General features: G+C 61.4%; 202 protein-coding genes and 2 pseudogenes (2 of these 204 cut by a window edge). 109 read left to right on the forward strand and 95 right to left on the reverse strand.

Annotation, left to right across the window (positions count from 1 at the left end; all coding sequences use genetic code 11):
* Together ACUN0E_RS05435 and ACUN0E_RS05440 are read right to left on the reverse strand one after the other, a co-directional pair.
* Positions 1-585 carry the 5' end (the start) of an MGH1-like glycoside hydrolase domain-containing protein gene (locus tag ACUN0E_RS05435; protein WP_445565880.1) on the reverse strand. 2,211 nt of this gene lie to the left of the window's left edge, so the window shows 585 of its 2,796 coding nt (coding positions 1-585); it begins with the start codon at positions 583-585; its stop codon lies off the left edge, out of view.
* A gap of 51 nt (positions 586-636) precedes the next feature.
* Positions 637-2,736: an amylo-alpha-1,6-glucosidase gene (locus ACUN0E_RS05440; protein ID WP_445565881.1), complete on the reverse strand. Its 2,100-nt coding sequence runs from the start codon at positions 2,734-2,736 to the stop codon at positions 637-639.
* A gap of 211 nt (positions 2,737-2,947) precedes the next feature.
* Between ACUN0E_RS05440 and ACUN0E_RS05445 the strand changes: the two genes are divergently transcribed.
* The 4 genes from ACUN0E_RS05445 (at position 2,948) to ACUN0E_RS05460 (ending at position 6,708) form a co-directional block, all read left to right on the forward strand.
* Positions 2,948-3,256: a hypothetical protein gene (locus ACUN0E_RS05445; RefSeq protein WP_445565882.1), complete on the forward strand. Its 309-nt coding sequence runs from the start codon at positions 2,948-2,950 to the stop codon at positions 3,254-3,256.
* Between the two features lie 63 nt (positions 3,257-3,319).
* On the forward strand, positions 3,320-5,473 hold the full coding sequence (locus ACUN0E_RS05450; RefSeq protein ID WP_445565883.1) for a phosphocholine-specific phospholipase C: 2,154 nt from the start codon (positions 3,320-3,322) through the stop codon (positions 5,471-5,473).
* A 507-nt stretch (positions 5,474-5,980) separates the two neighbouring features.
* Positions 5,981-6,376, forward strand: coding sequence for a hypothetical protein (locus tag ACUN0E_RS05455; RefSeq protein WP_445565884.1), 396 nt, complete (start codon positions 5,981-5,983; stop codon positions 6,374-6,376).
* Positions 6,377-6,417: 41 nt separating this feature from the next.
* The gene (locus tag ACUN0E_RS05460; RefSeq protein ID WP_445565885.1) at positions 6,418-6,708 is read left to right on the forward strand and encodes a cupin domain-containing protein; all 291 of its coding nucleotides are present in this window, start codon (positions 6,418-6,420) and stop codon (positions 6,706-6,708) included.
* Between the two features lie 25 nt (positions 6,709-6,733).
* Here the strand turns inward: ACUN0E_RS05460 and ACUN0E_RS05465 are convergent, their stop codons facing one another.
* Positions 6,734-7,213 carry an immunity 8 family protein gene (locus ACUN0E_RS05465; RefSeq protein WP_445565886.1) on the reverse strand — a complete coding sequence of 160 codons (480 nt, stop codon included), beginning with the start codon at positions 7,211-7,213 and terminating at the stop codon, positions 6,734-6,736.
* A gap of 274 nt (positions 7,214-7,487) precedes the next feature.
* Here ACUN0E_RS05465 and ACUN0E_RS05470 point away from each other — a divergent pair, with 274 nt between their 5' ends.
* Genes ACUN0E_RS05470 through ACUN0E_RS05480 form a run of 3 tightly spaced genes read left to right on the forward strand, consistent with a single transcriptional unit; the run spans position 7,488 to position 11,019 of the window.
* Entirely contained in the window at positions 7,488-7,913 is a 426-nt protein-coding gene (locus ACUN0E_RS05470; RefSeq protein ID WP_408388418.1) for a hypothetical protein, read from the forward strand.
* A 5-nt stretch (positions 7,914-7,918) separates the two neighbouring features.
* Complete coding sequence (locus tag ACUN0E_RS05475) at positions 7,919-10,300, forward strand: hypothetical protein (protein ID WP_445565887.1); 2,382 nt, start codon at positions 7,919-7,921, stop codon at positions 10,298-10,300.
* The gene (locus ACUN0E_RS05480; RefSeq protein ID WP_445565888.1) at positions 10,297-11,019 is read left to right on the forward strand and encodes a hypothetical protein; all 723 of its coding nucleotides are present in this window, start codon (positions 10,297-10,299) and stop codon (positions 11,017-11,019) included. Before ACUN0E_RS05475 ends, ACUN0E_RS05480 begins: the two co-directional genes overlap by 4 nt.
* 830 nt (positions 11,020-11,849) lie before the next feature.
* Here the strand turns inward: ACUN0E_RS05480 and ACUN0E_RS05485 are convergent.
* Positions 11,850-12,965 carry a succinylglutamate desuccinylase/aspartoacylase family protein gene (locus ACUN0E_RS05485; protein WP_445565889.1) on the reverse strand — a complete coding sequence of 372 codons (1,116 nt, stop codon included), beginning with the start codon at positions 12,963-12,965 and terminating at the stop codon, positions 11,850-11,852.
* A gap of 39 nt (positions 12,966-13,004) precedes the next feature.
* A complete protein-coding gene (locus ACUN0E_RS05490) occupies positions 13,005-13,772 on the reverse strand; it encodes a transporter substrate-binding domain-containing protein (protein WP_445565890.1) in 768 nt (255 codons plus the stop codon).
* Positions 13,773-13,888: 116 nt separating this feature from the next.
* Between ACUN0E_RS05490 and ACUN0E_RS05495 the strand changes: the two genes are divergently transcribed.
* Positions 13,889-14,809, forward strand: a complete 921-nt coding sequence (locus ACUN0E_RS05495; RefSeq protein ID WP_445565891.1) for a LysR family transcriptional regulator — start codon at positions 13,889-13,891, stop codon at positions 14,807-14,809.
* Positions 14,810-15,022: 213 nt separating this feature from the next.
* Here ACUN0E_RS05495 and lysA read toward each other — a convergent pair whose 3' ends face one another.
* Entirely contained in the window at positions 15,023-16,264 is a 1,242-nt protein-coding gene (gene lysA / locus ACUN0E_RS05500; RefSeq protein ID WP_445565892.1) for a diaminopimelate decarboxylase, read from the reverse strand.
* A 112-nt stretch (positions 16,265-16,376) separates the two neighbouring features.
* Between lysA and ACUN0E_RS05505 the strand changes: the two genes are divergently transcribed.
* A complete protein-coding gene (locus tag ACUN0E_RS05505) occupies positions 16,377-17,306 on the forward strand; it encodes a LysR family transcriptional regulator (RefSeq protein WP_445565893.1) in 930 nt (309 codons plus the stop codon).
* A gap of 57 nt (positions 17,307-17,363) precedes the next feature.
* The gene (locus ACUN0E_RS05510; protein WP_408233863.1) at positions 17,364-18,209 is read left to right on the forward strand and encodes an oxidoreductase; all 846 of its coding nucleotides are present in this window, start codon (positions 17,364-17,366) and stop codon (positions 18,207-18,209) included.
* Here the strand turns inward: ACUN0E_RS05510 and ACUN0E_RS05515 are convergent.
* The 8 genes from ACUN0E_RS05515 to ACUN0E_RS05550 form a co-directional block, all read right to left on the reverse strand.
* On the reverse strand, positions 18,206-18,622 hold the full coding sequence (locus ACUN0E_RS05515) for a rubredoxin (RefSeq protein ID WP_408388434.1): 417 nt from the start codon (positions 18,620-18,622) through the stop codon (positions 18,206-18,208). The two genes, ACUN0E_RS05510 and ACUN0E_RS05515, sit on opposite strands and share 4 nt — an antisense overlap.
* A gap of 363 nt (positions 18,623-18,985) precedes the next feature.
* The gene (locus ACUN0E_RS05520) at positions 18,986-19,975 is read right to left on the reverse strand and encodes an alpha/beta hydrolase (protein ID WP_445565894.1); all 990 of its coding nucleotides are present in this window, start codon (positions 19,973-19,975) and stop codon (positions 18,986-18,988) included.
* Positions 19,976-20,133: 158 nt separating this feature from the next.
* Entirely contained in the window at positions 20,134-21,372 is a 1,239-nt protein-coding gene (locus tag ACUN0E_RS05525) for a Rieske 2Fe-2S domain-containing protein (protein ID WP_445565895.1), read from the reverse strand.
* A gap of 188 nt (positions 21,373-21,560) precedes the next feature.
* Positions 21,561-23,012: a glycosyltransferase family 2 protein gene (locus tag ACUN0E_RS05530; RefSeq protein WP_445565896.1), complete on the reverse strand. Its 1,452-nt coding sequence runs from the start codon at positions 23,010-23,012 to the stop codon at positions 21,561-21,563.
* A 58-nt stretch (positions 23,013-23,070) separates the two neighbouring features.
* Positions 23,071-23,670 carry a cytochrome b gene (locus ACUN0E_RS05535; RefSeq protein WP_445565897.1) on the reverse strand — a complete coding sequence of 200 codons (600 nt, stop codon included), beginning with the start codon at positions 23,668-23,670 and terminating at the stop codon, positions 23,071-23,073.
* A gap of 176 nt (positions 23,671-23,846) precedes the next feature.
* Positions 23,847-24,446, reverse strand: a complete 600-nt coding sequence (locus ACUN0E_RS05540; protein WP_408233845.1) for a uracil-DNA glycosylase family protein — start codon at positions 24,444-24,446, stop codon at positions 23,847-23,849.
* A gap of 25 nt (positions 24,447-24,471) precedes the next feature.
* Positions 24,472-25,575 carry an SAM-dependent methyltransferase gene (locus tag ACUN0E_RS05545; RefSeq protein ID WP_445565898.1) on the reverse strand — a complete coding sequence of 368 codons (1,104 nt, stop codon included), beginning with the start codon at positions 25,573-25,575 and terminating at the stop codon, positions 24,472-24,474.
* A 65-nt stretch (positions 25,576-25,640) separates the two neighbouring features.
* On the reverse strand, positions 25,641-26,417 hold the full coding sequence (locus ACUN0E_RS05550; RefSeq protein WP_445565899.1) for a DUF1295 domain-containing protein: 777 nt from the start codon (positions 26,415-26,417) through the stop codon (positions 25,641-25,643).
* 163 nt (positions 26,418-26,580) lie between these two features.
* On the opposite strand from ACUN0E_RS05550, the pseudogene ACUN0E_RS05555 reads away from it, so the two are divergent.
* The 3 genes and pseudogenes from ACUN0E_RS05555 to ACUN0E_RS05565 all read left to right on the forward strand — a co-directional run.
* Positions 26,581-26,754, forward strand: a pseudogene (locus tag ACUN0E_RS05555) (EamA family transporter); the annotation flags it as partial.
* A 307-nt stretch (positions 26,755-27,061) separates the two neighbouring features.
* On the forward strand, positions 27,062-27,265 hold the full coding sequence (locus ACUN0E_RS05560) for a DUF3562 domain-containing protein (protein WP_325047140.1): 204 nt from the start codon (positions 27,062-27,064) through the stop codon (positions 27,263-27,265).
* Positions 27,266-27,412: 147 nt separating this feature from the next.
* Positions 27,413-28,516 (forward strand): NAD(P)/FAD-dependent oxidoreductase, encoded by a 1,104-nt coding sequence (locus ACUN0E_RS05565; protein WP_445565900.1) that lies wholly within the window; start codon positions 27,413-27,415, stop codon positions 28,514-28,516.
* On the opposite strand, the gene pdxR is transcribed toward ACUN0E_RS05565, so the two are convergent.
* Positions 28,513-30,018, reverse strand: a complete 1,506-nt coding sequence (gene pdxR / locus ACUN0E_RS05570) for a MocR-like pyridoxine biosynthesis transcription factor PdxR (protein WP_445565901.1) — start codon at positions 30,016-30,018, stop codon at positions 28,513-28,515. The genes ACUN0E_RS05565 and pdxR overlap by 4 nt on opposite strands.
* Positions 30,019-30,131: 113 nt before the next feature.
* On the opposite strand from pdxR, the gene ACUN0E_RS05575 reads away from it, so the two are divergent.
* From ACUN0E_RS05575 to ACUN0E_RS05590, 4 genes are all read left to right on the forward strand, one after another.
* The gene (locus ACUN0E_RS05575; RefSeq protein ID WP_445565902.1) at positions 30,132-30,398 is read left to right on the forward strand and encodes a hypothetical protein; all 267 of its coding nucleotides are present in this window, start codon (positions 30,132-30,134) and stop codon (positions 30,396-30,398) included.
* Between the two features lie 50 nt (positions 30,399-30,448).
* A complete protein-coding gene (locus tag ACUN0E_RS05580) occupies positions 30,449-30,910 on the forward strand; it encodes a GNAT family N-acetyltransferase (RefSeq protein ID WP_445565903.1) in 462 nt (153 codons plus the stop codon).
* 270 nt (positions 30,911-31,180) lie between these two features.
* Complete coding sequence (locus ACUN0E_RS05585; protein WP_445565904.1) at positions 31,181-32,890, forward strand: Hsp70 family protein; 1,710 nt, start codon at positions 31,181-31,183, stop codon at positions 32,888-32,890.
* Between the two features lie 6 nt (positions 32,891-32,896).
* Positions 32,897-34,606: a J domain-containing protein gene (locus ACUN0E_RS05590; RefSeq protein ID WP_445565905.1), complete on the forward strand. Its 1,710-nt coding sequence runs from the start codon at positions 32,897-32,899 to the stop codon at positions 34,604-34,606.
* Between the two features lie 138 nt (positions 34,607-34,744).
* Here ACUN0E_RS05590 and ACUN0E_RS05595 read toward each other — a convergent pair whose 3' ends face one another.
* The 14 genes from ACUN0E_RS05595 to ACUN0E_RS05660 are packed head-to-tail and all read right to left on the reverse strand — an operon-like array spanning position 34,745 to position 48,146.
* Positions 34,745-36,148 (reverse strand): MFS transporter, encoded by a 1,404-nt coding sequence (locus ACUN0E_RS05595; RefSeq protein ID WP_445565906.1) that lies wholly within the window; start codon positions 36,146-36,148, stop codon positions 34,745-34,747.
* Positions 36,149-36,173: 25 nt separating this feature from the next.
* Positions 36,174-37,439 (reverse strand): NAD(P)/FAD-dependent oxidoreductase, encoded by a 1,266-nt coding sequence (locus ACUN0E_RS05600; protein ID WP_445565907.1) that lies wholly within the window; start codon positions 37,437-37,439, stop codon positions 36,174-36,176.
* A complete protein-coding gene (locus ACUN0E_RS05605) occupies positions 37,432-38,397 on the reverse strand; it encodes a VOC family protein (protein WP_445565908.1) in 966 nt (321 codons plus the stop codon). The genes ACUN0E_RS05600 and ACUN0E_RS05605 overlap by 8 nt, the downstream gene beginning before the upstream one ends.
* A gap of 26 nt (positions 38,398-38,423) precedes the next feature.
* Entirely contained in the window at positions 38,424-39,914 is a 1,491-nt protein-coding gene (locus tag ACUN0E_RS05610; protein ID WP_445565909.1) for an aldehyde dehydrogenase, read from the reverse strand.
* 32 nt (positions 39,915-39,946) lie between these two features.
* Positions 39,947-40,777 carry an aspartate dehydrogenase gene (locus ACUN0E_RS05615; protein WP_445565910.1) on the reverse strand — a complete coding sequence of 277 codons (831 nt, stop codon included), beginning with the start codon at positions 40,775-40,777 and terminating at the stop codon, positions 39,947-39,949.
* The gene (locus ACUN0E_RS05620; RefSeq protein ID WP_445565911.1) at positions 40,770-42,428 is read right to left on the reverse strand and encodes a thiamine pyrophosphate-binding protein; all 1,659 of its coding nucleotides are present in this window, start codon (positions 42,426-42,428) and stop codon (positions 40,770-40,772) included. Before ACUN0E_RS05620 ends, ACUN0E_RS05615 begins: the two co-directional genes overlap by 8 nt.
* Positions 42,421-43,218 carry an SDR family oxidoreductase gene (locus ACUN0E_RS05625; protein ID WP_445565912.1) on the reverse strand — a complete coding sequence of 266 codons (798 nt, stop codon included), beginning with the start codon at positions 43,216-43,218 and terminating at the stop codon, positions 42,421-42,423. Before ACUN0E_RS05625 ends, ACUN0E_RS05620 begins: the two co-directional genes overlap by 8 nt.
* Positions 43,218-44,099 (reverse strand): IclR family transcriptional regulator, encoded by an 882-nt coding sequence (locus tag ACUN0E_RS05630; protein ID WP_445570387.1) that lies wholly within the window; start codon positions 44,097-44,099, stop codon positions 43,218-43,220. The genes ACUN0E_RS05625 and ACUN0E_RS05630 overlap by 1 nt, the downstream gene beginning before the upstream one ends.
* Positions 44,100-44,111: 12 nt before the next feature.
* Positions 44,112-45,002 (reverse strand): alpha/beta fold hydrolase, encoded by an 891-nt coding sequence (locus tag ACUN0E_RS05635; RefSeq protein WP_445565913.1) that lies wholly within the window; start codon positions 45,000-45,002, stop codon positions 44,112-44,114.
* A gap of 46 nt (positions 45,003-45,048) precedes the next feature.
* Positions 45,049-45,576 carry a cupin domain-containing protein gene (locus ACUN0E_RS05640; RefSeq protein ID WP_408233794.1) on the reverse strand — a complete coding sequence of 176 codons (528 nt, stop codon included), beginning with the start codon at positions 45,574-45,576 and terminating at the stop codon, positions 45,049-45,051.
* Between the two features lie 26 nt (positions 45,577-45,602).
* Positions 45,603-46,379, reverse strand: coding sequence for an SDR family oxidoreductase (locus ACUN0E_RS05645; protein ID WP_445565914.1), 777 nt, complete (start codon positions 46,377-46,379; stop codon positions 45,603-45,605).
* Complete coding sequence (locus ACUN0E_RS05650; protein ID WP_445565915.1) at positions 46,372-47,469, reverse strand: aromatic ring-hydroxylating dioxygenase subunit alpha; 1,098 nt, start codon at positions 47,467-47,469, stop codon at positions 46,372-46,374. Before ACUN0E_RS05650 ends, ACUN0E_RS05645 begins: the two co-directional genes overlap by 8 nt.
* 49 nt (positions 47,470-47,518) lie before the next feature.
* Positions 47,519-47,830 (reverse strand): recombinase-like helix-turn-helix domain-containing protein, encoded by a 312-nt coding sequence (locus ACUN0E_RS05655; protein WP_169486338.1) that lies wholly within the window; start codon positions 47,828-47,830, stop codon positions 47,519-47,521.
* A gap of 1 nt (position 47,831) precedes the next feature.
* Entirely contained in the window at positions 47,832-48,146 is a 315-nt protein-coding gene (locus ACUN0E_RS05660; protein WP_408233783.1) for a non-heme iron oxygenase ferredoxin subunit, read from the reverse strand.
* Between the two features lie 439 nt (positions 48,147-48,585).
* On the opposite strand from ACUN0E_RS05660, the gene ACUN0E_RS05665 reads away from it, so the two are divergent.
* Positions 48,586-49,662, forward strand: a complete 1,077-nt coding sequence (locus tag ACUN0E_RS05665; protein WP_445565916.1) for a porin — start codon at positions 48,586-48,588, stop codon at positions 49,660-49,662.
* Between the two features lie 97 nt (positions 49,663-49,759).
* Here ACUN0E_RS05665 and ACUN0E_RS05670 read toward each other — a convergent pair whose 3' ends face one another.
* Positions 49,760-50,731 (reverse strand): IclR family transcriptional regulator, encoded by a 972-nt coding sequence (locus ACUN0E_RS05670; protein WP_408233778.1) that lies wholly within the window; start codon positions 50,729-50,731, stop codon positions 49,760-49,762.
* 297 nt (positions 50,732-51,028) lie between these two features.
* Here ACUN0E_RS05670 and ACUN0E_RS05675 point away from each other — a divergent pair, with 297 nt between their 5' ends.
* Positions 51,029-52,714 carry an acid phosphatase gene (locus tag ACUN0E_RS05675; RefSeq protein ID WP_445565917.1) on the forward strand — a complete coding sequence of 562 codons (1,686 nt, stop codon included), beginning with the start codon at positions 51,029-51,031 and terminating at the stop codon, positions 52,712-52,714.
* A 46-nt stretch (positions 52,715-52,760) separates the two neighbouring features.
* Here ACUN0E_RS05675 and ACUN0E_RS05680 read toward each other — a convergent pair whose 3' ends face one another.
* Complete coding sequence (locus tag ACUN0E_RS05680; RefSeq protein WP_445565918.1) at positions 52,761-53,435, reverse strand: DUF4410 domain-containing protein; 675 nt, start codon at positions 53,433-53,435, stop codon at positions 52,761-52,763.
* 160 nt (positions 53,436-53,595) lie between these two features.
* On the opposite strand from ACUN0E_RS05680, the gene ACUN0E_RS05685 reads away from it, so the two are divergent.
* The 3 genes from ACUN0E_RS05685 to ACUN0E_RS05695 all read left to right on the forward strand — a co-directional run bounded on the left by ACUN0E_RS05685 (position 53,596) and on the right by ACUN0E_RS05695 (position 55,328).
* Complete coding sequence (locus ACUN0E_RS05685; protein ID WP_325044280.1) at positions 53,596-53,955, forward strand: DUF3564 domain-containing protein; 360 nt, start codon at positions 53,596-53,598, stop codon at positions 53,953-53,955.
* Between the two features lie 370 nt (positions 53,956-54,325).
* Positions 54,326-55,075, forward strand: a complete 750-nt coding sequence (locus ACUN0E_RS05690) for a DNA/RNA non-specific endonuclease (RefSeq protein WP_445565919.1) — start codon at positions 54,326-54,328, stop codon at positions 55,073-55,075.
* A complete protein-coding gene (locus ACUN0E_RS05695; RefSeq protein WP_408233763.1) occupies positions 55,068-55,328 on the forward strand; it encodes a hypothetical protein in 261 nt (86 codons plus the stop codon). Before ACUN0E_RS05690 ends, ACUN0E_RS05695 begins: the two co-directional genes overlap by 8 nt.
* Before the next feature lie 185 nt (positions 55,329-55,513).
* Here ACUN0E_RS05695 and argE read toward each other — a convergent pair whose 3' ends face one another.
* From argE to ACUN0E_RS05715, 4 genes are read right to left on the reverse strand one after another with little or no spacing between them, the layout of a single operon-like run.
* The gene (argE, locus tag ACUN0E_RS05700) at positions 55,514-56,674 is read right to left on the reverse strand and encodes an acetylornithine deacetylase (RefSeq protein WP_445565920.1); all 1,161 of its coding nucleotides are present in this window, start codon (positions 56,672-56,674) and stop codon (positions 55,514-55,516) included.
* Positions 56,667-57,344: a DUF1028 domain-containing protein gene (locus ACUN0E_RS05705; RefSeq protein ID WP_445565921.1), complete on the reverse strand. Its 678-nt coding sequence runs from the start codon at positions 57,342-57,344 to the stop codon at positions 56,667-56,669. The genes argE and ACUN0E_RS05705 overlap by 8 nt, the downstream gene beginning before the upstream one ends.
* A gap of 17 nt (positions 57,345-57,361) precedes the next feature.
* Positions 57,362-57,799 carry a RidA family protein gene (locus tag ACUN0E_RS05710; protein WP_408388474.1) on the reverse strand — a complete coding sequence of 146 codons (438 nt, stop codon included), beginning with the start codon at positions 57,797-57,799 and terminating at the stop codon, positions 57,362-57,364.
* Entirely contained in the window at positions 57,796-59,124 is a 1,329-nt protein-coding gene (locus tag ACUN0E_RS05715) for a flavin-containing monooxygenase (protein ID WP_445565922.1), read from the reverse strand. Before ACUN0E_RS05715 ends, ACUN0E_RS05710 begins: the two co-directional genes overlap by 4 nt.
* 179 nt (positions 59,125-59,303) lie before the next feature.
* Here ACUN0E_RS05715 and ACUN0E_RS05720 point away from each other — a divergent pair, with 179 nt between their 5' ends.
* Positions 59,304-60,230, forward strand: a complete 927-nt coding sequence (locus ACUN0E_RS05720; RefSeq protein ID WP_408484719.1) for a LysR family transcriptional regulator — start codon at positions 59,304-59,306, stop codon at positions 60,228-60,230.
* Positions 60,231-60,289: 59 nt separating this feature from the next.
* Here the strand turns inward: ACUN0E_RS05720 and ACUN0E_RS05725 are convergent, their stop codons facing one another.
* The 6 genes from ACUN0E_RS05725 to ACUN0E_RS05750 all read right to left on the reverse strand — a co-directional run bounded on the left by ACUN0E_RS05725 (position 60,290) and on the right by ACUN0E_RS05750 (position 67,796).
* The gene (locus ACUN0E_RS05725) at positions 60,290-61,876 is read right to left on the reverse strand and encodes a DUF3138 family protein (protein ID WP_445565923.1); all 1,587 of its coding nucleotides are present in this window, start codon (positions 61,874-61,876) and stop codon (positions 60,290-60,292) included.
* 38 nt (positions 61,877-61,914) lie between these two features.
* Positions 61,915-62,826: an ABC transporter permease subunit gene (locus ACUN0E_RS05730; protein WP_408242354.1), complete on the reverse strand. Its 912-nt coding sequence runs from the start codon at positions 62,824-62,826 to the stop codon at positions 61,915-61,917.
* Positions 62,823-63,785, reverse strand: coding sequence for an ABC transporter permease subunit (locus ACUN0E_RS05735; protein WP_445565924.1), 963 nt, complete (start codon positions 63,783-63,785; stop codon positions 62,823-62,825). The genes ACUN0E_RS05730 and ACUN0E_RS05735 overlap by 4 nt, the downstream gene beginning before the upstream one ends.
* Positions 63,782-64,948, reverse strand: a complete 1,167-nt coding sequence (locus ACUN0E_RS05740) for an ABC transporter ATP-binding protein (protein WP_445565925.1) — start codon at positions 64,946-64,948, stop codon at positions 63,782-63,784. The genes ACUN0E_RS05735 and ACUN0E_RS05740 overlap by 4 nt, the downstream gene beginning before the upstream one ends.
* 211 nt (positions 64,949-65,159) lie before the next feature.
* The gene (locus ACUN0E_RS05745) at positions 65,160-66,293 is read right to left on the reverse strand and encodes a polyamine ABC transporter substrate-binding protein (RefSeq protein ID WP_445565926.1); all 1,134 of its coding nucleotides are present in this window, start codon (positions 66,291-66,293) and stop codon (positions 65,160-65,162) included.
* Positions 66,294-66,461: 168 nt separating this feature from the next.
* On the reverse strand, positions 66,462-67,796 hold the full coding sequence (locus tag ACUN0E_RS05750; protein WP_445565927.1) for a glutamine synthetase family protein: 1,335 nt from the start codon (positions 67,794-67,796) through the stop codon (positions 66,462-66,464).
* 486 nt (positions 67,797-68,282) lie between these two features.
* Between ACUN0E_RS05750 and ACUN0E_RS05755 the strand changes: the two genes are divergently transcribed.
* The 5 genes from ACUN0E_RS05755 (at position 68,283) to ACUN0E_RS05775 (ending at position 73,409) form a co-directional block, all read left to right on the forward strand.
* The gene (locus ACUN0E_RS05755) at positions 68,283-69,755 is read left to right on the forward strand and encodes an aldehyde dehydrogenase (RefSeq protein WP_445570388.1); all 1,473 of its coding nucleotides are present in this window, start codon (positions 68,283-68,285) and stop codon (positions 69,753-69,755) included.
* Positions 69,756-69,880: 125 nt separating this feature from the next.
* Entirely contained in the window at positions 69,881-71,272 is a 1,392-nt protein-coding gene (locus tag ACUN0E_RS05760; protein ID WP_408241019.1) for an aspartate aminotransferase family protein, read from the forward strand.
* Positions 71,273-71,530: 258 nt separating this feature from the next.
* A complete protein-coding gene (locus ACUN0E_RS05765; protein WP_408336900.1) occupies positions 71,531-71,905 on the forward strand; it encodes a hypothetical protein in 375 nt (124 codons plus the stop codon).
* Between the two features lie 275 nt (positions 71,906-72,180).
* The gene (locus tag ACUN0E_RS05770; protein WP_408241023.1) at positions 72,181-72,522 is read left to right on the forward strand and encodes a hypothetical protein; all 342 of its coding nucleotides are present in this window, start codon (positions 72,181-72,183) and stop codon (positions 72,520-72,522) included.
* 2 nt (positions 72,523-72,524) lie between these two features.
* Positions 72,525-73,409 (forward strand): 4-hydroxy-tetrahydrodipicolinate synthase family protein, encoded by an 885-nt coding sequence (locus ACUN0E_RS05775; protein ID WP_445565928.1) that lies wholly within the window; start codon positions 72,525-72,527, stop codon positions 73,407-73,409.
* Positions 73,410-73,468: 59 nt separating this feature from the next.
* Here the strand turns inward: ACUN0E_RS05775 and ACUN0E_RS05780 are convergent, their stop codons facing one another.
* Positions 73,469-74,083 (reverse strand): transglycosylase SLT domain-containing protein, encoded by a 615-nt coding sequence (locus ACUN0E_RS05780; RefSeq protein WP_445565929.1) that lies wholly within the window; start codon positions 74,081-74,083, stop codon positions 73,469-73,471.
* A gap of 133 nt (positions 74,084-74,216) precedes the next feature.
* A complete protein-coding gene (locus ACUN0E_RS05785; protein ID WP_445565930.1) occupies positions 74,217-74,930 on the reverse strand; it encodes a Crp/Fnr family transcriptional regulator in 714 nt (237 codons plus the stop codon).
* Between the two features lie 91 nt (positions 74,931-75,021).
* Between ACUN0E_RS05785 and ACUN0E_RS05790 the strand changes: the two genes are divergently transcribed.
* Positions 75,022-75,573, forward strand: coding sequence for an Mpo1 family 2-hydroxy fatty acid dioxygenase (locus tag ACUN0E_RS05790; protein WP_445565931.1), 552 nt, complete (start codon positions 75,022-75,024; stop codon positions 75,571-75,573).
* Positions 75,574-75,671: 98 nt separating this feature from the next.
* Here ACUN0E_RS05790 and rarD read toward each other — a convergent pair whose 3' ends face one another.
* Positions 75,672-76,568, reverse strand: coding sequence for an EamA family transporter RarD (gene rarD, locus ACUN0E_RS05795; RefSeq protein ID WP_445565932.1), 897 nt, complete (start codon positions 76,566-76,568; stop codon positions 75,672-75,674).
* Between the two features lie 597 nt (positions 76,569-77,165).
* Between rarD and egtD the strand changes: the two genes are divergently transcribed.
* Positions 77,166-78,149: an L-histidine N(alpha)-methyltransferase gene (gene egtD, locus ACUN0E_RS05800; protein WP_408241039.1), complete on the forward strand. Its 984-nt coding sequence runs from the start codon at positions 77,166-77,168 to the stop codon at positions 78,147-78,149.
* A 119-nt stretch (positions 78,150-78,268) separates the two neighbouring features.
* Here the strand turns inward: egtD and ACUN0E_RS05805 are convergent, their stop codons facing one another.
* A complete protein-coding gene (locus ACUN0E_RS05805) occupies positions 78,269-78,562 on the reverse strand; it encodes an acylphosphatase (protein WP_408241042.1) in 294 nt (97 codons plus the stop codon).
* A 272-nt stretch (positions 78,563-78,834) separates the two neighbouring features.
* Between ACUN0E_RS05805 and hpnA the strand changes: the two genes are divergently transcribed.
* Entirely contained in the window at positions 78,835-79,845 is a 1,011-nt protein-coding gene (gene hpnA, locus ACUN0E_RS05810) for a hopanoid-associated sugar epimerase (RefSeq protein ID WP_445565933.1), read from the forward strand.
* 151 nt (positions 79,846-79,996) lie between these two features.
* Positions 79,997-80,566 carry a hypothetical protein gene (locus ACUN0E_RS05815; protein ID WP_445565934.1) on the forward strand — a complete coding sequence of 190 codons (570 nt, stop codon included), beginning with the start codon at positions 79,997-79,999 and terminating at the stop codon, positions 80,564-80,566.
* A gap of 89 nt (positions 80,567-80,655) precedes the next feature.
* On the opposite strand, the gene ACUN0E_RS05820 is transcribed toward ACUN0E_RS05815, so the two are convergent.
* Both ACUN0E_RS05820 and hpnC read right to left on the reverse strand, forming a co-directional pair.
* The gene (locus tag ACUN0E_RS05820) at positions 80,656-81,828 is read right to left on the reverse strand and encodes a glycosyltransferase (protein WP_408241051.1); all 1,173 of its coding nucleotides are present in this window, start codon (positions 81,826-81,828) and stop codon (positions 80,656-80,658) included.
* Positions 81,828-82,694, reverse strand: coding sequence for a squalene synthase HpnC (gene hpnC, locus ACUN0E_RS05825; RefSeq protein ID WP_445565935.1), 867 nt, complete (start codon positions 82,692-82,694; stop codon positions 81,828-81,830). The genes ACUN0E_RS05820 and hpnC overlap by 1 nt, the downstream gene beginning before the upstream one ends.
* Before the next feature lie 360 nt (positions 82,695-83,054).
* Between hpnC and ispH the strand changes: the two genes are divergently transcribed.
* Positions 83,055-83,999, forward strand: coding sequence for a 4-hydroxy-3-methylbut-2-enyl diphosphate reductase (gene ispH, locus ACUN0E_RS05830; protein WP_445565936.1), 945 nt, complete (start codon positions 83,055-83,057; stop codon positions 83,997-83,999).
* 10 nt (positions 84,000-84,009) lie between these two features.
* The gene (gene hpnH / locus ACUN0E_RS05835) at positions 84,010-85,170 is read left to right on the forward strand and encodes an adenosyl-hopene transferase HpnH (RefSeq protein ID WP_445565937.1); all 1,161 of its coding nucleotides are present in this window, start codon (positions 84,010-84,012) and stop codon (positions 85,168-85,170) included.
* A gap of 122 nt (positions 85,171-85,292) precedes the next feature.
* Here hpnH and ACUN0E_RS05840 read toward each other — a convergent pair whose 3' ends face one another.
* On the reverse strand, positions 85,293-85,898 hold the full coding sequence (locus tag ACUN0E_RS05840) for an MlaC/ttg2D family ABC transporter substrate-binding protein (protein ID WP_408241063.1): 606 nt from the start codon (positions 85,896-85,898) through the stop codon (positions 85,293-85,295).
* Between the two features lie 213 nt (positions 85,899-86,111).
* Here ACUN0E_RS05840 and ACUN0E_RS05845 point away from each other — a divergent pair, with 213 nt between their 5' ends.
* Together ACUN0E_RS05845 and ACUN0E_RS05850 are read left to right on the forward strand one after the other, a co-directional pair.
* On the forward strand, positions 86,112-88,727 hold the full coding sequence (locus ACUN0E_RS05845; RefSeq protein WP_445565938.1) for an MMPL family transporter: 2,616 nt from the start codon (positions 86,112-86,114) through the stop codon (positions 88,725-88,727).
* A 2-nt stretch (positions 88,728-88,729) separates the two neighbouring features.
* Complete coding sequence (locus ACUN0E_RS05850) at positions 88,730-89,725, forward strand: MlaA family lipoprotein (protein WP_445565939.1); 996 nt, start codon at positions 88,730-88,732, stop codon at positions 89,723-89,725.
* Between the two features lie 418 nt (positions 89,726-90,143).
* Here the strand turns inward: ACUN0E_RS05850 and ACUN0E_RS05855 are convergent, their stop codons facing one another.
* The 7 genes from ACUN0E_RS05855 to ACUN0E_RS05885 all read right to left on the reverse strand — a co-directional run bounded on the left by ACUN0E_RS05855 (position 90,144) and on the right by ACUN0E_RS05885 (position 97,242).
* On the reverse strand, positions 90,144-90,875 hold the full coding sequence (locus ACUN0E_RS05855; RefSeq protein ID WP_445565940.1) for a phosphorylase: 732 nt from the start codon (positions 90,873-90,875) through the stop codon (positions 90,144-90,146).
* Positions 90,876-90,878: 3 nt separating this feature from the next.
* The gene (gene shc, locus ACUN0E_RS05860; RefSeq protein ID WP_445565941.1) at positions 90,879-92,939 is read right to left on the reverse strand and encodes a squalene--hopene cyclase; all 2,061 of its coding nucleotides are present in this window, start codon (positions 92,937-92,939) and stop codon (positions 90,879-90,881) included.
* The gene (gene hpnE / locus ACUN0E_RS05865; protein WP_445565942.1) at positions 92,936-94,201 is read right to left on the reverse strand and encodes a hydroxysqualene dehydroxylase HpnE; all 1,266 of its coding nucleotides are present in this window, start codon (positions 94,199-94,201) and stop codon (positions 92,936-92,938) included. The genes shc and hpnE overlap by 4 nt, the downstream gene beginning before the upstream one ends.
* A 4-nt stretch (positions 94,202-94,205) precedes the next feature.
* Positions 94,206-95,054 carry a presqualene diphosphate synthase HpnD gene (hpnD, locus tag ACUN0E_RS05870; RefSeq protein WP_445565943.1) on the reverse strand — a complete coding sequence of 283 codons (849 nt, stop codon included), beginning with the start codon at positions 95,052-95,054 and terminating at the stop codon, positions 94,206-94,208.
* 268 nt (positions 95,055-95,322) lie between these two features.
* The gene (locus ACUN0E_RS05875; protein ID WP_445565944.1) at positions 95,323-96,261 is read right to left on the reverse strand and encodes a sensor domain-containing diguanylate cyclase; all 939 of its coding nucleotides are present in this window, start codon (positions 96,259-96,261) and stop codon (positions 95,323-95,325) included.
* Positions 96,258-96,881, reverse strand: a complete 624-nt coding sequence (locus ACUN0E_RS05880) for a chemotaxis protein CheC (protein WP_445565945.1) — start codon at positions 96,879-96,881, stop codon at positions 96,258-96,260. Before ACUN0E_RS05880 ends, ACUN0E_RS05875 begins: the two co-directional genes overlap by 4 nt.
* Complete coding sequence (locus tag ACUN0E_RS05885; protein WP_028195969.1) at positions 96,874-97,242, reverse strand: response regulator; 369 nt, start codon at positions 97,240-97,242, stop codon at positions 96,874-96,876. The genes ACUN0E_RS05880 and ACUN0E_RS05885 overlap by 8 nt, the downstream gene beginning before the upstream one ends.
* Before the next feature lie 238 nt (positions 97,243-97,480).
* On the opposite strand from ACUN0E_RS05885, the gene ACUN0E_RS05890 reads away from it, so the two are divergent.
* From ACUN0E_RS05890 to ACUN0E_RS05900, 3 genes are all read left to right on the forward strand, one after another.
* Entirely contained in the window at positions 97,481-97,792 is a 312-nt protein-coding gene (locus ACUN0E_RS05890; protein WP_445565946.1) for a hypothetical protein, read from the forward strand.
* A 120-nt stretch (positions 97,793-97,912) separates the two neighbouring features.
* A complete protein-coding gene (locus ACUN0E_RS05895; protein WP_445565947.1) occupies positions 97,913-100,201 on the forward strand; it encodes an ATP-binding protein in 2,289 nt (762 codons plus the stop codon).
* 216 nt (positions 100,202-100,417) lie between these two features.
* Positions 100,418-101,425: a hypothetical protein gene (locus tag ACUN0E_RS05900; RefSeq protein WP_445565948.1), complete on the forward strand. Its 1,008-nt coding sequence runs from the start codon at positions 100,418-100,420 to the stop codon at positions 101,423-101,425.
* Positions 101,426-101,509: 84 nt separating this feature from the next.
* Here ACUN0E_RS05900 and ACUN0E_RS05905 read toward each other — a convergent pair whose 3' ends face one another.
* The 4 genes from ACUN0E_RS05905 to ACUN0E_RS05920 form a co-directional block, all read right to left on the reverse strand.
* Positions 101,510-102,064, reverse strand: a complete 555-nt coding sequence (locus tag ACUN0E_RS05905) for an NADPH-dependent FMN reductase (protein WP_408241098.1) — start codon at positions 102,062-102,064, stop codon at positions 101,510-101,512.
* Positions 102,065-102,384: 320 nt separating this feature from the next.
* Complete coding sequence (locus tag ACUN0E_RS05910) at positions 102,385-102,666, reverse strand: DUF6723 family protein (RefSeq protein ID WP_408241101.1); 282 nt, start codon at positions 102,664-102,666, stop codon at positions 102,385-102,387.
* A complete protein-coding gene (locus ACUN0E_RS05915) occupies positions 102,666-102,950 on the reverse strand; it encodes a hypothetical protein (RefSeq protein ID WP_408241104.1) in 285 nt (94 codons plus the stop codon). The genes ACUN0E_RS05910 and ACUN0E_RS05915 overlap by 1 nt, the downstream gene beginning before the upstream one ends.
* Before the next feature lie 551 nt (positions 102,951-103,501).
* Entirely contained in the window at positions 103,502-103,633 is a 132-nt protein-coding gene (locus tag ACUN0E_RS05920) for a hypothetical protein (protein WP_256737959.1), read from the reverse strand.
* Between the two features lie 448 nt (positions 103,634-104,081).
* Here ACUN0E_RS05920 and ACUN0E_RS05925 point away from each other — a divergent pair, with 448 nt between their 5' ends.
* The gene (locus ACUN0E_RS05925; protein ID WP_445565949.1) at positions 104,082-104,690 is read left to right on the forward strand and encodes an RNA polymerase factor sigma-70; all 609 of its coding nucleotides are present in this window, start codon (positions 104,082-104,084) and stop codon (positions 104,688-104,690) included.
* Complete coding sequence (locus ACUN0E_RS05930; protein WP_054034200.1) at positions 104,677-104,880, forward strand: zf-HC2 domain-containing protein; 204 nt, start codon at positions 104,677-104,679, stop codon at positions 104,878-104,880. The genes ACUN0E_RS05925 and ACUN0E_RS05930 overlap by 14 nt, the downstream gene beginning before the upstream one ends.
* Positions 104,881-104,977: 97 nt before the next feature.
* Here the strand turns inward: ACUN0E_RS05930 and ACUN0E_RS05935 are convergent, their stop codons facing one another.
* Both ACUN0E_RS05935 and ACUN0E_RS05940 read right to left on the reverse strand, forming a co-directional pair.
* Positions 104,978-105,268, reverse strand: coding sequence for a DUF1272 domain-containing protein (locus ACUN0E_RS05935; protein ID WP_408389757.1), 291 nt, complete (start codon positions 105,266-105,268; stop codon positions 104,978-104,980).
* 141 nt (positions 105,269-105,409) lie between these two features.
* Positions 105,410-106,786 (reverse strand): GntT/GntP/DsdX family permease, encoded by a 1,377-nt coding sequence (locus ACUN0E_RS05940; RefSeq protein WP_408241115.1) that lies wholly within the window; start codon positions 106,784-106,786, stop codon positions 105,410-105,412.
* Positions 106,787-107,013: 227 nt separating this feature from the next.
* Between ACUN0E_RS05940 and ACUN0E_RS05945 the strand changes: the two genes are divergently transcribed.
* Positions 107,014-107,997: a sulfonate ABC transporter substrate-binding protein gene (locus ACUN0E_RS05945; RefSeq protein ID WP_445565950.1), complete on the forward strand. Its 984-nt coding sequence runs from the start codon at positions 107,014-107,016 to the stop codon at positions 107,995-107,997.
* 6 nt (positions 107,998-108,003) lie between these two features.
* Here the strand turns inward: ACUN0E_RS05945 and arsC are convergent, their stop codons facing one another.
* Positions 108,004-108,384: an arsenate reductase (glutaredoxin) gene (gene arsC / locus ACUN0E_RS05950; protein ID WP_445565951.1), complete on the reverse strand. Its 381-nt coding sequence runs from the start codon at positions 108,382-108,384 to the stop codon at positions 108,004-108,006.
* Positions 108,385-109,315: 931 nt separating this feature from the next.
* Here arsC and parA point away from each other — a divergent pair.
* Positions 109,316-109,978: a ParA family partition ATPase gene (gene parA / locus ACUN0E_RS05955; protein ID WP_063498136.1), complete on the forward strand. Its 663-nt coding sequence runs from the start codon at positions 109,316-109,318 to the stop codon at positions 109,976-109,978.
* A gap of 24 nt (positions 109,979-110,002) precedes the next feature.
* Positions 110,003-111,058 (forward strand): ParB/RepB/Spo0J family partition protein, encoded by a 1,056-nt coding sequence (locus ACUN0E_RS05960; protein WP_445565952.1) that lies wholly within the window; start codon positions 110,003-110,005, stop codon positions 111,056-111,058.
* A 78-nt stretch (positions 111,059-111,136) separates the two neighbouring features.
* Here the strand turns inward: ACUN0E_RS05960 and ACUN0E_RS05965 are convergent, their stop codons facing one another.
* Complete coding sequence (locus ACUN0E_RS05965; RefSeq protein ID WP_408240781.1) at positions 111,137-112,486, reverse strand: replication initiation protein; 1,350 nt, start codon at positions 112,484-112,486, stop codon at positions 111,137-111,139.
* Positions 112,487-114,334: 1,848 nt separating this feature from the next.
* Between ACUN0E_RS05965 and ACUN0E_RS05970 the strand changes: the two genes are divergently transcribed.
* Entirely contained in the window at positions 114,335-115,540 is a 1,206-nt protein-coding gene (locus ACUN0E_RS05970; protein ID WP_445565953.1) for a DNA-binding protein, read from the forward strand.
* Between the two features lie 88 nt (positions 115,541-115,628).
* Here the strand turns inward: ACUN0E_RS05970 and ACUN0E_RS05975 are convergent, their stop codons facing one another.
* From ACUN0E_RS05975 to ACUN0E_RS05985, 3 genes are all read right to left on the reverse strand, one after another.
* Positions 115,629-116,696 carry a tyrosine-type recombinase/integrase gene (locus ACUN0E_RS05975; RefSeq protein WP_445565954.1) on the reverse strand — a complete coding sequence of 356 codons (1,068 nt, stop codon included), beginning with the start codon at positions 116,694-116,696 and terminating at the stop codon, positions 115,629-115,631.
* Between the two features lie 63 nt (positions 116,697-116,759).
* The gene (locus ACUN0E_RS05980) at positions 116,760-117,158 is read right to left on the reverse strand and encodes a DUF2471 family protein (RefSeq protein WP_408240772.1); all 399 of its coding nucleotides are present in this window, start codon (positions 117,156-117,158) and stop codon (positions 116,760-116,762) included.
* Between the two features lie 125 nt (positions 117,159-117,283).
* Positions 117,284-117,910, reverse strand: a complete 627-nt coding sequence (locus tag ACUN0E_RS05985) for a helix-turn-helix domain-containing protein (RefSeq protein WP_325043743.1) — start codon at positions 117,908-117,910, stop codon at positions 117,284-117,286.
* A gap of 169 nt (positions 117,911-118,079) precedes the next feature.
* Here ACUN0E_RS05985 and ACUN0E_RS05990 point away from each other — a divergent pair, with 169 nt between their 5' ends.
* Together ACUN0E_RS05990 and tdh are read left to right on the forward strand one after the other, a co-directional pair.
* Complete coding sequence (locus tag ACUN0E_RS05990) at positions 118,080-119,279, forward strand: glycine C-acetyltransferase (RefSeq protein WP_445565955.1); 1,200 nt, start codon at positions 118,080-118,082, stop codon at positions 119,277-119,279.
* Between the two features lie 13 nt (positions 119,280-119,292).
* The gene (gene tdh, locus ACUN0E_RS05995; protein WP_445565956.1) at positions 119,293-120,324 is read left to right on the forward strand and encodes an L-threonine 3-dehydrogenase; all 1,032 of its coding nucleotides are present in this window, start codon (positions 119,293-119,295) and stop codon (positions 120,322-120,324) included.
* A gap of 55 nt (positions 120,325-120,379) precedes the next feature.
* Here the strand turns inward: tdh and ACUN0E_RS06000 are convergent, their stop codons facing one another.
* Complete coding sequence (locus tag ACUN0E_RS06000) at positions 120,380-121,030, reverse strand: YceI family protein (protein WP_445565957.1); 651 nt, start codon at positions 121,028-121,030, stop codon at positions 120,380-120,382.
* A 109-nt stretch (positions 121,031-121,139) separates the two neighbouring features.
* On the opposite strand from ACUN0E_RS06000, the gene ACUN0E_RS06005 reads away from it, so the two are divergent.
* The 4 genes from ACUN0E_RS06005 to ACUN0E_RS06020 all read left to right on the forward strand — a co-directional run bounded on the left by ACUN0E_RS06005 (position 121,140) and on the right by ACUN0E_RS06020 (position 124,059).
* Complete coding sequence (locus ACUN0E_RS06005; RefSeq protein WP_445565958.1) at positions 121,140-121,829, forward strand: TetR/AcrR family transcriptional regulator; 690 nt, start codon at positions 121,140-121,142, stop codon at positions 121,827-121,829.
* 13 nt (positions 121,830-121,842) lie between these two features.
* Positions 121,843-122,322, forward strand: coding sequence for a nuclear transport factor 2 family protein (locus ACUN0E_RS06010; protein WP_445565959.1), 480 nt, complete (start codon positions 121,843-121,845; stop codon positions 122,320-122,322).
* Positions 122,323-122,544: 222 nt separating this feature from the next.
* The gene (locus ACUN0E_RS06015) at positions 122,545-123,063 is read left to right on the forward strand and encodes a hypothetical protein (protein ID WP_408336864.1); all 519 of its coding nucleotides are present in this window, start codon (positions 122,545-122,547) and stop codon (positions 123,061-123,063) included.
* Between the two features lie 819 nt (positions 123,064-123,882).
* Complete coding sequence (locus ACUN0E_RS06020; RefSeq protein ID WP_408240750.1) at positions 123,883-124,059, forward strand: hypothetical protein; 177 nt, start codon at positions 123,883-123,885, stop codon at positions 124,057-124,059.
* A 32-nt stretch (positions 124,060-124,091) separates the two neighbouring features.
* Here ACUN0E_RS06020 and ACUN0E_RS06025 read toward each other — a convergent pair whose 3' ends face one another.
* Positions 124,092-125,339 carry an ATP-binding protein gene (locus ACUN0E_RS06025; protein ID WP_445565960.1) on the reverse strand — a complete coding sequence of 416 codons (1,248 nt, stop codon included), beginning with the start codon at positions 125,337-125,339 and terminating at the stop codon, positions 124,092-124,094.
* Positions 125,323-126,063: a response regulator gene (locus tag ACUN0E_RS06030; protein ID WP_445565961.1), complete on the reverse strand. Its 741-nt coding sequence runs from the start codon at positions 126,061-126,063 to the stop codon at positions 125,323-125,325. The genes ACUN0E_RS06025 and ACUN0E_RS06030 overlap by 17 nt, the downstream gene beginning before the upstream one ends.
* Before the next feature lie 365 nt (positions 126,064-126,428).
* Here ACUN0E_RS06030 and ACUN0E_RS06035 point away from each other — a divergent pair, with 365 nt between their 5' ends.
* The 10 genes from ACUN0E_RS06035 (at position 126,429) to ACUN0E_RS06080 (ending at position 140,122) form a co-directional block, all read left to right on the forward strand.
* A complete protein-coding gene (locus ACUN0E_RS06035) occupies positions 126,429-127,649 on the forward strand; it encodes an efflux RND transporter periplasmic adaptor subunit (protein ID WP_445565962.1) in 1,221 nt (406 codons plus the stop codon).
* 12 nt (positions 127,650-127,661) lie between these two features.
* Positions 127,662-130,862 carry an efflux RND transporter permease subunit gene (locus ACUN0E_RS06040; protein ID WP_445565963.1) on the forward strand — a complete coding sequence of 1,067 codons (3,201 nt, stop codon included), beginning with the start codon at positions 127,662-127,664 and terminating at the stop codon, positions 130,860-130,862.
* Positions 130,859-132,325 carry an efflux transporter outer membrane subunit gene (locus ACUN0E_RS06045; protein WP_445565964.1) on the forward strand — a complete coding sequence of 489 codons (1,467 nt, stop codon included), beginning with the start codon at positions 130,859-130,861 and terminating at the stop codon, positions 132,323-132,325. Before ACUN0E_RS06040 ends, ACUN0E_RS06045 begins: the two co-directional genes overlap by 4 nt.
* A 248-nt stretch (positions 132,326-132,573) precedes the next feature.
* On the forward strand, positions 132,574-133,269 hold the full coding sequence (locus tag ACUN0E_RS06050; protein ID WP_445565965.1) for a DNA alkylation repair protein: 696 nt from the start codon (positions 132,574-132,576) through the stop codon (positions 133,267-133,269).
* Between the two features lie 326 nt (positions 133,270-133,595).
* Positions 133,596-135,986, forward strand: coding sequence for a HAMP domain-containing protein (locus ACUN0E_RS06055; RefSeq protein WP_445565966.1), 2,391 nt, complete (start codon positions 133,596-133,598; stop codon positions 135,984-135,986).
* Positions 135,987-136,019: 33 nt separating this feature from the next.
* Positions 136,020-136,754, forward strand: a complete 735-nt coding sequence (locus tag ACUN0E_RS06060; protein WP_445565967.1) for a methyl-accepting chemotaxis protein — start codon at positions 136,020-136,022, stop codon at positions 136,752-136,754.
* On the forward strand, positions 136,751-137,290 hold the full coding sequence (locus ACUN0E_RS06065) for a hypothetical protein (RefSeq protein ID WP_408240723.1): 540 nt from the start codon (positions 136,751-136,753) through the stop codon (positions 137,288-137,290). Before ACUN0E_RS06060 ends, ACUN0E_RS06065 begins: the two co-directional genes overlap by 4 nt.
* Positions 137,291-137,310: 20 nt before the next feature.
* Positions 137,311-137,676: a response regulator gene (locus ACUN0E_RS06070; protein ID WP_408240720.1), complete on the forward strand. Its 366-nt coding sequence runs from the start codon at positions 137,311-137,313 to the stop codon at positions 137,674-137,676.
* A gap of 241 nt (positions 137,677-137,917) precedes the next feature.
* Positions 137,918-138,772, forward strand: a complete 855-nt coding sequence (locus ACUN0E_RS06075; protein ID WP_408389731.1) for a class II glutamine amidotransferase — start codon at positions 137,918-137,920, stop codon at positions 138,770-138,772.
* A gap of 183 nt (positions 138,773-138,955) precedes the next feature.
* Positions 138,956-140,122, forward strand: coding sequence for a porin (locus ACUN0E_RS06080; RefSeq protein ID WP_445565968.1), 1,167 nt, complete (start codon positions 138,956-138,958; stop codon positions 140,120-140,122).
* Between the two features lie 122 nt (positions 140,123-140,244).
* Here the strand turns inward: ACUN0E_RS06080 and ACUN0E_RS06085 are convergent, their stop codons facing one another.
* Positions 140,245-141,210, reverse strand: coding sequence for a LysR family transcriptional regulator (locus ACUN0E_RS06085; RefSeq protein WP_408240711.1), 966 nt, complete (start codon positions 141,208-141,210; stop codon positions 140,245-140,247).
* Between the two features lie 237 nt (positions 141,211-141,447).
* Between ACUN0E_RS06085 and ACUN0E_RS06090 the strand changes: the two genes are divergently transcribed.
* From ACUN0E_RS06090 to ACUN0E_RS06115, 6 genes are all read left to right on the forward strand, one after another.
* Complete coding sequence (locus ACUN0E_RS06090; protein ID WP_445565969.1) at positions 141,448-142,785, forward strand: MFS transporter; 1,338 nt, start codon at positions 141,448-141,450, stop codon at positions 142,783-142,785.
* A 10-nt stretch (positions 142,786-142,795) separates the two neighbouring features.
* The gene (locus ACUN0E_RS06095; protein WP_408240705.1) at positions 142,796-143,575 is read left to right on the forward strand and encodes an SDR family NAD(P)-dependent oxidoreductase; all 780 of its coding nucleotides are present in this window, start codon (positions 142,796-142,798) and stop codon (positions 143,573-143,575) included.
* A 35-nt stretch (positions 143,576-143,610) separates the two neighbouring features.
* The gene (gene ilvD, locus ACUN0E_RS06100; RefSeq protein ID WP_445565970.1) at positions 143,611-145,338 is read left to right on the forward strand and encodes a dihydroxy-acid dehydratase; all 1,728 of its coding nucleotides are present in this window, start codon (positions 143,611-143,613) and stop codon (positions 145,336-145,338) included.
* Positions 145,335-146,264: an NAD(P)-dependent oxidoreductase gene (locus ACUN0E_RS06105; RefSeq protein ID WP_445565971.1), complete on the forward strand. Its 930-nt coding sequence runs from the start codon at positions 145,335-145,337 to the stop codon at positions 146,262-146,264. Before ilvD ends, ACUN0E_RS06105 begins: the two co-directional genes overlap by 4 nt.
* Before the next feature lie 156 nt (positions 146,265-146,420).
* Complete coding sequence (locus tag ACUN0E_RS06110; RefSeq protein ID WP_408240696.1) at positions 146,421-147,734, forward strand: MFS transporter; 1,314 nt, start codon at positions 146,421-146,423, stop codon at positions 147,732-147,734.
* Between the two features lie 534 nt (positions 147,735-148,268).
* Positions 148,269-149,015, forward strand: a complete 747-nt coding sequence (locus ACUN0E_RS06115) for a winged helix-turn-helix domain-containing protein (RefSeq protein WP_408240693.1) — start codon at positions 148,269-148,271, stop codon at positions 149,013-149,015.
* 54 nt (positions 149,016-149,069) lie between these two features.
* Here the strand turns inward: ACUN0E_RS06115 and ACUN0E_RS06120 are convergent, their stop codons facing one another.
* Entirely contained in the window at positions 149,070-149,828 is a 759-nt protein-coding gene (locus ACUN0E_RS06120) for an SDR family oxidoreductase (RefSeq protein ID WP_445565972.1), read from the reverse strand.
* A 166-nt stretch (positions 149,829-149,994) separates the two neighbouring features.
* Positions 149,995-150,957: a GlxA family transcriptional regulator gene (locus ACUN0E_RS06125; RefSeq protein ID WP_445565973.1), complete on the reverse strand. Its 963-nt coding sequence runs from the start codon at positions 150,955-150,957 to the stop codon at positions 149,995-149,997.
* Positions 150,958-151,209: 252 nt separating this feature from the next.
* Here ACUN0E_RS06125 and ACUN0E_RS06130 point away from each other — a divergent pair, with 252 nt between their 5' ends.
* Together ACUN0E_RS06130 and ACUN0E_RS06135 are read left to right on the forward strand one after the other, a co-directional pair.
* A complete protein-coding gene (locus ACUN0E_RS06130; RefSeq protein WP_445565974.1) occupies positions 151,210-151,848 on the forward strand; it encodes an HD domain-containing protein in 639 nt (212 codons plus the stop codon).
* 266 nt (positions 151,849-152,114) lie between these two features.
* Entirely contained in the window at positions 152,115-152,408 is a 294-nt protein-coding gene (locus tag ACUN0E_RS06135; protein ID WP_097394929.1) for a hypothetical protein, read from the forward strand.
* Between the two features lie 54 nt (positions 152,409-152,462).
* Here the strand turns inward: ACUN0E_RS06135 and ACUN0E_RS06140 are convergent, their stop codons facing one another.
* The 3 genes from ACUN0E_RS06140 to ACUN0E_RS06150 all read right to left on the reverse strand — a co-directional run bounded on the left by ACUN0E_RS06140 (position 152,463) and on the right by ACUN0E_RS06150 (position 157,305).
* Positions 152,463-154,049, reverse strand: a complete 1,587-nt coding sequence (locus tag ACUN0E_RS06140) for a Na+/H+ antiporter (protein WP_445565975.1) — start codon at positions 154,047-154,049, stop codon at positions 152,463-152,465.
* Positions 154,050-154,575: 526 nt separating this feature from the next.
* Positions 154,576-156,125 (reverse strand): IS3 family transposase gene (locus ACUN0E_RS06145; protein WP_445565976.1). Its coding sequence is split into 2 segments (ribosomal slippage): positions 154,576-155,651 and positions 155,651-156,125, totalling 1,551 coding nucleotides; the frame shifts between segments, so codons are not numbered across the junction.
* Between the two features lie 454 nt (positions 156,126-156,579).
* Entirely contained in the window at positions 156,580-157,305 is a 726-nt protein-coding gene (locus tag ACUN0E_RS06150; RefSeq protein WP_445565977.1) for a GntR family transcriptional regulator, read from the reverse strand.
* 161 nt (positions 157,306-157,466) lie between these two features.
* Here ACUN0E_RS06150 and ACUN0E_RS06155 point away from each other — a divergent pair, with 161 nt between their 5' ends.
* From ACUN0E_RS06155 to ACUN0E_RS06170, 4 genes are all read left to right on the forward strand, one after another.
* Positions 157,467-158,687 carry a pyridoxal-phosphate-dependent aminotransferase family protein gene (locus tag ACUN0E_RS06155; protein WP_408240164.1) on the forward strand — a complete coding sequence of 407 codons (1,221 nt, stop codon included), beginning with the start codon at positions 157,467-157,469 and terminating at the stop codon, positions 158,685-158,687.
* 214 nt (positions 158,688-158,901) lie between these two features.
* Positions 158,902-160,182, forward strand: coding sequence for an MFS transporter (locus ACUN0E_RS06160; protein ID WP_408389719.1), 1,281 nt, complete (start codon positions 158,902-158,904; stop codon positions 160,180-160,182).
* A 37-nt stretch (positions 160,183-160,219) separates the two neighbouring features.
* The gene (locus ACUN0E_RS06165) at positions 160,220-160,969 is read left to right on the forward strand and encodes a 2-keto-4-pentenoate hydratase (protein WP_445565978.1); all 750 of its coding nucleotides are present in this window, start codon (positions 160,220-160,222) and stop codon (positions 160,967-160,969) included.
* 24 nt (positions 160,970-160,993) lie between these two features.
* The gene (locus tag ACUN0E_RS06170; RefSeq protein ID WP_445565979.1) at positions 160,994-164,014 is read left to right on the forward strand and encodes an FAD-binding and (Fe-S)-binding domain-containing protein; all 3,021 of its coding nucleotides are present in this window, start codon (positions 160,994-160,996) and stop codon (positions 164,012-164,014) included.
* 17 nt (positions 164,015-164,031) lie between these two features.
* On the opposite strand, the gene ACUN0E_RS06175 is transcribed toward ACUN0E_RS06170, so the two are convergent.
* Complete coding sequence (locus ACUN0E_RS06175; protein WP_445565980.1) at positions 164,032-164,970, reverse strand: helix-turn-helix domain-containing protein; 939 nt, start codon at positions 164,968-164,970, stop codon at positions 164,032-164,034.
* A gap of 142 nt (positions 164,971-165,112) precedes the next feature.
* Here ACUN0E_RS06175 and ACUN0E_RS06180 point away from each other — a divergent pair, with 142 nt between their 5' ends.
* The gene (locus tag ACUN0E_RS06180) at positions 165,113-166,012 is read left to right on the forward strand and encodes a DMT family transporter (RefSeq protein WP_445565981.1); all 900 of its coding nucleotides are present in this window, start codon (positions 165,113-165,115) and stop codon (positions 166,010-166,012) included.
* Positions 166,013-166,087: 75 nt separating this feature from the next.
* Here ACUN0E_RS06180 and ACUN0E_RS06185 read toward each other — a convergent pair whose 3' ends face one another.
* Entirely contained in the window at positions 166,088-167,005 is a 918-nt protein-coding gene (locus tag ACUN0E_RS06185; protein ID WP_445565982.1) for a LysR substrate-binding domain-containing protein, read from the reverse strand.
* 280 nt (positions 167,006-167,285) lie between these two features.
* Between ACUN0E_RS06185 and ACUN0E_RS06190 the strand changes: the two genes are divergently transcribed.
* The 7 genes from ACUN0E_RS06190 to ACUN0E_RS06220 all read left to right on the forward strand — a co-directional run bounded on the left by ACUN0E_RS06190 (position 167,286) and on the right by ACUN0E_RS06220 (position 175,508).
* The gene (locus ACUN0E_RS06190) at positions 167,286-168,614 is read left to right on the forward strand and encodes an MFS transporter (RefSeq protein WP_445565983.1); all 1,329 of its coding nucleotides are present in this window, start codon (positions 167,286-167,288) and stop codon (positions 168,612-168,614) included.
* A 163-nt stretch (positions 168,615-168,777) separates the two neighbouring features.
* On the forward strand, positions 168,778-170,037 hold the full coding sequence (locus ACUN0E_RS06195) for a CaiB/BaiF CoA transferase family protein (RefSeq protein WP_445565984.1): 1,260 nt from the start codon (positions 168,778-168,780) through the stop codon (positions 170,035-170,037).
* 174 nt (positions 170,038-170,211) lie between these two features.
* Positions 170,212-171,012, forward strand: a complete 801-nt coding sequence (scpB, locus tag ACUN0E_RS06200) for a methylmalonyl-CoA decarboxylase (protein WP_445565985.1) — start codon at positions 170,212-170,214, stop codon at positions 171,010-171,012.
* Positions 171,013-172,031: 1,019 nt separating this feature from the next.
* Positions 172,032-172,748, forward strand: coding sequence for an ABC transporter permease (locus ACUN0E_RS06205; protein WP_408240135.1), 717 nt, complete (start codon positions 172,032-172,034; stop codon positions 172,746-172,748).
* Complete coding sequence (locus tag ACUN0E_RS06210) at positions 172,745-173,641, forward strand: glycine betaine ABC transporter substrate-binding protein (protein ID WP_445565986.1); 897 nt, start codon at positions 172,745-172,747, stop codon at positions 173,639-173,641. Before ACUN0E_RS06205 ends, ACUN0E_RS06210 begins: the two co-directional genes overlap by 4 nt.
* A 14-nt stretch (positions 173,642-173,655) precedes the next feature.
* Positions 173,656-174,309 (forward strand): ABC transporter permease, encoded by a 654-nt coding sequence (locus ACUN0E_RS06215; protein WP_408240129.1) that lies wholly within the window; start codon positions 173,656-173,658, stop codon positions 174,307-174,309.
* Positions 174,306-175,508: an osmoprotectant ABC transporter ATP-binding protein OsmV gene (locus tag ACUN0E_RS06220; RefSeq protein WP_408240126.1), complete on the forward strand. Its 1,203-nt coding sequence runs from the start codon at positions 174,306-174,308 to the stop codon at positions 175,506-175,508. Before ACUN0E_RS06215 ends, ACUN0E_RS06220 begins: the two co-directional genes overlap by 4 nt.
* 87 nt (positions 175,509-175,595) lie before the next feature.
* Here the strand turns inward: ACUN0E_RS06220 and ACUN0E_RS06225 are convergent, their stop codons facing one another.
* Positions 175,596-177,026, reverse strand: a complete 1,431-nt coding sequence (locus ACUN0E_RS06225) for an MFS transporter (protein WP_445565987.1) — start codon at positions 177,024-177,026, stop codon at positions 175,596-175,598.
* A 127-nt stretch (positions 177,027-177,153) separates the two neighbouring features.
* Between ACUN0E_RS06225 and ACUN0E_RS06230 the strand changes: the two genes are divergently transcribed.
* Positions 177,154-178,023: a LysR family transcriptional regulator gene (locus ACUN0E_RS06230; RefSeq protein ID WP_445570389.1), complete on the forward strand. Its 870-nt coding sequence runs from the start codon at positions 177,154-177,156 to the stop codon at positions 178,021-178,023.
* A 43-nt stretch (positions 178,024-178,066) separates the two neighbouring features.
* Here the strand turns inward: ACUN0E_RS06230 and ACUN0E_RS06235 are convergent, their stop codons facing one another.
* Positions 178,067-179,059 (reverse strand): LysR family transcriptional regulator, encoded by a 993-nt coding sequence (locus ACUN0E_RS06235; RefSeq protein WP_445565988.1) that lies wholly within the window; start codon positions 179,057-179,059, stop codon positions 178,067-178,069.
* Positions 179,056-180,483: an MFS transporter gene (locus ACUN0E_RS06240; protein ID WP_445565989.1), complete on the reverse strand. Its 1,428-nt coding sequence runs from the start codon at positions 180,481-180,483 to the stop codon at positions 179,056-179,058. Before ACUN0E_RS06240 ends, ACUN0E_RS06235 begins: the two co-directional genes overlap by 4 nt.
* 65 nt (positions 180,484-180,548) lie before the next feature.
* Between ACUN0E_RS06240 and ACUN0E_RS06245 the strand changes: the two genes are divergently transcribed.
* The 3 genes and pseudogenes from ACUN0E_RS06245 to ACUN0E_RS06255 all read left to right on the forward strand — a co-directional run bounded on the left by ACUN0E_RS06245 (position 180,549) and on the right by ACUN0E_RS06255 (position 182,277).
* Complete coding sequence (locus ACUN0E_RS06245) at positions 180,549-181,235, forward strand: helix-turn-helix transcriptional regulator (RefSeq protein ID WP_445565990.1); 687 nt, start codon at positions 180,549-180,551, stop codon at positions 181,233-181,235.
* 238 nt (positions 181,236-181,473) lie between these two features.
* The gene (locus tag ACUN0E_RS06250; RefSeq protein ID WP_445565991.1) at positions 181,474-181,731 is read left to right on the forward strand and encodes a hypothetical protein; all 258 of its coding nucleotides are present in this window, start codon (positions 181,474-181,476) and stop codon (positions 181,729-181,731) included.
* Between the two features lie 116 nt (positions 181,732-181,847).
* Positions 181,848-182,277: pseudogene (locus ACUN0E_RS06255) on the forward strand (LysE family transporter).
* A 22-nt stretch (positions 182,278-182,299) separates the two neighbouring features.
* Here ACUN0E_RS06255 and ACUN0E_RS06260 read toward each other — a convergent pair.
* The 6 genes from ACUN0E_RS06260 to ACUN0E_RS06285 all read right to left on the reverse strand — a co-directional run bounded on the left by ACUN0E_RS06260 (position 182,300) and on the right by ACUN0E_RS06285 (position 189,821).
* Entirely contained in the window at positions 182,300-183,523 is a 1,224-nt protein-coding gene (locus ACUN0E_RS06260) for a winged helix-turn-helix domain-containing protein (protein ID WP_408240170.1), read from the reverse strand.
* A 204-nt stretch (positions 183,524-183,727) separates the two neighbouring features.
* Positions 183,728-184,003, reverse strand: a complete 276-nt coding sequence (locus ACUN0E_RS06265; protein WP_408240108.1) for a hypothetical protein — start codon at positions 184,001-184,003, stop codon at positions 183,728-183,730.
* A 269-nt stretch (positions 184,004-184,272) separates the two neighbouring features.
* Entirely contained in the window at positions 184,273-185,982 is a 1,710-nt protein-coding gene (locus ACUN0E_RS06270) for an FAD-dependent oxidoreductase (protein ID WP_445565992.1), read from the reverse strand.
* A gap of 93 nt (positions 185,983-186,075) precedes the next feature.
* Positions 186,076-187,068: a DedA family protein/thiosulfate sulfurtransferase GlpE gene (locus ACUN0E_RS06275; RefSeq protein WP_445565993.1), complete on the reverse strand. Its 993-nt coding sequence runs from the start codon at positions 187,066-187,068 to the stop codon at positions 186,076-186,078.
* Positions 187,069-187,405: 337 nt separating this feature from the next.
* Positions 187,406-187,657: a hypothetical protein gene (locus ACUN0E_RS06280; protein ID WP_408240099.1), complete on the reverse strand. Its 252-nt coding sequence runs from the start codon at positions 187,655-187,657 to the stop codon at positions 187,406-187,408.
* A 475-nt stretch (positions 187,658-188,132) separates the two neighbouring features.
* On the reverse strand, positions 188,133-189,821 hold the full coding sequence (locus tag ACUN0E_RS06285) for a methyl-accepting chemotaxis protein (RefSeq protein ID WP_445565994.1): 1,689 nt from the start codon (positions 189,819-189,821) through the stop codon (positions 188,133-188,135).
* A gap of 298 nt (positions 189,822-190,119) precedes the next feature.
* Here ACUN0E_RS06285 and ACUN0E_RS06290 point away from each other — a divergent pair, with 298 nt between their 5' ends.
* Positions 190,120-193,620, forward strand: a complete 3,501-nt coding sequence (locus tag ACUN0E_RS06290) for an ATP-binding protein (RefSeq protein ID WP_445565995.1) — start codon at positions 190,120-190,122, stop codon at positions 193,618-193,620.
* Between the two features lie 129 nt (positions 193,621-193,749).
* Here ACUN0E_RS06290 and ACUN0E_RS06295 read toward each other — a convergent pair whose 3' ends face one another.
* Positions 193,750-195,150: a GntP family permease gene (locus ACUN0E_RS06295; protein WP_408240090.1), complete on the reverse strand. Its 1,401-nt coding sequence runs from the start codon at positions 195,148-195,150 to the stop codon at positions 193,750-193,752.
* A 313-nt stretch (positions 195,151-195,463) separates the two neighbouring features.
* Here ACUN0E_RS06295 and ACUN0E_RS06300 point away from each other — a divergent pair, with 313 nt between their 5' ends.
* The 14 genes from ACUN0E_RS06300 to ACUN0E_RS06365 all read left to right on the forward strand — a co-directional run bounded on the left by ACUN0E_RS06300 (position 195,464) and on the right by ACUN0E_RS06365 (position 212,660).
* Positions 195,464-196,936, forward strand: coding sequence for a sigma-54 interaction domain-containing protein (locus ACUN0E_RS06300; RefSeq protein WP_445565996.1), 1,473 nt, complete (start codon positions 195,464-195,466; stop codon positions 196,934-196,936).
* Positions 196,937-197,023: 87 nt separating this feature from the next.
* Positions 197,024-197,284, forward strand: coding sequence for a hypothetical protein (locus ACUN0E_RS06305; RefSeq protein ID WP_445565997.1), 261 nt, complete (start codon positions 197,024-197,026; stop codon positions 197,282-197,284).
* Between the two features lie 494 nt (positions 197,285-197,778).
* Positions 197,779-197,982 carry a hypothetical protein gene (locus ACUN0E_RS06310; protein ID WP_408238944.1) on the forward strand — a complete coding sequence of 68 codons (204 nt, stop codon included), beginning with the start codon at positions 197,779-197,781 and terminating at the stop codon, positions 197,980-197,982.
* A 95-nt stretch (positions 197,983-198,077) separates the two neighbouring features.
* A complete protein-coding gene (locus ACUN0E_RS06315) occupies positions 198,078-199,277 on the forward strand; it encodes a serine hydrolase domain-containing protein (RefSeq protein ID WP_445565998.1) in 1,200 nt (399 codons plus the stop codon).
* Positions 199,278-199,490: 213 nt separating this feature from the next.
* Positions 199,491-199,781: an H-NS histone family protein gene (locus ACUN0E_RS06320; protein WP_408336802.1), complete on the forward strand. Its 291-nt coding sequence runs from the start codon at positions 199,491-199,493 to the stop codon at positions 199,779-199,781.
* A 636-nt stretch (positions 199,782-200,417) separates the two neighbouring features.
* The gene (fae, locus tag ACUN0E_RS06325; protein ID WP_445565999.1) at positions 200,418-200,942 is read left to right on the forward strand and encodes a formaldehyde-activating enzyme; all 525 of its coding nucleotides are present in this window, start codon (positions 200,418-200,420) and stop codon (positions 200,940-200,942) included.
* Positions 200,943-201,023: 81 nt separating this feature from the next.
* A complete protein-coding gene (locus ACUN0E_RS06330) occupies positions 201,024-202,061 on the forward strand; it encodes an aldo/keto reductase (protein ID WP_445566000.1) in 1,038 nt (345 codons plus the stop codon).
* Positions 202,058-203,497 carry an NAD-dependent succinate-semialdehyde dehydrogenase gene (locus tag ACUN0E_RS06335; protein WP_445566001.1) on the forward strand — a complete coding sequence of 480 codons (1,440 nt, stop codon included), beginning with the start codon at positions 202,058-202,060 and terminating at the stop codon, positions 203,495-203,497. Before ACUN0E_RS06330 ends, ACUN0E_RS06335 begins: the two co-directional genes overlap by 4 nt.
* A gap of 118 nt (positions 203,498-203,615) precedes the next feature.
* Positions 203,616-205,001 (forward strand): MFS transporter, encoded by a 1,386-nt coding sequence (locus ACUN0E_RS06340; RefSeq protein WP_445566002.1) that lies wholly within the window; start codon positions 203,616-203,618, stop codon positions 204,999-205,001.
* 380 nt (positions 205,002-205,381) lie between these two features.
* Positions 205,382-205,948, forward strand: coding sequence for a fimbrial protein (locus ACUN0E_RS06345; RefSeq protein ID WP_445566003.1), 567 nt, complete (start codon positions 205,382-205,384; stop codon positions 205,946-205,948).
* A gap of 100 nt (positions 205,949-206,048) precedes the next feature.
* Positions 206,049-206,768: a fimbria/pilus periplasmic chaperone gene (locus tag ACUN0E_RS06350; protein WP_445566004.1), complete on the forward strand. Its 720-nt coding sequence runs from the start codon at positions 206,049-206,051 to the stop codon at positions 206,766-206,768.
* 133 nt (positions 206,769-206,901) lie between these two features.
* Positions 206,902-209,661, forward strand: a complete 2,760-nt coding sequence (locus ACUN0E_RS06355; RefSeq protein ID WP_445566005.1) for a fimbria/pilus outer membrane usher protein — start codon at positions 206,902-206,904, stop codon at positions 209,659-209,661.
* A gap of 10 nt (positions 209,662-209,671) precedes the next feature.
* Entirely contained in the window at positions 209,672-210,736 is a 1,065-nt protein-coding gene (locus ACUN0E_RS06360; protein ID WP_445566006.1) for a fimbrial protein, read from the forward strand.
* Between the two features lie 322 nt (positions 210,737-211,058).
* Complete coding sequence (locus tag ACUN0E_RS06365; RefSeq protein WP_445566007.1) at positions 211,059-212,660, forward strand: peptide chain release factor 3; 1,602 nt, start codon at positions 211,059-211,061, stop codon at positions 212,658-212,660.
* Positions 212,661-212,861: 201 nt separating this feature from the next.
* Here ACUN0E_RS06365 and ACUN0E_RS06370 read toward each other — a convergent pair whose 3' ends face one another.
* The 6 genes from ACUN0E_RS06370 to ACUN0E_RS06395 all read right to left on the reverse strand — a co-directional run bounded on the left by ACUN0E_RS06370 (position 212,862) and on the right by ACUN0E_RS06395 (position 218,140).
* Positions 212,862-213,317: a hypothetical protein gene (locus ACUN0E_RS06370; RefSeq protein WP_445566008.1), complete on the reverse strand. Its 456-nt coding sequence runs from the start codon at positions 213,315-213,317 to the stop codon at positions 212,862-212,864.
* A gap of 418 nt (positions 213,318-213,735) precedes the next feature.
* Positions 213,736-214,797 carry a fimbrial protein gene (locus tag ACUN0E_RS06375; protein WP_445566009.1) on the reverse strand — a complete coding sequence of 354 codons (1,062 nt, stop codon included), beginning with the start codon at positions 214,795-214,797 and terminating at the stop codon, positions 213,736-213,738.
* 346 nt (positions 214,798-215,143) lie between these two features.
* The gene (locus ACUN0E_RS06380) at positions 215,144-215,332 is read right to left on the reverse strand and encodes a hypothetical protein (RefSeq protein ID WP_445566010.1); all 189 of its coding nucleotides are present in this window, start codon (positions 215,330-215,332) and stop codon (positions 215,144-215,146) included.
* A gap of 36 nt (positions 215,333-215,368) precedes the next feature.
* Positions 215,369-216,703 (reverse strand): type II toxin-antitoxin system HipA family toxin, encoded by a 1,335-nt coding sequence (locus ACUN0E_RS06385; RefSeq protein ID WP_445566011.1) that lies wholly within the window; start codon positions 216,701-216,703, stop codon positions 215,369-215,371.
* Positions 216,704-216,714: 11 nt separating this feature from the next.
* Entirely contained in the window at positions 216,715-217,083 is a 369-nt protein-coding gene (locus ACUN0E_RS06390) for a helix-turn-helix domain-containing protein (protein WP_445566012.1), read from the reverse strand.
* A 187-nt stretch (positions 217,084-217,270) separates the two neighbouring features.
* Complete coding sequence (locus ACUN0E_RS06395) at positions 217,271-218,140, reverse strand: LysR family transcriptional regulator (protein ID WP_445566013.1); 870 nt, start codon at positions 218,138-218,140, stop codon at positions 217,271-217,273.
* A 365-nt stretch (positions 218,141-218,505) separates the two neighbouring features.
* Here ACUN0E_RS06395 and ACUN0E_RS06400 point away from each other — a divergent pair, with 365 nt between their 5' ends.
* Positions 218,506-220,890 (forward strand): bifunctional acetate--CoA ligase family protein/GNAT family N-acetyltransferase, encoded by a 2,385-nt coding sequence (locus ACUN0E_RS06400; protein WP_445566014.1) that lies wholly within the window; start codon positions 218,506-218,508, stop codon positions 220,888-220,890.
* Between the two features lie 178 nt (positions 220,891-221,068).
* On the opposite strand, the gene ACUN0E_RS06405 is transcribed toward ACUN0E_RS06400, so the two are convergent.
* Entirely contained in the window at positions 221,069-221,614 is a 546-nt protein-coding gene (locus ACUN0E_RS06405; protein WP_408238998.1) for a hypothetical protein, read from the reverse strand.
* A 77-nt stretch (positions 221,615-221,691) separates the two neighbouring features.
* Positions 221,692-222,480 (reverse strand): IclR family transcriptional regulator, encoded by a 789-nt coding sequence (locus ACUN0E_RS06410; RefSeq protein WP_408239001.1) that lies wholly within the window; start codon positions 222,478-222,480, stop codon positions 221,692-221,694.
* Positions 222,481-222,881: 401 nt separating this feature from the next.
* Here ACUN0E_RS06410 and ACUN0E_RS06415 point away from each other — a divergent pair, with 401 nt between their 5' ends.
* The 8 genes from ACUN0E_RS06415 to ACUN0E_RS06450 all read left to right on the forward strand — a co-directional run.
* Entirely contained in the window at positions 222,882-223,895 is a 1,014-nt protein-coding gene (locus ACUN0E_RS06415) for a sugar ABC transporter substrate-binding protein (protein ID WP_408239110.1), read from the forward strand.
* The gene (locus ACUN0E_RS06420) at positions 223,892-225,412 is read left to right on the forward strand and encodes a sugar ABC transporter ATP-binding protein (protein WP_408239004.1); all 1,521 of its coding nucleotides are present in this window, start codon (positions 223,892-223,894) and stop codon (positions 225,410-225,412) included. Before ACUN0E_RS06415 ends, ACUN0E_RS06420 begins: the two co-directional genes overlap by 4 nt.
* Positions 225,402-226,454: an ABC transporter permease gene (locus ACUN0E_RS06425; RefSeq protein ID WP_408336777.1), complete on the forward strand. Its 1,053-nt coding sequence runs from the start codon at positions 225,402-225,404 to the stop codon at positions 226,452-226,454. Before ACUN0E_RS06420 ends, ACUN0E_RS06425 begins: the two co-directional genes overlap by 11 nt.
* Positions 226,455-226,494: 40 nt before the next feature.
* Complete coding sequence (locus ACUN0E_RS06430) at positions 226,495-226,815, forward strand: UxaA family hydrolase (protein ID WP_445566015.1); 321 nt, start codon at positions 226,495-226,497, stop codon at positions 226,813-226,815.
* A gap of 42 nt (positions 226,816-226,857) precedes the next feature.
* Entirely contained in the window at positions 226,858-228,171 is a 1,314-nt protein-coding gene (locus ACUN0E_RS06435) for a UxaA family hydrolase (protein ID WP_445566016.1), read from the forward strand.
* Between the two features lie 184 nt (positions 228,172-228,355).
* A complete protein-coding gene (locus tag ACUN0E_RS06440; protein WP_408389669.1) occupies positions 228,356-229,396 on the forward strand; it encodes an aldo/keto reductase in 1,041 nt (346 codons plus the stop codon).
* 7 nt (positions 229,397-229,403) lie between these two features.
* Positions 229,404-230,234, forward strand: a complete 831-nt coding sequence (locus ACUN0E_RS06445; RefSeq protein WP_445566017.1) for an amidohydrolase family protein — start codon at positions 229,404-229,406, stop codon at positions 230,232-230,234.
* Positions 230,235-230,288: 54 nt separating this feature from the next.
* Positions 230,289-230,686 carry the 5' portion of an SDR family oxidoreductase gene (locus tag ACUN0E_RS06450; RefSeq protein WP_408389665.1) on the forward strand. 346 nt of this gene lie beyond the right edge of the window, so 398 of the gene's 744 nt are visible here — the first part of the coding sequence; the start codon lies at positions 230,289-230,291; its stop codon lies off the right edge, out of view.

The following is a 230,686-nucleotide window of genomic DNA, read 5'->3' on the forward strand; positions in this document are numbered from 1 at the left end:
CTCGATAGTCACGCGCATCAGGATGTCATCGGGCGCATGTTTCGCGTATTCGACCTGCACGTCGAAGTAACGCAAATCGTCGAATACGCCGGTGTCGAGGATCTCGTACTCGGGCATGTCGCCGCCACGGCGCGCGTTTTCCTGCACCAGGTCGTCGTAGGGAAAGGCAGCATGCGGGTACTTGTAGAGCATCCGCATGTACGAATGGGTAGGTGTACCGTCGACGTAGAAGTACAACTCCTTCACGTCCTCGCCATGATTGCCCTGCGCGTTGGTGAGGCCGAACAGGCGCTCCTTCAGGATCGCGTCTTTGCGGTTCCACAGCGCGAGCGACACGCACCAGTTGAGTTTGTCGTCGCCGAAACCGGCAATGCCGTCTTCGCCCCAGCGGTAGGCGCGGCTGCGCGCATGGTCGTGCGGAAAGTTGTCCCAGGCCGTGCCGTCCGGGCTGTAATCCTCGCGCACCGTACCCCACTGACGCTCGCTGAGATACGGCCCCCAGCGCTGCCAATGGGCACAATCGGCGGAGTGCAGGCGTGAACCTTCAATCGTGGCGAGCAGATTGGCAGCGCGCAGCGGTGGCATGACTACGTCCTTGCGTCGGGCCTGACGGCGGGACTCACATCGTAGCGCGGTTTAAGCGGCGACGGACTCCAACCGGGCAAGCAGGTGTTCAATGCGTAGCAACTCCCCCAGCGACCACGCCTGAAACGGCGTGCCGGCGGGCGTGTGCGGCGCGTCGCCATCGGCGATCTCGGAAAGATGGTCGAGGCCAGCGTGATCGAGATGCGCGTACAGAGGGTCGAGGAAGCGCGTTTTGGCTTGTGCACGGGCATCCGCTTCGGCGCCGTGAACCCGTAGCCATGCTTCGACAAACGGTCCTAGCAGCCACGGCCAGACCGTCCCTTGATGATAGGCGCCATCGCGCTCCAGCGGCGGACCGCCGTAGTGCCCGCGGTAAGCCGGATCAGACGGGGCGAGCGTTCGGAGGCCGAGTGGCGTGAGCAACTGCGCTTCGACCTGATCGACCACCGCGCGCGCCGCCGCGCCTTCGAGTAGCGAAAACGGCAGTCCGCCTACGGCGAAGATCTGATTCGGGCGGATCGAGCGGTCCACTTTACCTTTGACGAAATCCACGTCGACGTTGTCGGCAAGCGCTTGCGTCGATGGATCGGTAAAGCGGTCATGAAACGCTTGCAACGCGCGTTCCGCAGGCGGTTGCCACTGCGGATTCCACGTTGCTGCAATGCGCAAAGCGTTGATCCAGAGCGCCTGCACTTCCACAGGCTTGCCGATGCGCGGCGTGACCACCCAGTCGCCGACCTTTGCATCCATCCACGTAAGTTGCACGCCGGGGGTACCGGCGCTCAGGAGGCCATCGTCGGTGGATGCCTTGATGTTGAAGCGCGTGCCGTTCGTGTAGCCCGTGAGGATGGTTTCGACTGCCTGCTGCAAGCGTGTTCGGGTGTCGGCCTTCGCGTGGTTCGTCGCCAGATAGTCGTGGACGGCGATGACGAACCATAACGATGCATCGACGGAGTTGTATTCCGGCGTGTCGCCATAGTCGGGGAAACGATTCGGCAGCATGCCTTCGGATAACGTACCCGACCATTCAAGCAGAATCGCTTCGGCTTCGGCGAGGCGGCCCGTTGCGATCAGCAAGCCGCGCATGGCGATGAACGTATCGCGGCCCCAGTCGGTGAACCATGGAAAGCCGGCGAGAATCGTGCGGCCTTCGTTACGTACTGCGACGTAGGCATCGGCGGAACGTTGCAGGCGCGAGCCGAGTGCGCTGCGACGTTGTTGTTCGATGCGCGCGAGTTCGGTTGCGTGGGCGACGATGGGGTTTGCGCTTGCCGAGTCCATTGCCCGAGCCGCTGCGACGTTCACACCTGCCGGTTTCGTTGCAAGGGCGGCGGTGCCAACTGAGTCCGCTGCATAGGAGGCTGTCTTCGTTCCGGCCGGGTCCCTCGCCGACGCCGACGCTGAGGATCCGATCGACGCACTGAGGATCATCACCGCTTCGCCATCGGCGAGATTGAAGCTGAACACACCGGGCGTGGCGAGGTCTTCGCTGAAATCGAGGCCACGCTCGCGCTCGCGAACGTAGCAGAAGTTCCGATACCAATCAGGTGCGTGCGTGTAGACGCCATTGGTCGCCGCATTGATGATCGGCAAGTCGCCATAGGGCTGCCAGCTCACACAGGCCTGGTCGCCGCTTGTCTGCGCGTTGAAGTTGAACGCGGGGTTTTCGTGGTGCAGCGCGTGATAGTCGCGACCGGAAAGCAAGGGCCTCACCTTCAGGATGAACGCGCCCGCGCCAGATGCCGCTTCTGAATCTTCCAGCCGCCAACGAAGAACCGTTTCGCGCGTCGCCTTGCTCACGAACACATCGGCCGTCAGTACCTTCTGCGCATCGAGCTGGAGGCGCCACGTCGGCCACGGCTCCGTGGTGAACTCGAGAAGACTCGCTGTCAGATCCGGATAGATCACGTCCGGCATGTACTGCTGCATGCTCAATGGATAACGCTTGCCGTCCGCCTCGAGCCAGGCTTCGATGCCGTTGACGAGCACTACACGCCCGCCAGGCGCGCGCGTGGCGGTGAGCAGCAACGCGTGATAGCGACGCGTGCGCAGCGTGCCGACGGTTCCCGATGCGAAACCGCCAAATCCGTCTGCTTCGAGCCATTCGTCTTCGAGACGCGTGATGTCGAAAGGTCTTTCGATGCGTGTCATGAACTTACCGCAGTATGCAAAGCCGCAAATCTTTCGGTGTGCCTGGGCTTCAACCGTATGGCACTGACATGACCATTCTCCTGCTTATTGCTTTCCATTTCCTTTCGAATAACTGACATTGCGACGCAAGTTTAAACACTCGCAAACGTTTCACAATTATTTCTTGAAAGGACTGGAGACTGCATCCGCCATCACGAAACTGGATGCGGACATGAGAAGAGATACACGCCTGGCTACCCTCGTTTTTGTTGCACTCGCAACTTTCACGCTAAGCGGCTGTGGCGCGGACGACTCCGCGTCAATATCCCCATCGCCGAGCGCGGCCAATAACGATACCTCGCAAAACCCGGCCATCAAACCCGCGCCCGACATGCTTAACGCATCAACGTCACTCGCAGCCGGCCCTGCCGCAGCGTCCGACGCGATCGCACAAAACATGCAAACCAGCCTCGCCGCCGACAACCAGCAAGTCGCGCCCGTGATGCATTACGCACCGGGCGACAACGCCAATAGCAACTAACTTGATTCCACCGGCGCGCGCGAGGCGCGCTATTCTTTCCCCACCCGCAGAAGGTGATATTCGATGACATCAAATAGCCGTCGCCGTTTCCTGCAGACAGTGGCTTCATCCGCCGGCGCTGCTGCCGCGCTGACCGCACTGCCCGAGTCCATTCGCAATGCGCTTGCCGTGCCCGCGTTTTCGCGCACCGGCACGATCAACGATGTCGAGCACATCGTCGTGTTCATGCAGGAGAACCGTTCGTTCGACCACTACTTCGGCCATCTGCGCGGCGTGCGTGGCTATAACGACCGCTTCCCGATTCCGCTGCCGGGCGGCAAGCCGGTGTGGTATCAACCGTCGAAGGAGGACCCGACCCAGCCGGTGCTGCCGTTCCATCTGAACACGGCGACGACCAGCGCGCAATGCGTCGGCGATCTTGACCATACCTGGTACAAGACTCATGCCGCGATCGACGGCGGCCGCTACGACCAGTGGCCCGCGAACAAGACCGACATGACGATGGGCTATCACCTGCGCAGCGACATCCCGTTCCACTACGCGCTGGCCGATGCATTCACCATCTGCGACGCCTACTTCTGCTCGCTGCCGGGACCGACGCACCCGAACCGTTCGTATCTGATGACCGGCATGGTCGATCCGAGCGGCACGCTGGGCGGCCCGCTGCTCGACAACAACGATTTCGTCGACAGCGACGGTCCGCCGAATTATCAGTTGCTCTCGTGGACCACGTACCCGGAGCGTCTGCAAGCTGCGGGCATTTCGTGGCAGGTGTATCAGCAAGGCTTGACCGGCGCCGATCCGTTGAACGGCAACTACGGCACCAATGTCCTGCAGAACTTCACGAACTTCATCAACGCGCAACCGGGTTCGCCGTTGTACGAGCGCGCGCAAACCGTGCGCACTATCGACGACCTGAAGGCCGACGTGCTGGCCAACAAGTTGCCGCAAGTGTCGTGGTTGTGCCCGCCGGCTGCGTACTCCGAGCACCCGAGCTATACGCCCGCATACGGCGCGGAATACACGTCGCAGATTCTCGATGCGTTGACGTCGAATCCTGAAGTGTGGAGCAAGACCGTACTGTTCATCATGTACGACGAGAACGACGGCTTCTTCGATCACCTCGTGCCGCCGCAACCAGCGACAACGCCGGCGCAAGGCCAGTCGACGGTCAGCACCGACGGCGAAATCCACAACGTGGTCAATCCGGCGCGCGGCGGCAGCTACACCGCTGACGGCTTGCCGTATGGCCTCGGCCCGCGCGTGCCGATGACCGTCGTGTCGCCGTGGACCAAGGGCGGTTTCGTGTGCTCACAAGTGTTCGATCACACGTCGGTGATTCGCTTTATCGAAACGCGCTTTGGCGTGGTTGAGCCGAACATTACGCAATGGAGACGCGCGGTGTGCGGCGACCTGACCGCGGCGTTCGATTTTCGCACACCGGATTCGAAGGTGCCACCGCTGCCGGACACGAGCAACTACAAGAGCATCGCCGACAACCAGTGCGCGACGCAGCCGAAACCGACTGTGCCCGCAATACCGGGCGCGATCGATCCGCAGGAAAGCGGTATTCGTTTTGCGCGCGCGTTGCCGTATGAGCTTCATGTGAACGGTCACGCGGATGTGAAGAAGAACACATTCGAGATCGTGCTTGCCAACAGCGGCGATCAGGGTGCGCATTTCTACGTGTACTCGACGAATCGCACGGATGGTCCGTGGCGTTATACCGTCGAGGCGGGTAAGTCACTTCGTGAGACGTTCGATCTGACGTCGACGAACGGCGTGTATGCGTTCGAAGTGTTTGGGCCGAATGGTTTCGTGCGTAAGTTTGCGGGGAATACGCAACCGGCGAGTGCGCAGACGACGCAGGCTGCGGGTTGGCATGGTCACGATACGCCCGCGCTGCCGGAGATCAAGGTGCAATACGATGTTGCTAACGGGAATGTGTTTTTGAAGTTCAGCAACAAGGGCGGTGGTGTGGCGCGGTTGACGGTGACGGATAACGCGTATGGTACGCGGACGCGTCCGGTGCTGGTGCCGGCGGAGTCGCATATCGAAGAGGCCTGGGTGCTGGCGTCGAGCCATCACTGGTATGACTTGACGGTGACGAGTAATGATGACGCCAGCTTCTCGCGTCGTTTGGCTGGACACGTTGAGAATGGACGGCCGAGTATTAGTGATCCGGCGGCTGTGGCGCCGGTTTTGGTGGTGAATTAAAGACGGGTGATTGGGAATCGGCTTCGGTTGGGCGGCCGCTTTTTTGGGTGCTTGACCGAAGCTCAGTTGCGAGGCTGTTGCGCAGCATAAGTGAATCCTGACGGGGGCTGGGCTTCGATTGGGGAACACGCTAACGAAGCGCTTGATTGAAGCTCAGTCGCGTGTCGCTATCGCGGCGAAGAGAAATTAGAACAGTCTTAGGCCGAATGGCCAAAGCTTGATAGTTAGCTTAGCAAAGTTAATTTTAAGAGAATGGCGCACTTATAATCTAACGGTCGTCAAAACAAAGACGATCGGGTTTGAGAGCCCGCCTGTCCCAATCGCACTACCTGCTGCACGGGTGCGTGCGATTGCCTTACCGCGTCATTATTCAATGGGCGGGGGTGGCGAGGGAGTCGCAAGACTCGCCGGTCTGCTGGGACACCGGTCTCTCAACCTCGCTACGTGCCCGCCCACCCGTTTGCAGCGAGTGCCGGGCGATTTCGAGAATCAACCGGAAATCGCGCCATGAGCAAACCCGCTGAAACTTCATTAATGAACCCGCGCCTGTCGGTAAAGCCCGCTGAATACAAGCGCCTGGCAGGAGAGGTGCTGGAAGCAACCCGTACGTATGTGGAACGGCTTTCATCGCTGGCCGCGCTAGCGAGGACGCTGCGCAAAGGTATTGCGATGAACCATTGCGATCGCCGCGATCAGATGTTGCTTGCGGAGTTGTTGGAACGGACGGCGCATCAGTACGAAACCGAGGCGAACATCGAGCGAGGAAAGATGTCGGTCGTGATGGCCGATGCGGAAGAAGCGGAATCGAATGCTATGCGCCGCAGGAAAGGGATGGGTGAATCAGTGGCGCCAGCCACGAGAACGCGCAGGAAGGTCGACGCTGGCGTAACAGCACCGGCATGACACGCAGCTGCGCTCTGCACGAACTGACGAATAGCGTTACAGTGAATCTCCGCAACCGCTTACCGATGGAGACGCCATGGAGCGCGAAGCATTCACTGAAAGACGGATTCCCTGAGGCCGTCGTTGTGACGCGGGAAGCGAACATCGAGATGAATGTGCATGAACATTCATTCGAAGCGAAAGCGTTGATTCTGGAAGGCGAGTTGCACATACGCGTAGGCGAATCCGAGCAAGCGTATAAAGTCGGCGACGTCTTCCACTTGCCTGCAAACAAACCGCATTCAGAGCGCTGCGGGCCGAACGGTGTGACGTATTTGGTGGGAAGGAAGTAGGCCTTCCGAGGCTAACGCCTTGTCGTCAATCATGCTTTCGGCCGCTCCGCTTTTGCGTTAACCAGCCGCCCTTTAAAACTATTTTCTTGAGTCGGCAGCACAGCGACGGGGGACTTACAGCCTCAGCATGCGTGATAGCTCGTTCCTGATAGTCTTCAAATTCCCAGGCGGCGAAGCGGCTGAACTTCAACGCAATAGTCTGCCAATCAGCGCCGCAGCATCGACTGAGGAGTCGCTCGATGCTCGCTCCTATTCGGTCTGCGTTGAATTCGGACACAATAAGCATGTGACGACCCCACGCCGCGAAGTCTTTCTCGTGTTCGACATACGCGGATAGCCACGTCGGCGTACATACGAGTAGCTGGTAGTTATCTGCCGCTTCCGTGCCGGCTGGCCCTATTGAAATACAAAACCACAGACCAAAGTTATCCAACTCTTCGGGCCGACACTCGGCGATATCTGCGTCAAAATCTGAAGAATAGATATTCTTGATTTCCAATTTCATAAAAAATTATTCATGCGTTGAGTAGGGGCAGTTGGCTTTCCTGTATCAACATCGCGCAGATACTTCTCCACAATGCGCGTCATCAATCACGATAAGACGCAATTGATATCACGAGATCTGTGGATTTGCGTGTAGGAAAAATATGGTTTTTGTCAAAATTCGACAAAAGCATTGAAGGTAGTTCACAGGACTGCGAAAAATGTTTACCTTTCTGACCCCAAACACACGCACTGAATCGATATAGGCGAACCGCACGTTCGTCCGGTCGGTTGCGATGAAAACCGAAAATGAGACGATGGCGGAGCTGCCGAGGCAAGTCGGAATGTACGCAAATCAGAGTAAGGCGATGACCAGACGGCAGTCGTACTTCGTCGACGTGGCGGGCACGGCGAACTCAAAGGACCTGTCGGTTGTGTCATTAGAGGCAACCGAGCGCATGGGCGAGCCGCACCGGATCACGATCATCCTTGCGCACTCGGACAGGTTGTCAAGATCAGACGACCTCAGCAAGGACGCGGTGTTTTCGATCGTCCACGAGGACGCTGCGCCGAGAAAGTACTCCGGCTGCATTATCCGCTTCTCGAAGACCAAGAGGAGGCGTCATTCAGATTCCGAGGGTCTCCAAAGTCTTAATGCTCCAATGCCGGTTCTGCCGCAGAGCGACTTCAAGGCAACGGATTTTTACAGCTTCACACGCTAATAACGATGATTATCAGCCCTCCTTTCCTGCCCGAAGCTGGCATCAGCTCCAACGATCCGGACGCGATCGATCCGATGATGGATGCGGTCGACAAATTTGAATTGGCCCACGGTATTTATCCCATAGCGTTCGATCGCCGCTGGCATCCCGGCATGCATCTGGCGCCGAGATTGCAGAACGAGAAAGTTCGCGCGATTGCAGACGGCGAAGTCGTAGCCTATCGGGTGTGCCAGCATGCCTTCGACGGTGGCGGCGGAGTGCCGGACAGCAATGCCGGCTTTGTGCTGCTCAAACACACCACTGATACAGGCGAAGGGCGCAAGCTGACGTTCTATTCGCTCTACATGCATTTGCTGGAACTCGACGGTTACAACGACCATGGTTTTCACACGGACGTGTTGCCGTCGTTCCTGCGAACGGCGTCACCTGGACCCAATATGCATCCGCCGGCTGTCGCTTCAGCTCAGGCCGGCGGCGGCCGAAAGATCTATCGGAAGGATATCCTCGGCCTGACCGGACGATGCCACGGCCAGTTGCACCTGCACTTCGAAATCTTCATGACGAAGCCGGATTTCGACGCGTATTTTGGTGCTACCCAACTGGGCCACGAACAGGTCGTCACACCTACCACGACGGACTACTGGGGTAGCAGTTACTACGTCATTCCGCCACAGCAGCAGTTTCTGCCGCTGCCGCCGGGCACGGACGCGAATAAGAAGCTTCACGGCATCCCCTTCGAGCAACTGGACGCGGGACAGAATTCCGACACGCTGTATGTCGAGGTCTGGTTTCACAAAGGGGAAAAGTTCACAAAGGTCTGGCGAGATGCGGGCGGTAGCCGGCTCGAATTGCTAACTGAGCAGCCGCTCCGCGAACCGAACTACGAATACGACCTCTACAAACGGGCAACTGCGTTGTATGCGGCCTGTCCGAGCGACGGGTATGAACTGCTGCGCTTCGGGCGCATTCTTGGTACTCCGACCACGCTGCCGGAAGCGGCACGTGCTACCTGGGCGCAGGTTGCCTTTGCTACGGGCAGGAAGGGTTACATCGACGTTAACAATCGCGCCGTGCTGAAGTTGTCTGATGCGGATTTTCCGTTCTTCAAGGGCTGGAAGAAAATCAGCGAAGGTAGCGGACCATTCGATGCGGACGGGCTGTGCGATATCGACACCTTGAAGAAAATCCTGAAGGACGCGAAGGAACATGAGACGCCGCACGAAGCAGCGCTGGCCGAGGAGTATCAGAAAGAAGATGCACTGGTCCGCTATGTGAAGGCAACGGACGGCGTGCGTGAACAGTTACGTGGATTCGTATGTGAAGCGCCGAGCGAATGGGACAGCACGCACAACGAGGATCGTTACCGGAAGTTGAAAGACGCAGGCGAGTTCTACGACGGCAACGCCGCGGGATACACGAAATTTCTCAACCTGCTGAAGTCATTTCAGTTCTGGGACCACACCGGGTTGCCTGCTGGCGGGAAGCTTTGGTTCTTTCATCCGACCGCCTTCATTCGGCATTTCAGGAAATGTGGGTGGCGCAGCCTTCGGGAGTTGGCGCAGACGCTGCCACGGCGGTCATCTAGTGGCGCTGGAGGGGATATTCTCTGGAATGTAGCCAAGAATCGCTGGAAGCAAGGATATGGCATACCGGGCGGCGCGATGCCTCCAGACATCTACATTGTTATGAATCGCATGTGGATGAAGTACGGATTCTCCGCTGCGCAACGGCAGGCCCATTTTCTCGCGCAAATCTTCAAGGAAACAGGCGCTCTTCGTGCGACGGTTGAGGACGGGGATACACGTTATCTTCGGACAATGTATGAGGTGCTGACGCCACATGAAGCCGGTGACGATTTCGATCACCAGCACGCGTGGCTGCAAGGCATGGGGTTTCTGAAAGGCCGAGACCGTCCGACTTATATCGCTCAACGTCCTGCGGAGATTGCTCACAAGGCACAGGTACTCGGAAATACACAGCCGGGCGATGGTCCAAGATTTCGTGGACGTGGGTTGATCCACCTTACCGGCCGAGGCACCTACAAGGCATACAGCAATTATCGTCATTTCGATTTCACTGTAGATCCTTCGCCTCAACTACTCTCCACAAATCCCGTTTCGATTACGGATTCGGCTGGGTATTTTTGGGTCAGCAAGGTGATGCAATCGTCCAACACGGGCGCACTGCGTAACGGCATGAATATCAATCGCCGCGCCGATGTGGGCGCTGCGGATCTGAATGTCGCTGCAGTATCTACCCCTGTGAACGGCGGTAGTACCGGTCTTGCGGAGCGAAAGGAGTTTTTTCGCTATGCGCACTTTATCCTCGATGATGTTCCAAACATACCTGATGGACCGGTGAGACAGACTGTGGATGACCTAACGTGAAATCAAATCGCAGATTAATTAACTGGTGCCTTGCAGGAGCGTTGCTAGCTGGTCTAATTCGTCCGGCGCTGCCGCGTGACGTGCCCCCCGCATCGCAGACGCCTATTTCGATGGATGTCTCCGGGGTAATGAAGCCTCTACAAGAAGATGACATTCAGCGCTGCGGACTGCATTTGCGCTATCCGGCGCTGAAGAATTTCTTCGACCAGGAGATACGCCCTGGTTGTCCAGCGTCATACAAGGCAAATAGTACAACACTAGGCATGAGCTACGAGTACGGTGCTTATCCTGACGAACCGATGAAATCTATCGACATCAGTATTTATCCAATCGGACTTGATACGTTTCTAGATCAGACGAGTCCTCACCATTCGTCCACGCTTGCACCCACTGAAAACGGTTGGCGCCTACAGCAGAACGCTGGCTTTGGGAATAAATGCAACAACCTTCTGCGAACGGAGATCACCCCAATTTCGGGTGCCAATTGGCATGGCTGGCTCGCAGAAGAAGTGTATGGGAAAAGTCGTAGCGTGAAGGCTCAGTGCAAATTCTTATCGCCCGAGTATCGATGCGTTTCGCTGGTCATTGGAAACAGGAAGATGTCCGCCGAATCGGGTAGTAGATGTTTGCTGAAAAAAATAACGACGAATCTTGAAGAAGGTCTGAGCTTTGACTTCTTCATGCAAATGATTAGGTCCATTCGCTTCAACGAGGAATGAATGCGAAGCCCATCCGCGTCGGACATACACCAAAATTCGCCAGCCGTTTCACAAGCTGCTCGCGCGATGTGGATTTTTCCATTGTTTCGAGACTCGCAAGGAGAAATTGAGTTGAGAATAAATAACTTCTCGGCGCGGATAATAATCTTTCTCACATCGTGGTGGTGCAGCGAATCAATCGCTCAGAATGTTGCGCCGGTTGTCGCAATACCCACCAGCGCAGTCACTACCGCGCCTGTTACGAAAGAACACGCCGTCGGCCCATGCCGGTTCAAAATCGCTGACATGTTCGGCGGACATCTAGACGTAGCGTACCCAGCCGCCCCACCACCTCAAGTGGGGGATATTATCTCCCGCTAACAGGTCCAATGGCGGCGCTCAATGGCGGCTTTAGTCTTCTCTGTACAGATGCTACCGAAGAGCGATTAACTATCGCGCTGAATGCAAAGTATGTCGACGGTCGCTGGCTAACTTACGGACCAGTGAATGGCCCCGAATTCATTCATTTTGATAAACGAGCCCACTTCCAGACGATCCATCTAAACGGCAAAATTGGATTGGAAAGGCGTACACCACAGATGACACAACTGGCGACGAGAAGCGCCGGGCACGCTTTTTTACTTTTGCCTGATACACAACGCGCACGCATTGTGTGGGTACACGCCTGTTGTATGGCTTGCCAAGCCTAGACGCAATCAGTTGTGGAAGATCAAGGCGATCCTTGAATCGGTCGAGTTTGTCGATACACCACTGCCGGCAAGTGCCAGTGCTGCAGCCAGCGCAGCGCCTCCGAACCGATGATCGGAGGCGAAGTGTGCCAAGGCAAAAAACTACGCCCCCAACAAAACCCCAGTCCTAAACGCCCGCATCCCAGTCACCCGCCCCAACGGCGCCCCAGCCGTCACAAACCGAATCGCGCGCCGCATATAAAGCACACCTTCGGTATTGCTAACGAGCGTAGTCGTCTCATCGGTCAACGGATCGACGATGTCGAACAACGGCTGCCCGACACGAATCGTGTCCCCGATCTTCGCGCGATGAACAAGAATTCCGCTGACGGGTGCATAGAACTGCTCACTGCCAGCGAGAGGCGTAGCGGGCGCGAGCAACTCGGGCAAGGGCTTCGCATCAAGCTTGATAACCTTGCGCCAGACCAAGTAGTCAATCAATGCGTCAGCATCCTCCTGCGCGACTTCATAAGAAACATCCCGCTGCCCACGACACTCCACCGTCACAGCAATCGTCCCATTGGGCACCGGCTTATCTGCAGGCATTTCCTGCTGCAACTTCCACCACAACAGGCTATGCGTCTCATCAAACGACTCGCCGCCCGAGTTAGTAGCCAGCAACGAAGCCTGCGCCCCCAGATACCGTGACAAAGGCTCAAACTCAGGCCACGCAGCCTCACTGGTGTAGAGATGCATTGCCGCTTCCAAAGAACAATGCAGATCGATCACGACATCTGCATCGAATGAGAGCTTGAGCAGCGCTAACTGCAAAGACTCGAACTCAGTCAACGGCCTCTGTTCCGCCAGTTCCGCAGCGATCAACTCACGAACAATCCGCCGATTCTCGTTAGCATCCGAACCCAAAACCTCCTTAGCCCGTGCCACCAACTTCGAAAACTGCATGAAATGTCGATTGAAGTTCTTGCCACTTCCCAGATCAAAGCGCCCGAGAAACTGCCCAAGCACGTACTGCCCGAGTCCAACAGGATTCGCCACCGGCACCAGCACAATCTCAGCATTCAGCGCGCCTTGCTTCTCCAGCTCGAGCAATCGACGCTTAAGCAACACCGTCGTCAACATCGCCGGCGTTTCATCAGCATGCAGCGACGACTGGATGTAGATCTTTTGACCACTATCCACAGGGCCAAAATGAAACGACACCAGTTCGCGGTGCGTGCCGATAGCTGGCGATAAAAGCGGAATCGATTGCTTGTTCATGAGAGCGAGAGGTCTGTAAAAGAGAAGTAAAACGGAAAATCAATTGCCGTACGGATCGAAGTCAAAATACTTCTTCGCGATCTGCGCGTAGGTACCGTCCTTGAGCATCGAAGCAATCGCCCCATTAATGGACGCCTGTACCGCAGTCTCATCCTTGCGCAAACCGATACCTACGCCACGGTCACCCATCGAAAGTGGCTCGCCGACAAACGCAAATCCCTTCCCCGCTGGCGTGCGCAAAAATCCGTAGTCGGCTTCAACGGAACCGAGCAATGCCCCATCAAGACGGCCATTCTGCAAGTCAGCGAAGACCTCATCCTGACTCTTGTACGCAACCACATGCACGCCAATCGGCGCCCAATTCTTCAACGCGTACCCCTCGAACTGCGTCCCCGACTGCACGCCGATCTGCTTGCCAGCCAACGCATTCATACCGCCCGCGAGGGCCGAACCTTGACGCGCGATCAGCCGCGATTTGAACTGGAACAGTTTCGACGAGAACAGGATCTGTTGCTCACGCTTCTCCGTGATCGCCATCGACGAAAGAATCGCGTCGATCTTGCGCGCCTGCAGCGCGGGAATCATTCCCGAAAACTCGAGTTCGACCCACTGGCAACGGGCATGGATGCGCCGGCAGATTTCGTTGCCGAGATCGACATCGAAACCTTTGAAGCTGCCGTCGGGCGCCTTGGCGTCCATAGGCGGATAGCTCGGATCGATACCGAGGCGCAACGTGGCGGGATCGGCGGCAAATGCACCACTGCTGAAAGCCAGCGTGGCGCTCAAGATCATCAGCGGGATTTTCATGGGAGGCGGGTGTGAGTTGGGCGGATTACTGCAGAACGATCCTATGCCGCCTCCGCGCCTCAAAGAAGTCCCGAAAGTAATATCATGATCACTTTTACCGATCACAGAGATTCTTCATGGCGTTGACGATCTCCCAGTTGCGTGCGTTTACCGCCATTGCCGAGCACGGCAGCATCCGCGCGGCGTCGCGGGCGCTTGGCATCGCCCAGAGCGGCGTCACGCAGCAGTTGCAGAACCTCGAATCGATGCTGGGCGCGACCTTATTCACTCGCACGAACCGCGGAATCGCGCTGACCGCGCTCGGCCAGCGCCTGTTGCAGCGCGCCGGCGCGATCCTCGGGGAATGCGAACGGGCCGAGCAGGAAGTGCGGCAACTGCGTGGCGATTACGCGGGCGAGGTCACGTTCGGCATGACCACCGAGCCGCTCGTCGACGCCTTCGCGCCAGTGCTGATGGAATTCCGCGCGCGCTTTGAGCGAGTCGCAGTGCATTTGCGCACCGGCACCTCGCGGATGATGATTTCGTGGATTCGCGAAGGCACACTCGATTTTGCGGTCGCGCTGGTATCGAAGCATACTGACACGGCCGATCTGTCCGTGACGCCGCTCTATCCGTCCGATCCCGTGATCGTCTGCCGTCGTGGCCATCCGAAAGCCGGCGCGACCTCGCTGGCCGAACTCGTCGACTGCACCTGGGTGGCGACGCGCTCACCGAATCTCACCGACGATCCGCAACTCAACCGTCTGAATCATCTGTTCGAGAGCCACGGTTTGCCGCCGCCGAAAATCATCGCGACAGTAGAAGGCCTGTACGAGACGCTGCATCTGGTCGGCGCGACGAACTGCCTGTCACTGGAGGCATCGATCGTCGCGAAGCGCGGGCCGTTTGCGAGCACGCTTGCGTCGATCAATGTGCGCGAGCGAGCGGTCGAACAGAACGTGTGTCTGCTGCAGCGCGCGGCGATTCCCGTCACGCCCGCGGCACAGGAACTCGCGACGATGATTGCGTCGTACACGCGCACGGTGCGGGCGCGATAAAGCCAGATTGATGCTGCGTGGCGTTGAACGTCGACGACCTGCCCTATCTCGCGCAGTACGGCCGGCACGCGCAAGGCTCGCCGCAGACCGTTAGCGCGGGGCCGCACGCAGGCGCTTTGATCTTGTGCGTGGCTGGGCCGGACGGCGCGACGACCGAGTTGAGGCGACCATCGGCTTAATGCCGCAATTCCAGCAATGTGGCTATCGGCGTGCTCAGTCCAGCGTTTCGAGCGCGATCAACTCCTCGATGGTCTGCCTGCGCCGAATCAACCGCGGTGCGCCGTTTTCCACCAACACCTCCGGCGCCAACGGCCGGCTGTTGTAGTTCGACGACATCGATGCGCCGTACGCCCCCGCGTCATGAAAAACAATGAAGTCCCCCACTTCCGGCGCCTGCATGGAACGGCTCGTGACGACCCCGCCCGCCGCTTGAGTGAACACATCGCCCGCTTCGCACAACGGCCCGGCCACCGCGAAAGCACCACGCGGCGCTTCGCTCGGCATGCCATTACCTTTCACCACCGTCATCTCATGATGGCTGCCGTAAAACGACGGCCTCACCAGATCGTTGAAACCCGCATCAACCAGGGCGAACTGGCGATTCGGCCGCCGGTTCAGTGCGTGCACCTCGGCAACCAGCACACCGGCTTCCGCAACCAGAAAACGCCCCGGCTCGATCTCCAGTCTCACGCGATGTCCGAGATGCGCTTCGATCTGCCTCCGCGCCGCGTCCCAAAGACGAAAATAATGCTCAACGTCAATCCGCGGTTCGCCTTCGCTGTATGGCACCGATAGACCTCCACCAGCCGAAATCGCTTCGATATCGTGGCCCAGGCCTTGCACGGCTTCGACCATCGCATCGCACACGCGCGACAGATGCGTGTAGTCGACGCCAGAGCCGATATGCATGTGCAAGCCGACCAGCTTCAGGCCATAACGGCGCACTATGGCTATCGCCAGCGGCACGTCATCGAGCCAGATGCCGTGCTTGCTATGCTCGCCGCCCGTGTTGGTCTTGTTGCTGTGTCCGTGGCCGAAACCGGGATTGATCCGCAGCCACACGCGGTGACCTTCAGGCGCGTGCTGCCCCACGCGTTCAAGCATATCGAGCGAACCGGCGTTGACTGTGATGCGATGCTCGAGCACTGTGGCGAGCGTCGCGTGATCGACGAGGTCAGCGGTAAAAACCACGCCCTCTGGATCGCCATCCGGCGTGAAACCCGCCGCGAGACTGCGCGCGATTTCGCCCAAAGATACGGCATCGACCATCGCCCCTTCGTCGCGCATCAGCGTCAGGATATGCACGTTCGAACACGCCTTCTGCGCATAGCGAATCACGTCGAAGCTGCGCAATTCGGCGATACGCTGGCGGATCACGTCGGCGTCGTAGACCCAAAGGGGCGTGCCGTGCTGTTGCGCGAGTTCGACGAGTTGTCGTGGATTGAAAGTGGTCACGATTCGCGGTTCTCTATATCGAGGCATAGGTGTGAACCACATAATGCTGAAAACCGCTCATTCAGTAAAATACCTATTCTTTGCCAATCTATTCATTCCTGATATAGGCATCATGGCGCTCACTCATCGACATATCGAAGTCTTCCGCGCGCTGATGACGGCAGGCAGCGTCACCAAAGCGGCCGAGATGCTCTTCACCTCGCAACCCACGGTAAGCCGCGAACTTGCGCGTATGGAACAGAGCATCGGTTTTGCCTTGTTCGAACGTGTGCAAGGCCGATTGCGTCCAACCATGTCCGCGTTGACGCTGTTCGATGAAATCAAGCGCGCGTATGTCGGACTCGAACGGGTAGCGTCCACGGCAGCAAGCCTGCGCGAATTTCAGGGCGGCCAGCTTTCCATCATCGCGTTGCCCGCGTTTTCGCACTCGATCCTGCCGGGTGCATCGAAACGCTTTCATGATGCGCAGCCCGGCGTAAGCCTTTCGATCGCGACGCAAGAATCGCCGTTTCTCGAAGAATGGCTGACCGCGCAGCGCTATGACCTCGGCCTGACCGAACACGGCGCGCCGCCTGCTGGAACACGTCTCACGCCTTTGCTTGAAGTGGACGAAGTCTGCGTGCTGCCCGATGAGCATCCGTTGCTCGCAAAGCGCGTGATCGAGTTGAAGGATTTCGCGAATCAGCCGTTCATCAGCCTGTCGTCAAACGATCCGTATCGGATTCAGATCGACGAAGCCTTCACGCAAGCGTGCATCACGCGCCGTCAGATCATCGAGACGCCCACCGCCGTCTCCGTTTGCAGTTTCGTGCGGCAAGGCCTCGGCGTGGCCATCGTCAATCCGCTTACCGCACTCGATTTCGCGGGCCGCAATCTCCATATCCGGCCGCTCGGCGTGTCACTGCCGTTTCGGGTGAGCGTGGTTCATCCGGAGCATCGTCCGAGCCATCCACTGGCCGGCGCGTTCGTTGAAGCGCTGCAAAGCGAAGCCGACGCGCTACGACTACAATTAAAAACCCACACAAGACGTAAGCAGAATTAAGGGCGCTGTTCGACGATCAGTCCGCGCCACGTTGGCCCATCAACAGGAGTTTCCCAAATGATGAATCGAGACAACCCCGTCTGGCTGATTACAGGCTGTTCCACCGGCTTCGGCCGCGAGCTGGCGAAGCTGGTGCTGGAGCGCGGCTGGCGCGCAGTGGTCACCGCACGCGATCCGTCGAAAGTGAAAGATATCGCCGAAGCGCACGGCGATCGCGCACTGGTTCTGCCGCTCGATGTGACGAACCGCAAGCAGATCGAAGACGTCGTCACGCAAGCCAAACAGCGTTTCGGGCGCATCGACGTGCTCGTCAATAACGCGGGTTACGGCTATCTGGCCGCGATCGAAGAAGGCGAGGACGACGAAGTCCGCGCCATGTTCGAGACCAACGTGTTCGGCCTGGTCGACATAACGAAGGCGGTGCTGCCGATCATGCGTGAGCAGCACAACGGCTTGATCGTGAATGTGTCGTCGATTGGCGGCATTGCCAGTTTCGCCGCAACCGGCTACTACCACGCCACCAAATACGCGGTGGAAGGCTTGTCCGAATCGCTCGCCCTAGAGGTGAAGCCGCTCGGCATCGACGTATTGATCGTCGAGCCCGGCCCGTTCCGCACGAACTGGGCAGGTCCGTCGATCAAGCAATCGGCAACGGTGATCGATGACTATGCGGGCACGGCCGGTGAGCGCCGCAAGCAGACCGAAGCGCGTAGCGGCAAGCAGGCGGGTGATCCGGTGCGCGCCGCGCAAGCCATCATCGACGCGGCGCTGTCGGACCAGCCGCCGCTGCGTTTGCTACTCGGCAAGGCTGCGCTCGAACTGGCGCGCAAGAAGCTGGACTTCATGCGCGGCGACTTCGATGGCTGGGAAGCCACGACGGTCGGTGCGGATTTTCCGGCTTAAAACTCGACCAGCGCAAAATCTTCCTTGCCCACGTCGCACAGTGGGCAGCGCCAGTCGGCCGGGACATCTGCCCAGCGGGTGCCCGGCGCAATGCCTTCTTCCGGCAATCCGGCGGCTTCGTCGTAGATCCAGCCGCAGATTACGCAGACCCATTGTTTGAAGTCGTCCGCAGACGTGGTGCTTTGCAGTGCTGCATGCGGTGCAGCGACCGCTTGCGTGGCGGGCGTGTCGTCGAGGCTCACCACCAAGGGTGCGGCCGTACCCACACTGCTTTCAGCAAGGCGTGCCTGCAGGCTTTCCAACAACCGTTGCGCCTCGACCTGCGTCAAATCGATCCAGTACGGATCGCCGGCGCCGTCGTTGAGCCGCTCAGGAGAAAACTGGATTTCTACAGCTACGCCCTTCTTGTACATGGCAAATCGGAATATCGATAAAGCCAGCGGCGAGCGCCGGCATAGGGTCGGATGCTTGAAGCGCGGGCTTCGTGGCGGGGTTAGGCGAACTGGTTCAGCACGATGGCGGCGATCAGTCCGGCGGCGCCAATGAGGCCCAGCAATTGCAGCAGAGTCAGGGATTTACGGGATGCGGAGGGGATGTGTTGCGTAGTCACGGGCGTTCTTAAATGTCGGAAAAAGCGAAATGGTACACGGGAGTGAGGCCGGCGCATCTCGATTGGCGCAAACCTGCGTGTGTTAGATGCCATTATCGCTGCTCGACCGGTCTGGATTCCCTACTAGGTGGAGATGGATTCATTCCCCACCGGCCGGAAAGCCTGCCTACGAAAAAGCCACCTCGCTGGCCTGCTCAGACACTGCCGCCACAATCGCGGCAACGGCCGCAGCATCGAGCGTCAACGCAATATGCGCCACGCCAGGCACGATCGTGACCGGCACCGCACGCCCTGCTTCCGCAAAGACCTCGGCAAATTTCCCGGCGTGAAACGCCTCATCGTCCGCACCGACCAGCACTTCAACCGGCTGCCGCGTCGCGCGGATATCCGCGCGGTAATCCTCATGCGGACGAAAGTTCTGCATCAGGTTGTACGAGTACTGCGGCGTGAGCTTGGCCGCTGCTTCAGGCGACAACGCGTAGGCCACAGTCGGCAAATGATTGAAAAGCGTGATGCGCAGCTTGTTGAGGATCACCAGCACGATCACGCGTGGCAACCCGACATTCACCCACCCGCCGACGGAAGGCGGCGTGGTCGGCGCGTCCTGATGAATGAACGGCGCAAGCAACACATAGCGGTCGAATACCATTTGCCGGGCATCCCCCGCAAACCGCAGCGCGAAGCCGCCGCCCGCCGAGAAACCTGCCAACGTGCGCGGCCCAGCCGGCTGAATCGCCTCGAGGAAGTCGCTCAGATCATCTTCAAGCTGGCCGATATACGCGATCATGCCTTTCTTGCCCGATTCGCCATGTCCACGCATGTCGGGCACGTAGATGTCGTAACCGGCCTCGGCAAGCGCTTTCGCCAGGGTATGCAGGCTCACGCTACTCGCCGACGAGCCGTGAATCAGCACAGCGCTGCCTCGCACTCCCGTTATCCGGCTCGCATAACACCGATATGCGAGCGCTGTGTTATCGCGCGCGGTGTAGCGTTCAATTGGAGGTAAATCGGAAGTATCGACCGACTTGAAAGGCTCATTGATCGACGCAAGCGGCGGCGGCTGTTTGGGACCACCCTTCACCAGCGCCACTGCCATGATGGCGAGGCCCACACAGAACACGACAACCGGCATCACTGCATGCAGTTCGGTACTCATCGAATGGACCCCTCAGGCGATTAATTATGATTTTGGATTTCCCGATCGATGAGCCTGCGTTTCATGCACCTTATGCGTATTTTTATAGGCGCCGCCAGCTCGCCGCTCATCGTCGCCGACGATTGTACGGTCCTGCGTGGCGCCAAAAAACTCGAATATCAAGTATTCGACAAGGGGTTGCCGTGGCGCGAATCCCAGAAACGGATCACCGCGCCGCCACCAGTGCCGGCACCCACCACCTGATCCGGCGCACCGCTCTCGCGCAGCAGGGCGCGTAGTTCGTTGATGACCGGAAACACCTCGTGATTCCAGTCCGCGCCCTGCGAATCGTGCGCGCGTTGTTCAGCTTCGACGATCTCGCGGTCTTCCTTGAAGATGCGTTCGGTGAACCACACGAGCAGCGGCCAGGCGAGATTCAGCACGCCCGGAATACCCGGTTTGCGAATCGACAGCAAGCCAAACGTGCGGTTGGTGCGCTGCTCGCGATCGAGCGGCACGTAGACAATCCACAAATCCATCACCAGCGTCTGCTCGGACGTGCGGATCTGCAGCGTCTGATACGGATACTCGGTGCGGATCGTCATCACGTCTTTGTCGTTGTCGCCACCGGTCTTGCGGCTCTGGCCGAACACGATGGCTTCGCCGATCGGCTGCTGGCCGGCCATGCGCGCAAACGTGTAATCGACTTCGACCCAGCCTTCGCCGCGGCGCCGTCCCAGCGATCGCGCACGCATCTGACCCATCTGCCGGCGATGCAGGAACTGATGGTTCATATCCATCAGGTTCTCGTGCATGAACGAATAATGGCAATTCACCGGGCGGCCGAAACGGCGCGTCTTGTACTTCTTGTCGGCTACGGAACCGAACGCGGGCAGCGGCCGTTCTTCCGCCAAAGCGGCATCGCCGGGAAACACGAAAATCAGGCCTTCGACTTCGCGGCACGGATAAGAACGCACGCCGTTCGGCAGACGATCGCGGCCCAGATACGGCACGTCGATACACGTGCCCGAACAGTCGTAGGTCCAGCCGTGATAGCCGCAACGGATCGACTCGCCATCCACCACGCCCTGATGCAACGGCACCTGACGATGCGCGCACCGATCTTCGAGCGCGAACACCTTGCCGGACTCCGTACGCGCCAGCACGATCGGGTCGCCTGCGAACGTCACACCATGCGTCTTGCCCCGCTTCACTTCATGCGACCACGCCAGCGGATACCAGTAGTCAGGGTGAATACCGACGCGGCGCAGATCGCGCACCGGGGCGCCGTTGGCGGCCTGATCCGGCGCGTGTGCATGCGCGGCTGTTGGGGCGTGGGTTTGCGCGGCGGCATGAGCAGGCGAGGTATCGACCGGCGCATCGACGGTGTCTTGTTCGAGCGGGGGAACAGCATGCATAGGTGGAGCCTCCGTGCACGAGCGGATAGAAGGTTGGCGCCCTGCATTTCGCAGGCCGACATCGTTGCACAGTCTACTCGAACCTGCAGCGGCATGGTTCCATCCGCCGCACGCCATTCCCCGTTGCGCCGCCCCTGGGCGCAATCGCGTCGGCCTGACACCCTGCTCGTCAAATAAGGTGCCGGCTGCTAGTTTTCGTCGTGCGTCACGAGCCCGGAGCGGCGTTGCACGCCCCACGAGCGTCCACCACGCAGGAAATGCAGCCAGCCAAGCAGTGCGCCGACATGACGCACCAACTGGAACGTAAACGGCTCGGCGATCGCCGCGAGCATCGCCATCCACAAACTGGCGCGGGTACGCTCGCCGGTCCAGCGGCGGTACAGATGGATACACCAGAGATAAAACGCGAGATCGATCGCCGTTTTGAGGCCGATCACGCTGAAAATCGACACGACGATCGCGCCATGCCCGCCAAACAGAAAACCGAGCAGCAGCGCGAAGGCAGTCAGTCCGTAGATCGGTTGCATCGTATCGATGGCCTTGACCGGCAGCATCAGCATGCCCATCGTGCCGTAACACGGGTTGCCGGTCATGTCGCGGTTCCAGTATTGGGTTTGCAGGAAACCCGCGAACCAGCGGCGGCGCTGCCGCAAGAAACTGCCGAGGTTGTCCGGTGCATCGGTATGCGCATGGGCGTTGCCCACCACGCGCACGTCCCAGCCGAGATCGTGGTCGACCGAATAGCGGCGCAGCCGATGAATCAATTCGTAGTCTTCGACCAGACACTGCGGATCGAAGCCGCCCACGTCCACCAGTGCGTCGCGCTTGAACGACGCGAAGGCGCCTGAAATCAGCAGCAGACTATCGGCACGCATCCACGCAAAGCGGGCAATGAAGTTGCGCATGTACTCGTAGGTCTGGAACCACTGGAACACGCGGCCCGACACCGATTTTCCGCAAACCGGCACCAGAATGCCGGCCGCCGCGACCAGCTTCGGCTCGCTCGCGAAGGCGGCGCGCATCGCGTAGGTGGCGTCGTCGTCGAGCAGCGTGTCGGCGTCGACGGTCATGACGGTCTCGGTGGTCATGATCGTGATGGCTGCGTTCAGCGCGCGGGCCTTGCCGCCGTGCGGCACGCGCAGCCAGTACAGATTCGGATAGAGCGAACTCGGCGCGCTCAGCACCCCGTCGGCTGCGGCAACCAGGCCGAAGCGTTCAGTGAGCAGCGCGTGGGTGGCATCGGTGGAACCGTCGTCGGCGATCACAATCTGCGCCGGGCCATGCGTCTGACGTAGCAGCGCCGCGAGCGTGACCGGCAACACCGCCGCCTCGTTATGCGACGCAACGATCACACCCATGTCTGGCAAGCGCCGCGCATCGAAATCAGGTTCGAGCGGCGGTGTGGGCCGCATCAGCGGCAGCGTTTTCCACGTGACGAAGGCAAGCAGCAACGTGTCATACACGACATAGGCAAGACCCGTCGACCACGCCACCACGCCTTGGAGAAAGAATGCGCGGGCGAACAGCAGCAACCACAACACGACGACGCTGAAATGAATCAGCGTGCTCAGCAGCGTAGTGGGACGCGGCAGAATGCGCGGGGATGCAAGGGCGAGTGCCTGTTCCAGAGTTTTCTTCAAAATGACTGCTGAGTCCGTCGAGTGTGCGGTTATTAGATGGAAAGTAGCGTGACCGTGCTTACGGCACCATGCGTTTCAGAACCGACTTGCGGTCGATCCATTGATGCTTCAACGCGCCGCCGATATGCATCGCCAGCAACGCATACAGCGCATAGCCAAGCCATGTATGCAAGGCGCCGAAGCGGTCGTGCAAGGTCTCCTTGAGCGCCGGATCGAGATTCATCACATAGCCGATGCGCGGCCAGGGGAACAGGTTGAACAGGCGCATCGGATGCGTGGCCGCGTCTTTCCACGCGGAATCGTGCAACCAGCCGGACAGCGGCAGCGCAATCATCAGCAGATACAGCAGGAAATGGGCGACATGCGCGGCGATCTTCTCCCACGACGGAAACTCGCGCGGCAACGGCGGCGGCTTGTGCGAGACGCGCCACAAGATGCGCATCAGCGCGAGACCGAGCACCGTGATGCCGATCGACTTATGGGTATCGACCACCGGACGCACCCAGTCGTCCGGCCATGATTCGGCAGTCAGCCCGAGCACAACGTTGACGATCATGAGCAGCGCGATCAGCCAGTGCAGCGTCATCGCCGTGCGGGTATAGCGCGACGGCAGCGGCGCACCGGTCGAATCGGTCAGGGAGTCGGCGTGAGTGTTCATCGGTCGTTCCGTCTGCAAATGGGTGTCTTGCGAAAGCTGTTTGAAAATGCAGCCCTACCGCCGCGATATCTGCTCGCGCCGACGGTATGAGGCAAACGCATTAGTGTGACGTTTTATTCCACTGGGCGCTGAGCGATGTGTTTCAGATTATTTCGACGGCACGTGGCGCGGTGGATTCACGTCCGGAGAGCCGCGGCAACCCGAGTTCGCAAAGTCGGCAACACCTCCGCTTCGAACCACGGATTGCGCTTGAACCAGGCAATATTGCGCGGCGATGGATGCGGAAGCGGCATCACGTTGGGGCCATATTCCTGCCAGCGCAGCAGCGTATCGGTTAGCGTCGGCCCGAATGCATCACCGAGACCAAAACGCTGCGCGTATTGACCAATCAGCAACGTGAGGCGCACCTCGCGCAACTGGGCGAGCAAGGCCTGATGCCAGTGCGCGGCGCATTCGGGGCGTGGCGGCAGATCGCCACTCGCGCCTTTGCCCGGAAAGCAGAAACCCATCGGCACGACGGCAAATTTCGAGGCGTCGTAAAAGGTCTCGTCGGAAACCTCGAGCCACTTGCGCAAACGTGCACCGCTCGCATCGCTCCATGGAATGCCCGAAGCATGCACGCGCGCACCGGGCGCCTGGCCGATGATCAGAATGCGCGAGTCAGCAGACGCCACCACGACCGGCCTCGGCGCATGCGGCAGTACCGGCGCGCACACCGTACAGGCGCGAATGTCGTGCAATAGCGTGGTCAGTAAAATGGGTTTCCTTACGTTCATGCCATGGCGCGGGTCAGGATTCAGTTTAGTGCTTCACAAACCGATAGTGTCCCACGCCCCACTCATTCCCGTTCGCGTAGCCGAACAACTCGGCCACGGCCATGTAAAACATTCGCCACCGCTGCAGCCACACAGCCGCGTCGCGCGCGCCATATGTGTCGACGAGCATCGGCATCACGCGATCACGCGCCGCATCGAGGGCGGCGAGCCACTGATTCGCCGTGCGTTCGTAATGCGTGCCGCTCACCCACCACTGGCGCTCCATGCGCAGATCGTCCTGGAAGTTCAGCAGGAGCGCCTCGGACGGCATCGTGCCACCCGTGAAAAAATACTTCGACATCCAGTCGCTGCCGTCCTGCACCTGAAAGTGATACGCAAGCGTGCGATGCACGAAGATATGCACGAACAGCTTCGCTTCATCGCGCATCCAGCGCGAAATCCTGGCGAGCAGCAGCCCGTAATTCTTCATATGCTCGAACATCTCGATCGACACCACGCGATCGAAACCACCGCCAAGCTGCGCTTCATCGAATTCGAAATCGACAACATTGCCCGTGACTACCGAGAGATTGCGCAAACCGGACTCCACCGCACGCGCTTCGATGAACGCGCGCTGCCCGTGCGAATTCGATAGCGCGACGATCTGCGCACGCGGATAACGCGCCGCCAGCCACAACGACAGCGAACCCCACCCGCAGCCGAGATCGAGAATCCGCTGACCGTCGGCCAGTTCCGCGCGTTCGGCGTAGCGTTCGAACATCGCCACTTCGGCTTGTGCGAGCGTCTCGTTGCCGCTCGGGTACAAGCAGCATGAATACTTCAGATGCGGTCCGAGATGCGCATGGAAGAATGACGCCGGCAGCTCGTAATGCTGCGTGTTGGCGGCCTGCGTTTCGATGGCGATCGGACTCGCGCGCAAGTCGTCCAGCAGACGGTTGAGCCGTTGCGCGCGCAACTCGCCGTTGCCGATCGCCTCGTCGCGCAAACGCTGGCGCATCAGTTGACGCATGCCGAAACGGATCAGGCTGCCGGGCAGCCAGCCGCGTTCGCAGCGCTGGATCAGCCAGCCGTCGCCGTGCTCAGTTGGCGACGATGGCGGCATCGTATGGTCGGTAGTGGAAAGGCTCATGAGACTGACTCCCTATCGTTTTCCTGGACTTTCTGAACATTCACTCACGTCGTGGCTGACTCATTTCAACGCCGCGGCGGCCACGGAATCAGCGCGCTGGTCGTGCGCATGTAATCGGCGTAACCGGTACGCCTTTTCGCCATGCTTTCTTCGAGCAGCGGGATGCCGGAAAGCTTCAGCAGCAGAAACGCCATCAGCACCGGCGGCAACAACGTCAACCAACCCCAGGGCGTGCCGATCGACAGCGCGATGTAAGCAAGCCAATGTACGCATTCAAAGAAGTAGTTCGGATGCCTCGAATAACGCCACAAGCCGACGCGGCACACGCTGTCGTGATTGGCCGGATCCTGCGTGAAGCGTTTTAGTTGCCGGTCCGCGATACCTTCGCCGGCTACCGAGACGATCCACAGCACGGACGCCAGCGCGATCCATCCGATAACCGGCGGACTGCTCCGGTACGACGGCACCAGGAATGCGATCGACAGCAGCATCGACACCACGACTTGCGCCTGGAAAAACCAGAACATCTTGCTGGCGGCCTTGTTGCCCCATTCTTCACGGAAGCGGCGATAGCGCGCGTCTTCAGGCTTGCCGTAGTTGCGTTTCCACAGATGCGTGCCGAGCCGCACGCCCCACACCAGACCACCCAGCGCAGTCAGTGCGCGCGACACCGGGTCGCCGGTGCCAGGCACGGCGTAGAGCACCGCGACCAGGCCAAGCGAATAGGCCCATACCGGGTCGACCATGCCGGCGTTCGCGGTCTTCAACTGCCATGCCCAGACGGCGCTGAAAATCACGACGAGCCCGATCAGGGCGATCGCGGCGGCGGCAAGTGGCGGCATGGGGCCCCCGTTCAATGGCGATGCGAGTTATACGCTGTAAGGGCGCGATCGGATGCGCGCGAGCCGGATATCCGCTCCAAACACCTGCTCCACGGCGTTAGGCGTCCGCGGCCCGATAGCGGTATCGTGTCGGCAAGGCCCGCCTCCACCGAATTTCCCGCTCATGCCTACCCGCTTCAACGCGGCGTTCACCGCGCTGCTCGCCGCCGCCCTGTTCGGCGCGACCACCCCGCTCGCCAAGGCGCTGCTCGGCTCGCTGTCGCCGTTTCTGCGCGCCGGCCTGTTCTACCTCGGCAGCGGTGTCGGCCTTGCCGCTGTGATTCTGGCGCGCCGCCTGAAAGGCCACGCGCACGATTTCGCGTGGAACGGCGACGAGCCGCACACGCATCCGCATTCCCATGCGCCGGTCACGCATGCACACGCGCATTTCCCGGATATTCATCACCGACATACGCATTGATTTCTCATAGCACCGCGCGCTGCGGGCGTTTGCCGCAGTGCAAGACAAAAATCTCTGTGGAACGGTTCACGCGATAGATCGATTCAATTGGCATCGCGGCCAATCGCATCCTGTAATGAAACTCCTGTCGTGCGTGCCTGTTCCTTGCAATTCCCCTACCCACCCGCTTTCCCCGGAGAGATCCATGTCCCAACCCGAGCCTAACGTCGACGAAGTGGTGAGAAGCATCGCAGAGGAAACCGACACGCCCACGGAAACGGTCTCGAAGATGTATGCAGACACACTCGCCGACTACCGGCACGAAGCGCGTGTGTTCGATTACGTGCCGCTGTTCGCCGCGAAGAAAGTACGCGACAAGCTGCGCCATCCGTCGAAGCACCAACATTGATACGGCGGCGCGCGGAGACCACCGCCTGCCTGGCAGCACGATGAATCGACCCCGCTGGCTCGCGCGGCGATTCACCAGAACGCGTACCGGTTTATTTTTCCCACTGCTAGACTTTGACCCGGATACATCGACTCGGGGGAAGATGGCATGCGGGTGACAATCGTAGGCGCGGGCATTGCCGGCTTGAGCACCGCGTGGTGGCTCGCAAAGCTCGGACACGACATCACGCTGATCGAGCAGGGCTCGATTCCGAATCCACTCGCCGCCTCGGGCGACCGGCATCGAATGATCCGTCGTGCGTATGGTGATGCCGACGGCTACGCACGCACCATCGCCGAGGCGTTCGATAGTTGGGATCTGCTGTGGAATGACCTGGGTGTATCCCACTATGCGAACTGCGGCGTGCTCGGTATTTCGCAGCGCGCTGGCGATGGCGCCGAGCTATTCCGCGCCGGCCTCGACCGGATGAAATTCGAATATGAACAACTCGATCCGCGCGAAGCGGCCGAGCGCTATCCATTTCTCGACCCCGCCACGTTTCGCTATGCCTACCTCGATCATGATGGCGGCGCGCTATTTAGCGAACGCATTGCACGCGACATGAAAGCGTGGCTCAAGATGCGCGGCGCCGAGATTCGCACGCATACCAAGGTACTCGCGGTCGATGCGCGCACCGCCTCCGTGCGGCTCGAAGACGACACCCTCATTGCCGCCGACCGGCTCGTGGTCACCGCCGGTGCATGGACGCTGCAACTGTTCCCCGCGTTCGCCGAAAACCTGATGACTTACCGCAACGCGGTCGCGTATATGGAGCCGCCTGCGGATCTGGAGGACGCATGGTCGAATGCGCCCGCTATCGTCGATATCGGTGGCGATAGCGACGGTTATGTGCTGCCGCCGGTCGAAGGCGTCGGCCTGAAGTTCGGCGCCGGTGTGCACAGATCCAGTGCGCCTGATCCTGACGCCAATCGCGTCGCGGCGCCCGGAGAAGGCGACAGTCTGCGCCGGTTGTTTTCACCGCCGTTCGGCCGTATCGACGAATATACGGTGACCGAAGTCAAAACCTGCGCCTACACGTTCACGGCGGACAAACGCTTTTTTTCGAAGCGCATCGGCAACACGCTGGTTGTGTCGGCATGCTCAGGCCACGGCTATAAATTCGGTGCCGCGATCGGACGCCGGGTCGCGCAAGCGCTGGATACCGATGACGACGCCATGCTCGCGCGTTGGCTCAGGGCGGAAACGGTTTAGCTTTCTTTCTTCATGGCAATAAGACGTTCGCGGTCCAGCCCACGCACCACGGCGGCGAGTCGCGTCACCAGCGCGTCTGCTTCGTGCGGTTTGATACCCGCGTAGCCAAGCATGAAGCCGTTGTAGCGCGGGGCGTCTTTAGCGGGTGCCTGACAAAAAGCGCTTAACGCAGCGATACGCAAACCGTGCTCGCGCGTCGCCGCGCTCACGTCCTGGTCGCGTAGCGGCACGTCGAGCCGCACCGTCAGATGCATGCCGCCGCCGTCGGACGAGACCGTCACCAGGTCGCTCATATGCCGATCGATCGCGCTTACCAATGCGGTGCGGCGCTGCTGATAAAGACGCCGCATGCGCCGCAGATGCCGCGCATACTTTCCGCTGTCGATGAAATCTGCCAAGGCGATCTGTTCCGCCACGCGCCCTTGCCGTGCGATCTCACTGAGCGCCTCGTCGATATCGGCGACGAGATGCGCCGGCACGACCATGAAGCCCATACGCAGCGCAGGAAACATCGTCTTGCTGAAGGTGCCGAGGTAAATCACCGGCGTGTCGGCCGCGAGACCCTGGATCGACGGCAACGGCGGACCGCTGTGGCGCAGTTCGCTGTCGTAGTCGTCCTCGATAATCCATGCGCCGCGCGCCACCGCATTCTCGATGATCGACCAGCGCCGTTCCAGACTCAGCACGCTGCCAAGCGGATATTGATGCGAGGGCGTGATGTACATCAGGCGCGGCGGCGTCTGCTCCCAGTGATCGGGCGTCGGCGCCATGCCGGCGGCATCGACGGGAATCGGCACCAGTTGCAAACCGGCTGCCTGAAACGCAGCCTTCGCGCCGTGATAGCCGGGATCCTCGACCCAGACGCTGTCGCCGGGGTCGGCCAGCATACAGGCGCATAGATCGAGACTCGCCTGCGTGCCCGAGGTGACGAACACCTGCCCCGCCGAACAGCGCACGCCGCGCGACACGCGCACGTATTCCGCAATCGAGCGGCACAATGCGGGGTGCCCGGCGTTATTGCCGTAGCCGAGTTCGCTCGGCTCGACCGAACGCCATGCGCGCTCCATCGAGGCACGCCATTGCGCGAGCGGGAATTCATCGAGTGCGGGCACACCGGGACGAAACGGCGTAGGGTCGTCGGGGCTCGCGCGTTCGCGCGGCAGATCGGCGACGCGGCGCGACAGGCGGTTTTCGGGCACCTGCACGCCACCACTTGCTGCGGAAATCGCAGCGCCCGACCCACTCACCATACTGACAATGGAACCATGCCGGCTCGCCGTGATGAAGCCCTCTTCGGTGAGCCGTTCGTATGCGTAGAGCACTGAGTTGCGCGCAATGCCCAATTGTTCGGCGAGCGCTCGCGTGGCGAGAAGGCGGCTGCCGTGGCGGATATCGCCATCGAGAATCGCGCGACGCAAACTCTCGTAGAGCAAGTCCTGCTGCGTGAGTTTGCGCCCGCCCATCGCACGCTCGACATTCGACATCAACAGGCCGTAGTCCAAATTCGTGGCTCCAAATTCTGGTCGCATTGTGGAGCTAACAATGGTGCCACAAATTTCTTATGCTAACGGTTCCAGAGTCGCCACCCATGAATATCACGAGAGGGGCCGATGCCATGAATACGCATGCACGCCGCACCGTAACCTCACGCCTGCGCTATGGCGCCGCGGTGAAGGGGTGTGTGGCGCTGGCTTGCATGGCTTATGCCTATGGCGTGCTCGACCCCGCAGCAACCGCACGGGCAAGGCTGGACGCCTGCGTAAACGAAACTCTCGGGCAACGCGGTAGCACGGCCGGCGCCGCTACCGCAACAACCGCCAGCGAGGAAGATCGTGAGCAGGCATTCAGCGCCGCCCTCTACGCTTGCTCGACGCAGCCCTAGCGGTGGCGATCCACTCGCCCTCAACCATAACCAGACAAGGAGCCACACTCATGTCCGATTCCATTCAAATCCGCCCCGTCACGCCGGCCGACTTCAACGCCTGGCTGCCGCTGTGGGACGCCTACAATGCGTTCTACGGTCGCTCGGGCGAAACGGCATTGCCGCGCGAGATCACGCAGGTTACGTGGGGGCGTTTTTTCGACGGCTACGAGCCAATACACGCGATGGTCGCCGAACGCAACGGCCAGTTGCTCGGCCTCGTGCACTTCCTGTATCACCGTCACACCACCATGATCGCGCCAACGTGTTATCTGCAAGATCTCTACACGCTGGAGTCGGAACGCGGCAAAGGCGTCGGCCGTGCACTGATCGAAGCCGTGTATGCCCGAGCCAAGGCCGACGGTTTGCAGCGGGTCTACTGGCAAACGCATGAGACGAATCACACGGCGATGAAGCTGTACGACAAGGTCGCGGAGCACTCCGGTTTCGTGGTGTACCGCAAGGCGTTGTAACGTCGAATTACGCGCTCGCATAGAAGGCGTTCGATTCCCCCTCCTCGCGCCGCCCGCCATGGGCGGCGCGCAGCATTCGCATGCCCGGCCCCTTGTCCAGCCGCCATGTGAGTCGCATCTCTTGCACCGATTCGGTTCGCGGCCGCGCCCTCACCGCTCAAGTTTGCATGCAACCTGCCGTTATCGCCATTGGACGGAGCACCATCTGGCTCCCACGCGACCTTGGGCGATCTCCTCACGGAGGGCCGCAAAACGAATCGGAAACTGTACATGCCTTCGATCATCGGCATCGATCTTGGAACCACGCATAGTCTTGCCGCGCTCTGGCATGACAACAAGGCTGTCCTCATCCCGAATGCATTGGGCGACGTGCTGACGCCGTCGTGTGTCTCTATCGACGACGACGGTTCGATCCTCGTCGGCCGGCCCGCTCACGATCGCTTGCATACGCATCCCGAACGCACCGCCGCGAACTTCAAACGCTACATGGGCACGAATCGGAACGTGTCGCTCGGCGTGCAGACACTGCGTCCGGAAGAGCTGTCTTCACTGGTGCTCCAATCGTTGAAAGCCGATGCCGAGGCGTTTCTCGGCGAAGCGGTACGCGACGTCGTGATCGCCGTGCCGGCCTATTTCAGCGACGCGCAACGCAAGGCCACCCGCATCGCCGGCGAACTGGCCGGCCTGAATGTGCTGCGCCTCGTCAACGAACCGACCGCGGCGTCGCTCGCGTACGGCGTGCATCAACGCGATAGCGAACGCAAGTTCCTGATCTTCGATCTGGGCGGCGGCACATTTGACGTCTCGGTGCTCGACTTCTTCGAAGGTGTGATGGAAGTGCGCGCCAGCACTGGCGACAATTTTCTGGGCGGCGAGGATTTCACCGAAGCGCTCGTTGAATTGTTCTGCGAGCGCAATAGTCTTCGAATCACATCGCTCACGCCGATTGCCGCGCAACGTCTGCATCAGCAGGCTGAACGTGCAAAACGTCTGCTCACGCAAAACGGTGCCGGGAGCGTCACGCTCAAGCTCACGGTCGGCGACACAGAGCACATCCTCGAACTCGACGCGGCCACCGCGGAACAGACCTGCGAGCACCTGTTGCAACGGCTGCGCAAACCGGTCGAGCGTGCGTTGCGCGATTCGAAGATCGCCGTCGATGCGCTCGACGAAATCATCCTCGTCGGCGGTGCCTCGCGTATGCCGATGGTACGCAAGCTGGTCTCGAAGATGTTCGGCCGCTTGCCCGCCGCCAATCTGAACCCGGACGAAGTCGTCGCGCTCGGCGCCGCCGTCCAGGCAGGGCTCGTCACGCGGGACGCCGGCCTCGAGGAAATGGTGCTGACCGACGTCGCGCCATATAGCCTCGGCATCGATACCGCGATGCAGCTTGGTGCCAGTCAATATGTGCCGGGGCACTTTCTGCCGATCATCGAGCGCAACACGATTGTGCCGGTAAGCCGCGTGCAGCGCATTTTCACCGTGAGCGAGCGTCAGCAGATGCTGAGCATCAAGGTGTTCCAGGGCGAAGCACGTTTGACCGCCGACAACGTGCCGCTCGGCGAATTCACGCTCGACGTGCCTGACAAGCCGGCAGGGCAGGCAGGCGCGGATGTCCGGTTTACCTACGATATCAACGGCGTGCTGGAAGTGGAAGCCACAGCCTTTCCCGGTGGTGTGAAACGGGCGATGGTGATCGAAGAAAATCCTGGCGTGCTGACACCGGCGGAAATCAACGCACGGCTCGCCACATTGGCAGCGCTGAAGATCCATCCGCGCGACCAACTGGAGAATCGCACGCTGCTCACGCGCGCGGATCGTGTCTATGAGGAAACGCTCGGCGAGCATCGGCAGTATCTGGCCGCACTTATCGCGCGGTTCCAGTCGTTGCTCGAGCGGCAGAACGCCGAGGAAATCGCGCACGTGCGCAGCGAACTGAGCGCGCTGCTGGATCGCTTCGATATGCATGTGACTTACTGATCGGCCATGGATACGACTTCTGCCTATCACTGGCCCTGGGACGTGCTCGGCATTGCGGCGAACGCCGACGAGCGCGCCGTGCGCCGCGCTTATGCGCGCCTCCTGAAACAGCAACGTCCGGATGAAGACGCCGAGGCGTTTCAGCGTCTGCGGTATGCGTATGAGTCGGCGTTGCAGATGGCGAGCGCGAGCACCAAGGCCGCCGTCGAACCGTTGCCAGGCGCGGAAACGATGCAGGCTTCGCGCGCGACACCTGCAACGCAACAGACGCCACAACCATCCGGCTTTACACCAGCGCAGCCCGAGCCCGAAGCGCACCTTCGCGAACCCGACGCCTTCGAACGCGCTGTGCAGTTGTGGCAGAACTTCGTCGCGCAACGAGACCAGCTCGAGTCGCACCGTTCCCTGCAGGATCTGTTCGCCGACGTCGTTAACATTCAGACGCGCGACGAACTCGAATGGCAAGCGCTGGTTCATTGCCTGAACGAGGATACGCCGGCCACGCTACGCATGAACCTGAGCGCGGTCCTGGGATGGCGGGACAATGCCGCCCATCTGCGTCGCCGCAACGCGGCCATCGCGACCCTCGCACTGGACCGTGTATTCGCCGACGAGGACTACAACGCGCTGAGCCTGCGCTACACGAATGCCATGGCCCTGCTCGAAGGGCCGCAGCCGCCGTTGGCGACCGGTGCACACGCTCTGCTTCGCGCAGGCGTGCGTACCGGGATGGAACAGTTGCTGACTGCGCTCAATCACTATCATCCGAATGTCGTGCGCCTGCGGCTCGACAGCGAGAAGGTCGAATTCTGGACCCGCTGCCTGACGTTCCGGATTGGCGCAAGCCGACTGTTCGGTCCAGCGCTCACGCTAAGCGCCTGGTGCGGGTTGCTGTTCGCGAACGCTTCGATGGACCTCAATCGCGATCAGTGGTTCGATCAATGGACGCCCGTTCAGTGGGCCGTGCTTCTGGCCACGCTGATGGTGACGCTGGTCTCCAGCGCCGCGACAACTGTCCTGCTGTCCGAACCGCAGCAACAGCGACTGCGGGCGCTACGCTCGATGGGCTCGCTGCGTTATGGCTGGGTTCCGGTTTGGCTTGGCGCAACTGCCGCTTCGTTGTGCGACGACGGCAGCGGGCGCTTGACCTCGATCGCAATGGACACGCTCGGCATCTGCACGATGTGGGCCGCGTTGCTCTACGGATGGCCGCGTATCAAGCAGCTCGTGATACCGGCCGCCGTCGGTGCGATCGGATTTGGCTTCGCTGGCCATTGGCTCGCCACCGATCCTCGCGCATGGCCTATGCCGTTCGCGCACGGCGTGCTGTTCGCTTTCTTCTTCTCTTTTGCGCAACAGGAATGGCGCGGCTGGCTCGCACGTCGGCCGCGCCTCGCGCGCTTTGGGGCAGCGATGTGGTTTGCGGGTTTCGCCGCGTTGATCGTTCTGCTGCTGCAGCGGGACGAGCGTTCGACGCAATTCGCATGGGCGCTCTTTACGGTCATGGCCGCGGCGGGCGGTGTATTGGCGACGACGCGTTGGAATGATCTGCGCCGGGCTGTGCCGGGGTTTTTCCGTGGCTATGTCCATCTCGCCTGGTTCGCGTTCGCACTCTCCAAGCCGGACATCATCGCTTGCGTGAGCGCGGGGCTGATGAGTGTCTGGATTATCGAAGAGCTGAAACAACGTCGGCTATCGCCGCGAACGGCGCCGTAAGGTCGCATCTAAAGATACCGTCAACAAAAACAAAGGGCGCACCACCCAGTGCGCCCTTCGTCTCCCTGCCATTGCGGTTCTGCTACTGCTTTACTTCTACATCAACCGCCCACCAAACTCCTCACACGCTAAAAAGCCTCAAGCCTCAAGCTGCTCCAGCACCTTCCCCTTGGTTTCGATCCCAAGAAAGTGCACCGCAATCGCCGCAATGAACGGCACCGTCGCGAGGATATAAAACGCGACTTGCAGATTGCCGCCGATCATCGTCTTCGACACGATGGCCGGCGCGAAGATCGCCGCCACCTTCAGCCACGCGCCGCCCACACCGCAGCCCATTGCACGGATGCTGGTCGGATACAGCTCCGGCGTGTACACATAAGCCGTGATGAAGCCGCAAGCGAGGAAGCCAAGCGCGAACGCGCAGCACGTCGCCACCACATACACCGAGGAATTGTGGAACACGCCTGCCAGTAACAACGACAGCGCACACATCACGAACGACAAATTGATGATCGGCTTACGCCCCACCTTGTCGACCAGCAACGCACAGGTCAACGAACCCACCACGCCCAGCACCGAAGCCGCCACCGCCAGATTCAAGGCCAGTTGCAGCGGCGCGTGATAAATCGTGCGATAGATCGTCGGCAGCCAGGTGGACAGACCGTATTGAATGAAACCACACGTAATCCACAGCATCGCTACAGCCATCGTGCGCTTCAGGTACGCCGGCCCGAACAGATCACTCATACGGCGCTTCGGATGACGATTAGCCATCGCTTCGAACTCAGCCGTATTGGCTGGCGGAGGCAGTGGACCTTTCACAGCGCGCTCAAAAACATGCACGGCGGCATCGGCATCGGCCATCCGTTCGCGTTCGGCAAGCCAGCGCGGGGACTCCGGCACCAGCTTGCGCAGCACGAAGAACAGAATCAACGGCGTGCCACCGATGAAATACATCGCTTGCCAGCCGAAGCGCGGCACAATCCATGCCCCCAACGCATTTGAAGCGAGCAGACCAACCGGAAAAACGATTTCATACAACAGCACGAAACGGCCACGGCCATGCGCACGGCTGATCTCGTTGATATAGGTCGCGGCCACCGGCAATTCGCCGCCGAGCCCCAAGCCCTGAATCACTCGCAACACGACAAACGCCGCGAAGGTCGGCGCAAAGCCGCACGCAATACTCGTAATGCCGATGATCCCCGAGCTCAATGCAATCGCCTTCACGCGTCCTTGGCGCTCCGCGTACCACGGGAACACGAACGCGCCGATCAACTGCCCGACCGAACCGGAGCCGATCAGGAAGCCGATTTCCCACGGCGTCAGATGCCACTTCGCAATCAGGATCGGCAATGTGGCCGCGATCGCGATCACGTCGAAGCCATCGAAGAACGTCGCGAGGCCAATCAGTATGCGCGCGCGCACCTGCATCGCATTCTTCGGCAAGCGCTCGAGACGCGCGATGATCGAACCCCGGGTCACGGGGCCTGAGACACCGGCGCTGCTGCGGTCCCCCATGGTGTTGTCGATGGTTCTCATGCCGTGGTGCCGTCCATAGGTGGGGTTAGGCAAGCGCCGTTGAGGCGTCGGTCAGGGTGGCAAGGTCGATCGTCCGGCCCTGGTTCATCCATTTGCGCGAGAGTTTCAGCTCGCGTGGCGTGTTGATGGCGATCACGCCGCGAATCGCGCCGTCTTCCAGATGGAAAAGCGTGGCGCGTTTTCCCGGCAAATCACCGCGTACAGCGAGTTGCGCATCGCCCGGAATGTCACCGAGGATTTGCAGATTGACGTCGTATTGATCGGACCAGAACCACGGAATGTCTGCATATGGTTCGAAACTGCCGAGCAAGGCTTTCGCTGCCGAGATCGCCTGGTTCTGCGCGTTGGCCCACGATTCGAGCCTCACGCGGCGCTTCAACCACGCGCTCGGATGATTCGCCACGTCGCCGCACGCGAAGATGCGCGGGTCGTCGGTTGCACCAAAATGATCGACGACGATGCCGTCCTGCACCTTGATACCCGCTGCCTCCGCCAATGCCGTGTGCGGCGTGAGCCCAATGCCGGCGACGGCGAAGTCGGCGTCCAATGTGGAACCATCAGCGAACGTTGCGCGAATGCGGCTAGCGTCGTTCGGATGATCCGCGATCGACACAAGCGACGCGTTCAAACGCACGTCCACACCGTTCGCACGATGCAAATGCAGCAGGAAATCCGACACCATCGGCGGCAACGAGCGAGCGCACAGGCGCGGCGCGCCCTCCACGACCGTCGCTTCGATACCGAGCTTGCGCGCCGTGGCCGCGACTTCGAGACCGATCCAGCCACCGCCGACCACCAGCACGCGCTTGCTTGCGCGCAGCCGTTCGCCGAGCGCGACGGCTTCGTCGAGCGTACGCAGATAGGCAATGTGCGAGGTCTTCACCAGTGCATCCGGCAAGCGGCGCGCGGCACCACCCGTGGCGATCACGAGACGGTCGTATTGCACTTCACGACCTGACTGCGTGCGCACAATGCGCTGTTCGCGATCGATCGACGTCGCACAATCCGGTTGCCATGCTTCCACGTTCAGCGCGTCGAAATCGTCAGGCTTCACGAGGCGCACGGTTTCGATATCGGCTTCACCTGAGAGTACGGCCTTCGACAGCGGCGGGCGCTCGTACGGCAGATGAATCTCGTCGGCGATCATCACGAGGCGGCCGTCGAAGCCTTCCTTGCGCAACGTCTTCACGACCCAACCCGCCGCCTGGCCGCCGCCGATCACGACGATCGTGCGCGGCGCTTCGAGCCCGGAATGCGCGGCTTGCGCCTTTTCAGCAGCAGCGTCAGTCATTTTTCCGCTCCGTCATGAACTTGCCTTCCGGCGCCTTCGCGTTTTTCTGGCGACGCGTATTGCCGTCGATGCCGCCGTCGATCGCCCATTCGGCGAACACGGTCGGACCCGGTTCGAAATCACGCGGCTGCCATTCGGGCGTGAGCTGGTCTTCGTCGGCGTAGTACTCGATCAGGCCACCGGCCGGATTCTGGAAGTACCAGAAGTACGCGGACGACACCGGATGACGTCCCGGACCGAGCTGCGTATCCCAACCGCAACGGCTGATATGCATGCCGCCGCCGAACACTTCGTGAATATCGCGCACGGTGAACGCGACGTGATTCAGGCCGCGCTTACCGCCGGGCAATGCGAGCAGGAAAATGTCGTGGTGGCCGCCGTGCGGCGCGCAGCGCATGAATGCGCCACGGCCCGGATAACGGTCCGACATTTCGAAGCCGAGCAGTTTCTGATAAAACTTTTCCTGTTCCGCGAGCCGATTCGTGAAGAACACCACGTGGCCCACTTCAACCGGTTCGGCGCGTTCGTAAATCGGCGACGGTTGATCGACGCGCAGCGTTTGACCCCACACGTTCGACGGCGAACCGTGGATATCCACAGCACGCTTGCGCGTCACTTCCACGCGAATCGCCATGCCGTTCGGATCGATACAACCCACAGCATCTTCAGTTTCGAAATGACCCGGCTGACCGGCGAAGCGGCCACGCAGTTCGTCGAGCTCGGCTTTCGTTGCGACGCCCCACGTCACTTCACGCAACGTCGGACCTTCTTCGAAAGCGGGCGGCAGCGACGGGTCGTTCGCGTCGACGGCGAGAATCGTGCAGCCGTTCAGCGTTTCGAAGCGTGCGTGTGTTTCGTCATGCGCGACTTCCTTCAAACCCCAGTCCGCGAAAAACTGCTGACAGGTGGCAAGATCCGTCACGCCGTAAATAATCTGTTCAATGCCGAGAATCGTCATCACATGCCTCTTGCGTATCTTGCGTATTAGTTCGCCCACGCCAGCGGCGCGTCGTTCAAACCCCAGTAGAGGCTCTTCTGCTGCATGTATTCGCGGATGCCGAGTCGGCCCTTCTCGCGCCCCATGCCGCTTTCTTTCCAGCCGCTGAACGGCGTCGAGATCGAGAACAGTTTGTAGGTGTTGATCCACACGGTGCCGGTTTCGAGCGCGCGGGCGATCCGGTAGGCGCGTTTATAGTCGCGCGTCCAGATGCCGGCGGCGAGGCCGAACACACTGTTGTTGGCTTCTTTAAGCAGCGAGGCTTCGTCGTCGAATGGCATCGCGACCAGCACCGGGCCGAAGATTTCTTCCTGACAGATGCGCGCGTCATTCGTGAGGCCTTCGAGGATCGTCGGCTGAAAGTAGGTGCCTGCTTCGCGGCCATCGCCGACCGGACGTTCGCCGCCACACAAGAGGCGGCCGCCTTCTTCCAGGCCCAATGCGACGTAACGCTCGACGGTTTCGCGATGCGCCGCGGTAATCAGCGGCCCCATCTGCGTTTGCTCACGCGACGGATCGCCGACGCGCAGCTTGCGAGCGCCCTCAGCGAGACGCTTCATGAACGCGTCGTAAATCGAGCGCTGCACGAACAGGCGCGAACCTGCGATACACGCCTCGCCTGACGAACTGAAAATGCCGTACAGCACGCCGTTTACTGCGTGATCGAGATCGGCGTCGTCGAATACGATGGTCGGCGACTTGCCGCCAAGTTCCAGCGACACTGGCATCAGCTTGTCCGCTGCGATGCGTGCAATACCGCGGCCAACTTCGGTACCGCCGGTGAACGACACTTTCTTCACCAACGGATGGCGCACCAGCACGTCGCCGATCACCGAGCCCTTGCCCGGCACCACGCTGAGGACACCCTTCGGCACACCGGCTTCTTCGCAGATGCGCGCCAGTGCTAAAGAGACCAACGGCGTGACTTCAGCTGGCTTCAACACCACTGCATTACCGCCAGCCAGCGCCGGAGCGAGCTTTTGCGCGTCCGATGCAATCGGCGAATTCCACGGCGTAATTGCCGCGATCACACCGATCGGCTCGTAGATACTCATCGTCAGATAATCACCACGCGAGGGCGTCACTTCTTCGTCGAGCGTTTCGAGGCAGGCCGCGAAATAGCGGAACGTGTTCGCAGCGCTTGCCACCAACACGCGCGTTTCGTTGATCGGTTTGCCGTTGTCGCGGCGCTGCAATTGCGCGAGCGCTTCGTGACGCGTCATGATCAGATCGGCGATGCGATACAGGATCAGCGCGCGTTGATGTGGCTTGAGACCCGACCAATCCGCGCGGCGCCAGGCGATATCCGCGGCTTCCACGGCCTCGCGGGCGTCGTCGGCATTGGCCGTCGAGATTTCCATGTTGACCGACTGATCCGCCGGATACAGGCTTTTATACGGGTTGCCACGCCCTTGCCGCCATTCGCCGCCGATGAAAATGTCGCCGCTAGGCACGAGGCTGGTATCGAAGTGAGTCATGTCGGTCGTTCCGGTTTGCTTCAGCTAATGTCTTAAATCACGCAGCGTGCCGCGCGATTGCGCAGCGCACGGATCGCGCTGTATGCGGTCAATGCGGACGTCTTGGGGTTATCCGGCAGCGGCTTGCCGCACATTTCCAGCGACATCTCGCCGAAAGCGCCGCGCGCCACGATTCGGTGCACATTGCGCGACACGTTCGGGTCGGCGATCAGGCGCACCGTGGTGTGGTCCAGACCCAGGCCGGCAAGCGCGATCGTCGCAGCGACGTTGGCGTTCTTCGGATACAAACGCGCCGCTTCGCGTGCACTGCCTTCGAAGATCACACGCTCTTCGGTCAACGCGCGCAGATCGCACATCTGTTCCGCGGGCGTGCCGAGCCAGCCAGTGGGCGGCTTGCGGCCGGTGTACAGAACTTCGTCGAGACCGCCGAGCTTCGCCGCAGCCAACGCGTCCACGCCGCCGATCGCGCCCGAAAGCAGCGTCAACGTCGCATCGCCTTCATCGGCGGCTGCGGACAACGCGTCGAGCAGCAGCATGTCGGACAGCGCACCGATCGACGCGACCGCGCAATCCGTACCGGCTTTCAGCAACGGCACCACGTGATCGACGAGAGCGCTGTGCCCCGCGCATTCCAGCGCGAAATGCGGATGACTGCTCAACGCGGACACCGACGAGACCACGTCGACCGACGCACCCACCACCTCACGCACCGACGCCATATGACGTTCCGGCACAATCACGTGCGACACACGCACCGTCGGGTCCGACTCGACCGAGCGATACACCGCCTGGCCGATCGCGCCGAAGCCGATCATCGCGACGTCGACGGGCGCGTGATGCCCCGCGTAGCCGGCCTCATGCATGTTCCGGCTCCTTTTCCTTGACCGGCGGGCCCGCGAACGCGGTGGCGAACGAACCGACCGACAGCATGTCTACTTCAACCAGCACCGGGCCCGTCTTCGCGATGCCTTCGCGGATGATCTCCTCGGCCTGGTCGAGCGATTTGATTCGGTAATGCGTGAGCTTCAGGCTCTCGCAGAATTGCGCGAAATCCGGCTGGTGCAGATCGACGTAGCAGCGGCGCCCACCGTATTGCGCATCCTGAATGTTGCGGATCACGCCATAGCATTGGTCGTTCATCAAAACGATCATGACGTTGGCGTTTTCCTGCACGGCCGTTGCGAGTTCGCCGACGTTCACCATCAAGCCGCCATCGCCGACCAGGCACACCGTCTTCGCTGCATTGCCGGCAAGTGCTGCGCCAATACCCATTTGCATACCCTGGCCGATGCCGCCGCCGAGTGCATGAACGCCCGCGCGCGGCGAGAAGATCTTCAGCATGCGGTTGCCCCAGGTGCTATTCGAGATCGTGACGTCGCGCACCCAGTTGTAGTCGCGGCCCACAGCCTGTTGCAGCGCGTCGACGAGGCGCTTGTAAGGGCCAAGGCCCTTGCCCACGTCGGCGACTGCAGTTTCGCGAGCGGCGGCCAGATCCTGGACGAACGTCGGATCGACCTTCAGGCGACCTTCGAGCAGCGTCGCGAGTTCTTCAAGCACTGACGATGCATCGCCGTGAATGAACATGTCGTTGCGATAGCCGCGGTTGTCGGCAAGCGCGTCGGCATCGATGCGATACAGCGGTTGCGGCAGCGCCAGCTTATATTTCAGCGTTTCATTGCCACGCAGACGCGAACCGACCACCACTAGCGCATCGCAGGTCTTGTAGAAACTCTCGACAGCGGCGTGCACGTTGAACGCGCCGAGCGTCGCCGGATGATCTTCCGGCAGCACACCGCGTCCTTGCACGCTGGTCACGACGCCGAAGCCCAACGCCACCAGACGCTCGACCGCGGCACCCGCGTGACGCGTACCGCCGCCCAGCCACAACAGCGGGCGCTTGGCGCTTGCCAGTTGTTCCGCCAACTGCGCGACGCGCTTGCTGCAATGCGTGAGCGTGGTGACGTGCGGCGCGGCCAGATCGGCAGGCCATTCGATTTCGGCAGCCTGAATGTCGATCGGAATCTCGACGCTGACCGGACCACTCGGCGCGGTTTGCGCGACACGTACGGCTTCGCGGATCGTCGGCAACGCGGTTTCGACCGAGCGCACGCGGAACGCAGCCTTCGAGATCGACGACAGCATCGACAATTGATCCGGCGCTTCGTGGATATAAGCGAGGTCCTGATCGAGATATTCGGTTTCGATCTGGCCCGTGATGTGCAGCAACGCGGTGCCTGCCGTCAGTGCTTCGACCATCGCACCCGCTGCGTTACCCGCTGCGGTGCCCGTGCTGGTGAATGCAACGCCTAGGCCGCCGGAGACACGTGCGAGGCCATCGGCCATGTTCACCGCGCCCGCTTCGCCACGTGCGCCGACGTAGCGAATCTTGCCGCGGTTGTGGATCGCGTCGAGAATCGGCATGTTGTGGATCGAGATCACGCCGAATGCGGTTTGAACGCCGCACTGCTCGAGAAAAGCGGCGATCAGTTCGCCAACGGTGGTTGTGTTAGACATGTCGTGCAACGCCTCCAGAAACATCGATGTGACTGCCCGTCGTATAGGACGACAGCGTCGTAGCCAGATAAAAGAGCGCTTGTGCGGCCTCTTCGGGTTTGCCGAAGCGGCCTAGCGGAATGTTTTTCTTGCGCGCCAGTTCGGCGGTCCAGTCGTCCCAGCTCTGGCCCGGCTGCGCTTCTTTCGCGTAACGGCGGCGCCATTGACCCGATTCAACGATGCCGATCAGAATCGAATTCACGCGGATACGTTGCGGCGCGAGTTCGATCGCGAGCGATTTGATGAGGCTCAGCACGCCGGCGCGCGCCGATGAAGTCGCCACCATGTGCGGCTCGGGTTGCAGGGCGAGCAGCGAGTTCACGCAAACCACGGCCGGGTTAGCAGCGTCGCGCAGCATCGGCAGGAACGCGCGGGTCGGACGGATCACGCTGAAGTACTTCAGGTCGAGTTCTTCGCGCCAGGCGTCGTCGGTGGTGTCGGCGAAAGTCGACACACGGCCTTGGCCCGCGTTATTCACCAGCATGTCGGTGCGGCCAAAGCGTGCTTGCACCGTTTGCGCGAAGGCGGCGACTTCGTCGGCGTCGAGCACGTCGCAGGTTTGTGCGAGCAATTGCGCAGCAGGAAACTGCGCCTTCAGCGCGGCTTCCGCCTGTGCGAGACGCTCCGTGTCGCGACCGCAGATCGCGACAGAAGCGCCTGCCCGCAGAAACAGTTCGGCAGTTGCAAGGCCAATGCCGGACGAACCGCCCGTCACCACCGCGACCTGCCCGGTCAAATCGATTTGAATCATCAGAGCCCCAATGCCTTCATGTATTTGCTGCCCGCATTCGGCCCGGCCTTCGGCCGATAGTTGAGCCGCTGCGAGAGTTCGTCGGCCGCGCGGCGGACCTTGTCGATCAGGCCGCTGTCGAGCAGCGACGCGTCGATCTCGTGGCGCGGAATCGTCGTCGTGATCACGGCGACAATGCGACCCGTGTCGTTGCGCACCGGTGCGCTGACCACCGAAATGCCGCGTTCGAACGACGACTCGCTGATCGCGAAACCACGCTTGGCGTCATCGCGAATCCGTTCATACAAATCGTCGATCGTGGCGGGCGTTTGTTTCGTGAAGCGTTCGAGTTCCGGCTCGGGATAAAGCTTCTTCAAGTCGTCGAGCGTCATGTCGCCCATCAATACCTGGCCGTGCGTCGTCGCATAGGCCGGCAGGCGGGTGCCGACATTCACCTTCACCGAACTGAAAATCGGTGCATGGCTTTGTGCCTTGGCGACGAATACGACATCACGTCCGTCGCGAATCACGATGTGACTCGTCAAGCCGGTGTCGTCGCGTAGCGCTTCGATGATCGGCAAACCGAGGTCGGTCAATTCGAGCGAGCTCAGATATTCGAAGCCGAGCCGCAGCACCGCAACGCCGAGGCGATAGTTGCGGTCCTTGTCGGCGCGCTCGAGAAAGCCGAGCGATTCGAGTGTTTGCAGCAGACGGAACACCGTCGTGCGGGGAATCTTCAGGCGCTTCGATAATTCCGGTGCGCCGAGAACCGGCTCGCGTGGCGAGAATTCCATCAGAATCTTCAGACCGCGTTCGAGACCTGGCACGCGATAGCTGATATCGCTGCTGGTGTCGTTGCGGTCGTCGTCCGCGTCGCGCTCGGCGTTAACGGTGTCGGGCATGTCGGGCGTCATTCATTGGCTCCGTTGTCCGTCGCTCGCGCGGCAGAACGTGTCGATGATCGCGGTGTACGCGGCAGGTGCTTCGATATAGCCGGCGTGCCCCGCGCGTGGCACGACCTGCAATTGGGTGCCGGCGGCCAGTGCAAGCCGCTCGCAGGCTTCGGGGGTCGTAATCGTGTCATCAGCGCCTACGGCTACATTGACGCGGCCTTTATGGCGCGCGAGGTCGCTGGCGAGATCGGCGTTGGCGAGAAGATGCGTCGCTTGCGCGTAGCCATGCGGGATCACCCGCGACATGTTCCAGCGCACCCATTCGAGAGCTTCCTCACTCGCATAGGCGGACAACATATTGGTGCTGCGTTTTTCGGCGAGACCTTGCGGGCCCAATTCTTCCAGCATGGCAAGACGTTGGTCGCGTTTGGTTTCACGCACTTCCGCAGAAGCCGCGCCATAACCGCCAGCCGGCGACAACAGCAGCAAGCCGGCCACGCGCTGAGGATTTGCCACAGCAAACGCACCGGCGATGATCGCCCCAAGCGAATGACCGAGCAGCACGCAGCGTTCAATGCCGAGCGCGTCGAGCCATTCTTTCAATAGCGTTGCGTATTCGCTTGCAGTGGGCGAATCGGCATTTACGGGTGTTGATGCGCCATATCCCGGCGCATCCCACGCCAACACGCGGCGCGTTTCACCTAGCGCTTCAAACTGCTGCACCCACGAAGCCGCGCCCGAACCGATGCCGTGCAACAGCACGAGCGGCAACGCATCGCCCTGGGCGCTATCCACGTCGCGATAGCTCACCGCGCGTTGCGATGCCAGCCAGATCTGCTGCGCCGGGAAGCGCGCGAGGCGCACTTCGAGCGTAACGTTCTGATCGGCGGTAGCGGACGGGGCTGCGGACATGATTTCCTTCGTGAGTGTTTTCAAAACGGCGCTGATAATTGAGGGCTTAGCGCTTGAGCCTGGCCAAAGGCGAATCGGGCGGATACGTTGGCGTAACCGGCTTGGCTGCGCCGAGCATCACGCACATCAGCGCGTCTTCTTCGCCGATGTTGACTTCAGTGCGATACACGCCTGGCGGCACCGAGATCAGATCGCGTTCGCCCAGTACCGCTTCCCACGTTTCGCCGTCTTTCTCGCAGATCACTTTCATCTTGCCGCGCAGCACGAAGAAAATTTCTTCGACGTCCATATGAATATGACTCGGGCCGATGTTGCCGGCCGGGATCACCATCGTTGAAAACGTGAAGCCGCCTGCGGGCACCGTGTTCATGTCTTTCGCGACACCCGTGCCGCCCGTGCCGACATAGCGCATTTGCGCGCGGCGATATTTCGGGTCGTAGTCGGCCTGGAACTTCAGCGCATCCCAGTCATAGCGACGCGTTTCAAGGCGTGCCACGCGCGTGTCCAGCCATTGTGCAAAGCTCGCGTCCGCGGGTTGTTCCCACGATTTGCGTTCGATATCGGCGTCCGCCATCTCTTTCTCCTTTCGATTCGACAAGATCAATTCATCACGAAGCCGCCGTTGACCGGCAGCAATTGGCCGGTCACGAAGCGCGCGGCATCGGACAACAGGAACAGCACCGGCCCGGTGACGTCGTCGGGCACTTGTGCGCGCGTGAGCGCGCGGCCTTGCAGGTAATACTGGTGACGCTCGGCGGGCACGTAGGCAGTAGCCTCGACTTCGGTAAGGCCCGGTGCGATGGCGTTGACCGTCACTTGATGTGCCCCGAATTCGCGCGCCAGCGAGCGGGTCATCGAGATCACGGCACCCTTGCTCGCGACATATGCGAGCAGCTTCGGTGCACCCCACATCGCCGTATCCGACGCGATGTTGACGATGCTGCCGCGGCCCGAGTCGCGCAGGTACGGCAGCGCTGCTGTGCTCATCAGCCACGTGCCGCGCACGTTGACGTTCATCACGGCGTCCCACGTGTCGACCGACAACTCGTCGGCGAACTTGCCGCCCGAATTGGTAATCGCCGCGTTGTTGATCAGTGCGTCCAGGCCGCCGAGTTGCGCTGCGGCCTGATCGGCGAATTGCTTGATGCTCGCGGGGTCGGCGAGATCGAGCGGCAGATACGTCACCGCATGACCTTGCTCGATCAGCGATGCAGCGAGCGCACGGCCTTCGTCATGCAGCACGTCGCCGAACACGACTTGCGCACCGGCTTGCACCAGCGAGCGGACGAACGCTGCGCCGAGACCGCGCGCGCCGCCCGTCACGAGGACGCGCCGGCCTTTGAGTGCTGACAATGCCGGAGGCGCTTCGTTATGCATGACTGTGGCCTGCTGCTTCGGTTTGAGCGGTGCCGGCTTGAGTGGCTTGAGCCTGGTAGGCGTCCAGTTCAGCGAAGTGCTGTTGCGCGCGCTGACGGAACATGCGGCGCACACGCGTCATGCCGACGTCGTGCTGATAGAGAAACTCGTGCTCGCGTGCATTCGGCGCCATGCTCTCGAGAACATAGCGGTCCTGTTCCAGCACGGCCCAGTGCAGCGCTTCCAGGCGGTTGCGATACATGAAACGCCATGCGTCGCGCTGCCAGCCGGACACTTTGCGCGTACGCCAGAAGTAAACCTGGCAATTGTTTTCGTCGACCGGCGTGGCAAAACCGATGATCCCGAAGTTGCCGCCCGGGCCGAACTTCTTCTTGTACGGAATCGCGAGACGCATCCACAGCGCGCCGGTTTCGCCCAATTCCACCCAGTCGAAATTCACGTCGCGTTGACCGACCTTTTCGAACATCAGGCCGGTTTCCGTCTTGCGCACGCGCATGTCGGCCTGCTTGTCGCCTTCGGCCATCGAATGCGACGTCGCGTGCAGATACGCGCCGTGCATCGGGTCCATCACATTGTCGATCGCGTACTGGTAATTGCACTTCCAGTGCGACATGCACAGAAAGTTCGCGTATTCCTCGCCGACCAGTTCTTCCGGCAACACGAGCGGCGTGGGTTCTTTATGAGCGTCGTCGCCGAACCACAGGAAGATCGCACCGGCATGCTCTTCGACCGGATACGACTTCACGCACTTCTGGCCTTCCAGCGGGCAGTTCGAGACGGCCGGGACTTTCGTGACCGTGCCGCCGCCGTCGATTTCAATGCCGTGATACCAGCACGCCACGCTGCCGCCGAGGTTCCAGCCGAGCGACAGACGCGCGCCACGGTGCGGGCAACGGTCTTCGAGCGCGCGGACTTTGCCTTCCTTGTCGCGCCACAGCACGATCTGGTCGCCAAGGCGCGTGATGCCGACCGGCGCGTCGCCGACTTGCCAGTTCGGTGCAACGGGATACCAGTAATTACGCAGGCCACGGTCCAGATAAGACTGGATCGGATCGGCCGCGCCTTGAGTCGTTGTATTGGGGGACGTCATAAAGAGACTCCGGATACGAAAGCGATGAGACGTGTTCGGGAAAGCGCGCTTATTCGGCGAGCAGGCGAAATTCGGCGGCGAGACGGTCGGCATCCCACGTGTTGCCTTCCGGGGTGCGGAAACCCACGCGGTTCAACCCGTCGACGACTTCCTGCAACTCATTCGCACCGGCTTCGAAAACCTTTTCGAGCGCATCGCCGAAGTCGTTTTCGTATTGGGTCGGCTCCGCCTTACGCGTTTGCCAGATGAAGTTTTCGGTCTCGCCCGGTTTTTCGATCACGCCCTTGCCGGCGACGTTGTTCGGCTGCGGCGCGAGCCACGGCTTCAGGAAGGGATTGAAGTTCACGGTTTGCTCTCGCATGTCATTCCACCTTGATCTGGATTTCTTCGCCGGCGAGACGTACCGAGTACATCTTCAGGTCGCGGCCACCGGGCTCTTTCAAGCATTTGCCGGTCGGGATATGGAACACGGCTTCGTGCAGCGGGCATTCGACGGTGTCGCCGTCGACAAAGCCCTGCGTCAGCAACGCGTACGCATGGGGGCAGACGTTTTCCAGCGCATACAGCGCATCGCCCACCTTGTAGATGCCGATTTCGGTGCCGTCGAGTTTGAACTCGAGCGGCGCGTCTTCGGACAGGTCGCCGGCATGGCCGGCGCAGCGCCATTGTTCACTCATGTCTCGCCTTCTCCTGAAGCTCTATGTTCCATATAAGGAACATCAGTTCGTGTATGGATAATTATAGGAGTGGCTGGGGTTCGAGAAAATAAAAATCTGGGCTGGTAGGGGAAAACACTGACTGTCGCGTTCACAACACAGCTGCGCGTGAACTGACATAAATCGCGGCATCAGCTTCAGAGCCCTTACAGGCTTGGGTTTGAGCATAATTTTCAGACGAATACCGCAGCCCTCATGCGGGTTTGTACGGGGTCCGAAAATTTATTTTGATCACTTCTAGACTCACTATACTTTCCATAGGCGATACAGACGCCCATAGGTGGAACATAAAGCGGCGCAGTTTTGGCGCATAAACCCGAAGCTGCATTCAACCCAAAGCAAGGATCAGGGACGACGAAATCGGCGCGAGCTATCCGTCGTGTGATCAGGAGAACCAACGGTGAAGCACATCATTGCGGCGGCCGGCTTGACGGCAATCTGCGCAACGACTGGCGCGTGGGCACAGAGCAGTGTGACGCTATACGGCAGCCTGGATGCCGGTGTCGCGTATATCAGCAATGCGGGTGGCAGCTCGAAGTGGATCGAGGAACAAGGCAACATGCAGCCGGACCGCTGGGGCCTGAAGGGTGTCGAGGATCTGGGCGGTGGACTGAAGACGGTTTTCCAGCTGGAAAACGGCTTCTATACGAACACGGGTGCATTCGCCAAAGCGGGGACGCTGTTTAATCGCCAGGCTTTTGTCGGACTGAGTTCGGACCAGATCGGCACGGTCACGCTAGGCCATCAAACGCCGTTCAGCTTCGACGTACTGGGCCCGCTTAGCACGGCTTATCTGGCCGCGAGCTGGTACGCGTTTCACCCAGGCAACATCGACGAACTCGCCGACACCGGCGTGGTGCCGTTCGACAACTCGGTGAAATTCCGCTCGGCGAGTTTCGGCGGTTTCTCGGTTGGCGCGATGATGGGTCTCGGCAATACGACCAACTTCTCGACCGGCAAGACACTGAGCTTTGCACTTAGCTATGCGAACGGTCCGTTCAAGGCCGGCGCGACCTATGCGAACGAGCACAACCGTACGCCATCGATCGTGACGACCGGCATCACCAACTTCCAGGGCGTCGCCGCGGCGACCTACACGGCGGACAAGGTCGAGAACATGGGTGCGGGCGCGTCATACCAGTTCGGCAAGCTGCTGGTGCATGGTTTGTACACGCGCGTGAAGCTGGAATCGTCCGGTCATTCGGACACGTATCAGAGCTACGACGTGGGCGCGAATTATCAGTTCACGCCGTTCAACACCGTGGCAGGCGGCGCTGCGACGACGACGATGGCCGGCCATCGCTGGACGCAGTTCGAGATCGGCGATATCTACGCGCTGTCGAAGTCGACGCAGTTGTATGTGAATGCGCTGTACGAGCGCGCGGGCTCCAATACGGATGCCGCGTTCTTTACGGCCGGGGTGTCGAGCGGCCGGAACCAGACGATTTTCCTGACGGGTATCCACCACTCGTTCTGATGTCCGTCATTTCGGTAGAGATGTCGACGCGGCAAAGCAAACGGCCCGGCTGCTTATGCACCCGGGCCGTTTTATATGAGCAAAAACAGAAGCCGGATCAGTTCGCCGCAACCGGTCTGCGACGCGCCTGAGCCGCAGTCGGATCATCCGGCCGCGGACGATAGCTCAGGCGCTCGGACAATTCGAGCGCCGCCTGGCAAACCGCGATGACGAGCGGCTCGCGCTCTTCCGCTTCGCCGATATCGGAGCGCGGAATGGTGACCGTCAACGCGGCCGTGATCTTGCCGCTTTGATCGCGCACTGGCGCGCTCACCACCGAGATCCCTCGTTCAAAAGACGCTTCGCTCAACGCGTAGCCGAGCGCCGCGCTTTCGCGCACTCTTCCATACAGCTCTTCAACAGATGCCGGCGTGCGTTCGGTAAAACGTTCGAGTTGCGCCTCCGGATACAACTGACGTAATGCTTCGAAACTCAAATCGCCCATCAGCACCTGGCCATGCACGGTGGCATGCGCGGGCAGACGCGTCCCGACATGCACTTTCACCGAACTGAACATCGGCTCATGCGTTTGCGCTTTAGCGACGAACACCACGTCGCGCTGATCGCGGATCAACAGATGGGTGCTGAAGCCGGTCGCGTCGCGCAAACGTTCGAGAATCGGCGTACCGACGTCGGTCAGTTCAAGCGAACTCAAGTATTCGAAGCCGAGCCGCAGCACCGCGACGCTCAAACGGAAATAGCGGTCACCGTTCACGCGCTCGAGAAAGCCTAAGGCTTCGAGCGTTTGCAGGAGGCGAAATGTGGTGGTGCGCGGAATGCCAATGCGCTTCGACAATTCGGGTGCACCCAGAATGGGCTCGCGCGCGCTGAATTCGGCGAGAATACGCAGGCCGCGTTCCAGGCCCGGCACGAGATACGTCGATCCGCCGGTACTTTCTTCATCGGTGGAATCGGTTGAATCGGCGCCCTCTGCGTGGGACAACGCCGCATCGTCCTGCGATGTCGAGGCCAACGCGCCGCGTGGCTTCACGTGCTTGCGTCCCGCTCCTGTCTGCTCTTCTTTTGCCATCTTGGCTGCCGTCTTTGCCGTTGTCTCTGCTGTTCGTCGGATACAGATCGTCATGATAGCGCGAAGCACACGGCGGTCATTTCCGTTTCGCGCGGTGCTATCCTTTGATCCGGTTCATTGCGCGAGGTCTCTGCACTGCGCTTTCGCGCCCGCCAGGCGTCCAGAGACCACGTTCATGCCCGAATCCGTCCAGGTTCAAATTGCCGGCTCGCATCTTTATCCGGTGCCGCGCGCACGCTGCCCCGAGCGGTAGCTAAAGGCTGTTAAGCGCCCGTCACGCTAAATCGAAACCTACCGATGACAGACAACGACTCCACCCTGCCGCCGAACCCCGACAATGCCCCCGACGATCCCGAGCGCCGCCGTGTCCTGACCGGGATCGCGGCAGTCGGCATCGGACTCGCGCTGACCGGTTGCAAGACCGAGCAAAGTACCGCGAGCGACGCGGCGCCGCGCAGTGCCGCCGACTTGCGGCTCGACGCCGCGCTACGCGACCAGGTCAAACACATCGTGGTGATCTACGCCGAGAACCGCAGCTTCGCGAACCTGTACGGCAACTTTCCCGGCGTCCAGCATCCACTCGATGCAGTGAGCGCCGAGCGTTATCTGCAACTCGACCGCGACGGCAAGACGCCGCTGCCGCGCCTGCCCGCAATCTGGGGCGGCCTCGTGCCGCAAGCGCAGGAGGTGGACGGCAAGCGCTACATGATTGGTCAGAAGGACATCGGCAACCTCCGCAACGGGCCCTTCCATATCGCGGATGCGCAGGGCGCACCGTTGCCGACCGGCGTGATCACGCGCGATCTGGTGCATCGCTTCTATCAGAACCAGATGCAGATCAACGCCGGACGCAACAATCAGTTCGCCGCTTGGGGCGACTCCGGCGGCCTGGTGATGGGGCACTACCGCAATTCCGCCGACACGCTGCGTCTGTGGAATCTCGCGCAGCAATACACGCTGTGCGACAACTTCTTCATGGCGGCCTTCGGCGGCTCGTGGATGAACCATATCTTTCTGATCTCGGCGCAGGCACCGTTCTATCCCGACATCCACAATAGTCCGGCGAAGAAGATGGTCTCGGTCGTCGAAGGCGACGATCCGACCGGCATCCGGCTGAAACAGGCGGCCGACTCACCCGCATCCGCACTCGACGGTCCGCCGAAATTCGTCAACGACGGCGCGTTTACCGCCGACGGCTACGCCGTCAACACGATGGCGCCGCCGTATCAGCCCAGCAACGTGCGTCCGGCCGAAGGCGGCAATCCCGCTTTCGCCGACCCGTCGAATCCGCGCGTGATGCCGCCGCAAAACTACGCGACGATCGGCGATCGTCTGACAGACAAGGGCGTCGACTGGGCGTGGTACAGCGGCGCGTGGCAGTACGCGTTGGAGCATCAGGACACGGGCGCGGTGCCAGACTTCCAGTACCACCACCAGCCGTTCAACTACTTCACCAATTACGCGCCGGGCACTGCCGCGCGGCGCAAGTATCTGCGCGATGCGGGCCTCGGCAACGATGCATCCACCAATCGTCTGCTTGCCGATATCGACGCAGGGCGTTTGCCGGCCGTCACGTTCTACAAGCCGCAGGGCGACCTGAACATGCACGCGGGCTATGCTGACGTCGAATCGGGGGATCGTCACATCTCGAATGTAATCGAGCATATTCAGCGCGGCCCACAGTGGGCCAATACGGTCGTGGTCGTCACGGTCGATGAGAACGGCGGCTGGTGGGATCCCGTCTCACCGCCGAAGGGCGATCGCTGGGGGCCGGGATCGCGGATTCCCGCGTTGGTGATTTCGCCGTTGGCGAAGAAGGGGTATGTCGATCATACGGTGTACGACACCAATTCGATTCTTCGCCTGATTAGCCGGGTGCATGGGCTGGCGCCGCTGGATGGGGTTGTCGCGCGAGATCGGGCTTTTGCGCAGAATGGCCTGGCGCCGCTTGGAGATTTGACCGGTACACTGGATCTGGCCTGAGCCGCGTGGCGTGACTATCGCATGAGGGTGGGCGGCAGCGCATCAATCACTGCGCCACCCCGTGCAGCCTGGCGATCACCGAATCCGAGATCTCTTGCGCGGTCTTTTTGATCGTCTTCTTTTCATCGCCGCTCGCCATCACGAACTTGGCTGCGATCACATACGGGTTGAGTTTGATGACTGCGCCCGGCTTACCCTTGCTGTCGGCCTCCTCGACGGCCTGATAGAGCGGCGGCAAATCAGCCGTTCCCAGGCTGTCGCACGACACCGCCACCTGGATGTCGTTCTGACCCGCACCCAAACCGACCATTGCACGCCTTAGACGATTGCCGTCGTCGACACTCAGAAACACGCCGCGCACTTGCCAGCCCATTGCGGGCAAAGGCTGGCCGGGCGCAACGCGGCGTGCGTCGACACCGCCTCTTTTCAGGTCCGCAGTCAGCGCGTCCGCCATCTCGTTCACGATGTTCCTGGCGTGATCCTCCGGATTCTTGTCCTCCCCTAACGGCCCCGGGCCGCTCGGCAGCAGGCCGCGCAGGCGGCGCACACGTTGCCCCGGTCCGCTGTCAGGTTTCACGTTGGCCACGTCGAGTTCGAAGTCGGACACGTAGACAATCGGCGCCGGCGCTGCGAAGGGGGCGCTGTCCGCGGCGGCGCTGAGCGTGGATACCGCGCCGAGGCATCCCGCCACTACCGTGAGTTGCAGAAATCGACGCAGCATGGCGCGCCTCCGCGAATATCTTATAGACGCGGTTATCGTACAGCCGTGTGCGCCACGCGTAAGTTTTCTCGTGCCGGATCGTCGTACCTTTTGCCTTGCATAACACGCGCTGCGGCATAGACTGTTAAATCAGTATTTCGCAATTTTGCACGGGACTGCCATGCGCCTGACCATCCTCATTAACGGTTCCGATCCCACCGTCAGTCACGATTACGCTGTCTTATGGCTCGACACCGAAGAACACCGGTGGTCGCGGGAAGCACATCAGGGGATCGATCTGCCCCCGTGGGGCGAGTTACACGACGACAACGGCGTGACCACGCTTTGTGCACCGAGCGCGGATGCACCACTGTGCACGCTGCGCGGATTGCACGTCGATCGCAAACAACGCGTAAGCGCGGCACAAGGCGCCGCAGCGTGGACGGCCTTGCCCACGCGTGCGCCGACCAGCGGCTTCTGGCGCTTGCAAGCCGTCGACCGTCAGAACGTGCGTGCCGAGAATAGCGTTTTCGGCAATTAGGTTCTGGCGCTTTTTCGTCCGTCGAAATTTCTACTCATCCAAACCGCACCGCCCCGTGCGCGGGCGCGGTTGTGTGCGGATTCGACGTTCGATGCGTGCCCCGCATTCCGCTTTTGTGCGTTTAAGGCCGTCTTAAGTTTGCGTGCGTAGAGTTTGAATTCCACGCATTAGGGTCGCTGCAAGGCGGCCCGTTTTTTTTGGTGCACGGCTTTTTTGCTGTGCGCCGAGCGCTTCTTCCGCTCGCAGCATTTTCATCGCCGTGCGTGCCGCGCAAAAACCCTTTTCTCCTCTTTGTTTTCCTGCGTTCTGCGTCGCTCGATACGGGTCCGCGACGCTATACTTGCGCCCCCACCCCTCAACTGACTGACACATGAAGAAGTGGTTTGCCTGTCTGTTGTTCGCCGTTGCCGCTCAAGCGAGCGCAGCGCCCTCCTGCACCCAGTTCACCCCGAATGCGCAATGGCCGATTCTGACCAATCAGAAGATGGCGCCAAAAACGCGCATGCTTTGCTATAGCGATTTCGCGGTGCTGCATTCGGGTATCACGCATGGTCCGCTGTGGTCCGCCGAGCATTTGACGCGCGACCATATTGACGCCGCGAAAGACATGGTGCGCACCAACAAATTCTTCGAAGACGCGCGTTTGCCCGACGGTGAAGGCGCGACGCTCGCGGACTATAAGCGCAGCGGCTTCGATCGCGGACATATGAGCCCGGCGGGCAATCGCTGGAATCAGGAAGCGATGGCACAATCGTTTTCGCTGGCGAACGTTGTGCCGCAAAATCGCGAGAACAATCAGCGCTTGTGGGCACGTATCGAAACGTCAGTGCGGAAGATCGCGATGTCGTACGACGATACCTATGTGGTCACCGGACCGATTTTCAGCGGCCAGCAATTGCAGACCATCGGACCGACGCGCGTCTTCGTGCCGACGCAATTGTTCAAGGTCGTCTACGTGCCGTCCCGGCAGATGGCGTTCGCGGTCGTCGTGGACAACGTCTCGACCAACCGTTACGACATCAGAACGATTCACGAACTCGAGGCAGCATCGGGTATCCGCTTTCCGGGTATTCCGGAAAATCTCAAAGATCAGCGACCGGGAGGACTGAAAGGTGTTTAAACCCTATTCGAACGATGACGACGTACTCAACATCCAGGGCGACGCACTCACCGTCAGCAATGGCACCACGCGCGTGGTGCTCAACGGAACGCTGGAGCTGACTCAGGACCAGCGCGGGCTGAAGGCAGCGCTCGCGCTGAAGGAAGCGGTCGACGCGGTGGTGGCCGCATTGCAAGCGCAGACCAATTTGCCAGCAAAGGTGAAGGATGAACCGGATGCGAAACCGGGCGTGGTGCAGAACCCGTTTCAATAGCGCGTTCAAGGAACACGACGTTAGTCTTCGCCCCTGCGGCATACAGCACCACCTTACTGCGACATGTACGGGCCCGACGCCTTTTCCCTCGATATTTCAGGCGTCGCAACTCGGATTTTCTACCGAACGCCCCTGCGCGCACGCTAATTGAAGCAGGAAAGCCGGCGAAAGATTCGGCTACCCATTTATCTCGACCAGAGGTATTCGGCTAGGCGAGCCAACATTGCATCGCAGCCGGCCAGTTGCTCAAGGGTAATAAATTCGTCCGGCTTGTGCCCTTGATCCATGCTTCCCGGTCCGCAGACCACAGTGGGAATGCCCGCCTGGTCGAACAGTCCGCCCTCTGTGCCGAACGCCACCGTACCGAACTCGGTGGAACCGCTCAGCAGCGCCAGCAGGTGTGCCGCTTCGCTGTCAGGTGAAGTGGCCAATCCCGGGTAGGCGCTCAGCGGCTGCAAGCGGATGTCTGTATCGGGCTGCACCGAACGCATTCCCGGCAGCAACTCGGCCTCGGCATAGGCCTGCAGTTCATCCGCGACTTCGTGAGCGTGGAAGCCCGGCAGGGCGCGTACCTCGAAATCGAATTCGCATTCAGCGGGCACGATGTTCAGCGCACGGCCCCCTTTGATTACGCCGGTCTGCACTGTCGAGAACGGCGGATCAAAGCGCTGATCGTGATGGTCAGCCCGTGCCAGACGCGCACCGATCTCGCCCAGCCGGCCAATCAGTCGCGCCGCATATTCGATTGCGTTGACCCCATAAGGTGCGTAGGCCGAGTGACAGGCCGCCCCTTTCACCTGGCAGCGCATGGCCAGCTTGCCCTTGTGACCCAGCACCGGTTTCAACTCGGTGGGTTCGCCGATCAGGCACAGGTGCGGCTTGTGCGAACGCTTTTCCAGTTGCGCCAACATCGGCCGTACGCCCAGGCATCCCACTTCCTCGTCATAGGAGAAGGCAAGGTGTACCGGGAGCGCCAGCGGCTGCTTGAGAAAGATCGGTACCGCCGCCAACACCGAGGCAATGAAGCCCTTCATGTCGGCCGTGCCGCGACCGTACAACCGCCCGTCTCTCTCGGTAAGACGGAACGGCTCCACCGTCCAGGCCTGCCCATCCGCCGGCACCACATCGGTATGGCCGGACAGCACAACCCCACCTCGGTCACGAGGACCGATGGTGGCGAACAGGTTGGCCTTGGTGCGCTCCGGGTTGTAAAAAAGTTCGCTCTCCACGCCGAGTTCCGCCAGGTAACGCTGGATGAAGGCAATCAGTTCCAGGTTGGAATCCCGGCTGACGGTGGCGAACCCGATCAGTCGTTCGAGCAACTCACGGCTGGACACCTCACTCATCGCCCGGCACCCCGTAGCTGGGCGCTGCGGTCGGATTCAACGCCCGGGCCAGGTAGTCCTGCATCTGCGGCCGATAGGCTTGCCAGAGCGTGTCCAGTTGACCGATTGGGTCTTCTTCCGCCCAGTCGACTCGCAGATCGACGATCGGCCACGTCACGTCGCCCACTACCTTGAGCGCCGCCGAATGCACAGCCCCCGCTTCACCACCGGCCGCTATCGCCGCATGCATGGCCACCAGCAGACGGTCGGCAAGCATCCCGGGCGCATTCTCGAACGCCTGAACCATCGCCTCGATGACCTGGACACCTGCCAATAAGTTGCCAGCGGCTACGCACTGCTCACCAGCCACAGCGTTGTGCACGCCGAGTGCTTCTTTACCGCTGAAAAATGCGGTACGACCCTGGCCGTCGATCACCGTCACCTGTCGATACTGGCTCCACCCGTTGGCGCTGAGCGCCTGGTCCAAGGCCGCCGCAGGCTCGATCTGCTGGCTTTCGAGGAAGTCGAGAATCTGCGGGCCGAGAGCAGGCAGGGTGACGTTCTGGGTCGCCACCGCACCCACCCCCGCACGTACCCAGGGGCATCGAGCACCCACGGCGATACTGGAAGAGCTGATGGCGATCCCTAGCTGCCCGGTTTCCGGGCAACGTCCGATGATAGAGAATGTCATGTCCTATTCCTTAGGCCTTAGGCCTGATCCGGCTTCCAGCCGTCCGGGATCACCGCGATCACATCGATCTCCATCAGCCACTGCGGCTGGCCTAGAGCGGTCACAACCAGGCCGGTGGAAATAGGAAACACGCCCTTAAGCCACTTGCCGACTTCCTGGTACACCGGTTCGCGATAGCGCGGGTCGATCAGGTAGGTTGTGGTCTTGACGATATGGGACATATCGCTGCCCGCCTCTTCCAGCAACTGCTTGACGTTCGTCATCGCCTGCCTGGCCTGGGCGCCCGGGTCGCCGAGCCCGACCAGGCGGCCGTCGAAATCGGTGCCCACCTGCCCGCGTACATAGACGGTGTTGCCGGCACGTACGGCCTGACAGAGATCGTTATCCAGCGACTGATTCGGATAGGTATCCTTGGTGTTGAACATGCGGATACGGGTGTGCGTAGGTTGGCTCATGAGTGCACCTCAATACTCGGAAAGAAATTTGGCTCGTAGATCTCGCGACCGTCTTCTGCCTGGCGTTCCGAGGCATCGCGGTAGGAGAGATATTTGCGCTGCGTGACGATATGGTCGGCAATATGCCTGGCATCGTGCCAGACGCCCCAGATGAAAGCGGAGCCACGACGCGACAACCACGGCAAACCCAGGAAATAAACGCCAGGCTCGGTTGAAACGCCGCGCTGATGCTTCGGCTTACCGTTTGCGTCGAAGGCGTTGACATGCAGCCAGTTGTAATCGACGGCATAGCCGGTTGCCCAAACGATCGAGGTAACGCCGGCCCCGGTCAGATCGAGCTCCGGAATGGGATGGGTCACACATTCCGGATCCGGGAGCATAGTGTGGGCTTCAGGTTCTTCCGGAAGGTCGAGACCATTGCGGACAATGTACGCGTCAGCTGCATTCAGTAGCGACAGATAGCTCTCGTCACCGCGAGCAAGGTTGTCCGCAAGATCCGGCTCGAAGGTCACGACACCGTCATTGAACGATTTCGTCAAACCAACGAGCGTGATGCCCTGATTGGCAAGACGTCGGAAGTCAACCGTATGGCCGCCACGCGCACCGCTTACCGCGATGGTGACGTGTTCCTTGCCCGGCCTCATGGTCTCCGCATCCCACTCGCCAAGCACGCCCAGCCACCAGCAAAAGTCACGGTTGCGATAGGCGCGCGGAGGACGATCGTGCGGTCCAACCGAGAGGTAGACCTTCTTGCCTGCGCGTTGCAACTCATCCGCGATCTGCACGCCCGACGACCCGGCGCCGACCACCAGAACAGCGCCCTCGGGCAGTTGCTCCGGATTGCGATATTCGGCGGAGTGAATCTGCGTGAGCTTCCCGGCTTCAGATGCGATCGGCGGGATCACCGGGCGTTGAAAAGGTCCGGTGGTGACAACCACGCGGTTGGCCTCGATCACGCCTTCAGTAGTTTCAACTGTGAAGCCAGGCCGGCTGGTATTGCGCACCACCTTCGTCACGTCCACACCCGTGCGGATCGGCGCGTTGATCTTCCTGGCGTAGGCTTCAAAATAGTCCGCAACCCGCTCTTTCGAGGCAAAGGCGTCGGGGTCGAGATCGTCGAATTCCATGCCCGGGAAACGATCGTGCCAGGCCGGACCATTGGCAACCAACGAATCCCACCGCCCCGTGCGCCAGCTCTCGGCGATACGATCGCGCTCCAGAACGAGGTGGGGCACGCCGAGTTTGCTCAGGTGTTCACTCATGGCCACGCCGGCCTGACCGGCGCCAACAACAAGCGTATCGATTGACGCTATTTCAACTGTCACGGCTATCTCCTTGCAAGATCCACTGATGAAAGAAATCTACGCGGATAGATGACATCTGAAAAATATATTTAAAAAATGCAAAACATCTGTTTTAGCTATGCAAAGCGCGAGATAATCAGCGTGGAGCCGAGCCCTGTGCCCGACGCCTCCGGAATGATTTTTCTCATGGGAGCAGTTCAATGGAAAGCCCACTGCTTCGGTATTCGCTGCGTCAGTTGCGATACTTTGTCGTGACGGCAGAAGCGTTGTCTTTTACCGGTGCGTCAAAAGTCCTTCACATTTCGCAGCCCTCGATTTCTACGGCGATTGCTGAGCTAGAGGCGTCTTTTGGTGTGCAACTGTTCATCCGTCACCATGCATCCGGGCTCTCCCTGACTCAGGCAGGGCGCGAGATGCTCGGCAAGACACGTGACCTGCTAAAGAATGCGGAGGAACTGCAGGTTGCTGCACGCGGGATGGACACCGGCATATCGGGCGGCATTGCGTTCGGCTGCCTGGTCTCGCTTGCCCCGCCGTTGCTGCCGGGCCTCATCAGCCACTTTGTCGCCCAGCATGCCGACGTCGTATTCCAGACGCTGGAAGCGCATCAGGAAGATTTGTTCACGGGCCTGCACGATGGGTCGCTCGATCTCGCGCTGACCTACAACATTGATCTGACCGACGACATTGAATTCCTGCCGATGCTGACGCTGCCGCCGTACGTCATCTTGCCGAAAACCCACCACCTGGCGCAGCATCGCTCGATCGCGCTCGCGAATCTTGTGGGCGAGCCCTACGTGATGCTAGACCTGCCCCATAGCCGGGAATACTTTGCGGCGTTGTTCGACGCGGTCGGCGAGCGTCCGGTCCCGGCGTTCAAGTCCGCACAACCCGAGGTGGTGCGCGGTATGGTGGCGAACGGTCTGGGATACAGCATCCTGAACTTCCCACTCAAATCGACCCATACCGTGGACGGCGAGGATTTCGTCGTCAAGCGGTTCAAAGACGACGTTACAGCAGTCACGTTGGGCATTGCGCAGTCGCGCAACATGAAGCCGAGACAGGTTGTTCGGCATTTCACGGCTTTCTGTGAAGCGCAGATAAAGAAACAACACGCGAAGCGCTGAACTTCTTGCGCTGGAGCCCGACGACGCTGTCGAGGGGCACCTCACTTTGGCGCAAGGCGTTAGAACGAGTAGATGAACTGAGTCGCGAGGATGTCGTTGGACTCGCCGTACGAACCGTCGTTCTTCAGGAACACCTGCTTGTTGGCCCAGTCGTGGCGATATTCGACCTTCACCGTAATCTGCTGGGTCGGATAGAACAGCACGTCGAGCGACACATCCTGGTGGATCGCACCCTTGCACTCGAAGCCAACGCCGCCGCCCGCCTTCGAATTGGCGAGGCAGTCCGCGCCGATACCGAAGCCGTCCGCCGTGTCCATGCCGTTCGAATTCAACGCCACGCCACCGCCACCGCCGCCGTTCTTGCTGTCGACCAGCACGTCATAGCGTGCCGTCGCGCCCATGCGCCCCACCACCGGCAGCGAGAACTTGCGGTGCGCAAGCAGCGACAGGCCGTACCACTGCGCCTGGCCACCGTTGAACGCGGCGTTCTGCTGCTGACCGTAGTCGACTTCGGCGTTGTACTGAACGTCAGCCTGGGTGTAGGCCAGATCCGCTTCGCCGAAGAAGAACGTGCCGAAGGCGCTCGATGCGCCACCGCCCACGCCATACACCGGGACCGTATTGCCGTTCACGTTCTGCGTGGAGGCCGAGAGCGTCTGACGACCGATATTGAACGAGCCGCCCACATCCAGCGCACTCGACCACGTGTAGTCGACCCGGGCCGTGAAGGTCGGGATCTTGTTGCTGCTCGTGATCGGGTCACCCAGCGCGTTGGTGCCGGTCTGCACCACCGAACCGTACGTGCGGTACTGTTCGTTGCCCAGCATGAACTTCCACGCCCAGTTGCTGCCGTCGCCCGTGTAGTTCAGGCCGACGCCGACATAGCTGCCCGGATCGGAGAAGTCATACAGCAGGTTGTGCGTGAGCGTCAGCATCTGGTTCGACTGCTGCACTTCATAGCCGCCGAAGCTCGGCATCAAACCGGCTACGAAGGTCGTCGTCGCCGTCATCGGAATGGTCACGACGGCCGTGTTCAGAATGTTGTTGCCGATCTCGCCGTGCTCGTTCTGCAGCAGCGTAATGCCGTTGCCGCGGTTCGGCATCAGGGTGATCTCGGCCGACGGCGCCATCGGGCCGACACCGAAGGTCTTCTTGATGTCGAGGTACAGATCGCCGAACGTACTGTTGAAGTAGTTGTAGCTACTTTCGTGATTCGCGAACAGGAACGACCCGCTGCTTGCCGCGCGGTTATACATGAAGGTCGGATCGATATAGCCTGTCACCGACAGACCCGCGAGCGGACCGGTATTCTGCGCGTCCACCAGCGAATCGACCTTCAGCTGCTGGTTGGCGAGCTGCTGCTTCATCGAATCGACCTGATCGTTGCTCAGCGACGCGCGGGCCTTGCCGTAGTCCGGCGACGAGATGTCCACCGGCGCTTCCGCGACGGCCGGCGCCGGGGCCGGTGCGACAGCAGCCGCGGCCGCTTTCGGTTTGGTCGCCACCTCGGAGCGCAACTGCTTCACCTCTTTCTGCAGTGCGTTGAGCTGGGCCTGGAGCGCCTTGATCTGGTCGCTGGTGGCGTCCGCCATGGCAAAGCCTGGCAAACTCCCCGCCACCAACAGACAGATGAGCTTCTTTCTCATGCAAATTCTCCTTATTGGTCGTATTGCAAAAGGACTTCTTATGCGCGTGCTGTATCGAGTGACTTCCGTACGGCGGCTTGTTGTGGTGCTAACGGCAAGGGGTCGGCGGCCTCGGCGAGTGCGAAGGCCATCTGCATGTCGCGATCGCGCCTGCGCTCACGCACCTGCATCCAGCGGTTCACAGCGATCACACCGATCGTCACCGTGGTGATGAAGATCGTGGCGAGCGCATTCATTTCCGGATTCAGACCGAGGCGCACCCGCGAGAACACGACGAGTGGCAACGTGGTCGAGCCGGGGCCAGACAGGAACGCGGAGAGCACGAGATCGTCGAAAGACAGCGTGAACGACAGCAGCCAGCCGGACATGAGCGCCTGCGAGATCAGCGGCAGGGTGATCAGGAAGAACACCTTGAAAGGCGTGGCGCCGAGATCGAGTGCGGCTTCCTCGAGCGACCTGTTCATCTCCTTGATACGCGATTGCACGATGATCGCTACGTACGAAACGCACAGCATCACGTGGCCGATCCAGATCGTGAAGAGGCCGCGGCCCTTCGGCCAGCCGAGCATCTGTTCGAGCGCGACGAACAGCAGCAGCAGCGAGATGCCCTGAATCACTTCAGGAATCACGAGCGGCGCGTTGATCATGCCGGCGAACAGCGTGAAGCCGCGAAAGCGTCCGAAGCGGGCCAGCACGAACCCGGCCCAGGTGCCGATCACGACGGAGGCAAACGCGGTCATGAGACCGATTTTCAGCGACAGCCAGGCCGCACTGAGCAGTTCGTCGTCCTGCAGCAGCGCGCCGTACCACTTCAGCGAGAAGCCGGACCAGACCGTGACGAGCTTCGACTCGTTGAATGAATACACCACCAGGCTGATGATCGGGATATACAGAAACAGAAACCCGACAGTCAGCACACTCGTGGACAGCGTTTTATTAGGCTTGATCATTTCGCGCCCTCCAGTTCCTTGACCTGGTAGTACTGGAACACGGCCATCGGCACGAGCAGCAGTAGAACCATGGCGACGGTGACAGCGGATGCCATCGGCCAGTCCATATCGTTGAAGAATTCATCCCACATCACGCGTCCGATCATCAGCGTGTCGGCGCCACCGAGCAGTTCAGGAATCACGTACTCGCCCACCGCCGGAATGAACACCAGCAGACTGCCGGCGATGATGCCGTTCTTCGACAGCGGCAAGGTGATGCGCGTGAACGCCGCCCAGGGTTTGCAACCGAGGTCGTAGGCCGCTTCGAGCAGCGTCAGATCCATCTTCACCAGGTGCGCATAAAGCGGCATCACCATGAACGGCAGGTACGAATAGACCATGCCGATATAGACGCCAATATCCGTGTGGTAGAGCCGCAACGGCGAATGAATCATGCCGATGGCCATCAGCGTATGGTTGAGCAGGCCGTCGTCCTTCAGGATGCCGATCCATGCATAAACCCGGATCAGGAACGACGTCCAGAACGGCAGCATCACGCCCATCATCAGCAGGTTGCGCCGGGCCGGCTCCGAGCGTGCGATGTAGTACGCAACCGGATAGCCGATCAGCAGGCAGAAGAAGGTCGAGACCGCCGCCATTTTCAGCGAACTGATGTAGGTCGCGACGTACAGATCGTCCTGCAGCAGGAACGCGTAGTGGCCGAGCTGCATCGCGAAGTGCACCATGCCGTCCTTGACCGTCACGAGATCCGTGTACGGCGGGATGCCCAGACGCAGATCGGCGAAGCTGATCTTCAGCACCAGCACGAACGGCAACGCGAAGAACACGAAGAGCCACAGGAACGGCACGCCGATCACGGTCGTGCGGCCCGACGGCACCAGCATCGCGAGGCGTTTTTTCAGCGCACTGAGCAAACGGCTGCCGGACGGCGCGGGGGAGGAGAGTGTGGGATGGCTCATTGTGTCAGCACCACGCCGCTAGCCGGCGACCAGTAGACGAACACGTCGTCGTTATAGGACGGCGCACCTTCGCTCATCAGGTGCGAGCTGGAGAGGTTCGAGACGACCGTCTTGCCGCTCGGCAGGCGCACGTGATACAGCGAATAGCTGCCCATGTAGGCGACATCCGAGACCACGCCGCGCGCCCAGTTGTGCGGCGTGGCAGGCTTCTCGAGCGAGACCTTCACGCGTTCCGGACGCACCGAGATGCCCACCGGCATGCCGAGCGGGCCGGTAATGCCATGGCTCACGTAGATGTTCGTTTCGAGGTCTTCGCTTTCGACGAAGATGTGGTCGGGTTCATCCGCGACCACGGTGCCTTCGAACAGGTTGGTCGAGCCGATGAACTCGGCCGAGAAGCGGCTGTTCGGAAACTCGTACACCTGGCTGGGCGAGCCGATCTGCACGATGCGCCCTTCGCTCATCACGGCGAGGCGCCCGGCCATCGTCATGGCTTCTTCCTGATCGTGCGTGACCATCACGCAGGTCACGTCGACCTTCTCGATGATGTTCACCAGTTCGAGCTGGGTCTTCTGGCGGATCTTCTTGTCGAGCGCCGACATCGGTTCGTCGAGCAGCAGCAGCTTGGGGCGCTTGACGAGCGAGCGGGCCAGCGCCACACGCTGCTGCTGGCCGCCGGAGAGCTGGTGCGGTTTGCGCTGTGCGTATTTGCTCATCTGTACGAGATGCAGCGCGTCGGCGACGCGTTCCCTGATCTCATTCTTCGGCGTGCCTTCCTGTTTGAGGCCGAAGGCGATGTTCGCTTCGACGCTCATATGCGGGAACAGCGCATACGACTGGAACATCATGTTGACGGGCCGCTTGTACGGCGGCATCGCGGCGAGATCCTCGCCGTCGACGAAGATGCGCCCGGAGCTCACCGACTCGAGCCCTGCGAGCATGCGCAGAAGGGTGGATTTGCCACAGCCGGAGCTGCCGAGCAGCGCGAACAGTTCGTTCTTCGCGATGCTCAGATTGACGTTATCGACAGCGACGCTGTCGCCGAATTTCTTCACGACATTTTCGATGCGGACGAATTCGTCCGGTTTCGATTTTGTCCTGGTCGCCGGTTGAACCTGATTGCAGACCATCTGGGTAGCGCTGTTTGGGGGCGTCGATTTCATGGCGTAATCATTCCTTGCGGATCGCAGGCGTGAGCGTGCCCCTGGGAGACGCGCACGGCGGCTCCCCAAGGTGTTGCTGCGATCGGGAAACACGGGGCTGCGCGCAGATGTGACCCATAAGCGCACAGGTGGATTGCGTTACTACCTGCTTCAGGTGGCAGGACTGAACGATCCCTGCTCCGCGGATATCAATGCTGGATAGCCGGAACCATTAATGGCCGGTTTTCAGCTGCGCCCAAAGGCGGTTTTCGAGCCGGCGGATGTTGGTGGGTATCGGTTTCATCAGCGTCATCTGTTTCAGCACATCCTCCGGTGGGTAGACGCCCTGATCTTTCAAAATATCCGGGTTGACGTACTGATGCGCGGGGACATCCGCGGTCGGATAGAACACTTCGTTCGTGATCGCGGCGTTGACCTTCGGGTCTTCGATGTAATTGATCCACTTCAGCGCGGCTTCCGGGTGCGGCGCGTCCTTTGGGATTACCATCAGGTCAAACCACAGCAGGCCGCCCTCCTTGGGACTGGCATACCTGATTTCGTATGGACGCTTCGCTTCCAGTGCGCGGCGGTGGGCGATACCGACGTCGCCCGACCAGCCGAACGCTACGCAGATATCGTTGTTGGCAAGGTCGTTGATGTAACCCGACGAGTTGAACTGCGTGACGTACGGGCGAATCTTCTTCAGCATGTCGTACGCGGCCTGGTAGTCGGCCGGATTCGTGCTGTTCGGGTCCTTATGTATGTATTGCAGGGCCGCAGAGAACACGTTTCCCGCGTCGTCGAGGAATGACACGCCGCAACCCTTCAGCTTCGACAGGTTGGCCGGATCGAAGATGAGCGCCCAGCTGTCTTCCGGGGCGTTGGCGCCGAGCGCCTTCTGCACCGCCTGCACGTTGTAACCGATACCGTCTGTCCCGTACGCGTACGGCGCGCCATACAGGTTGCCCGGATCGGCCTGGGCAACAATCTTCATCAGCACCGGGTCCAGATTGGCGAGATTCGGAAGCTTCGACTTGTCGAGCTTCAGATACACGCCGGCCTCAATCTGCTTGCCCATGTAGTCTGACGACGGCACGACGATGTCGTAGCCCGAACTGCCCGAAAGCAGCTTGGCCTGCAAGGTGTCGTTGCTGTCGTAGTTGTCGTATTTGACGTGGATACCAGTCTGTTTCTCGAAGTTGGGAACCGTGTCCTTCGCGATGTAGTCCGACCAGTTGTAGACATTCAGTTCGGTATCGGCCGCAAGGGCCGGCGTGGTCTTCAACACACATACGCTGGTGACAGCGAGCAGCGCGGCCCCCGCGACCGCACGACGAAGATGACGTCCAGAATCACAAGCGCTCATGGTGTTTTTCCCTGTAAGTAAAGAAGCCTGTACGAGCATCTGCTGCTCGTGCTGATCGTTCACAATGGACCGACGCGTTTGAGAATGCAGTGCAAGCCACACGCGTGCGCGTTCTCCGTTTCTATTCCCCATGTTGTCTCCAGTAGTTTTATCTTTGCGCGTGCTGCCTTAAACGTGCAGCAGCAAATGCCGGCGTTCCCACGAACTGATCACGCGGAAAAACGCTTCATATTCGGTTTCTTTCAGTGCGAGGTAGGCCTTGACGAATTTCTCGCCGAGTACTTCGGCGATCGGTTCGCAAGCGCCCATCAGCGTCAAACCCTCTTCGAGGTTGCGCGGCAACTGGTACGGCAACTCGTAACCGTCGCTGATCAGCGGCTCGGTGGCTTCGAGCTTTTGCGTCATGCCGAGATAGCCTGCGGCCAGCGTCGCGGCAATCGCCAGATACGGATTGCAGTCCACGCCCGGAATGCGGTTTTCGATACGACGCGCGGCCGGCCCCGAATGCGGAATCCGGAAACCCACCGTGCGGTTGTCGTAACCCCATGCCACGTTGATCGGTGCAGCCATGAAGCGCGACAGGCGGCGATACGAGTTGATGTACGGGGCGAAGATCGGCATCAGCGCCGGCGTGTATTTCTGCAGGCCGGCGATATAGCCGGTGAACATCGAAGTCGGCTTGCCGTCCGGACCAGTGAACAGGTTCTGGCCGGTTTCTTCGTCCACGAGGCTCTGATGCATGTGCATCGCCGAGCCCGGTTCGCCTTCCATCGGCTTGGCCATGAAAGTCGCGTACATCTTGTGACGCAGCGCGGCTTCACGCACCGTGCGCTTGAACAGGAACACGCTGTCGGCGAGCTTGAGCGGATCGCCGTGCATGAAGTTGATTTCCATCTGCGCGGCGCCGACTTCGTGAATCAGCGTATCGACTTCCAGTTCCTGCACCTCGCAGTATTCATAGATGTCTTCGAACAGCGGATCAAATTCGTTGACCGCTTCGATCGAATACGCCTGGCGACCCGTCTCCGGACGGCCCGTACGGCCGATCGGCGGTTGCAGCGGCAGATCCGGGTCCTTGTTCATGTCGACCAGATAGAACTCGAGCTCGGGCGCGATAACCGGCTTCCAGCCTTTGGCCTTATAGAGTTCGAGCACGCGGCGCAGCACACGGCGCGGCGAGATCGCGACGGGCGTGCCGTCGAAGTGAACGCAATCGTGGATCACCTGGGCGGTCGGATCGACGGCCCACGGAATCATGCGGATGGTGCTGGCGTCGGGAACGCAGACCATGTCCGGGTCGGTGACGCCGGTGAGCGTGCCGTCTTCCGGATAGTCCCCTGTGACGGTCTGGATCATCACCGCCTGCGGCAAGCGCATGGACTCGCCGGATTCGAACTTGCTGCGCGGAATGATCTTGCCACGTGCGATCCCGGCCATATCCGGAATGATCGCTTCGATTTCGGTGACGCGGTTCTTTTTCAGGAAGTCGTCGATTTCGTTCATGGCTCTTTATCCGTCCACCCACCGGCGCTACGCACAATGTCTCCTGTGCGCGCGGCTCTTGCGACATGCCGTTCCTGGCACCGCAGATCCTCCAGCTGCAAGGGAACTGCGACGAACGACGGCTGGAGCGTAGCATCGTGAATTTATTGAATAAAAATAGTTTTCCTACCTTATGGATAGTTTTCTTAGATGCAAAATCATCTCGTTCCTTCTTGCCTACCAAGGCAAGTTTCACAATCCATTCCGGCGTTCGAACAACGAAACATTGAAAGAGGCAGGAAAGGAATGCAACTCTGAAAATGAATAGGGAAAACAGATGCAATGAAGAGCAAATTTGTTCTTTCCCGTCCCTTTTTGTCGATCGACAGTAGGGCGCTAGAGCCGTAGCTGTCTCGATCATCGATACACGAGATGGGAAGGTCTGCCTGCCCATCTCCAGACCGGAGTTATTCCTTGAGTCATTCTTCAGCAAAAATCCACAACCATATGGACTGGCGCCGACTGGCCGCGGATGTTCTCCCGCGAGCGCAGGCACATATTGACGGCCGCTTCACGGACGCTCAAGACGGCGAGACCTTCCAGGCGATCAATCCCGCGACTGAGACGGTGATTGCCAACGTTGCATCCTGTGGCGCTGCAGACGTTAACAACGCCGTTTGTGCTGCCCGTGTTTCGTTCGATGCAGGGCATTGGTCGCGCTGTCCGCCGGCAGAACGCAAGCGCGTCCTGTGCCGGTTAGGTGCATTGATTGCATCCCATGGCGCAGAGCTCGCCCTGCTCGACTCACTCAACATGGGCAAACGCGTGGCCGACGCCTTCGACATCGACGTGCCAGCCGCAAGCAGCCTGTTCTGCTGGTATGGCGAGGCGATCGACAAACTGAACGGCGAGGTGGCATCGACCGATCCCGGCAATCTCGCTGTTGTCACGCGGGAGCCGCTCGGCGTGGTCGGCGCAGTCGTGCCGTGGAATTTCCCGCTCGATATGGTGGCCTGGAAGATTGCACCTGCCCTTGCAGCAGGCAATAGCATCGTGCTGAAGCCCGCGGAGCAGTCGCCACTCTCTGCACTGCGTCTTGCAGAACTCGCGCTCGAGGCAGGACTGCCGCCGGGCGTGCTGAACGTAGTGCCCGGGTTCGGGGAGACGGCCGGACGCGCGCTCGGCTTGCATCCGGATGTCGACGTCGTGGCGTTTACGGGGTCGACGGTCGTCGGCAAGAAATTTCTCGAATATGCAGCGCAATCGAATATGAAGCAGGTCTGGCTCGAATGCGGCGGCAAGAGCCCGAATCTGGTTTTCGAAGACGCGGACGATCTCGATCTCGCGGCCCGCAAAGCGTGCTTCGGCATCTTCTTCAACCAGGGCGAAGTGTGCTCGGCTAATTCACGACTGCTGGTGCATCGTTCGATCCACGATGAATTTGTCGATCGCCTGATCGCCCACTCGCTCGACTTCATGCCGGGCGACCCGCTTGATCCTGCCAGCGGCATGGGTGCAATCGTCGATCGTGCGCAGTTTGACCGGGTAAAAGGGTGGATCGAGCGAGGGCGCACGAGCTCGACGCTGGCGACTGGCGGCGGGACGCGGCTTGTCGATGGCAAGGGGTATTTCATCGAGCCGACCATCTTTGTCGATGTGAACGCAAGCGATCCGATTGCGCGAGAGGAAATCTTTGGCCCGGTCCTGTCGGTTCTCAAATTCGACACCGAGGACGAGGCGATCCAGCTCGCCAACGATTCGATTTATGGGCTCGCCGCATCGGTCTGGACAGGTGGCTTGTCACGCGCGCATCGCGTGGCGTCACGCTTGCGCGCCGGCACGGTTTCCGTCAACACCGTCGACGCGCTCAGCGCGCAAACTCCGTTTGGCGGTTTCCGTCAATCGGGGTTCGGCCGCGATCTGTCGTTGCATGCACTCGACAAATATACGGGGCTAAAAACGACGTGGATCAGCTACTGATCCGGCATGGTCAAGCGGCTGGCATAGCGCCGCAAAGAGACTAAGAGCGTGATTCCGCTGCGGTCGACCTGCCGCGTCGGGCACGCAAGGCGAAATTCGTCTGTCACACAACTGGAACCTTGAACATGAACGCGCCTAATTTTCCGCACCGCGCCACTCGCGATTATCAACAAAGCGATGCAGCCCATCACCTGCATGCCTTCGTCGATCAGAAAGCCCTGAACAACGAAGGGGCGCGCGTGATGGTTCGAGGCGAAGGGGTCTATCTCTGGGATAACGACGGCAACCGTTACATCGACGGCATGTCCGGCCTCTGGTGCACCAACGTCGGCTACGGCCGTCAGGAACTGATCGACGCAGCGTCGCGGCAAATGAAGGAACTGTCGTACTACAACATGTTCTTTCACACCACGCATCCCGCCGTAATCGAATTGTCGGAACGACTGTTCTCGCTGCTGGGTGATCGTTTTAGTCATGTCGTGTACACGAACTCGGGTTCTGAGGCGAATGAAGTGCTGATTCGCACGGTCCGGCGGTACTGGGACATCCAGGGCCAGCCCGGCAAGAAGGTATTGATCGGGCGAATCAATGGCTACCACGGGTCGACTGTCGGCAGCGCGTCGCTGGGCGGCATGGCCTTCATGCATGAGATGGGCGACCTGCCGATTCCGAATGTGACGCACGTCGACGAACCCTACTGGTACGCGAACGGGGGCGAGCTGAGCCCCGAAGCATTCGGCAAGCAGGCCGCGTTGTCGCTCGAAAGGAAGATTCTCGAACTGGGCGCGGACCGGGTCGGTGCCTTTGTCGCCGAGCCATTTCAAGGGGCGGGCGGCATGATCTTTCCGCCGGACGGCTACTGGCAGGAGATCCAGCGCATTTGCCGCCAGTACGACGTGCTGTTGTGCGCGGACGAAGTGATTGGTGGTTTCGGGCGAACCGGCGAGTGGTTCGCGCACCGGCATTTCGGTTTCGAACCGGATTTGATCTGTATTGCGAAGGGTTTGACGTCGGGCTACGTGCCGATGGGCGGTCTGGTGATGAGCCGCCAGGTCGGCGAGGCGCTGGTCGAGAAAGGCGGTGTCTACGCGCACGGACTGACCTACTCAGGTCACCCGGTCGCGGCGGCGGTCGCGCTGGCCAATCTGGATGTCCTCGTGAAAGACCGCCTTGTCGAGCGCACGAAGACCGATACCGGTCCGTATCTGCAGAAGGCATTGCGTGACGCATTCGCCGATCACCCGTTGATCGGTGAGATCCAGGGCGTAGGCGCGGTGGCCGCGATACAGTTCGCGAAGAATAAGGCCACGCGCGAGCGTTTTAGCGACGAAGCCGAGTTGACCTGGCATAGCCGGACTGTCGGCTTCGAACTGGGCGCCATCGTGCGCTCGACGAACGGCCGGCTGATCGTCGCCCCGCCGCTCGTGATCGACCACGCGCAGATCGACGAACTGGTCGACAAGATGCGGCAGGCCGTCGATGCGACTGCACAGAAGGTGCTCGGCAACACCCGTTAATCCTGTCCCCTGTGATCGAAAACCGGCGGAATCGCGTTCTTGCGATTGCGCCGGTTCGGCACGACACCGGCGGGAGCGGCGGATTGGCACCCAATCGGTGGTCGTTGATGCGGCGGATTCAGGACCCGATATGTATCCGCCGTTACGTTTTGTCACCAGAGCACCGTCAACTGCTGTCTTCCGGCCAACGTTAAACCGGCAGCGCTGAAACATTTCAGCCGCGACACAAGAAATAACCGGTTAAACAGGAGTTACATCATGAAGACGCTTTTCGCTGCTCTCGCATCCGCTCTGGTCGTGTCGACCGCTTTTGCTCAAACCGCAGCGCCGTCGGCCGCGCAACCCGCGCAAACGCAACCGGCCGGTCAAGCGAATCTGAAGGCGAGCACCGCCGTGCAAACGGGTGCTGCTGATGCAGGCACCGCCACGACGAAAGCGCCGACCAAGGCCGCCACAAAGGCGCATGTGAAAAAGACGTCCGCCAGCAACCACGCGGCAAAGACCCATAAGGCCAGCAAAAAGACCACTGTCGACACAAGCGCAAGCAAGAGCAAGACGGAGAGCGCGAAAGAGGCCAGCAACGCCCCGGCAAAAGTCGACGGCGCAAAGACCGACACGACGAAAACGCAATAACACGTGATCGGTTTTCGGCACGCACTGGCCAGGCATGCGTAGTTAATCGAAGCCAAACGGTGCCGTTCAGGGAGGGCGAGTCTTGTGACTCGCCTTTTTTTATGGCCGTATTTCCAGCGTGGTTTTGAGCGGCGGTCCTTGTGAGCGCTCTTTATAAGCTCGGATCGCGAGCAGATTTTTTCGGCGGACCCCTCAATTTTTGCACCGCGTTTACCCGCAGAAGCCTAAGCTCGAACTGTCTTGATCAACCATGGCGTCAACGAACGCCGCACTAAATGGCTCTCACGCAATCAATCGACAACGTCGAAACGCGATCGCTCAGCGCGCCGCCGGTCCAACGCAACAATGTCATCCCCTTCCCCGCGGCCCGTGCCCGCTTGCAGGTCACCCTGCCCCACCCCGCGCACGATCTTCCTGGCACCCAGCTCCGCGCACTGCTCCATTCTCCACTCGGCGTGTATGTGGTCAGCACGGAGGCCGTGCGCGAAGAAGTGCGCGTGCAACTCGACATTGCGCTCGACGACCTCGATTTCACATTGCATACGCTGATCTCGACACTCCCCGCAGCACTGATCGGACCTCTGAAGCGCCGCCATGCCGTCGCAAAGGCGCGCTAATCATGTTTTCAGGTATCTGGTTGCCCATCGTTACGCCGTTTCGTCATGGCGAAGTCGACGTCGACGCGTTGCAGCGCCTCGCGGACTACTACCTGCGCGCGGAGATCAGCGGTTTTGTCGCTTTGAGCACGACGGGCGAAGCCGCTTTATTACAGGAATCAGAACGCCTCATCGTATTGCAGGCGCTGACCGATGTGATCGGCTCCCGCCGGCCGATGCTAATCGGCGTCGGCGGCTCCAATACGCGCGACGTCCTGCACGATATTCAGCGCTATGAGCGCTGGGACAGCGCGGGTTATCTGGTGTCTCCGCCGTCGTACGTATGTCCGGATCAGGCCGGCGTGCAATGGCATTTCGAGCAAGCCGCACTCGCCACCGAGCGCCCTATCGTTTTGTACGACGTGCCGCATCGAACCGGCGTAGCAATCGCGCCAGACACGGTTGCGCGCCTGATCGAATACAGCAACATCGTCGCCATCAAGGAATGCGTGAAGGAACACTTCAGCGCACTGCGCGGCCTGCCGATCAATGTGCTGTGCGGCACTGATGAAGCATTGGACGACTGCCTGAACAACGGCGGCACAGGCGGCATTCTGGCCAGCGCACATGTTTGCGCGGACCTGCTGGTTGCCGTACAGGAATTGATCCGGGCTGATCGCGACCCGGACGAGCGCAATCTGTTCGCCAGCTTGCTGCCCGTGTTGCGTCTGCTGTTCGCCGCGCCCAATCCATCCGCGATCAAGGCGATGCTGGCATTCGATCATTCGATGACCGACGAAACGCGCATGCCGATCACCCGCGCTTCAGCACAACTGGTGGAGCGCCTGAGTACCGCGCGCGACAGGTTGCAAGACCTGCGCGCCGAGTTTGCCGGAGCGATGAGCTAACGCGAGAGAAAACGAGCAAGTCGGAGGATCTGAGGACGAATGCGCCGCGAATCGTTTGATCATTCGCGGCGCAAACTTGCGTCCAGGCGCTGCATCCGCAGCACGACACGCCGCGCGTAGCCGCGGCCGCCACCGCTGTAGCGAAGCAGAGCGGCGTCGAGATCGCCGCCGCTTTCATCGAGGTAGCCGCGCAGGATGGTCGAGCCGATCCGTACGTTGATCGCCGGATCGGACAAGTCGGTTGTGTCCGCAATCAACTGCGGATGCGCGGCGGGCAAGATCTGCATAAGCCCTCGCGCGCCTCCGATGCTGACCGCGTAGCGATCGAAGCTCGATTCGACCGACATCACGGCAAGCAGCAATATCGGCGAGATGCCGTGGCGGTCGGCTTCGATCAACACCGCGCGCGCGATCTTCATGGACTCCGATGGCGCAACGCGAAACTGTGCGCGCAGTAAGGCGGTGATATCGCTGAGCGCCGGCAAGCCGGCGTCAGGCGTTGCGTCGCTCGCGGCGGTTGGAGTTGGAGCGGCCAACGCCGACTGCTGCGTATCGGCAGCTCGCGATGTCGCAGCAAGCGAGAGAACGATCGCCGCGAGCATCACCTTCAGACCGGCTCTCGAACGCAGGTCCCGTTGTGTTTGCACGCCATCCAGAGCGCTATTTCCATGCATATTTTCGCTTCCTGACCGGAGTGCCTCGACCTTACCGGTGTCGGTGTAGCGAATCGCCAAAGAAACAGGGGTGCGCCGTAAAATGCTTATAAAGATGTGTTGTCGCGCGCGGCCTCAGCACGACTCAGTTCCATCAATCCGAAGCTGGATTCAGATCGGCTAGCGCACTGAGCTTTTGCACATCGGTAATTTCGATTTCCGCATAGCCCAGCTTCAACGCACCTTGCATTTCGAACTGCTTGAGCACCTGGTTGATTGTCTGCCGCGACAAAGCCAGCATCATCGCCAGATCCTCCTGCGGCACTTTGAGTACACGCCGCAATGCACCGGGTTCGCCGTAGCCGCCTGCCATCAACAGCAGGCGCCGCGCCACGCGCGGCGCGGCGGGAAGCAAAGCGGCTTCTTCAATGGCATCGAAAGCGAGGCGCAGCTTTTGCGCCAACAGTAAGCCGAAGACATGCCAATACTCGGGCGTGCGTTCGAGCAGCACGGCAAGCGCGGTGCGCGGCACATGAAACAGATCGGAATCGCGTTCGGCATACGCATCATGGGTTCGCGGGCGACTATCGAACAGCGCGATCTCGCCGAACCAGTTGACCGGTTCGATGACCGCGAGCAACGCTTCCTTGCCGGCCGAACTCGCCGCGCCGATTCGCACCAGACCGTCGAGCACACAATAGAGGCCATCGTCAGAATCGCCGCGCGTGAAGAGCCGTTCGCCGCCCGTCAGCCGCTCGACACGCCCCGCTTCGATCAACTGCGCCCGCATGGGCGCAGGCGCCGAGCGAAACCACGCGCTGCGTTCAAGCAGGGTGGCAAGCTCATTCGATGAAAAACTTGCTGTCATAGGACGGCATCCGTGCCCGATTGTCGGCTACCCGATGGTTTCAAATTCCGCTGACCGCGATTATGCTGACTTTGATCGAGGAGCGGCATACATGAGAACGCTGGCGCAGCAACTTACACAATATGCGGCCTACCACCGCGACCGGCGCAATATCGCCACGCATTTCATCGGCATTCCGATGATCATGCTGGCGCTAGCTGTGTTGTTGAGCCGGCCGGCTTTCGGCCCCGGCACGCTGCCATTTGCGTTGCCGTTTACCTTGTCGCCCGCGTGGGTGTTGTTCGCCGCGGCGACTGTCTATTACCTCGTGCTCGACGTGCCGCTCGGCGTGATGATGGCCGTGGTATTGGTATTGTGCGTCGCGTGCGGACAATGGCTCGCCGCGCAAACTACGTTCACCTGGCTCGCCTCGGGCATCGGCCTCTTTGTCGTCGGCTGGGTGTTCCAGTTTATCGGCCACGTGGCATACGAACATCGCAAACCGGCATTTGTCGACGATGTGGTTGGTCTGCTGATTGGGCCGCTATTCGTCCTCGCTGAAGCGCTGTTCGGCTTTGGCTGGCGGCCGGCGCTGCGCGAAGCGATCGAGGCGCAGGTCGGCGCCACGCGTATCAATGCGGATCGCGCGGCAGCGCATCGCTGAAAGCGGCGCCTGATTCGGCGGGCCAAGCGAAAATACTGCGCGCCGTCCCAACGCAACCACCCGCCGCGACTCAACCATTGCGGCTCAATCAACGCGCCTCAACGCGGCGCTAGCCGAACGAGCCGCACGCTATGCAATGCCGTCAGCGCAACCGCGATCCAGATCGGAATATACGTGGCTAACTGTGCGGCGCTAAGCACCTCGCCGAGCAATGTGATCGAGACCAGCACCAGCAGCACCGGCTCGACATAGCCGAGGATGCCGAACAATGCGACCGGCAACAACCGGCTCGCCTTCAGATACGAAGCCAGCGCAATGGTGCTGAGCGCGCCGAGCCCCGGCAACAGCAAACACCACATGTCGATACGCCCGCCGATCATTGTCAGCGAACCGCCGATGACGATGAACACCGCCGCCGCCGGCAGCAGCAGCGCCATTTCCACCGTGAACATGGCCAGTGAATCCTGGTTGATTTTGCGGCGCAGCACGAAATACGGCGGATAGCCGAGCGCGACCAGCACCGTTGGCCACGAAAACGCGCCCGTCATCCACAGTTCATGCCCGACGCCCAAAGCAGCGCAGATAACTGCTAGCCACTGCAAGCCGTCGAGGCGCTCGTGATAGTAGAAGCGCCCTACCAGCACCATCACCATCGGCAGCAGAAAATAGCCGAGCGAAACTTCCAGCATGCGCCCGTGCAGCGGCGCCCAGAGAAACACCCACAACTGCGCGCCCAGCAGAACCGCGCTGACAACCATTGCCACGCCGAGCGTCGGCTCCGTCACCATGCGGTAAAGAAGTTGCCGGAGAATGGGCAGGCGTTTGCGCAACACGATCAGCAGTAGCGCCCCGGGCACGGTCCACACGATACGCCACGCGAAAATGTCGAGACCGCCCAACGGCGCAAGCAGCTTGACGTAAGCGGACAGTAAAGCAAACATCGCCGACGCGCCGACCGACAACGCGATACCGCGCTTTGGGTCATACTGGTTCATTGCGCGGCCCGTGGCGCAATCGCTCCGGCATACGGTGCAGATGCGCAAGCTGATTCAGATGCAGGTGTGTGCGGCGCAGCATACGGCTTCGCGCCTCGAATTGTTGTCATTAGAAGTGAAGTCTCACAAACAGGCAGCGCGGCAGGCAGTGCGGATCAAGCGCTGAATTTTTTATCGTCGATATGCGATGCAAGCGGGCATTCTAGACGGGTTCCCCGCCAACGTGCCCGCTCGTTCCTCGCTCCTTCCTTGTAGCAAGCAGCAATTTTTTCCGTGCGCATCGCGTGCCGATGCACTAGAACATAACTTCGTGCGCGACAGGCGAATCCGTAGCTTTCGCACCGGCAACTTCTCGCGCAACTGCTCAAGCTCGAATCTTGCTACGAAGTCTGGCGACACTATTTGCAATGTGATCCAAGATATCCTGGACCGCCGTCGCAACCGTCATCTGCAACATCAACGAGCCGGGCCGGTAAAGGCAGTCCAGGCGGACTGAGCCCACCCTTCTTTCCCGCGGCACGCAGCAACGGCGTTTTATTGCGCCTGCCTTCACCCGGCCAGCAATCCTGCTCATCGAACGTGACTACTGGAGCCAGCATGACCCAGCCAGCCCTCTCGCACGACGCATCGCCCGATCTGCTACGCGCGACCTTCGCCGCCGACGTTCGCGCCGGACTCACGCATGCACCGCAGAAAGAACTGCCCTCGAAGTATCTGTATGACGAAGTAGGCTCCGCCCTCTTCGAAGTAATCACGGTACTGCCCGAATACGGCGTGACACGCGCCGAGGAGAGCCTGCTCACGAAGCACGCGGCGGACATCGTCGCGCACCTTCCGCACGACGTGACCGTCGCCGAACTGGGCAGCGGCAGCGGTCGCAAGACGCGGCGTATTCTGGAAGCGCTGTGTAAAAAGCGCCCCACTTCTTACTTCCCGATTGAAATTTCGCGCAGCGCGTTGCAGTTATGCCGGCGCGAACTCGGCGACATCGAGCGGATCTCGATCGTCGGTTATGAACGCGATTACCTGGCCGGGCTGGCCGAGGTGAGCAAGAATCGCGCAGCGGACGAACGGCTACTCGTACTGTTTCTTGGCAGTACGATCGGTAATTTCGGCAGACTCGCGGCGACGCGTTTCCTGCGCGATATCCGCAACATGCTCGCACCCGGCGACGCGTTGCTGCTCGGCACGGATCTGCTCAAGCCGACGCCGGTGCTCGTGGCCGCTTACGACGATGCGATCGGCGTGACCGCATCGTTCAATCTGAATCTGCTGGCGCGTGTCAATCGCGAGCTCGACGGCGATTTTCCGCTCGATGCGTTCGAGCACGTCGCGCGCTTCAATCCGGACGCGCGCAGCATCGAGATGCATCTGCGTGCGAAACGCGATGTCACCGCGCATGTGGGTGCCGCGCAATTGACGGTCTCGCTCAAGGCAGGCGAAACGATCTGGACCGAGAGCAGCCACAAATATCGCGCTGACGAGATGCCCGCGATCGCCGACGATGCCGGCTTCGTGTGCAGCCATCAGTGGATCGAAGATGGATGGGGGTTCGCTGAGAGCCTGCTGGTGGCGCGATAAACGCTTTAGGCGCTAAACGTTATCGGCCCATTCGCCGGACAACCAGGACAGGCAAACTGCAAGGCGGCGCGCTATCGATGTGATGGCGCGCCGCCTTTTTTTGCTCGAAGTCCCGCCGCTCAGTGCTGCTCGAAACGCTCATAACGCTTTTCGGTCGCGCGCTCTTCGCCGGCCACTTCTGTCACGCGCGCCGCCGGCGGCCCATGACGCAGCCACGACAGCATCCGGTCGACCTGATTGGCCGAGCCCTGCAACATGGCTTCGACGGAGCCGTCTTCGAGATTCGCCACCCAACCTTTAATACCGAGCGCGTGGGCCTGCCGCACGGTGGCGTGGCGAAAGCCGACGCCCTGCACGGTGCCGCGCACTCGCACGTAATACGTTTCGATCCGCTGATCCAGATCCGGGGCCATGCCATCCTCTCCTGTGTCGACCAGAGTTAGCGCTTCAGCGCTTACTCTGGTCCCATGCACGAGTGCGAGTCGACCGGAGTTAGCGCTTTAGCGGTTACTCCAGTCCCATGCAACGCAAATCTTTCAAGCCGGCATTCTAGCCGCGTCGCGACGAGAATGCTCGGCGGCCCTGAATTCGTCCGGGCTCGCCTGCACGCCCGGGCACCCCGGCGCGACACGTGGCACGCGCGACACGTACAATCCGTCGACTGTCACGCAGGGAAAGAAAGAGAATGACCGAACAGAATCGCGATCTCGTGCTCGTGACCGGCGCATCCGGCTTCGTCGGCTCGTCGGTGGCGCGCATCGCGCAGCAGAAGGGTTTCAAGGTGCGCGTGCTGGTGCGCGCCACCAGTCCGCGCAAAAACGTCGAGGCGCTCGATGCGGAAATCGTCGTCGGCGATATGCGCGACGAAGCGTCGATGCGCAACGCGCTGCGTGGCGTGCGCTACCTGCTGCACGTGGCGGCAGACTACCGTTTGTGGGCACCTGACCCAAGCGAAATCGAGCGCTCGAATCTTGAAGGCACCGAGGCAACCATGCGCGCGGCGCTGAAGGAAGGCGTCGAACGCATTGTCTACACGAGCAGCGTGGCGACGCTGAAAGTCACCCGTTCCGGGCAGTCCGCAGACGAGACCTCGCCGCTCAAAGCTGACCAGGCGATCGGCGTATACAAGCGCAGCAAGGTGCTGGCCGAACGCGTGGTGGAGCGCATGATCGCCGAGGACGGCCTGCCCGCCGTAATCGTCAATCCGTCCACGCCGATCGGTCCACGCGACGTCAAGCCGACGCCGACCGGGCGCATCATCGTCGAAGCGGCGCTCGGCAAGATCCCCGCATTCGTCGATACGGGGCTGAACCTCGTGCACGTGGACGACGTGGCCGCCGGCCATTTTCTGGCGCTCGAACGCGGCAAGATCGGCGAGCGCTACATTCTCGGCGGCGAAAATCTGCCGCTGCAACAAATGCTCGCGGATATCGCGGCGCTGACCGGCCGCAAGGCGCCGACGCTGAGTTTGCCGCGCTGGCCGCTTTATCCGCTCGCCGCGGGCGCCGAAGCGGTCGCCAGGATCACGAAGCGCGAACCGTTCCTCACCGTCGACGGTCTGAAGATGTCGAAGAACAAGATGTACTTCACGTCGGCGAAGGCGGAACGCGAACTCGGCTATCGCGCACGCCCCTATCGCGAGGGCTTGAGCGATGCGCTCGACTGGTTCCGGCAAGCCGGATACCTGAAGCCCTGACGCGAGCATGATAGGCAGGCCGGGCCGCGTAAGCGGCGCCGGGCGATCCGGTGTGGCCTGCACGCACTTTGTTACAACGTCACTTTATTTGCGACAGGTAAAAGCCTACGCGCAGCAGGTAAAATCGTGGGTCTTACCAGAGAAACCTCGCATGAATCTTCACGAACAGCTCGGCGTGCTGGAAATGGGCGTCGATCAGCTCATTCAGGCTGTCGTGGCCCCGCAGGCCGAAAACATCCCCGAGACACCCGCAGAAGCCGCAGCGCAGGAAGCGCCGGTGGCGAATCACGTCGCGTCCGAATCGAAAGCGGAAGACGTTGCGCCTGAAACAGCGGCGGCAGCGGTAGAAGCGGCGAAGCCGGCACCGGCGCCCGGCGAAGAGCCGGCCGCCCAGTTGCAGCCCACACTCGAAATCAACCGTCCCGCGCAGAACGAAATCACGATGACGATCGGCGGCCAGACGGTTGCGCTGCGCGCCGAGCAGATCGGGCAGCTGATCGAGGAATTGTCGAACGCGCGCGCCTCGATGACGCCGGAACCGCCGCCGGGCATTCCGCCGGGCTGGCGCTTCGTGTCGACGAAGAATCCCGTCATGGCCGTGCAGAAACAGTCGAATGGCGACCGGCTGCTGGTCATGCGCCACACCGGCCACGGCTGGGTGCCGTTCACCTTCTCGCCCGACATGGTGATCCAGATGTACATGCTGCTCACCAAGGGCTGACGGAAAGGTCGAGTAACGATCGATGTAAAAAAAGCGGCGCCTGAGAGCGCCGCTTTTTTTCGTCCGACAAATCCCTGATGGCGCGCGTCTCAGCGCTCCTGCACCGGCGCCTGCACACGCGCCTTCCATTGCCCACCCTTACCGCGCCAGTAACGCACCGCCGACGCCAACGTCGCGCCGACATAGAACAACGCCACCAGCGGTAGGAACGGCGCCCATAGCGGCGAACGGCGGTAGTAGCTGAGCATCGGCGCATAAGCGCAGCACATAAGCGCCCAGGCCAGCCACGCAGGCCAGCCAAGAGGACCGAGCACCAGCGCAGCCACCGGCGGCATCAGGTAAATGATCGTCATGCCCAACAGCGTGCCCGCCAGCAGCAGCGGCGAATAACGCAACTGCGTAAAGGCCGTGCGCGCGATCATGTTCCAGATCTCACGCCAGCTATCGTAAGGACGCAGCGACACGCTGCGCGCCGCCACATCCAGACGGATCGCATGACGCCCCGTGCCGCGATGCTTGATACGCGCGGCGAGGCTGCAATCGTCGATCAGCTCGGCGCGAATCGACTCGATACCGCCCGCTTCTTCGAGCGCGCTGCGCCGGACCAGCATGCAGCCACCCGCAGCCGCAGCCGTGCGGTTGCGCGGATTATTGACCCACGAGAACGGGTACAGCTTGGCAAAGAAGAACACGAAGGCCGGAATCAGCGCCTTCTCCCAGAACGAATCGCAGCGCAGGCGGACCATCAGCGAGACGAGGTCGCGTTTTTCCGCATCCGCACGCGCGACGAGTTGCGCGACGGCGTCGGCGGGATGGCCGATATCGGCATCGGTCAGCAGCAGAAAGTCTGCGGGCAGACCGAGCGTGCGCACCGCCTCGATACCTTGCGACTGTGCCCACACCTTGCCGGACCAGCCCGGCGGCAGTGGCTTCGCGCTCAACACAGTCAGGCGATCCGGGCATTGCAGGAGCAACGCGGCCGCGCGGGCGGCGTCGGCGGTGCCGTCGGTACTGTGGTCGTCGACGACGATCACGTGGAATTCGCCCGGATAGTCCTGCTCGAGCAAGCTGGTGACGGCCTCGGCGATCACATCGACTTCATTGCGCGCCGGCACCACGGCGGCGACCGCCGGCCAGGTTTCACGCGGTTCGAGCGCGAGCGGCGTGGCGGGACGCGCCCGCCAGAACCCGCCGCGCGCGAATAGCAACACACACCAGATCAGCAGGGAAAGACACGAAAGAAGAAACAGAACCACCACCATTAAGCATGACCCTCGAGTGAACCCGCTTCTACGCCGACGCGCCGCGACAGGCGCATCACCACAGTGCGTACCGCGACGACGCACCAGTCAAAAGTGTTGAGCACCGGCCGCTCGCGAAACACGTCGTAGCCGGCCTTTTCAATCCGCTCGAGGATGCGCAAGCCACCGTGGATGGCGCCGCACAGCTCGATACCCAACCGCCCGCGGATACGCAACGCGAGCGGCGCGCCGCGTACCAGCGTGGCCCGAACAAACGAAATCTCGTAGGCCATCAGCTTGACCCAGGCATCATTGACGACGCCCTTGGCGATCTGCGCCTCGGTCACGTTGAAGCGCCGCAGATCCGCGAGCGGCAGATACACGCGGTCTTTTTTCCAGTCGGCGGCAACGTCCTGCCAGAAGCTGATCAGTTGCGAGGCCGTGCAGATCGCATCGGCGTCGGCGAGATTCTCCGGCGTGGCGGCGCCCACCAGATGCAGCATCAGATGCCCGATCGGGTTTGCCGAGTGGCGGCAATAGTCGAGCAGGGCGGCCCGGTCTTCGTAACGGTTGGTGTCGATGTCCTGGCCGCACGCGTGGAGCAGATCGTAGAACGGCGCGACGGGCAGTTTATACTGGGCAATGACACCAGCGAGCTTGCCGAACAGAAGTGGGTGCACCGGCGCCGCGCGCCGCTGTGCTACCGCGTCGAGGCCAGCGCGGAAGTCGGCCAGGCGGGCGTGCCGCTCGGCCGGGCTCCAGTCGCCTTCATCGGCAATGTCGCCGGCGGTGCGGACAACCTGATAGATAATGTCGATCGGCGCGCGCAGCGCCTTTGGCAGCAACACGCTCGCGACCGGAAAATTCTCGTATTGATCGACGTCCATCCAGCAAGCCTCGAAACCATTCTGTAATGCGGCCGCAAACGTGCGCCGCAGGACCATGTAGTTTAAGGGTTCCGCCAAACCGGTGCAGCGCGTAATCATTACCACCAGCGCATTCCCACCAGCGCATTGCCGCATGCGCCATGGGTGCGGCTGCCCGGCCGCGGGCCCGCGGCGCAGCGGCGCAACACCTGGGCAGGCGCGCCAGAGCAGAGCCGGCCTGATAGCGTTAGAATGCGCGTTTGGTTTTGCTGTACCGGCTCGTCGCCGGGGCTCAAGACGTCAACTAAATAGATGGTCGCGGCGATAGAGTCATAGTTACCGACTTCTTCGAAACCCGCGTCAGTCGGAGTTCGCCAATTTATGCGAGTCATCCTTGCTCAACCCCGCGGCTTTTGTGCAGGGGTTGTTCGCGCGATCGAGATCGTCGACCGCGCGTTACAGCAGCACGGCGCGCCCGTGTATGTTCGCCACGAGATTGTTCACAATCGCCACGTGGTGGATAACCTGCGCCAGAAGGGCGCGCGCTTTGTCGAAGAACTCGACGAGGTGCCGCAAGGCGCGGTGGCGATTTTCAGCGCGCATGGTGTCGCGCAGACTGTCGAGCGCGACGCGGAACAGCGCGGCCTCGACGTGCTCGACGCGACCTGTCCCCTGGTGACCAAAGTTCACGTGCAGGGGCGCCAGTATGTGGCTGCGGGTCGTACCCTGATCCTGATCGGCCACGCGGGCCATCCGGAAGTGGAAGGCACGATCGGCCAGATTCCCGGCAAGGTGCTGCTGGTGCAGAGCGAGGCCGAGGTCGCGCATCTGAACCTGCCGCTCGACACGCCGCTCGCGTACGTCACGCAGACCACGCTGTCGGTGGACGACACACGTGGCATCATCGATGCTCTGCTGCGCCGTTTCACCGACATCGTCGGTCCCGACACGCGCGACATCTGCTACGCCACACAAAACCGTCAGGCGGCGGTGCGCGAACTGAGCAAAGAGGTCGAGGTGCTGCTGGTGGTGGGCGCAACCAACAGTTCCAACTCGAACCGGCTGCGCGAGATCGGCAGTGAAAGCGGCGTGGAGAGTTATCTCGTCGCCGACGGTTCGGAAGTGAAGCCGGAGTGGTTTGCGAATGTGCAGACTGTCGGCATCACAGCCGGTGCTTCGGCACCGGAAGAGATGGTGAAGAACGTAATCGATGCGCTGCGCGCATTGGGGCCCGTCGATGTCACGACGATGGCGGGCCGTGAAGAGAAAGTCGAATTCAAGTTGCCATCGAAACTGATGCAACCACTCGCTGCACGCGAAGTTTAAGGAGGACGTCTTGTCTATTCCGCTGCTACAGAAAGTCCGGGTCGGCGCATACATCATGCGTCAGCACCTTTCGCGCAACAAACGCTACCCGCTCGCGTTGATGCTGGAGCCGCTGTTCCGCTGCAATCTTGCCTGCAATGGCTGCGGCAAGATCGATTATCCGGATCCCATCCTGAATCAGCGTCTGTCGCTCGAAGAATGCCTTGGCGCAGTCGACGAATGCGGCGCACCGGTCGTTTCGATTGCAGGCGGTGAGCCGCTGCTGCACAAGGAAATGCCGCAGATCGTGAAGGGCATCATCGCGCGCAAGAAGTTCGTGTACCTGTGCACGAACGCGCTGCTGATGGAAAAGAAGATGGACGACTACGAGCCGAATCCGTACTTCGTCTGGTCGGTTCACCTGGACGGCGACGAGCAGGCGCACGATCACTCGGTGTCGCAGGAAGGCGTGTACGTCAAGGCAGTCGCCGCGATCAAGGAAGCGAAGCGCCGCGGTTTCCGCGTGAACATCAACTGCACGTTGTTCAACGACGCAGTGCCGGAACGCGTTGCCGCATTCTTCGACACGCTCGGCCCGATGGGCGTGGACGGCATCACCGTCTCGCCGGGTTATGCCTATGAGCGCGCGCCGGATCAGCAGCACTTCCTGAACCGCGACAAGACCAAGCATCTGTTCCGCGAAATTTTCAAGCGCGGCAACAATGGCAAGAACTGGTCGTTCAGCCAGTCCGCGATGTTCCTGGATTTCCTGGCCGGCAATCAGACGTACGAGTGCACGCCTTGGGGCAACCCGGCGCGTACGGTGTTCGGCTGGCAGAAGCCGTGCTATCTGGTCGGCGAAGGCTACGTGAAGACCTTCAAGGAACTGATGGAAACCACGGAGTGGGACGACTACGGTACGGGTAACTATGAGAAGTGCGCGGATTGCATGGTGCACTGCGGCTTCGAAGCGACGGCCGTGATGGACACGGTTGCGCATCCGTTGAAGGCTTTGAAGGTCAGCCTGCGCGGCCCGAAGACTTCCGGCGCCTTCACCAAGGATATTCCTTTGGATAAGCAGCGCCCCGCTGAGTTCGTGTTCTCGCGGCACGTCGAGATCAAGCTGGAAGAAATTGGGCGTGCTGGTAAGGGCAAGAAGGTGCAGACGGCGGCTTCCGCTTCCGCACACTAAGCTGTCGATCATCGGGGCGGTTTTGTTCGCCCCATGATGTGCATGTTCTGTAGAAAAAAAGCGCGGTGGCCTGATTGCCACCGCGCTTTTTCTTTTTTGTGCTTTCTCTTTTGCGCGTGACTTCAGCCTGCGCTTCGTGCGTTATGCGCAGTCAGGAACTTGATCAGCCCATCAACGCCGCCTTTGGAAAGCTGATCGGCAAACTGCGTCTGATAAACCTGAATCAGCCAGGCACCCATCATGTTGATGTCGTAAATCTTCCAGCCGGATGCGCCTTTGGTCAGCCGGTAATCAATCGCATCGTCCCCGCCGTTGCTGATTACGTGTGACTGCACGACTACGTCCTTGGCGCCGGCCGGCACGCTGACCGGCAGAAACTTGAATTTCACATCCTGATCGCGCAACTGCGACAGCGAGGCGGCGTAGGTGCGCACCAGCAGCAGCGTAAACTGCTCATACAGCTGCTTCTGCTGCTCGGGGGTCGCCGTACTCCATGCCTTCCCTACCGCGATCCGCGTGGTCCGCTGAAAATCGGTGGCCGGCACAAATCGCGTCTGAACCAGCTCGGTAATCTTCGCCATATCGCCGCCGCGCGCCTGCGGGTCGGCCTTCATCGCGGTAACCGTGCCTTCGACGGCACTCTTCACCAGCGCATCAGGCGCGCTTTGTGCGTATGCCGCAGTGGACACCACGGCCGCAGCCAGAAAAGCAGACAGATAACGTTTCATACGCTCGCCAAAACCCCAAGAAGTAAGCACCGGCGGGCTCATAAGCCCGCGGCGAAAGCTGGATAGACCAGTATACCGATATTGCGTTCCCGCCCCCGGCCGCGCCGCCCGGGAGCCGTCCTTGCTGCCGAAGTGGAGCCGAGTCGCTCCGGCTCTGTATACTTGTGCACTTTCGTCAAAAACACCGTCCGTGATAAGGCCACCCCCGCCTACATGCTGAAGTCATCTATTGTCCGTCTCGTCGCCTATTCGGTGCGCCATCCGTTACGGATCATCGCCCTGTCTCTTGTGCTCGCCGTTTTGAGCGGCTTCTACGTTGCCGATCACTTCAAGATCAACACCGATATCAGTAAGCTCATCGAGACCGACAAGCAATGGTCGTCGCTCGAAAATGCCATGGACAAGGCCTTCCCGGATCGCGGCCAAACCGTGCTGGTGGTGGTCGAAGCCCGCGCGCCGGAGTTTGCCGACGCCGCTGCCAGTGCCCTCACGGCCGCGCTCAAAGCCGATCCGAAGGAGTTCGTCGCGGTCTCGCAGCCCGCCGGCGGCCCGTTCTTCGAACACAATGGTCTGTTGTTCCCGTCGACCGACGAGGTGATGTCGACCACGTCGCAACTCGTCCAGTCGCGCCCCCTCGTCAATGCCCTCGCGCACGATCCGAGCCTGACCGGCCTCGCCGGCACGCTCACCACGAGCCTGTTGCTGCCGCTGCAACTGGGTCAGGTGAAGCTGGCCGACATGAGCCATCTGCTGTCGCAAAGCGCCACCACGCTCGATCGGGTGCTGGCCGGCCAGCCGGCGGCGTTCTCGTGGCGCGCGCTGGTCGACAGGAGCGCCGCCACGGATCCGGCGCGCGCCTTCGTCACGGTGCAGCCGGTCGTGAACTACGACGCACTGGAGCCGGGCGCGACGGCATCGAAAGCGATTCGCGACACCGCCGCGTCGCTGCACCTCGATACGCGCTATGGCGCCACGGTCCGCCTGACCGGCGAACAGCCGCTCGCGGACGAAGAATTCGCATCGGTCAAGGACGGCGCCGTGCTCAACGGCATCGGCACCTTCATTGTCGTGCTGATCATTCTGTGGTTGGCCTTGCGTTCAGGCCGCATGATCGTAGCCGTGTTCATTACGCTGTTCGTCGGGCTCGCGATCACCGCCGCGCTCGGCCTACTGCTGGTCGGCGCGCTCAACATGATTTCGGTCGCCTTCATGGTGTTGTTCGTCGGGCTCGGGGTCGATTTCGGCGTGCAGTTCGGCGTCAAATATCGTGAGGAACGTAATCGCGACGACCGTCTTTCCGCTGCCCTCATGCACACCGCACACAGCATCGGCGTGCCGCTCACGCTCGCTGCCGTGGCGGTCGCGCTGAGCTTCTTCTCGTTCCTGCCGACGGCTTATCGCGGCGTGTCGGAATTGGGCGAGATTGCCGGCGTCGGTATGTTCGTCGCGTACTTCACCAACATGACGCTGCTGCCGGCGCTGCTGAAGCTCTTCAACCCGCCGGTCGAAGCCGTTTCGCCCGGCTTCAAACAACTCGCGCCCGTCGACGATTTCCTCGACCATCACCGCAAGCCGGTGCTGATCGGAACGCTCATCGTCGTGATCGGCGCCACGCCGTTACTCACGCATTTGCGCTTCGACTTCAATCCGCTGCATCTGAAGGACCCGCATACGGAATCCATGGCGACACTGCTGTCGCTGAAGGATTCGCCAGAAGCCGCGGTCAACAATGTGCACGTGCTGGCGCCCACGCTTGCCGATGCGGACCAGAAGGCCACGCGTCTGCGCACGCTGCCGGAAGTGGGCCGCGTCACTACGCTGGACACCTTCGTTCCGACCGAGCAGCAGCCAAAGCTAATGCTGATCGCAAGCGCCGCGCAGCAACTGCTGCCCGCGCTGCAGCAGCAGCCCTCGCCCCAAGCCACAGACGCTGTGCGCGTCGCCGCGCTGAAGCGCGCGTCGAACCAGCTTTCGCTCGCCGCTGACGACCACCCGGGTCCCGGCGCCGCCGAAGCCAAGCATCTGTCCGCAACGCTGCAAAAGCTGGCCGCCGCCGACGCCGCCACGCGCGAGCGCGCCGAAACCGCGATGTCCGAGCCGCTGCGCATCGCGCTGAAGCAACTGGCGGATCTGTTGCAGCCGACCGAGATTACGCGCGACAACCTGCCCAAGGAGATCTCCACAAGCTGGGTGTCGAAGGACGGCCGCGCGCTCGTCGACATCGCGCCGAAGGTCAAACCCGGCGCCGATCCGAACGACGACGCAACGCTCGCCGCTTTTGCGCACGCGGTGAAGAAAGCCGAACCGGACGCGATCGGCGGCCCAATTTCGATCCTGCATTCCGCCGACACGATCATCAAGGCGTTCCTGCAGGCCGCCGGCTACGCCTTGCTGTCGATTGCCATCCTGCTGTGGATTGCGCTGCGGCGGCTCAGCGATATGCTGCGCACCCTGGTTCCGCTGCTGGTCTCGGCGCTGGTGACATTGGAGTTGTGCGTGGTGTTCGGCATGCCGCTGAACTTCGCGAACATCATCGCATTGCCGCTGATGCTGGGCGTCGGCGTAGCATTCAAGATTTACTTCGTGATGGCGTGGCGCAACGGGCAGACCGGCCTTTTGCAGTCGAGCCTCACGCATGCCGTGTTGTTCAGTGCGGCGACCACCGCGACGGCGTTCGGCAGCCTTTGGCTGTCGCATCATCCGGGGACGTCGAGTATGGGACGCTTGCTGGCACTCTCGTTGTTTTGCACGCTGATCGGCGCGGTGGTGTTCCAACCCGTGCTGATGGGTAAGCCGCGCCAACGTCGCGCGAAGCACAAAGGAATATAAGCATGAAGCTGCAAACCACCGTGCTGGCGCTGGTCGCCACCGGGCTGATCTCTGGCTGCGCGACCGGCCCCGACCGTAAACCGGGCGACCCGTTCGAGCCGGCGAACCGGGTGATTTTTAATTTCAATGATGGCCTGGACCGCTTCGTCGCCGTGCCGGTCGCCAAGGGCTACCAGAAGGTGACACCGCAGCCGTTGCGTACGGCGGTGAGCAACTTCTTCTCGAATCTGGGCGACCTGACCAACGCCGCCAACAATCTGTTGCAGTTGAAGATCACCGACGCGACCGAAGACTTCGTGCGTTTCGCGTTCAACTCGACCTTTGGGCTCGGCGGCCTGATCGACTGGGCCACGCCGGCCGGTCTGCCGAAGCACCATCAGGATTTCGGATTGACGCTGGGCCACTGGGGCATCCCGTCGGGCCCGTACCTGGTCTTGCCGCTGTTTGGTCCAAGCACGGTGCGTGACAGCATGGGTCTGGTCGTGGACGTGAAGTTCAACCCGCTGAACTACATCGAGCCGGCGGTGCGCAATCCGCTGTACGTGCTGCAGTTCGTGAGCGTGCGCTCCGACCTGCTGGGGGCAACCGACCTGCTGCAACAGGCTGCGCTCGACAAGTATTCCTTCGTTCGCGACGCTTATACGCAGCAGCGCAAAGCGCGCCTGCGCGGCACGGGTGACAACGCCGCACCGCTCCCGAACTACGACGACCAGGAGGGCGACTCCGGCGCAGCCGCACCTGCCAAGGGCGCTTCCGGCGCGGCTGCAGGCTTGCCGAACTACGCGGACCCAGGCGACACCGCTGAAGCCCCGAACGCGGCATCAGGAAGCGCCACGGCCGCCCCGGCGGGCGTACCGGACTACACGGACCCGGGCGACACGCCAAACGCCCCAGCGGCGGCGCCTGCTGCGGCATCGGGCACCGCGGCACCAGCACCGGCGTCGCAAACCGCGCCCACGGACAAGAACCCACAGGAAGCAGTCCCGGCGACACAGTAAGGGATGGGATCAGGTGACCCTGCGCTACAGAGCGCCCGGGTCACCTTAGAGAGCGGACAGGGAAATTAGCGTGCGGAAACGGCGGGAATTTAAACGAACAGTGTGCCCGCCGATTGCGAACAGGAATGCCGAGCGAACCAGATGGGAAGCACCCTTCGGCGCGCGCAGCGCCGCTGGAGGTATGACTGCCTTGTCACCGAGGCTGAATGTGCGAGAACACGGATTCCAGATGCACCACTACCGCGACTGCGCGGGGGACCCGCTTAAGAACTAGCGGTGTGAGCCGCTTTCTCTTGCTTACTTCTCTTTGCGGCGGCAAAGAGAAGTAAGTGCCGCCCCGCACAGGGGCGACGCTAATAGACCAATAAGAATTCAAGGAAAGGCCAAAAAAGCCAGATCAAGAAAAAGACCAAACCCCTCACCCACCACCCAACCGCAAAACCCCACTTTCACCCATAGCATGCCGCGCCTGCACCAGCGAGGTCCGCGCCGCCCGCGCATCGACAGCGACCTGAATCAGCGCCCCCAACTGCGACGGCTGCCGCAACAACTCCCGCAAAATCGGCCCTAACGCCGTCGTGCCATCATCCCGCAATCCAGCGGTAGCAGCCGAAGGCAACGTCCGCCAGGCCGGATCGACAATCGCGCGACACACCGCAAACGGCACACCATGCGCGGCAGCCGTCGCACCGGCAATATGCGATTCCATATCAACCGCCAAAGCACCCGTCGAGCGATGCAGCACGCGCTTGTCGTCGGCAGTGACCAAAGGCGCGGTCACCGCCGCCACCAACCCGCGCCGCAGACGCGCCACAAGCGGCCCAGTCGCCAGCGCGGCGGCGAGCCTGTCAGCCCATGGCCGGTCGGTCTCGAGCCGCCCAAACGGCCCCTCGACGGCTTCTGCGACGATCAGCGTGCCCGGCTCCAGATCGGGCGCCAAACCACCCGCCGTCCCAAAACTAACGATCCCGGAGCAGCCGCGCGCAACCGCCGCACTCAACGCCCGCTCCAGCAGATCGGCACGAGCCGCGTAGACCACCTCGACACCCTTGCCGCGCGCGATACGCGCTTCGAACGCCATACCCGTCACCACGATGACCGGCAACATGCTGCGGCCGGCCCCGGCTGACGGCGTTGTCGAAAGCGCCATCCGTTACATCCCGACCGCGACGCGCGTCAGCCCGTTGCGCTTCAGATGACGGAAGCGCGCCAGCGCCCACAACGGGAAGAACTTGCGATAGCCGTGATAACGCAGATAGAACACGCGCGGGAAACCGGTCGCCGTGAAGCGCGTTTCGTCCCACAGGCCGTGCTCGCGCTGTTCCCGCTGCAAATACTCGACGCCACGCGCAACCGCCTCGTGATTCACCTCGCCCGACGCCATCAGGCCCATCAGTGCCCACGCGGTTTGCGACGCCGTGCTCGGCGCGCGCTCGTAGCCGCGATAGTCGAGCTTGTAGCTCTCGCCGCCCTCGCCCCAGCCGCCGTCTTCGTTCTGGATCGACAGGAGCCACTGCGCGGCGCGCTTCATCCGCGGATCGTCGTGCGGCAAGCCTGCGGCGTTCAGCGAACACAGCGCGGTCCACGTGCCGTAGATGTAGTTCAGGCCCCACCGGCCATACCAGCTGCCGTCCGATTCCTGTTCCTTCAGCATGTAATCGAACGCGCGCTGCGCCGGCTCACTGCCCTGCGGAAATTCACCGAGTTGTGCGAGCATCGACAGGCAGCGGCCCGACACGTCCGCGGTCGGCGGATCGAGCAATGCGCCATGATCGGAGAACGGAATGTTGTTCAGGTAGTACTGGGTGTTTTCCGGTTCGAACGCGCCCCAGCCGCCGTCACTGCTTTGCATGCCGACCACCCATTCGCGCGCCCGCGCAATGGCTTCGCGATCGACGTCCGATTGCGTCAGCGCCGCCGAGCGTTGCATCGCCATCGCGACCACCGCCGTGTCGTCGACGTCAGGATAGTGCGCGTTGTTGTACTGGAACGCCCAGCCGCCGGGACGCACATTCGGACGGCGTGAGATCCAGTCGCCGCGCACGTCGAGAATCTGCAGCGGACGCAGCCATGCAAGCCCGCGTTCAGCCGCCTGCTCGGCATGCGCTTCGCCGGTCTCGAGCAGCGCGTGCGCCACGAGCGAGGTATCCCACACCGGCGACAGGCACGGCTGGCAATAGGCTTCGTCATCCTTGATGACAAGCAGATTTTCGATCGACTGACGAGCGATTGCGCGCTTCGGATGATCGGCCGGATAGCCGAGCACGTCGTACATCATCACCGAGTTGGCCATCGCCGGGAAAATCGCGCCGAGGCCGTCTTCGCCATTCAGCCGTTCGTCGACGAACTTCACCGCTTCGCGCACCGAACGCTCGCGCGTCACCGTCGGGAACAGGCCGTCGATTGCGCGCAACATGACGTCCACGCCGCGGAAGAAGCGGAACCAGCCGAGGTGCTGATGTGGCGCCCGATCGCGCATGCCGGTATTGACCGGTGCGCCGCGGAACAGCTCGTCGATACGCACACGGCGCGGATTGCGCGCCACCGGCCGCTTCGCGTTCAGCACCAGCAACGGCACGATCACGGTACGCGCCCAGTACGACACCTTCGACAGATGGAACGGGAACCATTGGGGCAGCAGCATGATTTCCACGGGCATCATCGGCACGGCGCGCCAGGACACCACGCCGAACAGCGCAAGCAGAATCCGCGTGAACACGTTCACCGTTTCCGCACCGCCGTTCGCCAGGATCGCTTCGCGCGCGCGGACCATGTGCTCGGCATCCGGCGAGTCGCCAATCATCTTCAGTGCGAAGTACGCCTTCACGCTGGCGCTGATGTCGAGCGCGCCGTCGGTGAAAAGCGGCCAGCCGCCGTCCGCCAGCTGGATGCGGCGCAGATAGCGGCCGATCTTCTGTTCGAGTTCCAGGTTCGGCGTTTCGGCGAGGTAGTGCACGAGAAGCACGTATTCGGCGGGAATCGTCGCGTCGGCTTCAAGTTCGTAGACCCAGTGGCCGTCCGGCTTCTGCGCGGCGAGGATTGCCTCGGTGGCGCGCGTGATCGCGGCGTCGAGCGACGGTGCGAACGCTTGCGACGCAGCGACGGGCGCAGCACTCGGCTCCCCGTTCGGCAGCGCGTTCGATACATTCGGCGCCGTACCGGCAAATTCAGGCAGGACGGCGTCCAGCGGCTGGGCTTGAGATAAGTCGTTCATCGGCGTTCCATCGGTTGATTCAGCAGCGTGTCCGCGGCCTTCTGGCCGGAGCGGATCGCGCCTTCAATCGTCGCGGGCAGGCCGGTGGCCGTCCAGTCGCCCGCGAGCATCAAGTTGTTCCAGCGAGTGCGCGTGCCGGGACGCAGCGTTTCCTGATCCGGCAGGGCGGCAAACGTCGCGCGCTTTTCCATCACGACTTGCCAGGCCGGCATCGGCTCAGCCGGCAAATTGGCGGCCTGCGCCACTTCGGCCCAGATGGTTTTCGCGAGCGTTTCATGCGGTGTGTCGAGCAGGCGCTCAGCGGCGTTGACCGTGACCGACACGCGGCCCTCGAAGGCGAACAGCCAATCGGCAGTCGCATTGAGCAGCCCCGTGATCGGCGCCATACCGAACGGTGGCTCGACTGCGAAATGTACGTTGACGGTCGCCGCGAAACGATTTGGCGAGCGCAAGCCGGGTACGAGCGTCTGCGCAATGTCCGGCGACACCGCGAGCACCACGGCCTGGCTGGCTTCGATCGCGATGCTTTCATCTACGAAGTTCAGTGCCGAAACACGGCCGGTGTCGGCAAACACAATATCTTTCAGGCGCGAGCCTAGCCTGATCGCCGCGCCGCCATGCTGCAGCAGACGCAGCGCCGGGTCGACGAAGGCACTGCTCAGACCGTTGCGCGCCACCAGAGGCCGGCACGCCAGACCACCGGCGACGAGCATCTCCCTAACCATCGCACTCGTCAGCTCCGCCGACGCTTCACGCGGCTCGACGTTGAGCATCGCGAGAAACAGCGGCCGAAGCAGCCGGTCCCACAGCGGGCCATTGCAACGCATGGTCTGCGCCACAGTACGCCCAGGCTTGGCGAACAGCAGCGGCACCAGCGCCAGATAGTCGCTCGGCCCGGTGTTCGGCACGCGCGCGTTCGGGTCGAAGATCCACCAGGGCAGACGGCCCGGCGACATCCGCACGGTCCAGCGCGAGCGCGTCGCCAGATCCACGAACGGATACTCGGGCTGGGCAGGGCCAACCAGCTCGTCGGCGGCGCCGATTGCGCGCACATAGTTGAGCGTGGCGAAATTGCCGGACAGCACCATGTGATTGCCACTGTCGATCGTCGCGCCCAGCTTGGGGTCGTAGTACGAACGGCACCGGCCACCCGCCTGGGGTGCCGCCTCATGCAACACGACTTGTGCGCCGCGCCGCTGCAATTGCACCGCAGCGGCCAGGCCGGCGAGGCCAGCGCCGATCACATGGATGAGCTTCGGCATCAGCTCAGAAGAGCGCGTAACGCGCGACGATCCACAACAAGCGCAGTTTCGGCTTGCTGACCTTCGTACGCGGAATGTCGAAACCGCGATCGAGCGTGCGTTCGAGCAGCACGCGATAGACGCCCGACATGATGCGCGGTGCACGCACGTGGCTGCGCGGCTCACGGTCCATGATCGCGTCGGAGGCCGCGAAATGCTGCTTGGCGCGCTCGGCAAGCGTGGCGCAGACGCGCGGCAGAGACGGATCGTCTGCGATCTGCGCCGGGTTCGTCACCGCGATACCTTCGCGCGCCAGCAATTCGTGCGGCAGGTAGCAGCGGCTGATACCGGCATCTTCGTCGATATCGCGCAGGATGTTGGTCAGTTGCAGTGCGCGGCCGAGATGGTGCGCGAGCAACCGGCCAGGCTCTTCCTGCATCCCGAATATTCTCACCGATAGACGGCCCGCCGCGCTGGCGACACGGTCGCAGTACAGATCGAGCGTGGCTTCGTCGGGTGCGCAGATGTCCTCGGCAGCGTCCATCGCCATGCCGTCGATCATCGCGTGAAAATCTTCGCGTTGCAGGTGAAACGTATGAATGTGCCGCGTCAGCGCGCGCAAGGAAGGGCGCGGCGCGCCGGCGTAACACGCGTCGATGTCGGCGCGCCAGCGCTCGAGCGCGGCGGCGCGTTCGGCGCGCGGCAAGTCACTGTCGGCGATATCGTCGACAGCGCGGCAGAACGCGTAGACCTGATACATCGCGTCGCGCTGCGCGGCCGGCAGGATACGCATCGCGAGATAAAACGAGCTGCCGGACGTGGCGGCAGCGGCGTCGATTTCTGTATCGTCCACGACAAGATTGGAAACAGCCAAGACGATCTCCGCTGGAGGCGCCCGCTGAAAGGCGTTCAAGAAATTTTAATGCCTACCCGCAGGGCGAGCAGCCCGCGCGCGCGGACACGCGCGAAACACCCGGCAGGGATGCCGGAAACGGCGAAAAGTATAACAACCTTTGTGAGATGCCGTAGTTTGGGGGCGAATAAGGGGCCGGAAGCAGACGCGAACTCGCTGGTGAGCGCACGTCGGACGGAGCGACGTACGTCCTGCTCCCCATCCGGCGTGCGCAACCACACTGTGGTTGTCAGGTGAACGCGACCGAGCGGTTGCGCCCCTGCCGCTTCGCGCTATACAGCGCCGCATCGGCTTCGTTGATGAGCACGTCGTACGCCGGCACGCCCGCGCGCGCCGTCGCGCCACCGACGCTGGCCGTTACCGGCACGCTCGTGCCCTGCACGTCGACCGGCGTGTCGGCGATCGTGCGGCGGATCTTTTCCGCGACCCGCATTGCGTCTTCGAGCGGCGTACACGGCAACAGCAAGGCAAACTCCTCGCCACCGAAACGCCCGAAGGTGTCCTGCGCCCGCACCACCTCGGCGACCCGCTGCGCCATCACGCGCAACACCGTATCGCCGACGCCGTGGCCGAACTGGTCGTTGATTTTCTTGAAGTGATCGAGATCGAACAGCAGCACGGACATTTCACCGCCGTAGCGCTGCCAGCGCGTGTATTCGTCGCGCAGGCGCGCTTCGAAGTAACGCCGGTTGGCGATGCCCGTCAAACCGTCGCGGTCCGCGTATTCCTGCAGCTTGGCGACCGCTTCTTCACGTTCGCGCTGCACGATGCTGACATGCGTGACATCGGAGATGGTCACGCATACGGCCACCACTTCGCGATCGCGCATCAGCGGCATGAACGTGCAGTCCTGCTGCATGAAATCGACGCCGCCGGTAATCGGCCGGTCGTGATCGAACTTGAAGAGGTACGGGCGCTGCTCCCACGAACTGAACGCGAAACTGCCGAGCTGAAACACGCTTTCGATCTTGCGCGACAGCCACACGCGCGGCAATTCCGGAAAATGCGTGAAGAGCGATTTGTCGACCACCTGCTCCGGCGACAAGCCGCTGTGATCCTGCATGAAGCGATTCCACATCAGCACGTGCATGTCACGATCAAGCACGAAGATACCGAAACCGACACGTTCGACAACCAGATCGCTCAACGACTCCACAGGCACATTCATAGGCTGGACAACAGCTCGTCGAGCGCCTCGTTCATGTGCCGAATCGATTCTTCAGCCATCAGCATGACGAGGTGCGCGCGGAAACTCTGGTCCTCGAGCGCGAAATTGACTTCGACCAGCAGCGCGACTTCCCATTGCAACATGCCGGGCTGAAACACTTCGTCGAGCGTCATCGCTTCGCCGAGCAGGCCCGGCGCGGAGAAGACCGGCGTGCGGCCGAGCTGGTCGAGAATGCACGAGACACACGCACCCGTCAGCACGTTCGCCACGTCAAACACGAGTTCTTTCTGGCTCACCGTCTCGTAGCTCGAGCGCGAGTACGGGTCGCTCACGAGCGAACACAACTGGTCGATGCTGTCGCTGCGGCAGATCACCAGCGCTTCGCCCTTGATGTCGGAACGAAAGCCCTGACGCACCGCGCTCACCGTGTCCTCGATCCCGGTCATCTCGCGCAGCGCCGCTGCCGCCTCGCTCACCGCCACCACCTTCACGCGCGGCACCGACAATTCGATGAACGCATCGAGCAGGCGCGCGAGACGCGTCGCGGCCTGGCCCATCGCCAGATTGGCGACCTCCTGCAGCGCGTCGCGCTGATCTTCGGTGAGGACTGGCTCAGACATACAACCCGTACTCCTTGAGGATGGGTAGTACCGCCTCGGGCGTCACGGGCTTGGCGATGAATGCGGCGGCGCCGAGCGCGCGCACGCGCGACTGGGCCATCGGCTGAACATCGGCGGAGACGACGATGACGAAGGTATTCAGGTCCTCATGCTGCAAGGCTTCCAGCACCTGATAGCCGGTCATGTCCGGCATCGTCAGGTCGAGGAACATCACCGACGCTTTGCCTTCGCGATACAGGCCGAGCGCTTCGCGCCCGTTTGTGGCGTAGGACACGTCGACATCCCAGTCCGGCGGCAATGCCTTGGTGAGCACCTTGCGGGCAAGCAACGAATCGTCGGCGATCACAATAGGCAAAGGCATGGGCGGGTGAGTAAGCAGAATTAGCTCTTGCGCGTTAACGGCGGGTAGAGTGGGTTTCTTTAGCGCGTGATCTGTCGACCAGCGGTAAAGCGGGCTGAAGCTTGCGAGAATGCAGCTTGCAAACGAGCGGGGAAAGCGCGCAGCGAGGCGCTTTTGACGGAACCCGTGGACACGCATGGGTGCGTGCAAGCACGGTGGACGACGGCTATGACCGGCATGTTCGAAGCCTACCCCGTAGATGAATCCGCGCGGCTTCACGGATCGGGCTGGTCCCCTTGCCGCGCGCCTGTTTCCGCGAGCGCCCACGGCCACGCGTTGTGCGCGTTGTCGGGCGGCCCTCGCGGCAGATGCATCCGAACATGGCGGACACATTATTTATGATGGCATCGATTTTCGAAGCAAAACGGCGGAAAGGCAACTCGCCAATTTCGCATTGGCTAAAGAGATTTTCCGATTAATTGCTATTTTTGAAAAAATTTTGATAGATTCAGAACGCTTTCTTTTGCATTTATACTTTTGTGTACGTTTGCGCTTCTCGATTTGTCACTGATTCAAACGGTGGACAAATCAGGGGGCGATCATTCGTCACAGTAACCAGTACTGCCGCTGCATGTCTATGCTTTCTGTATGAAGCTGACTTCCGTCCCGAACGACCTTAGCGTTACCGACCATGACACCAGACCGGTTCGACCCGCCCGAAGCGAGCCGCCGTCCCGCTAGCCGCCAGGACGAGGCGCGGTTCCCAGCCGTGCCTGAACAGAATTTCCACGTCCGGCGCATCACACTGATCGCGCTGCTGGTCGCAGCGATCGTGTTGCCATGCGTGTACGTCGCGGCGATGGCGTTCAGCGATCTGCGCGGGCGCATGGCCGACGCGACCGACATGACGCTGCGCACCGTGCGCGTGGCGGAAGAGCACGCGCTGAAAGTGTTCGACATGAACGAGACGCTGGACGCACGCATCGTCGATCTGACACAAGGTCTGGACGACAACGGCATTCGCGCTCAGGAGGGCGAGATTCACGAGAAGCTGCGCACCATGGGCGGTGGCTATCCGCAGGTGGCAGCCGTTTCGATTTTCGGCCGTGAGGGCGATCTGCTCGCCACCAGTCGTTTCTATCCCGCACCGGTGTTGTCGATTGCCGATCGCGAAGATTTCATCGGTATTCGCGACGGCAAGGGCCTCGAGCATGTCTCGAAGGTGATGACAGGACATGTCGTGGGCGAGCAGGTGTTCAACACCGGCGTGGAACGGGTCGCCGCCGACGGCTCGTTTGCCGGGGTCGTCTCGGTGGCGCTGCGGCCCAGCTATTTCGATGCGTTTTACCGGGAACTGCTCGGCGGCAGCGATAGCACGCCGATGACCATGAGCCTGCTCCGCACCGACGGCGCGGTCCTCGCGCATTATCCGCGCCGCCCGCGTGAGCCGATGACGGTGGCGCCGACTTCGCCACTGGCTCAAGCGCTCGCGCAAGGGCGGCGAGCCGGCGTCGTACGGATGCATTCCGACATCGACGATGACAATGTGATCCTCGCATTCCGCCGCGTCGGCGCCTATCCGGTGTACGTGTCGTGCGGCTATCGCACCTCGGCGATCTGGGCCGCGTGGTACCGGCACCTGAGCGTGCTGATCCTGTCGATGTTCACGCCGTCCATCGTATTGTGGTGCGTGATCTGGCTGTCGCTGCGGCGCCTTGGCGCCGAAGAGGAAGCGTGGGAGCGCTGGCAGGCCGAAGCCTCGATGCGCCGCTCGATCGAATCCGCGTATCGTCAGTCGCGCAAAATGGAAGCGCTCGGCAATCTGGTCGGCAGCGTGGCGCACGATTTCAACAACCTGCTTATGATCGTTTCGGCCAACGTGCAGATCGCGCGGCGGCGCGGCACGCCGGGGCTCGACCGCGAATTGTCGGCGATGGAACGGGCGCTCAAGGGCGGCCAGTCGCTTACGCGGCAATTGCTCGGCGTCGCGCGCAAGCAGCCGTTGCGCAACGAGACGCTGGCACTCGAACGCTGGCTGCCGGCATGCCGCGAATTGCTGCGCGCGTCGCTCGGCGCGAAGATCTCGCTGGTGATGGATATCGGCGTCGATATCTGGCCGATGCGTGTCGACGTCGCAGAGCTTGAGCTGGCGCTGATCAACATCGCGGTGAACGCGCGCGACGCTATGCCGAACGGCGGCCGCTTCACCGTGCGAGCCGCCAATATCAACTTCCGCCACGAGGACGGCTTTCCGTTGACCGGCGACTTCGTGCAACTGTCGCTTGAAGACACCGGCGGCGGCATGCCGCCTGAAGTACTCGCACGTGCCTTCGAACCGCTCTTCACGACGAAGCCGAAAGGCATGGGCACGGGTCTCGGGCTGCCGCAGGTTTTCGCCTTCTGCGAGCGCTCCGGCGGGCTGGCCGCGATCGACAGCGCAATCGGCGCGGGCACCTCGGTGCGCCTCTATCTGCCGCGCGCCACGGCCGCACCCGAGACCGAATCGCCGGCTGAGCCAGGCGTCGAGGAAAGCGGCGTGCCGCACGGCTTGCGCATCCTGCTGGTCGAGGACAACGACGAAGTCGCTGCAGGCACTGAGGCGTTATTGCAGATGATGGGCCACCAGGTCACGTGCGTCTTCAATGCCGATACTGCGCTGCGCCTGTTCGACGACGCTCACGCGAGGCAAGCGCGCACCGGCGAGCCGCTGCCGTTCGATCTGGTGCTGTCAGACATCCACATGCCCGGCACGATGAACGGCATCGACCTGGCCGAAGCCGTGCAGGCTTTCGACACCAGGCTGCCGGTCATTCTGGTCACCGGCTACGCGGAAGAACTCGACCGTGCACGGCATGTGGACGTGCGGGTGTTGTCCAAACCTTTCGATATCGCGTTGCTGGAAAAACTCCTGCAAGCGATCCAGCGCGAGCTGGCGCAGACGGGCGCCGATCCGGCCGCGGCGGCACACCCGGCCGGCTAAAACCTGCCGTTTCAGCGTCGTCGCCAATTACCGGCGGTTGTAAAAATGCACGGCGTGGCATGTCACGCTTCTGCATGACCGAATCGGCACAAGCTGGCAGCAGCGGGCGTGCAGGCGCGTCAAGCTGGCCCCGGCATGATCGTTGCGACGTTTTCAGGGAGGAAGGCCGGCGCGTTGTAACGCCGTCCGTTCCACCTAAAACGTCGGGAGACAGCCATGCGACACACCGTGATTGGGTTATTCGACACTTATTCTCAAGCGGAAGTCGCGCGCGATACGCTTGTGCAGACGGGTTTTGCACGTGAAACGATCGAGTTGCAGGCAAATCCAGAACCCTCCGTCGGCTCAGCAACCGATGAGGTTGCCAGTTCCGGCGTGCTTGCCAATATCGAGCGCTTTCTGTCGAGCCTGTTTGCGAGCGGCTCCCGAGCGTCGGATGCGGCCCGCTATGCCGAAGCCGTGCGCCGCGGCGCCGTACTGGTCTGCGTAAGCGCGGCAAGCGAATCGCACGCGGAACTCGCGCGTAATACCTTGAAGAGACTGGGCGCGACCGACATCGGCGAACGTTCACCCAATTGGGATATGCAGCCAGAATCGAGCCGCGATCATTCGATACTCGACGAACTCGGCATCGGCGCAGTGACGCCCGGCACACCGCACACCTCGAGCGTAGCGACGCCGGGGTCCACCACCCGGCCTGCGACTTCGGCCGACCCACTCTATCCGCCGCCGCTCATGGGTACCGACGCCGAGCCGTTCGTCCCGCCGCCACTGTCTGAGCGGCCAATGCGCGACCCGCTCAACGAGCCAGTCACCAACGACCCGTTGGTCGGCGATGCGGGACGCACCGCGATCGCCGCCGGCTCGATGCCGGGCTCGGGCGCGATCTTGCAGCCGTCGGAAGTCGTATCCGAAGCAGGACAGCCGACCGCCGGTTTAGGCGGCCAGATGCCGAACGAGTATCTGGAATACGAAGAGGATTTCCGCACGCACTTCGACGAGCAATACGCAGCCGGGAACGGGCGCTACGAAGATTACGTGCCGGCCTATCGCTACGGCGCGGAGATCGGTCGGGATGCGCGTTATCGCGACCAGCCGTGGGACGATGTCGAGCCCGAAGCCCGGCGCCATTGGGAAACCACCTCATCGGAGAGCACATGGGAGCGCTTCAAGCTCGCCGTGCGTCACGGCTGGGAACGGGTCACGGGGCATCACCACGTGTAGGCGAACGTAGGGGCAGCGCCGGCGTGCCGTGAAGTCATGGCAAGGGCGGCGCTGCCCGGGTGAAACGTATCCGCGAAGTCGCTGTCAGGCAGCGGTCTGACGTTTGACCCACGCGACGTAGCGGTCGACGAAAGTCTGCAAAAACTTACGCGTACCGTCGTTCACGATCTCGCCCTTCTCGTTAATGGCCGCCGGGTCGTGCTTGATGAACACCTCAGGTTGGCCGAGCGTGGCGACATCGAGGTACGCCAGCACATTGCGCAGATGCTGTTGCGCCAGCGCCGTGCCGGTCGCGCCGAGGGAGGTGCCGATCACCGCGCCGGGTTTGTTTGCCCACGAATTGGTGCCCCACGGCCGCGAGCCCCAGTCGAGCGCATTCTTTAGAACGCCCGGTATGGAACGGTTGTACTCAGGAGTGACGAACAGCAGGCCGTCGGCGGCTTCGATGCGCTGCTTCAGGTGTTTGGCGACTTCCGGATAGTCGGCGTCGTAGTCCTGGCTATAAAGAGGCAGGGAGCCGATATCGAGGAATTCGAATGTGAAGTCGGCGGGCGCGAGGGAAATCACGGCTTGCGCCAATTGGCGGTTAAACGACTCGCGGCGCAGGCTGCCGACGACAACTGCGATGTGATAGGCCATGTTCGTTTCCTTGAGGTGATGCGCTTGACGCGCGAAAGGGTACGAACTGTCCATCATAGGCAAAGCTACGCGGGATGACGACGGCGCGGTCAAAAACGGCCCACTTCTGGCGGCGCGCGACCAAGCCTCGAAAATGCTGCCGGTGGATAACCCGGTGGCACTCAAAGTTATCCACAGATTTACTGAATAACCTTGTGGATAACTGGTACTTTTGCCTTGTCAATCAAGCATGCTTTCGGTCTAGGGCGTTTTGAGGCAAACGGACGTTCTTCTCTGCCCGCGCGGACAAAAATCCAGCCGCGCGGCATCGGTCGAAGCAATCATTCCGGGACGGCGATGTCGCCATCCACAAGCTGCCAGCCGTACGTCTCGGCAAATAGTTGGGCAGCATCGGCGTTTTCAAAAAACGGCATGTCCGCGTGGCCCTGAAAGGGGTAGATCACGCGCTCGTCGCTCAACCGCATCACTTTCAGCGTCGGCACCGTCCCACTGGATGTTCGACGCGACGACACGGCGACCTGATAGTTCGCGCGGCCAGTCAGCGGCGTGGAATTCGCGCCCTGTGCGCGTCTGGAAACGTGACTTGCCATCGGCGCGCGCATCAAAGCCCGGCGATCGACTGGCCGGCAACCATGCCGTCGATCACCCGCTCCGCGTAACTCGCCGATGCAATGCGCGCGTCGCCGGCCGCGCCAAACGGAGAACGGCTCGGCACGCGGAATACGCGGCTGGTGGTCAAGGTGTCGTCGGAGCCGCGCCGGCAGATTCGCACTGCGGCGTCGAAACCCGCATCGTAGTGGCGGGCGCCATCGGGTGAGCGCGGCTGGTGCGGATAAACCAGTGGATAAATCTCGAGGCCCCGGTAACTTCTGATCGTATTGCTCATGGTGTTCGTCTCCTGTGAAGGATCTCGCTCGAAACGTGTGGCTGTATGCCCGGCGTGACGCCGGGTGAGTCGCTGCGTTTCAGCGAAAAACAAGGTGTTAATCGACGATAATCAACGATGCGCGTAAAGAGCGGCCGCGTTTGTCAGGCCACGCCGACGACACCGTAAAGCGAAGTAGAGGGAAAGGACCCCGTTCGATTCAGGGCGCGGTGATGAGAGGCTGATGCCTGAGGGACTACGCAAGACGCGCAGGAGAACTGCAAGCTGTTGGCTCACTGTAACACGTTAGAAGAGTGAACATTAGACGCATTTGCGTGCCGGGCGCGAGTGTTGCTTTAGCGTGCAGGGTATTGTTACCGCTTTCTGTTTCGTGAGGCTCGCACGCCGATGGAATGGACCTGCGGCCATGTTCTGCGGTGCCCTCCATGCGCGTTAAAAGTATTGGATCCAATGCAAAAAAGGCGCCTTTATCGGCGCCCTTTTTGACTTCGAAAACTCGTTTCGTCGGCGGATTTGTGCCGGACATGCTTCAGGCCGCGTCCACCAGACGATTAGTTGCCGAAGAACACGTTGCAATACGATGCCGGACCGTTGCATTGAGCCGGTGCAGCGGCTTGAGCGGCGCCCGAAGCTGCGGCAAACAGGGCGACGGAAGCGATCAGGGCGGTAAGAATGCGTTTCATGGTGATACTCCTCTTCAGCGTTTGGTTTGCGATCTGGTGCGATCGATGGACTGAAGAATAGCGATTCAGTGTCCGCATAAAAACACCGAAGACAAGAAGACTTTTTTTCAAATAATGAAATAATCCGGACGCGTATTGAGGGCAAGTTTGAGGCGTACGTGGCTGCACATCTCACTCACGCACCGCAGGTTACGATTCGCCATTCCAGCCTTGATTTCATTTTGCGCAATAATGTTTTTTGTCGTCATAAAGCCTGCTGTGGCACGACTAAAGTCATCAGGTCATCGCTGCTGGCGGGCACATGTTCAATACCGATTCGCTTGCGCAGGAACGTGCGGGAGAATGGCGCACACGTCCGGGCAGTGCGCGAGGAGACCCACCCACCTATGAACCACAGCGATTCAGGAAAAAACGCGCGGCAACCGCGAGCGCGGCGACGGAGCATGCCATGGCGCAAGTAAGCGGGCCGGCACTCGACGATCCCGTCTATCTGACGCAACTGCGGCGCGACCTGTTGCGCTTCGCCCGTTTGCAACTGCGCGATGCCGCTGCCGCCGAAGACGCGGTCCAGGAAGCACTGGCCGCCGCCTGGACGCAGGCCGACCGGTTTGCCGCGCAATCGGAGCACAAGACGTGGGTGTTCGGCATCCTGCGGCACAAGCTCATCGACACCTTGCGTGCCCGGCACCGCACGGTGAACCTGTCGGCGCTCGAATCCGAAATCGACGGCGAGGCGCTGCTCGATCGCGAGCTCTTCAAGGACAACGGCCACTGGTCGCGCGAGACCAAGCCGCAACCCTGGCCGACGCCGGAAACCGCGCTGCGTCAGCAGCAATTCTGGGCCTTGTTCGAGATGTGTCTGGAACACCTGCCCGAGCACATCGGGCGCGTGTTCATGATGCGCGAATTCCTCGATCTTGAAACTGAAGCGATCTGCGCCGAACTACAGATGACCGCCAATCACTGCAGCGTGCTGATCTACCGCGCGCGGCTGCGCTTGCGCACTTGCTTGAGCGAGAAGGGCCTATCCAGAGAGGATGCGAATGGGGAAGTGTAAGCACATCACGCGCCTGTTGTCGGACGCGCTCGACCGCCGTTTGACGACCGGCGAATGGGTCGCGATCCGGCTGCATCTGCCGACTTGCAGCGGCTGCCGCAATTACCGCAAACAGATCCGTCTATTGCGCGTGGCGGCGCGCACGGTGAGCGGGATTGCGACGCCAGGGGCGGGTGGCAGCGACGATTGAAGCGCGGCGTCTGGGCTTTAGCGATGCATTGAAGCGGCGTCGAGGGCTGCGACGAACGGCGGCCGCCCTCGACGCCGCCTTGTGCTGATGGCTTTGTTTAGCGTTCGCCGGGCGGCGTGTTTCGGTAGCGCTCGAAGAAGCTTGCGTGCGACGGTTCGTCGATAGCGACGGGGTGCGCTTCGGCGCGAGCCGGATGCTTGACCAGCTGCGCCCGCGTGCGGATCGGCCGATGCTGGAAATTGCCGCCGCAGTTCGGACACACATTGCGCAGCGTGCTGAGCGCACACACTTCACAGAAGGTGCATTCGTACGTGCAGATCATCGCGTCGGGCGCGTTCGGCGGCAGTGATTTACCGCATCCTTCGCAGGACGGTCTCAGTTCAAGCATGGTGCCTCCGCGTAGGCAGGGGAACGAGGCGCGGGACTGCACCTCGTATGTATGTACCGAAGCAGTGTAAGCGGACAGGCACATGCGGAATTGACGGTTGAGCGTCAATTCCTGCCATCGCTTGCGACTCCTGTGCCGCGCTCAGGTCAACAGGGTCCACAACGCGAACGTCAATCCGAGGCCGACGACGGATACGATCGTCTGCAGCACCGACCAGACCAGAACCGTCTGCTTCAATTGCAGCCCGAAGTATTCGCGCACCATCCAGAAGCCCGCATCATTCACGTGGCAGAAGAACACAGAACCGGCGCCGATCGCGAGCGCCATCAGCGAATTATGAGTCGCGCTGAGGCCCGCCACGACTGGCGCGACGATGCCGGCGGTCGTGGTGGTCGCAACCGTCGCGGAACCGGTGGCCTGCCGCAGCGCGACGGCAATCAGCCACGCCAGCAGAATCAGCGGCATGTGCGCGCCAACGGCGATCTTGCCGATCGTCGTGCTGATGCCGGCCACCACAAGCGCCTGCTTGAGGCCACCGCCTGCACCGATGGTCAGCAGCAGCGCGGCGATCGGCGGCAAGCTCTTGCGCAGAATGCCGCCGACCCGATCGCGCGCCATGCCGCGCGACCAGCCCAACGCCACCACCGCGAACAGCACGGTGAGGCCGAGCGCGACCAACGGCTCACCCAGAAAGTTGAGTGCGTTGAACAGGAAGGTCTCAGGTTGCAGCAGAAGTTTGGCGACCGTGCGGCCCAGCATCAACACGACCGGCAACAGGATCGTGATGAGCGAGATTGCGAAACTCGGCGGTTCGCCGGTGTTCTGTGCCGCGGTGAAAAGCTTGCCCATTTCTTCAGGCTCGACCACGTGCATCCGTTTCGACAACCAGATGCCATAGACCGGGCCCGCGAGAATAACCGCCGGAATCGCGACGATCAGGCCGAGACCGAGTGTCAGGCCAAGATCGGCATGCAACGCGCTCACCGCGATCAGCGGACCCGGATGCGGCGGCAGCAGCGCATGTAACGTGGTCATGCCCGCGAGCGCGGGAATCGCAATACGCAAAATCGGCTGCTGCGAGCGGCGCGCCATCACGAAGATGATCGGCACCATCATTACCAGACCGACTTCAAAGAAAAGCGGTAAGCCGACGATGATTGCCACCAGCGCCATCATCCACGGTAGCGTGCGTGGCGTGGAATGTTTAAGGATGGTCGAGACGAGCCGGTCGGCAGCGCCCGATTCCGCCATTAGCGCACCGAGCATCGCTCCGAGCGCAATGATGATGCCGACGTCGCCGAGCAACGCACCGGCGCCTTTGCTAAATGCGCTGGCTACCGCTTCCAGCGGCAGTCCGGCCGAAAAACCCGCAGCGAACGTGCCGACCAGAATCGACAGAAACGGCGCGAGCTTCAGCACGCTGATGAAAACGATAATCAGTGCGAGCCCGAGCACGCACGACAAAATCAGTTGAGTGTCGTGGGATGACCACGGCGCGAGTGTTGTCGTCAGATGCACGATGTCCCTTTTTCGGTTGACGCAGCCGCGACTGCGCGCGGATGACGGATTGTAGCGGGGCGCGGCGGCTTGGCGCCGCCAGGCGTGCAGAAAGGGGCCGCTGACGTGTCCCGTACCTTCCGGCGTGATTTGCTTATGCAAATTTATCGGTTCGTCCAGGCTTGCAGACGAATTATCGTCGGAGCCAACCGGTCCATTTTGCGTCCGTCTTTTTAACGAGCACTTTTATGTCCCGTCATCCGCTGCTCAACCGCCGCGCGTTTATCACCGGCGTGGGCGCCTCGCTGGCCGCCGCGGCCTTGCCCATTGTCTCCACGTCGGTCTTCGCGGCGGATGCGCATGCGAAAGAATTTCGCATCGGTTATCAGAAAGCGGCCAACACGCTTGTGTTGCTGAAGGCGCACGGCACGCTCGAAAAGCGGCTCGCGCCGCTTGGCATCACGGTCAAGTGGACGGAGTTTCCCGCTGGCCCGCAGTTGCTCGAAGGATTGAATGTCGGCGCGATCGACTTCGGTTATGTCGGCGAGGCGCCGCCGGTGTTCGCGCAGGCGGCAGGCGCGAACTTCGTCTATACCGCTTATGAAATCCCGACACCGCACGCCGAAGGCATCCTCGTGCATCAGGACGCGCCAATTAAAACGATAGCCGATCTGAAGGGCAAAAAGATCGCCTTCAATAAAGGCTCCGACGTTCACTGGTTTCTGGTCGCCGCATTGCAGAAGAACGGCGTGAAATACAGCGATATTCAACCCGTTTTTCTGGCGCCCGCCGATGCGCGTGCGGCCTTCGAACGTGGTGCGATCGACGCATGGGCGATCTGGGATCCGTTCCTCGAAGCGGCAAAACGCCAGTCAAATGCCCGCTTGCTCGCCGACGCCGAAGGGATCGTGAGTCACCATCAGTTCTTCCTGAGTGCACGACCGTTTGCGCAGCAAAACGGCGACGTGCTCGCGATCATGATGGACGAGGTAAGTAAAGAAGGGACGTGGGTACGCGGCCACTACAGCGAAGCAGCCGCTCAGCTCGCACCGATCCAGGGACTGGACGCAGGCGTGATCGAAGCGGGCCTGCGGCACTACGCGCACATCTACAAGCCCATCGACGCGAACGTACTTGCAGAACAACAACGTATTGCCGACACGTTCAGCGAACTGCGCATCATCCCGACAAGGATCGTGACGAAGGACGCTGCATTGCCGGCCAAGGCCTAGGTTCACTTAGGCCGTGTTGTTCGACGCCTGGGCGAATAGCGCTTCGACATTTTCCGGCGGGCGGCCAATAACGGCACGCCCGTTTCGCACGACGATCGGTCGTTGCAGGAGGATGGGATGCTTTGCCAATGCTTCGTATAACTGAGCGTCGCTTAACGTAGTGTCGGAGAGTTCGAGCGCTTTGTATTCGGCTTCGGTGTCGCGGATCATCTCGCGGACTGTGCAGCCTAGCTGCGCGTTGAGTTGCTTCAACTGTGCAACCGTGAGCGGCTGCCTCAGGTATTCGACAATTTCCGTTGACTCGTTTGCGCTGTTGTAGGTGCTGGCAACCAGGTCGCACGCGGCGCGAGATTTTGAACAACGGGGGTTGTGGTAAATGGTGATCATGGTTGGGTTAGATGGGTGTTGCTTGTGTTGGGTTGCTGGGAGTCTTGTGGGGATTTTAGCGGGTGCAGGGAGTCGGGTGGGTGATGAGGGGGCGGAGCGATCGGGATTTGTTTAGTTCGGGAAACGGGCTTTGCTCGTTGGAGATTGTGTCGTTCGGTTTATGCGCATAAAGCGCCCGTGGGAGGTTGTCGTTAAGTGTCTTTGGCTGGCATGAGCTCTGGAGGATGCTTCGATTCGTATTGAGGTGGGCTTGCCGTTGAATGAATGAGAGCGATGCTTCTTGCGCCTTCGCCACCAGTCCCAGTCCCAGTCCCAGTCCCAGTCCCAGATGCCGTGCCGTGCCGTGCCGTGCCGTGCCGTGCCGTGCCGTGCCGTGCCAAGCCAAGCCAAGCCAAGCCAAGCCAAGCCAAGCCAAGCCAAGCCAACAGGATCATGCATCGACCCGCTCGCTCAAACTCCTCTGCGACGACGGCTCGGCTCGTGAGCAATGCTCGGGGGGAGTTTATGCGCATAAAGGTGGCTACTCGACGCGCCTCCCGAGGCCCGATAGTGATCCGCTTGTGCTTCCCGTCGCCGACCGCCGGGCCTCGCAAAAGTCACACGGCAAGACTAGACCCAGGGTCAAAAGAGGTCTCATCGAATCCGAGCCGCCTGACACTCCCAGCTATCTCCGAGTGTGCCGGCCACCGCGCTCGATCGCGGCCACTTCCGCTTTTTCCGTCACCTCATCCCTGACATCTCGCAGGCGTCACCAACCGGTTGCCGTTGCTCGCGCTCCACAACTGCAGTGCTAAAGCTCGACCTCGCTCGCATCCTTTATGCGCATAAACCTATCCCAAACGGCTATTTCTTCTCGCGTTTACACAAAAACGATTGAAATGCGAATTCATCCAGGTAAAATCCATTTGCGTCTAAAAAGAGGAGGTGAAGATTGGCAGCAGAAATCATCGCGGTAACTCAGCAAAAGGGTGGGGTCGGGAAGAGCACAATCGCGATGCACCTCGGCGCTGCGTTCCATGAGAAAGGCAAGCGCGTCCTCGTCGTAGACGCAGATGGTCAAAACACACTGATCCACTGGGCCAGTGCATCATCAGACGGCGACACCGGCATCCCCTTTCCGGTCGTCAACCTCTCCGAAGCCGGCAGCCAGATCCATCGTGAGATCAAGAAATTCGTGGCTGACTACGACATCATCGTCGTCGACTGCCCGCCCTCCATCACCGAGAAAGTGTCCGGCGTCGTGTTGCTCGCGGCGAGCGTTGCAATCATGCCGACGTCGTCGTCGCCCGCCGACTACTGGTCGAGTGTCGGACTGGTCAAGCTCGTTCAACAAGCTCAGGTGATGAACGAAGACCTCCGCGCAGTCTTTCTGCTGAATAAGACCGAAGAGAAACGGATGCTGACGCGTGAACTGAAGCGCGCGTTGGAAGAGCTCGGTTTCCCGCTGCTCAAGACCCAGATCCCGACGCGCGAAGCCTATAAGCAGGCAATGGCGTTAGGACAGACAGTGCTTCAGATGAACGATCGCGGCGCCAAGCTTGCCGCCATCGAAGTGCGGGCGTGCGCCAACGAGATCGCAGCCCTGCTCCCCTGAATTTATGCGCATAAAGGACCCTGAATGAAACCCTCCCAATTCGCCAAAGGCTTTCAAGCACGTCCTGATACGACCAGCAGCGAAAAGCGAACCGCACTCGACCGCCTGAATGCGATCGATGGATTGGTTAAGAATGGCGCCAAGACTGGCGATGTACCGAGCCGCACCATCCAGTCGGTCATGTCGCAGGACGTCTCGGAAGCGGACGCCGTCGCGATTGCCAATGAGTCGGCGGACTACCGTGCGTGGCGGATCGAACATGCCTACCGGCCGGGCCAGGTCGTCGAACTCGCGCTCAAAACGATCAAGCCGAGTCCGTTCAATCCGCGCCATTTCTACCTGAAACCGTCGATTGCCGACCTTGCCGTCAATCTGGCGAAGCAGGGCCAGCAGCAGGCGATCCACGTCATTCCCGATTACGACAATCCTGGCACCTACTTCGTCAGCGACGGGGGCCGGCGCGTGCGGGCGCTTAAAGAAGCGAACAAGGAATCGGTTAAGGCGATCGTCATCGATCTGCCGATCGGCATCCAAAGCTATAAGCTCGGCTACGACCTCAACGTCCAGCGCGATTCGCAGACGGTGTTCGACAACGCCGTCGTCTGGAGACGCTTTCTCGACGAGCAACATTTCCAGAGCCAGAAGGAGCTCGCCGAGCATCTCGGGCTGGACGAGTCGACCGTCGCTGTCGCCTTGTCGATTGCGAAGCTTCCCGAGGCGGTAATGCATGAGATGGTCGCACGGCCCGACCGCTTCGGCTCGAACATGGCTTATCAGGTGGGCCGTTATCACTCTGCCCGCGGCGCCGACGCTACGCTGCGCCTGATCAACAAAATCCTCTCGGACGACCTGAGCACGCGACAAGTCGCGGACATCGTGAAGGGCAGGGCGAGCGCACAGGAAAGCACCAAGCCAGCGGGTCGGCAGCGCTATGCACAGCGTCTGGAGATCAAGCTCGGTGGCGTCGCGGTTGGCGATCTGAAATCATATGGGGATGATCGGATCGAACTGCGCCTGAAGGGTCTCACGCGTGAAAAGCGCGACGACATTCTTCGTCAGATTGAAAAGATGTTGAAGTAACAGCGGGGAAAGTATCCGCAGGAAAAGATACGGCGGCGCACGAGAGTGGCCGCCGTTTTTCTTATGCGATCTTGATGACTACGCCGCGCGCGATTGGCTCAGCGTGAAGGCGAGGAGGTCGCCGTCGGTGGGTTGGCCCCACGTTTTGCGAGCCAGCCAATCGAAGAATGCCGTTTCGACGATCTTCGAATCCAGCCCACGACGGCGCCAGTCGTCCCGCATGTGAGTGCCAAGATCCGGCAACTCGTCGTCCTCAAACGACTTCCTCGCGATCTCCCGCTCGGACTCACCTTGCTCGTCGTAAAGTTCGCGCGCTTCCTTGCGGCGAACTGCTGAGTACTCACCAAGCAGACGCGCCTTCAGATCGTCCGCCGGCGCAGCCACCGCGGCTTTGCCGCCGCTACCGGACGGCAGTACTTCGACTGGCGGCGCATAGCCCTTCTTCAACGCATCCTTGAACAAAGCCGGCGCGCTACGCACCGCGGGCAAGGACGTGCTACGCATGCGTTGTTCGGTCATCTGCAGAGCCGCGCGAATCCGGTTTTCTTCGCTATCGGCGTACAGCGTTTGCGCTTCTTTCAGCGGAATACCGATCTTCACCATCCGGTCGACCAAGGTGCTGTCGAACACATTGGGGTGTTCATCGAGTGCAAGCATGGGCTGCTTGCGCTCGGTCACGCGGAACTGGATCTCGGCGACACGCCGCCCTTCCCGGTGTTCGATCAATTCGACAAAGATGTTGGTGACCGCATTCACTTCAGCGATGGCTGGCCGCAGGTAATCGCGCTTGAAGTACTTGTACTCGCGCTTCGCTTCGTCGCCCGCTTCGGTGTCGGGTGTGCCGGAGAGGATAGGGCGCCACCATTCCCATGATTCGCGCATCGTCAGATGGCTCGGGTTGGTCAGGTAACGAACGCAAATCTCGTAAAGTGCGAGACCCGCGCTACTGCGCAACTGGCTCTGGAATTGCAGACTCAGCCGCGCATATTGAACCGGATCGAGCAGCTTCTTCTTGATCTTGGGCGCAAACGAAAATTCCACCCAGACGCGGCGGGTAGTGGGGTCTTCGAGAATTTCCGCGTCGGCAATCAGCGTGGAAATACCCCATTTCCGGCCCGGTTTCTGGCTGGACGTGCCGGTACTCCATTCAACCTGCACCGACACCATGCGCCGCAGGTGCTCTTTCACAAGCGCGGTGTCGTTCGAATCGAATGCCGAATTGGCGACGATGTCGGACAGCAAGGCCCGATAAGTATCGCCGGACTCGTCAGCTTGCTGAGCGACGGCGAGGAGCACGTTGAACAGCTTGCGGGTGAGGAGCGTGATCTTGCCGCTCTTGGGCTGGATGGCAATCGCCTCGACGGCCTTGCGCAATTCGGCCGAGCTCGGGCTGACTACGTCTGTCTTCTTCGCGCGCTTAGTGGCCATGCGTCTGGTCGAGGAGGGATTTGGCGTGAGCATACCGACTGTGGTGATACACGTCTATAGCACGGGGCTCACCGTTCCCGGTGAAGTGAGTTTACAAGGCGCGACTCACCTCGAGCAACTCCCGAAAACCCTCACCTCACCCGTTTCGCGCCAGGTTCAGGGCATCCTTACAGGTTGCGGCCTCCCGAAATACTGACCGATTTCCGACCTGCCTCGAACGGGAGCGATTCGATCCCGAATCTTCTCACCTCAAAAAATTCTCATGAATTTTTGCCGGGTGCATGTTGTGAGCAGCTCGCACTCGCACTGGATCGGCGGCCGCCGATGCGCTTCACCTCTTCGCCACGGATAGGCTAGGGGGAACCCGGAGAAAACTTGCGTCCGGCGCAATCGCCACATGCACATTTGAGCCAAGGTTGCCAAATCCGGCAGACAGACGCCTCATTCACGCGAGCATGAAATCCGAGTCGCGACAAACTCTCCCGAAAAAGCTCACCTTAATGCCTGCTGAGCGCTCGGAACGACGCGGCCTCCAGACCTGGAGGCATGAAAAAACACCGATAAATACTCCCGAAAAACCTCACCAATGAGCCCGGAAGAGGCTTGGACAGGTCACGAAAAAGCGCCCCCGAAAAACCTCACCTTTGCGCGCCGCACAAAAATTATCCAATGGTTTCATTGAGTTAGAGAATTCCTGCGAGCCGGGTTTTGAGTACGAGCCCCCGTATATCCTCACCTTAAGAAGCTTTCCCATGAATCTGGACGTTTCCGGCTGCCGCCCGAAGGCCCCCGAAAAACCTCACCTTAAGAATTCAGTGCCCGCAAAATCGGAACGACTCTGACAGCGTCCGTAGGGCCTTTCCGGCCTATCACGGCGATTTTGGTCCTGTATTTCCTCACCTTAGCGATCACAAGTGCTTAAAAAGACTCCCGAAAAACCTCACCTTTGGGTCAAAACAGGTAATTTGCAGAGTCGGCGATCGTCTCGATCCAGGTCTCCCGAATTCGCTCACCTTTCCTCAAAGGCAATCGAAGACCCCGTCGACAATTTCGGTTGAAATCCAGCCCAGCTCCCGCAAACACTCACCTTAAGCATCCGGATGCCCAGAATTGAGGCAAAAATGACACCTAGGCCCCGGAAAGTCTCACCTTCGGTTCGCGTTTTCTCCTGTCTTGACTCACCAATGGGGTTTACGAGGCCCCAATAAGGGCAAAAATTGGCATCCACCGTGGTCCCGAAAGCGCTCACCTTCAAGGCAGTCACGCTCGGAACCGACTTTTGAGCGCTGCCGGGCGATCCCGGATGCTCAGGTCCCGCAAAATCTCACCTTTAGCCAAACCGCGTTTTTGGGGTGGCTCCTGAACCCACTCACGTTCTGTCCCGGACCTACTCACCAAGGCCCCCGAACCTCATCACTCAATACTCCCGCAAGACCTCACCACCACTCCCGTAAAGCTTCACCTTACCGGGCTAGAACCCCCGCCAGGTATAGGATTGCCATGGCGTTAACGTTTTTAACATGGGTTCAAGGGTGTTTACTTTTATTACTCTCTAGACTTTCCCCGCGTGTCCTTTGGACAAATCCTTTCCACCACCACAGCACTCATCACACGATCGTGAAACAGTGAGCGATCAGAAAGAAATCAATGAAACCTCTTTATTTACAATAGCTTATTGGCTAATCTTAGTTTTGTTTCACGGAAAAACGCCACCTGCTCCGATCTTATGACCTACCTGTAGTCCTAAAACACGCCAACTCGCCGACTAACACCCGCTCCCAACAAATACGTAGCAAATAATACGTAAATTGTTATGATTCATCCAATTCGAGCGACATCGAGGTATACATGAATCTGGACCAGGAACGGCAAACCATCCGTAACGAGCTTGAATCGTTGAGGGCTAGTGGGGCACGCAGGCAGGAATTGTCACTGCACGCTTGCAAGCGACTTTTTTTCGATTTGGGTATTCGTCCCTCCATGGCAACTGTTCGCGACCTGACCCAAACGGGCAGCGCAAGCGATATCCCGAAGGACATCGACCATTTCTGGGAACGCATCAGAACGGTATCGCGCGTGAAAGTCGGTGCCGGTGCGATCCCGAAAGCACTGGAAGATCGCGCCGGAGAACTGTTGGGCGCTCTCTTTGAAGAAGCCCTCGTTCATGCCCGCTCGACCCTCGACAGCGAACGCGAGGAAATTCGGGCTCAAGCCACCGCCGCGGACCAGCGTGTGCGAGAAGCGGAAATTCACCGCGATGTGTCGGAAGAAGCGATCAAGCGCAGCGAACTAAGAGCTGAAGCCGCATGGGAGCGCGTTCGCGCACTCGAGACTGAGCTATCCAGCACCACAACACATGGGACCGCTCACCAGGACGGCTTGCAGGCAACGGTCCGCCGGCTCGACAGTGAAAACGAAACACTGCGTCAACGGCTCGATACGGAACAGACGACCAACGCGGCGCTCCGCGACCGGATCGATGCACTCCACGTCGAATTGCGCCAAAGCACCGAACACTATGCGCAACAGATCAAGGACGCCATCGCCGAAGCCGAGCGGCGCGTGAAGCCGATGCTGGTCGAACTCGATTCACTACGCAACATGGCCGCCACCTATCAATCGGGGGTGCGTGACGCAAGTCGCAAGGAGTTCGAGTTTATCCAGCAGATCGCCGCAGCCAAGGCGCGCGGCGACCGGCTCGACGCGCAACTGCGCGAGCAATCGGACGAAGTGGATGCTTTGACGAAAGAGGTCGCCGCGTTACGCGGCCAGCAGGGCATCGACCCTGCGATCGCGAGTTTGCTGTGTTCGCTGGTCGAAGCAGGCAGGCTCACGACCGACGAGCTGACAGCGATCGGCACCGCAGCGGACGGTCATGTCGCGCTGCCGCTACGCTGTCCAAAATGTGAGGAAGGTGAGCCCGAGCTATCGCAAGTGGATCACCGCTTCGAACTGCAGTGTCCGGAATGCGATCACTCGTCAGGTCCCGGTGAATCAAGGCTGGAGGCGGTTAGCCGGTTTCTATCAAGTGGCTCGATAGCGGCGTCGGCATAACCGGCCGATGCAGCCGCGATTGCGGATAAATCGCCAAAGGTGAGGAAATTCGGGACCCCAAAGGTGAGCATGTTCAGGGCTCACCCGATCACCCTTTCCTCGTTAAACGCCCGTCCTGTCTGGGGGCGGGCAATGGTGGAGCGGCTGGATCCGGTTCATTAACGACGGGCGAATCCTGCTGGTCCATCCATCTTTGCCAGGCCCGATACAAACGGTTGGCGGACACTGCCTGTACAAACCCCAGCCATTGCCCGACCAGTTCTGCCTCGATCCCGCTCTCGAACCGATCCGCCGCAAAGGTGTTGCGCAAGGTTTGCGGACTGGCGCGTGAGGTTCGCGACGCGGCAATTCCAGCCGCGTCGATCAACGCGTCAACTGCGCGCAGCATTGTCGCCTTGTGCATCGGGCGTCCTGAAGGTGAAGCGGGAAAGACCAGATTGCCGGCCAGTTCGGAAAGACGCCGTTCGGCAAGCCATGCGTCAACACTGGCGGTCGCGAAGGGCGCGAGCCGGGTACGCCGCGTCAGCATCGGATTCGCGGACTCGATCGTGATCCAGGGCGAGCCGACATTTACGCAACTAACTGTAAGCGCGGCGGCCTCGCCCGTCTTGAGCCCACCGCCAAGAAACACAGCAATTAATGCCCGGTCGCGTCGCTCTCTCCAGCGCTGCGCCACGGATAAAACCGGCAAGGGCGAAAACAGATGCGCAATGAGCGCGGCTCGTTCGGCATGGTTGAGAAAACCGGTCGGCTCGTTATCGCGTGCATCTCGCCATGCTGCTTCGCCATCCTGAGCAATGAAGCGTGCAGGATTGGTCGACGCGGATTCGATTTCGCGCACATGGTCCAGTACCCGCTCAATGAGTCGCAAATACCTGACACGTTGCGGTTTTCGGATCGCCAGTCCGCCCACGAATTCAGCGATCGTTTGCGTATCGACCGTGACCAGACGCTTCTGGCGAATCGCAAGCCAGTCGAGGAAAAGCCCCCACTGCGCTTGATAGACTTCAGCGGATGAACGCCTGAAATGCTGCTTGGCGAGCCATGCGTCGAAAGCGATTTGCGGATCGCGGCGCCAGTCTTCACGTTCCTGATCGAAGAGATCGGTTGAGGGTGCTGGGCGTGTGACCGGGTCGGACAGATGAGGAGGTGACATACGCTCTCTTTCCGTTAGTTGCGCATATTGTAGGTGGCAACCGGTGAAAGTACAGCGCCTAAGTCAGTCGCCCCACGCCCGCGCGTGCTTTAGCGGCGCGCCTTCAGACGCAGGTTGCGTGGCGCGGCGTGCAGCTTCTTCATAGGCCGAGACGGCAAATGCAAAGACCGCCGGCAATGCGGTGGACGTGCCGAAGTCCACCGCCTCGTCCGTTTCCGGATAAGGCAACTCGGACGGCCGTTGGAACAGGCCGAGCATGATCGCGTCATGCCGGCTGGCAAACCCGAGATCCGCCAACGCTTCGGCTTCGATTGCATGTAGCAGGCGCCACGAGAGCGGCACCTGCTGGACGATGTAGCGCACGGCGATGTTGCGCACGATATGTTCAAGATCGCGCGCCGCGGTTTGATAGCGCAGCGCGGCCAGAGCATGCTCGGATTGTTCGGTCGTCAGGTCGTTCATTATCGGCTCCAGTCGATACCCTGTACTGTACAAATATACAGTGTCTCGCGCAACCTCGGCCGAACGGAGAATTCATCCCGATTCCGCCCGAAGCAACCAATAACCGGCGACAGTGCGCCCGCACCTTACCCGTGAATCACCACCAGCAGCGCTTTCGCCTCGCCCTTTCCGGCGTTGCGGATCGCATGCGGTTCGTCGGCGACGTAGCGCGCGGTGTCCGCGGCCTTGAGCCGCTTCGTCGCGCCAGCCGCCTCGATCTCGATCGAACCCTGCAACACGGTCAGATGCTCGCGTGTGCCGGGTTCGTGCGCGTTGGACACCAGCGCCCCGCCCGCTTGCAATGTCAGCTCGTACCATTCGAACTTGCCGGCCAACTCGATCGGCCCCCAGACCCGCAACTGATACTTGGCCTCATGACCGCTCAAAGTCGGGATGTCGTGCGGACCGGAGACGGAAATCGCTTCCGGCGCCTTTTGCGGCGCGAACAGCGAATCGAGACTGACGCCGAGCGCGTTCGTCAGACGCCAGGCGACCGCGATCGTTGGATTGGCCTTGTCGCGTTCGATCTCCGAGAGCATCGATTTCGACACGCCCGCCGCGCGCGACAGATCGTCGAGCGTCATACGCCGCTCGGCGCGCAGGCGCTGAATCTGCTCGCCGACGCGAGGCGGCGCAGCGATCGCTGGGACCGTGTTCGCGCCAGGAGTGGGTGCCGCGTTGGCTGCCGCGCGACGGATTCCCGAACTTGCCATTTACTGACCTATCGTTTAGAGTTGTTCGACATACCGGATTTTAGTTCGGAAAAACGAAAATATCCGATAAAACTGACAGCCGACTATAACAGGCCGTCTCGTCGCCGACCATGCCGCAACTGCCGATCATGTCGCCCACGGGCGCACCACCCTTTCAGGAGTCTGGTTCATGCGTGACCTTTATCTCGCCCATCTGCGCGGTACCCTTGAGCAGATTCGCGCTGACGGTTTTTACAAGAACGAGCGCGTGATCGCCAGTCCGCAGTCGGCTGATGTGCGCCTCGCCAACGGCACGGAAGTGCTGAATTTCTGCGCGAACAACTACCTCGGTCTTGCCAACGACAAACGGCTGATCGAGGCCGCCAAGCTTGGGCTGGATAACGACGGCTTCGGCATGGCATCGGTGCGCTTTATTTGCGGCACCCAAACCGTGCATAAAGGCCTCGAAAAAGCGCTGGCCGCATTCCTGAAAACCGACGACTGCATCCTTTATTCCAGTTGTTTCGATGCGAACGGCGGTCTGTTCGAAACCCTGCTCGACGACAACGACGCCATCATCAGCGACGAGCTGAACCATGCGAGCATCATCGACGGTGTGCGTCTTTCGAAGGCGAAGCGCTTTCGCTACAAGAACAACGATCTCGCCGATCTCGAAGCCAGGCTGAAAGAAGCCGATGCCGCTGGAGCGCGCTTCAAGCTGATCGCCACCGACGGCGTGTTTTCGATGGACGGCATCATCGCCAATCTCGCGGGCATTTGCGATCTGGCCGACCGCTACGGCGCACTGGTGATGGTCGACGATTCGCACGCGGTCGGTTTCGTCGGCGAACATGGGCGCGGTACGCCGGAGCATTGCGGCGTGCTGTCGCGCGTCGACATCATCACCGGCACACTCGGAAAAGCACTGGGCGGAGCCTCGGGCGGTTACGTCGCCGCGCGACAGGAAGTGATCGATTTACTGCGTCAACGTTCGCGTCCATATCTGTTCTCGAACACACTGACGCCGAGCATTGCTGCCGCCTCGCTGACGGTACTCGAATTGCTGGCAAGCGACGAAGGTGCGCAACTGCGCGCGCGTGTGCGTGAAAACGGCGCGCATTTCCGTCGTGCGATGAGCGCGCTCGGCTTCACGCTCGTGCCGGGCGAACACCCGATCATTCCGGTCATGCTTGGCGACGCACAACTCGCATCGAACATGGCCGACGCGTTGCTGAAGGAAGGTGTTTACGTGATTGGCTTCTCGTTCCCCGTGGTGCCCAAAGGCCGCGCGCGAATCCGCACGCAAATGAGTGCCGCGCACACGCCGGAACAAATCGATCGAGCCGTCGACGCATTCGCGCGTGTAGGCCGGCAACTCGGCATTATCTGAAGCGGAGGCGCACATGAAAGCATTGGCAAAACTCGAACGCGCACCGGGCCTCACGCTGACGGATGTGAAGAAACCTGAAGTCGGTCACAACGACGTGATGATCCGCATCACGCGTACCGCGATTTGCGGCACCGATATCCATATCTGGAAATGGGACGACTGGGCACAAAAAACGATTCCGGTGCCGATGCATGTCGGCCACGAATACGTCGGTGAAATTGTCGAAATGGGTCAGGAAGTGCGCGGCTTTGCGATCGGCGATCGCGTGTCGGGCGAAGGGCATATCACTTGTGGTTTCTGCCGTAACTGTCGTGCGGGTCGTCGGCACTTATGTCGCAATACGGTGGGCGTTGGCGTGAATCGTGAAGGCGCATTCGCCGAATACCTCGTGATTCCCGCATTCAACGCGTTCAAGATTCCGCCCGAAATCTCCGATGATCTCGCCGCGATCTTCGATCCGTTCGGCAACGCCACGCATACGGCGCTGTCGTTCAATCTGGTTGGCGAAGACGTGCTGATCACCGGCGCCGGGCCGATCGGCATTATGGCGGTGGCGATCGCGAAACACGTCGGCGCACGCAATGTCGTGATTACCGACGTCAACGACTATCGCCTCGAACTCGCGCGCAAAATGGGCGCGACGCGTGCGATAAACGTCTCGCGTGAATCGTTGCGCGACGTCATGGCTGATTTGCACATGGCTGAAGGTTTCGACGTCGGACTGGAAATGTCAGGTGTGCCGAGCGCTTTCACCAGCATGCTCGAAGCGATGAACCACGGCGGCAAGATTGCGCTGCTCGGCATTCCGCCCGCGCAGACCGCGATCGACTGGACCCAGGTGATCTTCAAAGGCCTTGAAATCAAGGGTATTTATGGTCGCGAGATGTTCGAGACCTGGTACAAGATGGTCGCGATGTTGCAAAGCGGTCTGGATTTGTCGCCGATCCTCACGCACCACTTCAAGGTCGACGATTATCAGGAAGCGTTCGCCACCATGCTCTCAGGTGAGAGCGGCAAGGTGATTCTCGACTGGACTGCTGCGTGAGCTAAAAAACAGCACACTGTAAAAGCAGCAATGAAACGAAACGCCCGCACCGCGCTTACGCGCCTGCGGGCGTTTTAACGAACTCAGCCTGAACGCGTACATGAATATCGTCGCCGACAGCCGGATACCATGTCGCCAAACCGAACTTCGCGCGGCTGAAATGACCGTCCGCGGAAAAACCGAGCGTATCTTTTTTCGTGAGCGGATCGGGTGCGAAACCGTTGAAAGTCACGTCGAGCGTCACGGGTTGCGTGACGCCGTGAATCGTCAGATCGCCGGTCAACGTGCCGCGCGATTCACCGGTGCGCTCAAAGCGCGTGCTGGTGAAGCGCAGCTCCGGATAGCGCGACACGTCGAGCATGCTTGCGCTTTTTACCATCTTGTCGAGTAGCGGCACATTCGTATCGATGCTCGCGGCGTCGATCGTGATCGTCGCGCGACTCTTGTCCAGGCCCCCTTCGTTCCAGTCGAGCTGCCCCTGCTTGCGATCGAACCGCATGGTAAAGCGCGAATATTTGAAGTGATCGATGTCGAAGGTAATGCTGCTATGGTCGGGATCGATCTCGTAGTGTCCAGCCGGCACGCGGGCTTCGTTCTGGCTGACCGTATGCGTGAGCACCTGCAAAGGCGTACAGGCCACCGCTGTCAGCAGCGTTGCGCTGAAAAGCGTACGTACAAACATTGCGCGGACAGTAGAGCGATTCATGAAATTCGTTCCGGTTGTTCGATTGTCACCACGATAGCAGTAAGCGTACCCAACCTGCCAAAGCGCACAAAAACTTGACGAAGGAGAATGATCGTTCTACCCTTCGCCCATGGCTACTCAAAACCCCACTGAACTGGCTGCGTCCGGCAGCGCGCGTGAAAGGCTGCTCGACGCCGCGGAAGCGTTGATCTACGCGGGCGGCATTCATGCAACCGGTGTCGACGCGATCGTCAAGCAGTCCGGCACCGCGCGCAAAAGCTTTTACACGCACTTCGAATCGAAAGACGCGCTGGTCGCCGCCGCGCTGGAGCGGCGCGACGAACGCTGGATGAACTGGTTTATCGCGGGCACGCTGCGACAGGGCAAGACTGCGCGCAAACACCTGCTCGGCATGTTCGACGTGTTGCGCAAATGGTTCGCGTCGGAGGATTTTCATGGTTGCGCGTTTCTGAACGCCGCCGGCGAAATCGCCTCCGCGGATGATCCGATCCGGATCGTCGCGCGTGAACACAAGGAACGGCTGCTCGCCTTTGTGCGAACCCAGTGCGATGAATACGCGGCCGAATCGGGCATGGACGTCCGCCGCGCCGCGCGCTTGTCGCGCCAATGGCTGATCCTGCTGGACGGCGCCATCGCCGTGGCGCTGGTGAGCGGCGAAGCCGACGCCGCGCTCGATGCACGAACCGCCGCCGAAGCCTTGCTCGATAACGAGTCCGCAAGCGAATCGGCGCAACTCGCGGGTGAATCAGCGAGCAGATCCCCTGGCAAACGACCGCCGTCACGGCGTACCGCAATCTGACTGAGGAGCCATCATGGCCGACCCGATCGAAACCCGCCCGCCCCTACCGCCGTTCACACGCGAAACCGCGATCCAGAAGGTGCGTGCCGCAGAAGACGGCTGGAATACCCGTGACCCCGAACGCGTGTCGCTCGCGTACACGCCGGATAGCGTCTGGCGCAATCGTGCCGAGTTCACGCATGGGCGCGCGGAGATCGTCGGACTGCTGCGCCGCAAATGGGCAAAGGAACTCGACTACCGCCTGATCAAGGAACTATGGGCTTTCACGGATAGCCGCATCGCCGTGCGCTTTGCCTACGAATGGCACGACGACTCGAACAACTGGTTCCGTTCGTACGGCAACGAGAATTGGGAGTTCGATGAGCACGGGCTGATGGCGCGCCGTCATGCCAGCATTAACGATCTGCCGATTCGCGAGGCCGACCGTCTTTATCATTGGCCGCTCGGCCGCCGTCCCGACGATCATCCGGGCCTGTCCGACCTCAGTCTCTAGGCCTTTCCCAGACGTCAACGGTGGACACCTGCCGGGTGTTCACTGCTTTGCCATCGGTTCTCCGTTATGGTTCATCTGCGCCGTGGGGCACGTCCTGTGCCCGCGCGCCCGAGCGTGCCCTCCACATCGCCAGTGCGGGTTGAGGTACAGTGCGCGACGGACGGCAAGCAGAAACACCTCGAACATAGACGACACCGGCGCTCGACCGGTGACGGAGATCCCATGCATTTTCGGCAGATAAAGAAGCAGATTCGACACACGACCGTGGCGCTTGTCGCGAGCCTGGCCGCGGCGTCTGCGGCGCATGCGGCCAATTGGTGCGAGAGCGGCGTATGGGTCGACGCAATGCTCGGCTCGTATCACATCAACCCGGACCCGAACACGCATTTCGAACAGTTCAATCCTGGCCTTGGCGTCGAATGCTGGCTCAACAATCAATGGGCGCTGACTGCCGGCGGCTTTCGCAATTCGCTGCGGCGGCCTTCTTATTATGGCGGCGGCGTCTGGGCGCCGGAATTCGCGCACTGGGGCATCGTGCGGATCGCGGCGATGGGCGGGATCATCTCGGGCTATAACTATGGCAACTGGGGTCTGGGCCGTAACCATACGATCGGGCCGGTGGTCGCACCGATCGTGATGGTTGAATACAAACGCGTCGGGGCTAACTTCATTGTGATTCCGCCGATCCCTTCGGACGATCTTCCGTTCACGATCGGGTTTCAGTTGAAGGTGAAGTTCTAGCAGAAGGTTCGGTTTTTTGTTTATGGATTCGGGCTTTTGACTGATGCCAGCGCTAGAGGCCTTGCGGCGGGATTGACGAAGGTGAGGTTTTTCGGGAGAGCTATTGCCGAAGGCCCGAAGGACGCGATGGATATGAGTTTCAGCTCCTGGAAGTCCTCACCATCCTGGAAACACTCACCTTGACACGCGATTCGACGACACCAGGTGCTTTCACGCTCGGGTTCATCGAGCAGTGAAGAATGGTGAGGATTTCCAGGAGACGTTGTTATCCCAACCAATGGTGAGGAATTCCAGGAGACAACATCATCTCCGTCATAGGTGAGTCATTCCATGAGCCGAACAGCACCTTGGAAGCGCGCAAAGACGCACTAAGGTGAGGAATTCCAGGAGATGATCTGCAAAGGTGAGCGATTCCAGGAGGTGAGAAATTGCCATGCTGGGTGCGCACCTCAAATAAGGTGAGGATTTCCAGGGAGTCCTCGTCATGGCCGCCGACGGTGATGTGGCAAGCGCTCCAAACCTCACCTTGATGCGCGCCAGTGCAGGACCGATACCACCCATCTCCTTACATCCTCTTCCATATACAAACAAAGCGTGTGTGCGGCACCTTGCGTCGCCCCACACCGCAAAAGCCGTGTTACCTGCGCCGCACGGCGACGCACACCTCAACCTTTGCGTGACAAAAGCAGGCACGCCTCGCCATCTTGTAACGGCGTCGTAAAACATGATCTCCCGCTGATTGATAAGTTGCGGATAACGCGCGTCGTCGCCACTTGAGCAACGACTTTGCGTGACCGTAGATCTATCGAAGGAGAAAGCATGAAGAAGCTATTGACGATCGCGGCGCTGGCCGCACTGAGCGCAACCTTGAGCGGTTGCTGGTGGGGTCCGCCTCCGGGTTGGGGCGGCGGCGGCCCGGGCGGTGGTGGACCCGGCGGCCCCGGCGGCGGGCCGCACAGCGCGATCGTCGTTCCTGACAACACGGCTCAAGTCTGAGCCGTAAATCAAGCCGAAAACGAAGCCGATAACTAGGCGGGAAACGTAAGCGTCACCACGAAACCGCCATCGGCGGCGTTATCGGCATGAAAAGCGCCGCCGTTATACCGCACGAGGCGCCGCACGATCGCGAGCCCCAGTCCGCAGTGAGCATCGCCGCTGCGTGCTTCATCGAGCCGCACGAACGGTTGCAGCGCGCGATCCAGTTGAGCGCTGGGGATACCGCCGCCGTGGTCGCGCACCTCGAGCATGTACTGGCCGTCGCGGCGTGAGGTCGAAATTTCCACGGGCGGCTCGCCATAGGTGAGTGCGTTTTCGATCAGATTGGTCAGGATCCGGTCGAGGTCGACAAGCGGCAAGCCGAAACCATCGCCGGCCTGCAGATCGAGGCGCACGAGCGCTTCGTCCGCGAGACTGTCGCCGTAATGCCGGCGGCAGTGAGCGTCGACGCTCGTGCTTGGCGAGGTATCCGCCGTCTCACGCGCGAAATCGAGAAACTGCGTGACGATGCGCGACAGCGATTCCGAGTCCCGCAAAAAGCCGCGGCGGTTCGCTTCGTCGGGCAGCAGGTCCGCGCGCACCTGCATGCGCGTGATCGGCGCACGCAGATCGTGCGCCACGCCGGCCAGCATCACCGCGCGCTCCTGCTCGGCCTGCGCAAGTTCCTGCACCATCTGATTGAAGTCGCCGATCAGTTCCTTCAGCTCGCGCGGGCCGCTCGCCTGTACAACCGGCGCGCGATGGCCGGTGCGGAACTCGCGTGCAGCGAGTGCAAGCCGGTGCAATGGCCGCTGCAATTGCCACGCGCCGAACAGCGCGATGATCACCGCCAGCACCAGCATCGTCGCCGATGCGCCCCAGAAGCGACGCGCCGGCAGCGTCGAGTTTTGCATGGTGATCCAGCCTGGATTTCCGGCGTAGTGGACCCAGACCGTGCCGTCGTCGGTGTCCGCTACGACCTGGCTGCCTGCGGGCAACTTCTTGCGCAAGTCATGCTCGAACGGACCCGAGGTGTTCTCACAAGGCGCGGGACAGCCATAGCGAATCGCGTCTTGCGCATTCACGTAAGACACACCGAGCGTTGCCACGACGCGCGAAGCGGTGAGCGTGCCGTTCTGCCTCGCCTGCACTGCGAGGAGCACGGCGCGCTGCGCATGACCGGCGTCGATCTGGCCGCGGTCACGGTCCACCAGAACGATGGCGGTGATGTGCACTAGCACGATCAGGCTCACCGTCATCAACGAGAGCCGGCCGAACAGCGTATTAAAGGGATTTTTCATCGTCGTTGCCGCCGGGCACGAACATGTAGCCGATGCCGCGTATGGTCTGGATCCGGCGCGGGTTGGCCGGGTCGTCTTCGAGCAGACGGCGCAGGCGCCATACCGGCACATCGATACCGCGTTCGGTCACTTCCGAATACGGCCCATGCAGCAGGTCGACGAGCTTCGAGCGCGACAGCGTCTCCATAGGGTGCTCGGCAAGCACTTCGAGCAGCGCGTACTCGCCACTGGTCAGCTTGAGCGGTTCGTCGTCGCGAAACAGTGTGCGGGTCGCGAAGTCGAGCCGGAAGCGGCCGAAGCGCAGCGCTTCGCGCTTCTCGACCGTCGCGTTCGTGGTCGCCGAGGGATGCGCGTGCCTGCGCAACACCGCATGAATACGCGCGAGCAGTTCCTGCGGCATGAATGGCTTGCCGAGGTAGTCGTCGGCGCCGAGCTCCAGACCGATCACGCGGTCCACGCCGTCTGCGCGCGCCGTGAGCATGATCACGGGAATCGTGTCGCCGGTCGCACGCAGTTGCCTGAGCGCGCTGAGTCCGTCGACGCCAGGCATCATCAGATCGAGCACGATGATCGAGGGCCGCTCGCGTTCCAGGCGGCGTGCCAGTTGGTTCGCGTCGTGCAACACGGATATCTCGATGCCGCGTTGTTGAAAGAAGGTTCTGAGCAGGTCACGAAGGTCGGCGTCGTCGTCGACCAGTAAAACCTGGATGGGCGTGTCTGACATGGCTGAGCCCTGATCGATGAGGACAATGGACGGACAGCGCGGCCGCGCGCCTGTCGCACATCGCAATATAGCGAATCGCGCAAGGGCAGCGGTTTCGGGTTCTTATTCGCGCTTACAGTTTATTACGGAGGCCGCCTCGGGTTCTATCAGCCTGCATGAAGCAATCAACGCCACTCGACGTCTCACTGCCCGATTCAGCGCCTCGCCACGCGTTACGTTACAACTCGTAATCCTTCCCTAAGCCACCGTAAGACGCCGCTCACTATGCTGGGCCATCCCTTGCCGCTGGCGCGGCGTTGCGCGGTTTCCCCAGAGACGCATGCCAGACGGCCCTTTGTCGAATTGAGTCGAAGGATGCCCAACGCATGCCGAATACCCATACCGTGCCCCGACTTTCCCGGCGTGCACCGAGATTCACGCATCTTGCCGCCGCAGTCGCCGCCGCCGCGTTTTTGCTGGCGGGTTGTGGCGAGCAGGCACCCCATGGACCGCCGCAGTCGGTTCCTGAAGTAGGCGTCCAAACGATCACGCCGCACACCGTTGTGTCGAGCACCGAATTGTCCGGGCGGCTGTCGGCGATCCGTGTCGCCGAGGTCAGGCCGCAGGTCGAAGGCATCATCAGGACACGCCTTTTCACTGAAGGCTCGCTGGTTGCAGCCGGCGCCGTGCTCTATCAGATCGACGCGTCCAGCTATCAGGCGGCGTACGACCAGGCCGTCGGTACGCTCGCCAAAGCCGAGGCGACAGCGAGCGCCGCGCAGACCAAGGCCAACCGTTACACCGAACTGTCGAAGATCGAAGGTGTGAGCAGGCAGGACTACGACGACGCCGTCGCTGCGTGGGTGGAAGCGAAGGCCGACGTGGTCGCCGACCGCGCCGCATTGAAGACCGCTGCTATCAACCTCGGCTACACCAAGGTGGTTGCGCCGATCGCGGGACGGATCGGCAAATCGAGCGTGACCGAAGGCGCGCTCGTCACCGCGGAGCAGACCACTGCGCTCGCGACGGTCCAGGCGACGACCGAGATGTATCTCGACGTCACGCGCTCTTCCGCCGACTGGCTGCGGCTGCAGAAAGAATTCGCCAGTGGCCGGTTGCAGCAGGCGGGCCCGGACGGCGCGGTCGTTCATCTTGTGATGGAAGACGGCAGCGCGTACGCGCAACCCGGCAAGTTGCTGTTCTCCGATATCACCGTCGACGCCACCACCGGTTCGGTGACCTTGCGCTGCGTGTTCCCGAACCCGGACGGCGTGCTGTTGCCCGGCATGTTCGTGCGCGCGCGGCTCGAAGAGGGCGTGAACCAGCAGGCGATCACGGTGCCGCAACTCGCGGTCTCGCGTGCATCCGACGGTTCGGCGAGCGTGCTGACGGTCGGCGCCGATAACAAAGTCACGCAGACACCCGTCACGGCCGACACCGCATCAGGTGCCGACTGGCTCGTGACGAGCGGCCTCAAGGCGGGCGATCGCGTGATCGTCGCCGGATCGCAGAAAGCGCGCGCGGGCGGCGTCGTGAAGCCGGTTGAATCGCCCGCCACATCGGGTGCGCCCGCCACCGCGGACAACACGTCGGCCGCACACAGCTAAAGCGAGACACACATGGCAGGTTTCTTTATCAACCGACCGATCCTCGCGTGGGTCATCGCCATCGTCATCATGATGATCGGTGGCGCCTCCATCGGGACGCTTCCGGTCGAACAGTACCCGAGTGTGGCGCCGGTCTCCGTGCAGATCACGGCAACCTATCCGGGCGCCTCGGCCGAAACCGTGGCGACCACCGTCACGCAGGTGATCGAGCAGAAACTGAGCGGCATCGACCATCTGCTCTACATGTCGTCCACCAGCAGTTCGGCCGGACAGGCCACCATCACGCTGACGTTCCAGCAGGGCACCAATGCCGACATCGCCCAGGTGCAGGTGCAGAACAAAGTGGAGCAGGCCAGTTCGTCGCTGCCGCAAACCGTTCAGGACCAGGGCGTGCAGGTGGCGAAGGCGGCCAATTCGTTTCTGATGATCGTGTCGCTGTCGTCGACTGACGGCAGCATGAATTCCATCGACCTGGGCAATATCATCGCGACGCAGGTCGAAGATCCGCTCACGCAGATCGACGGCGTCGGCGACGTGACGCTGTTCGGCGCGCAGCACGCCATGCGCATCTGGCTCGATCCGGTGAAGTTGCAGGCCGTCGGTTTGACGGCCGGCGACGTCACTACCGCGATCACGAATCAGAACGTGCAACTCTCGGTCGGTCAGATCGGCGGCTCGCCGTCTACGAAGACGCAGGCGCTCAACGCGACCATTTCGGCATCGAGCCTGCTCACTACGCCTGCACAGTTCGGCGCGATCCTGCTGCGCGTGAATAGCGACGGCTCGAAGGTCATGCTCAAGGACGTCGCGCGCGTCGAGGTCGGCGGCGACGATTACAGCACCGACTCGCGTCTGAACGGCAAGCCGGCGGCCTCACTCGCGGTCAAGCTGGCCAGCGGCGCGAACGCGATGAACGTAGCCAAAGCGGTCCGCGCCAAGCTCGATGAACTGAGTGGGCAATTGCCGCACAACGTGGTGGTCGACTATCCGTACGACACCACGCCGTTCGTGCGCATCTCGATCGAAGAGGTGGTGAAGACGCTGATCGAAGCGGTGATGCTGGTCTTCGTCGTGATGTACGTGTTCCTGCAAAACCTGCGCGCGACGCTGATTCCGACCATCGTCGTGCCGGTCGCCTTGCTCGGCACGTTTGCGGTGATGTCGGCGGTGGGCTTTTCGATCAATGTGCTCTCGATGTTCGGGCTCGTGCTCGCCATCGGGCTGCTGGTGGACGACGCGATCGTGGTGGTGGAAAACGTCGAGCGGCTGATCGCGGAGGAGGGGCTGTCGCCCGTCGAAGCCACTCGCAAGGCGATGAAGCAGATCACCGGTGCACTGGTCGGCATTACGACCGTGCTGATTGCCGTGTTCATTCCGATGGCGTTTTTCTCGGGCTCCACGGGCGCGATCTACCGGCAGTTCTCGATCACCATCGTCGCCGCGATGCTGCTTTCCGTGTTCCTCGCGTTGACGCTGACACCGGCGCTGTGCGCCACCCTGCTCAGGCGCGCGGACGTCGAGCACCATACGAAGCGTGGCCTCCTCGGCTGGTTCAATCGTGTGCTCACACGTGGAACCGATCGCTACGATTCGACGGTCTCGCGCGTGATCGGCAAGCCGACGCGCTATATGGTGATCTACGTGCTGATTGTGGGCGTCGTCGCACTGCTCTTCATGAAGCTGCCGTCGTCCTACCTGCCGGACGAGGACCAGGGGATCATCATCACGTCGATTTCCGCACCGGCCGGCACGCCCGCCGCGCAGACCCTGGAAGTCGTGAAAAAGGTCGAGGCGTATTACCTCGGTCTGCCGCAGGTGGACAAGATCATCGCGTTGACCGGCTTCAGCTTCAACGGCTCGGGGCAGAACAACGGTCTTGCTTTCATCAAGCTCAAGGACTGGAGCACGCGTCGCGGCAGCGACGGCTCGGCGGCGGCGATCATCCAGCGCGCCAACATGCACTTCGCCGCCACGCACGACGCGCAGATTTTCGCGCTCAATCCGCCGGCTATTCAGGAACTCGGTACGCAGAGCGGTCTCGACTTCGAGCTGGAAGACCGCGCCGGGCAGGGCCACGACAAGCTGATGGCCGCGCGCCAGCAGTTGATCGCGCTTGCCGCGCAGGACAGCGCACTGTCCGGCATGCGACCCGGCGGCCTCGACGATACGCCACAGTTCCATGTCGATATTGATCGCGAGAAGGCGAGTGCGCTCGGACTTTCGATCGCCGACGTGAACGACACCTTGCAGACTGCGTTCGGATCGACTTATGTGAACAACTACGTCGACACGGGACGCATCCAGAAGGTCTATGTGCAGGCCGATGCGCCTTACAGGATGATGCCGTCGGACATTGGACGGTGGTACGTGAAGTCCAGTACGACGAGCAGTTCAAGCACGAGCACATCGAGCAGCAGTTCGACTACCAGCACGAGCACCACCACAACGACCGGCTATGACGGCCAGATGGTCCCGTTCTCCGCGTTTGCCACTGGCAAATGGACGTTCGGGCCGCCGCAGATCGAGCGCTTCAACCGCACGCTGGCAATGGAAATCACCGCGCAGACCGGAGCAAACACCAGTACGGGCCAGGCGATGGCCGCCGTCGACGCGCTCGTGAAGAAGCTACCCGCCGGCTTCGGCATCGACTGGACCGGGCAATCGTACCAGGAGCGCATTGCCGGATCGCAGGCGATCTACCTGTACGCGATTTCGCTGGTCGTGGTGTTCCTCTGTCTGGCAGGTCTGTACGAAAGCTGGTCCATTCCGATCGCGGTGATTCTGGTCGTGCCGCTGGGCGTGCTTGGTGCGGTGCTGGGCGCGCATATCCGCGGGCTGTCCGACGACATCTACTTCAAGGTGGGCCTGCTCGCGACCATCGGACTGTCCACCAAGAACGCGATCCTGATCGTCGAATTCGCCAAGGACTTGCAGGCGCAGGGCCGAAGCCTGATCGACGCCACACTGGAAGCCGCGCGATTGCGTCTGCGGCCGATTTTGATGACCTCGCTTGCCTTCGTATTCGGCGTACTGCCGCTCGTCATCAGCACAGGCGCCGGTTCGGCGAGCCGGCATGCGATCGGCACCGGCGTGATGGGCGGCATGATCGCCGCGACGCTGCTAGCCATCTTTTTCGTGCCGGTGTTCTTTGTCGTCGTGCGCCGCCTGTTCGGTGAGCACGGCGGTGTCAAGCAACAGGAAGGTGTTGAATGATGAGACTCAAATTGAGCACGTGCATGGTGGCGTTTGCCGTTGCCATGCTGACGGGTTGCACGCTCGACCCGCACTATGAACGGCCAGCAGCCCCCGTTGCGGTGGCTTATCCAAAAGGCGACGCGTACGAAAGCACGAGCGCTGCCGCCGCAGCAGCTACTGCAGCTTCGGGAACCGCCGTGGCCACGACCACGGCAGGCACGACGGCTGCCGCCGCGCCGCTCGGCGCCGATATGGCCTGGCGCAGCTTCTTTCGCGACGAGCGTCTGCAACGGCTGATCGAGATCGCGCTCGACAACAACCGCGACCTGCGAGTCGCCGCATTGAACGTGGCTGAGTACGAGGCGCAATACCGTATCACGCGTGCCGCGCTCGCGCCGTCGATCAGCGCGAGCGGCAGTCTGACTCGCGAGCGCACTTTGGGCGTAACGAGCAGTTCCACCGGCGTGAGCGTCGGCACGACTTCGTGGGAGATCGACTTCTTCGGCCGCTTGCGCAGCCTCAAGCGCCAGGCCCTGGAAAACTATCTCGCGACGGATGCCTCGCGGCAGAGCACGCAGATCAGCCTGATCGCGACCGTGGCGACCGACTATCTGACCCTGCTGTCCGACGAACGTCTTCTGCAAATAACCGAAGATACGGTCAAGGCGGATCAGTCGACGTACGACGTGACCAAGCGAATCCAGGCGTTGGGCAATTCGTCGATGCTCGACGTGCAACAGGCGCAAAACTCATTGGCGAGCGCGAAGGCGAGTCTGGCGTCTTACCGGCGCGCCGTGGCGCAGGACCGCAACAACCTGGTCGCCGTGCTGGGTGCGCCGATCCCGGACGACCTTCCTCCCGCCCGCGCATTCGACGACGAGTCGACGTTCGCCGACATCGGTGCGGGCGTGCCCTCACTGCTGCTCACCCGCCGTCCCGATATCGTGCAGGCGGAACACGCGCTGAAGGCGGCGAACGCGAACATCGGCACCGCGCGCGCTGCGTTCTTCCCGAAGATCGAGCTGACGGCTTCAGCCGGGACATCGAGTTCGACGCTGTCAAGTCTGTTCAAGGCGGGTACGGGCGCCTGGGCATTTGCGCCGAGCGTGTCGGTACCGATCTTCGATTACGGCAGCAATAAGGCGTCGCTCGACGTCGCCAAAATCGAGAAGCAGATCGAGGTGGCCGATTACGAGAGCACGATCCAGACAGCCTTCAAGGAGGTCGCAAACGCGCTGACTGCGCGCGCGACTTACGTCGATCAGGTGGAGGCGGATCGCGAATATGTGGCGTCGTCACAGCGGTATTACACGCTTGCTCAGGCGCGCTACAAGACGGGCACGGATAGCTTCCTCACGTTCCTCGACGCGCAGCGCACGCTCTACACCGCGCAGCAGCAACTCGCGACGGATAGCCTGTCGCGGCAGGCCAATCTCGTGACTTTGTATAAGGTGCTGGGTGGCGGTTGGGAGGGCGGCTAGAAGCTGATAGGTGAGGAGATTCGGGAGTCGGCGCGGTGAGAATAGTGCTACCTGTCTGCGCACTTCAGATCCAAAGGTGAGGAGATTCGGGAGCGTGCGACAAGCTCTTCGTGCACAAGCGCGTATCGAATGACAAACCCTTTTGGAGCACTTGCCTCGCGTGACCAAATCGGCGATTGTTAACACGATGGAAGACCCGGCCGGCATCCACCGGATGCTCGCGGTTCCAATCGAGCGAACATCACACAATGACACCCAACGCTTTCCGCAAAGAAATCAAGGCCGCGCTCGCCCCGCACGCCGAGGCACAGCGCGCTGTCGCCATGCGTGCCTATATGCGGGACAACTTCGACTTCATCGGTGTGCCGACACCCTTGCGGCGGCAGGCGGTATTGCCGGTGTTCAAGCGCTTGTCGGTGGAAAATGCCGAGCACCTGCTCGCCTGTGCCAACGTCCTTTGGTCCATGCCGCAACGCGAGTATCACTACGTGGCCACTGACCTGTTAGCACGCAAATGGAAGGCGCTTGCGATTGCGGACATTGCGCATCTGCTCGCGCTCGCCCAGCGCAACACCTGGTGGGATTCGATTGATCCGCTGGCAGGCGTGGTGGGCGATGTGCTGAAAGCCGCGCGAGCGCAGACGCCGCAAGCCCAGACTTCAATGGATGCGGCGCTTCTGCATGAATCGCTGTGGGTTCGGCGCATCGCGATGATTCATCAACTCGGCTGGCGCGACCAGACTGACGAAGTGCGTTTGTTCGGTTACGCGCGTTCGCTTGCGGCCGAAAGCGACTTCTTCATCCGTAAAGCGATCGGTTGGGCGTTGCGCGACTACGCATGGCATGCGCCTCAAGCGGTGAGCCGCTTTCTATTCGAATCACGGGACATCTTGTCGCCGCTTAGCTTGCGTGAGGCGGCGAAGCATCTGCCGCCGATCGGCTGACGCGTCGAGCGCGCCCTCCGCGAATCAGTCCATACCGTGCGCCGACAATCGGACGGCGTTCCGTCTGCGCGCGCAGTTTGTTGGAATGGCGACCGCACACAAAATTAATAGCCATTAATTAACGGCGTTAAAACCAGAAACTTTAGAAATATATTTAACGTCTTCTCCGCTATTCAAAATTGTGTAGTCATCGCTTAGTAACATGACTCAGCAATACTCAGCAAAGCTGCAAGCACGACCAGGCTGCAGGCATTACCCAACACTTTGCAAAAAACGCGCAGCCCCGATCGAGGGCCGACGCAAAAGGCCACCCGCGGGGGTTTCACATGACTATCCGTCATCGCATTACGCTATTGGTTGTCTTGATGTTTGTCGCCTTGCTGACGATCGGCGGCTACGCCGTCTATCAGACGCGCGGCAGCGCAGCCGAAGTGCGCAAAGTGACCGAAGGCGTTGTGCCTAGTGCGCTTGCCTCGGCCGACCTCGTCTCGCAGGTCAAGGACGTGCAACTCGCCACCATGACGCTCGTCTACGCGCCGGACGCCAACATGGTCGCGCAGGCACAGGACGAACTAAAGAAGAAAAAGACCTCGTTGCAACAGGCCCTCGCGCTGCAAGCCAAAGACGCAGCGAGCCATGCGCAGCAAGGTCTCGTTTCCCAGGCTAACGACAGCTTCGGGAACTACTTCTCCGCTATCGCCGAGACCGCGAAAATGAAGGCCGACGGCAAGAACGAACTCGCGCAAGCGTATCTGTTTGCCAACGTCGCGCAGTATCGCGACGAGCTCGAAGGTATTGTCGAAACGCTCCGCGTCGAGAAGAACCGCCAGAAAGACGAGGCGATCACCGCACTGAACGCCGCGCTCGCCACCATCACGACAGCCATCGCCGTTGTTACCGGTATCGCGATCATTCTGCTGACCTCGATCGGCTCGCTGCTTTACCGTCAGATCACCCGCCCGCTCAGCCGCATGCAAGCCATGATGAGCGAGATCGCATCGAGCCAGGATTTCACGCGCCGCGTGCCGGTGGGCCGGTTGGACGAGATCGGCCATTCGATCGTCGCCTTCAACGGCATGATCGAGAAGATCCAGGAAAGCTCGGCGCAGCTCAAGCAGAAGACGGCCGATATTCAGGCGATGTTGCAGAACATGCAGCAGGGTATTTTGACGGTGATCGACGGCGCTGTGGTCCACGCAGAGTACTCCGCGTATCTGGAAGACATCTTCGAAACGAAAGACATCGCCGGCCGCGGTTTGATGGATCTGGTGTTCTCGGATACCGATCTCGGCTCGGACGTGCTCTCGCAAATCGATGCCGCCGCGCATGCGTGCCTCGGCGAAGACTGCATCAACTTCGCGTTCAATCAGCATTTGCTGGTCGGCGAAATTTCGAAGCGCATGGCCGATGGCCGCGTGAAGATTCTCGACCTCAGCTGGTCGGCGATCACCGACGAAAACGACATGATCCTGCGTTTGATGCTGTGCGTGCGTGACGTCACCGAGTTGCGCAAGCTCGCTGCAGAAGCCAGCGAACAGCGCCGCCGTCTCGACATGATCGGCGAGATTCTCGCGGTGAGCGAAGAGAAGTTCCATCACTTTATCGAAAGCTCCGCGGGCTTTGTCAGCGAGAACGAGCGCATCATCCGCAAGCATTCGCAAGCGGACCATGCGGCGATCGCCGAACTGTTCCGCAACATGCACACCATCAAGGGTAATGCGCGCACCTATAACCTGGCGCATCTGACCAACGTCGTCCATGAAACCGAGCAGAGCTATCACGAGTTGCGCCAACCGGATGCGGACCGCTCGTGGGATCAGGAAGACCTGATGCAGGAACTGACGCGCGTGCGTGAGGCGATCGAGAGCTACGCGAAGATCAACGAACATAGCCTCGGGCGCAAGGGCAAAGCCGGAGCGAATAGCGCCGGCAACGCCAACCGCTACGTGATGGTCGAGAAGGACCAGATTCAGCAGACCCTGAGCATGCTGGACAAGACGAACGCCAGCGAACTCCACGAATTGCAGTCGATGCGCGATGCGATGCGCCAAACCTTGCGCGCGCTCGGCAGCGAAAGCGTGCGCGATGCGCTGTCCGGCGTGCTGGACTCGCTGCCTTCGCTCGCGCAGGAACTGGGCAAGCCGGCGCCGACCGTGCGTATCGACGACAACGGCTATCGCCTGCGCGGCCAGGCAGGTGGCACGCTGAACAACGTGTTCATGCATCTGCTGCGCAATTCGATGGATCACGGCATTGAAACCGCCGAGGCGCGCAGCGCACACGGCAAGACGCCGGCCGGCACGATCGATATCGAAGTGGGCGTGGACAAGCGGGCACTGCAGATCACGCTCAGCGACGACGGTCGTGGCCTCGCGCTCGAACGGATCCGCAGTATTGCCGTCGAGCGCGGCTGGATCGGCAGCGACGAACACCTGAGCGACGAAGCTATTGCCGAATTTATTTTCCGGCCGGGTTTCTCGACCGCCGCAACGGTCACGGAAGTGTCGGGCCGCGGCGTCGGCATGGACGCCGTGCGCGATTTCCTTAAGCGCGAGAACGGCCACATCGAACTGCGCTTCACCGACGATCTCAAGGGCGCGTCGTTCCGTCAGTTCCAGACGATCGTCTGCCTGCCGGATAGCGTCACCGTCGATATGCTGGGTGTCGAAGCGCGTGGTGATACCGGCGAAATGCAACTCGACGCGATGGCTGATTGACGCGCTTCGCGGCGGACTTCGGAAGGATAGGTTGTGATTCAACAGTATGTATTGGCGGCAGTGGCAGGCAGCGCGGTGACCGCGCTGCTGGCATTTGTCGCGCACAAGTTGCACAGCACGAGGCTGACGGCACGGCTGCGCGCCGAAGCGGACGCCCAGATCAAAGCGTTGTCGGCGGAATACGCGGACCACGGTGAAGTGCTCCGCGAGCACGAACAGGCCGCGCAAGAGAGGGAAGCATTGGCCGGACAGTTGCGCGACGAACTGATGCAGCAATCGGCCAGCGTCGAAGCATTGCGCGCAACGCTGAAAGCAGCGACCGACGACAAAGACCAGTGGGCACATCAGGCACAACAGATAGTCGGTGAAGCCGCGCGTCTGAAGAGCCTCGGCGCAACATTCGAGCGCTGGCACGAACAGATGATCTCGCTGATGACGCAGAACCACGACATGCACGCGAAGAATCAGGAGTTATCGTCGATCGTCCGGCATGTGGTGATCGTTTCGCTGAACGCGTCGATCGAAGCGGCCCGCGCGGGTCCGGCCGGACGTGGCTTCGCGGTGGTGGCGAGCGAGGTGCGGGCGCTCGCGGCGCGTTCCGAGGAACTGTCGAAGAGCTATCGCGACAGTCTGCATCGCAACGACCTGACCACCACCTCCACGTTCCAGGACATCCAGGCAGGTGGCAAGATGATCGCCGCGTCGCTCTCCAGCGTCGAATCGCTCGCCAATCAGTTCCACTCGAAGCTGCATCAGGTGCCGATGTGATTACGGGCAACGCGAAGGACAGCTTCGACCGCATTTTCCGCAAGGCGGCGCAGGCGCGTTTGCCGCAGGAGGCCGGCGATACGTGCGAGATCGTGCCACTCGCCGAGGCCGGTACGGGCGCGACAAAGGACACTCGGGTGGTCGTGCTGACCATCTCGTCGATCGTGTTCAGACTGCTGCTGATCGTGCACTTCGACGAAAACGGCAGCACCCGCGACTACTACCTGAAACAGCTCGATGAGCGGTCGTTTCAGGAAGTTTTTCTGGAAATCTGCAATCTGTGCTGCGGCGCGATGAATCAGGAACTCCTGCGTTATTTTCCGGACCTCGGCATGTCGACGCCTTATGTATTGAGTGCGCGTTGTCTGGGGCATCTGTCCGAATTGAAGCCGGGTTTGCTGTCGTCGTATTCGATCACGCTTAACGGTTCCGTGCAGCTTGCCGCGACTGTATGCGTGTGTGCGCATGCGCCAATCGACTTCGTGGCGGATACGGGCGTAATCGAAGAAACCAGTGGTGAGCTGGAGTTGTTCTGAAAGTTGTCATAGGAAAAAACATGTCGAAAATTCTGGTGGTGGATGACTCGAGCACGGTACGCGACGAAGTGGCCGGCTTTCTGAAGAGGAACGGTCTGGATGTCGACACGGCGGTGGACGGCAAGGACGGCCTTGCCAAACTGAAGGCCAGCCCCGGCATCAAACTGGTGATCAGCGACGTTAACATGCCGAACATGGACGGCCTGACGATGGTCGAGAAGATTCGCGGCGAACTCGCGAATACGACCGTCAACGTCATCATGCTGACGACCGAGAGCAGCCCGGCGATGAAAGAGCGCGGCAAGGCGGCAGGGGTGAAAGGCTGGATCGTCAAGCCGTTCAAGGGCGACGCGGTACTGGAAACGTTCCGCAAACTTGCAAGCTAGACATAGCACGTGTGGCGGGCCGGCCAAAGGTGAGGGTTTTCGGGAGCCCGCGCGCCGGTGATTTGCAAAGCATGATTCGCTATAACGGCGACGATTGAAACACGCTAGTCTCCCAGTGAATGTGAACGACTGGGATGACACGTGATGGCCGCGAAAACTTCAAAAAGCGCTAGCGCCGCAACCGCGGATGTCGTCACATTCCTGCATGCCCCGGCGCGATGGGTATAGGGCGGCCGCGGACATGTGCCAATTGCTCGCCCTCAGCTGCGCCGAACCCACTGACGTCAGTTTCTCGCTGACCGGCTTTGCCGCACGCGGCGGCCTCACCGACCATCACGTCGACGGCTGGGGCGTGGCGTTCTACGAAGATCGCGCTTGCCGCGTGTTCGTCGATGAGAAACCCGCGTATCAGTCGCCGGTAGCGGAGTTTCTGAGGAGCTATCCGATCAAGTCGCGCAATGTCGTCGCGCATATTCGCAAGGCGACTCAGGGCGGCGCGCGTGTGGAAAACTGCCACCCGTTCATGCGCGCGTTGCGCGGCCAGCAATGGGTGTTCGCGCATAACGGCGATCTGCAGCCGCTTGGTGAGTCAGAGCAAGGTCCGTATGCGCCGGTGGGCACGACCGATAGCGAAGCGGCGTTCTGCTTCATCATGAATCGCCTCTACGCGCATTTCGCCATGCACGCGGACACGGACGTGGACGACGTCGATGCCGTGTTCCATGTTATCGAACAGGCGACACGCACGCTGAACCCGTATGGCATTTTCAACTTCGTGCTGTCCAACGGTACGGCGCAATTCGCGTATTGCTCGACGCGTCTGTCGTACGTGATACGTCACTGGCCGTTTTCGAGCGCACGTCTCGTCGACGGCGATCTGACGGTGGATTTCGCCGAGCGTGGCACACCGGCCGATCGCACGGCGGTAATCGCCACCACGCCGCTCACCGATGAAGTATGGACCACCTGCAAGCCGGGCGATCTGCTGATGTTCCGCAGTGGCGCGCTGGTGCAGCGCGCGCATGTCCCTGTTCCCGCAAAAGTCCTCGCGACCTCGAAATACGCGCCCTCTGAATTGTCCGCCGTCCCGGCGTGACATCACGCCAATAAGCACGCCAGTAAGCACGCCAATATGCACGCCAATACGTGGCCTTAGAAGCTGCCACGCGATTGTCGCTTTCATATTCATCGAAGAATTAGTTCGTTTGCCGACGCAAATTCCTCTCGTATCGTTTCGCCAGATTTAAACAAATAGAACATTGATACGGGAACTCAAAAAATGAAACGTCTTTCTCTCCTCGCATTGCCTGCCGGTCTTCTGTTTGCTGCCGGCGCTCAGGCGCAAAGCAGCGTCACGCTGTATGGCATCGTCGATGCCGGTATCGCTTATGTGCACAACGCACAAGGCGCGAACGGCCAGAATCAGTCGTCGCTCGTGAAGTTCAGCAGCGGTAACCTGTCCGGCAGCCGTTGGGGTCTCAAGGGCACCGAAGACCTGGGCGGCGGCCTCGCCGCAGTGTTCCAGCTCGAGAACGGCTTCAACGTCGGTACGGGCGCGCTCGGTCAAGGTGGTCGCGAATTCGGCCGCAAGGCGGTGGTCGGCTTGTCGAGCAGTACGTGGGGGACGGTCACGGCGGGACGTCAATACGATCCGATCGTGGATCTGGTTCAAGGCCTCACGGAAGACAACTACTTCGGCGGCGTGTTCGCCACGCCCGGCGACCTCGACAATTACGACAACAGTCTGCGCGTGAGCAACTCGGTCAAGTATGTGAGCCCGGTGTTCGCAGGCTTCCAGGTGGAAGCGTTGTACGGCGTGGGCGGTGTGGCCGGCGCAACCGGCAACGGTCAGACGTACAGCTTCGGCGCGGGCTATGCGAATGGCCCGCTGTCGCTCGGCGCAGGCTACTTCTACGCGAATGGCGGCAACACGACCACGGCGAATGTGCGCACGTGGACCAGCAGTTCCGATTCGCTGTTCAACACCGTGATCAATGCGGGCTTTGCGAGTGCGAAGTCGATTCAGATCGTACGCGTCGGCGGACAGTACGTAATCGGCGCGGCAACCATTGGCGCGGCTTACTCGAACACGCAGTACGCGAACGATGCGTTCTCCGCATTCCGCGACACGGCCAGGTTCAACAACGGTTCGTTGTTCTTCAACTATCAGATCACCTCGGCCCTGCGCGCCGGCGTGGGCTATAACTACACGTCGCTCACCGGCCCGAGCTCGGCGCACTACAACCAGGTCAACCTCGGTGCGGATTACGCGCTGTCGAAGCGCACTGAACTGTACGCGCTGGCGGGCTACCAGAAGGCGAGCGGCAACACACTGAACGCGAGCGGCAAGGTGGTGAGCGCGCAAGCCTCGATCGGCAGTTACGGCGTCAATTCAGGGACGAACAGCCAGGAATTGGCGATCGTGGGTATTCGCCACAAGTTCTGATTGTCTGGTTGAACGGGCCGGCTGCCTTGACGGCGGCCGGCTTTCCGAATGCCTTCAAGAAACGCAAAGGTGAGAACATTCGGGAGCTGGCGAGCAATCAGCGACACGTGAGTCCACATGCATCATTCCGCCTCACCATCCAGCAATTCCGACGACGACTCCCTCAAGCACTCGCTGAACAGATCTGCCGCCGGCGCGGAGGTATCCGCGCGCCACACCAGCACCACTTCACCTAGCGGTTCGAGCGGCGCGAGCGGCAGCACGCGCATGCGTCCACGGCTCACGTGATGCCGCGCGACCGACAGCGGCAGGATCGACACGAAATCTCCCCCGATCAGCAGCGACAGATTCAATGTCAACGAACTCGATTCGACCGCGCCGCGATCGAGCGGGATACCTTGTCCGGCGAGCGTCTCTGCCAGCGTCGCGAAAGCGGGCGAACCCCGCAGCGGCGTAATCCAGCGCGCCGCGCGCAGATCGTTCCAGCTCACCGGCATATCCACCTTGCCGAGTGGATGGCTCGCGCCCACTACGAACACGAACGGCTCGCGATGCAACGTCTGCTGGCGCAACAAGCCCTGATTGTCGGCGAGCCGGTTACGGCCTAAGGCGAGATCGAGCTCGCCTTCGTCTAGCATCTTGATCAGCTTGTCGAGCGTCGCTTCCACGAACGACAGGGTCGCCGACGGCGCGCGCCGCATGAACAGTTCGACCGCATGCGCGATCAGCGGCTGCGGAATCGTCACGACCGCGCCGAAGCGCACGTGACCGGCCGTGCCGGTGGTCAGCGCGCTGACGTCACGGCGCGCCAGTTCGATGTGTCGCAGGACTTCCCGGCCACGTGCGGCCATCACCTTGCCGATGCTGGTCAACTCGACCGCATTGCCGACCCGTCGGGCGACCGGCACGCCGAGCGCCTCCTCGATTTCACCGATCTGCTTCGAAATGGCTGGCTGTGTGACGTGGAAGGCGGCCGCAACCCGCGTCACCTGTCCGAGCTCCGCGAGACTCGCCAGGATGCGCAGATGCGGCAGCTTCAGGCCGCTGCGGAAGAAGCGGTCGATCGCGTCGTTTTCGGTCGTTGCCATCTGTGTTTACCCGGCTGACATAACTAAATGGTAATGACTTTCGCCAAAACAGTGATTTGCGGTGTGGCGCTCAATCCGGCTAATCTCCCATATCGGCAGGATGATAGAGCGTGAAGTGGGTGGATCGAGCATAGCAGCTACGCATCGATCATATGACTCAGGGTATAACCGGAGTCGCTCCACGCGCCGCATTGCCGCGACCACAGCGCGCATTCAAGCGCGCGGAAGGAGACAAGCATGAGCACCCCTCTATACGGCGGCGCCGAGCGGCCCGCAGTGCCCAATAAACCAGCGGAACCCGCGGAATCCGCAGAACGCATGGCGCTGTATCGCAAGCTCGCGTGGCGCATCGTGCCGTTCCTGTTTCTCGCGTTCATCGTTGCGTATATCGATCGTGTGAACGTGAGCTTCGCCAAGTTGCAGATGCTCACCGATCTCTCGTTGAGCGAGACCGTGTACGGCGCGGGCGCAGGTATCTTCTTTCTTGGCTATTTCATCTTTGAAGTGCCGAGCAACCTCATCTTGCATCGCGTCGGCGCACGCATCTGGATCGCGCGGATCATGGTCACGTGGTCGATCGTCTCGTGTCTGACCATGTTCGCGAGCGGCGCAACCTCGTTCTACGTATTGCGCTTTCTGCTCGGCGTTGCCGAAGCGGGTTTCTTTCCCGGCATCGTGCTGTATCTGTCGACGTGGTTTCCGTCGAACAGACGCTCACAGATCATCGCGCTGTTCATGGCCGCGATTCCGGTGTCGGGTGCGATCGGCGGTCCGGTGTCGGGCTGGATCATGCAGCAACTGGCTGGCGTGCATGGACTCGCCGGCTGGAAGTGGCTGTTCCTGATCGAGGGGATCGCCTCGCTGGTGGTCGGCGTCGCCGCATTTTTCGTCCTGCACGACCGCATCGAGTCGGTGAGCTGGCTGAACAAAGAGGAAAAGGCGCTGCTCGCGCTCGACCTCGAAGCCGACGCGCAAACGCGTGCTCATCAAACGGTGCGGGGCGCGTTCACCAATCCGAAAGTGTGGCTGCTCGGCATGCTGTACTTCTGCATTGCCATGGGCAACTACGGCCTGGTCTTCTGGCTGCCGACCATGATCCGCGCGAGCGGTGTGGTGAGCGTGGCGAATATCGGTTTGCTGTCGGCGGTGCCGTCGCTGATCAGCGCGGTTGCGATGATCCTGATCGCGCGTCACGCCGACAAGCACGACGAGCGGCGCAAACACGTAGCCGTGTGTGCGGTGCTGGGTGCCATAGGCATGCTGGCTTCAGTGCTGCTCGGTCAACACGTATGGCTCTCGATGGCGGCGCTGGTGGTTGCGGCGATCGGCATCAACTCGATTGCGCCGGTGTTCTGGGGTATTCCGACCGCGCTGATGGGCGGCGTGGGTGCGGCGGCGGCCATCGCGGTGATCAATTGCACCGGCAATCTGGCGGGCTTCGTGAGCCCCTACGTGATCGGATTTCTGAAGGACACGACCGGTACCTTGCTGCCCGGCATGATCGTGCTTGCCTGCGCGCTGGTGCTGGCTGCGGTGATCGTGCTGGCAATGCCGGCCACACGCAAAGCAGCATAAGGAGAGCAGGATGACGCAGCAGGTTTGTATGGTCACCGGCGCGGCCACCGGCATCGGCGCCGCGACCGCGTTGCGCTTTGCGGGCGCGGGTTGGGCGGTGGCGATCGGTAACTTCGACGACAGCACGCGCGAAGCGGCGTTGGCTGTCGAAGCGCAATGCAGACAGCTCGGCGCTGAAACGCTGGTGTTCGACGTCGACGTGGGTTCCGACGCCGCGTGTGTGAAAGCGGTCGATGCGGTGGCCTCGAAGTGGCAGCGCATCGACGCGCTGATCAACTGCGCCGGCACGACGCGCTTCATCCCGCACGGCGATCTGGCCGCCGTCGACGATATGGAGTTCGAGCGCGTGTATCGCGTGAATCTGATCGGCATGTTCCAGATGACGCGCGCCGCGGTGCCGGTGTTGCGCGATTCGTCGAACGCTTCGCACAGCACGGCGGTGATCAATATCTCGTCGCTGGCCTCATTGAACGGCACGGGCTCTTCCATTGCGTACGCGGCTTCGAAGGGTGCGGTCAATACGCTGACCCTCTCGCTTGCCCGCAATCTCGCGCCGCATATCCGTGTAAATGCACTGGCGCCTGGCATGGTGGACGACGGCTTGCCGCGTCGCGTGCTGGGCGAAGAGGCGTACGCGAAGATCGTCGACAGCATGACGAATGTCGCGCCGCTCAAGCGTGTGTCGCAGCCCGGTGAGATCGCCGACCTTGCCTGGTTTATCGTCGCGCATGCGCCTTCGATGACCGGCCAGGTGATCGCCGCCGAGAACGGCATGTTGCTGAACGGCTGAACGCACAGCATACGGACACGTACAGGAAAAAAACCATGAGCAATCTCCACAAACACCGCTCGCGCACCGTCACTGAAGGCATCACGCGCACGCCGCATCGCGCGTTCCTGCGGGCGACCGGCATGGACGACGCGGCGATCGAAAAGCCCTTCGTTGCGATTGTCGATACGTTCGGCGAAAACACGCCATGCTCGATGTCGCTGGCGGCTGTTTCCGACAACGTGCGCCTCGGCGTCGCGGCGGGCGGCGGCGTGCCGATTCGCGGCTCGGCGATCTCGGTGTCGGACGGCACCTCGATGAATCATTCGGGCATGCGTTTTAGCCTTGTGTCACGCGAGATCATCGCGGACAGCGTCGAGGTTTTCGTGCGAGCGCATTGCTATGACGCGTTCGTCGGCGTGGCCGGTTGTGACAAAACGCTGCCCGGCATTCTGATGGGCATGGTGCGCGTAAACGTGCCGGGCGTATTTCTGTTCGGCGGCGCGATGTTGCCCGGCATCGCACCGGACGGCACGCAAGCCACCATCCTCACGGCGATCGAAGCGGTCGGCGCGGCACAACGCGGCGACATGTCGCTTGAAACCTTGCGCGGCATCGAGAAACGTTGCACGCCGGGTGCGGGTTCTTGCCCTGGACAATTCACCGCGAACACGATGGCGATGGTCGCCGAAACGCTCGGTCTCGCGCCGCTCGGCTCGGCGATGGTACCTGCGGTATATAGCGAGCGCATTGCGATTGCGCGCCGTGCGGGTGAAACGGTCATGAACACGCTGAAAAACGGCGGTCCGCTGCCGCGCGATCTGGTCACGCGCAAGAGCCTGGAAAACGCGTGCGCGGCAGTGGCCGCCACCGGCGGTTCGACCAACGCGGCGCTGCACATTCCCGCGATCGCGCACGAAGCAGGTATCCGCTTTACGTTGGACGATGTGTCCGAGGTGCTGGCCCGCACGCCGTTGATCGGCGATCTGCAGCCGGGCGGCAAGTATCTCGCGCTGGATCTGTATCACGTTGGCGGTGTGCCGGTGGTACTGAATGCGCTGCTCGCGGGCGGCTTCCTGCATGGCGACACGTTGACGCAAACCGGCGAAACGCTCGAAACCGCATTGAAGGCGTTCGCGGGTCCGGATGGCCGCGTCGTCCGTCCGCATAACGAACCGCTGAGCGAGAACGCGGGGCTGGTGGTGTTGCGCGGCAATCTCGCACCGGATGGCGCGTGTCTGAAAACCGCGGGTTTGAAGTCCCTGGTTTTCAGCGGCACTGCGCGCGTGTTCGAGACCGAAGAGGCGTGCATGTCGGTGGTGTCGAAGCGGACCTATCAGGAAGGCGACGTGCTCGTGATCCGCAACGAAGGGCCGAAGGGCGGCCCTGGCATGCGCGAGATGCTGAGCGTGACGGCGGCGATCTACGGTCAGGGGATGGGTGAAAAAGTTGCGCTGCTGACCGACGGACGCTTCTCTGGCGCGACGCGCGGTATGTGCATTGGCTATGTCGGACCGGAAGCGGCAGCAGGCGGGCCGATTCGCTTGCTCAGAGACGGCGACCGGATTCATATCGACGCGCACAAAGGCACGCTCGACGTCGAATTGAGCGGCGAAGAACTCGCGCGGCGCGCCAAGGAGGCCGTGCCGTTCACACGGGGACGTCTCGGCGGTGTACTGGAGAAATACGAAGCGTTAGTGTGGCCGGCGAATCTCGGCGCGGTGACTCACTCGGGCGCCGTGGAGTGGCCGTATGAGGCGTCGATCGGTGAGGATGAGGCATGAGCGTCACCCTCGCGCTGGACGCGTCACGCGTCGGTTTCTGCGGCATCGGCAAGATGGGCGAGCCGATGGCCTGGCGGTTGCTCGCGGCCGGACACGCGCTGCGGGTGTGGAATCGATCGTCGGCGAAACTGGCGGCGCTGGCAGCAGAGGGCTGTGTCGTCAGCGACTCGCCGGGGCAACTGGCCGGGACGAGCGATGTGGTGATGCTGTGTCTCGGCGATGGGCGTGCCGTTGAAGAAGTGGTCTTCGGTGAACAGGGGCTTGCTTATGCCGCCGCCGCGCCGCGCTTTCTGATCGACCATTCGACCATCGCCCCCACCGAAACCCGGCGCTTTGCCCAGCGTTGGCACGAACTGACTGGCGGCGCGTGGATCGACGCGCCCGTGTCCGGTGGTACAGCAGGCGCGGCGGCGGGCACGCTTGCGATCATGTGCGGCGGCAGTGCGAACGACATCGCCGCGGTCGAACCGCTGCTGCGCGCCTATGCTTCGCGTGTCACGCGCATGGGCGCCACCGGCGCGGGACAAGCGACCAAGCTCGCGAACCAGGCGATTGTCGTGACGACCATCGCGGGCATTGCTGAAGCCTGCGTTCTAGCTCAGCGCGCCGGCATCGACGCCGCTGCGATACCGGCCGCGTTGCAAGGCGGCTGGGCCGATTCGGTGCTGCTGCAAACCTTGATGCCGCGGATGTTGACGCCACCGTCGAGTCCGTCGGGCACGATCAGAACGATGCTGAAGGACCTCGACGCGGTGGCGGAGTTGGCGCACGAGGCTAACGCGCCGCTGCGCGCCGTCGGCGAGGTGCGCAAGCTTTTGCAGGAAGCGGTCGATCGGGGACTCGGCGATGAAGACATCTCGCAGATCGTCCAGGTCCTGCGCGATCAACGCACGGCGCATGAGCGGGAAGTCAACAACGCGGGCTAAGCAGCAAGCGTAAGCGCCGCTTATATCGCCTGACACAAGGCAGACGCGGCTGATAGAAGCGCAATGAAAAAGGCGCAACGGCAACGGCAACGGCAACGGCAATCGCAACGCGGCGAACATGGCAATGAGCCATGCCGGGTCGCGCAGGAGACAATCATGTCCAGTCTTGAATCCGCCAGATTTTCGGAAGAAGCCCCGGCGCGGCTTACGCGCTCGCAGTGGCGCATGATCATCCTCGCGAGTCTTGGCGGCGCGCTCGAGTTCTACGATTTCGTCGTCTACGGCATTTTCGCGCAGTTTATCGGTCGCGCGTTTTTTCCAATGCGCGATCCGATTGTCGGCTTGATGCTGTCATTCGCCGTGTTTGCGATCGGCTATCTCTCGCGGCCGGTAGGCGGTATCGTGCTGAGCTATTTCGGCGACCGGTACGGACGTCGGCGCGTGTTCATCGTGTCGGTGATCGTCGTGTCGATGTGCACCATCGGCATGGGTATCGTGCCGACCTACGCGACGTGGGGCATCAGCGCCACCCTGCTGATGATCCTGCTGCGTCTCCTGCAAGGTTTTTGCCTCGGTGGAGAGTTGCCCGGTTCGATTACCTACGTGGTCGAAACGGTGCCGCGGCGTGCGGGACTTGTGTGCGGCATTGTGTTCTTCTGCGTGAACTCTGGCGTGTTGCTGGCGGCGGCCGTCAATCTCTCGGTGCACAGTTTTTTGAGTGGCGACGATGTCGCGGCATACGGCTGGCGCATTGCGTTCCTGTTCGGTGGCGCAATCGGCTTGCTGAGTTTCTGGCTGCGCCGCAAACTCGAAGAAACGCCGGCGTTCGCAGAGATGAAGCATCTCGCTGCGAAGCATCCGCTCGCAGAACTGTTGCGCGAGCACTGGCGGCCTGTGCTGCTCGGCATTGGCACGACAGCCGTGGTTGCCGCTTTCAACGGCTTGCTGTTCGCGCACATGCCGGCTTACCTCGATCGCGTGTTGCACTACGACCCGCGCCGCGTGGCGATCGGGCAGAACGTCGGTCTCGCGGTGGTGTCGACGGGCATTCTGCTATCCGGCTGGCTCGGCGACAAACTGCCGAGGCGCTTTGTGCTGCGTTTCGGCTCACTGCTCCTGATGGTGCTGAGCTATCCGTTCTATCTGGCAGCAAGCCACCATACGATCGATGTCGTGCTGCTGCTCGCATTGGCCGGTGTGGCCGCGTGCCTTGCCAACGGCACGTTCGCCTGCATCATTGCCGACATGTTTCCGACCCGCGTGCGTTTCAGCGGCGTCGCGTTGACGTTCAATGTCAGCTTCACCGTATTTAGCGGCACCGCGCCGTTGATCGCCACGTGGCTGATTTCGTCGACGGGTAATGTTGCCGCGCCTGGGTATTTCATGGCGGCGTGCGCTGCGCTCTCGCTGGTCGCGAGCTTCGGATTGAAAGCGGTGAGCGGCAAGATCGATTCGCACTCGACACACTGATGCCGTTCAACGGCTGGTGCCGTTGTTCGGCGCCGTCGTCCTTGCGACGATTTGGGCAAGCCCGAAAGTGCACCGCTCCCCGCCGCGCGGAGTGACTGACACGCACCGCCTCTTACCTGGGTATGCAGATTACTCGACCCTCTCCAAAGGTGAGGGTTTGCGGGAGTAGCCTGTTCGGGAACACCGGTTCCCCGCCCAGCATGCCTTTGCGGCCTGCCCCCAAACCCTTGAGGTGAGCGTTTTCGGGAGTCACCCAATGGGTACTTCGCACCGAACCCCAATCGCTCCGTGCCAAAGGTGAGACTTTTCGGGAGCCGATCCGCGCATCGTACCGTGACATTGCGAGCCGTCCCTTATCACGTTCCGTGTTGAAAGAGTTGGGAAGAAATTGCCAACCTTGGGGGCTGTTCCCCGTTTTGAGAACACCCGCATACAGGGAAGATGGCGACGCGGACGACAAGCGGTCAGCGGATTAGCTATTCCCGCAAGCCATCGCCTGTCTCTGAAAACCGATCGTCTCCTGGAATCAGTTGGATGAGTCAGCACATTCTTTTTGTAGGCGCCGACGCCGGCTTAACGGCCGTAGTGGGCGAATCTTTACGCGGGCAGGGCTGCGGTGTGTCCGCACGTCCGCATTGCGCCGGACTGAAGCACGTGGTCGAGATGGAACGGCCGGCGTTGCTGGTGCTCGACATCTCAGCACCACACGGTGATGGCCTTGCCGTATTGCGCGACTTGCGCATGAGCAGCAATGACGTGCCGGTGATTTTGCTGTCGGCGAGCAGCAAGGCGATAGATCGTGTGATTGGTCTTGAGCTCGGTGCCGACGATTTTATGAGCAAGCCCGCCGACCCTGCCGAACTGCTCGCCCGTATTCGCGTATTGCTGCGCCGGCGCGGCGCGCTTGCGCCAGGCGCGCCGGAAACGCGGCCGCCGTATCGCTTCGGACGTTGCGAGCTGAACTTCTCCGCGCGCGAATTGCGCCGCGATAACGAGCATTTCGCGCTGCGCAGTTCCGAGTTCGCATTGCTGAAAATCTTCGTCAATCACGCGATGACCGTACTCACGCGTGTGCAACTCAACGAGAAATTACGCGGCAATAGCGTGCTGCATCAAGGACGCAGCCTCGACGTATCGATCTGGCGGCTGCGGCGGTTGATCGAGATCGATCCTTCCGAGCCACGCTATGTTCAGACAGTGTGGGGGCGTGGCTATGTGTTCGTGCCGCACGGCGAAATTGGGGCGGCCGAGCGCGGCGCGATGGTCGCGCCCGGCGTGTGAGCATCGGCGTTTCAGCCGAAAGGTGAGGTTTTACGGGAGCGTGGCGCTCGCGAGTCAGGCCTGTTTCGCGACCTCGCGAATATCGGCCACCGGCGTTTGCCCGAATGCATCGCTGAAGGCGTAATCGAGCAACTGGGTGGCGCATTGTTCCGGTGTCGACAGTTGGCCGTTGCGTTTGAGGTCTTCGAATTTTTCGCGCATCGGGAACTGCTCGGTGCCGCTGCCGCGAATTTCCGCCTGCATATTCGTATCGATGACGCCCGGCGCCAGGCTGCAAATACGCAGCGCACGATTCGCGTCGAGTGCAACGGCGCGTGCGTGATGATCGAGTGCGGCCTTGGTCGCGCAGTAGATGCTCCAGCCGGGATAGGCGTTGCGCGCCGCGCCGCTCGAAATATGCATGATGCGCCGATCGGTCGCGTCGACGCTGGCTGCGGCGAGCGCGCTCGCCAGCATCAACGGCGTGGCCACATTCAGACTCACGGCGGTCGCGATGTCCGTGGCGTCCTGGCCTTCGATCGGACCGATTGGCTGAACCATACCCGCATTGTTGATCAGCAATACGCTTTGCGCGCCGCTGACGAAGCTGCGCAGTGCAGCGGTTGCGATCCATTGGGCGACGCGCGAGGGATCGGCAAGCTCAAGTTCGATTTCTTCGAGCAGTGCCGGGAAGCGCTCTTTGAGTGTGGCGTGACGCGAGCGGGACAAACCTAGCACCGCGACGCCGCGCGCCAGCAGTTGTTCAGCAAGGGATGCGCCGAGGCCGCGAGTGTGGCCGGTCACGATCGCGCGGATCGGAGAAGAAGTGGACATGTCGTTCCTGGTGATCGTTGGCTTGAGAAGACCGTCATTTTCTCACGCTATATCGGATGCTTGCAGCGGCGCCATGCTTCAAGCCGTATTCCGGTGGCGTTCCAGTCGTGCTCATGTCGCGCGTTTATACCGCTGTCGCCGCCTTCATATCCTGTTCATGTCGCCTTCAGGTAGAGCGAAAGCGCTCGCGATATTGCATCGGCGTGACGCCGATCCGTTTCGTGAAGACAATGCGCATCCGGTCGGCAGTGCCGAAACCGCAGTCGTAGGCAATCGTCTTGAGCGCTGCGCTGCTGCTTTCCAGCAACTTGCGCGCCGCATCCACGCGTGCACGTTCGACGAATTCGTGTGGCGTCACCTTGGTTTCCTGCACGAACACGCGGGCGAAATTCCGTGCGCTCATTCCCGCGACATCCGCCAGTTGTTTGACCGTGAAGCTTTCGCGAATCCGCTCCATTACGTGCGCCTGCACTTTGGCGACCGGCGAGGTCTCGTCGGCTGACGCGGTCAGGTAGGGGCTGAACTGCGATTGGCCGCCTTGTCGCTGTGCAAACACCACCAATCGCTTGGCGACCGCGAGCGCCGTGTGCGGCCCGTGATCTTCGGCGACCAACGCGAGCGACAGATCGATGCCGGCCGTCACGCCCGCTGACGTGACCAGATTGCCGTCGCGCAGATAGATCCGGTCGAAATCGACACGTGCCTGCGGAAATTGCTCGGCGAGTTGCGCCGCGTGCTGCCAGTGCGTGGTGACATTGCGCGCGTCGAGCAGTCCCGCGTGGCCGAGCGCGAATGCGCCGGTGCAGATCGAGCCATAACGCTCGCATTGCGTGGCGGCTTGCGACAACCACTCCAGCAAACGTGTGTCGGGCGCGGCATCGTCGGGCAGCGCGGGGCCGCCCGCCACCAGCGCAAGGTCGAACGGGCGGCGCGCTTTCCCGAAAGTGGCATCGGCGGTCAGCATCATGCCGTTGGACGCACGCAGCGAACCCGGCTCCGCGCTGAGCAGCGTGACCTTATAGCGATCCGGCGGCGCGATGAACCGGTTGGCTTCGGAGAACACATCGACCGGACCGGCGACGTCGAGCGCCTGCACACCAGGAAAGATCGCGATTGCGACGGTAGGCATCGAATGACTTCCTTTGACGATGGACGGAGCCCGCAATCCGCGGCTGTCAACGTGGTGCGTTTGGCAGTGTTCGACGGTGCACGGCGATTGCTTGCGACAGCGCGCTGACCAATACTGGACTTCATCGGATGCGCTGCTTAATCAGTCAGAAACGCGGTCAGAAAGCGCATCGCGGACCAGCATACCAAACGCGCCATCGGCTCACAAAGATCGCGCGCCCGGTTCATTCAAGTCTTTCATGGAGTACTTTGCATGACCACGATCGCAGGCATCCAGATTCCCGACAGCATGATGGCGCGCGAAGCGACGCAACTCGTACGCGATACCGAAACCGAACTGCTGTATCACCATTCGCGCCGGGTGTTCCTGTTCGGTTCTCTGGCCGGCGCGCGCAAGCAACTCAAATACGATGCAGAGCTGCTGTACATCGGCGCGATGTTTCATGACATGGGGCTCGTCGCGCCGCATAGCAGCGAGCATGATCGCTTCGAGGTGGACGGTGCGAACGCGGCGCGTGATTTTTTGCAGCGCCATGGCATCGGCGAAGACGATATCGAGCAGGTGTGGAACTCGATCGCGCTGCACACCACGCCTGGGATTCCGCAATATATGAAGCCGGTGGTCGCGCTGGTCACCGCGGGCGTGGAGATGGACGTACTGGGCCTCGCTTACGATGAGTTCAGCGAGCAGCAACGCCATGAGGTTACGCATGCGCATCCGCGCGGCGCGCATTTCAAGGAAGGCATCATCGATGCATTCGCACACGGGACGATCCACAAACCGGAGACGACCTTCGGCAACGTGAAGGCGGACGTGTTGGCGCTGAAAGACCCGCATTACCATCGTGAGAACTTTTGCACGATGATTCTCGGGTCGGCGTGGAGAGACTAATTAGTCGGCGTGCCGCGGCGAAAATGACAGCCGCACAGAAGAAAAAAACCGTCGGTGCAATTTTCATCCAGCATGTCATTTCCAGTCAGCGTTTGCGACTAAACCCATGAAACACCCGGTCGATCGTGTGCTGCGGTCGGTCCCGGGTGTTGCATCCAGACCCGTCATGTGCCGCGGATCGACCGCGGCCTGTCTGTCTGAGCGTTTGAACGTCGCCTATGTAGCCGATTTTGAAACCCGGCTACTCACTTGAGACTGGAGATGACATGAAATCGATTCGAGCTGTAATGATGTGTAGCCTGTTGCCACTCGCGCTTTTAGCGGGCTCCGTACAGGCACAGGGAATAGGGCGCGCCGGCACGTATCTGATGCCGCCGAACTACGGCATGATGATGGACAAGCTGACACCTGAACAGCGTACTCAGGCCATCGGTATCGAGCAGAAAATGATGCAGATGGAAATGGAGTATCAGGACACGATGGCGCAGATGGAGATGAAGCATGCGCATGAAATGATGCAAATGCAAAATCAGCTGCTGGATATTTTCAAAGGCCATTGACGCTCACCGCAGTTCGACCGGTTCGCGTGTCGACTCACTTCAGACGCGGCCCGGTCATCCTCGGCCATGCAACGCGGCGATCTCCTGCAAATCGAGATCTCGCTCCAGTTCGGTTAGCAGTTCATCATGAATCATCCCTGACCGATGCATCCGCAACAACTCGCTGCGACCGGCTGCCACGGCGGCGAGCACAACGTCGTAATGCGCGACGCGAACGTCGGCAGGATATTCCGTCACATGCTGGTAGGTTTCCGTCATCTGCGCTCGATAGCTATATTGCTCCAGCAGGCGCGGATGAATCACTTGTCCCTGGGCGTCGTGCACAAGCGGTTGGATCGCGGCAAGTTGAGCCGCTTCGAGTCTTGCCCACGCCTGAGGCTCGGTCAAATGCTGCTCGTTGCGCTCCTTCACGCTATCCAGTTTGACCCAGCGAATCAGCGCGCCGATCGTGGTCCCTTGCCCGAGCACGGTCACGAGAATCACCGCGAACGACGCGACCAGAATCAGATCGCGCCCCGGCATCGCCTCAGGCAACGAGAGCGCGATCGCCAGCGTCACCACGCCACGCATGCCGGCCCAACTCGTCACTGCTGACGAGCGCCAGTCGAGCGCAATGTTTGCGCGCCGCATCAGCTTGCACACGAGTCCCTTCAACCATTCGACGGCGAAGACCCACACGAAGCGCGACAGCACGACGGCTGCGATCACTGCGCCGACAGCGGGTGCAAACGCGTTCAACGTATCGCCGACGCCGCCTAGTCGCACGATCACGCCGCGCAGCGATAGTCCGATCAGAAGGAACACGAGCGCTTCCATCAGGAAGATCAAGACTTGCCAGAAAGCCGTGCCGCGCATGCGCACCGAGGCAGAGAAAATTTCATGCTGATGCCAGCCCAACACCATCCCGCAACTGACGGTCGCGATGACGCCCGAGACGTCCAGCATGTCGCCTGCGATGTAGCTGATCCACGGAGAGAGTGCAGATGCGGTGATGATGAGATAGGCGTCGTCGAGGTAGCGCAGCAGCTTGACGACCACGAAGCCGATTGCGATGCCCACCGCCACGCCACCCAGGCCGAGCACGGCAAACTGCCCGGCCGCGTGTTGAGCGCTGAACGTGCCGGTCAGCGCAGCCGCGACGGCGAAGCGGACCAGCACGATGCCGGCGGCATCGTTGAGGAGGCTTTCGCCTTCGAGGAGCACCATCAACCGGCGCGGCAGCGCGACGCGTTCCAGTACAGCCTTCGCGGCGATGGCGTCGGGCGGCGAGACGATCGCGCCCAGCGCGAAGCACGCGCTCCACGGTAAGGCCGGCACGACCCAATGCACAACCAGGCCGACCGCGAGGGTCGTAAAGACGACGGCGCCGATTGCGAGCAGCAGGATGCCGCCGAGGTTGCGCTTGAATTCGTCCCATACGGAGAAGTAGGCGCCGTCCATGAGGAGCGGCGGCAGGAACACGACCAGGACCAGCTCGGGATCGAGGTTGATGCGAGGGAGTCCAGGCACGAAGGCCATCGCGGCGCCGCCGACCAGAAGCGCCGCGGCCGGCGGGAGTCGTAGCCGCTTGGCGAGCAGTTGGAGGCCGATCATCGCGCCGAGCGACAGCAGGACGAGTTTGAAGGCCATGACGGTGGACATGCGGGAGCCTCGTTCAGTGGCAAAGCGTGGGAGTTTCTTTTTATCACATGACTGGGCTTGTGCCTGCGGCTGAGCCGGTGGGAGATACGCGTGCAGCATCAAGGACTTGACTGGGCTGTGCGCGAGTTGTCCACAGGCTTGATCACAAATTATGTGGACAACTGGAGAGTGAGGTTGTTGCGATTTGGGCGGCGGCGCTGTTGTCTGGTTTTTTGGGCGCGCCTGGCCGCAGGGGTTGAGCGATGCTTACTCGTGAGCCGCTAGAGGATACTTCTGTTGCTTCAACAACTTGGTTGGGATGTGGGCGGGTTGTCCACAGGTTTGCCAACAATTTGTGGGGACAAGTTTTTTGGGTGCTCGGCGCTTTGTTTGGCTGTTGGTCTGTGGTGTTGGCCTTTCCTTGATCTGGCTTCTTTGGCCTTTCCTTGAATTGTTCTTGGTCTATTAGCGTTCGCCCCTGTGCGGGGCAGGCACTTACTTTCTTTGCCGCCGCCGGTGTGTGTCAAGGTAGTTGTCGCATGAACCGTTACGCTGCGTGCTTATACATTTTGGCCGACGCGTGAGTTCGCTCCGGGTTCAGATAGACCGAGTCTGCCAGGTGCCAGTTGCGGATGGCACCTGACCAGCGTGCGGGGTTCTGCCTGCGCGCGTCTTCGTACAGCGCACACCGGCGGGCCAGCAGATCGTTGGCTTCGCCGCGATGCCGTTGCCCCGGACTGACATACTTCAGGCCGCTGTGACAGTGCTCTTCGTTGTACCACTGGACGAAGCGCTGCACCCATGCGCGGGCCGCCTCCAGCGTGTCGAACGGCTGCTCAGGCCATAACGGGCAGTACTTGGCCGTACGGAACAGTGACTCGGCAAAGGCGTTGTCGTTGCTCACACGCGGCCGGCTGAACGAAGGCTGCACGCCCAGATCGATCATGGCCGCGCGCATCGTGGCGCCTTTCATTGCACTGCCGTTATCCGAGTGCAGCACCAGCGGACGCCCGGCGATACCTTCACGCAAACATCCCTTGTTCAGCAACTCGCTCGCGTGCTCAGCCGACTCCTGCTCCCACACCTCGTTCATCACCAGTTTGCGGCTGTAGATGTCCTTCATCATGTACCAGTAAAAGTACCGGCCCCTGACCGTGCCCGGCATCCACGTGATATCCCAGCACCACACCTGGTTCGGACCATCGGCACAATGCGTCGTAAGCGTGCGTCGTTGCGGGGCTCGCGCGCGGCCCCGGCGCTGGCCCTGTCCTGCTGCTTTCAGTATCCGGTAGAACGTCGATTCGCAAGCCAGATAAATCCCTTCATCCGCCAGCTTCGGCACGATCTGGTGCGGCGTCAGACTCGCGTAGCCCGGACGGTTGGCCGCATCGAGCACGGCCTGACGTTCTGCCTCACTCAGCCTGTTGGGCGGCGCTGCACGCTTCACCTGAGCGCGCCCGTCCTGCGGCGACAGGCGCCAGCGCTGGACGCTGCGCACGCTGAGTCCCAACTGCTCGCATGCACGCGCACGGCGTGCCCCCTGCTGTACGGCTTCATCGATCAGCTGCATGGCTTCTTCACGATCCGGGCGGCTGATCAGTCGTCCTCTTCCTTGCCCCAGATCGCTTCGGCTTTTTTTCGCAGGTTCAGCAATGCCGCCGCCTCCGCACGGGCCGCGTCAGCGCGTTTGAGCTGGCGCTCCAGTTCACGGATGCGCTTTTGCGCAGCCTTCGCCTCGTTGCGCCGGGCCGCCGTGGGCTTCGTTTCAGGCACCGCGTTGGCCTGCTCGCACGCCTCGCGCCACTGCCGGATCTGCTCCGGATAAATGCCTTTACTGCGGCAGTATTGTGAGGTCTCGATCTCGTTGAGCGACGCCGTCTCCAGCACCGCCCTGAACTTCCCGGCGCTTGACCACTGATCGCCCGTTTTGCCATTGCCCGGCATGAATTTCCCTGTATCTCTTGCATGCTGCCGCCAGGTCCGCAGCGTCACCGTGGTGATGCCCGTCGCCCCCGCCAGCTCGATGACCGCACGATTGAACGGCGGCATCATCTGCTGGATTACCCACTCCCGGGTTTCCGCTGAATAGCGTTTCATCTTCCATTCGCTGCCCGCCCCCCATCTTTACATCAATCGGTTCGGGTGAGGCGACAACTAGCCTGACATGGAGGGCCGCAAAGAAAGATAAGCAAAGAAAGCGGCTCACCCCGCTAATTCTTAAGCGGGTCCCCCGCACAGCTACGGTAGTGGCACATCTGGAATCTGTGTTCTCGCACATTCGGCCGTGATGACAAAGGGCTCATCAGCTCCCACTCCGCACTGCGTGCGTCGCGGATGGATCTGCCAGGGAAACCTGGGGCTTCGTTGAAGTACGGTGGGAGCCATCGGCTTCGCCTCGGCGGCAAAGAAAGTAAGTGCCGCCCCGCACAGGGGCGAACGCTAATAGACCACTAACAATTCAAGGAAAGGCCAAAGACCAAAAAAACCAGATCAAGGAAAGCCCAACGCCGCAGGCAAACAGCGCAAACAAAGCGCCGGGCATCCAAAAAACTTATGCCTTCAACACCGAACCCGCCACCTCCTCTCGCGATTGCACCTGCAAAACCGCATCCCGCTTGTCGAGCAAATGTTGCCGAAGAATTGCACTGAGCTTCTTCCCATCCCGCGCCTCGAGCGCCTTCAACATCTCATCGTGATCGTGAATCGCGCTATCCCACTTAGGGATCTGAAAATTCGACCGAAACCGCAGCGCCTGCAGTCGTCGATTAACAGCGACATAAGTCTGCCGCAGTGCTGAATTCCTCGCCGCCTCATTGATCTTGTCGTGAATCGCCTGGTTGCGGCTGTAGTACCCAGCCAGATCGTTCTGCGTCCGGCAAGCCAGCATCGCGTAATGCAACGCCTTGATCTCGGCAAGCTCCGCAGCCGTCATCCGCTCCGCTGCCAACTCGCCAGAAAAAGCCTCAAGACCACTCATCAATTCAAAGGTCTCGCGCAACTCCGCTTCCGACATCTTCGACACCGACGCGCCCCGGTTCGGCGAAATCTCGATCAGCCCTTCGGCGGCCAGCACCTTCAGCGCCTCCCGCAACGGCGTGCGCGAAATCCCAAGCGTCTCGCATAACTCGCGCTCGTTCAGTTTCTTGCCCGGTTCAAGTACCCCTTCAACGATAAAGCGGCGAATGTGCTCCACCACCGTGTCGTGCAAGCGCTGACGCTCGACCTTCGGCATCAGTGGGGAAGCGGTCACACCCGCATCGAAATCCGAATTTTGCATACAAAAACCCTCAACTTCGTGTTAGCGAGATTCTATCGGAAGCTCAAAGATTAGTTAAGAGCACGGGTAAACACCGGTGTCAGCAAGCAATTTTGGTCTTGGGGGCGTCACAGTTCCTCTGATATAGTTTTTTGAATGCAAAATTCAATCGGAGGAGCCCAATGCTCAAGCTAGACTTTCACCCCGCTGGCCGTCACTTCCTGCAGATCCCGGGTCCGAGCCCGGTGCCCGATCGCATTCTCCGTGCGATGAGCTACCCCACCATCGATCACCGCGGCCCCGAGTTCGGCGAACTCGGTCTGAAGGTGCTCGAAGGCATCAAGAAAATCTTCAAGACGCAACAACCGGTGGTGATCTATCCGGCCTCCGGCACCGGCGCATGGGAAGCGGCGCTGTCGAACACGCTGAGCCCCGGCGACAACGTGTTGATGTTCGAAACCGGTCACTTCGCGACGTTGTGGAAAAAGATGGCGGAAAGTCTTGGGCTGAAGCCGGAGTTCCTTGGCCTGCCTGGCATCGAAGGCTGGCGGCGTGGGGTTCAGCCGCAAATGATTGAGGAGCGTCTGCGCGCCGACACGCAGCACGCGATCAAGGCGGTGTGCGTCGTGCATAACGAAACCTCCACGGGTGTCACCTCGGATATCGCTGCCGTGCGCCGCGCGATCGACGCCGCCGGCCACCCGGCGCTGCTGCTGGTCGACACGATCTCGGGCCTCGCCTGCGCCGACTATCGCCATGACGAATGGGGCGTCGACGTTACCGTCTCGGGCTCGCAAAAGGGTTTGATGCTGCCGCCAGGGATCAGCTTCAACGCGATCTCGCCGAAGGCGTTCGCCGCCAGCAAGCAGGCCAGGCTGCCGCGCAGCTTCTGGGACTGGACCGACATCGTCGAGATGAACAAGACCGGCTACTGGCCGTACACGCCGAACACGAACCTGCTGTACGGGCTCAATGAGGCGCTGGAGATGATTCTCGGCGAAGGGCTCGACAACGTGTTCGCCCGTCACGAGCGTCTTGCTGAAGCCACCCGTCGGGCGGTCCGCGCGTGGGGTCTGGAGATCCAGTGCGCGGATCCCGCTGTGTATAGCCCGGTGCTGACCGGCGTGATGATGCCCGAGGGCATCGACGCCGACGCGGTGCGCAAGGTCATCTACGAACGCTTCGATATGTCGCTCGGTACTGGCCTCGGCAAGATGAAAGGCCGCATGTTCCGCATCGGCCACCTCGGTGACTGCAACGACCTGATGCTGCTGGCGACGCTCGCCGGCTGCGAAATGGGTCTGCGGCTCGCGGGCGTACCGCTCAAGGAAAGCGGCCTGCCTGCCGCTATGGAGTGGTTGAGCCAGCCGACGCAAGCCTCAGGGATGAAAGCAGCGGCTTGAGCGCTTCAGCGCGTCGATGCCTCAGCGCAACGGCGAGCCACAGCGTAACAGCGCATCTCGCAGCAAGGGAAGGCGGGGAGTACTTCCCTCAAGAGGCCGCGCATAGAACGCGGCTCATGAACAACATGCGATGTTCCCGCGGCATATGTCGCCGGGCGACGACGCAGCGCGCCATTCCAGGCGCGCCGTCGATAGACTGCAATGGAGAGAGACGATGAAGCGGTTTCGTGTGAGCAGTGCGACCAGTATCGTTCTAGTGATGCTATGCATCATGTACTTCATCACTTACCTGGACCGCGTCAACGTCAGCACCGCGGCAGCAGGTTTCGGCAAAGAGTTCGGCCTCTCCCATACGGAAGTGGGCCTGGTGTTTTCCGCCTTTGCCTATCCGTATCTGATTTTTCAGATCATCGGTGGCTGGGTCAGTGACCGCTTCGGTGCGAAACGCACGCTGATTTTCTGCGGCGCGATCTGGGGCGTCGCGACTTTGCTGACCGGCCTCGCCGGTGGCCTGGTTTCGTTGCTGGCCGCGCGCGTGCTGCTTGGTTTCGGCGAAGGCGCCACGTTTCCCGCCGCCACATCCGCGATGGCGCGCTGGGTCGCGAAAGAAAAGCGCGGCTTCGCGCAGGGCATCACCCACGCGGCATCGCGTATCGGCAATGCGGTTGCGCCCGGCTTGATCGTGCTGGTGATGGCGACCTGGGGTTGGCGCGAATCGTTCTATATCTGCGGCGTGTTCAGCCTGCTGTGGGTGGCGGTGTGGTCGTTCACGTTCACCGAACATCCGAAAGATCATCCGCGTATCACGACCGAGGAACTCGAAGTCTTGCCCGCGCCGAAGGCGAAAGTGGCCGGTGTGCCGTGGGGAAAACTGTTTCGCCGCATGTGGCCGGTGACGATCGTGTACTTCTGCTACGGCTGGACATTGTGGCTGTTCCTTAGCTGGATTCCGCAGTACTTCCTGCACAGCTACCACCTGCAACTGCAAAAGTCGGCGATCTTCGCATCAGTCGTGTTCTTTGCCGGTGTGATCGGCGACACGCTCGGCGGTATCGTGACCGACTGGATCTTCACGCGGACCCGCAGCCTGAAGCGTGCGCGAAGCTGGATGGTGTCGGTGTGCATGTTCTTTTGTCTGCTCTCCCTGATTCCGCTGATGTTCACGCACGACCTGTATTTGTCGATGGCGTGTCTCGCGTCAGGCTTCTTCTTCGCCGAAATGACGATCGGCCCGATGTGGGCGATCCCGATGGATATCGCGCCGGAATACTCGGGCACCGCGAGCGGCATGATGAACACCGGCTCGGCACTGGCCGCGATCATCTCGCCGGTGGTCGGCGGATTTCTGATCGACTACTTCGGTAGCTGGGAGTTGCCGTTCGTCGGCAGCATGCTGTTGATGGCGATTGGCGTGGTGCTCGCGTTCCGTATGCAGCCCGAAAGCAAATTCGAGCTCGACGCGGCCGACGCGCACGTTACAACAGTGGGTGTGTAAGCCAGATGCACCGTTCCCTCTCTTCGCCTTCAAAGAAATGACAACACCATTGAGTCAACGTCTTGCCAAGGCGCGCCGCGATCATCTGACGCTCGATGCGTTGCCGCCGGAGCAAACGCCCGCAGACGGCGTGGCTGCCTACGCGATCCAGCACGACATCCTGCGCATACTGGACGCGCCGATTGGCGGCTGGAAGATTGGTGCGAAATCCGACAGCGGCCCGATCCAGGGCGCACCATTGCCTGCGCGCGATCTGCACGCAGACGGCGCACGGTTGCCACGCGAAGCCTTCGCGCCGCTCGGGCTCGAGTTGGAGATCGCATTCCGCTTCGGCCGCCGCTTCGAGCCTTCCACGACACCCTATAGCGAAGCCGAAGTGCACGCGGGCATCGGCTCGATTGGCGCGACCATCGAAATCGTGGCGAGCCGTTATGCAGCGTGGCCCAAGGTCGACAAGCTCGCCCAACTCGCGGACTTGCAGAATCACGGTGCGCTGATCGTCGGTGAATTTACGCCGTATCGCGAGGACTTTCCGTTTGTGGCGCCGTCGGCACGTTTCAGCTTTGAAGGGCACGACGTGGTGGAAGCGACGCCTGCCAATCCGGCGGGTGATCCGCGACGCCTGCTGACATGGCTCGTCAATCACGCCACGTCGCGCGGCATCGCGATCACGCCGGAGATGGTCGTCACCACCGGTTCGTACACCGGCATGTTTTTTCCGCAGAGCGCGGGCACGGCGAGCGGGCGCATTGAAGGGCTCGCACCGATCAGTCTGACGCTGTACTAGCCCGTTTTCTTATAGGCCGACGATATGTCGAACCCCACTTCCGCTTTACTCGTCAAGCCGATTCATCTTGTTCCGTCCGCCGCGCGCCTGACGACACCGCTCGCGCAGCATCTGCGCAAGTCGTTGCGCGGCGACGTGCTGTTCGATGCGGCGAGCCGCGGCCGTTATGCAACCGATGCGTCGATCTATCAGATCACACCGATCGGCGTAGTGGTGCCGCGCGATCAGGACGACCTGCGCATCGCATTGGAAATTGCGCGAAGTGAGAAGGTACCGTTACTCGCGCGCGGCGCGGGCACGAGCCAATGCGGCCAGACCGTCGGCGAGGCGCTGGTGATCGACACCAGCAAGTGGCTGAACAACATCGTCGCGTTCGATGCAAACGCGCTCACGGTGACTGTTGAGCCGGGCGTCGTGCTGGATCATCTGAACGCATGGTTGAAGCCTCACGGCCTGTGGTTTCCTGTCGATGTCTCGACGGCGGCGCAATGCACGATCGGCGGAATGGCCGGCAACAACTCGTGCGGCTCGCGCTCGATCGAATACGGCAATATGGTGCACAACGTCGACGCGATCGACGCCATTCTCGTCGACGGCAGCGAAGCACGTTTCGCGTCGTTGCGCGAGACGCCGCAAGGCGCGCGCTTGCAGCAGATAGTGGAGGGCGTCAAGCGGATCGCTGAGCGGGAGCATGATGAAATCGTCGAACGCATACCCAAGGTGCTGCGGCGCGTAGCAGGCTACAACATCGACATGTTCGATTGCCAGAACCCGCGCGCCTATACCGACGACGGTATGGCGAATCTCGCGCATCTGCTGGTCGGTTCGGAAGGCACGCTGGCGTTCAGCCGGCAACTGACGCTGAAGCTCGCACCGCTGCCCGCGCATAAGACGCTTGGCGTGGTCAACTTCCCGACTTTCTGGCAGTCGATGGATCTCACGCAACACATCGTCAAGCTGAAACCGGTGGCCGTGGAACTGGTCGATCGCACCATGATTGATCTGGCGATGAGCAATCCTGCCTTCCGGCCGGTGATCGAGAAGGCATTGGTCGGTGAGCCGCAAGCGATCCTGCTGGTGGAATTCGCGGGCGATGACCGTGACCAGCAACTTGCGTCGCTCAAGCAGCTTACTGAGTTGATGGCTGATCTGGGCTTGCCCGATTCAGTCGTCGCGATGCCTGCCGCGAGCGAACAGAAGGCGCTGTGGGAAGTCCGCAAAGCCGGACTGAACATCATGATGAGCATGAAGGGCGACGGCAAGCCGGTCTCCTTCATCGAAGATTGCGCGGTGCCGCTCGAGCACCTGGCGGAATACACGAGCCGGCTGACTGAAGTGTTCCACCGCAACGGCACCGAAGGCACCTGGTATGCGCATGCGAGTGTCGGCACGTTGCACGTGCGGCCGATTCTCGATATGCGGCGCGACGGCGCGGTGAAAATGCGCGCCATCGCCGAAGAAGCGGCGGCGTTGGTGCGTGAATACAAGGGTGCGTATTCCGGTGAACACGGCGACGGTTTGTGCCGGGGCGAATGGGTCGCGTGGCAATACGGGCCGCGTCTGAACCAGGCGTTCGCCGAGATCAAGACGCTGTTCGATCCGGACAATCGCTTCAATCCTGACAAGATCGTGCGTCCGCCGAAAATGGACGACGCGCGTAATTTCCGCTTTGCGCCGGGCTACAAAGCGCACCGGATCGAGACCGCGCTCGACTGGTCCGCGTGGAACGTCGAACGCGATCCGCTGACGGGGCAGGAGACGCTGCCAGGCAGCGGCAACGATCTGTCGGGCGGTCTCGCGAAGGCGGTCGAGATGTGCAACAACAACGGCCATTGCCGCAAGTTCGACGCGGGCACCATGTGCCCGAGTTATCGCGTGACGAAGGATGAGCAACATGTGACGCGGGGACGCGCGAACACGTTGCGTCTGGCAATCTCCGGGCAACTCGGCGAAGCAGGACTCGCCAGCGACGAGGTCAAGGACACGCTCGACCTGTGCGTGTCGTGCAAGGGCTGTAAGCGCGATTGCCCGACGGGCGTCGACATGGCGAAGTTCAAGATCGAGGCGCGGGCGGCGCGCGTCAAACGGCACGGGCTGCGTCTGCGTGACAGACTCGTGGCCTTCATGCCGCGCTATGCGGCAACCGCGAGCCGTGTGCCGGGCTTGATGGTGCTGGCCGACAACGTGCCGGTGTTGTCAGCGTGGTTCAAGCGGTCGGTGGGTTTCGCGCCCGAACGTGCGTTGCCACGCTTCAAGAAATCGTTTCTGTCCAACGCAGTGACGACCCGGCCGGCCCAAGGTGGCGCGCTGAAAGAAGTGCTGTTGTTCGTCGATACGTTCAACAACAACATGGAACCTGAAAACGCGCGCGCCGCGCAGCAAGTACTGGAGGCGGCCGGTTACACAGTGCACTTCAATACGCGTCAGGGCGAGCGCCCGGTGTGTTGCGGCCGTACCTTCCTCGCGGCCGGATTGGTCGATGAAGCGAAGCAGGAAGCGCGGCGCATGCTCGATCTGTTCAAGCCGTTTGTGGAGCGTGGGGTGCCGATCGTCGGGTTGGAGCCGTCGTGTTTGCTGTCGTTGCGCGACGAGTTTTTGCACTATGGCTTCGGCGAGGAAGCACAGCGGCTTTCGAAGCAGGCGTTTCTGTTCGAAGAGTTTCTGGTGCGCGAGGAAAAAGCCGGGCGTTTGCAGCTTGCGTTGAAGCCGTTGGGCAAGGAGCAGGCGCTCGTTCACGGCCACTGCCATCAAAAAGCCTTCGACGCGTTCACGCCGGTGCAAACCGTGCTGAACTGGATTCCTGATTTGAAGGTGTCGACGGTGGAGTCGTCGTGCTGCGGGATGGCGGGCAGCTTTGGCTACGAAGCCGAGCATTACGCCACATCGCAGGCGATGGCGGAACTGTCATTGCTGCCCGCGGTGCGCAAGATTGACGGCAATACGGTGATGGTCGCGGATGGCACGAGTTGCCGGCATCAGATTTACGACGGCGCGGGCGTCGACGCAATCCATGTGGCGCGTGTGCTGGCAATGGCTTTGCAGTGAGGGCGCCCGGCTAGCCACTATGCGGCGCTGACCACCTGCCGATACGCTGTCGGCGCCACGCCGACGCTTTCACGAAAACGGTGGCTGAAATGGCTGGCGTTCGCATAGCCGCATTGTTCCGCGACTTGCGCGAGCGGCAGTCTCGTGGTGCGCAGCAGCGTGCGTGCGCGTTCGAGCCGTTGCTGCGCGATCCACGCAGCGGGCGGTAGTCCGAACGACGTGCGGAACATGCGCGCCAGATGATATTCCGACAATGCTGCTACACCGGCAAGCTCGCCGAGTGTGAGCGTGTGTGCCAGATGGCTCTCGATGTAGTCGCGCAAGCGCCGCCGCGTTGCGACCGACAGGCCGCCCTTGAGCGACGCATCCGTGCGGCGCACGCCTTGTGCGCGCAGCAGCAGACTCAACACCTGATGCGCGGTTTCATTGGTGCGCAGCAAGCTGTCGGAGTCTTGCCAGTCTTCATTGGCGAGCGATTGGCACAGGCTCGCGATGCGGGCGTCTTCGAAATAGGTGCGATCGGCGAGCGTCAGTTCGCGCGGCTCGCGATCGAGCTCCTGCACGGCGCGCTGTGTGAAGTGTTCGGGCAGGAAGTAAAGATGCATGAAATGCATGTGGCCGCGCACCCACCAGCGTGATTCATGTTCGCCAGGTAACGCGCAGAGCCGCGACGGCGCGCCGTAGCGCCCAGGCATTTTCTGGCGCTCGGTGCGATAGCCGCCATCCAGATAGCACGACAGCGTGTGATGGCCCGGCCGATCATAGACGGTCTCGGCTTCCTCGGTGTCGCGGGTCCAGAGAGCGATGGCGAGCCGGTCGCCGAGCCACGCGAACCGTTCGAGATTCGCGTTGGCGCTGCGCAGCGTGTGACAGACCGACTGAAGGCCGAACGGCGTTTCGGTGGATTCGATCACGGGGGCGGGCGGTCTGGCGTTCACGGAACGAGCGGGATGCATCCGGTGACAGGGTAAGCCTCAGTATACGGCGAGCGGTCGCCGGCGGCTCGCCCGTCCGAAAAAGTGCGCAATCCTGGACAAGTGCGGCGGCGGGCGCGGCAGCATAGTTGAGCTTCCGCATTTTGCTGCTACAGGCTTCGTCATGAATCTTTCGCTCTATGCCATCACCGTCCTGATCTGGGGCACCACATGGATCGCGATCAAATGGCAATTGGGGGCGGTGCCGCCGCCCGTGTCGATTGCGTGGCGTTTCTGGATCGCGGCGCTGATACTGTTCGCGCTACTGCGCATCATGCGCCGGCCGATCTGGCCGCCGCGCGCCGCCTGGCGCTTCCTGGCCGCGCAAGGCCTGGCGCTCTTCTGTCTCAACTTTCTGTGTTTCTACTATGCCGAACAGGTGGTGCCGAGTGGCCTCGTGGCGGTGGTGTTTTCCACCGCGCCGCTGTTGAATTCGATCAATGGCCGGCTCTTCATGGGGCGGCCATTACAACCGTCGGCGATTGCCGGTGCGGCGTTGGGGCTCGTCGGCATCGTGTGCCTGTTTGTCCAGCAGATGGCAGGACACCTGGGTGACCACACGGTGTGGTTGGGACTCGCTATCGCGTTTCTTGGCACCTTGTGCTTTTCGGCCGGCAATCTGCTGTCGAGCCGGATGCAATCGATGGGCTTGCACCCGTTCGCGACCAATAGCTGGGCGATGCTGATCGGCGCCGGCGTTTTGACGGTCGGAAGCGTGCTGGCCGGCTTTTCGTTCTCCATCGAGCCTGACGCGCGTTATCTCGGTGCGCTCGCTTATCTGGCCGTGTTTGGCTCGGTGATTGGCTTTACCGCGTACCTGATGCTGGTCGGGCGCATTGGGCCAGAGCGGGCCGCCTACTGCACCGTACTGTTCCCGATTGTGGCGCTGGCGGCGTCGACGGTATTCGAAGGCTACCGATGGTCCGCGTTGGCGGTGGTCGGACTCTTCCTGGTGGTGGCGGGGAATCTGGTGGCGTTCGATCTCACGCGGCGCATCTTTGTGCGGCGGGTGAAGGCATCCTGAGGGCGCGGTGCCTGGGGTCCAACTGCGCTTCCTCAGGCGGCTCCGCGAATGCCGACGCTTTGAGGCGACGGCACCCTAATCCGCCGCTGCCCATTCCGGCCGCTTTCCCAGGCTGTCGAACAGTTCGAGTATCGTCGCCTTGACCTTCTGCACGGCATTGCTCAGTAACGCCGTGTCGTGCCAGCAGAGCGACAGGTCGCGCGAGAACAGCGGGTGATCGACCTTGGCAAGCTTGAGCTTGTGTTCATCGAGTTCGACGTGCGCAGCGGTCCACGGCAAGATCGTCACGCCTAACTTCGCCATCACTGCCGCGAATAACAACGCGGTCGAACTAGCCTCGAAGAGAATGTCGCACGGTAATCCGGCTTCGCGCAGTGCCCAGTCGACGCGGCTGCGAATCGTATTCGGTGCGCTCGGCAGGATCAGCGGCATGCGCGCGAGTTCGGTGATCGACACCGGCTCGCGCGGCATCTGAAATTCCGGCCATGCAATCAGATAGAGCGCCTCGGTGAGCAACTTTTGCGCGGCGACCCCGCGCGTTTCGACTGCGTCCACCACGACAGCCAACTCCACCCGTCCACTGCCGATCAGACTGCCGAGCTCTGCGCTCGGTGCTTCGACCAACTCCAGCGCGATGCCGGGGTAGCGGTCGCGAATTGTGCGTGCAAGCGGGATCGCCACCATCCGCGCCGTGCTCGAAGGCATGGCGACCGACACTCTGCCCTGCGGAAACTCGGCATCCTGCCGTAGCAGTTCGCGCGTGCTGTCGGCTTGCCGCAGCAACTCGATCGCATGCCGGTAGAGCGTTTGCCCGGCTGCGGTGGGCGCCACGCCCTGCACGCTGCGCTCGAGCAACTGCATTCCCAGATCACGCTCCAGATTGCGCATCTGCTGGCTGATCGCGGGCTGCGCGATATGCAGCGCTTCGCTCGCGCGGGTGACGTTGCCGCACTCCACCACTTTGACGAAATACCGCAGTTGCCGAAGATCCATGTGCGTCGCTCGCTCCTTCTTCCCATAACGAAATCCGATCGAGCTAGAGAAATATCATATTTTTCGATTATCGAGCGCGTTCTTATACTCAATCCACAAAAAACCGAAGCGTGCCCAGCCTGAGGTGTCCGGCACCGCTTCAAAACGGCCGGCGCCTGCTGGCAGCAACCATCTTGCATGGGACCAGAGTAAGCGCTAAAGCGCTAACTCTGATCGACGGCTTTGCATGGGACCAGAGTAAGCGCTAAAGCGCTAACTCTGGTCGACACAGGAGACAAGGATGTCCAAAGCGATCGCTGCATCGACGGCCGGGCTCAAGCCCCGGCGCACGCCCCTCACCCGCGAGCAGATCGGCGGCTTCTGGGCGGTTTACTCGGGATGGGTGCTGGACGGCGTGGATTCCGTGATCTACGCGCTGGTGCTGATTCCGGCGCTGACCGAATTGCTGCCTGTTTCGGGCATTGCCGCGACGCCCGGCAATCTCGGCATGTATGGTTCGATTCTGTTTGCATTGTTTCTGATCGGCTGGGGTCTGTCATTCATCTGGGGACCGCTCGCCGATCGTTTCGGACGGGTCAAAACGCTGGCCGCGAGCATCCTTATCTACTCGGTGTTCACCGGCGCCGCGGCGTTCGCGCACAACGTCTGGGAGCTTGCCGCTTTCCGGCTGATTGCCGGTATCGGGGTGGGTGGCGAATGGGCGCTGGCCGGCACGTATGTCGCCGAGAGCTGGCCGGAGGATCGCCGCAAGATGGGCGCGGGCTATCTGCAGACCGGTTACTACGTTGGATTCTTCCTTGCCGCCTTGTTGAACTATACGGTCGGCGCGACGTATGGCTGGCGCGCGATGTTTCTATGCGGTCTGGCACCTGCGTTGGTGGCGATTTTCACGGTGCTCAAGGTGAAGGAGCCGGGTCAATGGCGCAAGGCCACGCACGGCGTCGGTCAGACGAATGCCGTGGCTGTGACGAGGCGCCGGCCGCTGCTGGAGATATTCGCGCCGGCTTATCGGCGTCGCACGTTGACGAGTGCGAGTCTCGTGGGCGTGGCGATCATCGGTTTGTGGGCGGGTTCGGTCTACGAAGCGAGCGCGGTTGTGACGCTGGCGACGCGCGCCGGCATCGATCGCGTCGGCGCTGTACATCTTGCGTCGATCGGCGCGGCGGTGTTGTCGGTCGGGACGATTCTCGGTTGTCTTGTGGCGCCGTGGCTGTCGGAACGATTGGGGCGACGGGGTGCGCTCGGCGTGTATTTCGCCGGGATGGCGGTGTCGATCGTGTTCGCCTTCGGCTGGGTTTTCTATCTGCCGAATGGGCTCAATCTGTTCATGGTGTCTCTGCTGTTCCTCGGCTTCTTCGGTGGCAATTTCGCGATCTTCTCGCTGTGGCTGCCGGAGCAGTACCCGACCCGGATACGCGCCACTGCGTTTGCTTTTAATGCGTCCGTGGGCCGCTTGCTCGGCGCTGGGGTGAACTTCCTGCTGGCTGCCGCGATTCATTGGCAAGGTTCGCTCGGACTGCCGATTGCATGGACTGCTGTGGCCTTTGTGATCGGCCTCTTGATCTTGCCATTCGCTGTCGAGACCCGTCATCAGACGTTGCCGGAATAGCGCCTCGTTGAGTGCTTCGCCTGGGCTATTCGCACTGGCCGTCGGAAGGCATAACGCCGACACGTCTCTCGGGTCTTTCGCACCAGTCACTGGACGCTGCAGGCAACGCGTCGACGTAGCGCTCGAGCTATCCGCACCCGTCATCAATTCGCTGGAGAACTGAATGCAAGCGTTACAAGGAATCAAGGTCGTCGAACTGAGCCGTGCGTTGTCGGGGCCGTTCTGCTCGATGGTGCTGGCCGATCTCGGCGCGGACGTCATCAAGGTCGAACCGGGCCCGGGCGGCGACATGAGCCGGACCTGGGGGCCGTTCGACCGGGGTGTGAGTACCTACTACTTATCTTGCAACCGCAACAAGCGCGGCGTGTGCATCGATTTTCGCAACCCGGAGGGACTGGCCGCGATTCACCGGCTGATCGACGATGCCGACGTGGTGATCGAGAACTTCAAGCCTGGCACCATCGACAGTATGGGGCTCGGCTATGACGTGCTCAGCGCGCGCAATCCGCGCCTCGTGATGGGCAGCATCAACGCGTTCGGCGCCGATGGTCCGATGAGCGGCTGGCCGGGTTTCGACCAGATCGCGCAAGGCTATTCCGGGTTGATGAGCCTGACCGGTTTCGCCGATGGCGACCCCACGCGCACCGGCACCGCGATCGGCGATCTGAGTTCGGGCATGTGGCTCGCGATGGCGATACTGTCCGCGTTACTGGAGCGTGAGCGAACCGGGCGTGGCCAGCATGTGAGCACGTCGTTGCTCGCGAGTCTGGTGGGGCTGCTGAGCGTGCATGGACAGCGCTACCTGAGTCTTGGCGACATTCCGCGCCGTACAGGCAACGCGCATGCGGTGATCGCGCCTTATGGGGTGTTCGAAACCGCCGACGGTCCGCTCAACATCGCGCCGATCACGTCGGACATGTGGCTGCGCTTGTGCCAATTGCTCGATTTGCCCACGTTGCCCGACGATCCGCGCTTCGCGACCAACGAAGCCCGCGTTGCGCATCGTGATGAACTGAAGGCCGCTTTGGAAGCGCGGTTGAAGACGCGCAGCAAACGGGAGTGGACAGAACTGTTCATCGGTGTGGGCTTGCCGGCGGGGCCGATCAATACGCTGGATGAAGTGTTCGCTGATCCGCAAGTGCAGCATTGCCGATTGGTGGAAACGATCGAACATCCGGCGCTCGGCGCGCTGCGTCAGATTGTGACGCCGGTGTCGAGTTCCGCGGTAACGGGCGATTCTTCGCATCACGTGAGCCGGCATGCGCCGCCGGGTCTGGGCGAACATACTGTCGATGTGTTGCGCGAGGCCGGATTCGATGAGGCCGCAATTGAGGCGTTGCTTGCCGCGAAAGCCGTGCATCAGCAGGGCGAGTATTTGCGGCCGGAGAAGGCGCGGGAACGCACCGCTAGAGTTTCGCAATGAGCGCCGACGCAAAACCTGGAACTCGGCGCGGGAGCCAGGCAATGAGCAGGCCACAAACTTTGGAACATGCTGCGGGGGCTGCACTATGAGCCCGAGACAAAACTCGAAACAGGACCGCGGAGGTCGCGTATCAAGCGCGCCGCGAATCTTGGAATATGCTGCAGAGGCCACACAATGAGCACACCGAACGCATCGCCGTTTGCGGTAACGGTCGATATCGTAGATGAACGGATCGCACGCTTGACGTTCAGTCATCCTGCGCGCAGGAATGCCCTCAGCGCGGAATTGTTGCAAGCGCTCGACTCGCACCTTTGCGAGCTTGCTGCACAGCGCATACCGGTCGTGATACTTGGCAGCGGCGTTGGGCAAGACGTCTGGAGCGCGGGCCACGATCTTGGAGAGTTGGCGCACGACCGCGACCCGATCGCCTACGGCAAGCCGTTGGAACAGGTGTTGCGCCGCGTGCGTGCCTACCCGGGTGTGGTGATTGCGATGGTGTCGGGCTCCGCGTGGGGCGGCGCCGTCGATCTGGCGATGAGTTGCGACCTCGTTGTTGCCGACGGCAGCGCGCGTTTTTCGATGACACCGGCGAACATCGGCTTGCCCTATACGACGAGCGGCCTGCTGCGCTTCTTCAACAATCTGCCAATTCACGTATTGAAAGAGATGTTCTTCGGGGCGCAGCCGCTCGACGCCTCACGCGCGGAGCGTTTCGGCGTAATCAACCGCCTGGTCGACAGTGACAAACTGGAAGCAACGGCGCTTGAACTTGCGCGCGGAATAGCAAACAAAGCGCCGCTGGCGATCCAGGCGGTCAAGGAACAACTTCGGATACTTGAAGATTTGCAGCCCATGCCTGTTCAGGCGATGGAGCAGATTGCCGAACTGCGTCGACGGGCGTGCGAAAGCGCTGATTTCAGCGAGGGGCTGGCGGCGTTTTCGGAGAGGCGACCACCGTTGTTTAGGGGTAGGTAACCAAAGCGTTGTTTGAGCGCGAACATGTTTGAGGAGAGCCGATCAAGAAACAGCGACGCCTTAAACGATCACGCCTGCACCAACAGCACTGAAGGTGAGTCTTTCCGGGAGCAAAAAAGTAAACTGAAGACACCACGGGTGAGCTTTTCCGGGAACGCGAAAAGCGCAAAGCGCGCAACTGCAAGGGCTTCACGGGACACCCCGGGGCAAAGAAGCACCCATATGATTTTATGAACCACGCGTCGGCGCGCGCAGCGCCGCCGGATGTATGACGGCCTTGTCACCGAGGCAGAATGTGCGAGAACACAGATTCCAGATGCACCACTACCGTGGCTGCGCGGGGGACCCGCTTAAGAATTAGCGGTGTGAGCCGCTTTCTCTTGCTTACTTCTCTTTGCGGCGGCAAAGAGAAGTCAGTGCCTGCCCCGCACAGGGGCGAACGCTAATAGACCACTAAGAAATCAAGAAAAGGCCAACGCCATAAAAGCACAGACAAGACGCGCCGAGCAGGCAAACAAAACTACAGACAAAACAAGAGACAAAACAAGCAAAGCCCCCGCCGCAGGCACCCAAACAGCAAGCCAAAACGGCTATGGATTAACCACATGGGTAGACGAACCCACCCAACGCCCGTATAATCCCAGCATCCTAACCGTGAAATATCAGCTACATAGGCCAAGTTAGAAGGGGTTGAATGCAAATTAGCAGCAAACCGCATCCAACCCATCGCAGGTAAAAAACCGGCACCTCAAGGGGCCCCAAGCCCCTTAAAACGGACAAGCTACCTAGCGTAGCTATCCACATCATCGATGGATCTGGCGCCAGTCTTTACTAACTGGCAAGCCACCGAGGGCAGACGCAAACACCACCCTCGCGCCGAGGAAAAACAAACCCCTCGGCACCACTCGGTTCAATTCGCGGCACTAGCCGCGTCCCGAACTTCCCATTCGCAGCGTCATCACGACGCCTGTGCGGCGTGGCTATTTCCGCGCGTCGCTCGAACAAGGAGGCGCATCTTCATGATTCAACGTCCTGCCAGACTGATCGGCAGTCTTGTCGCCATCGGCATTGTCGTCGCGTTGCTGTGCCGTGCGATCGACCCCAGCGCACTGCACCAGTACGCGCCCGATCTCGTCTACTACACGAAACGGCACCTGCTGCTGGTCGGCTACTCGATGGCCCTCGCACTGCTTGTCGGCATCCCCTGCGGCGTGCTGCTCAGCCGCCCGTCGTTCGCGCGTCATGCCGAACGCTTCATGCAAATCTTCAACATCGGCAACACGATTCCATCGTTGGCCGTGCTGGCGATCGCGCTCGGCATCTTCGGTATCGGTGATATTCCGGCGCTGGTCGCACTGTTCCTCGCATCCTTGCTGCCGATCACGCGTAACACTTACGAAGGCATGAAGAACGTATCGCCCGCCTTGCGTGAAGCGGCCCGCGGTCTCGGCATGACTGGCTGGCAATCGCTTGTGCGCGTGGAGTTGCCCAACGCGATGCCGATCATCATCGGCGGCGTGCGTACGGCGCTCGCGATCAACGTGGGCAGCGCACCGCTCGCGTATCTGATCGGCGCGGACAGCCTCGGCACGTTGATCTTCCCGGGCATCTATCTGGACAATCAGCAGCAGCTCTTGCTTGGCGCCGCGGCCACTGCGATTCTCGCGCTGGTGCTCGACGGCATCGTCTCGGCCGGCAGCCGCTACCTGCTTGCACGACGCGGGGTGACGGCATGATGAATCTGTTCAAACGCAGCCGCTGGATCGCAGCCGGCGCGCTGCTCTTCTCGAGTCTCCACGCAGGCGCGGCGACTTTGGTGCTCGGTGGCAAAAACTTCACCGAGCAGTATGTTCTGACCGAGATCACCTCGCAGTACCTGCGCTCGAAGGGCTACACGATCGACGCCCGCACGGGTCTCGGCAGCACGCTGCTGCGCAGTGCGCAGGAGAACGGCCAGGTCGATGTGGTGTGGGAATACACCGGCACGGCCGCGATCGTCTACAACAAGATCACCGAGAAGCTCGACCCGAAGACGATGTATGAGCGCGTAAAAGCGCTCGACGCAAAACGTGGTCTCGTCTGGCTCGACTGCTCGCCGCTGAACAACACGTACGCGCTCGGTTTACCGCAGCAGCTGGCGCAGCAAACGGGCATCCGCACGATCTCGCAACTCGCCGCGAAGCTCGCCGCCGAGCCGAACAAGAAGCACGTGTTCGCAATGGATGCGGAGTTCGCCAATCGCCCGGACGGGTTGAAACCGCTCGAAGCCGCCTACGGCATGCAGTTCAGCCGTGCGGAAACGCGTCAGATGGACCCTGGCCTCGTTTACACGGCGTTGCATAACAACCAGGTGCCGATCGGTCTGATCTACACGACGGACGGCCGCGTGAAGGGCTTCAACATCGTGCCGCTCGAAGACGACCGCCACTATTTTCCCGCGTATAACGCCACGCCGGTGGTGCGCAAACCGATCCTCGACCAGAACCCGCAACTCGCCACGCAGTTGAACGCGCTATCCGACGCGCTGAACAACGACGCGATGCTCGAGATGAACAAGCAGGTCGACATCGACGGCAAGCCGGTGCGTGAAGTCGCGGCGGACTTCCTGCGCACGCACAAGCTGCCCTGAGCGGAGACCTTTATATGACTGTATTCGACTATCTATCGGCCAACTGGCCGGAACTGCTGCAACTGACCGCGCAACACGTGTGGCTGGTGGGGATCGCGGTGGGCTGCGCGATTATCGTTGGCGTACCCCTGGGTATCCTGATCAATCGCCATGAGTGGCTTGCCGCGCCGTTACTGAGCGTTGCGACCGTCGTGCTGACTCTGCCGTCGATCGCGCTATTCGGCTTGATGATCCCGGTGTTCTCGCGCTTCGGCCAGGGCATCGGCGCAGTGCCGGCGATTACTGCCGTGTTTCTGTATTCGCTGCTGCCGATCATGCGCAACACCTACCTTGCGCTGCGCAACGTGGACGCCGGCATCAAGGAAGCCGGTATCGGCATCGGCATGACGGACTGGCAACGGCTGCGTCTTGTCGATTTGCCGCTCGCGGTACCGGTGATTCTCGGCGGCGTGCGCACGGCTGTGGTGATGAACATCGGCGTGATGACGATTGCCGCGGTGATCGGCGCAGGCGGTCTCGGCACGCTGATCATCCGTGCGATCGGCCAGAGCAACATGATGAAACTACTGGTGGGCGCCGTGCTGGTGAGCGTGCTCGCGATCGTCGCCGACTTGCTGCTACAAGCGTTGCAACGCTTGCTGACACCGAAGGGAGTACAAAAGACATGATCGAACTCGACAAACTGACCAAGACGTTTACGCAGAAAGACGGCCAGCAGGTACGCGCCGTCGACTCGGTGAGCCTCACTGTCGGCGAAGGAGAAATCTGCGTGTTTCTCGGACCCTCAGGCTGTGGCAAGACCACCACGCTGAAGATGATCAACCGTCTGATCGCGCCGACCTCGGGCCGCGTGCTGATCAACGGCGAGGACACCTCGGGCCTGAACGAAGTGGAACTGCGCCGTCACATCGGCTACGTGATCCAGCAGATCGGCCTGTTCCCAAACATGACGATCGAAGAAAACATCACGGTCGTACCGCGTTTGCTGGGCTGGGACAAGAAGCGCTGCCGCGAACGTGCGACGGAATTGATGTCGATGGTCGCGCTCGATCCGAAGCAGTATCTGAAGCGCTATCCGCGCGAGTTGTCGGGCGGCCAGCAGCAGCGGATCGGCGTGATTCGCGCATTGGCTGCCGATCCACCGGTGCTGCTGATGGACGAGCCGTTCGGCGCGGTCGACCCGATCAATCGCGAGTCGATCCAGAACGAGTTCTTCCAGATGCAGCGTCAGTTGAACAAGACGGTGATCATGGTGAGCCACGACATTGACGAAGCGATCAAGCTCGGCGATCGCGTTGCCGTGTTCCGCCGCGGGCAACTGGTGCAATATGATCACCCGGACACGCTGCTGGCGCATCCGCGCGATGAGTTCGTCGGTGCGTTCGTCGGTCAGGACAGCACGTTGAAGCGTCTGCTACTGGTCAAGGCCGGTGACGCCGCGACGCAGCCGGAAACCGCACGCGCTGATACGCCCGTCACGCGCGCGTTCCAGATGATGGACGACAGCGATAGCCGCTACCTGACCATCGTTGACGATAACCAGCAGGCGCTCGGTTATGTGACGCGCCGTGCGGCGCGTGCGGGACAGGGCGTGTGCGGCGAGCATCTGAGCGAGTTCAAGGCAACGGTGAGCGCCGACGAGCATCTGCGCATCGTGCTGTCGAAGATGTATCAGTTCAACTCGTCATGGATGCCGGTGCTGGATGGCGACGGCCGTTACATCGGCGAAGTCACGCAGGATTCGATCGCCGACTATCTGAGCTCGGGCCGTTCGCGCCGGCAGACCGGTCAGGCGGCGATCGTGTCGCCCGCCGTGGCTGCGGCGGAAGCGGCTGCTGCTCAAGCTGCCGTCTCAGCACACACCTGAGGCCCGGAACGGCCGCTGGTTGACCGGCCGGCGTGTGGCGCAAGCTACGACCACGGCCGCATCCGGCCGCGCCAGACCAGGGATAACTCAAGCCGCGCGCCGGCCTTCGCTCCATGCTGGCGCGAAGGCCGCGAACGCAGCCAGAACCGCGGCGCTCGCATACGTCACCAACCCCATTCCAGCAACGCACCACAACGCTGTCGACACATGCGGCGCCAGAATCGTCGCCGCACCCGCCATCGCGACGCCGACGAGGCCACCCGCCTGCCGCAACGCATTCAGCACGCCCGAGGCGACACCCGCCAACTCGCCGGGCACCTGTTCCAGCACGGTCGAGATCATTGGCGGCACCGACAACGCCGTACCGCCGCCGAACATCACCATCGCCGCATACGTGACGACCCACGGCGCGCGCCATTCCAGACTCATTGCCATCGCCGGTACCGCAAGCGCGGCCAGCGCGAGTCCCGTTGTCATGAACTGCGTCGCCGTGAAGCGGCCATGCAACTTGCCGGCCAGCACGTTGCCGAGCGACAGGCTGCCGGCGAGCGGCAACAGCGTCAGACCGATCTGCCGCGCGTTGAAACCGAACTCGCCGTGCAGATACAGGCTCAACTCAAACAGCAATCCGAAGTAACCGACATAGACGAGCGTACCCATCGCATTCATCGTCACGAACATGCGGTTGTTGAACCACTCGACCGGCACCATCGGATGGTGTGCGCGGCGCTCGACGGCGACGAGCGTCAGCGTCGCCAGCACGGCGAGCAGTGCCGCGCCCCACACCTCGCGGGCAGCGATTCCGCGCGACGGCAATTCGATCGCCGCATAACAGAGCGCCCCGAGTGCGACGATGCTCGCCAACTGCCCACCCCAGTCGAAACGGCGCCCGACGCTGCGCGTCGAATGGCGCACGACGACCCATGCGCCCGCGAACGCAAGCAGCCCGGTCGGCACGTTGATCAGAAATGCACTGCGCCAGCCGAAGCCTTGGACGAGAAGGCCGCCCAGTACCGGCCCGATTGCCGCTGCCACGGAGGCGATCCCGGCCCATGCCGCGATGGCGCGGCCGCGCTCGACAGGGTCGTCGAACGTGCTGCGCACGATGGCCAGCGACGCCGGCAGAAACAGCGCCGCGCCGCTGCCCTGCACGAAGCGCGCGACCACCAGTGCGCCGACGTTCGGCGCCCACCCGCAAGCCGCAGAAGCGACGACGAACAACGCAAGTCCCCACAGATACACCGCCTTCGCGCCGAACCGGTCGGACGCGACGCCGCCCGCGAGGATCAGCGCGGCGAAGCTCAGCGTGTATGCGTCGACGATCCATGCGAGACCGCCCACGGACGCCCCCAGGCTGGTGTGCATTGCCGGCAGGGCGACGTTGACGATGGTGGTGTCGAGCACGGCCATGAACATACCGCTCGCCACCAACGCCAACGTCAGGCGCGGACGTTTGGCCTGCCGCGCCGTGTCGGCAAGCGCGGTGGCCAGCGGTTGTTCAGCGGTGCATTCGGTCATCGCACGTTCCTAGGACTAAATCTGCATTGGGTCGATCGACGAAGTCTAGTCACATCCGCGAATGCAATAAAGCAGTGAATTTGCATGTGTATGATGCAAAAATGCATCAGGGATAACGCAGCCAATGATCAACTGGGACAACGCACGATTTTTTCTCGCCGTGGCGCGCACGGGGACGTTGCGCGGCGCGGCGGCGCAACTCGATGTCGATCAGGCGACGGTCGGCCGGCGGATCGCTGCGCTCGAAGCAACGCTTTCGACGACGCTGTTTCTGCGCACCCCCGCCTTGTTCGTGCTGACGCCGGCCGGCGAAGCACTACTCGGGGCGGCCGAGACGATGGAGCAGGCGGCCTTGTCGATCGAACGGCGGATTGCCGGACTCGACGATCAACTGGCCGGCACGATTCGTGTCGCCACCACCGATTCGCTCGGCAAACGCTTCGTGGTGCCGGCGATTGCCCAAGTACGGCGTGCGCATCCGGGCATCGAAATCGTCTGCGTGACGTCCGCGCAGATCACCAATCTGACGCGGCGCGAAGCCGATGTGGCGATCCGCACGCTGCGGCCCGATGCGCCGGACCTGATCGCACGCAAGCTCGCGCAACTCGAGGTCGGCATTTACGCGTCGCGCGAATATGTTGCCGCACGCGGCGAGCCGCGCGAAGGTGAGGCATTCGACGGTCACGATCTGGTGATGTATCAACAGCCGGTCTCGCCGTCGATGTGGGCGGCTTTGTGTGGCGAGCCGACTTCGCGTGGGCGTCTCGTGTTCCAGACGCAATCCACGGCGATGTTGTTCGAGGCGGCCCTTGCCGGCTTCGGTGTCGCCGAGCTGCCGTGTTTTCGCGCCGATTACGAACCGGTACTGGTGCGCGTGATGCCGCATCGAGCGGAGCCATTCGATGTCTGGGTAGTCGCGCACGCCGATCTGTACAAGACCGCGCGGATGCAGGTGCTGATTGCTGCGGTAGCGGAGGAATTCGCGCAGGCGCGTTGAAGCGCATAAGTGCAAATCGACGCGTATTTGCACGCCGGTGCGCCTAGTGCGATTTCGTATCGGCTTCGTGTATCCGCTGCGCATCGAGCACCGGCCACGGCGGTGGATCAGCCAGCCGTGGCGCTGCCTTAACCATTCCGGGAGTGTTTTCGAACACCTCGGCAAGCCAGTCGACAAAGGCTCGCACGCGCGGCGAAATCTGCCGGCTTTTCACATACGTCACGGAGATGGCGATGGGTGTCGGCTTGCACTTCGGCAGGACTTCGACCAACTGTCCGGATGCAAGGTACGGCGCAGCGGCGGCGCGCCCAGGCTGAATCATCCCCAGCCCTTCGAGCCCGCACGCGAGGTACGTGTGTTCGTCGTTCACCTGAATGAAGCTGTCCACTTTGACCTTGCTTGCCCGCGCTGCCACGTTGAAGTCGAAGTCCACGCGCCGGCCGGTTTGCGTCGACAGCCAGTTCACCGCGACGTGATTCGAGAGATCGTCCAGGTGACGCGGCTCGCCGAATCGCGCGAGATACGCGGGGCTCGCACAGGTGACGCGTTCGAGTAGTCCGAGGCGGCGTACCAGCAGCCGGGAGTCGGGCAACTCGCCCAATTCGATGCTGCAATCCACGCTCTCGCCGACCAGATCGAGCGTGCGATGACTCACGCCGAGCGCCAGCTCGACATGCGGATGCAGCGCACGAAACGAGGCCAGGGCGGGCACCACGATCGATGCGGCGATCATGCCCGGCATCGCCACGCGCAAGCGGCCGCGCAGATTTTCCGGGCTGTTGAAGAGACCCGACTCGACTTCTTCGATTGCGGCGAGAATCTGCGCGCAGCGTTCGTAGTAGGCGGCGCCTTCCGCGGTCAACGTGACCTTGCGTGTTGTACGCACCAGCAACTGCACGCCGAGCAGGGATTCGAGCGCCTGCACGGTGGTCGTCGCGGTGGCGCGTGGAATGTCGAGCGACTCGGCGGCGCGCGTGAAACTGCTGGCATCGACGATCCGCACAAAGATCCGCATGGCTTGTACTCGGTCTATCACAATGCTTCTCCAGTGAGACGCGGCGTGTGGCGGGTCAGCCCGGCAGCGAACAGGGGCGCGAGCGCGAACGTCGCGAATAGCCAGAGCGCGGTGTGTTGCGCGCCTGGCAGCGGGGCGAGAGTCGTAAGACCGGCACCGTTTGCGATGAGGCCCGCGAGCGCCGAGCCGAACGCCATCGCGAACAGTTGAATGGTGGTGATCGAGAGTGACGCGAGGTTTTCTTCGCCCGGCCGCGCGGCGGTAAACACACGCGTGAGCAGATGCGGCCAACCGATCCCGACGCCCAGTCCAACGCTCGCGAGCGCCGCGCACAAGGCGACCGTGCCCGGCAAGCCGTCGAACAGACCTGCTATCGGCATCAACCATGCGAGCGCGGCGAGTCCGACTGCCGCGATCACTGGCCCGGCGCGGCTCAAGCGCTGCGCGGCGGCTGCGGAGCGGCCGGCGCTGAACATCGAGCCGACCGACCAGCCGGCTGCCATCAATGCGGTCAGATAGCCGGCGGCCAGCGGCGAACGTCCGTGGATCGTCTGCAAGAAATACGGCACGAAGATTTCACTGGTCACGCCGATACCGAGCAGACTCATGCAGGCGTAGATGCTGCCGATCCGCGTGCGAATCGAGAACGACCCGCTCGGCAACAAGCGTGTGCGAGGGTCGCTGCGTTCGAGTCTTGCGAGCAGCCATACGAAGCCGAGGCCGGCGATGACGCCGAGCGCGTTCCAGCGCATGTCGTCGGTTAATGCAGCGAGCGAGATCACCAGGACCGAGGCGCCGAGCAAGCTGACCTTGAGCAACGGAATCGGTTGAGCCGCTTCACCGTGGGCGCGTTTGTCATCGACCTCGCGATGCACGATCACGGCGAGCAGCAGCACGACCGGCAGCAACACCCAGAACGCCAGCCGCCAGTCACCGAGCTGCGCGAAGATGCCGCCGACCGCTGGGCCGCATAACGTCGCAACGCCCCACATGCCCGATACCAGCCCCATTGCGCGTGGCCACAGGCGCTCCTCGAACACCACGCGAATCAGCGCGTAACTGAGGGCGAGCAGAATACCGCCGCCGAAACCTTGCAGCGTGCGGCCGGCGAGCATCCATAGCATCGACGGTGCGGTCGCGCACACCACGGTGCCCAACGCGAACACCGCCAGCGCGCTGAAGTACGCGGAGCGCGCGCCGAGCATCGCGAGCAGGCGCACCGACAGCACCGAGCCGAGAATCGATGCGACCACGAACAGCGTGGTGTTCCACGCGTACAGTTCGAGCCCGCCAATGTCATGCACGACCGACGGCAGGATCGTCGTCGCCACATACACGTTGGTGGCATGCAGCGCGACCCCGCCTGCGAGGCCCAAGGCTCGCCAGCCGTTGCTGCCGCTGAGCAGATCGCTCCAGGCCGGCACATCTGATTGCAGATTTTTCATGTCATGGACAGCCGTGCGAGGCTGGCTTATTATGCAAGTATTGGCTTGGATAATAATGTGCTCCGATGAGATATGCAAATGAAAGCTTGGAAAATTCGCCGGTGATCGCGCGAGCCGCGTCGACTGCTGCTCCGGTGGATCGCATCCTGAATCTGTTGAAGACACAGGGGCTTTTATCGACGGCGTCGATTGCGGGAGAACTCGGCATCACGGTCGAAGCCGCGCGGCAGCAGATCCAGAAGCTGCTGACAGGCGGCTTGATCGAAGGGCGCCAGGCATCGCAGGCGGGGCCGGGGCGGCCGAGTCAAAGCTGGGGTTTGACAGAAGCGGGCAACGCGCGCTTTCCAGATATGCATCCGCAATTGACCGTGCAATTGCTCGGCTCGATCCGCCATCTATTCGGCGAAGAGGGGCTCGACAAATTGATCGATCAGCGTGCGATAGAAACGCGCGCGAACTATCTCGCGGTGCTCAAGCCGATCAAGGGGCTCAAGGCACGGCTCGCCAGGCTCGTGGAACTGCGCAGCACCGAAGGCTATATGGCCGAGTTGCAGAAAGACGGGCGCGACTGGCTGCTGCTCGAGAACCACTGTCCGATCTGCGCGGCGGCGCGAACCTGTCAGGGTTTTTGCCGCACGGAGTTGCAACTGTTCGCGGAGATTGTCGGCGAGGAAGGATCGATTGAGCGTGAGGAGCATGTGCTCGCCGGCGCGCGACGATGTGCTTATCGCGTGAGGCTTAAAAGTAAATAACGGCGTACTGCCGCGTGTGTTTATGCGCTTCGAGGCGCGCGCGAAAATCCTGATGTATCGATAGACGCCTTAACGGGGATCACGTGGATCGCGCTGAGTTCGATCACGAATAGACGCCAGCGCACGATCGGTATATAACAACGTGAAAGGGTGGCTTTGTTCACCGGTGCATGGACCGGAGTAAGTGCTAAAGCGCTAACTCCGGATCGACCGCTTTGCATGGGAGAGAAGTTTTATTATGACGCAAGACGTAACGCCTAAGCCGCCCACGGGCGACCGGCCCGACCTGGAACACCTCGATGCAGCGCTTAGTCACGTGGATCAGCAGGTCTCGTCCGGCAGCATTGCTTCAGGTGCCGCCAAGGGCATTCTGTATAGTCTGATCGAAACCCTCGGTGCGTTCGTCGGCGATCCCGATCTGCCTGAGCACGCACGTTCGGGTTATGAGGGTTTGCTGGAAGCCGCTCGCGAATTGCGCGCGAGACTCGACCACTGAAGGCGGGGGTGCGCCGCCTGCGAGCGGCCTGGTTCGCATCGTAATCGCCGCCGCATTTCGGCGGCGCGGTTCTCTGTGATAAAAAGGCGCATTGTTTCCATCATTGCGCCTTTTTTATGCTTTCCTCGTCTGCCATTGCGTTGCTGGCTGTCGGCATCATCGTGGTGCTGATTACGCCGGGTCCGACCAATACGCTGCTTGCGGCTGCTGGTTTGCGTCAGGGCGTGCGGCGGTGGCCCTGCCCGATTCGACGCAGCGGGCGAGCGGCATGCGTACGCTATTCGTGGCGACGCTGCTCAACCCGAAAGGCCTGTTGTTCGCCGGTACGATCTTTCCTTCCATCGCGTTCACGCATGTGCCCGCCTATGCGATGGCGATGCTGATATTCGCCTGCCTGCTGGTGCCGATTGCGCTTGCGTGGATCGCCTTCGGCGCGGCGCTTGGCAGCGGCAAGCTCACCTGGCTGAATCCGGTGAAGATGCAGCGCGGCGCGTCGATTGTGCTGGGCGTGTTTCCTTGTCGCTCGCGTGGGCCGCGTTGCACTAAGAACGCGTCTTGTGCCGCATGGTCACGCTTCCAGACGGTTGTCCGCGCTCATCGCCTCAAGCCATTCCGGCGGCGCGGACGTGATGTCCAGTTGCGGTGTGCCGTGCCAGTCCGCACAGCGCTGCAATGCGCGGCGCAGATCGCCCGCAAGCCTTGCACTGAGTCGCACGCCGGGTTCGATGTGCAGCGATTTCAGTTCGAATACGCCGTTGGTCCGATGCGCTTTCGCATCCACGCGACCCACCAGGCGCCCCCGGCTCAAAAGCGGCAACACGAAGTAGCCGTATTTGCGCTTCGCCGCGGGGGTATAGCATTCGATCGCATAGTCGAAGTCGAAGAGCGCGGCGGCGCGCTTGCGGTCCCACACCACCGGATCGAATGGCGACAGCACCGTGGTGACGGTTGAGGCGAGCTTGCCGGTTGCCGCGTCGTCGATCATCGGCGCGAATTCATGATGAACAAAAGTGTCCTGCTTCCAGCCTTCCACTTGCACCGGGATCAGCTCACCCCGATCGGCGAGCGCATGCAGTTCGTCGCGATAGGGGCGGCGCGGCAGCCGGTAGTAATCGGCGACCCAATCGGCGCGCACGACGCCGAGCGCACGGCAGGTACGGCGCAACGCTTCCTCGGTGACGGTTTCCTGCGGCGGCAGGTCACGCGCGTCGTCCCAGTCCGGTAATACGCGCTCGGTCAGATCGTAGACACGATGAAAATTGCGCCGCTCGGCCACCATCAATTTTCCGATTGCGAACAGCACTTCCAGATGGCGCTTCTCCGGCTTCCAGTCCCACCAGCCATTGCCCTTGCCCGCCTCGCGGGCGAAGTCGGCTGAACGCGCGGGACCCGTCGCACGGATATGGGCGAGCAGTTTGTCGATGTCCTTGCGATACTTTTTGTGCCATTCGGCCGCGTATTTCCAACCCATGCCGCTCGGGTCGAGCATGCGATGGCGTAGCAAGCCGTAGTCTTCGGTCGGCACGAAACAGGCTTCATGCGACCAGTATTCGAACAGCTTGCCTTCGGCGAGATGCTCATCGAGCCATTGCTGCGGATACGCGCCGAGCCGGCTGAACAGCACGAGATACGGGCTGCGCGCGACGACGTGGATCGTGTCGATCTGCAATTGCGCCATGCGGCGGATCGCGTCGAGCACGTCGGCTTTGACCGCCTTGCGGCGCGGCGGCGTCAGCAAACCTTGCGCGGCCAGATGCAGGGTGCGCGCGGCGGATAGCGAAAGGGTCTTCACGCGGGCGTCGGTCACGGGCTTTGATCATTGAGTGACTGCGATGGGAGCGGACGCGAGGTCCGGCCTGGATCAGCAGTCGCTACTGTAGCGTGAATACGGCAGACGAATCGGCCTGCGGGACGACGCTAGTGCAGGCGCAAAGGAATGGCATAAGAACGCGCTACCCAAAGCGGAGCCCGGCGCGCCGCACGTCATGAACCGACGTTACCGGCCGTGCCCATGATGGCGATCCCAGCCGCGGTGGCGGCCATGGTCACGGTGCCCGCGATACCCGCGGTAGTAATCGCCGCGATAGCCATAGCCATACGCTGGTTGCGGTGCGTAAACGACCGGTGGCGGCGCGTACATGACGGGCGGCGGGGCATATATGGGGCCGGGTGTATTGACGAACACGCCGACGTCCACCCGGGCCAGGGCGGCGGTTGATACGCAGGCGGCGGCAAGGCCGAAGGCGGCGAAAACGATCGCGCGTTGGATCATGCTGGTCTCCTGTGTCGACCAGAGTTAGCGCTTTAGCGCTTACTCTGGTCCCATGCAAGGCTGTCGACCAGAGTTCGCATCGGCGCGGCTACTCTGGTCCCATGCAAAATTGCGGTCGAAAGAGCTTGCCATTCGCTGTCGAATGGCTGACGACAATATTACGAGACAGAAAGCAAGACAGGTGCAACCAGTTGAAGGCGTGTGTAACAGCAGATTACCCGCCAGCACCATTCCGGCGCCGGCGGGGCGTTTCAGGCGTTTCAGCCGCGTCAGGCGCCCAAAGCCACTGCTTCGCCAGCCGACATTGCCAGCAGTTGGTGGATCTGCGCGACCACCGCCGCACCTTCCCCGACCGCCGCCGCGACGCGTTTCGTCGAGCCGGCGCGCGCGTCGCCGATCGCATACACGCCTTCGACAGTCGTGGCGAGATCGCAGACCGCCCCGTCCACGCTGGTGCCGGTCAGCACGAAGCCTTTGTCGTCCAGCTCCACGCCGCAGGTGCGCAGCCAGTCGGTATTCGGATCCGCGCCGGTGAAAAGGAACAGATGTCGCGTATCGAAGCTTTGGGTGCCGTCCGGCAGCGGCTTCTTCAACGAGACCGACGCCAGCCCGATTTCGTCCGCCTCGAGCCGTCCGACCTCCGAATGCGGATGCACGAACACATTCGGCAGCGAACGGATGCGGTCGATCAGGTAGCGCGACATGGTGGCTTCAAAGCCGCTTCGGCGGATCAACACGTGAACCTTGGCCGCGTGCGTTGCCAGATAGACGATCGCCTGGCCCGCCGAATTGCCGCCGCCCACCAGCACGATCTCCTGGCGCTTGCACAGCTTGGCCTCGACCGGCGACGCCCAGTAATAGACGCCACGTCCATCGAAGCGGTCGAGCCCTTCGAGCGCGGGGCGCCGATAGACCGCGCCGCTTGCGATCACAATCGCGCGGGAGGTGATCTTGCCGCCGCACTTGAGCTCCAGCCGATACGGCGACTCCGCGCAATGCAGTGCCTTGACGTGGACCGGAATCGCGACGTGTGCGCCGAATTTCTGCGCCTGCACGAACGCGCGGCCCGCCAGCGCCTGACCCGAGATGCCGGTCGGAAAGCCGAGATAGTTTTCGATCCGCGCACTGGCGCCCGCCTGGCCGCCCGGCGCGCGGCTGTCGAGCACGATGACCGAGAGGCCTTCGGACGCCGCGTACACGGCGGTAGCGAGGCCGGCCGGCCCCGCACCGACGATCGCGACGTCGTACACATGCGAATCATCGAGATCGGGCAGCAAGCCGAGACAGGTGGCGAGTTCCGGCATGCTCGGATGACGCAGCACCGAGCCGTCCGGGCAGATCACCAGCGGCATGTCTTCTTTCTGCGCGGCGAATTGCTCGATCAGACGCAACGCGTCTTCGTCGCGTTCGTCGATGACCGAGTGAGGATGACCGTTGCGCGACAGGAAGCCTTGCAACATCACGAGCCTGGCGTCGCTGCTGTTGCCGATCAGAATCGGGCCACCCGCGCCCTTTTCGATCAGCGCCACGCGCCGCAGGATCAGCGCACGCATGATGCGTTCGCCCAGTTCGGCCTCGGCGACGATCAGCGCGCGCAGCTTGGCCGGCGGAATCAGCAATGCGTCGACCGGGCTAAGGGCCATGCCGTTGACCAGCGCGGGCCGCCCGGACAACTGGCCGACTTCGGCGAGAAAGTGCTTGGCGCCATGCTCCGCAATCAAAACTTCGCGCCCGATGCCATCGCGTTGATAAACCTTCACGCGCCCATTCAACATCACGAACATACCCGGGCCGGTGTGGCCGGTCTCGAACAGCAGTTCCCCGGCTTCCCAGTGGCCCACTTCGCCGAACCGGCGCAGACGATCGATCTCTGCACACGTGAGTTCGGGGAACATCTGATGCATGCGCGTCGCGAGCGACGAAAACGGCGCGTCGGCGACGATAGTTTGTTGCCCTTCTGTTTCTTGAGTCGACAGCATTGAACCGCTCCTTCTGTGTTCATCCTGATTGATCGACACGGGGGGCGAAGCGGCGCGGGCGCGCGAGGGCGCCGATATGAATGCGCTGCAGCGCTACACGGCCTTCGGCGCGATATCGTCGACCGCCACGTCGGGCGGCGGCATGCCGGGCAGCGCGTCCACCGTCTTGCCCGAGTCGCGCCAGGCTTCCATGCCGCCGCGCAATGGCAGCACGTCGGCGAAGCCGGCTTCGTTCATCTGCTTGGCCATCCATGCCGCGGATATTTCATTCGGGCATGAACAGTAAATCACCACCTTCTGATCGTGCGGGTACGTTGCGACGATCTCGTCGAGTTGCCGTTCGTCGGCGAATTGCGAGCCCGGAATCACGAACGGGTCGAGCGCGCGCTTTTCCTGCGAGCGGATATCGAACAGGACCGGCGTTTTGCCGGCCGCCACCAGCGCCGCCAGTTCTTCGACTTCGATCCGCTGGGTCGCCAGCTTGGCAATCAGCTGGCGCCGGCGAATCCAGCGATAGGCTGCATACAGGAGCAGCAACGCGATGACCACCAGCGCGGCCGCGCGCCCGAGGCGTCCGGCCATGGCGAACAGCATGTCGATTTGCCGGGCGAAGAGGGCGCCGATGATCAAACCGGTACCCGACCACAAAGCGGCGCCGACGCCGTCGTAAGTGAGGAACGTGCGGTAGCGCGTGCCCATTGCGCCTGCCATTGGAATCGAGACGATCGACAGGCCCGGCACGAACTTCGCCACCGCCAGCACGCGCACGCCCCAGCGGCCGAAAAAGCGTTCGGTCTTTTTTACACAGGTGTCGCGTGAGAGCGAAAGACGGCAGATCGTTTTCAGCGTATTGCCGCCGTACAGACGGCCGGCGAGATACCAGGCGCTGTCGCCGATCAGCGTGGCGAAGATCGACAACACAAGGACCGGCATCAGTTGCGTGCCCACTGACCCGGGATGCATGGCCGCCATCGCCCCAAACAGCACGAGCGACGGCATCGCCGGCACCGGCAGCCCGAGCGAGGCGGCCAGCACGTTCGCGAAAACGAGCGCCGGTCCATATTGCTCGACGAGATCATGTAGCATCGGCTTACATCCGCAGCCCTTTCGGGTGCGGAGCAGGTAGGGAAAGCAACGGAGGATGTAAGGATTATGGACGCATTTTCAAGACGTGCAAATGTCCGGAAAAGCGGCCCGTTATTCGCGTGTTAAAAGCGCGGCCGCGGCATGCCTGGCGGATTAAAAGCGCGGATTAGAAGCGCGAATGAAATAAAGCGAAATTGATTGAAGCGTTCGCGGCAAGCGAGTGGCGAATAGCGCCCTACGGATGCCGTAAAACTCCCTGCGGTACGCAAACCAGAGCTGACGGTGCAGAAGCGGCGCACGGTATTCGCGCTTGAACGCAATACCGTGCGCTGCGGCTTTACTGACGGTGATTGTGCTGTTCGCCCGGCAACTCCGCGCCATGCGCGCGAATCGTCGCAATCAGTTCGGCCGGCGTGATTTCGTAGCGCACTTCGCGGTGAATGCCTGGCTTGCGCTCATCGACCTCGATCAGAAGAATGCCTTTGCCGTCTTCTGTCGATTCGAGGCGCAGCGAGCGGAGTTCGCGCGCCGTTGCGTCGTCGTATTCGGTGAGCAGGGCCATTGACCCGGAGGACCCGGTAGTGCGCATCGAGGTTGTCCTTGTTCCGTTGTTGATCGAACCATTGTACGGGCGTACTGCCAGGTTCGCGCGCCGTCTGTCGTGCCGCGCTCACACCCGGGGAATCTGCCCGTCCTATCTGCTTGCCGGGGCGCCGCGCCGCGCTGTATTGGCCAATAGCTGGCAAGGCCCACCGGGCAGCGCGCGCCATGGCGCCCGACTGTGACAACCAGTTTAACGCGACTCCCCGCAACGACGGCTGCATTTTTCGTGCCCCGTGGCGGTGCAGTCCTTCTCCCCTACTGTCACGGTGTTGACGCGCGCGTCGGTTAGGACTGGGCGCACCGAGAGAAACAACTGGAAAAAAATAGCCCGTCCTTGAAGGGACGGGCTGCTAAACGCCGTTGTTACTTGGGTCAGCCTGCCCTTACAACCAATTGAGCGCTGACGCTTCCATCCTGATGCGCCAATTCCAGGCTGTCGAGGTGGGAGTAACGCCGATCTATCAGATCAATGTCGATTCTTCCTGCTCGACCTCATGCGCGATTCCGTGCGCGGCGTCGCGCGCCGGATGCAGCGCTATCTGGTGCGTGGGTATCTGCCGCAGCGGCTGCGCTGAACGCGGCGCGGGCGTTGTATCGGGGACGGTGAAAAGGCGCACCGCTTCGTCGAGCACATCGGCCTGTTCCGCGAGACGTTGCGCCGTGGCTGCCGCCTGCTCGACCAGCGCGGCGTTCTGCTGGGTGGCGCCGTCGAGATGCGAAACCGCCTGATTGACCTGGCGAATCCCATCAGCCTGCTCGCTGCTTGCATTCGCCACTTCGACGATGATCGACGACACGCGGCTCACCGCTTCATCGATTACGCGCATCTGTGAGGTCGTGCGTGCAACCAGTTCGGTGCCGAGCGCCACTTCGGTTGCACTTGCTTCGACCACCGATTTGATTTCTTTCGACGACGCCGCGCAACGTTGCGCCAGCATCCGCACTTCGCCTGCGACGACCGCGAACGAGCGGCCCGCTTCGCCCGCGCGCGCCGCTTCGACGGCGGCATTCAGCGCCAGGATGTTGGTCTGGAAGGCGATGCCGTCGATTACACCGGTGATGTCCGCAATGCGCTTCGATGCCGCCGTGATGCCGGCCATGGTCTGCTCGACCTGACCCGCGATCTTGCCGCCGACGGCCGCCGCCGCTTGCGCGTCTTTCGCCAGATCGAGCGCGCGCACGCTGGCATCGGCGTTGGCCTGCACGGTGGTCGTCAATTCTTCCATTGTGGCGGCGGTTTCTTCGAGCGACGCCGCCTGCAATTCGGTGCGGCGCGCGAGATCGACATTGCCGCGGGAGATTTCGCGCGCGTTGTCGAGCATGCCGGTGATCTGCGCACGCACGTCGTAGACGATCGCCGCCAGATTCGCTTTCAGTTGATTCAACGCTTGCAACACATCGCCGAGATCGTCGTGACGCGCGATCATCAGATCGGCGGTCAGATCGCCCGCGGCGAGGCGGGTCGCGAAGCCGGACATGTCGCGAATCGGTTCGGCGAGTTGCCGCGCGAGCACCCGCCAGGAGACGAGGCTGAATGCAGTAGTGACGCCGAACGCAATCCAGAACGGCGCGGGCGGTGTGCCGTCCCATGCGGCGAGGCCGGTGAGCAACAAAGCCAACGGCGTGATCGCATAGCCGATCGCCGCACGCGTTGCGACCGGCAGGCGCATTAGCGATTGCAAACGGCCGAGCATGCCGGTGCGTACCACCACGCCGCGATGAAGCTTGAACGCTCGCGATTCGCCGGTGCGGATCCGCGCGTACAACGCAAGGGCAGCGCGCACCGCGTCGCGTTCCGGCTTCACACGCACGCTCAGATAGCCGACCACCGCGCCTTTGTCGACGACCGGCGTGACGTTCGCATGCACCCAGTAATGGTCACCGTTCTTGCGGCGGTTCTTGACGAGCGCGGTCCACGGGCGACCGTCGCGGATCGTCGTCCACATGTCGGCGAAGGCTTCACGCGGCATGTCCGGATGACGGATCAGGTTGTGCGGCTGGCCGATCAACTCGTCGCGCGTGTAGCCCGAGACGGCGATGAAGGCCGGGTTGCAATACTGGATGCGGCCGGTCAGGTCGGTCGCGGAAACCAGCATCTGTGACGCAGGGAATTCGTACTCGTGCCCGGTGACAGGCTGGTTGTTGCGCATGGTTTTCCTTGCAGGTGCGAACATGCGTTCGTGCGGTCCTTACAGCTATGCAAGGCATAACGGCATTAACCCCGCAGTCTTTAGGGTTTCCCAGTAAACCACTCAGGTTTATGACGCGCCGAGCCGTTAATGCAGGGTTGTTTCATGCGTGTTGTATCGCCGTGAAAACCGGTGCCGGATGCGTTTCGTGGTGCCTTCAAAAGCGTTACACTGCGCCGGACAAGGCCTGCAGACGCATCTCGTCTCCTCGACACTCGCAGTGGTCTGCCTGCGCGAATCACGCTACTCAAGCGAGACGATGCAGAAGATACTCGACCGTTCTCAGGAGTCACTCGTTCACGCGTTCGCTTCGCTCGTGCAGAACGCGAAGCGCCAACGGCGGGTGTACGTGGCGACGATCGCTTCGCTGATGCTGATCGTGGTGATTTTCGCTTTGCTGCTCGTGGTTCTTGTCGGCGCCCAGCAGCTCGACTACCGGCGCAGCTTCATTTCCCAGAGCGCCACCGATATCCTCCTGGTCCTGCATCGCGAAGAGTCGTTTCTGCGGCGCGCCGAATTCACGCTCGACTACTATCGCGGCACCGATAACGTGCTGCGCGTGCCCGATGCCATTGAAGAGTCGATCCGGCAGAGTGGTGCCGCTCGCGGCACGGTCGAGCGGGTCGACGCGGATTTCGACCTGCTGGTCGGCGAAGCGACGCGCACGGCATGGGGGCCGCAATTAAACGAGAAACTGTGGCGCCTGTACGAAGCGGCGCAGTCTATCCTGGTGACACAGCAGGCATTCGCACTGCCGCAGCGGGCGATGCTGATCGGGCTCACTGAAGATTACGCCGCGATCCTGCCGTCACTCGGGCCGCCGGCGAAGGGCCAATCCGCCGCTGTCGGTGTGCCGGCCGCCGCGCCACTCCGGCCGGAGACCGTGAGCACCCTGCGCGAGACCCTTGAACACGAACTGGACCTGCAAACCGGCAAACGCGTGCCGGGCAAGGACGAACATATCTGGCTCGGCCCATATCTCGATCCGCTGCAGGGTATACCGGTGATTTCAGCGGTCAGTGCCTACTACGCCGGCGATACGCCGATCACGCTGACCAGCATGAGCATTCCGCTCGCAGCGCTATCCGCGGATCTCGCCCGGCCCGACAGCGAAGGCATCGTGGTACTGATGACGGGGGACCATCGGGTGATTGCATCGTCGCCGCCCGTCGACGCGCAAACTGCGAAAGCGCTGCAGGACGCGATCGCCGGCAGGCCGCCTGACACGTACCGATATACCCGGCACGGCGCCATTTTCTATCAGACGCTGAGTCCGGGCTTCGGTGTGGTGGTCGGCTACATATCGTGGGGCGCGCTCGCCGCCGCGCTTGGCTGGCAACTGGCGGTACTCGCATGCCTCACGCTGCTGGTCCTGCTGACCATCGCGTTGACGGCCCGCTTCTGGGGCCTGCGGCTGTTGCGCAACACCTTTCTGGAGACGTCGCGAGCGCTGGAGAGCGAAACGCTCAATCACATCCTGGTCAGCGCGACGCCGGTTGGTTTGTGCATCGTCCGGCAGAGCGACTATTCCATTCTCACTGCGAACGCACTTGCCGCGGACCTGCTGCATATCGAACCGGACGGCAATCGCTTGCCGCCGCATATCGTCAGTGAGTTTCTCGCCCAGACGCCGGATAAGCCGTCCGTGATGGCGTTTGCGAAGATCGCCGCCTTCGTCGCGCCGGCACGGCCTGGGCCGCGGCCGCAGGCTGCCCAGCAACCGCATCCGGGGCGGCGGGGCGAAGAGGACACGGCGCAGGACCAGTTCCTCCAGTTCACCTACGCGCCCGCGCGCTATGCCGGCGAGGACGTGCTGTTCTGTGCGATTCTCGATGTGACCGCGCAACATGTCCTTGAACAGCAACTGCGGCTTGCGCAGCAGAGCGCGGAGACAATGATGCGGGCGCGTTCGAATTTCTTTGCGTCGATGAGCCACGAAATCCGTACGCCGCTGAACGCGCTGCTTGGCAACCTGGAACTGTTCGCGCGCACGCCCGGACTTGAAGCGCATGCGCAACGGCTTGCGACCTTGAATGTCGCGGCCGATGCGTTGCGCGGTATCGTCAATGACATTCTCGACTTCTCGAAGATCGATGCCGGCGAAATGAAGCTTGTGATCGAGGCGTTCCGTCCAATCGACGATTTCGAAAATATCGCGCTTTCCTATGCACCGATGACAGCGGATCGTGCGATCCGCTTTTATTCGCATCAATCACCGACGCTCGACCAGGTGCTGTGCGGCGACCGGACCCGCATCGCGCAGATTGTCAACAACCTGCTGAGCAACGCATTCAAATTCACCTCGTGCGGCAAGATCACGATGAGCGCGGAAGTGAAGGACGATCTGCAAGGCCGACCGATCCTGATCTGCGCGGTCTACGATTCGGGAATCGGCATGGATCAGGCGCTGGTAGCGCGTATTTTTAATCCGTTCGTGCAGGGCGAGGCGAGCACCTCGAGCCGTTATGGCGGCACCGGCTTGGGCCTGTCGATCTGCGCGCGGCTGTGCGAATTGATGGGCGGTCATATTTCGGTCGAGAGCGTGCTAGGGGTGGGCAGCGCGTTCACGGTTTCGATACCGCTTGCGTTGCCGCCGGAAGCGCTGCGCGTGCCGGTCGTTAAAATGGAACGCCGGGGTAGTGCGCTGGTGCTGTGCCAGGAGCGCGACTCGGGACAGATTGTCGACAGCTGGTTGCAGCGGGCGGGCTGGGTGGCGCACGTGGTGACCTCATTGCGTAGCGCGCAAGCCTGGTTGCGGGTGAACCGGCCGGATGTGATGGTCACCACCGGCGAATACGGGCTCGACGCCATTGCCGAACTGCGCGCGCTGCAGCCTGTCGGCGTGGCGTGGATTACGCGCATGGGGCCGTATCGGCCGACTTCGCGCGGCGACGGCGTGCTCGAAGTCGGCGAGTTCAACCGGATGGAGATCCTGTCCGCGGTCGAGCTCGCGGCCGAAGGCACCGTGCCCGGCGGTGTCGAGGCGCCACTGGCCGATGCCACTGCGACGTCGGAGCCGCTGCCCAATCCAGCGCTGCGGGGATTGACGGTGCTGGTTGCCGAAGACAACCCACTGATCCAGACGTTGATCGTCGAACAACTCAATACGTTGGGCTGCACGCCGACGCTCGCCGGCGACGGGCGGCTGGCGCTCGCGATATTCGAGCAGGCGCGCTTCGCGGTGGTGCTCACCGATATCCATATGCCGCTCATGGACGGCTACGAATTGCTCGCGGCGTTGCGCAAGTCCAATCCGGACCTGCCGGTACTGGCCTTTAGCGCCGTCACCGACAATCAGCAGCGCGAAGGCTGGCGCGAGCGGGGCTTTACTGGCTATGTCGGAAAGCCGGCGTCGTTGAGCGAACTGGAGGCGGCGCTGGTCGCGGTCGCGCGGCCGCCCGCTGCGACGGAACAGGTGGTGCGGCCCAGCGCCACCGCCACCGCTGCTGCGGCGACCACCCTAAGTGCGGACGACAAGGCGCGCTATACAGCCATGCTGAAAACGCATTTGCAGACCGATCTGCCGAGACTGATGACGATCGTCGAGCAGGAGGACCGGGTGGCGTTGGGAGGCTGGGCGCATAGCGCGAGCGGGGCGTTCCTGATTGTTCAGGAACAGGTCTTCGCTGAGCAATGCCGGGAACTGCAGCGGCTATGCGAGAACGCTGATCGTTGGACGACCGAAATGGACGAACGCGCGATCTCGCTGCACGAGGCGTTATCCGATCACTTCGGGCTGGATGAAGAGTCGATGCACTGACGCGTACGGTGGCGCCGGGCGCGCTCAGGCGATCAGGCACACGGCCACCTCAAGGGAATAAAAAAAGCCCCGGAGTTTGTGCACAAACTCCGGGGCTTGCCTGCAGTCGATCAGTTTTCGGCGATGCTGTTAAACCAGCCCCGTCATGTAGTACACCGCGATCACAAAGAAAACCGCCAGCGTCTTGATCACCGTCACCGCAAAGATATCGCGGTACGACTGACGGTGCGTCAAACCCGTCACCGCGAGCAGCGTGATCACCGCGCCGTTATGCGGGAGCGTGTCCATTCCGCCGCTCGCCATCGCGACGACCCGGTGCAACACTTCCATCGGAATATGCGCGGCTTCCGCTCCCTTGATGAACGTGTCGGACATGGCCGCAAGCGCGATGCTCATACCACCCGACGCCGAACCCGTGATACCCGCAAGCGAGCTCACCGAAACGGCGGCATTGACGAGCGGATTCGGGATGCTCTTCAGCGCGTCGCTGACCACCAGGAAGCCCGGCAATGCTGCGATCACGCCGCCGAAGCCATACTCCGACGCCGTGTTCAACGAAGCCAGCAGAGCGCCCGCCACCGCAGCCTTGGTGCCGACCGCGAAGCGTTCGCGCACGCGGCCGAACGCCGTCACCACGACCATCACGATACCGAGCAGCAGCGCGCCTTCAACGGCCCAGATCGCGACGACGCTTTTGATCGTCGTCGTGACCGGCGCATGGATGCCCGGCAGGATGTCCGGTGCGACGGTGTACGACGCGCCGTACCAGTTCGGAATCCAGCGGGTCAGCAGGAAGTTCGCCACGCCGACCAGCACCAGCGGTGCGACCGCGAGCAGCGGATGCGGCAGTTGCTTCGATTCGACGCGCTCCGGCTCGTTGACGAGATCGGTGCCGTAGCCTTCGCCGGTCGCCATCGCCGCGCGGCGGCGCCATTCCAGATACGTGAGGCCAACCACGATGATGAACAGCGAGCCGATTACGCCAAGCGCGGGCGCGGCCCAGGACGTCGTCTTGAAGAAGGTGGTCGGGATGATGTTCTGGATCTGCGGCGTGCCCGGCAACGAATCCATCGTGAACGAGAACGCGCCGAGCGCGATCGCGCCCGGCATCAGGCGTTTCGGAATGTTGCTCTGACGGTACAGCTCGGCCGCGAACGGATACACCGCGAACACCACCACGAACAGCGAGACACCACCATAAGTGAGCAGCGCGCACACCGCGACGATCACCGCATTCGCGCGCGAGCGGCCGATATAACGGATGGCCGCGGCCACGATCGACTCCGAGAAACCGGAGAGTTCGATGACCTTACCGAACACCGCGCCCAGCAGAAAGACAGGGAAGTAAAGCTTCACGAAGCCGACCATCTTCTCCATGAAGATGCCGGAGAACACCGGCGCGACGGCGCCCGGATCGGTCAGCAGCACCGCGCCGAGGGCGGCGATCGGCGCGAACAGAATGACGCTGTAGCCGCGATATGCGGCAAACATCAGAAACGCCAACGCGGCGAGGACGATAACAAAGGACATTGAGTCTCCGAAGCTTGATTGTTCTACGTGTACGCCGTCCCAGTGAATGCAACGGCCCGGCGCTCGCAAATGCAGATTCCATGCCACGCGCGCCGCAGCGGCCTGGCCATTGATTTCACAGGCAGAAGTTCGAAACGTGATGCGGCCGATTGTACCCAAACGTCTCTAAAACGGGACGAAAATTCTCCGAAGACAGGCTGAATTGAGGTTAGACCCTTGTGTGAAAAGCTTCTGGTCGATCTCATCGATGAGATATGCTTGTCTACGAAATGAGATAAGCGTAAACAAGACGTTAGCCGGAGACAGCGACACCATGATGAACGACTGGGCGGGCCTTCCTGCCACCTACGGCGACGTACTCCGCCGGGCGATGGATTCGCTTTTCCGTACGTTCGAAAACTTCAGCGAAGGCACGTTCATCGTCGACGCCGAGGCGCGTGTCGTCTGGATCAACAAGCGCTACGCGGCGCGCTTCGGTTTTTCGGACCCGGAGCAGGCCATTGGCCGGGATTGTGAGGCGGTGATTCCCAACAGCCTGATGCGCGAGGTCGTGAACACCGGCAAACCGATTCTGCTCGACATCCTCGAAACGGATCGCGAGCCGCTTGTCGTGACGCGGTTGCCGCTGAAAGACGACGCGGGTGAAACGGTCGGCGCGGTAGGGTTCGCGTTGTTCGATGAACTGAAGGCGCTCACGCCGCTTTTTTCCCATTATTCGCGCGTGCAGGAGGAGCTGATCGCGACGCGTCAGTCGCTCGCGCAGGCAAGACGGGCGAAGTACACGTTCGGCAGCTTTGTCGGCACGAGCGCGGCCAGTCTCGAAGTGAAGCGCCAGGCGCGCCGGGTCGCGCAACTCGAGTCACCGGTGTTGTTGCTCGGCGAAACCGGCACGGGCAAGGAGCTGCTGGCGCATGCCATTCACGGCGGCTCGGCGCGGGCGAACCAGCCGCTCGTGACCGTCAACGTCACGGCAATTCCGGATACCTTGCTCGAAGTCGAATTCTTCGGCGCCGCGCCCGGCGCTTATACCGGCGCGGACCGGAAGGGGCGTGCCGGCAAGTTCGAACTCGCGAACGGCGGCACGTTGTTTCTCGACGAAATCGGCGACATGCCGTTGCCTTTGCAGGGCAAGCTGTTGCGCGTGTTGCAGGACAAGGAGTTCGAGCCGCTTGGCTCGAACCGGATCGTGCGCGCGGACGTGCGGATCATCGCGGCGACCTCGGCCGATTTGCCGGCGCTGGTCGCGGCAGGACGTTTCCGCGCGGACCTGTTCTACCGGCTGAACGTGTTGACGATCCAGGCGCCGGCGCTTCGCGAGCGTTCGTCCGATATCGAAGCGCTTGCCTACGCCATGCTCGAGGATCTGTCGACGCAAGCGCGTGGCGCCAGTCACTTCGAATTGCAGGACGATGCATTGCGGCTGCTGTGTTCGTACGGATGGCCCGGCAATGTGCGCGAGCTGCGCAATACGCTGGAGCGCGCGGTAATGCTCTCGGACAGCGAGCGGATCGATGCACGCGCGCTGGCGCCGTTCATCGGTCCGGCACATGGGGGCGGCCACCGTCCATACGCATCCAGCGCTGTCTCTGCAGCGCACGCTTCAGACGCGGCGGCAGAGGCGTCCGCAACGACGTCGTGGAGCGACGCCATGGCTGCGTTCGAAAAACGCTATCTGGGCGACGCCTTGCGTGCCAACGGCGGTCGCGTGATCGAGACGGCGATGCAGATCGGCATGGGCCGTGCGACGCTCTACAAGAAGATCGCGGCATACGGTATCGAGGTGTGACAAAGTCCGGCGTCATTGAGTGACGCAGCGTAATTGCCGCGTGGCACAATCGCGTGATCGAAAAACAAGATGTGATCGGGGTTTCAAATGAAACGCAATCTTTCCTCTTTCGCGCGCCGGACCTGTGCCGCGCTGGCGCTTCCCGCAATCGCCGTACTGAGCGGTTGCAGCAGCAGCGCACCGCTGTTTCTGTCGGACGGCCGCCCGACTACGCTGGTTCAATGCCGGGAAGGCTCCGATTCCTGCTCGCAGCAGGCAAGCGCAGCTTGTGGCGGCGCTTTCGACGTCGTGCGGCAGTCGAGCGACAACGGCACGTTCAGTCTGATATACGCCTGCCGGGCGAAATGACGTTACGCCGGCCAACGGCTGGCGTAACGGATTGCCTATTTTCTTCCTTTATCTCGCCGCGCGGCTATGACGGCGGTGTCTCTCTCAGCGCAGATCCCGTTTGAACGGGCCAAACCCGGCCATGATGTCGCGCAATACGCATATGGCCGTCATAAATATCTGCCTCTAATGCGTATTGCCGAAACGGTTATGATGCACATTGGATATTTATCTAGCTGTTCCCAGACTATTGCTTATACCGTTTGCGCCAATAACGAAGCGCTCCGGTTTCTCCATTAAGCTGAGTCGGTGCGGCACCCAACGGAACGCGAAGAATCTTCGCAGTATCCTTAACTCGCCGGCTCAAAGATAAAACATATACGCAGATTTTGCCGGATCGCGACGGGCCGGATTAACAGCTTAAGAAAGATTTTCCGCTCGAGTGGCGGGATGAGGTAATTGCGGCACGTTTTATGCTTTTTAAACGGGTTCAATGAGTAATTCCGGGGAAAATAATGAATCACCGCCAACTCGAAAAAGATATCGAGCATCTTGAACATGTAATTTCGCATATCTCTGCTGAAGACCGTATCCCTTTGTCCTATTGGCGCAATCGCATCGCTTCGGTGTCCGGGGCGGGATTGGTGCCGGCGCAGGCGAGCCGCGTCAAACGGCTCAATGCAGCCCTCTCGGCATTGGAGAGCCGGCAGAAAGCGTGACTGTCCGCGGGGGCGGATGATTACGTGTACCGTCCGATCGGGTAACGTTTTCTGCAAGAATAAGGGAACGTAACGCCTAAGGACCCAGGAGGATCATGCACCCAGCAGGACTATCGGTGACTCGCCTGACGGCGCTCACGAACGCCATGCAAGGCTATGTGGAACGCGGCGAGGTGGCGGGCGTCGTTTCGCTGGTCTGGCGGCGTGGTGAAATCGGCTATTTCGAGCCGCTCGGCTTGCGCGACGAAGCCGCGCAATTGCCCATGGAGCGCGAGACGCTGTTTCGCATCGCGTCGATGACCAAACCGGTTACGAGTGCGGCGATCCTGATGCTGATTGAGGAGGATCGGCTTGCACTCGATACGCCGATCTCCGCGTGGCTGCCGGAGCTGGCTGCTCCGGTCGTGCTGCGTGACCCCACCGGCCCGCTCGACGAAACCAACCCGGTCAGAACGCCGCTTACCGTACTCGATCTGCTCACCCATCGCGCCGGCTTTGCTTATCACTTCACCGCCACCGGTCCGTTGGCCGAGGCTTACGCGGCGGCCTTCAACGGCATTGAAGCGCGTGGGGATGCCAGCGCGTGGCTGGCGCGGATAGCGGGTTTGCCGTTGATGTTTCAGCCCGGCTCGCGCTGGCACTACGGCATCGCGACCGACGTCCTCGGCGTGCTGATCGAGCGCATCAGCGGCATGCGGCTCGGCGACTTCTTCCGGACACGGATCTTCGAACCGCTCGGCATGCGCGACACGGCGTTCTGGGTGCCCGACGCGCAGCTCACGCGTTTGGCGACGGCTTATGGCGTCGAACCGGGTACTCGGCGGCGTGTGGTCGAAGATCATCCGTCGGCGAGTCGCTGGGCGAATCCCGACCGGTTCCAGAGCGGCGGTGGCGGCCTCGTCTCGACGGCGCAGGACTATCTGCAGTTTGCGCAGCTATTGCTGGGGCGTGGACGTGTCGGTTCAATACGCTTGCTGTCGCATCGCTCGGTCGATTTGATGCGCTCGAATTTCCTGACCCGCGACCAGCGCCGCGTGCCGGCGTTCGGTCACGTGCTGTGGGCGGGCCAGGGCTTCGGCCTCGGCTTGTCCATTGTCGACGATCCTGCGCAGCAGTTGCCGCTCGGTTATCGTTCGATGGGGTCGTTCGGCTGGCCGGGTGCGTATGGCACAAGCTGGTTCGCCGATCCGGTGGAAGACCTGATCGGTCTTATGCTGATTCAGCGGCGTGCTGTCGAACCATTCCCAATGTCGCTCGATTTCGAACGCCGCGTGTACGATGCGATTGACGATTGAGTGCGTTAGCGACGGCAGGTGAACGGGTAACTGTGGACGGCGGTTGGTCGCAGGCCGTTCTATGCGGGTCGCTCCTTGCGGACGCATCCAGCGCGGACCGCCCTGTGCGGGCCACCCTATCCGGCACTTTATTCGTCTGATAGTGTGCGCGCACGGAGACTTCCTCCGGAGCGTCCGCACTGCAGTTCGTCAAAATCGATCGGAGTACCCGCCATGGCCTCGTACAAACAGTTGACTGCCCAGCTCGAAAAGCTCCACAAGGAAGTTGCGGTGGCGCGCGAAAAAGAAATCGCACAGGCGATCGCTGAGATCAAGCAAAAGGTCGCCGAATACGACCTCACGGCGGAAGAGCTGGGTTTCACGAGCAAACGTACAACCGGACGCAAAACGGTTTCAGTCGCCAGGTACCGTAACCCGAAAACCGGCGAGACCTGGAGCGGTCGTGGCCGCTCGCCTGGCTGGCTCGCGGGCAAGAATCGCGAGCGCTTTCTGATCGAAGTCTGAAGCCCTTTCGTGCATGGCGCTTGCGCTCGCAACGCGCCGGGTTTTCCGAAGTGAGGTTGCGCCGGGTTTTTCTCGCACCGTTGAGCGGGTCCCGAAAACGCTCACCTTTCGCGTGAGCGTGTAATGCGCGTCGTGGATTTCTCCAACTGTTCCGAGCCGGGGTCCGTTGTTTCGGTGAGCCTGGTTTTGTCGGATGACGCACCTCGCGGCGCGATCACCTCTGCAGTCCCTCGTGGTCGCACGATCTTTCTTGAAACCCGCGTCTGCCTTTGCTGGCGGGCGTTCCCAGGCTATCCGAAGAATCGCGGAATCCGTCGGTCGGTTCTCGAGCCGTCTTTTTCACAGACTTTGCCTGGCGGCTGAACGTCGCGCGGCGAGTGCGTGAGCGGTCGTCGGTGTGTTCACCTTTCGCCCCGATTCGAGCTTCGCAATCGCGGGTCCCGAAAACTCTCACCTTTGCACCCATCCGCGTGCGCGACTCGATACGCTACCTGGTCGTCGCCTGAGCGCCACGTAAGGCGCCCCTAGGCAAACCCGGAGATGAGTTCGCCTCATACCCCGGATCAAAACTCATCGATACATGGTCGCGAAGGCCGGACAGCACAATCGGTCATCCACTCACCCGACGGAAAGACCATGAGCGTATCGACGGACACACAACTCTTTATCGGCGAAGGATTTGAAGGCCCCGGCGTCAACCTTGCGCACATCAACGTACTCGTCGGCCCGCGCAACGGGCCTGCGGGTCAGGCCTTTGCCACTGCATTGGCGACGCCTTCCGCGGGGCATGCGCCGTTCGTTGTGATCGCGCGGCCGGGCGTGCCGACCAAGCCACTGACGCTCTATGTCAACAAGGCGCAAATCGGCAGCGACTTCCATGGCAACGCAACGTGGGGCGCCTCGCAAGCCGGCATCGCCAAAGCGGTGGCTGAGTCGCTGGAGAACGGCACCTTGCCGCCCGAAGCGGAAAACGATTGGGTGGTGGTGTCGGCGAATTGGGTCAATCCGGGCACCGACAATCTCGACGCTGTCTTCGAAAACAACTACCTCGCGTGCAAGAACGCGATCCTCGCGGCGATGAGGGGCCTGCCGCATCGCGAAGAAGTTTTCGCCGCGGCACGTGACGTATCGAATCCGTTCTACACCCCGAAACAACTTTAATCACGCGCCACGCGGTTCGCGCGCCATGGGGCCGACGCAGCCGCTTGCGCAACTCGATGCGATCAGGAAGGAGACAGCACTGTGGAATACATTCGCCTCGGCCACTCGGGCCTGAAGGTTTCGCGTCTGTGCCTCGGCACGATGAACATGGGCACGCCGCAATGGAAGCCGTGGATTTTCGACGAAGCGCAGAGCGAGCCGATCGTGCGCCACGCGCTGGAAGCGGGCGTTAACTTCATCGACCTCGCCGATTTCTATTCGACCGGCGTGGGTGAAGAAGTGGTGGGCCGTATTCTGAAACGCATTGCGCGCCGCGAGGAAATTGTCGTGACGACCAAGGTCGGCTACGACATGGGCGCGTATCAGAACGCTGGTGGCCATTCGCGCAAACACATCATGGATGGCATCGATGGGTCGCTTACGCGCCTCGGCATGGAGTACGTCGACATCTACATGCTGCATTACTTCGACGTGAATACACCGGTAGAAGAAACCATGGGCGCGTTGAACGATATTGTGTGCGCCGGCAAGGCGCGTTATATCGGCGTGTCGACCATGTACACGTGGCAGTTTGCCAAGATCATGCAGGTCTGCGAGCGCAACGGCTGGCACAAACCGATCAACATGCAGTTGCAGCTCAACCTTGCCTATCGCGAGGAAGAGCGCGAAATGATTCCGTACTGCCAGGATCGCGGTGTCGGCGTGTCGGTGTTCAGTCCGTTAGCGCGTGGGTTGCTGACTTGCGATCCTGGTTCGACGCGCAACCAGACCGATTTATTCACCGCTCAAATGTACGGCGACACGGCATCGCGCGAGATCGCCGCTTCGGTGGCTCGGGTGGCGGCAAGGCGTGGTGTGTCGGCTGCACAGATTGCGCAAGCATGGGTGCTGAATCATGGGGGTGTGGCGAGCATGCTGGTTGGCGCCGACACACCCGCGCAGTTCGATAGCGCGCTGGCCGCGCTCAGCACCCGGCTCTCTGCCGACGAACTGTTCGAACTCGAACGCAACTACACACCGTGCGACCTGATCAACGACTACACCGCGGGCAAGCGCGTCGCTCGCGAGGCGCGGCTCGCACAGGGCGGCTTCGTCAAAACCTTGGAGAAGGCGGCATGAACGCGTTTCTTCGAACTGGACATTACATTGGCGGCGAATGGTATGACAGCGCGACCACTTACTCCGTGCTGAACCCCGCGACCGGCGAAGTCGTAGCCCACGTGGCGACGGGCGGCGCGGCGGAAACGACGCAGGCCATCGCCGCGGCCGAGCGGGCCTTTCCCGCGTGGCGCGTGATGACGGCGAAAGAGCGCGGCGCACGTGTGAGGCGTTGGGGCGAGCTGATGCTGGAAAATCGCGACGCGTTGGCTGAGTTGCTGACCCTCGAGCAAGGCAAGCCACTGGCCGAAGCGCGAGGCGAAGTCGGTTACGCGGCGAGCTTCTTCGAATGGTTCGCGGAAGAAGCGAAGCGCAGCTACGGCGACGTGATTCCGAGCCCGAACCCGAACGCGAAAATCATTGTGACGCGCGAGCCGGTCGGCGTGGCCGCGGCAATCACACCGTGGAATTTTCCGCTCGCGATGATCACGCGCAAGGCGGCCCCAGCGCTTGCAGCAGGGTGCACGATGGTGCTGAAGCCCTCGGAAGAGACGCCGCTTTCCGCGTTCGCACTCGCCGTGCTGGCAGAGAAGGCTGGCATTCCGCCTGGCGTATTCAATATCGTTTCCGGAGATGCGATGGAGATCGGTGGCGTGCTGACTGAATCGGAAGTCGTGCGCAAGCTGTCGTTCACCGGCTCGACGCGGGTGGGCAAGCTGCTTGCAAAGCAGTCTGCGGATACGTTGAAGAAGCTGTCGTTGGAGCTGGGCGGCAACGCACCGTTTATCGTTTTCGATGATGCCGATATCGACGCCGCCGTCCAGGGCGCTATGGCGTCGAAGTTCCGCAACACCGGGCAGACCTGCGTCTGCGTGAATCGCTTCTACGTGCAGGACGGTGTTCATGAAGCGTTCACCCAGGCGCTGACCACCGCCGTGCGAAAAATGCGCGTGGGCAATGCGTTGCAAGGCGAGGTCGAGCAAGGCCCGTTGATCAACGCGGCGGCACTGAAGAAAGTTGAAACGCATGTCGCCGATGCGCTGCGAAAAGGCGCGAAGGTGCTGACCGGCGGCAAGGCGCATGCGCTTGGCGGCACGTTCTACGAACCGACGGTGCTGGTCGATGTATCGAAGTCGATGCTAATTGCCGCGGAGGAAACCTTCGGTCCGGTTGCCGCGTGCTTTCGCTTCAAGACCGAAGACGAAGCCATCGCCGAGGCCAACGACACGCCCTTCGGCCTCTCCGCCTATTTCTACACGCGCGATCTCGCACGCGCCTGGCGCGTCGCCGACTCGCTGGAAAGCGGCATGGTCGGCATCAACGAAGGGATTCTGTCCACCGAAGTCGCGCCGTTCGGCGGCGTCAAGCAGTCTGGACTCGGCCGCGAAGGCTCGAAATACGGCCTCGATGAATACACCGAGCTGAAATACATGATGATGGGCGGCCTCGGCCGCTAGCCCTCGCATCAGGCGTTTACGCGTCCGCCTCGCGCTGTAGGCGAGGCGGGCGATGCAGCCCTGCGTACAAAAGCCATGCCGGCGACGCAAGGGTTGTCCACACAACGAAGGAGACAGCGTGAGCAATCAGGACCTCCAGGCAGCCGCTCTCGGCCTCGCCCCCACTTTGCCGGCCGCCGCCGCGGCACCCGCGCACGGCCCCATTTCTCTCGACGACGTTCCGCTGAACAGGTTTCACATCAAGATTGCCGGGCTGACGTTCGGCGCGCACTTCACCGAAGGCTTCGCGCTCGGCACGATCGGCTATGCGCTTGCGTCACTCAACCGCCAGATGCCGCTCGACGCGTTCTGGATGGGCATGATCGGCAGCTCCGCGCTGATGGGTATCTTTGTCGGCAGTCTCGTGTTCGGCTGGCTGTCGGATCGGCTGGGACGGCAGAAGATTTTTCTGCTGAGCTTCCTGATCATCACGGCCGCGGCATTTGCGCAGTTCTACGTAAGCTCGCCGTTCGAGTTGTGTTTGCTAAGGGTATTGATCGGCTTCGGCATGGGGGGCGATTTCGCGGTCGGGCATGCGATCCTCGCCGAATTCTCGCCGCGCAAACACCGTGGGACCTTGCTCGGCTCGTTCAGCGTGGTGTGGACCGTCGGCTATGTCGTGGCTAACGTGCTCGGTATGCACTATGCCGACGCGTCGCCTGATGCGTGGCGATGGCTGCTTGCGTCGGCGGGCATTCCGGCACTGATCGTGCTGGTGTTACGCATGGGCACGCCGGAGTCGCCGCGTTGGCTGCACGGCAAAGGGCGCGTTGCCGAAGCCAAAGCGATCGTGCTCAAGCACTTCGGCCCCAATGTGACGCTCGATGGCGGCAACGATGAGCACGCGCAGTCGCATGGCGGTTTCATGCGTTTGTTCAGGAAAGATCTGATCCGTAGAACGATCTTCAATTGCGCATTTTTTGTGTGTCTCGTGATTCCGTATTTCGCGATTTACACGTTCCTGCCGACCATTCTTAAAGCGATCCATTTGAATGATGGGTCGGGCGCGGATTTACTGCTGAATGGGTTTCTGGTGCTTGGCGCGCTGATCGGCATCTGGCTCACGATTAAATTGTCCCGGCGCGTGTTTCTGATCAGTTCGTTCGCGGTGACGTGTGCGTCGCTGATTGCGTTGAGTTTACTGCCGGAGTCCGCAATGCTCGCGATGATCGTCGCATTCGCGATCTTCACATTGACGATGTCGGCGTTTTCGAATCTGGTCGGCGTGTTTCCGCCAGAGTGTTTTCCAACGGAAGTGCGCGCGTGTGGCGTAGGGCTCGCGATTGCGTGCAGCCGTCTCGGTTCGGCAGTCGGCACTTTCCTGCTGCCGCTCGGGATCGTCCACCTAGGCTTTCACGCGACGATGATGGTGCTTGCCGCTGTGCTGCTGGTTGGTATGGTGGTGTCGATCGCCTGGGCACCTGAGACGAAGCACCTGACGTTGAACGAAGCCAGCGGCGCGTAACGCGCCCACCTGTTTCAATAAAACCCGCCGCACCGGCAACGGTGCGGCGGGTTTTTTTCGTGCGTCGCGTCGTCTGAAATCAACCTTCCGCTGGGATTTTTAAGAAAAGTCTTATTCCCAGTCCCTGCAAGAGTTGGTTTGTCAGGAATATCTCACGTCACGTAGGGTAATTCTCAGTTAAATAGGAATCGTCCTACGTACTTGCGTCATCCCGAATCTTAATATTGCTTTGCGCCTGAACGATAGGCCAATAGTTCGAAGCAAAGACCGCCATTTTCCCGGCGTAGAACATTGGAGCGCCCAGGGGCAAATGGCGAGTCTTACCTCATATCGAATCGCCGTTGATTCAATCAATTTCTTAACTCACTGGAGCAGCAAACATGAAATCAATCCTCCCCGCAATCGCGATCGCAACCGGCGGTCTGTTGGGCCTCGCATCGTTCGGCGCCGAAGCGGCGGACGGCACGATTACCTTCACCGGCACCGTCTCGGACACCACGTGCTCGATCAACGGCACGGCATCGGGTTCGCCCGCTGACTTCGCGGTTGTTCTGCCGACGGTTTCGGCAGGCACGCTGGCCGCGCAAGGCGCAGTTGCCGGTACGTCGAGCCCGACCGACATCACGCTCGCATTGAGCGGCTGCTCGGGTACGGCTACCAAGGCGGTCGCCGCCTTCGAAAACGGCTCGACCGTCGACCAGACCACGGGCTACCTGACGAACCAGGCCGTTTCGGGCGCGGCGGCGAACGTGGAAGTGCGTCTGCTTAACGCATCGCTGCAACCGATCAACGTTACGACCGGTTTGAACAACGATATCTCGACCACCGGCGCGACGATCAGCGGCGGTAGCGCGAATCTGAAGTACTTCGCGCAGTACTACGCCACGGGCAAGGCAACGCCGGGCGCAGTGAATACGTCGGTTCAATACACGATGCAGTATCAGTAAGCAATGACCGGGGCGTTCGCTCAGGCGAGCGCCTTTTTAACGGCCTTTTTTCAAGATTACATTTAAAGGTGTTGTGATGAAGTTGCTCGGAAAAATGACGATGGGAATCGGATTTGCTTGTGCGCTGCTCGCAGGCAGCGCACAAGCAAGCGTGACGATCGGCGGTACGCGAGTGGTGTATCCGCTTGAGCAGCGCGAAGTCACAGTCAAGCTGGATAACGATAGCCACAATCCGTCACTCGTGCAGGTATGGATGGACGATGGCAACGCGGATGCGAAACCTGGCGAGATCAAGGTGCCGTTTGTGATTACGCCGCCGATCTTCCGGATGGACCCGAAGAAAGCGCAGACGCTGCGCGTGATGTACAGCGGTGAAGCATTGCCGCAGGATCGCGAATCGGTTTACTGGCTCAACGTGCTCGATATTCCGCCGAAAGCAAATGGCACGGCCGACGCCAACTCGCTGCAATTGGCCTATCGCACGCGTATCAAGGTGTTTGTGCGTCCGGCCAAATTGCCTGGCAAACCTGAAGATGCACCGGCGCAATTGAGCTGGAAAGTAGTCGCATCGCAGGATGGCAAGGGCGAAGCCGTGAGCGTATCGAATCCGACGCCGTACTACGTGTCGTTTAGCGAAGTCGATGTCGAAAGCGATGGTCATACCTTCAAGAACGAACAGGGCGGCATGGTTGCGCCGCGCGCATCGGTTGTGTTGCCGGTTGCAAAGATGAATGGCGTATCGGCAGGTTCAAAGGTTCACTACACCGCGATTAGCGATTACGGCGGCGCCCTCAATGGCGACGCGACGCTCGGCAAATAGACCGCACCCGCTTGCCGGTCGGGCGGCAGTTTTCCACCCATAGCTCAACCCTTTCTCGACCACGGCGTGTGTTGCACAGGCAACGCACAAGGACGACGCACGCCTGTTGCAGACATTGGAAGTCAGTTAAATCATGAAACTCTCACCTCGTCATCAGTCGCAAGCTCGCACCAGTGAATTTTCTGGTCCGTTCGGCCTGAGCCCCGTCGCCGCGGTTGTGCTGTCGGTGTTCGCGGCGCTGGGCGGCGTCCAGTCGGCGAGCGTGAATGCAGCTGAAACCAGTAATGACGGCAACGCCGTTCAGTTCGATACGACGTTCCTGCGCACTGACCCAAAGCAGACCGTGGACGTTACGCGCTTTGCGCGCGGCAATATGGTGTCGCCGGGCGTGTATTCCGTTGACCTCTGGGTGAACGATGCACGTGTGGCGCACCAGGATGTGCGTTTCGTGGCGAGCAGCGAAGGTCAAAGTGCGCGTCCGTGCTTCAGCCGTCAGATGCTGGAAACGCTCGGCGTCGATTTCGCCAAGGTCGGCGCGGTTACCGGTGCGAAGGCGCCGGAACATGCGGCCGCCGCGGTGAGCGTCGCCAATGACACGCGTGATGACTCGGGCGCCAGTGCTGATATGAGCGCTGCAAATCCCTCCGCCAAGACAGTCGGCGCCAATGCCGACGAATGCGTCGACCTGACCGCCATGGTGCCCGATGCTACCGTCGACTTTGACTTTTCGGAACAGAAGCTCACGCTGAGCGTGCCGCAGAAATACATGCGCAACGCCGCGCGTGGCTATGTGCCGCCCGAAATGTGGCAGGACGGCGTGAATGCGGGCTTCGTGAGCTACAACGCGAATACCTATCACACCGCGGGTTCAGGCATGGAATCGACGCAGAGCTATCTGGGTCTGAACGCTGGCGTGAACATCGGCGCGTGGCATTTCCGCCATCAATCGTCGGTGTCACAGGCGACCGGGCAGGGCACGCACTTCGACAATATCGCGACCTATCTGCAGCATGACGTCGCCGCGTTGAAATCGCAGGTGACGGTGGGCGACGGCTACACGACGGGCGACGTGTTCGACAGTGTGCAATTCCGCGGAGCGCAGATCGCTACCGACGACCGCATGCTGCCCGAATCGTTGCGCGGCTATGCGCCGGTGGTGCGTGGCACGGCGGAATCGAATGCGCGCGTGACGGTTCGGCAGAACGGCCAGGTGATCTATGAAACCAGCGTGTCGCCGGGTCCGTTCGAAATCACCGACCTGTATGCGACCGGCTACGGTGGCAACCTCGATGTGACCGTCACCGAAGCAGACGGTCGCACGAAGAGCTTTACCGTGCCATATGCATCGGTTGCGCAGTCGCTGCGGCCGGGCACCACGCGCTTTTCGGTCACGGCCGGTGAATTGCGTAACTCGACGCTCGACACCAAGCCGAATTTTGCGCAGTTCACGTTGCAGCGCGGTCTCACCAACCTGGTGACGGCCTACGGCGGCGGTGTGGCTGCGAACGGCTATGTGGCGGCAGACCTCGGCGCGGCACTTAACACGAAGTTCGGCGCGTTTTCCGCCGACGTGACGGGTGCGCAGACCCAGGTGCCGAACCAGAGCACGATGCACGGCACCAGCTTGCGCATCGGCTACAGCAAGTTCATCGATCCGACCGATACCAACATTTCGGTCGCCGCGTACCGTTATTCGACTGCGGGCTTCATGAATCTGACCGATGCGGCCTCCGTGCGCGATCTCGCGATGCGCGGCGGCGATACGAATTCAGTCTACCGCCAGCGCAATCGTTTCCAGCTCACGGTCAACCAGAATTTCAAGGAACACGGCACGGTGTTCCTGAGCGCTTCCGCCCAGCAGTACTGGAATCACGGCGGCAGCGATACGTTCTACCAGGCCGGCTACACCAACAGCTTCAAGTACGGGACCTACAGCATTACCGCTGGACGCACGCGTAACGCGGACGGGTCGATGTCGAACCAGTACATGGTCAGCACGACGCTTCCGCTTGGCCATAGTCAGCATGCGCCGCTGCTGTCGACGAATCTCTCGAACTCGAGTGGCAACACGAGTCTGCAGGCCAACCTGAGCGGCTCCTTGGGCGAGAACAACGAGTACTCGTATAACGCGTACGGCACGTATGGCGCCGGCAACGGCAACAGGTCGGCCAACACGGGCGTGAGCGGCGCCTATCGTGCGCCGTATGCGCAGATGACGGCGTCGGCGAGCGCGGGTTCGAGTTCAAGCCAGGTGTCCGCGGGTATCAGCGGGACGGTTGTCGCGCATCCGGGCGGCGTGACGTTCTCGCAGACCGTGGGCGACACGTTCGGCATCGTCGACGCGCCGGGTGCTGCAGGTGCAAACGTGACCAGCGCGCCGGGCGTCAAGGTCAACAGCCGCGGCTATGCGGTTGTGCCTTACCTCACGCCTTACGGTATGAACACCGTCGATATCGACCCGAAGGGCACGTCGACCGATGTTGAGTTCGAATCAACATCGGAACAGGCTGTGCCGCGTCTCGGCTCGGTGGTGATGATCAAGTACAAGACGGTGAGCGGGCGCGCCGCGCTGATTCGCGCGCCGCAATTGGGTGACAAGGCGCTGCCGTTCGGCGTGGATGTGATGGATAGCAGCGGTAAAACTGTTGGCGTTGTTGCGCAAGACAGCCGGATTTTTGCGCGCGGCCTGGAAGACAAGGGCTCGTTGTTCGTGAAGTGGGGCTCGGCGGCTTCAGAACAGTGCCGGATTGATTATGTGTTGCCGAAATCGACAGGCAAGGCGGGTGCGGCATACATGTCGGTGGAAGGGCATTGCATGGGCGGTGCGCCAGACCAGTCGATGGACGAGTTAAAGCGAGTAGCAACGGGGATCCATCATGCAAGTTACGAGTAAAGAGGTGATCATGAATTCCACTGAAGCAATGACTACGGGCCGCGAAAATGGCATAAAGCCAATTGGCAAGCGTAGTGTCAAGCATGTTGGCGCGTGGATGCTGCAGACGCTATGTGCCGGCTTGCTGATGTTGTGCTCAATCCATGCACAGGCTGACACTATTCATATTCCGTATAGCAAAGCGTATGGCGCCAATTTCAATAATCTGTCGTTTAATGCTTCGTTCTCTCCGTCTAGGGACCTCCCTATAAACAGCGTATTGCAGTCTGCCTCCGCCAATGGCCAGAGCAGCTATACGGTCTCGTGTGCTACCACCAAGACTGTGACCGTTGCTGGTACACCAGTTCCCGGTATGGCAGATACATACCAGACAAACGTGCCTGGAATCGGCGTGCACTTCTACATAACGCAGGGCTGGTCAGGCAGCAATTATATTTCGGTACCGTCCAGCGAGACTCTGAATCCTGCGACGTCCAGCAGTCCGCAAGCTTTTTACACGAGAGCCGATCTGGTCGTTACAGGTCCGATCGGTAGCGGCACGCTGACCGATCTGCCAAGCATGACAGTCCTCTTCAGTGCAGATTGCGTCACCCAGGGCGCCAATGCGCCACAGGTCCAGGCGCTCAATCCCGGAGCTGCTATAACGGCGCGTAGCTGCAGCGTGACCACACCTGCTGTCGACGTGACGCTGCCAAAGGCCTTTGCGAAAGACCTTTCCACTGCGGGCGCGACGACAGGAGCCACGGCGTTCAATCTCGGCGTCAATTGCCCTCAAGGCGCCAACGTAAAAGTTACGCTGACCGACGCGTCGGATGCTTCCAACCAGTCGACTACGCTGGGCCTGGCGCCCGGCTCGTCCGCGGCGGGTATTGGGTTGCAAATCGTGAATGGATCGACTCCGATCGCCTACGGTCCTGACTCTGCAACGGCGGGGAACACGAATCAATGGTCTGCCGGTACGGCGCCAAGCGGCCCGATGAATATTCCACTCACGGTCCAATACGTCCGGACATCGGGCACGTTGATTCCTGGCACGGCGAAAGGCACGGCCACTTTCACGATGTCGTACCAATAACGCTTGCGGAGAGCGGTGATCCACCACTCTCCCACCCCCAGCTTCCGCAACGCACCCTCCCGCTGTATCTGTCCCCAAAGCCCGTTTCCCCTACGCCCGTCCCCATGACGTGTATCATTCGCACCTTGCGCTGTTCTGCGCTGGCGATTCCCGTATTGTCGGACGCTCGTTCGTGACCTGTTTCCGACGCGGCCGAGTTGCCTTGTGATGCGGGTCACCGATCCCGCTCCCGCAGTTCGACGCCGCCGCGCCAAGTGTGGCAGACCAGAGGCCACAAGCTTCTGATGACCGCCCGAACCCCTATCCGTGACCGCCCGACCCGATGTCAGTCTCCGAACTCAAACGCCGCCGCACGTTCGCGGTCATTTCCCACCCGGACGCGGGCAAGACCACGCTCACTGAAAAGCTGCTGCTGTTCTCGGGCGCGATCCAGATCGCCGGCACCGTGAAGGGCCGCAAGAGCAATCGTTATGCGACCTCCGACTGGATGGAGATCGAAAAGCAGCGGGGCATTTCGGTGGCCAGTTCGGTGATGCAGTTCGAATATGGCAACGCCGTGATCAACCTGCTCGACACGCCAGGCCACGAAGACTTCTCCGAAGATACCTATCGTGTGCTGACTGCAGTTGACGCCGCTGTGATGGTGATCGATGGCGCGAACGGCGTCGAAGCGCAAACGCTCAAACTGCTCGAAGTCTGCCGCAGCCGCAAGACGCCGATCGTCACTTTCATCAACAAGCTCGACCGCGAAGTGCGCGAGCCGCTCGAACTGCTCGACGAAATCGAACAGCATCTGGGCGTTGCAGCCGTGCCGTTCACGTGGCCGATCGGCATGGGCAAGGACTTCCAGGGCGTCTACGACATCCAGCGCGATCAGGTGCGCCTGTTCCGCGCCGGGCAGGATAAGGCGGGCGGCGAGGTCGAAACGCTGCAAGCGCTCAGCGACGAAGAAGGCGAGCGCCGTTTCGGCCATGCCTGGGTCAAGGCAAAGGAAGAGATCGACCTGATCACCGGCGCGTCGCCTGATTTCGATCGCGAGCAGTTCCTCGCGGGTCAGCAATCACCCGTGCTGTTCGGCTCGGCGATCAACAACTTTGGCGTGAAGGAAATTCTCGACGCGCTGGTTGACCTGGCACCGCCGCCGTCGATGCGCATGACGGTGCAGCGTCCGGTCATGCCGGACGAGCCGAAGTTCACCGGCGTCGTGTTCAAGGTCCAGGCGAACATGGACCTTGCGCACCGTGACCGCGTGGCGTTCATTCGCGTGTGTTCGGGGCATTTCGAACGCGGCATGGCCGTGAAGGTGACGCGCACGAACAAGACGTTCCGCGCCAATAACGTGGTGACGTTCCTGTCGCAGCGCCGCGAGACGGTGAGCGAGGCGTATCCGGGCGACATCATCGGTATTCCGAATCACGGCACGTTGAGTCTTGGCGATACGCTGACCGAAGGCGAGCAGTTGCAGTTCGTCGGTTTGCCGTTCTTCGCGCCGGAAATCTTCCAGACGGTGGAAGTGATCGATCCGATGCGCGCCAAGCAACTCGGCGAAGCGCTGAAGCAACTCGGTGAGGAAGGCGCGATTCAGGTGTTCCGTCCGGAAGTCGGCGGCTTGATGATTCTTGGTGCGGTTGGTCAACTGCAGTTCGAAGTGGTGTCGCACCGTTTGTCGACGGAATACAAGGTCGATGTGCGGATGGCGCCGGCGCGCTATCGGATGTCACGCTGGGTGACCTGCGACGATGCGGCTGAATTGCGCCGTTTCACCGATTCATACGCGGCTCGGATCGCGCTCGATGCATCGGATGCGCCGACGTATCTGGCGTCGCACGTGTCGGAAATCGAAGTCGCGCAGAAGGCGTGGCCGAAGATTGTCTTTAACGAACTGCGCGAACATTCGGGTGCGCCGTTCAAGAAGGCGATGTAATCAGGTATCCGCGTTAGCACGCCAACTCTGACGGATCATGTGAAAGGCCCCGCCACTCAGTGACGGGGCCTTTTTGCTTGCAGGGTTCACGTGGCTGTCGCTACTAGCCCACGTGCACACACAGAAGCTTATGCAGGACGGTGACGGCCCTTGACCCAATGCGCGGCGAACCTCGCCCTTCAGGGTGCGGGATGTCCAGGATCAGTGGCGCACTTGCTGCGAATCTGCGGCTGCACTTGTCGCGCTTTCAGTGGCGGCCTGTTCGCACGCTGAGGCCTTTTCGGTAGGCGAAGCTTTCTCCGTCACTTTTGATGCCTCTTCAAGAAGGCGCGCCGCGCGCCTCGCCGTGATACGGCTTTGAGGGATGCCCTTCGCATCGAGCGCGATGACCTGGTACAGTTCGCGGTCACACTCGAGCTCTCGCTGATATTGCTCCGCTGTGTCGACAAGCAATTCAAGTAGCGTCCGCTGACGTCGTCTTTCGTCGCTCGTGATGGCAGGATTCCTACACATTGAGGACGCAAGTGTGATCAGCGTATTGAGTTGGGTCAACTGCCGTTCACACAGATCGAATGCAGACAGCGCAAGCTTTTCGTACTGCATTGCGTCGACAGGCGGACGTGAATCGGGTTGAGATTGTTTTGTGGGTTTGCTCATGGTGCGACCTCCCTGGTACAGCCTGGATCTCCCGACACTCGCTTGTCAAGTGGGTGAGCGGGCACGTAGCGGGATTGACAGACCGGGTCAGAAACATACCGGCGAGCCTTGCGGCTCTCCCACCACGGCCCGCCCATTGAAATATAGACGGCAGAGGTAGACGCACGACCCGCCTGGGCGGGTGTGCGGTTTCTGACTGCAGGCTGTCAAACCTGACCGCCGGTTGTTTCCAGATGGCTTGATGATTATAAATCAGGGTGGCGTGGCGCCTGTTACTTGCCCAGACCAAATGGTCAACTTTGGCCGTCTGGATAAGGCATTGCAAAGTTCATCCACGTATTTGCGATATCCGCAGGGATCGTTTTGCCAGGCGCGGCGTGGCGTTGCGCCACGTCGAGATGGATGAACCAGTGGAAGGTCATTGATATGACATCGTGAAAGTGGCCGTGCCTTTCACCGTGCCGGGTGTGATGGGCCCCGTCGTACGGATGTATCGAACCGTAAGCGGAATGGTCATCGGGCCACCCGTCGTGATGCCTGCGGACCACTGGTTCACATTCCCGGCGACGGCGGAGTCAGGCCCGTACGCAATCGGCGTCGATCCCGAGAGTATCTGCAGACCAACGCCGGCAGCGGAAGAATCCGGTGCAAGCCCCAGCGTAGTCGACGTGTTCCCAACGTTCGACGCGTCTGTCAGTGTCACCTTGACTGTCACGCCCTGGGTGCAGCTCACGCCAAGGCTAAACGGAGTCGCACCCGCCGAACCCGTACTAAAATTGCTCGGGAAGACGGTTGGCAAGGCGACATTGACTGACGGTGTGGTCACACTGCAAGTCCGTCCGGCAATGGTTGTTCCGGTATTGAGTGACTGGCTATGCGGCGAGTTGTAGGCGGGATCGGTGATGCAGGTTCCGGTGTAGTTCAGCGTCATACTCGGAAGAGTAGTGAGTGTGCCGTTGCCGACTGGGCCGGTCACCACCAGGTCGGCTCTCGTATAAAAATTCACCGGTCCGGCCGAAGATGCAGGCAAGTCCTGGGTTGAGGGCACAGAAGTGTAATTGCCGCCTGACCATCCTGCCGTCGCATAGAAATGGACGCCGATCCCCGGTACGTTGGTTTGATAGGTATCTGTCATGCCAGAAACCGGTGTGCCGGTGACAGTTACCGTCCTGGTGACGGGACACGTGACGTTGTAGCTAATCTTGCCGTTGGCGTTGACGCTCTGCAGTACGGTGCCTATCGGAATATCCCGCGACGGAGAAAAGGAAGCGGGAAACGCCAGGTTATCGAAGTTGTCAGTCCAACCCTTGGCATACGGCAGGTGAACATAATCAGCCTGCGCGTGCACGGAGCCGAGCATCAACACGCCAGCACCTAGGGCACGCGCGAGCCATACGCCACGGCGCCTCATCTGTGTCACCAGCCTCGTGCTGTTCGACGTTGAATCCTTTCTGCTGCTAATGGTTTTTGTATCAGTCATGGTCACGTTCGCACCTCTCTGCGCTCAGCTTTCGCCATGACTGGCTGGCGACGATCGCAAATAGGCGGTGAAAGTCCGCTTCATTGAAGGACGAATATCGATTTCATCCCATGAGTCACAGAAGACAGCGATAAATCAGGGCGATTGCGTGCCGAATTGGCACATCTCCATATTGATCGGCCGACGTCCGAATAAATATCGGAAAAGTCTTAATCGAGTGGGAAATGTCTTACGGGGGTGCGGAAGGCGCTCGCTCAGATTGAGGCAGCAAGGATGCTGTGCATGTGTCGACTTGCGCCGCGCCGCCCGTCAAGCAGCTGCAGATTCTTCACGGCTGGGGTGTGCCTCACCCCATCTTCAAAACCTTTTCCCGCATCCAGCCGGCAAACGCCTGCACATGCTCAAGCGCCACGTGGCGTTGCGCCACGTCGAGCCAGTAACCGAAGGGTCCGGCCACTTCGATATCGGAAAACTGCGCAAGACTGCCGTCATACAGGCGCTCAGCGACGAAGAAGGTAAGCGCCGCTTCGGCCATAGCTGGATGCGCGCAAAAGCAAAGATCGCCTGCTCGCTATTCTGCTTCTTCCTCGAGTTCGGGACGTAGCATCGGCCGCCCCAGCAGCTTGCGAGCCTGGTCCGTCTGGTCATGTTCAAAGGCGTCCTCTAAGTCCGGCAGTTCCTGAGGAGTAAGGCCGACCTCGGGCGTCACCGCCACCTGCTGCCAGTCCAGTACCGCGTCGAGAACTTCAGCCAGAACGACCCATGCCTGGGCCTCGGACAGCGCGAAATACGCGCGCGCGTCCAGAAGCATCTGAACCGAATCGATAGGACCGGCGTCCTCCGTGAGCCACGTCTTGGATTCGCGCAGCTTGCCGGGCATCGGGTTCACGTCGAACGCCGGCGCGATGCGCCACTGACCATTGCCGTCGTACAGGAAGCCCAGGTTCTGGAGATGGTCGTCGGTATTGGTGACGAGCAGATTGAAGATCAGCCGCCGCCATAGTTCCCGCGCGTCCTGGTCAGGATGCGAGCATTTCTGCTGCATAACATCCACGATTTCCGTGTAAGCGTGATCGTCCTGGCGCGAGGCCTGCAACATTGAGGCGGCGGACAGATAGGGAATGCGCAAGTCAGCGCCTTCCCGGTCAAACCGTTCGATGAGGGCAACCGGCGTGCCATTGAGGTCAACGCAACGGGCATTGGCCGTGGTGATACCCGCCTTGCGTGCGAGGTGCAGCGCCAGCACTTCGGCCCGTGTGACGTTGACGGTGTCCTTCACGCTAGGAAACTTGCCGATGGCCAGCTTGCCGTTTTCATCCAGCAAAGTGCACTTGGGACGCATCCCGCCGAGCGAGGTGCCCTTGCCCTGCAGGTAGCGCAAGTCTTCAGTGGTGTCCTTGCTCGTCTCGACTGCACGCGTTGCCCTATACATCCGCTCAAGCTCGATCAGAGGCGGCGTCGTGCGCCGACCTTCAGCAACCGTGCGTAGATATACGCTGTCCTCGCAAAGGCGGAGCGCGCCAACGCGGCTGAAATCATCCACTGCGCACAGATAGTCGAGCTCGTTCAAGGGCGGCAGACGTGGATTGCTCTTGCGTTCTTTGGCGCGTGCGCGTTCGATGATGCGGCGCCCCCACGCGTCAGGTGCGGTATCCGCCAGCGCAAAATGAAACGTCGAGTCCACTGCATTGGCTGCCCGACGCGACTGATAGCCCGAAACTAGCGGCAGATCAGGCGAGACTTCAAATCTGTCCGGGTTCGTCAACCAGGCATCGTCATAGACGAACTGTGACATCTCGCGACGCCCTTGGCTCGCGTAGGTCAGATGCCCGACAAGTTGCCCGGACGCCCCGAGGTGAACCTCCAGGTTCTGACGAATACCGGGTTTGGCGGCTTTGGTTTTCATTCGCAAGGCCCTCAGAACGCTTTGGTGGCTTTTTTGCGGGTGCGTACTCGCTGAGGAAGCTTCTCATCCATCAACATGAGACCGGTATCGTCCTGGCCACTGTCGAGGAGGTCGTTGAGGCGTTGCAACTCTCCGAACAGATGGAGCGCCCGAGCCAGGAAGTGCAACTGCACGCGCGGGTCGCCCGCTTCCATTCGCTTGACGGTATTGAGTCCCGCCCCAATCCGCTCGGCGAGCGCCTGCTGCGTCAGCCCTCGTCGGCGACGCGCACGGTTGAGATCCTCGCCGAGTTTCGAGAGCGTTCGCTGCACCGGCGTGGGAAGCGGCTTCTCGATGTTACGGCCCTCATATGGGCTTTTAATGGGTTTAGTGGACTCCATGAGGGCTATTATAGTAGATACATCAGAACGCGGTAGTGAAACTATTTAACGGTCCTTGTATGGGCTATTAACTAGATTAACAGCCCGTATGTGGGCTATTAAACATCAGTATGCATGGTTGGCCGATGAAGGGAGGGTGAGCCCGGCGCAGCGAACCCCTGAGCGAGGAAGCCTGGCTCCGCGCACCTCACCCCATCTTCAAAACCTCTTCCCGCATCCAGCCGGCAAACGCCTGCACATGCTCAAGCGCCGCGTGGCGTTGCGCCACGTCGAGCCAGTAGCCGAACGGCCCGGCCACTTCGATATCGGAAAACTGCGCAAGACTGCCGTCCGCCAGTTCCTCGACGATCATGTTCCGGTCGACGATCGCCAGCCCCCCGCCTTTGCGTGCCGCGCGAATCGCCTGCTCCAGCGTGGAGAACTCGGTGCCGTTCTCCGCGTAACGGGCAGGCATCCCCGCCTTTGCCAGCCAGTTCGGCCATAGGTCCAGCCTGGCGTCGTTATGCAGCACATGCAGCGCGGGCATATGTTCTAGCAGCATGTCGAGCGGCTGCCCAAGCAGGCGCGGCGCGCCAACCAGCACATGGCGTTCGATCATCAGCAATTCGGAACGCGCACCTGCCAGCGCGTCACGACCGAAGCGGATGTTGCAGTGACAGTCCTCGCTGGGCGACGTGCGCACAGACAGTTCGACGTCGGGCAACTCGTCCGCCAACGAACCAAGCCGCGGCGAAAACCATTGCGTGGCGAAAGTGGGCGGCACGGCGAGTACGAGGCGGCGACGGCCTTTGGCCGCCGTGATCTGACGGAAGCCGCGCTCGATCGTGTCGAAGGCTTCGGAGAGGCAAGGCAGGAATTGCAGCCCGGCTGGCGTCAGGCGGATACCCTTGTGATCGCGCTCGAACAGTTTTGTGCCGATCGACTCCTCGAGCAGCTTGATCTGCCGGCTCACCGCGCCTTGCGTCACGCACAGCGCAGTGGCCGCGCGATTGAAGCTCATATGACGGGCCGTCTCTTCAAAGAAGCGCAACGCGATCAGCGATGGCAAGCGCCGCATAAATCACCTTCTGTCTCTTTGGGTCATCCGTTGCCGGCCGACTGGCGTCCTGACGTGACCACGGAATCGATGTGCGCGCTGTGTGCCTGCCGCGCGTTGTCTCCGACGCGTGATGCAGGCTGTCATCTGCCGACGATTTTTCTGGCCAATGTGCCGTCTAGCCTCTCGAGGATTGTCGCATTCCGGCTCAATATTTTGCCTGAGTGCGCTAAAAAAATTCCAGTGTGCGTTGGCTCGGATCAAGCCGAAACTCGTGCACGTCAAGCCGCCCGATCGGGAGCCCCGCGCAAGGTCCCGACTTCGCCTATCCTGACGAAGACGCGCGCCGGCCACCGGGCGCGCCTTCTCCACTCCGCGGAGCGCCCGTGACCGTTCGCAATCTCGACGCCTTGTTTCGACCCAAATCCGTTGCCGTGATCGGCGCTTCCGAGCGGCCGGGCAGCACCGGTGAGATGGTGTGGAGGCGTGTGCTGGAAGGCGGCTTCGAGGGCCCCGTCTGGCCTGTCAATCCGAAATACGACACGCTCGACGGCCGTGCGGTGATTGGCGACGCAGGCGATCTGCCACACGCGCCCACCGTTGCGGTGATCTGCACGCCGCCGGACACCTGGCCTGGCATCATCCACAAGCTCGGCGGATTGGGCACGCGCGCGGCGATCATCGTCGGCGAGGTGCGCTGCGACGAGGACCGGCTGGCGCTGCGGCATGCGTTGTCAGCGGCGCGCCCGCATTTGCTGCGCATCGTCGGGCCGGGCAGTCTTGGTGTGGTCTCGCCGGCGTTCCACGCGCATCTCGGCGCGCCTTCGTGCACGGTGAAAGCGGGTGGTGTGGCGTGGGTGTCGCAGTCGAATGCGCTGACCAATGCGGTGCTCGGCTGGGCCCACGCACGCGGGCTAGGGTTTTCGCACGCGGTGGCGCTCGGCGGCGAGGCCGACGTGGATGCCGGCGACGTGCTCGACTATCTGGCAAGCGACCCCGGCACCCGCGCCATCCTGCTCGAACTGGACACGGTGCGCGCCGCGCGCAAGTTCATGTCGGCGGCCCGGGCGGCGGCGCGCAACAAGCCGGTGCTGGCGCTGCGTTCGGGCCGCGCCGATCCCGCCGATGCGTTGTACACCGCCGCGTTCCGTCGCGCGGGCATGGTGCGCGTGGACGCGCTCGACGATCTGCTCGACGAAATCGAAACCCTCGGCGTGGGTCGCGTGGCGGCGGGCGCCACGGCCACGTTGATCACGAGCGACAGTGGTCTCGCCACACTTGCCTGCGACGCCTTCGCAGCCGCCGGCGACACGCTTGCGCCGTGGCCCGCCGAAGCCGATGCGGCGCTATCCGAAGCGCTGCCGTACGCGGTGCCGGGCAACCCGCTGCAACTCGGCGACGACGCCCGTCCCGAGCACTTCGGCACCGCGCTCAAGCTGCTCGCCGACCACCGCAGCACGGGGACGGCCTTCGTGGTTCACGCGTCGACCCATGGCGCGCCGGTCGGCGAGGTTGCGCAGGCGCTAATCGCGAATCAGCGTTTCGCGTATCGCGGTTTGCTCGCATGCTTTTTCGGCGGCGTGGATGCGGCGACGCGGGACGCGCTGCACGCGCAAGGCATCCCGGTTCACACGACGCCGCAGCGGCTCGCGCGCGCGTTCGCCCGGCTGGTCGATTACCGGATGGGCCGCGAGCTGTTGATGCAGACGCCGGAAGATCTGCCGGCGCAGGTTCCCGAAGCAATCGACGCCGCCCAGGCGCAGGCGCGCGCGGCACTCGCCGCAGGTGAGCACCAACTAACCGGGGAAGCGGCCGCTCAATTTCTTGAGCGCTTCGGGCTGCGCGTCGAAACGCAAGCGGGCACCGACCAAGCCGCTACGCCGTCGCAGAAACCGGTCGTCGATCTCGCCGTGGAGCTTCACGACGACGACAACTTCGGCCCTGTGTTCCGCTTCACCGCGCCGTCGGCGGATGGCGTCTCCGAGCCGCTGCGCGTGTACGGCCTGCCGCCGCTGAATCCAATGCTGGCGCGCGACATTGTCTCGCGTTCGCGTTACGCCCGGCTCATCGCACCGGAACCGGCGCTGGCCGCGTTGACGGGGCTCTCGCAGGCGGTTTGCGACGTCAAGGAGATCGTCGGACTCGCGTTGACGTTGAGGGTGTTTTCCGACCATGTGGTGGTGGTCGAGCCCACTCTGAGCATCGCGCCGACGCGCAGTCGGCTTGCGATCGTGCCGTACCCGCGGCGCTTTGAAGAGACGCTCGACTGGCAAGGTCTGCGGGTCACGGTGCGGCCGATCCGTCCGGAAGACGAAGCCGCGCATCACGATTTCGTCGAGGCGATGACGCCTGAAGATTTGCGCCTGCGCTTCTTCGGCGCGGTCGGCAGCTTCGATCATTCACAACTCGCGCGCATGACGCAGATCGACTACGACCGTGAGATGGCCCTGATCGCGACAGTGGACAGTGAAGAGGGTTTCACGCGGACGCTCGGCGTGGTGCGCGCCGTCGCCGATCCCGACAACGAGACCGCGGAGTTTGCGGTCGCGATACGCTCGGACCAGAAGGGTCGGAAGCTCGGGCAGTTGCTGATGGACCGGATCATCAAGTACGCGCGGGCGCGCGGCATCCATTGGCTGGTCGGCGAGGCATTGCGGGAAAACGGTCCGATGATCGCGCTCGCCAGATCGCGCGGTTTCACGATTACGCCGACGGAGGATCCGGGCGTGGTCGGCTTCAGGATGGCGCTGGATGAAACGGCGCAGGGTTAAGTAAAGGGGGCGGCGCTTGCCGAAGCGGTCAATCTGGCGGGAGCGGCGAAGACCGGTGCTCAAGGGTGAAATGCGCGGCCACCACCCGCGAGATGGCCGCCAATCGCAAAAGATGCCGACCGCCTGTGCTGCTTATGTGGCAAGACTAACGGCCAGGCGAGGCGTTAAGAATTGAGCTTTAAGCCGACAGCTTCGCCGCAGCCTCGTCGACCTGCGTGCGGGTCACCGACAACTCTTCCAGCAACGCTTCGGCGTAAACAGCGCCAGTCTCGCGCTCAAGCCGCGCTATCGTCGCCGCGCAACGGTTCGCGTCCTTCAGCGTCGCGATGAACGACTTCACCGACTCACCTGCCTTGAACGCATCGAACAAGGGCACGCGGATATCGTCCGGCAGCGCGCGGTTGGTCCATTGATACGGCTTGCCGTTGAACGTGAACGACGGCGGCAGCACGCGCTCTTTCTTCGCGGCCGGAATCAGACCGAAGGTGCGCGCGGCGTCGCCGATCTGCTCGGCCGAAAACAGCTCGTCCGGGCTGATGTCGAATTGCTGGATGAAAGTCTCGATGCTTTGCATCGCTGCGGCGCGGTCGTCGCGGCGCTTCTGCGCATGAGCGACGATGTCGCGCAGTTCGTCGGCTTCTTCGGGCGTGATCGTGAAGCTCGACTGCTTCTGCTGGAGTTCGGAAAAACGCAGGAATTCGGAATCGGTCAGAAGTTTCGCCATTGCTTGATCGTTGAGCGCGCATGAGGGGACCCACGCGGCGTGATTTTTGAGGGGGTCGCCATTCTAAACCATGTGCGCTAGACCGCCTCTTCCCGAAACATCGACAGCGCCTGCACCGTCTCGCGCAGCAACCCCGTCGCCGTCTCCAATGTCGGCGCAACGTATTCGTCGATGCGCCGCAAATACGGGCAGGTGAGCGCCGCGATCGCCTGGCCCGACGGCCCCTGGACCGGGAAGGTGACGTCGGTCACGCCGAACGTCTGCTGACTGTCTTTCTGCGAAAAACCCGCCGCGCGAATCCGTTCGCAGGATTGTTCCAGGGCGTCGCGATCGATCGTGACTTCGCCCTTCACCTTGGTGTGTTCCGCGAGCATCTGTTCACGCTGCTCGTTGCTTTGAAACGCGAGCATCACGCGGCCCGAACCCGTATCGATCAGGCCGACCCGCGATCCGAGCCGTACCGACATCCCCCACGTGCCTGGTCCGTCCACCTGCGCGATCACCAGCAGATTGCCGCGGTCGTACACCGCCAGATGACATGACTGCTCGGCCGCGTCGGCAAAACGCTGCATGAGCGGTAGCGCTTCGGAGATCAGACGGTTCATCGGCGGATGACGATGCGCGAGCGCATACAGCTTCAGACTCAGCGAATAGCGGTCGCCCGCCGCCGAGCGCACCACGTATTGCCGCGCGACCAGTCGCTCCAGCATCCGGTACATCTCGCTCGCGTTGCGTCCCAGCAGCTTGGTGATTTCGGCGCGCGTCAGCCCGTCTTTCTGCTCGGCGAGCAGTTCGAGGATGTCGAGGCCCTTGTCCAGCGCGGGGGCGCGGTAACGGTCGGCGTCGTCTTTGTCTTCAGCGTCCATCGTGAGCGAGGTTCCGTGTGCAGTTCTCATTATCCGGGTGAGTGTACGTGTAGGGCGATTCTCGTGCGAGGCGACGCGGGTCCAGGGGAAACACTGACGCATGGTGCAGTGCACATTGCTTGACTTCAAAAAGTCCGTATATGAATAATACGTTCATTGGTGAATTAACGTACACCAATACTTCATAAGACAGCGCAGGACGAAGCGCCCACCACTCGCATGGCGGGTGCACGCAGTTCCCACAACGCATTGCTTTGCATGGGGCCGGAATAAGTGCTTTGCATGGGACCAGAGTAGCGCGCTAAAGCGCGAACTCTGGTCGACAGCTAAAGCGCCAACTTCGGACCGACACAGAGGAGACAACCATGACGTTCGCAAAAGGGCCGCACACGGCTCACCGTATGTTCCAGAGTTCGCTGTTCGCCGTCGCGGCTGCTGCTTGTGTAGCCGGCCTCGCCGTCAGCGGTGCCGCACAAGCCGCCGACGCGGGCAAGATCGGTCTCGATCTGCCGCTGCTCACATCGCCGTTCTGGCAGTCGTACAACAACTATCTGCCCAAGTACGCGAAGGACATGGGTCTGGATATCCTCGCGCCGGTCAATTCGAACGGTGACCCCGTCCAGCAGATTACCGACATGAACAACCTGCTGAACCTCGGCTCCAAGGGCATCGTGGTCGGCCCGCTGGATTCGGCGGCGATCAGCCGCGCGCTCGATGCGGCAGCGGCGAAGAACGTGCCGGTCGTCGCCGTCGACGTCGCGCCGACGCAAGGCAAGGTGGCGATGGTGGTGCGCGCAGACAACCGTGCGTATGGCGAGAAGGCGTGCAAGTACATCGGCGAGCATGTGAAGTCGGGCAAGGTTGTGCAGATCATGGGCGATCTGGCCTCGGTGAATGGGCGCGACCGGTCCGAAGCGTTCCGCTCGTGCATGAAGGGCTTTCCGGGTTTGTCGGTGCTGGAGATTCCGGCGGCCTGGAAGGGCGATGTCGCGGCCACCGCGCTCGATAGTCTGCTCACCGCCAATCCCGACGTGAAGGGCATCTACATGCAGGCGGGCGGCGTTTATCTGTCGCCGACGCTGCAAACGCTGCGCCGCAAGCAGATGCTATTTCCCGCCGGCAATGCAAAGCATGTCGTGATCGTCAGTAACGATGGCATCCCGCAGGAGTTCGAGGCGATCCGTCGCGGCGATATCGACGCCACCGTCTCGCAGCCTGCTGATTCATACGCGAAATACGGCCTGTTCTATATCAAGGCGGCGCTCGCCGGACAAACCTTCAAACCGGGTCCGACCGATCATGGCAGCAACATCATTCAGCTCGCACCGGGACTTCTTGAAGACCAACTGCCCGCACCGCTCGTGACAAAGGCGAATGTCGACGACAAAGCGTTGTGGGGAAACACGGTTAAATGAGCGAGCCGACGCCCTCCATGCCGGTCGTCGAAGCGCTTGAGGTCACCAAGCGCTTCGGCTCCACGGCCGCGCTGAAAGACGTGAGCATCCGCGTGATGCCCGGCGAGTCGCATGCGCTCGTCGGGCGCAACGGTGCGGGAAAATCGACGCTGGTGTCGATCCTCACCGGTCTGCGCAAGCCCGATACCGGCGAGGTGCGTTTCAGTGGCGCGGCCGCGCCGTCGATCGCGGATCGCGACGCGTGGCGCGAGCGTGTGGCCTGCGTTTATCAGCATTCCACGATCATCCGCGATCTCTCCGTCGCGGAGAATCTGTTTATCAACCGGCAGCCGTCACGCGGCGGCGTGATCGATTGGCGCGCCATGCGCCGCGACGCGCGTGAGCTGCTCGATCACTGGAAGATCGACGTGCGCGAAGACGCGCGCGCCGGCGATCTGAGTGTGGAAGCGCGGCAACTCGTGGAGATTGCACGGGCGCTGTCGTACGGCGCGCGCTTCATCATCCTCGATGAACCTACCGCGCAACTCGATGGCGACGAGATCAAGCGTCTGTTCCGCCGCATCAGCGAGTTGCAGCGCGAAGGCGTGACGTTCCTCTTCATTTCTCATCACCTGCAGGAAGTCTATGAAATCTGTCAGGCGGTGACGGTGCTGCGCGACGCGCGGCATATCGTCAGCGCGCCGGTTTCCGCGTTGCCGCGCGAGCAACTGATCGAAGCGATGACGGGCGAGCGCGGCGGCCTTGCCGTCGCCGATGCGGCGGCGCGCGATGCGTTGCCTGCGGACACCGCCATCGCGCTGGAAGTCAAAGATCTGGCGGGGTCCGATTACGAAGGCGTGTCGTTTACGGTGAAGCGTGGCGAAGTGGTCGGGCTGACCGGTGCGACGAGTAGCGGCCGCACGAGCGTGGCCGAAGCGATTGCCGGTTTGCGTGCGGCCAAACGCGGCGCGATCAGCGTGGATGGCGTGAAGTTGCCCCCAGGTGACGTGCCGGCAGCGCTGGCGCACGGCATTGGCTGCGTGCCGAAGGATCGTCATCACGAAGGGCTGGTGCTGACGCAATCCGTTGCCGAAAACGCCTCGATGACGATCACGCGTCTGCTCGGCAAATTCGGCATTGCGCCACCGGCGAAGAAAAATGCCTTCGGCCAGAAGATGATCGATGCGCTCGGCATCGTCGCCCAAGGTCCCGAGCACATTGTTTCGGGGCTATCGGGCGGCAATCAGCAGAAGGTCGTGATGGCGCGCGCACTCGCCACCGATCCCAACGTGCTCGTGCTGATCGATCCTACGGCGGGCGTCGACGTGAAATCGAAAGAGGCGTTGCTGTCGGTCGTGGATCGCGTGCGTGAAGACGGTAAAGCCGTGCTGGTCGTGTCCGGCGAACTCGACGATCTGCGCACCTGTGACCGTGTGCTGGTCATGTTCCGTGGCCGTGTCGCGGCCGAATTTCCCGCAGGTTGGCAAGACCATGACCTGATCGCATCCGTTGAAGGAGTCAGTCTCCATGAAGAATAGTGTGCCCAGCCCTGCATTCAGTACCGCGCAAGGTCAGGCGCAGCAGCCCGCCGTGACCGCGGCGCGCGGCAAGCGTGCCCGCAGCGAACTCGCGCGGCTGCGCGAACTGGCCTTGCTGCCCGCCCTCGCGTTGCTGCTCGTGATCGGCGCGTTTGTCAGTCCCAGCTTTCTGACGAAGGCGAATCTGATCAGCGTGCTCGGTGCCTCCGCGGCATTGGCGTTGGTCGTGCTCGCCGAATCGCTGATTGTCTTGACCGGCAAGTTCGATCTGTCGCTCGAATCGACAGTGGGCATCGCGCCCGCCGTTGGCGCGATGCTGGTGATGCCGGCGGCGTCCGCGGGGTTCGGGACGCAATGGCCGGCGGCGGTAGGCCTGCTTGCGATCGTCGTGGTCGGCGCGGTGATCGGCTTCGTCAACGGTTTCCTGGTGGTGCGTCTGCGACTGAACGCATTCATCGTCACGCTGGCGATGCTGATCGTGTTGCGCGGCATGCTGGTCGGCGCGACCAAAGGCGGCACGCTGTTCGATATGCCGCCGTCGTTCTTCGCGCTTGCCACCACTATCGTGCTCGGTTTGCCGTTGTCCGTGTGGCTCGCGGCGGCCGCATTTGCGATCGCGGCGTTCGTGCTGCGTTACCACCGCCTGGGCCGTGCGCTATACGCGATTGGCGGCAATCCGGAAGCAGCGCGCGCGGCGGGGATTCGCGTTGAGCGTATTACGTGGGGCGTATTCGTGCTCGGCAGCATGCTGGCCTCGGTGGGTGGCCTGATCGTGACCGGGTATGTCGGCGCGATCAACGCGAATCAGGGCAACGGCATGATTTTTACGGTGTTCGCGGCGGCGGTGATCGGCGGCATTTCGCTCGACGGCGGCAAGGGCACGATGCTCGGCGCGCTCTCAGGCGTGTTGCTGCTCGGTGTCGTGCAGAACCTGCTGACGCTTGCCCAGGTGCCGTCGTTCTGGATTCAGGCGATCTATGGCGCGATTATCCTCGGTTCGCTGATGGTGGCACGGCTCGCCAGCGGCGAAGGCCAGAACTAATGCGTACGCATCACGGAGAACTCATTTGACCAGCCGTCCAATGCAAACATCGCAAACCGACCCACGCCTGATCCTGCTCAGTCCTGCGGATAACTGCCTGATCGCGGCGGCGCGTCTCGATGCAGGCACGCAAGTCGAGATCGAGGGCGAACGCGTGACGCTCGCCAAAACCATCGACCTCGGCCACAAGGTAGCGCGCCGGGATCTCTCGAAAGACGACAAGGTGCTGCGTTACGGTGCAGTGATCGGGCATGTGACCGGGGCGGTGGCGCGCGGTGCGCATCTGCATACGCACAACCTCGAAAGCGATTATCTGCCCACTTATACGCACGACGCGGGCCACGAGTTTGTCCATCACTGAGTTGAGCACAATGACGTGGCTTTGCGCCGCGCTGGAATGACCATGACTGACACTTCCGTAGCATCCGCCGTCACGCAGCAGCCCATGCTGCAAGGCTACCTGCGCAGCGATGGCCGCAAGGGCATCCGCAATATAGTCGCGGTGGCGTATCTGGTCGAGTGCGCGCATCACGTCGCGCGCGAGATCGTCACGCAGTTTCGAGAACCGCTCGATGCATTCGACGATCCTTCGGCCGTGCGCGAGCCGCCGGTGCATCTGATCGGCTTTCCCGGTTGTTATCCGAATGGGTACGCCGAAAAGATGCTCGAGCGCCTCACCACGCATCCAAACGTGGGTGCGGTGCTGTTCGTGTCGCTCGGGTGCGAGAGCATGAACAAGCATTACCTCGTCGACGTTGTGCGTGCGAGCGGACGTCCCGTCGAAGTCCTGACGATTCAGGAGAAAGGCGGCACGCGCAGCACGATTCAATACGGTGTCGACTGGATTCGCGATGCACGCAAGCAGCTTGCCGCGCAGCAGAAAGTGCCGATGGCACTGAGCGAACTGGTGATCGGCACGATTTGCGGCGGTTCGGACGGCACCAGCGGCATCACCGCGAACCCGGCCGTGGGCCGTGCGTTCGATCATCTGATCGACGCGGGCGCGACCTGCATCTTCGAAGAAACCGGCGAGCTGGTGGGCTGCGAATTTCACATGAAAACGCGCGCCGCAAGGCCGGAACTCGGAGACGAAATTATCGCCTGCGTAGCGAAGGCGGCGCGCTACTACTCGATCCTTGGGCATGGCAGTTTTGCCGTCGGCAATGCGGACGGCGGCCTCACCACGCAGGAAGAAAAATCTTTAGGTGCGTATGCAAAGAGCGGGGCATCGCCGATTGTCGGCATCATCAAACCCGGTGACGTTCCGCCGACCGGTGGCCTCTATCTTCTCGACGTCGTACCGGACGGCGAACCGCGCTTCGGCTTTCCGAACATCAGCGACAACGCGGAAATCGGCGAACTGATTGCATGCGGTGCGCATGTGATTCTGTTCACGACCGGACGCGGATCCGTGGTCGGCTCGGCGATTTCGCCGGTCATTAAGGTGTGCGCGAATCCCTCGACGTACCGCAACCTCGCCGGTGATATGGACGTCGATGCAGGTCGCATTCTCGAAGGTCGCGGCACGCTCGACGAAGTCGGTCGCGAAGTGTTCGAGCAAACGGTCGCGGTGTCACTCGGTGCGGCGTCGAAATCTGAAATGCTCGGACATCAGGAATTCATCCTGACGTACAAGACTTTTGAACCGGTGGGCCCGGCGTGTTTGCCGTCGAGCGCTGCATCGCCGCATCGGGTTGTTGCGATCGCGTCGCACTGAGCGGTCCATGCGCGATCCTGTCGGCGGACAATCCGTTAGCGTGGTGGGCAAATCTCGTCACCGCGTGGTAAAAACACAGATGGATCAGAGTAAGTGCTAAAGCACTAACTCTGATCGACAGCTTTGCATGGGATCAGAGTAAGCGCTAAAGCGCCAACTCTGATCGACATAGGAGACGCAGTCCATGACGGCAACGGTCGGTTCGAAGATCGAACAGCGGCGCGGCATCGGCCGCCGCGCATTGCAAGTGACAGGATTGGGGCTCGGTACGGCGCCGCTGGGCGGCCTCTATCGCGATCTGTCCGATGAAGAAGCCCACGCGACGATTGCCGCCGCGTGGGACGCCGGCGTGCGTTACTTCGATACTGCGCCGCACTATGGCAACACGAAGGCCGAGCACCGTCTTGGCGATGCGCTACGCCGCTATCCGCGCAGCGAGTACGTGTTGTCCACCAAAGTAGGCCGCCGTTTTGTGCCTCGCACCACGCCTTACGATCCAAAGGATGGCTGGCAAGACCCGCTGCCCTTCGAAGGGATCTACGACTACACGCATGACGGCATTCTGCGTTCGTTCGAAGACAGCCAGCAGCGCCTCGGCATCGTGGATATCGACATTCTTCTCGTGCACGATATCGGCCGTCTCACGCATGGCGACAAGAACCCTCATTATTGGCGGCAGTTGACCGAGGGCGGCGGCTTTCGTGCGCTCGATGATTTGCGGTCCTCGGGCGCGGTGAAGGCGGTTGGGCTTGGCGTCAATGAAGGCGCAGTCATACTCGATGCAATGGCCGAATTCGATATCGATTGCGCGTTGCTTGCCGGCCGTTATACGCTGCTCGAACAGACCACCCTCGGCGACCTCTTGCCGGCATGCGAAACGCGTGGCGTCAGCATCCTGTTAGGCGGCGCGTTCAACTCGGGCATTCTGGCGCGCGGCGTCGGAGGCGATCTGAAATTCAATTACGGCGACGCGCCTGCAGAAGTCATTGAGCGCGTCGCGCGGCTGGAAGCGGTGTGCCGGGTACATGGCGTGTCGCTTGCTGCCGCGGCCTTGCAGTTTCCGTATGCGCATCCGGCGGTCGCGAGCGTGTTGACCGGCGCGCGCAGTGCCGACGAATTGCGTGAGAACGCCGCGTCGTTCGAGCAGCCGATCCCGGCGGACTTGTGGTCCGCGCTGCGTGACAAAGGCTTGCTCGACAGCCGCGCGCCCGCGCCAGAGGATTGATTTGACGATGCATATCGACGCTCACCAGCACTATTGGGACCCCGCCCGGGGCGACTACGAGTGGCTTACGCCGGAACTGAAAATCCTGTACCGGCCGTTTGGTCCCGCCGATCTCAAACCCTTGCGCGAAAGAGTGGGCATCGAGCGGACGGTGGTGGTGCAGGCGGCGCCGACGATCGACGAAACACGCTACTTGCTGGACATCGCGCGCAAAGAGCCGTCGATTGCGGGCGTGGTGGGCTGGGTGCCCTTGCTGTTGCCGAATGCGCCGGCTGTCATTGACGCTTTCGCGCATGAGCCGAAGTTCAAGGGCGTACGGCCGATGTTGCAGGATCTGCCCGACGACACATGGATTGCGAACCCGGATCTCGCACCCGCGATCGAGGCGCTGATCGCGCACGACCTCGCGTTCGACGCGTTGATTTACGCGCGGCACGTTGAGCATTTCGAAACATTCGCGGCGCGTTATCCGGCGCTGCGCATCGTTGTCGATCACGGTGCGAAGCCGCCGATCCGCTACGGTCGCGCGGGTTGGCAATCATGGGCCGATGCAATCACGCGGCTCGCAAAATTACCGCAAGTCCATTGCAAGCTGTCGGGACTCGTCACAGAAGCGTCACCTGGCTGGACCGAGGAAACGCTGCAACCGTACGTCGAGCATCTGCTGAAGTCATTCGGTCCGGCACGTTTGATGTGGGGCAGCGACTGGCCGGTGCTCGATCTGAACGGCGACTACCTGCTCTGGCACTCGGTGTCGAACACGTTGCTCGCCTCACTGAGTGACGACGAGCGCGAAGCGGTTTTCGGCGGCAACGCCACTGCGTTTTATCGACTTTGATGTGACGAACACGCGTTACGAAGACAAGAGAAGCCCATTCAACTGGAGTCGTAGATGACACAAAGACTGGCCGGCAAGACGGCCCTGATCACCGCGGCAGGACAAGGTATCGGCCTTGCCACGGCGGAACTGTTCGCGCGCGAAGGCGCGCGCGTGATCGCCACCGATATCCGCATCGACGGACTCGCTGGCAAGCCGGTCGAGGCGCGCAAGCTCGACGTGCGCGACAACGCGGCGATCAAGGCGCTGGCGGCCGAACTCGGCCCGATCGACGTGCTGTTCAACTGCGCTGGCTTCGTGCATGCCGGCAACATCCTCGAATGCAGCGAAGAAGATTGGGACTTCGCCTTCGATCTGAATGCGAAGGCCATGTACCGCATGATCCGTGCGTTTTTGCCCGCCATGCTGGAGAAGGGCGGCGGGTCTATCATCAACATGTCGTCGGCAGCGTC

Source organism: Paraburkholderia sp. D1E, assembly GCF_052682275.1.

What these genes read in the sequence shown, in the direction of transcription:
- ACUN0E_RS06135 (WP_097394929.1), top strand. Translation starts at nt 152,115, where the DNA reads ATGAAATCGATTCGAGCTGTAATGATGTGTAGCCTGTTGCCACTCGCG.
- ACUN0E_RS05595 (WP_445565906.1), bottom strand. Translation starts at nt 36,148, where the DNA reads ATGAGAACCATCGACAACACCATGGGGGACCGCAGCAGCGCCGGTGTC.
- ACUN0E_RS06315 (WP_445565998.1), top strand. Translation starts at nt 198,078, where the DNA reads ATGCACCCAGCAGGACTATCGGTGACTCGCCTGACGGCGCTCACGAAC.
- ACUN0E_RS05535 (WP_445565897.1), bottom strand. Translation starts at nt 23,670, where the DNA reads ATGAACACTCACGCCGACTCCCTGACCGATTCGACCGGTGCGCCGCTG.
- ACUN0E_RS06270 (WP_445565992.1), bottom strand. Translation starts at nt 185,982, where the DNA reads ATGCTGTCGACTCAAGAAACAGAAGGGCAACAAACTATCGTCGCCGAC.
- ACUN0E_RS06050 (WP_445565965.1), top strand. Translation starts at nt 132,574, where the DNA reads ATGACACCCAACGCTTTCCGCAAAGAAATCAAGGCCGCGCTCGCCCCG.
- ACUN0E_RS05845 (WP_445565938.1), top strand. Translation starts at nt 86,112, where the DNA reads ATGCTGAAGTCATCTATTGTCCGTCTCGTCGCCTATTCGGTGCGCCAT.
- ACUN0E_RS05770 (WP_408241023.1), top strand. Translation starts at nt 72,181, where the DNA reads ATGGCTCTCACGCAATCAATCGACAACGTCGAAACGCGATCGCTCAGC.
- ACUN0E_RS05655 (WP_169486338.1), bottom strand. Translation starts at nt 47,830, where the DNA reads ATGCGAGAGCAAACCGTGAACTTCAATCCCTTCCTGAAGCCGTGGCTC.
- ACUN0E_RS06375 (WP_445566009.1), bottom strand. Translation starts at nt 214,797, where the DNA reads ATGACTGATACAAAAACCATTAGCAGCAGAAAGGATTCAACGTCGAAC.
- ACUN0E_RS05750 (WP_445565927.1), bottom strand. Translation starts at nt 67,796, where the DNA reads ATGAACGAAATCGACGACTTCCTGAAAAAGAACCGCGTCACCGAAATC.
- ACUN0E_RS06415 (WP_408239110.1), top strand. Translation starts at nt 222,882, where the DNA reads ATGTTCCAGAGTTCGCTGTTCGCCGTCGCGGCTGCTGCTTGTGTAGCC.
- ACUN0E_RS06025 (WP_445565960.1), bottom strand. Translation starts at nt 125,339, where the DNA reads ATGAAAAATCCCTTTAATACGCTGTTCGGCCGGCTCTCGTTGATGACG.
- ACUN0E_RS05560 (WP_325047140.1), top strand. Translation starts at nt 27,062, where the DNA reads ATGTCCCAACCCGAGCCTAACGTCGACGAAGTGGTGAGAAGCATCGCA.
- argE (WP_445565920.1), bottom strand. Translation starts at nt 56,674, where the DNA reads ATGAGTGAGGTGTCCAGCCGTGAGTTGCTCGAACGACTGATCGGGTTC.
- ACUN0E_RS05520 (WP_445565894.1), bottom strand. Translation starts at nt 19,975, where the DNA reads ATGAGTACCGAACTGCATGCAGTGATGCCGGTTGTCGTGTTCTGTGTG.
- ACUN0E_RS06220 (WP_408240126.1), top strand. Translation starts at nt 174,306, where the DNA reads ATGATCGAACTCGACAAACTGACCAAGACGTTTACGCAGAAAGACGGC.
- ACUN0E_RS05900 (WP_445565948.1), top strand. Translation starts at nt 100,418, where the DNA reads ATGCGACACACCGTGATTGGGTTATTCGACACTTATTCTCAAGCGGAA.
- shc (WP_445565941.1), bottom strand. Translation starts at nt 92,939, where the DNA reads ATGAACGACTTATCTCAAGCCCAGCCGCTGGACGCCGTCCTGCCTGAA.
- ACUN0E_RS06365 (WP_445566007.1), top strand. Translation starts at nt 211,059, where the DNA reads ATGTCAGTCTCCGAACTCAAACGCCGCCGCACGTTCGCGGTCATTTCC.
- ACUN0E_RS05540 (WP_408233845.1), bottom strand. Translation starts at nt 24,446, where the DNA reads ATGAACGTAAGGAAACCCATTTTACTGACCACGCTATTGCACGACATT.
- ACUN0E_RS06170 (WP_445565979.1), top strand. Translation starts at nt 160,994, where the DNA reads ATGTCGAACCCCACTTCCGCTTTACTCGTCAAGCCGATTCATCTTGTT.
- ACUN0E_RS06405 (WP_408238998.1), bottom strand. Translation starts at nt 221,614, where the DNA reads ATGGCGAAACTTCTGACCGATTCCGAATTCCTGCGTTTTTCCGAACTC.
- egtD (WP_408241039.1), top strand. Translation starts at nt 77,166, where the DNA reads ATGACCCAGCCAGCCCTCTCGCACGACGCATCGCCCGATCTGCTACGC.
- ACUN0E_RS06035 (WP_445565962.1), top strand. Translation starts at nt 126,429, where the DNA reads ATGCCGAATACCCATACCGTGCCCCGACTTTCCCGGCGTGCACCGAGA.
- ACUN0E_RS06080 (WP_445565968.1), top strand. Translation starts at nt 138,956, where the DNA reads ATGAAACGTCTTTCTCTCCTCGCATTGCCTGCCGGTCTTCTGTTTGCT.
- ACUN0E_RS06110 (WP_408240696.1), top strand. Translation starts at nt 146,421, where the DNA reads ATGTCCAGTCTTGAATCCGCCAGATTTTCGGAAGAAGCCCCGGCGCGG.
- ACUN0E_RS06015 (WP_408336864.1), top strand. Translation starts at nt 122,545, where the DNA reads ATGCATTTTCGGCAGATAAAGAAGCAGATTCGACACACGACCGTGGCG.
- ACUN0E_RS05755 (WP_445570388.1), top strand. Translation starts at nt 68,283, where the DNA reads ATGGACTGGCGCCGACTGGCCGCGGATGTTCTCCCGCGAGCGCAGGCA.
- ACUN0E_RS06030 (WP_445565961.1), bottom strand. Translation starts at nt 126,063, where the DNA reads ATGTCAGACACGCCCATCCAGGTTTTACTGGTCGACGACGACGCCGAC.
- ACUN0E_RS06355 (WP_445566005.1), top strand. Translation starts at nt 206,902, where the DNA reads ATGAAACTCTCACCTCGTCATCAGTCGCAAGCTCGCACCAGTGAATTT.
- ACUN0E_RS06010 (WP_445565959.1), top strand. Translation starts at nt 121,843, where the DNA reads ATGGCCGACCCGATCGAAACCCGCCCGCCCCTACCGCCGTTCACACGC.
- ACUN0E_RS05745 (WP_445565926.1), bottom strand. Translation starts at nt 66,293, where the DNA reads ATGAGCGCTTGTGATTCTGGACGTCATCTTCGTCGTGCGGTCGCGGGG.
- ACUN0E_RS05760 (WP_408241019.1), top strand. Translation starts at nt 69,881, where the DNA reads ATGAACGCGCCTAATTTTCCGCACCGCGCCACTCGCGATTATCAACAA.
- ACUN0E_RS05590 (WP_445565905.1), top strand. Translation starts at nt 32,897, where the DNA reads ATGGATACGACTTCTGCCTATCACTGGCCCTGGGACGTGCTCGGCATT.
- ACUN0E_RS06360 (WP_445566006.1), top strand. Translation starts at nt 209,672, where the DNA reads ATGAATTCCACTGAAGCAATGACTACGGGCCGCGAAAATGGCATAAAG.
- ACUN0E_RS06225 (WP_445565987.1), bottom strand. Translation starts at nt 177,026, where the DNA reads ATGACCGAATGCACCGCTGAACAACCGCTGGCCACCGCGCTTGCCGAC.
- ACUN0E_RS05485 (WP_445565889.1), bottom strand. Translation starts at nt 12,965, where the DNA reads ATGAACAAGCAATCGATTCCGCTTTTATCGCCAGCTATCGGCACGCAC.
- ACUN0E_RS05960 (WP_445565952.1), top strand. Translation starts at nt 110,003, where the DNA reads ATGAAACCCTCCCAATTCGCCAAAGGCTTTCAAGCACGTCCTGATACG.
- rarD (WP_445565932.1), bottom strand. Translation starts at nt 76,568, where the DNA reads ATGAACCAGTATGACCCAAAGCGCGGTATCGCGTTGTCGGTCGGCGCG.
- ACUN0E_RS06005 (WP_445565958.1), top strand. Translation starts at nt 121,140, where the DNA reads ATGGCTACTCAAAACCCCACTGAACTGGCTGCGTCCGGCAGCGCGCGT.
- ACUN0E_RS05710 (WP_408388474.1), bottom strand. Translation starts at nt 57,799, where the DNA reads ATGAGCCAACCTACGCACACCCGTATCCGCATGTTCAACACCAAGGAT.
- ACUN0E_RS05450 (WP_445565883.1), top strand. Translation starts at nt 3,320, where the DNA reads ATGACATCAAATAGCCGTCGCCGTTTCCTGCAGACAGTGGCTTCATCC.
- ACUN0E_RS06125 (WP_445565973.1), bottom strand. Translation starts at nt 150,957, where the DNA reads ATGCCTACCGTCGCAATCGCGATCTTTCCTGGTGTGCAGGCGCTCGAC.
- scpB (WP_445565985.1), top strand. Translation starts at nt 170,212, where the DNA reads ATGAGCACACCGAACGCATCGCCGTTTGCGGTAACGGTCGATATCGTA.
- ACUN0E_RS06180 (WP_445565981.1), top strand. Translation starts at nt 165,113, where the DNA reads ATGAATCTTTCGCTCTATGCCATCACCGTCCTGATCTGGGGCACCACA.
- ACUN0E_RS05585 (WP_445565904.1), top strand. Translation starts at nt 31,181, where the DNA reads ATGCCTTCGATCATCGGCATCGATCTTGGAACCACGCATAGTCTTGCC.
- ACUN0E_RS06320 (WP_408336802.1), top strand. Translation starts at nt 199,491, where the DNA reads ATGGCCTCGTACAAACAGTTGACTGCCCAGCTCGAAAAGCTCCACAAG.
- ACUN0E_RS06395 (WP_445566013.1), bottom strand. Translation starts at nt 218,140, where the DNA reads ATGCGGCGCTTGCCATCGCTGATCGCGTTGCGCTTCTTTGAAGAGACG.
- ACUN0E_RS05685 (WP_325044280.1), top strand. Translation starts at nt 53,596, where the DNA reads ATGCGCCTGACCATCCTCATTAACGGTTCCGATCCCACCGTCAGTCAC.
- ACUN0E_RS05780 (WP_445565929.1), bottom strand. Translation starts at nt 74,083, where the DNA reads ATGCATGGAAATAGCGCTCTGGATGGCGTGCAAACACAACGGGACCTG.
- ACUN0E_RS05930 (WP_054034200.1), top strand. Translation starts at nt 104,677, where the DNA reads ATGGGGAAGTGTAAGCACATCACGCGCCTGTTGTCGGACGCGCTCGAC.
- ACUN0E_RS05775 (WP_445565928.1), top strand. Translation starts at nt 72,525, where the DNA reads ATGTTTTCAGGTATCTGGTTGCCCATCGTTACGCCGTTTCGTCATGGC.
- ACUN0E_RS06040 (WP_445565963.1), top strand. Translation starts at nt 127,662, where the DNA reads ATGGCAGGTTTCTTTATCAACCGACCGATCCTCGCGTGGGTCATCGCC.
- ACUN0E_RS05600 (WP_445565907.1), bottom strand. Translation starts at nt 37,439, where the DNA reads ATGACTGACGCTGCTGCTGAAAAGGCGCAAGCCGCGCATTCCGGGCTC.
- ACUN0E_RS05970 (WP_445565953.1), top strand. Translation starts at nt 114,335, where the DNA reads ATGAATCTGGACCAGGAACGGCAAACCATCCGTAACGAGCTTGAATCG.
- ACUN0E_RS05545 (WP_445565898.1), bottom strand. Translation starts at nt 25,575, where the DNA reads ATGAGCCTTTCCACTACCGACCATACGATGCCGCCATCGTCGCCAACT.
- ACUN0E_RS05455 (WP_445565884.1), top strand. Translation starts at nt 5,981, where the DNA reads ATGAGCAAACCCGCTGAAACTTCATTAATGAACCCGCGCCTGTCGGTA.
- ACUN0E_RS06195 (WP_445565984.1), top strand. Translation starts at nt 168,778, where the DNA reads ATGCAAGCGTTACAAGGAATCAAGGTCGTCGAACTGAGCCGTGCGTTG.
- ACUN0E_RS06045 (WP_445565964.1), top strand. Translation starts at nt 130,859, where the DNA reads ATGATGAGACTCAAATTGAGCACGTGCATGGTGGCGTTTGCCGTTGCC.
- hpnE (WP_445565942.1), bottom strand. Translation starts at nt 94,201, where the DNA reads ATGCCGAAGCTCATCCATGTGATCGGCGCTGGCCTCGCCGGCCTGGCC.
- ACUN0E_RS05645 (WP_445565914.1), bottom strand. Translation starts at nt 46,379, where the DNA reads ATGCATAACGAAGCGCCTCCGGCATTGTCAGCACTCAAAGGCCGGCGC.
- ACUN0E_RS06335 (WP_445566001.1), top strand. Translation starts at nt 202,058, where the DNA reads ATGAACGCGTTTCTTCGAACTGGACATTACATTGGCGGCGAATGGTAT.
- ACUN0E_RS05525 (WP_445565895.1), bottom strand. Translation starts at nt 21,372, where the DNA reads ATGCATGCTGTTCCCCCGCTCGAACAAGACACCGTCGATGCGCCGGTC.
- ACUN0E_RS06410 (WP_408239001.1), bottom strand. Translation starts at nt 222,480, where the DNA reads ATGGACGCTGAAGACAAAGACGACGCCGACCGTTACCGCGCCCCCGCG.
- ACUN0E_RS05790 (WP_445565931.1), top strand. Translation starts at nt 75,022, where the DNA reads ATGAGAACGCTGGCGCAGCAACTTACACAATATGCGGCCTACCACCGC.
- ACUN0E_RS05690 (WP_445565919.1), top strand. Translation starts at nt 54,326, where the DNA reads ATGAAGAAGTGGTTTGCCTGTCTGTTGTTCGCCGTTGCCGCTCAAGCG.
- ACUN0E_RS05805 (WP_408241042.1), bottom strand. Translation starts at nt 78,562, where the DNA reads ATGGCCCCGGATCTGGATCAGCGGATCGAAACGTATTACGTGCGAGTG.
- ACUN0E_RS06370 (WP_445566008.1), bottom strand. Translation starts at nt 213,317, where the DNA reads ATGAGCAAACCCACAAAACAATCTCAACCCGATTCACGTCCGCCTGTC.
- ACUN0E_RS06250 (WP_445565991.1), top strand. Translation starts at nt 181,474, where the DNA reads ATGACGCAAGACGTAACGCCTAAGCCGCCCACGGGCGACCGGCCCGAC.
- ACUN0E_RS06350 (WP_445566004.1), top strand. Translation starts at nt 206,049, where the DNA reads ATGGGAATCGGATTTGCTTGTGCGCTGCTCGCAGGCAGCGCACAAGCA.
- ACUN0E_RS06445 (WP_445566017.1), top strand. Translation starts at nt 229,404, where the DNA reads ATGCATATCGACGCTCACCAGCACTATTGGGACCCCGCCCGGGGCGAC.
- ACUN0E_RS06210 (WP_445565986.1), top strand. Translation starts at nt 172,745, where the DNA reads ATGATGAATCTGTTCAAACGCAGCCGCTGGATCGCAGCCGGCGCGCTG.
- ACUN0E_RS06185 (WP_445565982.1), bottom strand. Translation starts at nt 167,005, where the DNA reads ATGGATCTTCGGCAACTGCGGTATTTCGTCAAAGTGGTGGAGTGCGGC.
- ACUN0E_RS05850 (WP_445565939.1), top strand. Translation starts at nt 88,730, where the DNA reads ATGAAGCTGCAAACCACCGTGCTGGCGCTGGTCGCCACCGGGCTGATC.
- ACUN0E_RS06385 (WP_445566011.1), bottom strand. Translation starts at nt 216,703, where the DNA reads ATGAAAACCAAAGCCGCCAAACCCGGTATTCGTCAGAACCTGGAGGTT.
- ACUN0E_RS05880 (WP_445565945.1), bottom strand. Translation starts at nt 96,881, where the DNA reads ATGTCTGAGCCAGTCCTCACCGAAGATCAGCGCGACGCGCTGCAGGAG.
- ACUN0E_RS05635 (WP_445565913.1), bottom strand. Translation starts at nt 45,002, where the DNA reads ATGTCCGCAGCCCCGTCCGCTACCGCCGATCAGAACGTTACGCTCGAA.
- ACUN0E_RS05440 (WP_445565881.1), bottom strand. Translation starts at nt 2,736, where the DNA reads ATGACACGCATCGAAAGACCTTTCGACATCACGCGTCTCGAAGACGAA.
- ACUN0E_RS05925 (WP_445565949.1), top strand. Translation starts at nt 104,082, where the DNA reads ATGGCGCAAGTAAGCGGGCCGGCACTCGACGATCCCGTCTATCTGACG.
- ACUN0E_RS06435 (WP_445566016.1), top strand. Translation starts at nt 226,858, where the DNA reads ATGACTGACACTTCCGTAGCATCCGCCGTCACGCAGCAGCCCATGCTG.
- ACUN0E_RS06245 (WP_445565990.1), top strand. Translation starts at nt 180,549, where the DNA reads ATGAGATATGCAAATGAAAGCTTGGAAAATTCGCCGGTGATCGCGCGA.
- fae (WP_445565999.1), top strand. Translation starts at nt 200,418, where the DNA reads ATGAGCGTATCGACGGACACACAACTCTTTATCGGCGAAGGATTTGAA.
- ACUN0E_RS05910 (WP_408241101.1), bottom strand. Translation starts at nt 102,666, where the DNA reads ATGCGCGCGCCGATGGCAAGTCACGTTTCCAGACGCGCACAGGGCGCG.
- ACUN0E_RS05580 (WP_445565903.1), top strand. Translation starts at nt 30,449, where the DNA reads ATGTCCGATTCCATTCAAATCCGCCCCGTCACGCCGGCCGACTTCAAC.
- ACUN0E_RS06420 (WP_408239004.1), top strand. Translation starts at nt 223,892, where the DNA reads ATGAGCGAGCCGACGCCCTCCATGCCGGTCGTCGAAGCGCTTGAGGTC.
- ACUN0E_RS05490 (WP_445565890.1), bottom strand. Translation starts at nt 13,772, where the DNA reads ATGAAAATCCCGCTGATGATCTTGAGCGCCACGCTGGCTTTCAGCAGT.
- ACUN0E_RS05575 (WP_445565902.1), top strand. Translation starts at nt 30,132, where the DNA reads ATGAATACGCATGCACGCCGCACCGTAACCTCACGCCTGCGCTATGGC.
- ACUN0E_RS06430 (WP_445566015.1), top strand. Translation starts at nt 226,495, where the DNA reads ATGCAAACATCGCAAACCGACCCACGCCTGATCCTGCTCAGTCCTGCG.
- ACUN0E_RS06305 (WP_445565997.1), top strand. Translation starts at nt 197,024, where the DNA reads ATGAAACGCAATCTTTCCTCTTTCGCGCGCCGGACCTGTGCCGCGCTG.
- ACUN0E_RS06280 (WP_408240099.1), bottom strand. Translation starts at nt 187,657, where the DNA reads ATGCGCACTACCGGGTCCTCCGGGTCAATGGCCCTGCTCACCGAATAC.
- ACUN0E_RS06020 (WP_408240750.1), top strand. Translation starts at nt 123,883, where the DNA reads ATGAAGAAGCTATTGACGATCGCGGCGCTGGCCGCACTGAGCGCAACC.
- ACUN0E_RS06290 (WP_445565995.1), top strand. Translation starts at nt 190,120, where the DNA reads ATGCAGAAGATACTCGACCGTTCTCAGGAGTCACTCGTTCACGCGTTC.
- ACUN0E_RS05445 (WP_445565882.1), top strand. Translation starts at nt 2,948, where the DNA reads ATGAGAAGAGATACACGCCTGGCTACCCTCGTTTTTGTTGCACTCGCA.
- ACUN0E_RS05935 (WP_408389757.1), bottom strand. Translation starts at nt 105,268, where the DNA reads ATGCTTGAACTGAGACCGTCCTGCGAAGGATGCGGTAAATCACTGCCG.
- ACUN0E_RS05505 (WP_445565893.1), top strand. Translation starts at nt 16,377, where the DNA reads ATGGCGCTCACTCATCGACATATCGAAGTCTTCCGCGCGCTGATGACG.
- ACUN0E_RS05990 (WP_445565955.1), top strand. Translation starts at nt 118,080, where the DNA reads ATGCGTGACCTTTATCTCGCCCATCTGCGCGGTACCCTTGAGCAGATT.
- ACUN0E_RS05605 (WP_445565908.1), bottom strand. Translation starts at nt 38,397, where the DNA reads ATGACGATTCTCGGCATTGAACAGATTATTTACGGCGTGACGGATCTT.
- ACUN0E_RS06075 (WP_408389731.1), top strand. Translation starts at nt 137,918, where the DNA reads ATGTGCCAATTGCTCGCCCTCAGCTGCGCCGAACCCACTGACGTCAGT.
- ACUN0E_RS05510 (WP_408233863.1), top strand. Translation starts at nt 17,364, where the DNA reads ATGATGAATCGAGACAACCCCGTCTGGCTGATTACAGGCTGTTCCACC.
- tdh (WP_445565956.1), top strand. Translation starts at nt 119,293, where the DNA reads ATGAAAGCATTGGCAAAACTCGAACGCGCACCGGGCCTCACGCTGACG.
- ACUN0E_RS06140 (WP_445565975.1), bottom strand. Translation starts at nt 154,049, where the DNA reads ATGTCCACCGTCATGGCCTTCAAACTCGTCCTGCTGTCGCTCGGCGCG.
- ACUN0E_RS05725 (WP_445565923.1), bottom strand. Translation starts at nt 61,876, where the DNA reads ATGAGAAAGAAGCTCATCTGTCTGTTGGTGGCGGGGAGTTTGCCAGGC.
- ACUN0E_RS06155 (WP_408240164.1), top strand. Translation starts at nt 157,467, where the DNA reads ATGCTCAAGCTAGACTTTCACCCCGCTGGCCGTCACTTCCTGCAGATC.
- ACUN0E_RS05565 (WP_445565900.1), top strand. Translation starts at nt 27,413, where the DNA reads ATGCGGGTGACAATCGTAGGCGCGGGCATTGCCGGCTTGAGCACCGCG.
- ACUN0E_RS06345 (WP_445566003.1), top strand. Translation starts at nt 205,382, where the DNA reads ATGAAATCAATCCTCCCCGCAATCGCGATCGCAACCGGCGGTCTGTTG.
- ispH (WP_445565936.1), top strand. Translation starts at nt 83,055, where the DNA reads ATGCGAGTCATCCTTGCTCAACCCCGCGGCTTTTGTGCAGGGGTTGTT.
- ACUN0E_RS06190 (WP_445565983.1), top strand. Translation starts at nt 167,286, where the DNA reads ATGTCCAAAGCGATCGCTGCATCGACGGCCGGGCTCAAGCCCCGGCGC.
- ACUN0E_RS06165 (WP_445565978.1), top strand. Translation starts at nt 160,220, where the DNA reads ATGACAACACCATTGAGTCAACGTCTTGCCAAGGCGCGCCGCGATCAT.
- ACUN0E_RS05985 (WP_325043743.1), bottom strand. Translation starts at nt 117,910, where the DNA reads ATGGCAAGTTCGGGAATCCGTCGCGCGGCAGCCAACGCGGCACCCACT.
- ACUN0E_RS06425 (WP_408336777.1), top strand. Translation starts at nt 225,402, where the DNA reads ATGAAGAATAGTGTGCCCAGCCCTGCATTCAGTACCGCGCAAGGTCAG.
- ACUN0E_RS06215 (WP_408240129.1), top strand. Translation starts at nt 173,656, where the DNA reads ATGACTGTATTCGACTATCTATCGGCCAACTGGCCGGAACTGCTGCAA.
- ACUN0E_RS06115 (WP_408240693.1), top strand. Translation starts at nt 148,269, where the DNA reads ATGAGTCAGCACATTCTTTTTGTAGGCGCCGACGCCGGCTTAACGGCC.
- ACUN0E_RS06150 (WP_445565977.1), bottom strand. Translation starts at nt 157,305, where the DNA reads ATGCAAAATTCGGATTTCGATGCGGGTGTGACCGCTTCCCCACTGATG.
- ACUN0E_RS05470 (WP_408388418.1), top strand. Translation starts at nt 7,488, where the DNA reads ATGAAAACCGAAAATGAGACGATGGCGGAGCTGCCGAGGCAAGTCGGA.
- ACUN0E_RS06085 (WP_408240711.1), bottom strand. Translation starts at nt 141,210, where the DNA reads ATGGCAACGACCGAAAACGACGCGATCGACCGCTTCTTCCGCAGCGGC.
- ACUN0E_RS05765 (WP_408336900.1), top strand. Translation starts at nt 71,531, where the DNA reads ATGAAGACGCTTTTCGCTGCTCTCGCATCCGCTCTGGTCGTGTCGACC.
- ACUN0E_RS05980 (WP_408240772.1), bottom strand. Translation starts at nt 117,158, where the DNA reads ATGAACGACCTGACGACCGAACAATCCGAGCATGCTCTGGCCGCGCTG.
- ACUN0E_RS06000 (WP_445565957.1), bottom strand. Translation starts at nt 121,030, where the DNA reads ATGAATCGCTCTACTGTCCGCGCAATGTTTGTACGTACGCTTTTCAGC.
- ACUN0E_RS06295 (WP_408240090.1), bottom strand. Translation starts at nt 195,150, where the DNA reads ATGTCCTTTGTTATCGTCCTCGCCGCGTTGGCGTTTCTGATGTTTGCC.
- ACUN0E_RS05740 (WP_445565925.1), bottom strand. Translation starts at nt 64,948, where the DNA reads ATGAAATCGACGCCCCCAAACAGCGCTACCCAGATGGTCTGCAATCAG.
- ACUN0E_RS06390 (WP_445566012.1), bottom strand. Translation starts at nt 217,083, where the DNA reads ATGGAGTCCACTAAACCCATTAAAAGCCCATATGAGGGCCGTAACATC.
- ACUN0E_RS05895 (WP_445565947.1), top strand. Translation starts at nt 97,913, where the DNA reads ATGACACCAGACCGGTTCGACCCGCCCGAAGCGAGCCGCCGTCCCGCT.
- ACUN0E_RS05630 (WP_445570387.1), bottom strand. Translation starts at nt 44,099, where the DNA reads ATGCCCGACACCGTTAACGCCGAGCGCGACGCGGACGACGACCGCAAC.
- ACUN0E_RS05855 (WP_445565940.1), bottom strand. Translation starts at nt 90,875, where the DNA reads ATGGCGCTTTCGACAACGCCGTCAGCCGGGGCCGGCCGCAGCATGTTG.
- ACUN0E_RS06160 (WP_408389719.1), top strand. Translation starts at nt 158,902, where the DNA reads ATGAAGCGGTTTCGTGTGAGCAGTGCGACCAGTATCGTTCTAGTGATG.
- ACUN0E_RS06285 (WP_445565994.1), bottom strand. Translation starts at nt 189,821, where the DNA reads ATGCGCAACAACCAGCCTGTCACCGGGCACGAGTACGAATTCCCTGCG.
- ACUN0E_RS05625 (WP_445565912.1), bottom strand. Translation starts at nt 43,218, where the DNA reads ATGATTCAAATCGATTTGACCGGGCAGGTCGCGGTGGTGACGGGCGGT.
- ACUN0E_RS06070 (WP_408240720.1), top strand. Translation starts at nt 137,311, where the DNA reads ATGTCGAAAATTCTGGTGGTGGATGACTCGAGCACGGTACGCGACGAA.
- ACUN0E_RS05620 (WP_445565911.1), bottom strand. Translation starts at nt 42,428, where the DNA reads ATGTCTAACACAACCACCGTTGGCGAACTGATCGCCGCTTTTCTCGAG.
- ACUN0E_RS05615 (WP_445565910.1), bottom strand. Translation starts at nt 40,777, where the DNA reads ATGCATGAGGCCGGCTACGCGGGGCATCACGCGCCCGTCGACGTCGCG.
- ACUN0E_RS06240 (WP_445565989.1), bottom strand. Translation starts at nt 180,483, where the DNA reads ATGAAAAATCTGCAATCAGATGTGCCGGCCTGGAGCGATCTGCTCAGC.
- ACUN0E_RS05475 (WP_445565887.1), top strand. Translation starts at nt 7,919, where the DNA reads ATGATTATCAGCCCTCCTTTCCTGCCCGAAGCTGGCATCAGCTCCAAC.
- ACUN0E_RS05875 (WP_445565944.1), bottom strand. Translation starts at nt 96,261, where the DNA reads ATGAATGTGCCTGTGGAGTCGTTGAGCGATCTGGTTGTCGAACGTGTC.
- ACUN0E_RS05650 (WP_445565915.1), bottom strand. Translation starts at nt 47,469, where the DNA reads ATGACGTCCCCCAATACAACGACTCAAGGCGCGGCCGATCCGATCCAG.
- ACUN0E_RS05640 (WP_408233794.1), bottom strand. Translation starts at nt 45,576, where the DNA reads ATGGCGGACGCCGATATCGAACGCAAATCGTGGGAACAACCCGCGGAC.
- ACUN0E_RS05820 (WP_408241051.1), bottom strand. Translation starts at nt 81,828, where the DNA reads ATGGTGGTGGTTCTGTTTCTTCTTTCGTGTCTTTCCCTGCTGATCTGG.
- ACUN0E_RS06265 (WP_408240108.1), bottom strand. Translation starts at nt 184,003, where the DNA reads ATGATCCAACGCGCGATCGTTTTCGCCGCCTTCGGCCTTGCCGCCGCC.
- ACUN0E_RS06310 (WP_408238944.1), top strand. Translation starts at nt 197,779, where the DNA reads ATGAATCACCGCCAACTCGAAAAAGATATCGAGCATCTTGAACATGTA.
- ACUN0E_RS05550 (WP_445565899.1), bottom strand. Translation starts at nt 26,417, where the DNA reads ATGCCGCCACTTGCCGCCGCCGCGATCGCCCTGATCGGGCTCGTCGTG.
- ACUN0E_RS06105 (WP_445565971.1), top strand. Translation starts at nt 145,335, where the DNA reads ATGAGCGTCACCCTCGCGCTGGACGCGTCACGCGTCGGTTTCTGCGGC.
- ACUN0E_RS05890 (WP_445565946.1), top strand. Translation starts at nt 97,481, where the DNA reads ATGAATCCGCGCGGCTTCACGGATCGGGCTGGTCCCCTTGCCGCGCGC.
- ACUN0E_RS05975 (WP_445565954.1), bottom strand. Translation starts at nt 116,696, where the DNA reads ATGTCACCTCCTCATCTGTCCGACCCGGTCACACGCCCAGCACCCTCA.
- ACUN0E_RS05705 (WP_445565921.1), bottom strand. Translation starts at nt 57,344, where the DNA reads ATGACATTCTCTATCATCGGACGTTGCCCGGAAACCGGGCAGCTAGGG.
- ACUN0E_RS05785 (WP_445565930.1), bottom strand. Translation starts at nt 74,930, where the DNA reads ATGACAGCAAGTTTTTCATCGAATGAGCTTGCCACCCTGCTTGAACGC.
- ACUN0E_RS06055 (WP_445565966.1), top strand. Translation starts at nt 133,596, where the DNA reads ATGACTATCCGTCATCGCATTACGCTATTGGTTGTCTTGATGTTTGTC.
- ACUN0E_RS06120 (WP_445565972.1), bottom strand. Translation starts at nt 149,828, where the DNA reads ATGTCCACTTCTTCTCCGATCCGCGCGATCGTGACCGGCCACACTCGC.
- ACUN0E_RS06380 (WP_445566010.1), bottom strand. Translation starts at nt 215,332, where the DNA reads ATGGCCGAAGCGGCGCTTACCTTCTTCGTCGCTGAGCGCCTGTATGAC.
- ACUN0E_RS05905 (WP_408241098.1), bottom strand. Translation starts at nt 102,064, where the DNA reads ATGGCCTATCACATCGCAGTTGTCGTCGGCAGCCTGCGCCGCGAGTCG.
- ACUN0E_RS06175 (WP_445565980.1), bottom strand. Translation starts at nt 164,970, where the DNA reads ATGCATCCCGCTCGTTCCGTGAACGCCAGACCGCCCGCCCCCGTGATC.
- ACUN0E_RS06095 (WP_408240705.1), top strand. Translation starts at nt 142,796, where the DNA reads ATGACGCAGCAGGTTTGTATGGTCACCGGCGCGGCCACCGGCATCGGC.
- ACUN0E_RS05660 (WP_408233783.1), bottom strand. Translation starts at nt 48,146, where the DNA reads ATGAGTGAACAATGGCGCTGCGCCGGCCATGCCGGCGACCTGTCCGAA.
- ACUN0E_RS05515 (WP_408388434.1), bottom strand. Translation starts at nt 18,622, where the DNA reads ATGTACAAGAAGGGCGTAGCTGTAGAAATCCAGTTTTCTCCTGAGCGG.
- ACUN0E_RS05815 (WP_445565934.1), top strand. Translation starts at nt 79,997, where the DNA reads ATGAATCTTCACGAACAGCTCGGCGTGCTGGAAATGGGCGTCGATCAG.
- ACUN0E_RS05675 (WP_445565917.1), top strand. Translation starts at nt 51,029, where the DNA reads ATGACAGACAACGACTCCACCCTGCCGCCGAACCCCGACAATGCCCCC.
- ACUN0E_RS05720 (WP_408484719.1), top strand. Translation starts at nt 59,304, where the DNA reads ATGGAAAGCCCACTGCTTCGGTATTCGCTGCGTCAGTTGCGATACTTT.
- ACUN0E_RS05730 (WP_408242354.1), bottom strand. Translation starts at nt 62,826, where the DNA reads ATGATCAAGCCTAATAAAACGCTGTCCACGAGTGTGCTGACTGTCGGG.
- ACUN0E_RS06130 (WP_445565974.1), top strand. Translation starts at nt 151,210, where the DNA reads ATGACCACGATCGCAGGCATCCAGATTCCCGACAGCATGATGGCGCGC.
- ACUN0E_RS06275 (WP_445565993.1), bottom strand. Translation starts at nt 187,068, where the DNA reads ATGCTACATGATCTCGTCGAGCAATATGGACCGGCGCTCGTTTTCGCG.
- arsC (WP_445565951.1), bottom strand. Translation starts at nt 108,384, where the DNA reads ATGATCACCATTTACCACAACCCCCGTTGTTCAAAATCTCGCGCCGCG.
- ACUN0E_RS05920 (WP_256737959.1), bottom strand. Translation starts at nt 103,633, where the DNA reads ATGAAACGCATTCTTACCGCCCTGATCGCTTCCGTCGCCCTGTTTGCC.
- ACUN0E_RS05495 (WP_445565891.1), top strand. Translation starts at nt 13,889, where the DNA reads ATGGCGTTGACGATCTCCCAGTTGCGTGCGTTTACCGCCATTGCCGAG.
- ilvD (WP_445565970.1), top strand. Translation starts at nt 143,611, where the DNA reads ATGAGCAATCTCCACAAACACCGCTCGCGCACCGTCACTGAAGGCATC.
- ACUN0E_RS05945 (WP_445565950.1), top strand. Translation starts at nt 107,014, where the DNA reads ATGTCCCGTCATCCGCTGCTCAACCGCCGCGCGTTTATCACCGGCGTG.
- ACUN0E_RS05465 (WP_445565886.1), bottom strand. Translation starts at nt 7,213, where the DNA reads ATGAAATTGGAAATCAAGAATATCTATTCTTCAGATTTTGACGCAGAT.
- ACUN0E_RS05965 (WP_408240781.1), bottom strand. Translation starts at nt 112,486, where the DNA reads ATGGCCACTAAGCGCGCGAAGAAGACAGACGTAGTCAGCCCGAGCTCG.
- hpnA (WP_445565933.1), top strand. Translation starts at nt 78,835, where the DNA reads ATGACCGAACAGAATCGCGATCTCGTGCTCGTGACCGGCGCATCCGGC.
- ACUN0E_RS06300 (WP_445565996.1), top strand. Translation starts at nt 195,464, where the DNA reads ATGATGAACGACTGGGCGGGCCTTCCTGCCACCTACGGCGACGTACTC.
- ACUN0E_RS05680 (WP_445565918.1), bottom strand. Translation starts at nt 53,435, where the DNA reads ATGCTGCGTCGATTTCTGCAACTCACGGTAGTGGCGGGATGCCTCGGC.
- ACUN0E_RS06440 (WP_408389669.1), top strand. Translation starts at nt 228,356, where the DNA reads ATGACGGCAACGGTCGGTTCGAAGATCGAACAGCGGCGCGGCATCGGC.
- ACUN0E_RS05915 (WP_408241104.1), bottom strand. Translation starts at nt 102,950, where the DNA reads ATGAGCAATACGATCAGAAGTTACCGGGGCCTCGAGATTTATCCACTG.
- ACUN0E_RS05885 (WP_028195969.1), bottom strand. Translation starts at nt 97,242, where the DNA reads ATGCCTTTGCCTATTGTGATCGCCGACGATTCGTTGCTTGCCCGCAAG.
- ACUN0E_RS06205 (WP_408240135.1), top strand. Translation starts at nt 172,032, where the DNA reads ATGATTCAACGTCCTGCCAGACTGATCGGCAGTCTTGTCGCCATCGGC.
- ACUN0E_RS06090 (WP_445565969.1), top strand. Translation starts at nt 141,448, where the DNA reads ATGAGCACCCCTCTATACGGCGGCGCCGAGCGGCCCGCAGTGCCCAAT.
- ACUN0E_RS05840 (WP_408241063.1), bottom strand. Translation starts at nt 85,898, where the DNA reads ATGAAACGTTATCTGTCTGCTTTTCTGGCTGCGGCCGTGGTGTCCACT.
- hpnC (WP_445565935.1), bottom strand. Translation starts at nt 82,694, where the DNA reads ATGGACGTCGATCAATACGAGAATTTTCCGGTCGCGAGCGTGTTGCTG.
- ACUN0E_RS05735 (WP_445565924.1), bottom strand. Translation starts at nt 63,785, where the DNA reads ATGAGCCATCCCACACTCTCCTCCCCCGCGCCGTCCGGCAGCCGTTTG.
- ACUN0E_RS05670 (WP_408233778.1), bottom strand. Translation starts at nt 50,731, where the DNA reads ATGGCAAAAGAAGAGCAGACAGGAGCGGGACGCAAGCACGTGAAGCCA.
- ACUN0E_RS05610 (WP_445565909.1), bottom strand. Translation starts at nt 39,914, where the DNA reads ATGACTCACTTCGATACCAGCCTCGTGCCTAGCGGCGACATTTTCATC.